This window comes from Sphingobacterium sp. UBA7631, from assembly GCF_002483935.1.
Taxonomy (GTDB): Bacteria; Bacteroidota; Bacteroidia; order Sphingobacteriales; family Sphingobacteriaceae; genus Sphingobacterium; species Sphingobacterium multivorum.
The window spans coordinates 108461-339146 of the sequence record NZ_DLIX01000006.1; the positions used below are offsets into that span (position 1 = coordinate 108461).

General features: G+C 39.7%; 199 protein-coding genes, 6 tRNA genes, 1 other RNA gene and 1 pseudogene (1 of these 207 only partly in view). 89 read left to right on the forward strand and 118 right to left on the reverse strand.

From position 1 onward, the window contains the following. Positions 1-124 precede the first annotated feature (124 nt). Entirely contained in the window at positions 125-1105 is a 981-nt protein-coding gene (locus tag B3P16_RS10885; RefSeq protein WP_286770010.1) for a 3-keto-disaccharide hydrolase, read from the forward strand. 42 nt (positions 1106-1147) lie between these two features. Here B3P16_RS10885 and B3P16_RS10890 read toward each other — a convergent pair whose 3' ends face one another. Together B3P16_RS10890 and B3P16_RS10895 are read right to left on the reverse strand one after the other, a co-directional pair. Beyond that, entirely contained in the window at positions 1148-1441 is a 294-nt protein-coding gene (locus B3P16_RS10890; protein WP_286753121.1) for a hypothetical protein, read from the reverse strand. 45 nt (positions 1442-1486) lie between these two features. Next, on the reverse strand, positions 1487-1906 hold the full coding sequence (locus B3P16_RS10895) for a hypothetical protein (RefSeq protein ID WP_286753122.1): 420 nt from the start codon (positions 1904-1906) through the stop codon (positions 1487-1489). A 246-nt stretch (positions 1907-2152) separates the two neighbouring features. Between B3P16_RS10895 and B3P16_RS10900 the strand changes: the two genes are divergently transcribed. Continuing rightward, a complete protein-coding gene (locus B3P16_RS10900) occupies positions 2153-3169 on the forward strand; it encodes a hypothetical protein (protein ID WP_286842933.1) in 1017 nt (338 codons plus the stop codon). 159 nt (positions 3170-3328) lie between these two features. Continuing rightward, a complete protein-coding gene (locus B3P16_RS10905; protein WP_286753124.1) occupies positions 3329-4075 on the forward strand; it encodes a copper homeostasis protein CutC in 747 nt (248 codons plus the stop codon). Between the two features lie 33 nt (positions 4076-4108). On the opposite strand, the gene B3P16_RS10910 is transcribed toward B3P16_RS10905, so the two are convergent. Continuing rightward, positions 4109-4288, reverse strand: a complete 180-nt coding sequence (locus tag B3P16_RS10910; protein WP_286753125.1) for a spore protein — start codon at positions 4286-4288, stop codon at positions 4109-4111. Positions 4289-4321: 33 nt separating this feature from the next. Continuing rightward, positions 4322-4392: transfer RNA gene (locus B3P16_RS10915), tRNA-Cys, on the reverse strand. 460 nt (positions 4393-4852) lie between these two features. On the opposite strand from B3P16_RS10915, the gene B3P16_RS10920 reads away from it, so the two are divergent. The 3 genes from B3P16_RS10920 to B3P16_RS10930 all read left to right on the forward strand — a co-directional run bounded on the left by B3P16_RS10920 (position 4853) and on the right by B3P16_RS10930 (position 7424). Further along, positions 4853-5470: a porin family protein gene (locus B3P16_RS10920; RefSeq protein ID WP_286842935.1), complete on the forward strand. Its 618-nt coding sequence runs from the start codon at positions 4853-4855 to the stop codon at positions 5468-5470. A gap of 116 nt (positions 5471-5586) precedes the next feature. Then, entirely contained in the window at positions 5587-6723 is a 1137-nt protein-coding gene (locus B3P16_RS10925) for an AI-2E family transporter (protein WP_286842936.1), read from the forward strand. A gap of 86 nt (positions 6724-6809) precedes the next feature. Further along, entirely contained in the window at positions 6810-7424 is a 615-nt protein-coding gene (locus B3P16_RS10930; RefSeq protein WP_286753128.1) for a porin family protein, read from the forward strand. Between the two features lie 133 nt (positions 7425-7557). On the opposite strand, the gene rpsJ is transcribed toward B3P16_RS10930, so the two are convergent. The 4 genes from rpsJ to rpsL all read right to left on the reverse strand — a co-directional run bounded on the left by rpsJ (position 7558) and on the right by rpsL (position 11097). Beyond that, positions 7558-7863: a 30S ribosomal protein S10 gene (rpsJ, locus tag B3P16_RS10935; protein WP_028070501.1), complete on the reverse strand. Its 306-nt coding sequence runs from the start codon at positions 7861-7863 to the stop codon at positions 7558-7560. 78 nt (positions 7864-7941) lie between these two features. Further along, a complete protein-coding gene (gene fusA, locus B3P16_RS10940; protein WP_046671862.1) occupies positions 7942-10065 on the reverse strand; it encodes an elongation factor G in 2124 nt (707 codons plus the stop codon). Positions 10066-10196: 131 nt separating this feature from the next. Beyond that, positions 10197-10664 (reverse strand): 30S ribosomal protein S7, encoded by a 468-nt coding sequence (rpsG, locus tag B3P16_RS10945; protein WP_046671863.1) that lies wholly within the window; start codon positions 10662-10664, stop codon positions 10197-10199. 19 nt (positions 10665-10683) lie between these two features. Then, positions 10684-11097, reverse strand: coding sequence for a 30S ribosomal protein S12 (gene rpsL / locus B3P16_RS10950; protein WP_002993550.1), 414 nt, complete (start codon positions 11095-11097; stop codon positions 10684-10686). Positions 11098-11709: 612 nt separating this feature from the next. Here rpsL and B3P16_RS10955 point away from each other — a divergent pair. Beyond that, complete coding sequence (locus tag B3P16_RS10955) at positions 11710-12126, forward strand: hypothetical protein (protein ID WP_286842937.1); 417 nt, start codon at positions 11710-11712, stop codon at positions 12124-12126. A gap of 120 nt (positions 12127-12246) precedes the next feature. On the opposite strand, the gene rnr is transcribed toward B3P16_RS10955, so the two are convergent. The 3 genes from rnr to fsa form a co-directional block, all read right to left on the reverse strand. Further along, entirely contained in the window at positions 12247-14379 is a 2133-nt protein-coding gene (rnr, locus tag B3P16_RS10960; protein WP_286770005.1) for a ribonuclease R, read from the reverse strand. 256 nt (positions 14380-14635) lie between these two features. Further along, positions 14636-15064 carry a Fur family transcriptional regulator gene (locus B3P16_RS10965; protein ID WP_286842940.1) on the reverse strand — a complete coding sequence of 143 codons (429 nt, stop codon included), beginning with the start codon at positions 15062-15064 and terminating at the stop codon, positions 14636-14638. A gap of 267 nt (positions 15065-15331) precedes the next feature. After that, complete coding sequence (gene fsa, locus B3P16_RS10970; RefSeq protein WP_070562966.1) at positions 15332-15991, reverse strand: fructose-6-phosphate aldolase; 660 nt, start codon at positions 15989-15991, stop codon at positions 15332-15334. Between the two features lie 181 nt (positions 15992-16172). Here fsa and B3P16_RS10975 point away from each other — a divergent pair, with 181 nt between their 5' ends. After that, positions 16173-17393 carry an MFS transporter gene (locus tag B3P16_RS10975; protein WP_286770003.1) on the forward strand — a complete coding sequence of 407 codons (1221 nt, stop codon included), beginning with the start codon at positions 16173-16175 and terminating at the stop codon, positions 17391-17393. Here B3P16_RS10975 and B3P16_RS10980 read toward each other — a convergent pair. The 7 genes from B3P16_RS10980 to B3P16_RS11010 form a co-directional block, all read right to left on the reverse strand. Continuing rightward, a complete protein-coding gene (locus tag B3P16_RS10980; RefSeq protein WP_112376512.1) occupies positions 17379-17822 on the reverse strand; it encodes a retropepsin-like aspartic protease in 444 nt (147 codons plus the stop codon). The genes B3P16_RS10975 and B3P16_RS10980 overlap by 15 nt on opposite strands. A 154-nt stretch (positions 17823-17976) precedes the next feature. Beyond that, positions 17977-18915 (reverse strand): malate dehydrogenase, encoded by a 939-nt coding sequence (locus B3P16_RS10985; protein ID WP_046671868.1) that lies wholly within the window; start codon positions 18913-18915, stop codon positions 17977-17979. 373 nt (positions 18916-19288) lie between these two features. Then, positions 19289-21613 (reverse strand): BamA/TamA family outer membrane protein, encoded by a 2325-nt coding sequence (locus B3P16_RS10990; RefSeq protein ID WP_286842942.1) that lies wholly within the window; start codon positions 21611-21613, stop codon positions 19289-19291. Beyond that, the gene (locus B3P16_RS10995) at positions 21585-26870 is read right to left on the reverse strand and encodes a translocation/assembly module TamB domain-containing protein (RefSeq protein WP_201638566.1); all 5286 of its coding nucleotides are present in this window, start codon (positions 26868-26870) and stop codon (positions 21585-21587) included. Before B3P16_RS10995 ends, B3P16_RS10990 begins: the two co-directional genes overlap by 29 nt. A gap of 377 nt (positions 26871-27247) precedes the next feature. Next, positions 27248-27622: a MauE/DoxX family redox-associated membrane protein gene (locus B3P16_RS11000; protein WP_070562952.1), complete on the reverse strand. Its 375-nt coding sequence runs from the start codon at positions 27620-27622 to the stop codon at positions 27248-27250. A 19-nt stretch (positions 27623-27641) separates the two neighbouring features. Next, a complete protein-coding gene (locus B3P16_RS11005) occupies positions 27642-27983 on the reverse strand; it encodes a DUF4342 domain-containing protein (protein ID WP_286842944.1) in 342 nt (113 codons plus the stop codon). A 436-nt stretch (positions 27984-28419) separates the two neighbouring features. Then, positions 28420-31056: a valine--tRNA ligase gene (locus tag B3P16_RS11010; protein WP_286842945.1), complete on the reverse strand. Its 2637-nt coding sequence runs from the start codon at positions 31054-31056 to the stop codon at positions 28420-28422. 287 nt (positions 31057-31343) lie between these two features. Here B3P16_RS11010 and B3P16_RS11015 point away from each other — a divergent pair, with 287 nt between their 5' ends. Then, positions 31344-33224: an LTA synthase family protein gene (locus B3P16_RS11015; protein WP_286842946.1), complete on the forward strand. Its 1881-nt coding sequence runs from the start codon at positions 31344-31346 to the stop codon at positions 33222-33224. Between the two features lie 4 nt (positions 33225-33228). Then, positions 33229-35154 (forward strand): LTA synthase family protein, encoded by a 1926-nt coding sequence (locus B3P16_RS11020; RefSeq protein WP_286842948.1) that lies wholly within the window; start codon positions 33229-33231, stop codon positions 35152-35154. 11 nt (positions 35155-35165) lie between these two features. Here the strand turns inward: B3P16_RS11020 and B3P16_RS11025 are convergent, their stop codons facing one another. From B3P16_RS11025 to B3P16_RS11040, 4 genes are all read right to left on the reverse strand, one after another. Further along, the gene (locus tag B3P16_RS11025; RefSeq protein WP_286842950.1) at positions 35166-36236 is read right to left on the reverse strand and encodes a hypothetical protein; all 1071 of its coding nucleotides are present in this window, start codon (positions 36234-36236) and stop codon (positions 35166-35168) included. A 344-nt stretch (positions 36237-36580) separates the two neighbouring features. Continuing rightward, complete coding sequence (gene odhB, locus B3P16_RS11030) at positions 36581-37822, reverse strand: 2-oxoglutarate dehydrogenase complex dihydrolipoyllysine-residue succinyltransferase (RefSeq protein ID WP_286842951.1); 1242 nt, start codon at positions 37820-37822, stop codon at positions 36581-36583. A gap of 63 nt (positions 37823-37885) precedes the next feature. Then, on the reverse strand, positions 37886-40627 hold the full coding sequence (locus B3P16_RS11035) for a 2-oxoglutarate dehydrogenase E1 component (RefSeq protein WP_286842952.1): 2742 nt from the start codon (positions 40625-40627) through the stop codon (positions 37886-37888). A 181-nt stretch (positions 40628-40808) separates the two neighbouring features. Then, positions 40809-42065, reverse strand: coding sequence for a deoxyribodipyrimidine photo-lyase (locus B3P16_RS11040; protein WP_236560275.1), 1257 nt, complete (start codon positions 42063-42065; stop codon positions 40809-40811). A gap of 482 nt (positions 42066-42547) precedes the next feature. On the opposite strand from B3P16_RS11040, the gene B3P16_RS11045 reads away from it, so the two are divergent. From B3P16_RS11045 to B3P16_RS11055, 3 genes are all read left to right on the forward strand, one after another. Then, positions 42548-43417, forward strand: coding sequence for a hypothetical protein (locus B3P16_RS11045; RefSeq protein ID WP_286842953.1), 870 nt, complete (start codon positions 42548-42550; stop codon positions 43415-43417). A 132-nt stretch (positions 43418-43549) separates the two neighbouring features. Beyond that, the gene (locus B3P16_RS11050) at positions 43550-45388 is read left to right on the forward strand and encodes a UbiD family decarboxylase (protein ID WP_286842956.1); all 1839 of its coding nucleotides are present in this window, start codon (positions 43550-43552) and stop codon (positions 45386-45388) included. A 77-nt stretch (positions 45389-45465) separates the two neighbouring features. Then, positions 45466-45801: a HopJ type III effector protein gene (locus B3P16_RS11055; RefSeq protein ID WP_286842959.1), complete on the forward strand. Its 336-nt coding sequence runs from the start codon at positions 45466-45468 to the stop codon at positions 45799-45801. Between the two features lie 203 nt (positions 45802-46004). Here B3P16_RS11055 and B3P16_RS11060 read toward each other — a convergent pair whose 3' ends face one another. Both B3P16_RS11060 and B3P16_RS11065 read right to left on the reverse strand, forming a co-directional pair. Continuing rightward, positions 46005-46466, reverse strand: coding sequence for a VOC family protein (locus tag B3P16_RS11060; protein WP_070562920.1), 462 nt, complete (start codon positions 46464-46466; stop codon positions 46005-46007). Between the two features lie 178 nt (positions 46467-46644). Continuing rightward, positions 46645-47220 carry a Crp/Fnr family transcriptional regulator gene (locus B3P16_RS11065; protein ID WP_286842961.1) on the reverse strand — a complete coding sequence of 192 codons (576 nt, stop codon included), beginning with the start codon at positions 47218-47220 and terminating at the stop codon, positions 46645-46647. A gap of 235 nt (positions 47221-47455) precedes the next feature. On the opposite strand from B3P16_RS11065, the gene asnB reads away from it, so the two are divergent. The 4 genes from asnB to B3P16_RS11085 all read left to right on the forward strand — a co-directional run bounded on the left by asnB (position 47456) and on the right by B3P16_RS11085 (position 51997). Then, the gene (asnB, locus tag B3P16_RS11070) at positions 47456-49144 is read left to right on the forward strand and encodes an asparagine synthase B (RefSeq protein WP_046672432.1); all 1689 of its coding nucleotides are present in this window, start codon (positions 47456-47458) and stop codon (positions 49142-49144) included. A 313-nt stretch (positions 49145-49457) separates the two neighbouring features. Next, the gene (locus B3P16_RS11075; RefSeq protein ID WP_112375533.1) at positions 49458-51026 is read left to right on the forward strand and encodes a M20/M25/M40 family metallo-hydrolase; all 1569 of its coding nucleotides are present in this window, start codon (positions 49458-49460) and stop codon (positions 51024-51026) included. Next, positions 51026-51265, forward strand: coding sequence for a hypothetical protein (locus B3P16_RS11080; protein WP_286842963.1), 240 nt, complete (start codon positions 51026-51028; stop codon positions 51263-51265). Before B3P16_RS11075 ends, B3P16_RS11080 begins: the two co-directional genes overlap by 1 nt. Before the next feature lie 135 nt (positions 51266-51400). Next, positions 51401-51997 (forward strand): hypothetical protein, encoded by a 597-nt coding sequence (locus tag B3P16_RS11085; protein WP_286842964.1) that lies wholly within the window; start codon positions 51401-51403, stop codon positions 51995-51997. A 78-nt stretch (positions 51998-52075) separates the two neighbouring features. On the opposite strand, the gene B3P16_RS11090 is transcribed toward B3P16_RS11085, so the two are convergent. Together B3P16_RS11090 and B3P16_RS11095 are read right to left on the reverse strand one after the other, a co-directional pair. Beyond that, positions 52076-54259: a S9 family peptidase gene (locus B3P16_RS11090; protein WP_286842966.1), complete on the reverse strand. Its 2184-nt coding sequence runs from the start codon at positions 54257-54259 to the stop codon at positions 52076-52078. A 269-nt stretch (positions 54260-54528) separates the two neighbouring features. Next, positions 54529-55257 (reverse strand): 3-keto-disaccharide hydrolase, encoded by a 729-nt coding sequence (locus B3P16_RS11095; protein WP_070562903.1) that lies wholly within the window; start codon positions 55255-55257, stop codon positions 54529-54531. Positions 55258-55329: 72 nt separating this feature from the next. Here B3P16_RS11095 and B3P16_RS11100 point away from each other — a divergent pair, with 72 nt between their 5' ends. From B3P16_RS11100 to B3P16_RS11110, 3 genes are all read left to right on the forward strand, one after another. Further along, positions 55330-55698 (forward strand): dihydroneopterin aldolase, encoded by a 369-nt coding sequence (locus B3P16_RS11100; protein WP_046672427.1) that lies wholly within the window; start codon positions 55330-55332, stop codon positions 55696-55698. Between the two features lie 78 nt (positions 55699-55776). After that, positions 55777-56487, forward strand: a complete 711-nt coding sequence (locus B3P16_RS11105; RefSeq protein WP_070562900.1) for an AAA family ATPase — start codon at positions 55777-55779, stop codon at positions 56485-56487. Positions 56488-56951: 464 nt separating this feature from the next. Next, a complete protein-coding gene (locus B3P16_RS11110; protein WP_112375535.1) occupies positions 56952-57395 on the forward strand; it encodes an Hsp20/alpha crystallin family protein in 444 nt (147 codons plus the stop codon). A 155-nt stretch (positions 57396-57550) separates the two neighbouring features. Here the strand turns inward: B3P16_RS11110 and B3P16_RS11115 are convergent, their stop codons facing one another. Continuing rightward, the gene (locus B3P16_RS11115) at positions 57551-57988 is read right to left on the reverse strand and encodes an acyl-CoA thioesterase (RefSeq protein WP_286842968.1); all 438 of its coding nucleotides are present in this window, start codon (positions 57986-57988) and stop codon (positions 57551-57553) included. Between the two features lie 117 nt (positions 57989-58105). Here B3P16_RS11115 and B3P16_RS11120 point away from each other — a divergent pair, with 117 nt between their 5' ends. From B3P16_RS11120 to B3P16_RS11135, 4 genes are all read left to right on the forward strand, one after another. Then, entirely contained in the window at positions 58106-58609 is a 504-nt protein-coding gene (locus B3P16_RS11120; protein WP_112375536.1) for an RNA polymerase sigma factor, read from the forward strand. Continuing rightward, entirely contained in the window at positions 58599-59240 is a 642-nt protein-coding gene (locus B3P16_RS11125; protein WP_070562889.1) for a hypothetical protein, read from the forward strand. The genes B3P16_RS11120 and B3P16_RS11125 overlap by 11 nt, the downstream gene beginning before the upstream one ends. Positions 59241-59445: 205 nt before the next feature. After that, positions 59446-61098, forward strand: a complete 1653-nt coding sequence (locus tag B3P16_RS11130) for an ABC1 kinase family protein (RefSeq protein WP_286842970.1) — start codon at positions 59446-59448, stop codon at positions 61096-61098. A gap of 77 nt (positions 61099-61175) precedes the next feature. Continuing rightward, a complete protein-coding gene (locus tag B3P16_RS11135) occupies positions 61176-61961 on the forward strand; it encodes an SDR family oxidoreductase (protein WP_088162867.1) in 786 nt (261 codons plus the stop codon). A gap of 153 nt (positions 61962-62114) precedes the next feature. On the opposite strand, the gene B3P16_RS11140 is transcribed toward B3P16_RS11135, so the two are convergent. Both B3P16_RS11140 and B3P16_RS11145 read right to left on the reverse strand, forming a co-directional pair. After that, positions 62115-62708: a YceI family protein gene (locus B3P16_RS11140; RefSeq protein ID WP_286769987.1), complete on the reverse strand. Its 594-nt coding sequence runs from the start codon at positions 62706-62708 to the stop codon at positions 62115-62117. Between the two features lie 105 nt (positions 62709-62813). Beyond that, complete coding sequence (locus B3P16_RS11145; protein ID WP_286842971.1) at positions 62814-63401, reverse strand: Crp/Fnr family transcriptional regulator; 588 nt, start codon at positions 63399-63401, stop codon at positions 62814-62816. 246 nt (positions 63402-63647) lie between these two features. Here B3P16_RS11145 and B3P16_RS11150 point away from each other — a divergent pair, with 246 nt between their 5' ends. Further along, positions 63648-64187, forward strand: a complete 540-nt coding sequence (locus B3P16_RS11150; RefSeq protein WP_046672418.1) for a GNAT family N-acetyltransferase — start codon at positions 63648-63650, stop codon at positions 64185-64187. A 7-nt stretch (positions 64188-64194) separates the two neighbouring features. Here the strand turns inward: B3P16_RS11150 and B3P16_RS11155 are convergent, their stop codons facing one another. The 7 genes from B3P16_RS11155 to B3P16_RS11185 form a co-directional block, all read right to left on the reverse strand. After that, positions 64195-64596: a DUF1634 domain-containing protein gene (locus B3P16_RS11155; protein ID WP_070562870.1), complete on the reverse strand. Its 402-nt coding sequence runs from the start codon at positions 64594-64596 to the stop codon at positions 64195-64197. Between the two features lie 78 nt (positions 64597-64674). After that, positions 64675-65508 (reverse strand): sulfite exporter TauE/SafE family protein, encoded by an 834-nt coding sequence (locus B3P16_RS11160; RefSeq protein ID WP_286842973.1) that lies wholly within the window; start codon positions 65506-65508, stop codon positions 64675-64677. A 230-nt stretch (positions 65509-65738) separates the two neighbouring features. Further along, positions 65739-68846: an efflux RND transporter permease subunit gene (locus B3P16_RS11165; RefSeq protein WP_286842975.1), complete on the reverse strand. Its 3108-nt coding sequence runs from the start codon at positions 68844-68846 to the stop codon at positions 65739-65741. A gap of 21 nt (positions 68847-68867) precedes the next feature. Next, complete coding sequence (locus B3P16_RS11170; RefSeq protein WP_286842977.1) at positions 68868-69929, reverse strand: efflux RND transporter periplasmic adaptor subunit; 1062 nt, start codon at positions 69927-69929, stop codon at positions 68868-68870. Positions 69930-69948: 19 nt separating this feature from the next. Continuing rightward, positions 69949-71283, reverse strand: a complete 1335-nt coding sequence (locus B3P16_RS11175) for a TolC family protein (RefSeq protein ID WP_286842979.1) — start codon at positions 71281-71283, stop codon at positions 69949-69951. 175 nt (positions 71284-71458) lie between these two features. Next, entirely contained in the window at positions 71459-72838 is a 1380-nt protein-coding gene (locus B3P16_RS11180; RefSeq protein WP_070562859.1) for a HAMP domain-containing sensor histidine kinase, read from the reverse strand. Then, positions 72835-73521, reverse strand: coding sequence for a response regulator transcription factor (locus tag B3P16_RS11185; protein ID WP_204990845.1), 687 nt, complete (start codon positions 73519-73521; stop codon positions 72835-72837). The genes B3P16_RS11180 and B3P16_RS11185 overlap by 4 nt, the downstream gene beginning before the upstream one ends. A gap of 160 nt (positions 73522-73681) precedes the next feature. On the opposite strand from B3P16_RS11185, the gene B3P16_RS11190 reads away from it, so the two are divergent. Further along, entirely contained in the window at positions 73682-76195 is a 2514-nt protein-coding gene (locus tag B3P16_RS11190; protein WP_286842981.1) for a phosphocholine-specific phospholipase C, read from the forward strand. 97 nt (positions 76196-76292) lie between these two features. Here the strand turns inward: B3P16_RS11190 and bioD are convergent, their stop codons facing one another. The 6 genes from bioD to bioB are packed head-to-tail and all read right to left on the reverse strand — an operon-like array spanning position 76293 to position 81992. Next, positions 76293-76925 carry a dethiobiotin synthase gene (gene bioD / locus B3P16_RS11195; protein WP_286842985.1) on the reverse strand — a complete coding sequence of 211 codons (633 nt, stop codon included), beginning with the start codon at positions 76923-76925 and terminating at the stop codon, positions 76293-76295. Then, a complete protein-coding gene (gene bioC / locus B3P16_RS11200; RefSeq protein WP_286842988.1) occupies positions 76918-77730 on the reverse strand; it encodes a malonyl-ACP O-methyltransferase BioC in 813 nt (270 codons plus the stop codon). Before bioC ends, bioD begins: the two co-directional genes overlap by 8 nt. A 5-nt stretch (positions 77731-77735) precedes the next feature. Continuing rightward, the gene (locus tag B3P16_RS11205; RefSeq protein WP_286842990.1) at positions 77736-78434 is read right to left on the reverse strand and encodes a DUF452 family protein; all 699 of its coding nucleotides are present in this window, start codon (positions 78432-78434) and stop codon (positions 77736-77738) included. Continuing rightward, complete coding sequence (locus B3P16_RS11210; RefSeq protein ID WP_286842991.1) at positions 78431-79591, reverse strand: 8-amino-7-oxononanoate synthase; 1161 nt, start codon at positions 79589-79591, stop codon at positions 78431-78433. The genes B3P16_RS11205 and B3P16_RS11210 overlap by 4 nt, the downstream gene beginning before the upstream one ends. Continuing rightward, positions 79588-80904 (reverse strand): adenosylmethionine--8-amino-7-oxononanoate transaminase, encoded by a 1317-nt coding sequence (gene bioA / locus B3P16_RS11215; protein WP_286842992.1) that lies wholly within the window; start codon positions 80902-80904, stop codon positions 79588-79590. The genes B3P16_RS11210 and bioA overlap by 4 nt, the downstream gene beginning before the upstream one ends. Positions 80905-80912: 8 nt before the next feature. Then, positions 80913-81992, reverse strand: coding sequence for a biotin synthase BioB (gene bioB, locus B3P16_RS11220; protein WP_286709722.1), 1080 nt, complete (start codon positions 81990-81992; stop codon positions 80913-80915). 141 nt (positions 81993-82133) lie between these two features. Between bioB and B3P16_RS11225 the strand changes: the two genes are divergently transcribed. Further along, positions 82134-83618 carry a PLP-dependent aminotransferase family protein gene (locus B3P16_RS11225; protein ID WP_286842994.1) on the forward strand — a complete coding sequence of 495 codons (1485 nt, stop codon included), beginning with the start codon at positions 82134-82136 and terminating at the stop codon, positions 83616-83618. Here the strand turns inward: B3P16_RS11225 and B3P16_RS11230 are convergent. The 5 genes from B3P16_RS11230 to B3P16_RS11250 form a co-directional block, all read right to left on the reverse strand. Then, entirely contained in the window at positions 83615-84148 is a 534-nt protein-coding gene (locus tag B3P16_RS11230; RefSeq protein ID WP_286753162.1) for a MepB family protein, read from the reverse strand. The genes B3P16_RS11225 and B3P16_RS11230 overlap by 4 nt on opposite strands. Then, positions 84138-84689, reverse strand: a complete 552-nt coding sequence (locus B3P16_RS11235; protein WP_112375548.1) for a dihydrofolate reductase family protein — start codon at positions 84687-84689, stop codon at positions 84138-84140. Before B3P16_RS11235 ends, B3P16_RS11230 begins: the two co-directional genes overlap by 11 nt. A 391-nt stretch (positions 84690-85080) precedes the next feature. Next, positions 85081-87051 carry a DUF3857 domain-containing protein gene (locus tag B3P16_RS11240; protein WP_286842996.1) on the reverse strand — a complete coding sequence of 657 codons (1971 nt, stop codon included), beginning with the start codon at positions 87049-87051 and terminating at the stop codon, positions 85081-85083. A gap of 180 nt (positions 87052-87231) precedes the next feature. Further along, a complete protein-coding gene (locus tag B3P16_RS11245) occupies positions 87232-88503 on the reverse strand; it encodes a TonB family protein (protein WP_286842999.1) in 1272 nt (423 codons plus the stop codon). Then, complete coding sequence (locus B3P16_RS11250) at positions 88490-89068, reverse strand: RNA polymerase sigma factor (protein ID WP_070565798.1); 579 nt, start codon at positions 89066-89068, stop codon at positions 88490-88492. The genes B3P16_RS11245 and B3P16_RS11250 overlap by 14 nt, the downstream gene beginning before the upstream one ends. A gap of 80 nt (positions 89069-89148) precedes the next feature. On the opposite strand from B3P16_RS11250, the gene B3P16_RS11255 reads away from it, so the two are divergent. From B3P16_RS11255 to B3P16_RS11265, 3 genes are read left to right on the forward strand one after another with little or no spacing between them, the layout of a single operon-like run. Continuing rightward, on the forward strand, positions 89149-91011 hold the full coding sequence (locus tag B3P16_RS11255) for a vWA domain-containing protein (RefSeq protein WP_286843002.1): 1863 nt from the start codon (positions 89149-89151) through the stop codon (positions 91009-91011). A 16-nt stretch (positions 91012-91027) separates the two neighbouring features. Then, on the forward strand, positions 91028-91189 hold the full coding sequence (locus B3P16_RS11260) for a hypothetical protein (RefSeq protein ID WP_172462450.1): 162 nt from the start codon (positions 91028-91030) through the stop codon (positions 91187-91189). Between the two features lie 55 nt (positions 91190-91244). Next, positions 91245-91655, forward strand: a complete 411-nt coding sequence (locus B3P16_RS11265) for a hypothetical protein (protein ID WP_070565800.1) — start codon at positions 91245-91247, stop codon at positions 91653-91655. Positions 91656-91949: 294 nt separating this feature from the next. On the opposite strand, the gene B3P16_RS11270 is transcribed toward B3P16_RS11265, so the two are convergent. Both B3P16_RS11270 and B3P16_RS11275 read right to left on the reverse strand, forming a co-directional pair. Further along, positions 91950-92657: a DUF6266 family protein gene (locus B3P16_RS11270; RefSeq protein WP_286843005.1), complete on the reverse strand. Its 708-nt coding sequence runs from the start codon at positions 92655-92657 to the stop codon at positions 91950-91952. A gap of 294 nt (positions 92658-92951) precedes the next feature. Continuing rightward, the gene (locus tag B3P16_RS11275; RefSeq protein ID WP_286843008.1) at positions 92952-93446 is read right to left on the reverse strand and encodes a hypothetical protein; all 495 of its coding nucleotides are present in this window, start codon (positions 93444-93446) and stop codon (positions 92952-92954) included. A gap of 91 nt (positions 93447-93537) precedes the next feature. Between B3P16_RS11275 and B3P16_RS11280 the strand changes: the two genes are divergently transcribed. Further along, a complete protein-coding gene (locus B3P16_RS11280) occupies positions 93538-94680 on the forward strand; it encodes a fatty acid desaturase (protein ID WP_286843011.1) in 1143 nt (380 codons plus the stop codon). Here B3P16_RS11280 and B3P16_RS11285 read toward each other — a convergent pair. Together B3P16_RS11285 and B3P16_RS11290 are read right to left on the reverse strand one after the other, a co-directional pair. Further along, positions 94677-95165, reverse strand: coding sequence for a helix-turn-helix domain-containing protein (locus B3P16_RS11285; RefSeq protein WP_286843013.1), 489 nt, complete (start codon positions 95163-95165; stop codon positions 94677-94679). The two genes, B3P16_RS11280 and B3P16_RS11285, sit on opposite strands and share 4 nt — an antisense overlap. A gap of 439 nt (positions 95166-95604) precedes the next feature. Then, positions 95605-95787: a hypothetical protein gene (locus tag B3P16_RS11290; protein WP_070565808.1), complete on the reverse strand. Its 183-nt coding sequence runs from the start codon at positions 95785-95787 to the stop codon at positions 95605-95607. Positions 95788-96050: 263 nt separating this feature from the next. Between B3P16_RS11290 and B3P16_RS11295 the strand changes: the two genes are divergently transcribed. Both B3P16_RS11295 and B3P16_RS11300 read left to right on the forward strand, forming a co-directional pair. Beyond that, entirely contained in the window at positions 96051-96938 is an 888-nt protein-coding gene (locus B3P16_RS11295) for a sugar phosphate isomerase/epimerase family protein (protein ID WP_070565810.1), read from the forward strand. 117 nt (positions 96939-97055) lie between these two features. After that, positions 97056-97874: a universal stress protein gene (locus B3P16_RS11300; protein ID WP_070565812.1), complete on the forward strand. Its 819-nt coding sequence runs from the start codon at positions 97056-97058 to the stop codon at positions 97872-97874. Positions 97875-97934: 60 nt separating this feature from the next. Here the strand turns inward: B3P16_RS11300 and B3P16_RS11305 are convergent, their stop codons facing one another. Together B3P16_RS11305 and B3P16_RS11310 are read right to left on the reverse strand one after the other, a co-directional pair. Next, on the reverse strand, positions 97935-98378 hold the full coding sequence (locus B3P16_RS11305) for a hypothetical protein (RefSeq protein ID WP_070565814.1): 444 nt from the start codon (positions 98376-98378) through the stop codon (positions 97935-97937). An 84-nt stretch (positions 98379-98462) separates the two neighbouring features. After that, positions 98463-98966, reverse strand: a complete 504-nt coding sequence (locus B3P16_RS11310; RefSeq protein ID WP_070565816.1) for a GNAT family N-acetyltransferase — start codon at positions 98964-98966, stop codon at positions 98463-98465. Between the two features lie 565 nt (positions 98967-99531). On the opposite strand from B3P16_RS11310, the gene B3P16_RS11315 reads away from it, so the two are divergent. Continuing rightward, entirely contained in the window at positions 99532-100725 is a 1194-nt protein-coding gene (locus B3P16_RS11315) for a DUF5009 domain-containing protein (RefSeq protein WP_286843016.1), read from the forward strand. An 86-nt stretch (positions 100726-100811) separates the two neighbouring features. Next, the gene (locus B3P16_RS11320) at positions 100812-101843 is read left to right on the forward strand and encodes a glycoside hydrolase family 18 protein (protein WP_286843018.1); all 1032 of its coding nucleotides are present in this window, start codon (positions 100812-100814) and stop codon (positions 101841-101843) included. Positions 101844-101878: 35 nt separating this feature from the next. On the opposite strand, the gene ssrA is transcribed toward B3P16_RS11320, so the two are convergent. From ssrA to B3P16_RS11335, 3 genes are all read right to left on the reverse strand, one after another. Continuing rightward, positions 101879-102246: a transfer-messenger RNA gene (gene ssrA / locus B3P16_RS11325) on the reverse strand. Positions 102247-102571: 325 nt separating this feature from the next. Further along, positions 102572-104602, reverse strand: a complete 2031-nt coding sequence (locus B3P16_RS11330) for a M3 family metallopeptidase (protein ID WP_286843020.1) — start codon at positions 104600-104602, stop codon at positions 102572-102574. Positions 104603-104773: 171 nt separating this feature from the next. After that, positions 104774-105979, reverse strand: a complete 1206-nt coding sequence (locus B3P16_RS11335) for a pyridoxal phosphate-dependent aminotransferase (protein WP_236560274.1) — start codon at positions 105977-105979, stop codon at positions 104774-104776. Positions 105980-106246: 267 nt separating this feature from the next. Here B3P16_RS11335 and B3P16_RS11340 point away from each other — a divergent pair, with 267 nt between their 5' ends. From B3P16_RS11340 to B3P16_RS11355, 4 genes are all read left to right on the forward strand, one after another. Then, complete coding sequence (locus B3P16_RS11340) at positions 106247-107236, forward strand: cation diffusion facilitator family transporter (protein ID WP_286769961.1); 990 nt, start codon at positions 106247-106249, stop codon at positions 107234-107236. A 146-nt stretch (positions 107237-107382) separates the two neighbouring features. Then, a complete protein-coding gene (lepA, locus tag B3P16_RS11345) occupies positions 107383-109173 on the forward strand; it encodes a translation elongation factor 4 (RefSeq protein ID WP_046672392.1) in 1791 nt (596 codons plus the stop codon). Positions 109174-109237: 64 nt separating this feature from the next. Then, positions 109238-110125 carry a bifunctional 5,10-methylenetetrahydrofolate dehydrogenase/5,10-methenyltetrahydrofolate cyclohydrolase gene (locus B3P16_RS11350; RefSeq protein WP_046672391.1) on the forward strand — a complete coding sequence of 296 codons (888 nt, stop codon included), beginning with the start codon at positions 109238-109240 and terminating at the stop codon, positions 110123-110125. Positions 110126-110211: 86 nt separating this feature from the next. Further along, positions 110212-110754, forward strand: a complete 543-nt coding sequence (locus tag B3P16_RS11355) for a hypothetical protein (RefSeq protein ID WP_070566155.1) — start codon at positions 110212-110214, stop codon at positions 110752-110754. Positions 110755-110849: 95 nt separating this feature from the next. Here the strand turns inward: B3P16_RS11355 and B3P16_RS11360 are convergent, their stop codons facing one another. Further along, complete coding sequence (locus B3P16_RS11360) at positions 110850-111719, reverse strand: serine hydrolase (protein ID WP_070566153.1); 870 nt, start codon at positions 111717-111719, stop codon at positions 110850-110852. 156 nt (positions 111720-111875) lie between these two features. Between B3P16_RS11360 and B3P16_RS11365 the strand changes: the two genes are divergently transcribed. Beyond that, a complete protein-coding gene (locus B3P16_RS11365; protein ID WP_046672388.1) occupies positions 111876-112418 on the forward strand; it encodes a DUF1543 domain-containing protein in 543 nt (180 codons plus the stop codon). Between the two features lie 75 nt (positions 112419-112493). Here B3P16_RS11365 and B3P16_RS11370 read toward each other — a convergent pair whose 3' ends face one another. The 6 genes from B3P16_RS11370 to B3P16_RS11395 all read right to left on the reverse strand — a co-directional run bounded on the left by B3P16_RS11370 (position 112494) and on the right by B3P16_RS11395 (position 118557). Then, entirely contained in the window at positions 112494-113969 is a 1476-nt protein-coding gene (locus B3P16_RS11370) for an amino acid permease (protein WP_046672387.1), read from the reverse strand. Between the two features lie 132 nt (positions 113970-114101). Next, complete coding sequence (locus B3P16_RS11375) at positions 114102-114749, reverse strand: NAD(P)-dependent oxidoreductase (protein ID WP_070566149.1); 648 nt, start codon at positions 114747-114749, stop codon at positions 114102-114104. A gap of 7 nt (positions 114750-114756) precedes the next feature. Beyond that, entirely contained in the window at positions 114757-115170 is a 414-nt protein-coding gene (locus B3P16_RS11380) for an RrF2 family transcriptional regulator (protein WP_286843022.1), read from the reverse strand. Between the two features lie 115 nt (positions 115171-115285). Continuing rightward, positions 115286-115927 (reverse strand): hypothetical protein, encoded by a 642-nt coding sequence (locus tag B3P16_RS11385; protein WP_286766967.1) that lies wholly within the window; start codon positions 115925-115927, stop codon positions 115286-115288. Positions 115928-116093: 166 nt separating this feature from the next. Next, a complete protein-coding gene (locus B3P16_RS11390; RefSeq protein ID WP_239468752.1) occupies positions 116094-118040 on the reverse strand; it encodes a M1 family metallopeptidase in 1947 nt (648 codons plus the stop codon). A 169-nt stretch (positions 118041-118209) separates the two neighbouring features. Beyond that, positions 118210-118557, reverse strand: coding sequence for an ArsC family reductase (locus B3P16_RS11395; protein WP_070566141.1), 348 nt, complete (start codon positions 118555-118557; stop codon positions 118210-118212). Positions 118558-118885: 328 nt separating this feature from the next. On the opposite strand from B3P16_RS11395, the gene fbaA reads away from it, so the two are divergent. The 3 genes from fbaA to B3P16_RS11410 all read left to right on the forward strand — a co-directional run bounded on the left by fbaA (position 118886) and on the right by B3P16_RS11410 (position 121700). Continuing rightward, complete coding sequence (fbaA, locus tag B3P16_RS11400) at positions 118886-119965, forward strand: class II fructose-bisphosphate aldolase (RefSeq protein WP_046672381.1); 1080 nt, start codon at positions 118886-118888, stop codon at positions 119963-119965. Positions 119966-120123: 158 nt separating this feature from the next. Further along, on the forward strand, positions 120124-120798 hold the full coding sequence (locus B3P16_RS11405; RefSeq protein ID WP_286843025.1) for a head GIN domain-containing protein: 675 nt from the start codon (positions 120124-120126) through the stop codon (positions 120796-120798). Between the two features lie 233 nt (positions 120799-121031). Beyond that, positions 121032-121700, forward strand: a complete 669-nt coding sequence (locus B3P16_RS11410) for a sterol desaturase family protein (RefSeq protein ID WP_236585996.1) — start codon at positions 121032-121034, stop codon at positions 121698-121700. 104 nt (positions 121701-121804) lie between these two features. On the opposite strand, the gene B3P16_RS11415 is transcribed toward B3P16_RS11410, so the two are convergent. Then, positions 121805-122218 (reverse strand): group III truncated hemoglobin, encoded by a 414-nt coding sequence (locus B3P16_RS11415; RefSeq protein WP_286766970.1) that lies wholly within the window; start codon positions 122216-122218, stop codon positions 121805-121807. A 167-nt stretch (positions 122219-122385) separates the two neighbouring features. Between B3P16_RS11415 and B3P16_RS11420 the strand changes: the two genes are divergently transcribed. After that, positions 122386-122952 (forward strand): hypothetical protein, encoded by a 567-nt coding sequence (locus B3P16_RS11420; protein WP_286802676.1) that lies wholly within the window; start codon positions 122386-122388, stop codon positions 122950-122952. Positions 122953-123140: 188 nt separating this feature from the next. On the opposite strand, the gene B3P16_RS11425 is transcribed toward B3P16_RS11420, so the two are convergent. After that, entirely contained in the window at positions 123141-123677 is a 537-nt protein-coding gene (locus tag B3P16_RS11425) for an ExbD/TolR family protein (protein ID WP_070566193.1), read from the reverse strand. A 388-nt stretch (positions 123678-124065) separates the two neighbouring features. Next, positions 124066-124608 (reverse strand): hypothetical protein, encoded by a 543-nt coding sequence (locus tag B3P16_RS11430; RefSeq protein WP_286802675.1) that lies wholly within the window; start codon positions 124606-124608, stop codon positions 124066-124068. Between the two features lie 171 nt (positions 124609-124779). Here B3P16_RS11430 and B3P16_RS11435 point away from each other — a divergent pair, with 171 nt between their 5' ends. After that, a complete protein-coding gene (locus B3P16_RS11435; RefSeq protein WP_286843027.1) occupies positions 124780-125670 on the forward strand; it encodes a winged helix-turn-helix domain-containing protein in 891 nt (296 codons plus the stop codon). Positions 125671-125735: 65 nt separating this feature from the next. Here the strand turns inward: B3P16_RS11435 and B3P16_RS11440 are convergent. The 6 genes from B3P16_RS11440 to B3P16_RS11465 all read right to left on the reverse strand — a co-directional run bounded on the left by B3P16_RS11440 (position 125736) and on the right by B3P16_RS11465 (position 128944). Then, positions 125736-125820 (reverse strand) — tRNA-Ser (locus B3P16_RS11440). 278 nt (positions 125821-126098) lie between these two features. Further along, entirely contained in the window at positions 126099-126695 is a 597-nt protein-coding gene (locus tag B3P16_RS11445; protein WP_286843030.1) for a hypothetical protein, read from the reverse strand. Then, entirely contained in the window at positions 126682-127176 is a 495-nt protein-coding gene (locus B3P16_RS11450; protein WP_112375585.1) for an RNA polymerase sigma factor, read from the reverse strand. Before B3P16_RS11450 ends, B3P16_RS11445 begins: the two co-directional genes overlap by 14 nt. 25 nt (positions 127177-127201) lie before the next feature. Then, on the reverse strand, positions 127202-127471 hold the full coding sequence (locus tag B3P16_RS11455) for a hypothetical protein (RefSeq protein WP_286843032.1): 270 nt from the start codon (positions 127469-127471) through the stop codon (positions 127202-127204). A 408-nt stretch (positions 127472-127879) separates the two neighbouring features. Continuing rightward, a tRNA-Ser gene (locus tag B3P16_RS11460) sits at positions 127880-127964 on the reverse strand. A gap of 95 nt (positions 127965-128059) precedes the next feature. Further along, a complete protein-coding gene (locus tag B3P16_RS11465) occupies positions 128060-128944 on the reverse strand; it encodes a bestrophin family protein (RefSeq protein ID WP_070566124.1) in 885 nt (294 codons plus the stop codon). Between the two features lie 67 nt (positions 128945-129011). On the opposite strand from B3P16_RS11465, the gene B3P16_RS11470 reads away from it, so the two are divergent. The 3 genes from B3P16_RS11470 to trxA (B3P16_RS11480) are packed head-to-tail and all read left to right on the forward strand — an operon-like array spanning position 129012 to position 130896. Then, a complete protein-coding gene (locus B3P16_RS11470) occupies positions 129012-129860 on the forward strand; it encodes a glycoside hydrolase family 25 protein (protein ID WP_070566122.1) in 849 nt (282 codons plus the stop codon). Between the two features lie 8 nt (positions 129861-129868). Next, positions 129869-130600, forward strand: a complete 732-nt coding sequence (locus B3P16_RS11475; RefSeq protein WP_286843035.1) for a rhodanese-like domain-containing protein — start codon at positions 129869-129871, stop codon at positions 130598-130600. Next, complete coding sequence (gene trxA, locus B3P16_RS11480; protein WP_046672371.1) at positions 130600-130896, forward strand: thioredoxin; 297 nt, start codon at positions 130600-130602, stop codon at positions 130894-130896. The genes B3P16_RS11475 and trxA (B3P16_RS11480) overlap by 1 nt, the downstream gene beginning before the upstream one ends. Positions 130897-130984: 88 nt before the next feature. On the opposite strand, the gene B3P16_RS11485 is transcribed toward trxA (B3P16_RS11480), so the two are convergent. The 3 genes from B3P16_RS11485 to mqnC form a co-directional block, all read right to left on the reverse strand. Beyond that, positions 130985-131146: a hypothetical protein gene (locus tag B3P16_RS11485; protein WP_167450446.1), complete on the reverse strand. Its 162-nt coding sequence runs from the start codon at positions 131144-131146 to the stop codon at positions 130985-130987. Positions 131147-131299: 153 nt separating this feature from the next. Continuing rightward, positions 131300-131860 (reverse strand): SMC-Scp complex subunit ScpB, encoded by a 561-nt coding sequence (scpB, locus tag B3P16_RS11490; RefSeq protein ID WP_046672370.1) that lies wholly within the window; start codon positions 131858-131860, stop codon positions 131300-131302. Positions 131861-131869: 9 nt separating this feature from the next. Beyond that, positions 131870-132994: a cyclic dehypoxanthinyl futalosine synthase gene (gene mqnC, locus B3P16_RS11495; RefSeq protein WP_070566118.1), complete on the reverse strand. Its 1125-nt coding sequence runs from the start codon at positions 132992-132994 to the stop codon at positions 131870-131872. 429 nt (positions 132995-133423) lie between these two features. On the opposite strand from mqnC, the gene B3P16_RS11500 reads away from it, so the two are divergent. The 8 genes from B3P16_RS11500 to B3P16_RS11535 all read left to right on the forward strand — a co-directional run bounded on the left by B3P16_RS11500 (position 133424) and on the right by B3P16_RS11535 (position 146415). Beyond that, a complete protein-coding gene (locus B3P16_RS11500; RefSeq protein ID WP_236586000.1) occupies positions 133424-136729 on the forward strand; it encodes a SusC/RagA family TonB-linked outer membrane protein in 3306 nt (1101 codons plus the stop codon). A gap of 32 nt (positions 136730-136761) precedes the next feature. Continuing rightward, positions 136762-138477 (forward strand): RagB/SusD family nutrient uptake outer membrane protein, encoded by a 1716-nt coding sequence (locus tag B3P16_RS11505; RefSeq protein ID WP_070566116.1) that lies wholly within the window; start codon positions 136762-136764, stop codon positions 138475-138477. Between the two features lie 124 nt (positions 138478-138601). Continuing rightward, positions 138602-139921 (forward strand): D-alanyl-D-alanine carboxypeptidase, encoded by a 1320-nt coding sequence (locus B3P16_RS11510; RefSeq protein ID WP_239468749.1) that lies wholly within the window; start codon positions 138602-138604, stop codon positions 139919-139921. A gap of 10 nt (positions 139922-139931) precedes the next feature. Continuing rightward, positions 139932-141230, forward strand: coding sequence for an MFS transporter (locus B3P16_RS11515; RefSeq protein ID WP_046672366.1), 1299 nt, complete (start codon positions 139932-139934; stop codon positions 141228-141230). Positions 141231-141250: 20 nt separating this feature from the next. Beyond that, positions 141251-141979, forward strand: coding sequence for a (Fe-S)-binding protein (locus tag B3P16_RS11520; RefSeq protein ID WP_070566110.1), 729 nt, complete (start codon positions 141251-141253; stop codon positions 141977-141979). Between the two features lie 22 nt (positions 141980-142001). After that, positions 142002-142892, forward strand: coding sequence for a TIM barrel protein (locus tag B3P16_RS11525; protein ID WP_046672364.1), 891 nt, complete (start codon positions 142002-142004; stop codon positions 142890-142892). A 275-nt stretch (positions 142893-143167) separates the two neighbouring features. Further along, on the forward strand, positions 143168-144742 hold the full coding sequence (locus tag B3P16_RS11530) for a peptide MFS transporter (protein WP_286843038.1): 1575 nt from the start codon (positions 143168-143170) through the stop codon (positions 144740-144742). An 83-nt stretch (positions 144743-144825) separates the two neighbouring features. Continuing rightward, a complete protein-coding gene (locus tag B3P16_RS11535; protein WP_286843041.1) occupies positions 144826-146415 on the forward strand; it encodes a peptide MFS transporter in 1590 nt (529 codons plus the stop codon). Positions 146416-146491: 76 nt separating this feature from the next. Here B3P16_RS11535 and B3P16_RS11540 read toward each other — a convergent pair whose 3' ends face one another. Next, positions 146492-147784, reverse strand: a complete 1293-nt coding sequence (locus B3P16_RS11540; RefSeq protein WP_286834769.1) for a hemolysin family protein — start codon at positions 147782-147784, stop codon at positions 146492-146494. Positions 147785-147929: 145 nt separating this feature from the next. Then, positions 147930-149276, reverse strand: coding sequence for a Gfo/Idh/MocA family protein (locus tag B3P16_RS11545; RefSeq protein WP_046671778.1), 1347 nt, complete (start codon positions 149274-149276; stop codon positions 147930-147932). Positions 149277-149506: 230 nt separating this feature from the next. Between B3P16_RS11545 and B3P16_RS11550 the strand changes: the two genes are divergently transcribed. Next, the gene (locus tag B3P16_RS11550) at positions 149507-150613 is read left to right on the forward strand and encodes a phosphotransferase enzyme family protein (RefSeq protein WP_046671777.1); all 1107 of its coding nucleotides are present in this window, start codon (positions 149507-149509) and stop codon (positions 150611-150613) included. Between the two features lie 78 nt (positions 150614-150691). Beyond that, positions 150692-151336, forward strand: a complete 645-nt coding sequence (locus B3P16_RS11555; RefSeq protein WP_070566104.1) for a carbohydrate-binding family 9-like protein — start codon at positions 150692-150694, stop codon at positions 151334-151336. Positions 151337-151360: 24 nt separating this feature from the next. On the opposite strand, the gene B3P16_RS11560 is transcribed toward B3P16_RS11555, so the two are convergent. Next, entirely contained in the window at positions 151361-151699 is a 339-nt protein-coding gene (locus B3P16_RS11560) for a DUF2853 family protein (RefSeq protein ID WP_046671775.1), read from the reverse strand. 225 nt (positions 151700-151924) lie between these two features. Between B3P16_RS11560 and B3P16_RS11565 the strand changes: the two genes are divergently transcribed. From B3P16_RS11565 to B3P16_RS11600, 8 genes are all read left to right on the forward strand, one after another. Beyond that, positions 151925-152173 (forward strand): type B 50S ribosomal protein L31, encoded by a 249-nt coding sequence (locus tag B3P16_RS11565; RefSeq protein ID WP_046671774.1) that lies wholly within the window; start codon positions 151925-151927, stop codon positions 152171-152173. A gap of 78 nt (positions 152174-152251) precedes the next feature. Then, positions 152252-153418: a putative sugar nucleotidyl transferase gene (locus B3P16_RS11570; protein ID WP_286843042.1), complete on the forward strand. Its 1167-nt coding sequence runs from the start codon at positions 152252-152254 to the stop codon at positions 153416-153418. An 11-nt stretch (positions 153419-153429) separates the two neighbouring features. After that, positions 153430-154197, forward strand: a complete 768-nt coding sequence (gene tpiA / locus B3P16_RS11575) for a triose-phosphate isomerase (RefSeq protein ID WP_070566100.1) — start codon at positions 153430-153432, stop codon at positions 154195-154197. A 9-nt stretch (positions 154198-154206) separates the two neighbouring features. Continuing rightward, positions 154207-155046: a 50S ribosomal protein L11 methyltransferase gene (gene prmA / locus B3P16_RS11580; RefSeq protein WP_046671772.1), complete on the forward strand. Its 840-nt coding sequence runs from the start codon at positions 154207-154209 to the stop codon at positions 155044-155046. Positions 155047-155053: 7 nt separating this feature from the next. Further along, a complete protein-coding gene (locus B3P16_RS11585; RefSeq protein WP_070566097.1) occupies positions 155054-156424 on the forward strand; it encodes a Mur ligase domain-containing protein in 1371 nt (456 codons plus the stop codon). 66 nt (positions 156425-156490) lie between these two features. Beyond that, positions 156491-156820: a helix-turn-helix domain-containing protein gene (locus B3P16_RS11590; protein WP_070566095.1), complete on the forward strand. Its 330-nt coding sequence runs from the start codon at positions 156491-156493 to the stop codon at positions 156818-156820. A gap of 137 nt (positions 156821-156957) precedes the next feature. Further along, on the forward strand, positions 156958-158730 hold the full coding sequence (locus B3P16_RS11595; RefSeq protein WP_112375595.1) for a peptide MFS transporter: 1773 nt from the start codon (positions 156958-156960) through the stop codon (positions 158728-158730). 54 nt (positions 158731-158784) lie between these two features. Further along, on the forward strand, positions 158785-160314 hold the full coding sequence (locus B3P16_RS11600; protein WP_070566091.1) for a peptide MFS transporter: 1530 nt from the start codon (positions 158785-158787) through the stop codon (positions 160312-160314). Positions 160315-160387: 73 nt separating this feature from the next. On the opposite strand, the gene B3P16_RS11605 is transcribed toward B3P16_RS11600, so the two are convergent. Continuing rightward, positions 160388-161380: an acyl-ACP desaturase gene (locus B3P16_RS11605; protein ID WP_112375597.1), complete on the reverse strand. Its 993-nt coding sequence runs from the start codon at positions 161378-161380 to the stop codon at positions 160388-160390. A gap of 189 nt (positions 161381-161569) precedes the next feature. On the opposite strand from B3P16_RS11605, the gene B3P16_RS11610 reads away from it, so the two are divergent. Beyond that, a complete protein-coding gene (locus B3P16_RS11610; RefSeq protein WP_070566087.1) occupies positions 161570-162793 on the forward strand; it encodes a cysteine desulfurase in 1224 nt (407 codons plus the stop codon). Positions 162794-162805: 12 nt separating this feature from the next. Next, on the forward strand, positions 162806-163225 hold the full coding sequence (locus B3P16_RS11615) for a SufE family protein (protein WP_070566085.1): 420 nt from the start codon (positions 162806-162808) through the stop codon (positions 163223-163225). Between the two features lie 77 nt (positions 163226-163302). Here B3P16_RS11615 and B3P16_RS11620 read toward each other — a convergent pair whose 3' ends face one another. From B3P16_RS11620 to B3P16_RS11635, 4 genes are all read right to left on the reverse strand, one after another. Next, positions 163303-164124, reverse strand: a complete 822-nt coding sequence (locus B3P16_RS11620) for a VOC family protein (protein WP_286753188.1) — start codon at positions 164122-164124, stop codon at positions 163303-163305. 39 nt (positions 164125-164163) lie between these two features. Beyond that, the gene (locus tag B3P16_RS11625) at positions 164164-165075 is read right to left on the reverse strand and encodes a DUF1801 domain-containing protein (RefSeq protein ID WP_286843045.1); all 912 of its coding nucleotides are present in this window, start codon (positions 165073-165075) and stop codon (positions 164164-164166) included. Positions 165076-165083: 8 nt separating this feature from the next. After that, a complete protein-coding gene (locus B3P16_RS11630; RefSeq protein ID WP_286753190.1) occupies positions 165084-165512 on the reverse strand; it encodes a DUF1801 domain-containing protein in 429 nt (142 codons plus the stop codon). A 92-nt stretch (positions 165513-165604) separates the two neighbouring features. After that, on the reverse strand, positions 165605-166057 hold the full coding sequence (locus B3P16_RS11635; protein WP_286753191.1) for an SRPBCC domain-containing protein: 453 nt from the start codon (positions 166055-166057) through the stop codon (positions 165605-165607). A 381-nt stretch (positions 166058-166438) separates the two neighbouring features. Here B3P16_RS11635 and B3P16_RS11640 point away from each other — a divergent pair, with 381 nt between their 5' ends. Next, a complete protein-coding gene (locus tag B3P16_RS11640) occupies positions 166439-168337 on the forward strand; it encodes an alpha-L-fucosidase (RefSeq protein ID WP_286753192.1) in 1899 nt (632 codons plus the stop codon). 136 nt (positions 168338-168473) lie between these two features. Here B3P16_RS11640 and B3P16_RS11645 read toward each other — a convergent pair. Together B3P16_RS11645 and B3P16_RS11650 are read right to left on the reverse strand one after the other, a co-directional pair. After that, positions 168474-168546, reverse strand: a tRNA-Lys gene (locus B3P16_RS11645). A gap of 269 nt (positions 168547-168815) precedes the next feature. Further along, complete coding sequence (locus tag B3P16_RS11650) at positions 168816-169769, reverse strand: acetyl-CoA carboxylase carboxyltransferase subunit alpha (protein WP_286843048.1); 954 nt, start codon at positions 169767-169769, stop codon at positions 168816-168818. Positions 169770-169929: 160 nt separating this feature from the next. On the opposite strand from B3P16_RS11650, the gene B3P16_RS11655 reads away from it, so the two are divergent. The 3 genes from B3P16_RS11655 (at position 169930) to chrA (ending at position 174265) form a co-directional block, all read left to right on the forward strand. After that, on the forward strand, positions 169930-172116 hold the full coding sequence (locus B3P16_RS11655; protein WP_070566074.1) for a glucoamylase family protein: 2187 nt from the start codon (positions 169930-169932) through the stop codon (positions 172114-172116). A 97-nt stretch (positions 172117-172213) separates the two neighbouring features. After that, positions 172214-172735 carry an OmpA family protein gene (locus tag B3P16_RS11660; protein WP_046671760.1) on the forward strand — a complete coding sequence of 174 codons (522 nt, stop codon included), beginning with the start codon at positions 172214-172216 and terminating at the stop codon, positions 172733-172735. A gap of 201 nt (positions 172736-172936) precedes the next feature. Continuing rightward, positions 172937-174265, forward strand: coding sequence for a chromate efflux transporter (gene chrA / locus B3P16_RS11665; RefSeq protein ID WP_286753193.1), 1329 nt, complete (start codon positions 172937-172939; stop codon positions 174263-174265). A 137-nt stretch (positions 174266-174402) separates the two neighbouring features. Here the strand turns inward: chrA and B3P16_RS11670 are convergent. The 3 genes from B3P16_RS11670 to B3P16_RS11680 all read right to left on the reverse strand — a co-directional run bounded on the left by B3P16_RS11670 (position 174403) and on the right by B3P16_RS11680 (position 175166). Beyond that, positions 174403-174487, reverse strand: a tRNA-Leu gene (locus B3P16_RS11670). Positions 174488-174492: 5 nt separating this feature from the next. Further along, positions 174493-174565, reverse strand: a tRNA-Gly gene (locus B3P16_RS11675). A 112-nt stretch (positions 174566-174677) separates the two neighbouring features. Then, positions 174678-175166 (reverse strand): regulatory protein RecX, encoded by a 489-nt coding sequence (locus tag B3P16_RS11680; protein ID WP_286753194.1) that lies wholly within the window; start codon positions 175164-175166, stop codon positions 174678-174680. A gap of 76 nt (positions 175167-175242) precedes the next feature. Between B3P16_RS11680 and B3P16_RS11685 the strand changes: the two genes are divergently transcribed. Further along, positions 175243-177684: a bifunctional UDP-N-acetylmuramoyl-tripeptide:D-alanyl-D-alanine ligase/alanine racemase gene (locus tag B3P16_RS11685; RefSeq protein ID WP_286753195.1), complete on the forward strand. Its 2442-nt coding sequence runs from the start codon at positions 175243-175245 to the stop codon at positions 177682-177684. Between the two features lie 44 nt (positions 177685-177728). Then, the gene (locus B3P16_RS11690) at positions 177729-178328 is read left to right on the forward strand and encodes a DUF502 domain-containing protein (RefSeq protein ID WP_046671757.1); all 600 of its coding nucleotides are present in this window, start codon (positions 177729-177731) and stop codon (positions 178326-178328) included. 162 nt (positions 178329-178490) lie between these two features. On the opposite strand, the gene B3P16_RS11695 is transcribed toward B3P16_RS11690, so the two are convergent. Continuing rightward, a complete protein-coding gene (locus tag B3P16_RS11695; protein ID WP_046671756.1) occupies positions 178491-179390 on the reverse strand; it encodes a pirin family protein in 900 nt (299 codons plus the stop codon). Positions 179391-179435: 45 nt separating this feature from the next. On the opposite strand from B3P16_RS11695, the gene B3P16_RS11700 reads away from it, so the two are divergent. Continuing rightward, on the forward strand, positions 179436-180035 hold the full coding sequence (locus tag B3P16_RS11700) for a hypothetical protein (protein ID WP_201638684.1): 600 nt from the start codon (positions 179436-179438) through the stop codon (positions 180033-180035). On the opposite strand, the gene B3P16_RS11705 is transcribed toward B3P16_RS11700, so the two are convergent. After that, positions 180032-180814, reverse strand: a complete 783-nt coding sequence (locus B3P16_RS11705) for a Cof-type HAD-IIB family hydrolase (RefSeq protein ID WP_286843052.1) — start codon at positions 180812-180814, stop codon at positions 180032-180034. The genes B3P16_RS11700 and B3P16_RS11705 overlap by 4 nt on opposite strands. A gap of 560 nt (positions 180815-181374) precedes the next feature. Here B3P16_RS11705 and dnaE point away from each other — a divergent pair. Then, positions 181375-185793 (forward strand): DNA polymerase III subunit alpha, encoded by a 4419-nt coding sequence (dnaE, locus tag B3P16_RS11710; RefSeq protein WP_070566062.1) that lies wholly within the window; start codon positions 181375-181377, stop codon positions 185791-185793. Between the two features lie 124 nt (positions 185794-185917). Further along, positions 185918-186238 (forward strand): thioredoxin, encoded by a 321-nt coding sequence (trxA, locus tag B3P16_RS11715; protein WP_046671752.1) that lies wholly within the window; start codon positions 185918-185920, stop codon positions 186236-186238. A 577-nt stretch (positions 186239-186815) separates the two neighbouring features. Here the strand turns inward: trxA (B3P16_RS11715) and rplI are convergent. The 7 genes from rplI to B3P16_RS11750 form a co-directional block, all read right to left on the reverse strand. Then, the gene (rplI, locus tag B3P16_RS11720) at positions 186816-187259 is read right to left on the reverse strand and encodes a 50S ribosomal protein L9 (protein WP_046671751.1); all 444 of its coding nucleotides are present in this window, start codon (positions 187257-187259) and stop codon (positions 186816-186818) included. 15 nt (positions 187260-187274) lie between these two features. Further along, the gene (rpsR, locus tag B3P16_RS11725; protein ID WP_028071347.1) at positions 187275-187538 is read right to left on the reverse strand and encodes a 30S ribosomal protein S18; all 264 of its coding nucleotides are present in this window, start codon (positions 187536-187538) and stop codon (positions 187275-187277) included. Further along, on the reverse strand, positions 187538-187906 hold the full coding sequence (gene rpsF, locus B3P16_RS11730) for a 30S ribosomal protein S6 (protein WP_046671750.1): 369 nt from the start codon (positions 187904-187906) through the stop codon (positions 187538-187540). Before rpsF ends, rpsR begins: the two co-directional genes overlap by 1 nt. 148 nt (positions 187907-188054) lie before the next feature. Then, the gene (gene dapA, locus B3P16_RS11735; protein WP_046671749.1) at positions 188055-188933 is read right to left on the reverse strand and encodes a 4-hydroxy-tetrahydrodipicolinate synthase; all 879 of its coding nucleotides are present in this window, start codon (positions 188931-188933) and stop codon (positions 188055-188057) included. A gap of 37 nt (positions 188934-188970) precedes the next feature. After that, complete coding sequence (gene ligA / locus B3P16_RS11740) at positions 188971-190995, reverse strand: NAD-dependent DNA ligase LigA (RefSeq protein WP_070566058.1); 2025 nt, start codon at positions 190993-190995, stop codon at positions 188971-188973. A gap of 119 nt (positions 190996-191114) precedes the next feature. Then, positions 191115-192146 (reverse strand): glycosyltransferase family 2 protein, encoded by a 1032-nt coding sequence (locus B3P16_RS11745; RefSeq protein ID WP_070566056.1) that lies wholly within the window; start codon positions 192144-192146, stop codon positions 191115-191117. Next, entirely contained in the window at positions 192143-193009 is an 867-nt protein-coding gene (locus B3P16_RS11750; RefSeq protein WP_046671746.1) for a lysophospholipid acyltransferase family protein, read from the reverse strand. The genes B3P16_RS11745 and B3P16_RS11750 overlap by 4 nt, the downstream gene beginning before the upstream one ends. A gap of 87 nt (positions 193010-193096) precedes the next feature. Here B3P16_RS11750 and B3P16_RS11755 point away from each other — a divergent pair, with 87 nt between their 5' ends. Next, the gene (locus tag B3P16_RS11755) at positions 193097-193708 is read left to right on the forward strand and encodes a WbqC family protein (RefSeq protein WP_286753196.1); all 612 of its coding nucleotides are present in this window, start codon (positions 193097-193099) and stop codon (positions 193706-193708) included. A 63-nt stretch (positions 193709-193771) separates the two neighbouring features. Next, positions 193772-194458: a hypothetical protein gene (locus tag B3P16_RS11760; protein ID WP_070566050.1), complete on the forward strand. Its 687-nt coding sequence runs from the start codon at positions 193772-193774 to the stop codon at positions 194456-194458. Positions 194459-194460: 2 nt separating this feature from the next. Here the strand turns inward: B3P16_RS11760 and B3P16_RS11765 are convergent, their stop codons facing one another. Both B3P16_RS11765 and B3P16_RS11770 read right to left on the reverse strand, forming a co-directional pair. Continuing rightward, positions 194461-195465, reverse strand: coding sequence for a YihY/virulence factor BrkB family protein (locus tag B3P16_RS11765; RefSeq protein WP_070566046.1), 1005 nt, complete (start codon positions 195463-195465; stop codon positions 194461-194463). 35 nt (positions 195466-195500) lie between these two features. Beyond that, the gene (locus tag B3P16_RS11770; protein ID WP_286843055.1) at positions 195501-197267 is read right to left on the reverse strand and encodes an AMP-dependent synthetase/ligase; all 1767 of its coding nucleotides are present in this window, start codon (positions 197265-197267) and stop codon (positions 195501-195503) included. 261 nt (positions 197268-197528) lie between these two features. Between B3P16_RS11770 and B3P16_RS11775 the strand changes: the two genes are divergently transcribed. Next, positions 197529-198029, forward strand: a complete 501-nt coding sequence (locus tag B3P16_RS11775; protein WP_070566042.1) for a hypothetical protein — start codon at positions 197529-197531, stop codon at positions 198027-198029. Positions 198030-198087: 58 nt separating this feature from the next. On the opposite strand, the gene B3P16_RS11780 is transcribed toward B3P16_RS11775, so the two are convergent. Continuing rightward, the gene (locus tag B3P16_RS11780; RefSeq protein ID WP_115046822.1) at positions 198088-199833 is read right to left on the reverse strand and encodes a M61 family metallopeptidase; all 1746 of its coding nucleotides are present in this window, start codon (positions 199831-199833) and stop codon (positions 198088-198090) included. Positions 199834-200151: 318 nt separating this feature from the next. On the opposite strand from B3P16_RS11780, the gene B3P16_RS11785 reads away from it, so the two are divergent. Together B3P16_RS11785 and B3P16_RS11790 are read left to right on the forward strand one after the other, a co-directional pair. Further along, positions 200152-201018 (forward strand): N-acetylglucosamine kinase, encoded by an 867-nt coding sequence (locus B3P16_RS11785; protein ID WP_070566035.1) that lies wholly within the window; start codon positions 200152-200154, stop codon positions 201016-201018. An 11-nt stretch (positions 201019-201029) separates the two neighbouring features. Next, positions 201030-201554, forward strand: coding sequence for a glutathione peroxidase (locus tag B3P16_RS11790; RefSeq protein ID WP_286753198.1), 525 nt, complete (start codon positions 201030-201032; stop codon positions 201552-201554). 162 nt (positions 201555-201716) lie between these two features. Here B3P16_RS11790 and B3P16_RS11795 read toward each other — a convergent pair whose 3' ends face one another. Continuing rightward, on the reverse strand, positions 201717-202853 hold the full coding sequence (locus B3P16_RS11795; RefSeq protein ID WP_286753199.1) for a serine hydrolase domain-containing protein: 1137 nt from the start codon (positions 202851-202853) through the stop codon (positions 201717-201719). Between the two features lie 225 nt (positions 202854-203078). On the opposite strand from B3P16_RS11795, the gene B3P16_RS11800 reads away from it, so the two are divergent. Continuing rightward, complete coding sequence (locus B3P16_RS11800; protein WP_286753200.1) at positions 203079-205595, forward strand: TonB-dependent receptor; 2517 nt, start codon at positions 203079-203081, stop codon at positions 205593-205595. Between the two features lie 81 nt (positions 205596-205676). Here the strand turns inward: B3P16_RS11800 and B3P16_RS11805 are convergent, their stop codons facing one another. After that, the gene (locus tag B3P16_RS11805; RefSeq protein WP_286753201.1) at positions 205677-206558 is read right to left on the reverse strand and encodes a LysR family transcriptional regulator; all 882 of its coding nucleotides are present in this window, start codon (positions 206556-206558) and stop codon (positions 205677-205679) included. A 165-nt stretch (positions 206559-206723) separates the two neighbouring features. On the opposite strand from B3P16_RS11805, the gene B3P16_RS11810 reads away from it, so the two are divergent. Then, positions 206724-207437, forward strand: coding sequence for a class I SAM-dependent methyltransferase (locus tag B3P16_RS11810; protein ID WP_286753202.1), 714 nt, complete (start codon positions 206724-206726; stop codon positions 207435-207437). 296 nt (positions 207438-207733) lie between these two features. Here B3P16_RS11810 and B3P16_RS11815 read toward each other — a convergent pair whose 3' ends face one another. Genes B3P16_RS11815 through B3P16_RS11825 form a run of 3 tightly spaced genes read right to left on the reverse strand, consistent with a single transcriptional unit; the run spans position 207734 to position 210217 of the window. Beyond that, positions 207734-208189 carry an NUDIX domain-containing protein gene (locus B3P16_RS11815; RefSeq protein ID WP_046671830.1) on the reverse strand — a complete coding sequence of 152 codons (456 nt, stop codon included), beginning with the start codon at positions 208187-208189 and terminating at the stop codon, positions 207734-207736. 38 nt (positions 208190-208227) lie between these two features. Beyond that, positions 208228-208974: a hypothetical protein gene (locus tag B3P16_RS11820; RefSeq protein WP_046671829.1), complete on the reverse strand. Its 747-nt coding sequence runs from the start codon at positions 208972-208974 to the stop codon at positions 208228-208230. Positions 208975-209026: 52 nt separating this feature from the next. Continuing rightward, positions 209027-210217 carry a DEAD/DEAH box helicase gene (locus tag B3P16_RS11825; protein ID WP_286753203.1) on the reverse strand — a complete coding sequence of 397 codons (1191 nt, stop codon included), beginning with the start codon at positions 210215-210217 and terminating at the stop codon, positions 209027-209029. A 227-nt stretch (positions 210218-210444) separates the two neighbouring features. Between B3P16_RS11825 and B3P16_RS11830 the strand changes: the two genes are divergently transcribed. Next, positions 210445-212859 (forward strand): alpha-ketoacid dehydrogenase subunit alpha/beta, encoded by a 2415-nt coding sequence (locus B3P16_RS11830; RefSeq protein ID WP_286753205.1) that lies wholly within the window; start codon positions 210445-210447, stop codon positions 212857-212859. A gap of 57 nt (positions 212860-212916) precedes the next feature. Here B3P16_RS11830 and B3P16_RS11835 read toward each other — a convergent pair whose 3' ends face one another. The 5 genes from B3P16_RS11835 to B3P16_RS11855 all read right to left on the reverse strand — a co-directional run bounded on the left by B3P16_RS11835 (position 212917) and on the right by B3P16_RS11855 (position 218301). Continuing rightward, on the reverse strand, positions 212917-213771 hold the full coding sequence (locus B3P16_RS11835) for an ROK family protein (RefSeq protein ID WP_286753206.1): 855 nt from the start codon (positions 213769-213771) through the stop codon (positions 212917-212919). Then, a complete protein-coding gene (aroC, locus tag B3P16_RS11840) occupies positions 213758-214864 on the reverse strand; it encodes a chorismate synthase (RefSeq protein ID WP_046671826.1) in 1107 nt (368 codons plus the stop codon). The genes B3P16_RS11835 and aroC overlap by 14 nt, the downstream gene beginning before the upstream one ends. 203 nt (positions 214865-215067) lie before the next feature. Further along, positions 215068-216318, reverse strand: coding sequence for a 3-phosphoshikimate 1-carboxyvinyltransferase (gene aroA, locus B3P16_RS11845; RefSeq protein WP_286753208.1), 1251 nt, complete (start codon positions 216316-216318; stop codon positions 215068-215070). Then, positions 216318-217430 (reverse strand): chorismate mutase, encoded by a 1113-nt coding sequence (locus B3P16_RS11850; RefSeq protein WP_046671824.1) that lies wholly within the window; start codon positions 217428-217430, stop codon positions 216318-216320. The genes aroA and B3P16_RS11850 overlap by 1 nt, the downstream gene beginning before the upstream one ends. 46 nt (positions 217431-217476) lie before the next feature. Then, complete coding sequence (locus tag B3P16_RS11855) at positions 217477-218301, reverse strand: prephenate dehydratase (RefSeq protein ID WP_046671823.1); 825 nt, start codon at positions 218299-218301, stop codon at positions 217477-217479. Between the two features lie 558 nt (positions 218302-218859). Here B3P16_RS11855 and B3P16_RS11860 point away from each other — a divergent pair. The 4 genes from B3P16_RS11860 to B3P16_RS11875 are packed head-to-tail and all read left to right on the forward strand — an operon-like array spanning position 218860 to position 221682. Further along, positions 218860-219336 (forward strand): thermonuclease family protein, encoded by a 477-nt coding sequence (locus B3P16_RS11860; protein WP_286753209.1) that lies wholly within the window; start codon positions 218860-218862, stop codon positions 219334-219336. A 14-nt stretch (positions 219337-219350) separates the two neighbouring features. After that, positions 219351-220217: an EamA family transporter gene (locus B3P16_RS11865; RefSeq protein WP_286843057.1), complete on the forward strand. Its 867-nt coding sequence runs from the start codon at positions 219351-219353 to the stop codon at positions 220215-220217. Beyond that, on the forward strand, positions 220214-220831 hold the full coding sequence (locus B3P16_RS11870) for an IMPACT family protein (protein WP_112375621.1): 618 nt from the start codon (positions 220214-220216) through the stop codon (positions 220829-220831). The genes B3P16_RS11865 and B3P16_RS11870 overlap by 4 nt, the downstream gene beginning before the upstream one ends. After that, positions 220828-221682 (forward strand): nucleoside phosphorylase, encoded by an 855-nt coding sequence (locus B3P16_RS11875; RefSeq protein ID WP_286753211.1) that lies wholly within the window; start codon positions 220828-220830, stop codon positions 221680-221682. Before B3P16_RS11870 ends, B3P16_RS11875 begins: the two co-directional genes overlap by 4 nt. Positions 221683-221782: 100 nt before the next feature. On the opposite strand, the pseudogene rodA reads toward B3P16_RS11875, so the two are convergent. The 8 genes and pseudogenes from rodA to B3P16_RS11915 form a co-directional block, all read right to left on the reverse strand. Then, a pseudogene (gene rodA, locus B3P16_RS11880) lies at positions 221783-223039 on the reverse strand (rod shape-determining protein RodA); the annotation flags it as partial. Beyond that, positions 223032-225014 carry a penicillin-binding protein 2 gene (gene mrdA / locus B3P16_RS11885; RefSeq protein WP_286843059.1) on the reverse strand — a complete coding sequence of 661 codons (1983 nt, stop codon included), beginning with the start codon at positions 225012-225014 and terminating at the stop codon, positions 223032-223034. The pseudogene rodA and the gene mrdA, both read right to left, overlap by 8 nt. Before the next feature lie 27 nt (positions 225015-225041). Then, on the reverse strand, positions 225042-225560 hold the full coding sequence (locus B3P16_RS11890; protein ID WP_046671817.1) for a hypothetical protein: 519 nt from the start codon (positions 225558-225560) through the stop codon (positions 225042-225044). Further along, entirely contained in the window at positions 225553-226395 is an 843-nt protein-coding gene (gene mreC / locus B3P16_RS11895) for a rod shape-determining protein MreC (RefSeq protein ID WP_070566004.1), read from the reverse strand. Before mreC ends, B3P16_RS11890 begins: the two co-directional genes overlap by 8 nt. Positions 226396-226486: 91 nt before the next feature. Continuing rightward, positions 226487-227512 (reverse strand): rod shape-determining protein, encoded by a 1026-nt coding sequence (locus B3P16_RS11900; protein WP_046671815.1) that lies wholly within the window; start codon positions 227510-227512, stop codon positions 226487-226489. Positions 227513-227986: 474 nt separating this feature from the next. After that, the gene (locus tag B3P16_RS11905; RefSeq protein WP_286753213.1) at positions 227987-229297 is read right to left on the reverse strand and encodes an NAD(P)/FAD-dependent oxidoreductase; all 1311 of its coding nucleotides are present in this window, start codon (positions 229295-229297) and stop codon (positions 227987-227989) included. A gap of 253 nt (positions 229298-229550) precedes the next feature. Then, the gene (locus B3P16_RS11910; RefSeq protein ID WP_286753214.1) at positions 229551-229883 is read right to left on the reverse strand and encodes a 2Fe-2S iron-sulfur cluster-binding protein; all 333 of its coding nucleotides are present in this window, start codon (positions 229881-229883) and stop codon (positions 229551-229553) included. A gap of 2 nt (positions 229884-229885) precedes the next feature. After that, a protein-coding gene (locus B3P16_RS11915; protein WP_286753215.1) for an NAD(P)/FAD-dependent oxidoreductase crosses the window boundary here: on the reverse strand, positions 229886-230686 show its 3' portion. Its footprint extends 204 nt past the window's final position; the window shows 801 of its 1005 coding nt (coding positions 205-1005); its start codon lies off the right edge, out of view; the stop codon is at positions 229886-229888.

A 230686-nucleotide genomic window follows, 5' to 3' on the forward strand; every position in this document is an offset into this window, starting at 1 on the left:
AGTTAGGGCTTTTTTTTGTTTCTGGCTTTCTTTATGTTTTTTAACATTATATCCTTGTAAACCCGCTGTTAAACAGTTAAATTGCTTGAAATTTATTGTCAACTAGAATATAAACATAAATAATATGAACAGAAAAGCGGCATTTCTTTTAGGAATTTTGGCCTCTTGTGCATTACCGCAAGTTACCTTTGCTAACCATTCCATTGGAGAATCTATTCATTATCAACAGGACGTAGAAGGCAAAGAGCTGATTGGTCGATGGGATATTGAAGTGGATATTAATGGTACTCCTGCGCCATCTTGGCTGGAAGTTAAATTGTCGGGCTATAGAACTTTAGTAGGTCATTATGTGAGTACTTCCGGAAGTGCCCGGCCAGTTTCTCAGGTGTTTTATGAGAAAGGGAAGTTCAAATTTGCCATCCCGCCACAATGGGAGGGTGGAAAGATGAACCTAAGCGTGGAAGGCGAGATTGTTAATGGTGTATTGCAAGGGACGATAATAGAACCTGATGGAAAAACATATCGCTTTAAAGGTGTTCGTGCTCCAGAGCTGAAGCGAACAGCTGCAGTAAAATGGGGTAAGCCTATTCAGCTGTTCAACGGCAAGGATCTGACCGGATGGAAAGCTACTGGTAAAACGAATCAATGGGTGGTGAAAAATGGTATCCTGACCAGTCCGCAATCTGGTTCTAATTTGGTTTCTGAACAAAAATTTGAAGATTTTAAATTACATGTTGAATTTAAAATTCCAGCGGGAAGTAACAGTGGTGTCTACTTGAGAGGCCGATATGAGGTTCAGATAGAAGATAGTCCTAAAGACGCACATCCTAATGCCGTACTTTTTGCAGGGGTATACGGTTTCTTGGCTGCAAATGAAATGGTCAACAAAGGAGCTGGAGAATGGCAAACCTATGATATCACATTGGTGGGCCGTCTTGTAACAGTTGTTGCAAACGGTAAGACGGTGATCAGTAATCAGGAAATTCCGGGTATTACCGGTGGTGCATTGGATAGCAAAGAGGCAGAGCCGGGACCAATCTATTTCCAGGGGGATCACGGTCCAGTGGAATTCCGAAAAGTGATTATTACACCAGCTATTAAATAGCATAACATCATGCAAAGGCTATCTGCAAAAAGGTAGCCTTTTTTAAATCCCTATCACAACGACTACAATGTCTTCATTCTGGTAAGAAGTATAATATCGTTCAATAGCACCCTGAGCCTTGTACTCTTGCAACTCTTCAAAAACCAATTTTTTTAACATTCCTTTTCCCCTGCCATGAATAAACTTTATTTCGTTCATCTCCCAATAAATAGCTGCATCTAGATTAGAACGCATAAAATCCATGGATTCTTGTAGGAGCTCCTCTGGGGAATAATCTTCCCAATCTTCAAGAAAGGTGTCGGTGTGTAAGTCAACGATAGCTGGTGGTTTGCGCATTTTTCCATATTTTACAATGCTGCAAAAGTAGAATAAAAGTGCGACTTAATAGATTAAGTCGCCAACGAAATAAATCGCTTGGGCAAATTTTTCATGCCATTTTTTGATAATAGCTGCAATTTCATATTCTTCCTCATCGGCATGATTGAGCATAAGTAACTCGATCGATTGGAGGAGCTGTTTGAGATCTAGAAAATAACCGTCAAAATCCCGGAACGCAGACACAGTGTCTCGAATAAGCAGCATGGCATCATGTCGAAGTGTAATCATATCATGACGTGAAGATATTCGGTCCAGCAACCATTCCTTCTGGAAATTGGAATCAATATGTCTGTTGCAAGCCTGATTAAAAAGCAATTCAAATTCTACAATTTGATGTTTCAGGTCATATATAGTTTTTTGGAGCTCTTCAAAAGTACTGATGATCTTTTCTTGGGTCTCCATGTTTTTTGATATAATTGCCATGATATTTTACTTAAAAATGTATGAACTTGGTTTTTAGTTATTTAAATAAAAGCATGTAAGGTATATACAAATAGATAAGCCGAATGTTTTACCTGTCTAAAATTCGGTTATGACTTTTGAATACAAAAGAAAAGATGGAAACTAAAATGGACCTGAGTTTTTTCTGTTTTTGGTTCAGGTTCAAATGGTCGATTTTTTTTTGAAACCTAATTTAATTAATATTATTTCATTTTAAGTATATTTAATATGCTGTATTGGAGTCAATACAGTGTGAATGTATTAACTATGGTAGCATCTGGTTTTGTTGATTTCTTTAAGAAGAAGGGATTTTATATGCTTCTTTTACTGCTAATAACCAGCTTACCCATGTGCCATGGCCAATACAGGCTTAAAGATTCTACAAAATTTATAAATGATCAGTTGCCTAGGTATCTCGGAAGAATGGGGAAGATTAAGTCTAGAAATTATCCCCTCGGTGGTCGTGAAGCAATCTTGCGGATATTACTGAAAGACTATTACGTGAATAGATTGGTGTCAGGGGAAGATAGTTTGAATAGGGAACATTATTATGCTTTATGGAATCCACTTTCGGTAAAGACATTTAAATCGCTAAATACACGTGATATGTTTAGTTACTGTATGCTTGTCCGTGAGTTTGAGATGCAAAATTGTGGTTCCTTGGGGCGGTTGAAAGGCCAACACATATTCGGAGTCTTTTATCGAAGGAACATACCGTTGGAATATTGGAGCGATAGACAATTGGTTGCTTTGCATGTAAATAGAGATTCCGTTGTACAATATGTGAAGCAGATGTGGCCTACACTCGATTTCATTGGTGAGAACACTAAAGATTTAGTGGTTGAATTGATGACGTGGGAGTTGATACCAAAGGTGTTGGATAAGTTGGTTTTGACACCAGCGGACAATGATCTGTATTCTCTATTGGTGCAAATAATGATGCGCCTGAAATTCAAACCTTTTGAAGATTCGGCTATTTATGAGCAATTGTACGGTCCGGCGTCTTATATAGGAAGTCAAATTGAAAGCAATACAGAAAATCGGAATGACATCGTGAAACTTGCGCGGGAATGTTTTGAAACGCTAAATGCATCGCCTGGCTTCCAATTACCAGCTTATATCAAACGAGAGCGTTTCTTAGATCCACCTTCTTCAAAGGATCTGCAAGATCAGACGAGCACTCCGAAAGGACCGGATTGGAAGTGGAAAAAAGTGGATGTACCGCGTTATAAGCTAAAGCTGTAGATCTTCGTCTGCGAGCAAAATTTCCAACGCTGGTAAAATATCTTTTACCTATAGTATTTTCTAACGCTTGTACTGTTTTGACCGGAGGGAGGGCAGTAGGTTATTTGCTTTTTTTTTACGTTATTCGCGTAAACGAAAAATAGCTTAAAATATACTAGAATGAAGGAAAAGGCAATTGGAAATTACCAATTAGAAATCTGTTCAAATTCCGTAGCATCAGCAATTGAAGCCGAACAAGGTGGAGCGACCCGAGTCGAGTTTTGTCAAAATTTGGAAAATGGCGGGACTACACCGTCGTTTGGTCAGTTGAAGTTGGTGCGAGGATTGGTGAATATTGGTATTCATGTGCTTATCAGGCCACGTGGAGGTGATTTTCTTTATACAGAGACCGAGATCTTGGAAATGATAGCAGACATTCAGTTGTGCAAGGAATTGGGGATAGATGGTGTTGTGATAGGTATACTGAAGGCGGACGGTACAGTGGATAAAGAAAATACTTTGCGATTGGTGGAAGCTGCGCGTCCCATGCATGTTACCTTTCATCGTGCTTTTGATCGCGTGGAAGATCCTTTTCAGGCCTTGGAAGATGTTATTGAATTGGGGATAGATCGTATTTTGACATCTGGTCTGCAAAACTCTGCTTTAGCTGGAGCTCCATTGCTCAGAAAATTGGTACAGCAAGCAAATGGCCGTGTTGTGATTATGCCTGGTGCAGGTGTAGATGCAGCTAATATAGTTCACATTTTAGAGCAAACTGGCGCAGTTGCCATACACAGCTCGGCGAAAGAGCAGCATGTTTCGAAGATGGAGTTTAACCAGATTCAGGTTAATGGAATGGATGAGGCACAGTGGATGAGCTCAAAAGAAAAAGTCCACCAAATGGTGGACCTATTAAAAAGCCTTTAAAGTAGTACTTTAAAGGCTATTAAATTCTTCTTACTATTTAGCTTCTGAAGCTAATTGATTTAAGATAGCATCGTTTTTAACGATTTGGTTGCTAGCTTTCATTTTTGATCTAGAACCTAACTCTACATTAGATCCTAATTTCAAGAACTGAACTTCAACACGTGAAACAGTTTTATTTCTTCTATCTTTTCTTTTTAAACGTGTAACTCCCATTTTGATAATATTTTTATTGTTTAAAATAAAACGAGGTCGGAAGCGGATTCGAACCGCTGTAGGAGGTTTTGCAGACCTCAGCCTAGCCACTCGGCCATCCGACCCTATTTTTTTTTCCTTTTGAAGGTCTGCAAAAATAAAACTTATAATTGGAATTAAAAAATCTTTATGATAAAACTTTTATGTTTTTGGGCATTAATCTGAAAACCAAGTAAGTATTTTCATTGCGGGACAGATAGCGAATTGTCATTGATATTAATCCTTGCTGTTTTCCTCCAAGATAGCCTAGAGATTTTTGATGGCTACCCGCGATTAACAATAGGCTATTCACATCGTATTGAACCCTGCTGTTAAGTATGCAAAGTTGAAAAGTATTCAGTTGACTGTATCTTTTAAAGGACAATGAAAAGCCCTGTTTTAGGACTTTTCCCTAATGTTTCACTATGTAAATTAACGGCTTATGTATTTTGGAATAGATATTGCAAATGGGATTGTAATAAATCTCATACAGGAAATTATGAGATTAAAATGATAAAAAGAAGAAAGTAAATTAAATTAGGAAACATGAAAAAACTAGTATTATCTGCAGCAATTTTATTTGGTTCATTGGGAGCCTTTGCACAAGGTGGATTGGGATATGGATTACGTGCGGGTGTAAACATTCCTAAATACTCTTTAGATAATGAAAGCACTCAATCAAATACAGGATTTTTTGTAACAGGTTATTTAGATGCTCCGGTTTCACCCTATTTTTCTATTCAACCGGGATTGTCTCTGCAAAATAAAGGGGGGAAATGGACACCAGCGTCATCGTCTGAGATAAAGGAAAGTGTTATGTCGCTTGATATTCCAGTGAATTTAGTGGCTAAATTGCCTACCGGTGGATCAGGAAATTTCTTTATTGGGGCAGGTCCTTATGTGGGATTCGGCTTAAGTGGTAAACGTAAAGGAGAAATAGGTGAAGGAAATATAAAAATTGAACGGGATCTAAATTTTGGTAGTAATGAGAATGACGATCTAAAACGTACCGATTTCGGTATTAATTTCTTAGCTGGTTACCAATTGACAAATGGTTTTCAAATTAATGCCGGTTATGGTTTGGGTTTAACTAACCTAGCCCCAGCATCAGGTGATATGGCTAAAAACCGCGTTTGGTCTATCGGTATCGGCTTTGGACTATAAGAAATATAAGTACTTAAACTTATTATGAGGAAAGAGTCCCTGCATTTGTAGGGACTTTTTTATTGTATTAAACTTAAGTCAACCGAAATTGTTATTTTTATTCAAAAGATTGCTGTATGAAAAGATTTCTTCCTCTACCATTTTATGTTAAATTGGCCTGTGTACTCATCAGTATCATTCTACTGGGGTATCTAGCAAAAATTGGAGATACGATAGTAATTCCTATGATTTTGGGCTTACTGTTCTCGCTACTCTTGATTCCGCTGAGCAATTTTATGGAACGGAAACTCCATTTTCCAAGAACATTGGCTGGTATATTAAGTGTTATTTTGTTTTTCGGCGTTCTTGGTTATGGGCTTTTTCTGTTAGCCTCTCAACTTACTCTTCTTAAAGAGGATTTTCCGGCTTTTAAACAACAGATCATGGATGGTGTGAGCAATTTGCAGACTTGGGTGAGCCACCAATTTGGAATCCAACATAAAGATCAAATTGATTTTATCAATAAAACAGCATCTAAGTCTGTGGACTCGGGAACTTTATTCTTGGGAACAGCCTTGGTTTCCCTTTCATCGATGTTTATTTTATTTGTCTTTACCTTTCTTTACACATTTTTCTTGCTTATATATAGAGGACATATAGTTAAATTTCTCTTATTTGTCAACCGTGTTGAGGACAGGCCAATTGTTGTAGATGTAATAAAACAGGTTCAGTATGTCGTCAAGAAGTATCTGATTGGCTTATTGATCCAAATGAGTTTGGTGTCCTTATTAGTCTTTATTGTCCTGTCATTAATAGGGGTAAAATATAGTTTGCTTTTGGCCTTGATAACAGGAGTGTTTAATGTATTGCCTTATGTCGGTATTTTCTCCTCGATGCTTATCATTGCCATTCTGACGTTTGCGACATCCTCTTTTACCCATGTTGTTCTCGTTATCATAGCAATAATTATTATACACATGATTGACAGTAATTTCATCGTGCCGAAGATTGTGGGTTCTAAGGTGAAAGTCAATTCCCTGTTTGCTATGCTCTCCATTATTATTGGTGAGATGATTTGGGGTATATCAGGTATGTTTTTGGCTATTCCAATTCTGGCTATCGTTAAGATTGTGATGGATCGTATTAAAGAGCTTAAGCCTTGGGGGTTCCTGCTGGGAGAAGAGGATAGTAAAGATGAGGTGTATAAGGATTTATTTGATACGTTAAATCCAGTTGAAAAGAAGATTATAGAAGAAAACGAGCTAAAGTCATAACTTTCGTAGAATCGAAGGTGTAATAAGAAAAATATTAATAGATTAAAATTTTATCGTATTTTAGTCTTATATATAATTTATTATTAATGAAAAGAAAGTTACTCTCAATCGCTGCGGTACTATGTTTTATTGCTGGAGCAAAAGCACAGATTTCCTATGGTTTTAAGGCTGGTGCAACTTTTCCTAAAATGACGGCGTCACTAGGAAGTGTATCTGTTTCGACAGAATCATCTACATCGTTTTATTTGACGGGATACTTAGATGCTCCTTTAGCAAATAATTTTTCTATCCAACCTGGTTTATCGTTACAAGGGAAAGGGGGGAAAGGATTGACACTTATTGACTTTGAAGAATTGGGGAATAAGGTGAAATTAGACTTAATGTATCTAGAGTTACCTGTAAATTTTGTATACAGTATTCCTACTGGAAATTCCGGAAGCGTTTTCTTAGGAGCTGGACCATATGCTGGATTGGGGCTGTCCGCAAAAGCTAAAGCAGAAAATGTAAAAATCGACGTCGGTTTCGGAGATAATAAATTGAAACGTTTTGATGCCGGAATTAACTTTTTAGCGGGGTATCGTCTATCAAATGGCTTTTTGATTAATGGTGGATACGGCTTGGGACTAGTTGATATGGCTGGGGCTGAAGGAGGTTCTTTAAAGAATCGTGTATTTTCAATTGGTATAGGTTATCAGCTATAATCTTGGCTGGGTGAAAAATGCTCCCATCGCCATGTTTTGGATTTTATTGGTTTCTCTGGTAATATTTGCACAAACATAAAAAAGGGGCTTTTCTTGCGAAAGGCCCCTTCTTTTTTTCAGTGATTGAAATCTATCACACTTTGATTTCTACTTCAACACCAGAAGGTAATTCAAGTTTCATCAATGCGTCAACAGTTTTAGCGTTTGATGAATAGATATCCAACAATCTTTTGTAAGCACATAATTGGAATTGCTCACGTGCTTTTTTGTTAACGTGTGGTGAACGTAATACCGTGTAGATTTTTTTCTCAGTAGGCAATGGAATAGGACCACTAACAACTGCACCTGTAGGTTTTACTGTTTTTACGATTTTTTCAGCTGATTTGTCAACCAAATTGTAATCGTAAGATTTCAATTTAATTCTGATTCTTTGGCTCATAGTATATGATATTATTTAAAAATGACCGCTGATTAGAGCTATTAACAACCAGCGGTCGGTTTATTTTTGAGTTCTATATTATTCTACAGAACCTTTGATTTTACCTTTTGATTTTGCAATCACCTCATCAGCAACGTTACGAGGAGCTTCTTCGAAGTGATCAAATTCCATCGTAGATGTTGCACGACCTGAAGTGATTGTACGTAATTGCGTTACGTAACCGAACATCTCAGAAAGTGGAACCAATGCTTTGATTACCTGTACACCGTTACGTGAATCCAAACCTTGCATTTGACCACGACGACGGTTTAAGTCACCCATTACATCACCCATGTTTTCTTCTGGTGTTAAAACCTCTATTTTCATAATTGGTTCCATTAACACTGGAGAACATTTAGGCAAGCCTTCACGGTATGCTTGACGAGCAGCTAATTCGAAAGACAATGAATCTGAATCGACAGCGTGGAATGAACCATCAATCAAACGAACTTTCATTCCTGATAATGGGAATCCTGCTAATACACCATTTTTCATTGAAGTTTCAAATCCTTTTTGAACTGAAGGGATAAATTCTTTAGGGATTTTACCACCAACAATTTCATTAACGAATTGAAGCGGTGATTTTGTTAAATCGAAATCTTCGTCCGCTGGAGAAATAACAACTTTGATATCCGCGAATTTACCACGACCACCTGATTGTTTTTTGAATACCTCACGGTGCTCAGTAGTACCGTTGATAGACTCTTTGTATGATACTTGAGGAGCACCTTGGTTAACCTCTACTTTAAATTCACGTTTCAAACGGTCGATCAAGATCTCTAAGTGAAGCTCACCCATACCAGAGATAACTGTTTGACCAGTTTCTTCGTCAGTTTTTACAACGAATGTAGGATCCTCTTCAGCCAATTTACCAAGACCAATACCTAATCTATCAACGTCAGCTTGAGTTTTAGGCTCGATCGCCAAACCAATTACTGGCTCAGGGAAAGTCATAGATTCAAGAACGATAGGTGCTTTTTCGTCACAAAGAGTGTCTCCAGTTTTGATGTCTTTGAAACCTACAACAGCACCGATATCACCAGCCTCGATGAAAGGGATCGGGTTTTGTTTGTTTGCGTGCATTTGGAAGATACGAGAGATACGCTCTTTGTTTCCTGAACGTGTGTTCAATACATAAGAACCTGCATCTAACTTACCAGAGTAAGCACGGATAAAACATAAACGACCTACGAATGGGTCAGTCGCAATTTTGAAACCTAAAGCTGCGAAAGGTTCGTTTACAGATGGTTTACGGAAAATCTCTTCACCTGTATCCGGGTTAGTACCTTTTACAGCTTCTACATCAAGCGGTGAAGGCAATAATTCCATGACCAAATCCAACATAGTTTGAACACCTTTGTTTTTGAAAGATGAACCACAAACCATAGGAACGATAGAGTTATCCAATACAGCTGCGCGTAATGCATTTAAGATCTCGCGCTCAGTCAATGAATCTGGATCTTCGAAGAATTTCTCCATCAAAGTCTCATCATAACCAGCTACTGCTTCCAATAATTTCTCACGGTATTCAGCAACTTCGTCCAACATATCATCAGGAATAGGAACTTCAGTGAAAGTCATTCCTTTGTCGTGTTCGTTCCAAACGATACCACGGTTGTTGATCAAGTCAACTACACCTTTAAAACTATCTTCAGCACCGATAGGCAATTGCAAAGCAACTGCATCAGAACCTAACATATCTTTAACTTGTTTTACAACTTTCAAGAAGTCAGCTCCTGAACGATCCATTTTGTTAACGAAACCGATACGAGGTACTTTATACCCATCAGCTAAACGCCAGTTTGTTTCAGATTGAGGCTCAACACCATCAACAGCTGAGAACAAGAATACTAATCCGTCTAGTACACGTAATGAACGGTTTACCTCAACCGTGAAATCCACGTGTCCAGGAGTATCGATTACGTTTACTTGGTATTTGTTGTTACGGTAGTTCCAGAATACTGTTGTAGCAGCAGAAGTAATCGTGATACCACGCTCAGCTTCTTGCTCCATCCAGTCCATTGTAGAAGCACCTTCGTGAACTTCACCGATTTTGTGGTTTACACCTGAGTAGTAAAGGATACGCTCAGTTGTTGTAGTTTTACCAGCATCAATGTGGGCAGCGATACCGATATTTCTAGTGAATTTTAAATCTCTTGCCATAATATTTTTAAGCAGCGGACCTTAATGGTCTTATGTGTTTAAATGTAATGTTAAATAAGTACACCGACCTTGATAAAAGATTGTTTTTATCGGAGGTCGGTGTAATCATATTTTTTTGAATGTCTTCAAAATTAGAATCTGAAGTGTGAGAACGCTTTGTTAGCTTCCGCCATTTTGTGCGTATCTTCTTTCTTCTTAACAGCAGCACCTTCACCTTTAGAAGCTGAAATGATTTCTCCTGCTAATTTTTCGAACATTGTTTTTTCACCACGTTTACGAGCGTATGAAATTAACCATTTCATACCCAAAGCGATTTTACGATCTGGACGAACTTCCATAGGAACTTGGAAGTTAGCACCACCAACACGGCGTGATTTAACTTCAACAGCAGGCATAACGTTGTTCAAAGCTTTTTTCCAAGCTTCTAAACCGCTTTCTTGTGTTTTTTGTTCTACTAATTCTACTGCGTCGTAAAAAATAGAATAAGCGATAGATTTTTTACCATCTACCATCATATTGTTTACGAAACGTGTTACCTGAACGTCATTAAACTTTGGATCAGGTAAAATGATTCTCTTTTTCGGTTTTGATTTTCTCATTTTTCTTTCCTCCGTTTAATTATTTCTTTTTACCTTTTGCTGGAGCTGCAGCTGCTTGTCCTGGTTTAGGACGCTTAGTTCCATATTTAGAACGACGTTGGTTACGACCTGCTACACCTGAAGTATCTAATGCACCACGGATGATGTGGTAACGTACACCTGGTAAATCCTTAACACGACCACCACGAATCAATACGATCGAGTGCTCTTGTAAGTTGTGACCTTCTCCAGGGATGTAAGCGTTGACCTCTTTTCCGTTTGTTAAACGTACACGAGCTACTTTACGCATTGCTGAGTTTGGTTTTTTAGGGGTAGTAGTATATACACGTGTACATACACCTCTTCGCTGTGGACATGAGTCCAACGCTGGTGACTTACTCTTATCAACCAGAGCTACTCTACCTTTTCTAACTAATTGTTGAATAGTAGGCATTTACCTGTTTTTGTTTATAAATTTTGTACCTTAAATATTTTAAGTTCGCAAAGATACTGATTCCCTTTTGAATATGAAATAGTTAGTGTATAAAATTTAGATTATTTTTTGAGTTGGCGCTGCTCTTTTCTGGAATATACCCATGCCCTTCTTTATTACCTCTTCATGCTTCTTTATTATCTCACCGTCTTAATGACCTGGTCGCCCTCTCTGGGATGTTTGGCTGGATTGCCCAGCATCTTCATCATTTTTACGCTTCCACTATGTAACTAATTTGCATGAATGTAGGATATAATCATTTAATCAACTCACGAACGCTGTCATATGTTGCTAAAATGGAAGAGATAACTCCTTATGCTTGGTTGTACAAAAATATAGACGATTTTAGGTGATCGAATAGCCGCTCAATGGGGTGAATAGGTTTTTTCTTATATCTGTCGTAAGCTGTTCTTTCTCTGTGTAATATTCTTTAAAAACAGCCTTTTTTCAAAATTTCTCTTCTACTGGTTTCTGAGTATATTGCCTGCTTTGCATGTTTTTGCGTTCTGTTTGGCAAAGCGTTTGATAAAAACGTATAAATATTTAGTAGAAACAAATTAATGTATTCAAGTTATGAAAATCAAAATGAAATTAATGTATGCAGTGGTATTGACCTTGGTCACTTTCGCTTTTGTTGGATGTTCAAAGGACAAAGATGAACCCATCCAAACAGGTGGTAGCATTGATGCAGCTATTGGTACGTATAAAGGTAAAATTAAGATTATTGGTGGGGCCGAAGTCTTTAATCAAATATTGGTGGTTAGCAAGGTTAGCGATAATAAAGTTAAAGTTAGCGCTCAAAATACCGATCTTAAGCTTCCAGTAAGAGAAATTCAGGTTTCGAATAACTATAACATTTCGATTCAAGCTCTTCCAAATGAACCTCAAGGTCAATTTATCTTTACCTTTGAAAATAAAGGGCTGACCTTTTTAGCAGAAAGAACTGAAGCAGGACAGTTGGAATATTCTTTTGACGGAACGAAACAATAACTTTTTGTTTCTTATTCAATGAAAAAGCGGTATTGACTAAAGTCAATACCGCTTTTTCTGTCATATAGCCAATTGGTCGATTTTAATTACACACATTTAACCAATTATGCAAATTTATTTTTAAGACAACAACGTAAAATCAATCTGCCGTTTATCCAGATCCACTTTCTTTACGCGGATTTGCACCTCATCACCCAGCTGGAATTTCTTTTTCTTCCGTTGACCAATAATGGCATAGTTCTTTTCATCAAGTACGTAAAAGTCATCGGTGATATCCCGCAGCCTGACCATACCCTCACATTTATTCTCTTCAATCTCCACATACATACCCCATTCTGTAACACCTGAGACAATACCTGTATATTCAGTGCCAATCTGATCCTGCAAGTATTCGGCCTGTTTGTATTTGATCGATGCACGTTCGGCTTCAGCTGCTTTTTTCTCCATTTGGGAAGAATGCTCGGCCATCTTCTCATAATGTTCCGCATTGATTTTGGTACCTCCCTCCAGATAGAATTGCAAAAGACGGTGTACCATCACATCGGGATAACGACGGATAGGGGAGGTGAAATGGGTGTAATAATCAAATGCCAATCCATAGTGGCTTGTCTTCTTTGTCGTATAGATCGCCTTGGCCATCGAACGTACAGCAAGCGAAGTCAGCATATTTTGCTCTTTGCTGCCTTCTATTTTGGTCATCAAAGCATTTAAAGATTTTGCTGTTTCTTTATCTGTTTTGATGGTCAATTTATGGCCAAAACGCGCCGCAAATTGAGAGAACGTCGTCAGCGTCTCCGGATTAGGTACATCGTGAAACCGGTATACAAACGTTAGCTTGTTTTTTCCGCGCCCTTGTTTGCCGATAAACTCGGCAACTTTACGATTCGCTAATAGCATAAAATCTTCAATCAGCTTGTGTGCATCCTTACGGACCTTGGTATATACCCCGGTAGGTTTGCCATTTTCATCCAAGGTGAACTTGACTTCTTCACTTTCAAAGGCTATTGCACCATTTTTAAACTTACGTTCCCGAAGAATATAGGCCAGTTCATTTAATTTCAGGATCTCTTCACTGAAATCGCCCGATTTCGTTTCAATCACCTCCTGTGCTTCTTCATAACTGAAACGGCGGTCCGAATGAATGATGGTGCGGCCGAACCATTGATGATGTACATTGGCTTTTTCGTCTAATTCGAAAACAGCCGAAAAGCATAACTTATCTTCATGTGGGCGTAAGGAACAAACGCCATTAGAAAGACGCTCCGGAAGCATCGGGATAACACGGTCCACCAAATAGACCGATGTACCACGGTTAAATGCTTCTTTGTCCAATTCTGTATCGGGTATCACAAAATGCGAAACATCCGCAATGTGAACACCGATTTCATAGTTGCCATTCTCTAATTTTTGAAAAGAGATGGCATCATCGAAATCTTTTGCATCCGCGGGGTCAATGGTAAAAGTTGTAATGTTTCTAAAATCACGACGCTTGGCAATTTCCTCCTTGCTTATTTCTTCTGGAATTTTATTCGCTTCATCCTCTACTTTTTTAGGGAACTCCAATGGGAAACCATAGTCGGCCAAAATAGCGTTCATCTCGGTGTTATTTTCCCCTTTGGTGCCCAAGACATGTTTGACCGTTCCAACAGGATTTTTGCTCCCGCTAGGCCAGTCAATAATCGACACGACCACTTTTTCTTTGTCCTTGGCTCCATTCAAATTGTCCAAAGGAATAAAAATGTCGTGTAGCATCTTGCGGTCATCCGCAATAAAAAAAGCAAAATTGTTGGAGATACTGATCGTCCCCGTGAAATCAGTCTTGGCCCTTTGCAGGATTTCAACGACTTCACCTTCTTTTTTGCGGCCGCCTTTTCTTTTTTCGAAGGTATGGACCTTGACAATATCGCCATGGAGTGCCTGTCTAAGTTTCCGTGGAGCGATATAAATATCATTTTCAAATTCGTCATCGGGAATTACATAGGCAGAACCATCGGCGGTCATATCTACTTTCCCTGTGACATACACTTTGAGTTGCTTCAAATTAAATTTGCCTCTGTCCACCTCAATAAAAAGCCCATTCTTTACATTATCATGTAATATATCGGCGATAGCGACTTTTGAGTCGTTATCCGTGAGGTTCAATTTAGAAGAAACTTGTTTATAGTTGAGCGGCTTATTACCCGATTTTTCGAAGATATCGATAATCAGCTGTGTTAAGACCTCTTTATATGGATTTTCTTTTCTTGTTTTCATTCACTTATTATTTATTATTATTCATTTACATCGGTCTTTGACAGCCCAATGGATCCTTTGACTGGCTACGATAATGGATTTCAAAAAACCAGTCTTTACCACAGATTACGAGCGCTGTACATCAAGATCGATGCCAATACAATATACGAAAAAAACTGCATTTGACAGGACAATAAGGAGCTAAACGGAGCACCTTCCGATAGCCAATGTAAAGACAGTTCAGCCGAAAAATAGTTTTGGATTGGTACAGCCTGATTTACTTTTTGCAATGATTGCACACACCAAGTGCATTTACTGCGATCGCTTCAAGACTAAAACCTGCTGGGATCGACACCTTTGGTAAGGTCATATCTTCCAGACAGTATACAGAATTGCATACCCGGCAAATAAAATGCACGTGTTGATCATGATGATCATGTTCTGAACAGTTTGTCGTACACATGGCATAAGTCGCTGTACCATGTAGATCAAAGATTTTATGGATAATCCCTTTCTCTTCAAAACTGGCCAATACCCGGTATAATGTGACACGGTCAATATCCTTGCCCAGTAATTTCTCTAGCTCTGGCTGCGAAATTGCCGAGTCTTTCCTCGAAATAATTTCAAGTACCTTCAACCGGGGTTGGGTAACTTTTAAACTATTTCGTTTGAGAATTTCTGGATATACAGTGTTGGAATCTTCCATGGATTTCTTCGTTAAGCCTTAGATCAAATACAAACTAAGAGAAATTTAAACTTATTTGCAAGTTTAAAAACTATCCGACGGATTTATTCATCGTATTTTTTCCCTTTAAATAGACCAGTAAGGAACAGAAACTGAATGTTTCATTTCTCTAATGATCATTTTTACAGTACAAAAATACGGAATCTCTTAAAAATAAGAAAACCGATAAGTTTAAGATTAGTGTCATCTTACCTATCGGTTTTCGTTATTATATGAAATATAGGAATCTTATTTGCCTGCAGCTTTCGCGTGATCAGCTAAGAATGTCGCTAGACCGCTATCTGTCAATGGGTGTTTTAATAAAGCTACAATCGCTGATAATGGACCTGTCATGACATCAGCACCGATTTTAGCACAGCCTAAAATGTGTGCGCTGTGACGTACAGAAGCTGCTAAAATTTGTGTAGGATAGTTGTAGTTATCATAGATTAAACGAATATCTTCGATCAACGCTAATCCATCTGTAGAGATATCATCCAAACGACCGATAAAAGGAGATACATAGGTTGCCCCAGCTTTAGCAGCCAATAGTGCTTGACCAGCTGTAAATACCAATGTACAATTTGTTTTAATACCTTTTTTGCTGAAATATTTAATTGCTTTTACGCCATCTTTGATCATAGGGACTTTTACAACAATCTTGCTGTCAAGAGCTGCTAAAGCTTCTCCTTCTTTGATCATTTCTTCATAAGTTGTAGAAATAACTTCAGCACTGACATCGCCATCAACGATTGCACAGATCGCTTTATAATGGTTGATTACGTTTTCATCACCGCTAATACCCTCTTTAGCCATTAAACTTGGATTGGTTGTTACCCCGTCTAATACGCCTAAGTCTTGGGCTTCTTTGATTTGCTCTAGGTTCGCTGTGTCAATAAAAAATTTCATTGTATATGTTATTGAATGATAATTGTTTGATTATTCTAATGTTCAAAATAATGACGCAAAGTTATTGATTATATTCCAGTATTGAAGCATTGATTTTCACCTATTGTATCTTTATTTTAGCAAAAAGGAATCTCTTCTCCTAATTTTTTGTTATACTTTTAATATACTATTATCTTTACGTATGCAGGTTTTTCGTTCTCTCCATTATAGAAATTTCCGTTTACATGTTATAGGACAAGCAATTTCCCTTATGGGGACCTGGATGCAGCGAATAGCCATCAGTTGGTTGGTCTATGAATTGACAGGATCAGTGTTTTGGCTTGGTTTTGTTCAGTTTATCTCCCTATTGCCCTCTTTGGTCCTGTCTCCATTTATCGGCAGTTTTGTCGATAAGCACAAAAAGTATAAATTGGTTCTGATGACCCAAATTGGTTTGATGATACAGGCTGGAATCTTGACCTTGGTCGTTTATCTGAAATGGGAGAGTGTCTTATGGCTTTCCATCTTGGGTCTTATACAAGGGGTTATTAATTCCTTCGATGTTTTGGGTCGTCAATCGCTGATGATGTATCTGGTTGGTGACCGTAAAGATCTGCCGAATGCCATTGCCCTGAATTCAACAATTTTCAATGGTGCCCGAATGTTGGGACCTGCAATAGGAGGTATTTTACTGAGTACATACGGTGAACTCGTCTGTTTTGCCCTAAATTTTATCAGTTTTGTTCCGGTCATTATTACATTGTTGATGATGCAGGTCGATGAAACCCATGTTCAACTGAGCAAGGGAAGCAATTGGGAAGGCTTGGTCGAAGGCTTTCGTTACCTCAAACGCTCACCGCATATTGCTTCACTGATTATTATCATGACATTCTCCAGCTTGATCGTTATTCCGTATACCTCGTTGCTACCTGCCATAGCAAAAGAAATGTTTCATGGCGATGAGCGTACGTTTTCCTGGTTTGAAAGTGCCGCCGGCTTGGGTGCAATGATTGGTGCATTTAATATGGCCCGTTTAAAATCGGGCACCAATTTGCGCTATCAGGTGATGGGTGCTGCTGCACTTATGGGAATTGCGTTATTGTTTTTGGCGCATTCAAGTATGCTGCAGATGGCACTCGTCTATGTGATGTTGGTGTCCTTTGCCATGATGATGCAAAACTCAAGTATCAATACCTATATTCAGACGCATGCCATACCAATCTATCGCGCCCGGGCAATCTCGTATTACGTTATGGCTTTTCAGGGAATATTTCCCATTGGGACGTTGATGATCGGTTCCTTAGCCAGTTACTGTGGGCTTCGAATGACATTATACGTCATGGGTGGATTGGGGATATTGATCGCAATCGTATACTATGGCTATCTCCGGCTCCATATCCACAAACGCCTATTTAAGTTTTAATTTCCGGTTTCTTAATTTTAAGCTGCGTTTGGCATAATCAATGACAGCGCCATAGTCTGCAAAAATATCTCCACCCAATACGCCGATCACGGGTTCCAGATCCATCTGCTGATAGGCATAGTTGATCGAGCTTAAATCCAATACCGCCGTATTTAAGTTTTTTATCCGCCATTCACCTATGGTCAAACTCGGAATTTTCATGTTGAAACTCTCCATCGAATTGGTGCCAAGTCCTGTTGATAATGTTTCTGAAGGCTCAAGCTGTAATTGGTCTTCCAAAAGATGGACTAACTGTGTTTTGTCAAATACAGTTTTAGAGGCACCTGTATCAATCACCATCTTGAATGAACGGCTATATAATTCCACATCGACTAAAATATGTGTGCCCTGGCCCTGCAGATCCAGTAATTGAAATGGTACTGTTGTCATATAACCAAACATACCCAAAAAATCCCTTAAAAAAGAAATTTAAGGCCTCTAGCGTATGTTTAAAATGCCCTGAAAACGTTTATGCGTTAAGCCGATCATAAAAAAAGCTGTTATTTGAAGAATAACAGCCTTTCACCTTTTTATAGTTTATGCGCTACAGCGCTTTTATTTCTTTTAATACATTATTCATTGTACGCACTGCTTCTGCACTTTTACTGAATTTTTCTTTGTCCTCTTCATCCAGCTGAAGGGGGACAATCCGATCCCATCCTTTTTTATTAATGATAACCGGTACGCCAAGATTAATATCTTCTTGTCCAAATTCACCTTCGAGGTAAACGGATGCAGTAAATAACTTGTTTTGATCACGCACGATACTTTCGACCACTGCGGCTGTTGCGGCTCCTGGAGCATACCAGGCTGAGGTCCCGATTAGACTGGTTAGGGTTGCTCCACCAACCATCGTTTTGTGCACAATTTCGTCCTGCTCTTCCGGGGTAAGGAAATCAGTGACTGGAATACTGTTCCACGTGGAGTGCTTGATAAGTGGAATCATCGTTGTATCTCCGTGGCCGCCAATGACAATGGCATTGAGATCGGCCGCAGAAGCATTCAGTTTTTCGCTCAGTTGATATTTGAATCGGGCTGAATCCAATGTGCCACCCATTCCAATGATTCTATTTTTTGGTAATCCACTTGATTTAAGTGCCAGGTAAGTCATGGTGTCCATGGGATTGGAAACGATGACAATGATAATATCCGGAGAATATTTTACCAGGTTCTCCACCACAGACTTGACAATATTCGCATTTGTGCCAATTAGTTCTTCGCGCGTCATTCCGGGTTTACGTGGAATTCCCGACGTAATGACGGCAACGGTAGAACCTGCAGTGGACAGATAGTCATTGGTTACTCCCTTGATTTTTGATTCAAAACCCAACAAGGCGGCAGTTTGTGCCATATCTTGCGCTTTACCTTCCGCAAATCCTTCTTTAATATCCAATAATACAATCTCTTCGGCGACATTTCGACGGATTAAATTGTCCGCTGTAGTTGCTCCTACAGCACCGGCACCAACAATAGTTACTTTCATATGTAAATTATTTGTTTATTCATGAGCTAATTTCCGCTTAAGAATTCATGCTGCCTTCGGCGGTTTTCTATGCCGTATAAAATATCCAGTCTCTCTTCACGAATGCGCGTATTTTTTACATGGATATTTCATGTGCATTGATGTGGATTAATAAATAATTCTTGAATTTAATCAATTATTGTTAGTAAATCAATGTATTTCGTGGGAATAACTTGTTTTTTGACATAATCGATAAGAAGGCAAATGCCATTGAACGAATAATGCATAATGATAGTGTCCAAAGGGTATGATTCTGATGGAATACCCCCCAAGAAAACAGGCCTGAAATTCGTTCAAGCCTGTTTTTTTTATCGTGTAAATCAAATTTTAAATCCTAGAATGGATAACCGATGGCTAAATTAAACATCAAATTATCCTTTCTCCATCTTGAACTTCCAAAGTCGATATCCTTAAATACCCAACGTTCTCCTTTGGGAAGATACGGGATGCGGAAAGGTATTGACATATCCGTACGTATGATCAGAAAAGTAAAGTCGAAGCGTAATCCAGCGCCACCGCCGACGGCTAATTCATTCAAAAAGTTCTTGCTGAATTTACCGCCGGGCTTGTTGACGTCATCCCGTTGCAACCATACATTCCCCGCATCAATGAACGCTGCCCAATGAACAAAACCCGCTAATTTGGCTCTATATTCGGTATTCAGCTCTAATTTGATGTCACCGGTTTGGTCTGCATAGAAAAGCCCATTGCTTAATTTTTCAGGGGCAACTGTTCCTGGGCCAATTGCACGAGCACCAAAAGCACGGATACTGTTAGGTCCACCCACATAATATTGTTTTAAATAGGGGAGTGACCGCGAGTTGCCATACGAATAACTTAAGCCCAAACTGACCCGCGAGGCAAGCTGCGAATTCTCCGACAATTTGAGATAATGTCTGCCGTCGCCACTGATCTTGATATATTGGGAGAAATATGCATCGAACAATTTAAAGGTCTTCCCTTTATTGAAATCTGCTCCTTTTATCAAACCGAGTATATTTCCCGAGAGGTCCAAGTTGCCTTTGAAATAAAAGGTATTTTTCAAATGCTGCTTCATCGTATTTTGAAACGTGAAATTGTAATTTGGGCCAATCGTAAATTGTGGATCTATTGCATGCCTTAACGCCGGAATGGTATCCATTTGTTTTTGATAGTTTTCTGAGATCCCTTTAGGCTGGACATAGGTAATCTCCATTAAAGCAAGATCGTGCTGCTTCTCCTCAGACTCCTGCCAGATATAACCGTAATCCAATGCGATGGAATTTAAGGTATATGCTTTGCGGCGATTTAAAAATTCATACCGTCCTTTGACGTAAGTCTTCGGGATAAAACGCCGTGTCGGTGAAATCCGCCCAAAAGGGGACAATATCCGTGGAAAAGTCAGTGTAGCCTCCATCCCGTAACGGTAATAACTCGAATTGAGGTCAGCCGACCCACCGGTCTGGGTTTCATAACCTCCGAATACATTAAAACTCAACTGCTCCGCGCCTTTAAATGCGTTGCGTAAAGTCCAGTTGACATTAACTTCTGTACCATTGTATACTGAGGCCATTTTTCCTAAAAGTTCCACACGGAGTGATTTCTTGGGCAATGGAGTTAAGTAGTAATAGACATCCAGTGCATTGGGGACTTCTTTGCTGTCGACAAAGTTGTTTTTGACAAACTTCCAGCTATTGAGATTCACCAGGTGGCTGATGGTTTGATTGTGGGCATTACGGTTATAGACGTCGCCTGGATGGAAGAAGATATGATTCGCGATCACAGGCTTTCTATACAGATGCTGGCGGTCTATAAAATAGTAACTGCTATCATATAGTTCCGCATTGCGGGTGGATCGCTGATAACCGGTGCTTGTTTCCGTGTAGTTCGGGAAAATGTAGATTTTATTGATCTTGGACGGTACCCTTGCCTGTGCCGGTGTCTCCTTTTTCACCGTAACATACATATCGACTTTGTTGTTCCGATGCGAACTGTCTACCTGAACTAGGATGTAATCGGGACTGAAATAATAATACCCTCTATTTTTGAGGTCATTGTCGATGCGGTCGCGCTCATTGAGGATAACATCTAAACTGTAATTCTTACCCACTTGCAAGAGGCTTTTATCCGAGCTCGAACGGATATCTTTACCCAACTGTGTTGTGCTGTCGATGTCGAATTGAACAGATCTGATTCGGTAGATCAGATTAGGCTTGGCTGTATAATTAATGGTTGCTTTTTTGTCTTCAACTAAGGTGTCCGATTTCACTTCCGCATTGAAGAATCCAAAATTCTCCAGACGATTGCGCAATAGGTTTTCATTATATTCGCGATTGACGTCGCTCAATAGTACAGGTTCTTCACCGATCTTCTTGAGGAATTTTTTAATGATGTTATTCCCCGCAGAGTCCCCGGCCATATTGTTGAAATAGAGCTTGAATGGCACGCCGGCCAAACGTTTGTTGGGCTTTGGCATCAGTGCAGCTTCTAAATGAGTCGCAATCTTTTCCTTATTTTCTTTGGATATCGTGTCCGAATCGACTATTACATTGCCCTTGACATATAAGCTTTCCCCTTCTTTTAGATTCTTGGTGGAAGAGCAGGATGCTATGAATGCAGCGCATGAAACTATTCCCACAATATACTTTAGTTTAGTTTGCATGGTAATTCCTTTCCTCATCTTCATTTTTTATAGCTGTCGTTCTGATGGTATCTATAGTTGATTTTGGACTATCGCTTTTCGGCGTACGTTTCGTTGAGTCCAGCTGTTGCTTACGTCTCTCTTTTTCTCTTTCCTCCATACGCTTTCTGTATTCAGGACTATGGGTCATCAAACTATCTCGGATAACGGTGCGTACACTGTCGCGATAGACTGAATCGGTTTCCATACGTTCTACATCGAAACGTTTTCTGAAACCCTTGCTATTGGTGTCGTAATACTCTTTGAGTTTTTTCGAACTCATCCAGATCTCCTTAAATCGGTTGTAATCCATATTGATGATAAATCCGATACCCGTTTCTACATATTGACCTTGGAGTGTAACCTGATATTGATTTTTACGATATACCCGCGCAAAATAGCGGCCATCTTGCGAAAGTTGGTAATCCAATTGGATATCTCCAGCAATGTTGTTGGCTGTTTCTCCCGGACGTGTATTTCCTTCAACTTCAAAATTAGAGCCAACGGTAATTTTTAAACGGTCATTTAAAAGCATTTTAGACACGCCGATATTCAGATCTGTTCGGGTCTGGCCAGCTCCAGTAGCGTAATCTTCTTCCGAAGTTAGGTTGAAGTCCAGCTCTACTCCGGTGATAAGCTCGGAGGCAAGGCGGTTCAATTGACCGCTCAGGAACGAACTGATGCTATTTCTGACAATGGCTTCCGTACCGCCGCCACCGGATAAACTCTCAAATGGATTGGTCGACATAAAGCGCCCCAAAACAATCAGTGAAAAGACCTGTTTGTTCAGCTCAGACGGATTTTCACGTAAGGTGGTCAAAGCATTATTAACCTTGCTAATCACATCTTGCGAAACAACCGAGTTGTTTTCGTCCAAGTCGATATCAAAATTTAGTTGCGGTTGGAACAGTTTGTCTGTAATCTTCAGTAAGACATTGAAAGGAATCCGCTGCTTGTACAAATTAGCGTTTTCCGACCCCAGCTGCGTCGCTACAAGTTCGAGGGTTGGTGCTTTGGTTGTGTATGCTGCCGTGATATTTAGCTGCGCATCCAAGGGATCTCCATTCCAAGTGATGGTACTTCCTTTTCGGAATGTAAAATCCTTTTTCACGGGGCCAAAACTGAAGGAATAACTTCCTTTGTCTACTGTAAATGTACCTGACAAGGTAATTTTGCTACTTGCATCAATACCGGCGTTCAGTTCCGCTTCACCCTGGATATTCAGTGCATCCTGTGAACCAGCATCCAAGAGGATCTTAAATTTGGCGTCCTTATCGGTTTGAAGATTTAGATCTACGTCGATTCCCGTCAATCGGGTAACAGTCATAGAATCTAATTTTGCAAATACATTGGCTCTTGTTGTATCACTCTTATCAACAAATTCGACAACACCTTTACGATCGGCCATCCCAGGATCCTCGTTTGGCATGACAAAGGTAAAGTCCGTATCATCTAACACCTTGATTGTCCCATCAACGATAGGCTTATCCAGATTCCCCCGAATGCGCAGGTTCGACGTAAGGTACATTTTACCATAAAACATGTCGTTGTCGCTTTGTGTTGAATTGAGTACCTCAAAATTGTCGGTATTGACATTGAGATTGAAATCAAAATCAGTATATGTTTTGGTTTCTATGGATCCCGTTACCTTGGCAATATTTCCTTTTTTGTCTTCCAATGCAAATTTTGGGAAAGTAATGCCTCTTTCATCCAAATGAATGGTTTCATCTTTCGCTTTGAATAGTGCATTCAACATAGCAATATTGAACTGAGCATCTTTAAACTTAACATCGCCGTTAATGCGGGGTTTGGATGGCGATCCTGTTATTTTTAACTGGCCTTCCAAGTTTCCCTTCGAGTCTTTTAGATAGCCCAGACTAAATGCCTGAACCGTCTGCATAGAAAGCGGTGCAATATCTAAAGTGAAATCCAGGCTTGCCTCTCCCTGAGGAGGACTGATAAAATCACCACTTAATACGACATTATTGCCATTTTCACTGATACTGATATTCGCATTATAGGTGTTTTCTTTTTGATTATTCACTTTTATATTGACATTACCAACGGTATCTTTTCCAATATAAAATTTATCGATCACAAGATCAGAAACAAATACAGGGCTGCTTTCTAGGCGTGATATCGTTGCCTGGCCATTAATGCCGCCGCCAAGATCGACTGTTTCACTTTCAAGCATTTTACTTAATGTCTCAATGCGGAAATTCTTAAATGCAATGTTGAGCGGCGAATTGAGCACACTATCCTGCGATGATATGCTCAGCTCCTGTCCTTTATTACTTAAGATAAAATCACTGGCCTGAATACCTGTGCTTCCAAATTTGAGTACATTGTTTGGATTTATCGTCCACTTGTCGTAGTTCAGCATAAGGCCGTCCTGAAGTAGGCTAAAAACGAATGCGCCATTATCAACGCGCATATTGGCACCCAAATGATACTGCTCTTTCTCTTTCTTGTCTTTTATCCAGAGACCGAAATCCAAATTGTTTTGGATGACTTTACCACTGAATACGGTATTCACCAGTTCAATATTGCTTACCTTGATTTTATTGATCAATGCCGAGTAATACAGTGTACTGTCGAGGGTATTGATATCCAAAGTAACGTTATTGATTTCAGTGCCATTATAGATTATTTTCGGTGCATCCAACTTGGCGAGAATCGTTTTTGATTGACTGTTAAACATACCATCCAATGTGATATCCGACATCTCTGTCAGTTCTGGCAAGAAATCTTTGATAAACTTAGTTCGCGTCAATTGGGCCGAAAACTCGATGTTCTGTGGGTCGTATTTGGGCACTTTAACAGCTTTGCCTGGTTGGTAATATACCTGTAAGATGTCTTGAACGGCATTCTGCAATTCTAGAATTTTGTATTTTCCGACCAAATGGGCGTTTAAAAAGTCCGATTTTAAAAGTAGCAAGTTGCGGCTAGTATCCGCTTTTGCAATTAGTGATATACTGTCTAGCGAGTAATAAGCATCATTGTAAACAATGGATGAATTGGTAATGTGTGCTTCTCCGTTCAAAAAATTTGGATCGGCTGAACTGAAATTTCCAACGAGTTTACCATGGTATTTGAACTCGTCATCCATCAATTTTAACTTTTTAAGATTGATAGTGTCTACCATAAGCTCAAAATCCACCTGTGGATACTTGGATTTCATATTGGCTGTCGCATTTAACTTCAATTGGATATTTGGATCAGGGCTGACGACAGCGGCTTTTATGTCCCCTTTGTCTGCTGTAAGATTCATATCGATATTCTGGTAGCGATAGCCCATGGCATCCATCCGATTTACTTTGCCATCAAAGTTGGCGACAAGCTTCTTGGGATCTGTTCCATGACCCTTAATTTTCCCTTCAAAGGAAAGTATGCCTAACGTACTGTCCATTTTCATGATCTTACCAATGTCAAAATCACGAATACTGACGAAAGCATCATAGGTTGTATCGCGGCCTATCATGCCTACTTTACCATTAAATTTGGCCGTCCCTTTCTCTGTTACCAACGAAAGATTGGTGTTAAACGCATTCATTCCGCCTTTAAAAGTTCCGGTAAGTCCGATTGTATTGGGTAATTCTATTCCGCTCGGCAACATTTTCTTTGAAACCAGCTTTTCGATATCCGAACGTCCTGTAGTCAATTTTTTTAAATTAAGATCCATGGACATTTTATCGACATTGGGTAGCCCCTTTAAATGTAGACTTGCAATGACACGTGTGTTGGACAGGGTTTGAAAATCAATTGCCGGAATATTGAGGTCATTTAACTTCCCGACAACGCGACCATCAATATTAAATTTTTTGTCCATCAACGGTTTCATCACCTGCATGGTGTCCAAAAAAGGAGCGAAATAGTAGATATCGCGCATATCAACACGGCTCTTTTTGATGGTTGCATTGACGTAGATCAGTTCTGGTTTTTTAGCGATAACATCCAAAGAAGGATAAGTTATTTTTAAGTAATCACGCAGCAGAGTGCGTGGCGTCTCTGCATATAGATTTTTGATCTCCGCACCGGTATTTGTATACTTAAAATCCCCCTTCAATTGCTTGATCACAAACCCCGATTGATCGGAGGCTACAAGTTCTTTGAGTGATCCACTGATGGAATCGGCACTGTAGTAAAGATCATTTAAACTGGTTTTCATCCCAGGGATCTTAATGTTGAAGTAATCAAAGCCTTTCATACGGGCCTGATTATCGTCTCTATAAGCTAAGCTTGTTTTATTGATCTGGATTTCTTTGGCAGAAACAACCCAGTTTATTTTGGTTGTATCCGCGGTGTTTTTCGCTGCTGCGTTTACTTTTTTCTGGATCTTTCCAAAGAGCACAGTATTGTCTGAACCGTCAAGATTGATCGTCTGAATATCGACAAGTTCTTTGTTAAGGTCGATCTTGTTAATGTCCGCATGGAGGTTCTTAATATAAAATTTGGTGTTCAACAGGCTAGACTGATCCTCGTAGCGTACTAAGATATTCGTCAGGTCTGCGATCTGTATACCGACATCGGGAAGCAAGGCGGTTGTTTGTGCGGTTTTATCCGTAATGCCAAAGTCTTCGACCGAGGGAGCTGTACCGTCCTTAATCGGCCGCCATTGTTTCACTGTGGCGCTCAGACCATCTATTTTCACTTTTGGAAGATTGAAGGCCATGTTTTTTGTGAGGTCGAACTTTTTGATATTGGTATTTAGGCTGTTCAGGTAAACATCGGCACTTGTTCCAATGACGTCATCGGCATAAACAATATGAAATTTGTCAAATTTGACTTTATCGAGGTTAAATAGGAGGGCTGAACTGCTGTCTGCAGTTGCTGTGCTTTCTTTTTGGGAAGCGAAAGCTTTAACAATATAATCAAAGTTGAACGAACTGTCCGGCAATGTACGTCGAATTTTTGCAGTGATTCCTTCTGCTTCGAGACGCTGTATTTCAACTGTGTTTTTCAACAGCTTGAGCATATTGATATCAACAGCAATGCTTTTTCCTGCTACTAAGGTATCTTTACTTTGGTCGGCTAAATAGATATCCTCCAATACCAGTTTTTTAGGAAAATCAATATTAATGTAGCCAATTTTAACAGGGGTACCAATTTTGCCTTCTACATATTGCGTTACTTTTCCGGCAATATAATTCTGAACGGCAGGTATTCTGATTAAAAATACAATAAGAATAGCCAGCGCAATGATGACTCCAATAATCCACAATATTGTTTTAAAAGCAATTCGGGTAAATCTGTTCAACGTATTATTTGATTAAGTATCTATTAATAAAAATTAAAACGGAAAAAAGTTTGCTAAGTTTACAGATATTAACATATATCGCCACTATTTCAGCAAACTAAGATAAATTTGCCTATAAATGCAAGTTTAATTTCTGTGTTATACCTGCTAGCAGATATTAGACAGTTTCTAATTTCCCTTATATAAAGTCATTATATCTTCGGGGCTGTTCTAAAAACACATCAAATAATTGACCAAACCATTCTAGCCGTACAAAGTTTTTTGTTTTTTAATTTTATGTTAATAAAAGCATTAAATACCTATTAATTTGTCAAAAAAATAGGTAATTAATACATGTAGTATTCTGTCGAATAGTTGTTTTGGGGAAGATAAGGCAATTATTCCATCAATTTTTTATACTTGCCCCAGTTTTCAAATACCACCCATAGCCATATAATGAAAAGTACGGCCCAAATAATTAATCCCAGTTGGCTGTAAAAAATCATATTGTGGGTAAAAATGCCAATGAGTATTGGAAAGATGACTAATGCACCTAAAGTTCTTGTCTTTGGAAAAATAAACAGTAAACCACTCAGGAGTTCGATAATTCCGACTAGTGGCATTAACCATTTTATCGTAGCAAAAGCCTCAAATACCTTTTTCATGTCCATATCCATAGGTGGCGTAGGCATATAATGAAAAAGCTTATCTAGCCCCGCATTGATGAAAAGCAAGGCAAATAAAATGCAAAGTATATTTTTAAAAATCTTCATAACGGTCAATTTTAGTTCATTATTTTACTGTTATCGTTGTTGGCGGATCAGTACTGTTATCCTCGTCATTTTTTTCTTCCTTGTTTGTATTTCGTTCTACAGTGATGGTACATTCTGTAAGCAATGCTGCGACAGCACCAATTGCTGCAAAAACAGGTGCTAAGATCAAGCCTATTGCGCCGATAGTCACCGGAAAACTCATGATTTCTTTACCATGTTTGTCCGCAATGCTGATTTTGCTCACATTGCCCTCGGCAATGATTTCCTTGATTTTCTGTAAAAGGTTTTCACCGTTAATCTGAAATGTTTCTTTGAATCCCATAATGCTATAATTTAAGTTCGCTCTTATAAAGTTATTCATTTTTTTACAGGAATCCGTATAAAGTTAATTGCATTGTTTGTTGCTGAGCAATTATAAAGTGCACTGTTTAAACGGGAGAACTTCATGTTGCATTTTTACTTTACAAGTTTATATCGTGCATCCTTAACATATATATTACCTGTGAATGGCCAACCGAAATTCTCTTGAACCGCCTGTTTAGCATTTTGCAGAAACCGGATTTTCGGTGTGTAAAAGCTAGGAACCGACTTCATCATTTACACGATTATTTAACGTAAATGATACGGATATAGGACGGAGCTTATTCGGTTGCGACCGAATAAGCTCCGAAGAAGTACCGAACAAACACCGAAGAAGCACCGAAGGATCTCCGAATTTGATCATCTTGAAACATAAAAAAAGTCCCGCGCAGCGCACGGGACTTTTTACAAAATTTATTAGCTCTATTGCATAGGTCTTAGCCCAATGCTATTAAGCTTTCTTCAAGAATTTTAATCTTTGCTTCGGCATCTGCCTTTTTACTTTTTTCGTTTTCAACAATTTCAGGTTTAGCATTTTGCACAAACCGCTCATTGGAAAGCTTTTTGTCTACAGATACAAGGAAACCTTTTAGGTATTCCAATTCTTTGGCAATACGTTCACGTTCAGCATCCGCATCAATATTGTTCTCCAAAGTAACATAACATTCGTCTTTGCCAGCAAGGAAACTTGCGGCTCCGGCTACTTTCTCAGAAACAAAAGTTACGCCTTCCAAGTTTGCAATTTTGGTAATGATGTCAATATATTGTGCTAAATTGATATCTGATTGTTGATTGATAGCCAATGGCAATGCTACTTTAGGGGAGATACCTTTAGAATTGCGGATATTGCGAACTTCCGAAATAATTTGCTGAGCGACAGCGAAATCTTTGATAAGCTGCTCATCAAAATCAGTTGCTGTCGGATAAGCGGCGACGATAATGCAATCTTTCTCGTCTTTCACACCGAACAGTTCGTCGTGCCACAATTCTTCTGTCAAGAAAGGCATGAAAGGGTGTACTAAAGTGAGTATACGTTGGAAAAAAGATTTTACTGTCTCTAAGGTTTCACTAGAAATAGGGGAGCCATAAGCCGGTTTCACTAATTCAAGGTACCAAGCACAGAAGTCATCCCATACCAATTTGTAGGTTGTCATCAATGCATCTGATAAACGATAGTGTTTGAAGTTTTCTTCGATATCGACCAAGGCTTGATTTAACCTTGCCTCAAACCAAGATGCTGAAATCTTATCTGAATCTGAAGCCGGAGTAGCAGTAATTTCCCAACCTTTAACCAAGCGGAAGGCATTCCAGATTTTATTGGCAAAATTACGGCCCTGTAAACAAAGTTCTACATCAAAAGGAAGGTCGTTACCTGCTGGAGCAGTCAATAACATGCCCATCCGCGTTGCATCTGCACCATATTCGTTCATCAAATCTATCGGATCGGGAGAGTTGCCCAGTGATTTAGACATTTTGCGGCCCAGTTTGTCCCGTACAATACCTGTGAAATAAACATTTTCAAAAGGCAATTGTCCACGGAATTCATAGCCCGAAACGATCATACGTGCTACCCAAAAGAAGATAATATCCGGAGCAGTGACTAAATCTTGCGTAGGGTAATAGTAATTAATTTCTGCATTTTCTGGTTCGTTGATGCCATTGAAAACTGAAATTGGCCATAGCCAAGCTGAAAACCAAGTATCAAGCACATCCTCATCTTGACGTAGATCGGTCAATTGAAGCGCTGTATTACCTGATTTTTCTTGCGCTAGAACAAGGGCCTCTTCAACCGTTTGTGCAACCACAAAGTCTTCGTTTCCGTCGCCATAGAAATACGCCGGTATCTGATGTCCCCACCACAATTGTCTTGAAATGTTCCAATCGGTAACATTCTCCATCCAGTTGCGGTAGATATTTTTGAATTTTGTCGGATGAAATTTAATGGTATCATTCATCACATTATCCAATGCTGGTTTTGCAAGATCTTCCATCTTTAGGAACCATTGATTGGAGATTTTTGGCTCTATAACAGCACCTGTTCGCTCTGAAGTTCCAACATTATTGGTATAGTTTTCAACTTGCTCCAATAACCCTTTTTCCTCAAGCTCTTTCTCGATTTCTTTACGTACTTTAAAACGATCCATACCTGCGTAATGCAGGCCATTGTCGTTTAGTTTTGCTTCGTCGGTAAAGATGTCGACAAATTCCAGGTTGTGCTTTTTACCTAGTGCATAGTCGTTCACATCGTGTGCTGGAGTAACTTTAAGGCATCCAGTACCAAACTCCAAATCGACATATTCATCTTCGATGATGTTCACCTTTCTGCCAACGATCGGCACAATGACTTGCTTTCCTTTTAACCAGGTATAGCGTTCATCATTGGGATTGATACACACGGCTGTGTCACCAAAGATGGTTTCAGGACGGGTAGTCGCCACAACAATGTATTGATCTGTTCCCTCAACCTGATATTTCAAGTGGTATAATTTGCCGTTTTTCTCTTTATAAATAACCTCTTCGTCTGAGATATTTGTTTTTGCTTCAGGATCCCAGTTGACCATGCGGTAACCACGATAGATTAATCCTTTATGATATAGATCGACGAATACACGGATAACAGATTGGTATAATTCTGGATCCATGGTAAAACGTGTACGATCCCAGTCACAGGAAGCGCCAAGTTTTTCGAGCTGTTTTAGAATAATACCACCGTATTTTTCCTTCCATTCCCAAGCATGTTTTAAGAAATCTTCACGAGATAAAGATCGTTTATCAATTCCTTGTTCTTTCAACATAGCGACGACCTTAGCTTCAGTGGCAATGGAGGCGTGATCGGTCCCCGGTACCCAACAAGCGTTTTTCCCCTGCATACGTGCCCGGCGAATCAAAACGTCTTGAATGGTATTATTCAGCATATGCCCCATGTGCAATACTCCCGTGACATTCGGAGGGGGCATCACAATCGTGTAAGGTTCACGTTCGTCCGGGGTGGAACGGAAAAATCCATTCGCTTTCCAATAGCTGTACCATTTTTCTTCAGCTTCTTTTGGATTGTAAGTTTTCGCTATGCTCATTTTAAATTTTTGTATTCAAACTTTTAAGGAACACAAAAGTAAGGAATTCTATGTTATTTTCCTTAGTAATCCATTGATCTTGTTCTCAAACAAAAAGAAGTTATGAATAATGGCTAAGCAATACGTTTAATGAGGATCCTCCTAAGCAGAAGAGGCGTTTATTGCAGTGAGGTAAAGCATAACGTAAGATTTATACTTTTTTAATCTTTTCTTCATATTACTAAGTAATTAGCCCGTATTTCATGTAAATTAATGTAAATTTGCCTGTTTTATTTTTACACGAAGGGATGCAACGATTTGCTAATGAGCTTAGAGCTTTAACACAGTATTTTCTGTTCTGGTTAATTATCTGTTTTATAGATAGATTGATTTTTGTTATTGCTTTTTTTGAGAAGATAGGTTTTTCTAATTTCACAGAAATTTTCAGGATTTATTACCATGGTCTGAATCTGGATTTTTCTGCAGTCTCCTATATCTGTGCATTACCATTTCTGGTGTATTGCCTATTAAGTTTCTTTCCAAAACTGAAACCCAAAAGACTGATCCTCGATATTTATACCATTATCGTCCTGGTATTGTTCTTTGTGACAAGTTTTATCAATGTCAATATTTATCGGGAGTGGGGCGACAAGATTTCTAAACGTGCCATAGATGCATTTTTTGCTTCGCCTTCGGGTGCCGTCGCTTCGGCTGAAGCCACGCCGGTGTTTCTCCCCATCGTTGGGATGTTGATCGGTATATTCTGCGGTTATTTTCTGTACCGTTGGATGTTTAAAAAAGTCTCTTTTTTCAATCTCAAGTCTCCTGTCAGTAATTTTCTCAAACTGGCGATCGGAGTTTTTGTACTTTTCACGTTTATCCGTGGTGGTTACGGAAGAGCGACGTTAAACCCCAGTAAGGCCTATTATTCCGAGGAAACATTTTACAACCACGCAGCAGTCAATACACAATGGTCGCTTTTGCGGGATTTTTTTGCTAAAAGTACCAAGCTTAAAAATCCCTATACTTATTATGGTGATCAGAAGGACATTCAGGACAAGCTACGGCCCGCCTTTCAAAGTCAGCCTGATTCTGCTGTTGAGGTCCTGTCAACCACTCGTCCAAATGTCGTTATTATCATGCTGGAAAGCTTTGTTGGCGATCTCATTCAGTCTCTCGGAGGGGAAAAGGGAATTACGCCACACATGGAAGAATTGATTAAGGATGGTATTTTGTTTGACCATATTTATTCTGCAGCTGATCGATCCGACAAAGGCATGGTAGCGGTGTTGAGCGGTTTTCCGGCGCAGGGGCCCGAGAGTATTATCAAATATATCGACAAGCATGAAAATATGCCTGCCATTGGACAGGAGTTCGATCATGCCGGCTACGAAACATCATTTTATCACGGTGGTCAGAGCGAGTTTTACAATTTTAAATCGTATATGCTGACACACGGAATATCTAGGGTGGTGGATAATGCCAATTTTGGCTTAGATGCGGAACGTGCCTCATGGGGTGTCTATGACCATGTCGTGTTTAATCAGATGATCAAGGATTTTAAAAAAGAAAAACAACCTTTCTTTTCGACGATCTTTACTTTAATTAATCACGAACCATTTGAATTAAAACACGGCTATAAATTTGGGAATGCCACCAATGCAGATAAATTCCGAAGTACGGCAAATTATACAGATTCAGCCGTTTTTGATTTTATTAATAAAGCCAAAAAGGAAGCTTGGTATAAAAATACCCTTTTCGTTATTGTCGCTGACCATGGACATCGCCTTCCTTCAGAAAAATGGGAGCTGTTTCACCCCAATCGCTTTCATATTCCGCTGATCTTTTTCGGCGATGTGATCAAACCTGAATATCGCGGCAAAATATTCAATAGAATTGGTAACCAAACGGATCTGGCGGCAACTTTATTGACACAATTGAAGCTTCCGACAGATCATTATCACTGGAGCCGTGATCTGTTTAATCCCACAACACCACAAATAGCATTCTATAATTCTAAAGACGCCTTCGGTGTAATTACACCAAAACAAGCCGTTTCATTTGATAACGTTGGAAGGATCATTAACTATAGAGCCAATAAGGAATATCCGGTTGGCAAAACAGATAGCTTATTGAATATTGCCAAAGCGTACTATCAAGACGTATACAGTGAATTTTTAAAATATTAGGGCTATGAAATTAAAAGGAGTATTTGCACCTTATTTTGCTGTCGCAATTCGTTTTGTCTTTCTTCTGCTCATCTACGCACTATTGCGATTGGGTTTTTATGGCATAAATGCTTCCTTATTCCCCCATGTCGATGCCGGTAAGCTTCTGGTTATGTTTGCCGGTGGCGTACGCTTTGACATTGTGGCACTCCTCTATTTAAATATCCTGTATATTGTTATGCAGACTATTCCAGGACCGTTTAAATTAAATAAACACTATCAAAATGTTGCGAAATGGATCTTCATCGTGACCAATTCAATTGGCATAGCGTTAAATTTGATTGATTTTGCCTACTACCCATTTACCCTCAAAAGGACCACTGGAACGGTAATTGACCAGTTCTCCAATGAATCTAACTTGATCAAGCTGACCTTTGATTTCTGTTTGGATTATTGGTATCTCATTATACTATTGGTGCTGATTGTCTATGGGTTGATTAAATCCTATAAACTTATTCAGATTGAAAAAAACTCGAATTATAGCTGGAAGTCATTTTTGATCCAATTGCCTTTGTTTTTACTGACAGCCTTCCTTTTTATTGGTGGAGTGCGTGGCGGTTGGGCGCATAGCACACGTCCCATAACATTGAGCAATGCGGGTGATTATGTGGAGACACCGGAAGAAATGAATATTGTGCTCAATACGCCATTTAGTATATTGAAAACATTAAAGGCCGTGAGCCTCAAACCCGTTCATTATTTTTCCGAAACAGAGCTTGAACAGTTATACAATCCCATTCATGTACCGCAATCAGACCAGCCCTTTACAAAGAAAAATGTCGTTGTTCTGATTTTGGAGAGTTTTGCAAAAGAACATTTTGGAGAATTGAATAAAGATATCCAAGGTGGAAAATACAAAGGTTATACGCCTTTTTTGGATTCCTTGATACGCAATGCTTACACCTTTACAGATACTTATGCCAATGGCCGTAAATCAATTGATGCGCTACCGTCAGTCATTACGGGCATTCCTTCGATAGGTGAGCCTTTTGTGCTTTCCATCTATTCTGGAAATGAAACCACCAGCTTAGCGAAGCTCTTAGGGAAAAAGGGATATGAGACTGCTTTTTTTCATGGCGCACCAAATGGGAGCATGGGCTTCTCTGCCTATATGAAATTGGCAGGTATCCAACATTATTTTGGCAAAAACGAGTATAACAATGATGCTAATTTCGACGGGATATGGGGAATCTGGGATGAACCATTTTTGCAATTTGTAGCAAACAAGATCAATACCTTTCATCAGCCATTTTTTGCTAGTTTCTTCTCTTTATCATCACATCATCCATTTAAGGTGCCTGAAAAGTATCAGGGGAAATTCCCTAAGGGACCTCTGCCCGTACAGGAGCCTATTGGATATACCGATAATGCCTTACGCGAATTTTTTGCCACAGCCTCTAAAATGTCCTGGTACAAGAATACCGTATTTGTTATCTGTGCCGACCATGCTACTGTAAGCTATCTGCCGGAATATCAAACCACTGCAGGAGCATTTGAAATCCCTATTATATTTTATGCACCTGGTGATAATCTGGTGGGCAAAGCGGATAAATTGGTGCAGCAAATAGATATCATGCCGACAGTGTTGAATTATCTGCACTATGACGAGCCTTATTTTGCCTTTGGTTCAGATGCCTTGAAACCGGGCAAGGATAATTTTGTGCTCAATAATAATTCAGGGAGCTACAACCTCTATTATAAAGATTATATGATGTCTTATGATGGACTGAAAGTGACCTCATTTTATGATCTTAAGAAGGACCGCTTGATGAAACAGGACCTGTTAAAACAGCATCCAGCGGTATTGGATACGATGGAAACCAAGATGAAAGCTTTTATCCAGCAATATAACAATCGTATGATTGAAAACAAGCTGACCTATAAAAAATAACAGCCGGTTTTCTACCTGCTTAATCTAGCGCGAATGCTTCTATCGATAATAAGTAAAACCAAATCATAGACGAGATAGATCAAGGGTAAGGTGAAGATGACCAACAGGATAAAACCACGGGATTTTTCGTCAAAGACTCCATTGACAAAATAGTTGGCCAGACTGGACCAAAACCAAATGAACAAGTAGAAAGAGCTTGGAATGACTAGATTCCCGATCAGGAGTGCATATCGGTATTTGCCAGTTTTGTATTTTAGATAAATATACCGGATATGTAGGTATAGCAAAAATAACGATCCGATCAGCGCAAGTACATCTGGACTTATCCAAAGAATTACTTTCGCCAACAAGGAGGTTTTTAAGACAACTTCAATATGAAAACGCTCTTTCTTTTCTACCTGATCAATTCTCCAGTGAACAATGGAATCTGTCTGTAATTTGGCGGTTCCCAGATCTTGTGTAAGTACCTCCATCTTCCCATCGAGGTGCAGATACAGTTCAATCGGGCCAAAGGACGACCAGTATCTGGAGGGGAATAAGAGATAATCAATTTTGTATCTGGTCCGAATATCCCGTCGGTCATAGCCCATATAAGCACGGTATTGAACCTGAATGCTGTTATCACCTTTGTGAAGCTTCGCGGTAAAATAAAAGGCATCATTCAGCGAAATACGCTTCCATTCATCGCTGTCGTAACTGAGCTCATAATAGCCATCCTTTAAACGTAAAAAGGGGAATTTTGAACCGGGTTGCCCCATCTTTTTTCCTTCAATTTCGTTCTGATTGACAAGGACGCGATCCAATCCGTTCATATTTAAAGCGAGAAATACCAGTGGCAATTCAATAGCCTCTTCTGCATGGATGTTATAAACAATGTTGAAGTGGCTTTGATAGTCCGCATGATCATCCGAAGTGTCCGTTAAAAGACGAATGTCAATACGTTCGCTGGTAACGCTCACTTTCCCTGCGGGAACGAGCTGTCCTGTTATGCTATGGGGGCTCATTGGATTTGCCATGTTGGCAAACAAGGTCATTACAGCAAGTAATAGATATACAATTGTTATTAGAATTTTATACTTCATTTGCTTGTTATGTCTGCTTAATATCAAGTTCCATATTCGGATACCGACCTTTACATGATAGCGGTGTTTGCATATTAGGATATCCTTGATCTTTAACAAGCTGAAAGTAAAAATTAAAAGGGAGAAATTAAAAAGGTGATTTATATTCGTCTATCTCCGATTCATATTCGTTAAGTATATTGCTTCATTCCGATGTAAATAAAACCGTCATAATTTCGCTGGTACCAACAGCAATGGAAACGAACTGAAGGTGCCTCCAGACCAAAGATAGGAGACACTTTGGGAAAGAAAAAGACCTATGCCGCAAAGCATAGGTCTTTTTATATTTCCAATTTTATTGCGGTTTAAACACCCAACAATAAACGAGCTGGATCTTCTAATAATTGTTTTACACGAACCAAGAAGCTTACTGATTCACGACCATCGATGATACGGTGATCATAAGAAAGCGCAATGTACATCATTGGACGGATCACCACTTGGCCATTTTCAGCAATAGGACGTTGGATGATGTTGTGCATACCCAAGATTGCAGATTGTGGAGCATTGATGATCGGCGTAGACATCATTGATCCGAATACACCACCGTTGGTAATGGTAAATGTACCACCAGTCATCTCGTCAATCGTTAATTTGTTGTCACGGGCTTTACCTGCCAATGTAGCAATTGCTTTTTCAATTTGCTCCAATGACATGGCATCAGCATTACGGATAACCGGAACAACCAAACCTTTAGGTGCAGAAACTGCGATTGAAACGTCTGCAAAATCAGAATATACAATCTCGTTATCTTCGATACGGGCATTTACGGCAGGCCATTCAGCCAATGCAGTTGTTACTGCTTTTGTAAAGAATGACATGAAGCCAAGACCGATACCAAATTTCTCTTTAAAGGTGTCTTTATATTTAGCACGAAGATCCATGATCGGCTGCATATTGACTTCATTGAATGTTGTCAACATAGCCGTTTCATTTTTAACGGCAACTAGGCGTTTCGCGATTGTTTTACGTAATGAAGATAATTTCTCACGACGTTCGTTTCTTGCACCCGCTACCGGAGCAACTATCGCAGCAGGAGCAGCGGCAGGTTTTGCTGCTGGTGCAGCAGCTTTAGCGACAGGTTGAGCTTTTTCGGCATCTTCTTTTGTGATGCGACCTTCTTTACCTGTTCCTTTTATTGTAGAAGGATCAATTCCTTTTTCTCTTAAGATTTTTGCAGCAGCAGGAGAAGCTGTACCAGCAGCATAGCTATCTGGATCTTCATCTTTTGCAGCGGCAGCCGCAACTGGAGCTGCATTTGACGCTTCTGCAGCAGGGGCAGCAGCTGGAGCTGAACCACCGGCAGGAGCAGCGCCTTCTTCAATTGTACAAACAACGGCACCGATTTCTAAAGTATCACCTTCTTGTGCAATGATTCTTAAGATACCCGCTTTCTCAGCTGGTAATTCAAACGTTGCTTTGTCTGATTCCAGTTCGGCGATGTTTTCATCCATCTCCACATAATCGCCATCTTGTTTCAACCATTGTGATAAGGTTACCTCCGTGATTGATTCACCTACGGTTGGTACTTTAATTTCTAAGCTCATATATAATGTTCTTTATTGACAATTGCGTCCTATAGCTAAGACGCAATTGATTTTAAATTGTTTTTATTCGAATGATTTATTTAAGATTTCTGCTTGCTGTGCAACGTGTTGTTTCATGTAACCCGTAGCCGTACTTCCACTTTCTTTACGGGCAACAAAACCTGTAAATGCAATCTCAGTACCCATTAGTTTACGGCAGTAATAAGACCATGCGCCCATGTTCTCATTTTCTTCCTGAACCCAAACAAATTCTTTTGCCTTGTTGTATTTTTTACGGATTGCTTTCAATTGCTCTGTAGGAATTGGGAATAACTGCTCCAATCTCACGATAGCGATATCTTTGCGTTTTTCCGCCTCTTGTTTCTCTAATAGGTCGTAGTAAACTTTACCCGAACAGAATAACACGCGTTTAACGTCTTTCGCCGCAACATTTGCATCATCAATTACCTCTTGGAAAGCAGCTTCTGTAAAATCTTTTAACGGTGATACCACTTTAGGGTGGCGCAACAATGATTTTGGCGTAAATACAACCAATGGTTTACGGAACTCACGTACCAGTTGACGACGTAACAGGTGGAAATAGTTAGCTGGAGTAGTACAGTTTGCTAAGATCATATTCTCATCTGCACATAACTCTAAGAATCTTTCAATACGCGCTGAAGAGTGTTCAGGACCTTGACCTTCCATACCATGAGGAAGCATCATCACTAAACCGTTAGAACGTTTCCATTTTGTCTCTGCACTCGATAGATATTGATCGACGATGATTTGAGCACCGTTGTAGAAATCTCCAAATTGAGCTTCCCAGATTGTCAACGAATTTGGATTAGAAGATGCATAACCATATTCAAATCCCAAAACAGCATATTCGGAAAGTAATGAATTGTAGATAGAGAATTTATCACCACCTTTAATATTCGCTAAAGGAACGTATTTCTCTTCCGAATCTTCAAGTGTCAATACCGCATGACGGTGCGAGAATGTACCACGTTGTACATCTTGACCCGAGATACGTACACGGTTACCCTGATCCAATAAAGTCGCGTAAGCCATCAATTCGCCCATTGCCCAATCGTATGAATCAGCAGTGATCATTTTGGCACGATCTTCAAATAAACGTGTGATCTTACGGAAGAATTTTTTATCCGAAGGTAAGGTCGTGATTTCTTTCGCTAATTTTAAGAATAAATCCTTTGCAACTTTCGTTTTATCCGAGGTTGTTAATACTTCACCTTTTTTAGCGGGACGTAATCCTTCCCATGCTCCTTTAAACATCGGAATTTCTTCAGTCAATACCTCAACTGTTTTAGCTTCCTCAAATTTAGTTTGCAATTCAGCCTTAAATTCCTTTTCGATATTTTTTGAATCCGCCTCGTCAATACTTCCTTCAGTAATTAATTTTTTAGCGTAAACTTCTTTTGGGTTTGGATGTTTTTCGATGATTTTATACAACAATGGTTGCGTGAATTTCGGTTCATCTGCCTCGTTGTGTCCAAATCTTCTATAACATAATAGATCGATAAATACGTCTGTTTTATATTTTTGACGGTATTCAACAGCTAAATTAATCGCATAAACTACCGCTTCAGCGTCATCACCGTTCACATGGAACACGGGTGAAGAAGTGATTTTTGCGACGTCTGTACAATATGTTCCAGAACGCGCATCCTTATAGTTCGTTGTAAAACCGATCTGGTTGTTGATCACAATATGTACCGTACCACCAGTTTTGTAACCATCTAATTTCGACATTTGGGTTACTTCGTATACCACACCTTGTCCAGCAATTGCTGCGTCACCATGAATAATGATCGGTGCAATTTTAGACGAGTCACCTTCGTATTTGAAGTCAATCTTAGAACGAACCATGCCTTCAACGATTGGATCTACAGTTTCTAAATGCGAAGGGTTCGGTGCCAAACTTAAATGGACAGATTTGCCATCGTTTGTTTTAACCTCAGAAGAAAAGCCCAAGTGGTATTTTACGTCACCACCAAAGTTTACTTCAGGATCATCAGCGTAGGTCTTACCTTCAAATTCAGAGAATACTGATTTGTAAGATTTACCCATGATATTAGTCAAGACATTCAGACGGCCACGGTGAGCCATACCGATAACGAATTCCTGGATACCGATTTCTGCACCTTTTTCAATGACCGAATCTAATGCTGGTATTAAACTTTCTGCACCTTCCAACGAGAAACGTTTTTGACCTAAAAACTTAGTGCCTAAAAAGTTTTCGAATACAACGGCGTGGTTTAATTTGTTTAAAATTCTCTTTTTGGTATCCAACGAAAATTTTGGCATGTTGCGATCCGCTTCCATGCGGTCCTGTAACCATTTAATTTTTTCTGGATTACGGATATATTTGAATTCTGCACCAATAGAACGGCAGTAAGTATCCTCCACCAATTGACGGATGTCTTTCAATGTTGCTGGACCTAAACCGACTTCAACACCAGCATTAAAAACGGTGTTCATGTCTGCTTCTGCAAGACCAAACGTTTCCAATTCCTTTCCAGGATAGTATTTACGTCTTTCACGAACAGGGTTAGTGTGTGTGAATAGGTGGCCACGGTCGCGGTAGCCATTGATCATGTTCAGCACATTGATTTCTTTCAATACGTGCTCGGGAGTAGCCTCGCCTACTGAACTTGTTGTTCCGCCAGCATTTTGACCGAAATCAAAACCTTCAAAGAATTTTTGCCATCCGAAATCTACCGATTGGGGATCTTGCTTGTACGATTGATATAAGCCATCGACATAAGCCGAATCAGCATTACTCAAATATGTCAGATTGTCCATTTACAATTAAAACTATGAAATTTGTCAAAGTTATGAATAAAAAAAGAGTTTCTAATACTGAAATTGAATAATTTAATCAATAAACCTATCCAATTCTTAACATTTTTAGCATGATTTAAAAAGGGCTTCCAGCGTCCTACAAATTTATTTTCTATTGGAATTATTTATTTCTGCCGAAGATTTATTTAACAAGTATTTCGTCCAATTTTGGAAGTCCATTTGGGAAATGAGTTTTGATCAATTTTTGCCAGTCCAGCGCTTTATTGTCTTTTTCGCTTGTCCCAACTCCGGCAATATGAGACCACTGTCCGTAAACAGTTGCCGGAGAATAGTCTAATAGGTGCTCCTCGTACCAGGAAGCGCCACGAAGCCAGTTGACCTGGTACTCATGAACTAAATAGCTGGCTGCGATTAAGCGTGCTTGATAAGGGATATAGCCGGTCTTCTGTAACTGGATCATCACACTGTTTATAAAATCATGTTCCGTGTGACCCGATTTCCATTTTTCAAATAATTCTTCATTCCCGTCTAAGGCCGGATGATCCTGAGGGGAGCTGTTTTTAGTGCCTTGTGGCTTAAAGAATATATTCGGATATTTTTTAAGCATAAACCTAAAATAATCGCGCCAGAGCAGAATGTCGACAATCTTTTCAAATCGTTTGTCTTTCTTACCTTCACCAAGTTTTTTGATATTGTTATAGAGTAAAATAGGCGACAAGGCCCCTGACGCTATAAAAGGCCCTAGAATCAAAGGGTCCTGTTCTGTCTCCGGAAAGGTTGACAATAGCGCATGCATAATACTAAGCGCAGTGTCTTCGCCACCGAGAATATAGATGTCATCAACAGATTTGATCTCCTCTTCTGAATAGCCCAAATCTTTTAATGAAGGAATTTTGGTGTCCTCAAGATGGGGCGGCGTAAGGAAATTGGTCGGAAATGGGATGGGTTGCCTCACCAGACTTTCCCGCTCTACTTTTTTCTTGAAAATGGAAAAACCATTGGGTATGTCTTTAATAGGGAAAGGAAGATCTTCCTTATGGTAGAGGGTGTGACCGATGAAATGGCGCAAATTTATTTTGCTGCTCCAAAGCTCACTTTCTACTTTTTCCGAAATAGAAGTTTCCCGAAGTGCCACCTCGCGGTGATGATAAACTTCGTTGACTTGGTATTTTTGTGCTATTCTTGGGATAATATCTTCAGGTTTGCCAATATAAGTCAACAAGTCGCTACCATGACTCTTTAATTTTTCTTTTAAAGCGGTCACGGCTTCAATGACAAAGGCCGCTCGCAGAACACCTGTGTTTAAAGTGCCAAATTGATTGCGGTCGAAATATCGGGGGTCAAAACAGTATACCGGGATGATGAATGAACTTTTTTCAGAAGCTTGATAAAATACTTCATTGTCATGAAGTCTTAAATCATTTCGAAACCAGATCATTGTAGCCCTTTTGTCCATAGAGGTGAAGATAAATACTTTTTAGTGCAGCCTATTTTCAGAAGATTTACAAATATATAAGGATATTGTGTTCTTGAAAGTATTTATGCGCGAATTGACAAAAAAAGGACAATGGCGGTACTTGTTTGGATGGTTTACGCTATTTTGGTTAGGAAAAAATAAAAATAGTGTTAAACTTATTTGAGGTTTCTCTGTTCTAAAATCAGGGAATTATGATATTTGTAAGTTATTTCCGTTACTCTTGAAACAATCCGAGTAATATACTAAAAGCGTAAGAAAAACATGGAAAAGATTGCTGCATCACCAATGGAACCGTCCTAGGGATTTTATTCGTTTTAGCGAATAAAAAGGTAATATATAAATTCAGCGTACTAGGAAGGAACGATCCTATTTAATGGCTCACGATCGTGAGAACGAATCATTAAATCGTGGTAGTTTCAAAGCCAAAAATATAGAGAATTCGAATGAAAAAGGTTTTAATCAGCGGGCTAAATACCTATTTGGGACGACGGGCATCCTGTTATTTGCAATCCAGAGATTTTGATGTGACTGGATTAGTGCGCAACTTATCTCTTTTTAATAAAATAGTAAAGGAAAAGGTGACGGCAAAGCTTTTTGAATTGGACCTGTTGCGAAAAGGGGAAGCTTTTGAGAATTTTCAGATTGCTGATCTCAATTTTGGAATTTATTTTACACAGGTTCCCTCACTTGACAATGATATACAGCTTCAGCTTGAATTGCTTGGTCTGCGTAATTTCGTGGAAATTTGTAGACGTGCCGGAAATAACCGCGTCATTTATGTCGCGAGGCTAATGGATGAACATTTTTTGGAGCCTGTGCGCGATCTGCTGGAAAATTTACGCGTCCAATATACCATCGTGATTAAAAGTAGCGTCATCGGGAAGGAGAGTGTCTTGAACCGCATATTTGCGAAACTTGCCAAACGGCAGACCATATTTTATTGGAACTGGGTGGCTTCCCTGAAGTTTCGCCCCCTGCCTTTGCTCGATGTTTACCGCTGGCTACGAGAAATGCCTTGGGAAAATAATTTTATATCAGAAGTTATTTACCTCGGTGGCAATGAGGAAATGACATTTAGAGGCTTATTTTACCATTTCCTGAAGTGCACTTCCGAAGGCCAAAAGAGAGAAATAGGCGTCAATAAATTCTTTGCTAAGCTCTTGTTGACAAGGTTGAATCATATCAATAAAGAAGATATTGATGAATTTAGGCGAGTACTTTATTATGAGAAAAATGTAGATAATTCAACTTGGCAGCGCGTACAGGCATTTGAATTTACGCCCTTGAAATCCTATGTCTGCATGGATACCTAGGTAATGGTTGAGGTTGTTATACTGATGATAAGGGAGCGGGATCCAAGATCGCTAAAGGTTTTTTCTTTATATCCTGTTTAATAAATTATTCTGTTAAATTTGTGGATTAACATGTTGAAGCAGATTTAATATATGGGATACAATAGTTTAGAAGCATGTGTTGCGGATCTTGAAAAACATGGTCATTTAATCCGGATCAAAGAAGAGGTCGATCCCTATTTGGAAATGGCCGCCATCCATATGCGGGTGTTTGATGTTGAAGGGCCCGCCTTATTTTTTGAAAATATCAAAGGTTCGGAATTTCCGGCTGTATCTAATTTGTTTGGAACGCTGGAACGCTCGAAGTTTATGTTCCGGGATTCGTTAGACCACCTGAAGAAATTGGTGGATGTTAAGATGAATCCTGCTGCAGTACTTAAAAATCCTTTTCAATATATTGGTTCCTCGATGACAGCCCTTGGGGCTTTACCCTGGAAAAAAAAATCGGGGGCTCCCATACTTCATGGTAAAACATCAATTAGTAAACTTCCGCAGATCGTCAACTGGCCAATGGACGGCGGTGCTTTTGTGACGATGCCGCAGGTATATACAGAAGATGTTGCCAAACCCGGTATTATGCAGGCCAATCTGGGGATGTATCGGATTCAGCTTTCTGGGAATGATTATCTGCCTGATCAGGAGATTGGTTTACATTATCAGCTGCATCGTGGTATCGGAATCCATCAAACTAAGGCAAATGCGCTCGGTAAACCTTTAAAGGTGAGTATTTTTGTCGGCGGACCGCCAGCACATCCCTTGTCTGCTGTAATGCCGCTACCGGAAGGACTCTCTGAGATGATCTTTGCCGGGGCATTGGGAAATAGAAGGTTCCGTTATTTTTATGATGATGAAGGTTTTTGTATCTCGGCAGATGCAGACTTTGTGATTACCGGTACTGTTTATCCCAACGAAAATAAACCGGAAGGTCCTTTTGGTGACCATATCGGATACTATAGTTTAACTCACCCGTTTCCCTTGATGAAGGTGCATAATGTGTACCATAAGAAAAATCCAATTTGGTCTTTTACCGTTGTGGGGCGGCCGCCGCAGGAAGACACCAGTTTTGGTGCCTTAATCCACGAAATTACGGGGGCGGCCATTCCAAAGGAGATTTCAGGTCTCCATGCAGTTAATGCTGTTGATGCCGCTGGTGTACATCCCTTACTTTTTGCAATAGGGTCTGAACGGTATACGCCTTATCAGCGTGTGGATCGACCGCAAGAAATTTTAACGATAGCCAATCAGATACTGGGTAAAAATCAGCTCAGCCTTGCTAAATATTTGTTTATTTCAGCAAATGAAGATAATCCGCAATTGGATATTTATGATATTCCGGCTTTTTTGGGTCATATCCTTGAACGCATAGACCTTACTCGAGATGTTCATTTTCAGACTAATACGACTATCGATACCTTGGATTATTCTGGCGATGGATTAAATACCGGTTCCAAGGTGGTTTTTGCTGCCGCTGGTACAAAGAAAAGAGAATTGGGCCGTGAATTGCCGGCTGGTTTTGAACTACCCCGACCTTTCAATCAGGCAAAATTTGTTATGCCCGGTATTATTGCCATTGATGGTCAGGCATTCTCTACTTACGAGCATGAGCCGAAAATAATGGCCGAATGGTGCCGCGCTGCCGCAGGACTCGCCTGGGAAGGTTTCACGTTGATCGTCTTATGTGATGATGCTCACTTCACCGCCGCTACCGTCAATAATTTTGTTTGGACAACGTTTACCAGAAGTAACCCTGCGTTTGATATTTATGGAATACATAGTTTTACAACATTTAAACATTGGGGTTGTAAAGGACCGCTAATTATTGATGCGCGGACAAAACCCCATCATGCGCCGGCGTTGATTAAAGACGAAGCGGTGGAAAGGCGTGTGGATCAACTTGCTGCAAAGGGAGGGTCACTACACGGAATTATTTAAGAGCGCTAATTCCTGTTCATTCAGGTTTATGGTTGAAAAATTAATTTAGAATAGATTTTAAAAGGTTTAATATCAAGATGACTACAACAGAATTATTGAATAAATCAAAAGGAAGCGAATTACAGTTTCAGGAAGTATTGGCGCATATTGCCGATCAGTACAGCTATAGTCCCACTGCATTTCAAAATGGGACGCTGAAAAATTCGAAAGAAGAAAATCAAGGTAGTGCAAAAGTTTTCTATTTTGCACAGTTAAATAATCTTTCGCAGGAGGATACATTGCGCCTTTTTGCCGAACATTATCGAAATGTACTCGATAATCCAGACGGAGATGGCCACCAGAACATTCGTCAATTTAGGACAAATGGTTGGGATGGGATCCTGTTTGAGGAAGAAGTACTGGTGAAAAAATAATAAATTTAACCTAGTAGCGGTAAAAACCTGAGATGCACAGGAAAACATCTTGTTGTGGCAGTTTTGAAAAGACAAAATTGAAATGGCCATTCCACAGGGTAGCATAGGTGCTACACGATAACGAAACCACGGGAATAGAGAGGGCAGTAACAATAGATTACTGCCCTCTCTTTTTCAACTATTTTGTCAGCTAAGCGATTGGCTTAAGCATTACTTTCGCAATCCTGGTCTTTGTTCCCACCAAAATAAACCATCCAGCAGATACCGAATTGATCCTGAAAAGCGCTGTATAGTTCGGCAAAAAATGTTTCGCCAAGTGGCATTTCAACGACCTTTGCATTGGTGCTCAGTGCATCGTACAAAGCTTTCGCTTCGGTGGTGCTTTCGCACATCAGCATGACATAGCTGTTGTTTCCTTGGATATATTGTTGTCCAAAAGCAGGAACAACATCAGCTCCCATCAGCATACTATCGCCGTTGATCGAAATTGCTGTATGACAGATTTTGTTTTTTGCTTCGTCTGGAACAGGTGGCATCTGTGGGTCGGCAGGGATATCTCCATAACGCATGAAGCCAGGATTTTTTGTATTGAAGACTTTTTCATAAAAGTTGAATGCTTCTTCACAGTTTCCGTCGAAATTTAGATAAGCGTGTAATTTTGCCATGATTTCTAATTTTTGAATATAATGATTACTTCTTTTAACTCTTTTCTCAATTTTTCCTTCCTTTAAGACTATAAATAAATAGCTTGGAAGCACATTGGTAAAATTAAGCTGAAGTTTTCTTAAAAATCTTGCCTTAAGGCAAGATTTAAAAAAGTAGTCCTTTGGGCGTTACCACGGTTTAATTTCCGTGGACAATTTCTTTCCGGATGCGGCTTAGGGAAGTGTCGGTGATGCCCAGGTAGGAAGCAATTTGCTTGAGTGGTGCCTGCTGTATCAATATTGGTTTTTCTTTTATCAAGCGCAAATAGCGGGTAGTAGCAGGTTCGGTAATCATGGCAATAGCCCTATTTTTACTGTGAACAAGTTCCTTGGCCATCCAAGAACGCCCCCATTCCCTAAATTCAGGAATCTGATGAAAAAGTTCCTGAAAATCTTCAAACTTTATTTTCCAGAGACGGGTTTCCATGAGTGCCTGGATATTTTCCACCGTTGGATGGCGTTGAAAAAAAGAGGCGACTTCAATGACAACATCATTGTCCGTACAGAAGCTTATGGTAACTTCATTGCCTTCATAATCGTGTAAAAAGGAGCGTGTAAGTCCATACTCAATCAAGTAATAAGCATTTGAAACCTGTCCTTTGGTCAATATAAAATCGCCCTTTTTGACGGTTATGGCTTCATGTTTTTCTGTAATTGCAGTTAATTCCTGAGGAGTTAGTGCAAGCTCACTATAGAAGGTTCTAATTAGATCCATGTCCTGGTTATTTGATTACGAAGTTAATTTAACGATTAATCTGCAGATCAATTGTTAATAGATTGTGTGATTATTGTAAACAAACAAGTGTTTCATTGATAATTTTGTTTGTTTTGAAAAGTATTTTTGATAAAAATATAATAAATATTAAAAATTATTATGAATTTAGTTTTTAATTGTTTTACTTTGTGTCAATAACATAATGTAAAAACGAAATATTTAAAATTTTCATAATATGTGTGGAATTATTGGCGCTTTTGAATTAAAGCAACCTGCAAGCTCATTGAGATCTCAAGTATTAGAAATGTCAAAACGTATTCGCCACCGTGGTCCGGACTGGTCGGGTATATTCACTGGTGAGAAAGCTTTATTAGCACACGAGCGGTTAGCTATTGTTGACCCTAAATCTGGAAGTCAACCATTGTACAGTCCGGACGGTAAAGTTGTACTAGCAGTTAATGGCGAGATCTATAACCACCATGAATTAAGAAATAGCCTTCCTGATTATGAGTTCTCGACACAAAGTGACTCTGAAGTTGTGTTGGCATTATATTTAGCGAAAGGTCCCTCATTTGTGGATGAATTAAATGGTATTTTTGGTTTTGCACTCTATGATTCACGTGATGATTCCTTTTTTGTCGCACGTGACCATATGGGAATTATCCCTCTATATTATGGTGAAGATGAGCAGGGGCAATTGTTCGTTGCATCCGAATTAAAATCACTGGAAGGTTTCTGTACGACGATTGAACAATTTCCTCCGGGGCATTACTTGTATAGCAAAACGGGGAAAGCTCCGCAGCGCTGGTATCAACGTGATTGGGAAAGTTACGATGTTGTAAAAGACAACGAGACCGATATCGCTGTTTTGCGCAAAGGTTTGGAAGATGCGGTGCATCGTCAATTGATGTCAGATGTACCTTACGGTGTACTGCTGTCTGGTGGATTGGATTCATCGGTTATTGCTGCGGTAACGAAGAAGTTTGCATCCAAACGTATCGAAAGTGACGACAAAGAAGATGCCTGGTATCCTCAACTGCATTCATTTGCGGTGGGATTGAAGGGAGCACCGGATTTAATTGCGGCACAGAAAGCAGCAGATCATATCGGAACAATACACCACGAGATCAACTTTACCATCCAAGAAGGATTGGATGCGATCCGTGACGTGATCTACCACTTGGAGACTTATGACGTCACGACGGTACGCGCTTCTACACCGATGTATTTATTAGCTCGTGTAATCAAATCAATGGGCATTAAAATGGTATTGTCGGGTGAAGGGTCAGACGAACTCTTTGGTGGGTATCTTTATTTTCATAAAGCGCCAAATGCACAGGAATTTCACGAGGAAACTGTACGTAAGCTGAAAAAGCTTTACCTGTACGACTGTCTGCGGGCAAATAAATCACTTGCAGCATGGGGTGTTGAAGGGCGTGTACCTTTCCTAGATAAAGAATTTATGGACATTGCGATGCGTATCAATCCTTCCGATAAAATGATTCGCGAAGGAAGGATGGAGAAATGGGTTGTACGTAAGGCATTTGAAGACTATCTGCCAGAAAGCATCGCATGGCGCCAGAAAGAGCAATTTTCTGACGGTGTAGGCTATAGCTGGATCGATACCTTGAAAGAGCAGGCTGAAAGTAAAGTTTCTGATCAGGAGTTTGCCGAGGCTTCAACGCGCTTCCCGATAAACACACCGAAAAACAAAGAAGAGTTTTTATATCGGACAATTTTCGAATCACATTTTCCTTCAACAGCGGCAGCACAAACTGTTCCATCGGTAAAATCTGTCGCATGCAGTACGCCGGAAGCCTTAGCTTGGGATGCTTCTTTCCAGAATCTGAATGATCCATCGGGTCGGGCTGTGGCCTCGGTTCACCAAGAGAGCTACGAAAAATCCAAAGTGGAAGCCGTGTAACTAATCAACCCTCATATCTATATTTGGTAAAGCCTGGAAAGTTTCTTTTCAGGCTTTTTATGTTTTTTTTTCAACTAAATAAGGGTATATCATTTAATTGATTAAAAATGAATGTGTGTTTTTAAATATTGTTTAGTAATTTTCGGAAAAACCAATCACAGGAAACTTTGGGTTTCTAAATTAACTAAGGTTGACCGGAGCACTGTCTTTTTCTGGAGCTTCTTTGAGAGCTAGTGGAATATAGTAACATGTAGTTTGCGCTCGTAGCGTTAGCGTATTAACGGAGAATTATACAATAAATAAAGATATATACATGAAGGTAGATTTAATGAAACAGCGTGGAATGAAATCTTTAGGGCTGGCACTTCTATTGCTGAGCACTCCAGCTATTTTTGCTCAAAATAAAGAAGCGATGGTTTCGTCAATTGTGCAGGAGGCAAATGCAAATTCACAATTGGAGAAGTATGCGTTTGAGCTTGTCGATATGATTGGCCCCCGTCTTGTCGGGAGTCCACAAATGCAACAGGCGCATGATTGGGTTGTCAAAAATTATAATGCGCTTGGCGCACAGGCCCGCAATGAGCCCTATGGTGAATGGCGTTCGTGGGAACGAGGAACTTCTCAGGTGACGATGACCTATCCCCGCATAAAATCTTTGGAAGGTACACAGTTGGCGTTCAGTCCCGTGACCAAGGAGAAAGGGGTTGAAGCCGAGGTTGTGGTAATGCCTTTATTTAGTTCCCCGTCTGATTTTCAGTCTTGGCTTAAGACAGTCAAAGGCAAGATCGTATTGATTGGAATGAATCCGCTTTCAGGACGGTCAGATGCCAACTGGAAGGAGTCAGCTTCCCCGAAAGGTTATGAAAAATATCAAGCCTTAAAAAATGATCAGTTGAAAAAATGGGAGAGTAGTATGTCCTATACGGGAAGCACGCGTCGGACATTGCCCTTGGCTTTGGAGAATGCTGGCGCCGTTGGTGCCATTGATTCCTATTGGACAGAGTTGCCTGGTATTACACGGATTTTTGATGCGAAGTCCAAACAGATTCCGGTATTTAACGTAGGGCTGGAAGATTACGGTCTGTTATACCGCATGGCAGAACATGGGGTCAAACCTCGGGTTTCGCTGCAGGGAAATTCAAAAGAGCTTGGAATATCAAAGACCTATAATAGTATCGCAGAGATCAAGGGAAAGGAAAAACCGGGCGAGTATGTTGTGCTTTCGGCGCATCTAGATTCGTGGGACGGCGCTTCGGGAGCGACAGACAATGCGACAGGAGTAATTACCATGATGGAGGCTGTCCGCATTTTAAGGAAGGTTTACCCGGATAATAAAAGAACGATTTTGGTCGGTAACTGGGGAAGTGAGGAGCAGGGGCTGAATGGCTCTTCAGCTTTTGTCGAAGATCATCCCGAGATCGCTAAAAATATACAGGTGGTATGGAATCAGGATAACGGCACAGGGCGAATTGTCCGGATAGGGGGCAGTGGTTTTGAAAAATCTTACGAATATATAAGCCGCTGGGTGCAATATTTGCCTGAAGAGTTCCGTAATGAAATCCAAACCAGTTTTCCAGGTATGCCGGGGACGGGGGGAAGCGACCATTCTTCTTTCGTTCAAAAAGGAATTCCGGCCTTTGGGCTCTCTTCCACATCCTGGGACTATGGTAAGGTGACCTGGCACACCAATCGGGATACCTATGATAAGATTGTGTTTGATGAAGTAAAACAAAACGCCATTATCGTTGCGATTTTGACTTACCTTGCCTGTGAAGAGCCTGCTTTGGTCTCCCGCGATAAGATCACATTGCCAATTGATAAAGATGGCAAGCCGACGGTATGGCCAACTAATCTACAGTCTAAAAGAACGAGTGGCAACTGATGATGAAACAGCTCATTTTTGTTGGTCTATTTTTGGTGTGCGCCCTACTCTCTAATGGACAGGTTTCATTTGCCAATTTAGAAAACTACAGAACCGAGTGGTTGATCCTCCGTGAAAATAATAATTCTCTGGTGGGGATCCGTAGTTTCACGACAAATACTGTAAAATATTATTTAACGGTAGATCCTACTACACTGCAAACGCGTGTAGTAGGAGATCGATCGGTCAGCGTTCTGTAAAACGATGCGGCTCAGGTTACAAAAAGTCTAAGTGGTTCGGTATACGAAAGCTGTTTTTCTTTAGTCAGAAAAACTGAAAACAACTTACAGGATGCGGGGCTGAATTTTAGGCTTCCCAAAGAGGCTGGTATTAATTTGACGATTGATCTATGTCCTTCACATAAACCTTTGGACAGGGCTATTTTTGAAGATCTTCTCGCTGCGTTTAAGGGGATAGATCGCAGCCTGCCACTGGCCGTTTCTGTTTCGGGTAAATGGATGCTAAATCACGCCGCAGATCTAGCATGGCTAAAGTCATTGGATGCAAAGGGAGTAAAGATTACCTGGGTCAATCATACGTATGACCATGTTTTTACTAGTAATCCTTTAACATCCAATTTTTTGCTTTCCAAAAATACGAATCTAGGTTATGAAGTGTTGGAGAATGAAAAATTGATGCTGAAAGACGGTCTTCTGCCTTCGGTATTTTTTCGTTGTCCGGGCTTAGTTTCCGATCGGCGTATCATTGAGCAACTATTGTCCTATGGTCTTATTGCGGTAGGCTCGGATGCCTGGTTGGCAAAAGGGCAGCAGGCCAAAAACGGAAGTATTGTCCTGATTCATGGTAATGGGAATGAGGAGGTTGGGGTGCAGGATTTTATCCGATTGCTTCGGACAAAATCTCAGGCTATAAAAACAAAACACTGGACACTGTATAGTTTATCCGAAGGCTTGGATCAGGAGTCACATTAACCTGTACTAAATTGCATAAAAAAGGGCAGTCCAAATCTTTTTGGATAGCCCTTTTTGTGTTGTCTTGTTTTCCTGAGTTTATGACGGATTTTTGAGGTGCTGATTGAAGTAGTCCGCAATTTTTTCGTACATATGAATACGGTCTTTTCCCATTACATTGTGTTCATGAGTCGGGTATAGAAAATAATCTACTTGCTTTCCGGCTTTAATACAGGCTTCTAAAAACTCCATGCTGTTTTGTTGTACAACGACAGGGTCTTGTGCGCCGTGAATAATCAATAGTCTTCCTTTCAGTTGATCGGCTTTATTGAGGAGCGATGTCAATTTATAACCTTCCGGATTTTCTTGCGGCGTGTCCATGTAGCGTTCGCCGTACATCACCTCATAAAATTTCCAGTCGATTACAGGACCTCCAGCTACTGCAGCCTTGAAGATATCGTTATGATGGAGCATGAAGGAAGTTGTCATAAAACCACCGAAACTCCACCCGAAAATACCCATGCGCTGTTGGTCAACAAAAGATTTTGATTTAAGGAACTCTATTCCTTTCATCTGGTCGGCCATTTCGTTTTGACCGAGGTTGCGATGCGTAGCTGTATAGAAATCACGGCCTCTGTAATTCGTGCCGCGATTATCCATCGTGAAGACGATATAGCCATGTTGCGCCATATACATATCAAAATATCCAGCGCCTCCTAGCCATTTGTTGGAAACAAGCTGCGAATGTGATCCGCCGTATAAATAATACATGACCGGATATTTCTTAGCTGGATCAAAGTCGTTGGGATAAATGATACGTCCTGTCAATGGGTATTTCCCATCTGCGGATGTCAACTGTACAAATTCGATTTTAGGATCATTTATTTTTCCGGAAAAAGGGTTTTCTGCATTGACTAAGGTGGTTTCTTTAGCAGATTTAACTTCTTTGACCTGAACTTTATTTGGTGTTTTTAAATTACTATATTGATCGTAGATATACTTGCCATCGCTACTTAGTGCAGCATGATGCGTACCCGATTCATTTGTTAATTGAACCGTTTTCCCAGATTTTAGGTCGACCTCAAATAATTGGCGATCTAAACCGTTGTTGGTGACTCCTGTATAGCTAACTTTGCTGCCATCAGCCGAAAAGTCGAGCAATGCCTCCATAACGATGTCTTTATAGCCGAGTTTTTTGATCAGATTACCTTCCGTGTTGTAGAGGTAAAGTTGATTATAGCCATCTCTATCGGATTGATAAAGGAATTGATCCGGTTTGTTTGGTAAGAATGTCAATGGGTTTTCAGGTTCAACCCAGGTTGTCGCAGTTTCTTCAAACAGGGTTTTGACCAAAGAACCGTTTTCTGCATTATATTTGTTGACTTTAAGATCATTTTGCCCACGGTTAAGTACTCCGACGTAGATGTATTTACCAGAAGGATCCCAGGTAACCATGGTCAAATACTGCTCTGAATGCTCACCGGTTTGAAGGGTTACCTTTTGTCCCGTGGTGGTGTTGTAAACGATCAACGAAACTTCTTCCGATTTTTGGCCTGTCATTGGATATTTAATCCATTTGATATTCGTAATTTTGGAACTCCATTGCGGTAATGGATAATTGGCGACCATCGTTTCGTCTTTGTGATAGTACAGCAGTTTGTCATTTTGATTGTTCCACCACATTCCTTTCTTGATGCCAAATTCCTGGCGATGGGTGTAATCACTACCATTGACAATTCCTTTGTCGTTATCGTTGGTGACGGAAGTAATTTTGCCGTCTTTGTCAACAATTGCGATGTTATTGTCTACTAAGTAGGCGATTTTTGAAAAATCCGAACTTACCTCGCGATTAGCTCCCTTGTTGTCATTGCCGATAAAGCTTTCAATATTTTTTGATTTGATATTGTAAGCCACCGTGTAAGTTTTATCTTTTCCATCGACTTGGAGTAATAGCGCGTTTCCATCACGCCATTTATAGTCGTAAGGAAACATCCGCAGATTGAATGTTTCGCCCGGAATAGCCGTTTTCAATGCTGCTTCGAGGTCTGCTTTAGAGGCTAGATTAGTTTCGCTCCAGTTGTTGGAAGCGCTTTTTGATAATAGATTCTGGTACGATTTATCGAGATAGGAGAGGTTGTTTGATTTTGGGATCCACGATGCTCCGGCTATTGATGTTGGGGCGTAAGTTCGGGGTCCAAATACTGTTTCTTCTAAATTGAGGTTGCGTTGTGCATAGCTGCTGATGGAGCTTGCCAACAAGAAGAATAGCGCAATTCTTTTCATTAAACTGTAATATTGTGTGAATGTTTATACACAACGTCATACGTGAGCCCATTCCAGTGGTTATTTTGCGCTTCATTAGTCCAATAATCACATGAGGCTTCTAAACCTGTTGCGATAGGAAATTAAAGGCGCAAGTAGCTCATTACATTCCGTTTGTTTTTAAATTTTATAGGGCTAAATTAGGGAAATAGCCCTATAAAACCTAGTACAGAATTGTTGCTTTTCTAACTTAAATTGTTTGCTATAAACCGCTACGTCTTGCTGCTAAGTTATAGTTTACGTAGCCAGATGTTTCTGAACTGGACCAGATCACCATGATCCTGCAGTACAATTGGACCTGGGCCGTGGCTTATTTGTTTTGGTAGTCCGATATATTCGGTTGTGCCATCGATTTGAGTATTGTTTTGTACAACGACGCCATTATGGAGGACCGTTACTGTTCCTTTAGCGGTCAAGATTCCATCCTTATTGAACTGAGGGGCTTTATAAATAATATCGTACACATGCCATTTTTCCGGAGCAATTACCTGCGCCAGGGGTGGGCGTTGTTTGTAAATACTGCCCGCTCCGCCATTGACATAGGTTGGGTTGTTATTGTTGTCCAATACCTGAATTTCATAAAGCCCTTGTAGGAAAATTCCGCTATTACCTCTTCCTTGGCCCTCGCCTTTGATTACTTCGGGGCTTTTCCATTCAATATGCAATTGAAAATCGCTAAAGTGTTCGTTGGTCTCAATGGCTCCAGCCCCCGGTTTTACTTCAAGTACGTTGTTGGCTACCGTCCAATTGGCTTTGCCTTTTTCACTTTTCCATTGACTAAGATCCTTGCCGTCAAAAAGGACAATGGCATCGCTTGGTATACCCTGATTGATTGTAACTGTCGGTGGTACCGGACTATAATATTCGGTGTCGCTGGGTTTCATATTTGTTTGGGCCTGTAATGCAGTGGCGCCAAATAAGAGTGTTGTTGCTATCGCTGAGGATAAAGAAAAGTTCATCTGTTGGGTTTTTGGTATGGTTAAATATACAAATAATCCCACTTGTTTGGAACAATTTCAGTAGGTTTGTGCATGGCAACCATTTTACAGACAGTATCGCTGAAAGAAGCTCGGTTCTATGCACCAATAGGTTACTATGAAGAAGAACAGGTGCTAGGCAATGAATTTTTTGTTTCTATTGACGTATGTTTTCCCTTTTTGAATGCCGAGACAGAGGACTTAAACAATACGCTCAACTACGAAGAACTTTACCAGATTACAGCCGGTGTCATGCTACCTAAACGCAAACTACTGGAATCTGCGGCTTCAGAAATACTTGAACAGATTCGGGAAAGAGTATCCCATGCTCTGACGATCGAAGTGGTGATACGCAAATCGAACCCTCCCTTTGGAGGGGACCTTTCTTGCTCCCAAGTTAGTCTTAAATATTTTAAGGATTAAAACGAAACTGGATCAGCGATATACCAACTGAAAGATTTAGTTTTGCCAATCGTTATCTGATAGTCTTAAATTAATAGTATGAATATTTACGATCTTGTCATAGCCGATAAGGAAAGGATTGCTTTGGAGGATGTTTTCTTGGAAAAGGACAGCCGTCAAAAGCTGCATCAGCTGATTAAAGAGCATCGTTATATTAAAGAGCTTTCGCAATATGGTCTGCCGGTGAGCAATAAGATTTTACTGCACGGTTATTCGGGTTGCGGAAAAACAACAACGGCGAAAGCGCTGGCTACAGCGCTTGAAAAACCAATTTATGTGTTGAATTTGAGCAACCTCATTTCTTCTCGTATTGGCGAAACCTCGCAGCACATCAAACAGGTCTTTGATAAAGCAGGGCGTGAAAAAGCAGTTCTGTTTTTAGATGAATTCGATCAGATCGGAAAGGCGCGGATTAGTGAAGAAAAGGATGTGGGTGAAATGCGCCGTCTCGTGAACACCATTATACAGCTGATCGATTATTTTCCTGCTGAAGCGGTATTGATTGCAGCAACGAATCATCCTGAAATATTGGATACAGCCATTATCCGGCGGTTTCAGCTTCGTTTGGCTTTTGAGTTGCCGACCATAGTACAACTGGATGCCTATTATGATAAATTATTTACGCCATTTCCACATTATGCTGATGTCGTACAGCGACGCTATGGGATCTCCTATGCAGAGGCTAAGGACTATATTTACGATGCTGTCAAATTCTTATTGATTGCTTCGCTGGAACAAAATCAACCTTAATGGTTTTTTGAACGTTACGTTTCGGATGCCTAATAAAATACCAACTTCTGATAAAATCTTTTTCTCTTATATGACACACTACTATTCGAACGCTCTGTTTGAGGTGCTCAGTAAAAATAACAACGTTTCATAAAAGATTTTTCTCTTATACGGTACGCTGCTAATTGAGCGCTCTGTTTCAGACTCTTAATAAAAAATGACAATTTCTGATAAACTGTTTTATCTCCTATACGTTAGTCTGTGTATAGGGACAATTTGGGATAGGGGGCAGGGAGCCCGCTAATGACAAATTGATCGCTAGGTAGTTGGAAACAGTTGTTTTTAAGACAAAATGACATTATTTTTTATTTTTAAATGACATTTTGTCTTTTAAAACCTGCTGGTACGCAAATTGAATAGCTCTCTTCAAATAGGTAGAACAAAAAACGCTTAACAATAAAATAAAAAATTAGGAGGACAAAAAAATGGCATTAATTAAATTCCCTACAAAAAGTTTAAACACGGATGCAGTAAATCCATTTGTGAACACTGTATTCGACAACTTATTCAATGATAACTTCATCTCCGATCGTTTGGTGTCCCGTGTACCTGCGGTCAATATATCAGAAACTGAAAAATCCTTTAAAATTGAAATGGCAGCGCCTGGATTGGATAAATCTGATTTTAAGATCAATGTCGATAAAAATCTAATTACCATTTCAGCTGAGAAAAAAGAGGAAAGTGTGAGTGAAGAAAAATTATACAGCAAAAAAGAATTCAATTATTCTTCGTTCTCAAGATCATTTACCTTGCCAGAGACCGTAGATTACAGCAATATCGAGGCTGCCTATGAAGGTGGTATATTAATTTTGACTGTTGGCAAAAAAGAAGATGCAATCATTGCAAAACGTTTGATTGAAGTTAAATAATCCAGCAGCATACAAGAAATAGTTCATTTTGGGAATGACCAAAGGTGAGCAAAAGACAATAGTTTTTAGGTTTAGTTTATGTTTTAATCCCTCGGAATTCCGTTTGCGTTCCGAGGGATTTTTTTTATCAGGATGGTCCTGACATGATGAAAAGACTATTCAGATTCCGCATAGTTTTCAGATCGGGGAATTTTGGCGAGATAAGGCTCCATCTCTTCCGGTAACTTCGTTAATTTCCGCTTATGAAGGTCGAGCCAGGCTCCATCGACGTTGACGGTACAGCACAAAACTCCGTCATTACGAAAAACTTGGTGTATAAATGAGAAACGACTATTTGTTTTGTTGTATTTCGTCAGTTCTACTTTTACCTGTACATATTCATCTAAATGCACTTCTTTAAAATAGATGAGTTCTTCCCGAAATAAAATTGGACCGATATGAAATTCGGCAAATTTATCCAGTGAAAAGCCCATTTTGTTCAACATGTTACTGCGGGCCTGTGCGCAGATATCAGCGTAAGCAGAATGCCGCATATGTCTATTTGCATCGATCTGCGCCCATATAATCTGACCTTGATAAAATATATTCTCCATAATCTTCAACGATTAGCCTCTTTTTTCATAACAATTTACATATTTTTAAATAAAGCTGTAACACTTTGTTTGTTTGCTATACTTATTACCTAAATATATTTAAAGAAAAATCGCTAGGTGAACCCATCAGAAATAGAATTTCTTCGACTGATTGACGAGAATAAAGGTATTCTCGTTAAGGTGAGCCGTATGTATATGGATGATCATGAAGGGCGACAAGATCTGTATCAGGAGATCGTCTATCAGCTGTGGAAATCCTATGCAACATTTAAGCAACAGAGTAAATTTTCAACGTGGATGTACCGTGTTGCCCTCAATACCGCAATGGTATTCTTAAAAAAAGAAAAGAAACATCAGATTTATGATACGTTAGAGGAACGACATGATTTTGCAGAAGAAGCTTACGATACCGATAAAGATGAGCAACTGAACGTTTTTTATCAGGCCGTTCAAGAGCTCAACGCCATTGAAAAAGCCCTGATATTTTTGTTTTTGGAAGGTCAGAGTCATCGCGAGATTGCAGAAAATCTGGGTATATCGGAAGTCAATGCCCGCGTAAAATTAAACCGCACGAAGGAGCGAATTCAACAAATCATTAAAAAATACAAGTATGAATTTTGATGAGTTAAAAAAATCTTGGCAGCAACAGCCTACAGACGAGGATTTACAGAATCCAAATCTCAAATACTATAAGGAAGTCGGCAATATCATGGGTAAGCTGCGCAAGAATATCAAACGTGAGTTTATCTCTTGGGCCGTGTGTATGGGCTTTCTGTTTTTGGTGCCCATCTTACCGATATATAAGATTGAAGGTTATGCTGCATTTGCCTATTACTTTTTTATCGTACAGATATCCTTATCTAGTCTTTTATATTATCGGAGGTTCTTTTATTTGGTAAAGAGTACGAAAAAGATCGAGTTGTTGGCTTCTAAAGAACACTTGCTCAAATTGTATTACGATTTGAAGTATGCCGTAGAGACCTATCGGATCGCGGCCTACGTGATGATACCGCAAGCTCTATTTCTTTATCTTATTATGATCGCACAGAATCGGACTACCGTCTGGTTTGATCGATTATACCATTTCAAGGAAACTTTCCAACAGGATCCAAACTTTATTGTGTGGATGATCCTTTCCGCAATTGCTTCCATTATTCTTGTTGTTGGTCTGACAGAATTTATGATTCGTGCTTATTATAGCAATTATATTACACAGATAAAGGAAAAGCTAGATCAAATGGAAGCCGAATAGTTTACAGCGTCCTTGTATGTATTTTATGCTGTTGAAGACTTGATTTTCCGTTCAAAATGGCTCGAACTAAAATAGGTAAGGTTTTTGTTTCATCTCCTTCTGATTAGTTTTTTTAGTCCATATGGAATATCCGCTTCATTTTATGCTTGTTTGCTTTTTGGGGCATGGATATTTCGTATATTGTCATTGAAAACCATTGTCCGTTATGTTTAATCCGACAAAGAAGTTACAGCGCAGTTCCCAGATCTTAAGTATATTGGCCAAATATGGTTTTAAAGATGCGATCGCTCGATTGCCGTGGAAGGGACCCCGATCTGCTGTAGAACATGCTATTGACGTCGATAATATCAGTGTTTATGCCCGTATTCGCATGGCTCTTGAGGAGCTCGGTCCGGCTTTTATCAAGCTTGGACAATCGGCTTCGACGCGAGAGGGGTTGTTGCCCAAAGATCTCGTAGATGAACTTAAGCGCCTTGAGGATAATGTTCCCCCTTTTGAAGTGGATATTAAATCTTATCTCAAAGAAGAACTTGAGCTGGATATTGATGGGCATTTCCAGGAGATTACTGCCGAACCTTTTGCTGCGGCCTCTATCGCACAGGTATATCGCGCAATCTTAAAAGATGGAACCCAAGTCGTTTTAAAAGTCCGCCGTCCTGGCATCGATGAGGTTATGCGCTGTGATCTGGCACTTATGCGTGATATTGCCAAAATCCTAACCATGTACAATGATGTACTGGAAAACCTTAACCTTCTGCTGATTGTTGAATCTTTCGCTACGACCATGCAGGAAGAGATGTCCCTGGTGATTGAGCGGCATAACATCGAACGCTTCACAAAGAACTTTAAAGGAAATAAACTGATCAAGGTACCCTGTGTTTATCCTGAACTCTCGTCGGACCATGTTCTTTGCATGGAATATCTCGATGGTTTCAAGGTAACTGATGCCGATGAAATTAAGCGTCGGGGAATGGATGTCCAAACGCTGGTAAAAAATGGGATCAATTTATACCTTGAGCAAGTGATTATCCATGGTTTCTTTCATGGCGATCCGCATCCCGGCAATATGATGGTGATGCCGGATGGGCGGATTGCTTTTTTGGATTTCGGAAATATGGGTAAATTATTGGGGATAGACCGTAGGCAGCTTGAAGAGTTTATTCAATCGGCTATTTCCGAAGATGCTGTCCGGCTTGCTGACGTAATTGAAGACGTTGCCGTGGTGAGCCATATTCCGGATCGTAACCGGTTTGAAAGATCCCTATATGAGATTTTCGATATGATTGATAATGTATCTCTCGGGGATCTTAGCTTAGATTTATTGTTCAATAAATTGTGGAACATCATTGGTGACAACCGCTTGTATTTTCCGGAATATATTTATCAATTGATGCGGGGCATTTCGTTGATGGAAGGTATTGGACGCCAGTTATATCCCGATCTTAATATTATGGAGAGTATCAAGCCCTTTGCACGTAGGATTATGATGGAGCGGCTCTCTCCAGAGGCAATCTTCAAAAAAGGAAAACATAAAGTTGAATCTTTTGCGCGCGATGTCGAAAAACTTCCTGAAGATATGCGCGCCCTTGTGCGCTTATTTCGAACAGGAAATTTTACACTCAACCACCGTCTGATCAGTGCGCGATCTTTTAATGCTATTTTACGCAAGGGGGTCAATCGTATTGTCATCGGAATTATGTTTATGTCACTCAATTTACTAGGTGGGATGATTATTGTCGCACGCGTAGAACCACAGTGGTGGGGAATTCCCATTTTTGCTTGGATATGCCTTGGCTCGGCATGGGTCTTTGCCATATATTTATTTGTTGCTATGATCCGAGCAAAGGACAACGATTAACCGGGGTTAGAACGCATTTTCAGCCATGATGATTGGCTATGCATACATACACGCTATAAAATAAAAAATAAAAAGATATGGAAATCAATCTAAATGGGAAAAAAGCCCTGATCGGAGCGAGCTCTGCTGGTATAGGTGCAGGTATTGCCCAAGTGCTTGCCTCATGTGGCGTATCTGTAACATTGGCTTCCCGACAGGAGGAAAAGCTACAACGTACCTGTGAAGGTCTTGATACCTCCAAAGGACAGGTGCACCAATATATCGTAGTGGACTACAATGATCACGAAGCATACAAAAAGCAGATAACACATTATTTTGAGTCGAATAAGGTGGATATTTTAATCAACAATTCGAATGGGCCTCAAGCAGGAACCATAGACCAAAAAAATCTGGCGGATTACCAGCATGCTTTTGAACTCTTATTTCAAAATCACTGTTACACGACCTCATGTGCGCTGCCTTATATGTTGGCAAATCGATACGGACGTATTATTAATGTGTCTTCTTCAACTGTGAAAGAACCGGTATCTAATTTAGTGTTGTCTAATACGATCCGTACAGCATTGCTTAGCTGGAGTAAATCGCTGGCAACGGATGTCGCTAAAGAAGGGGTGACGGTCAATAGCATCTTGACAGGCCTTTTTGATACGGACCGTATCCAGTCGCTAACCAACCTTGACGCTCAACGTATGGGTATATCCTACGAGGAAGCGCTACAATTGCGGTTGAAACAGGTTCCTGCGCAGCGTCTGGGTAAACCTGAAGAATACGGTTATCTCGTCGCTTTCCTTTGCTCCGAATATGCAAGTTATCTGACTGGAGCCAATATTCCTCTGGACGGCGGGATGTTAAAAGGCTTATAAAAAATGAGCTGCTCAATTACGTCAGGTCAAAGCCCTTGATTTGAGCATTCCATAGCTGATTGCTGTAGCCAGAACTCGGTGTAAAATTGCATAAAAAGGGGTGTCCAATCCGTTTGGACACCCCTTAATGTTAGTGTGATTTATTATTTTCAATTAGTTCAACACCAATTCGGTGTTGACAATGATGTCGACATCAGAAGCAACCGCTTCTACACCTGAAGGTAATTTATCATTGTATTTCATGCCGAAATCCTGACGGTTAATTTTTGTTTTAGCTGTAAATCCAGCACGTGTTTTTCCCCAAGGATCCGTAATGATTCCACCGTTTTGTGTTACCTCGAAAGTTACTTTTTTCGTTACATCACGGATCGTCAGATCCGCTATCATCACATATTTTCCTTTTACTTTCGCATTTTTAAAACTGATAGACTTTAATGTCATTTTAGGGAATTTTTCCGCAGCAAAAAAATCATCGGTCTTCAAGTGGTTGTCACGTGCAGCAATGCGCGTATCAATGCTATTGACGTCGATAGAGAAATTAACTTTGGCATTATTGAAACTTGTTCCTGTTGGGGTTTCAACTGTTCCTTCTACCTTAGTAAATTCACCATCAACAAAGCTGATACCAAGGTGTTTTACATCAAATCTTGCGTTGGTATGTGCAGGGTCTGCAGACCATTTTACTTGTGCCACAGCAACATTAACCATTAATACTGCTACTGCCAGAATTTGGAAAAATTTATTCATCTTATTTTCTTTTTTTATTTATCTAACCTTCAAAAGTTAAAATTGTTTGTTTGAACAAGCTTCTGCAAAGGTGGGATAAACAGACAAAGAAAAAATTGATGTAGGTCAAGAATTTCGATTCGGCTTTAAGATCTGCCTTTTTAGGCGGCTAAGAAACTCCTGCGTAACACCAAGATAGGAGGCTAATTGCATATTGGAGATCCTCGGATAGATTTTAGGGTACCTTTTGATGAAATCCAGATAGCGTTCCTGTGCAGTGAAACCTATGCTCGAGATAATACGGTGCTGCGATGCGATTTGCGCACGTTGTGCCATAATCCTGGAGAGTTTCTCGAAGATGGGATGATCTTCGTAAAGTTTGTCCTTAGCCTTTTTTGAAAGGGTCAGGATGACAGAGTTTTCCAGGGCCTGAATGTTTTGGAGGGCCGGCTCCTGATAATTGAAGCTGGCAATATCACCGATCCACCAATCTTCAATTGCAAACTGTAGGATATGTTCAATCCCATCGGCGGTGACATAGAATGATTTAAATAAACCGCTGATTACGTATGCTTCATGGTGGCATACCTCGCCTGCCCGGAGAAAGTATTCTTTTTTCTTTATTTTCCGTACCTGATAACGTGAGACGATGTCATTTAGTTCTTCCTCAGTGACATCAATACGCTGTTTTACAAATTCCCTGAATTGTTCCATTTGGCTGTAAAATACGAATTTTTTGCCATGCTAATTGAATAAGTTGTCCAATTCCTATCAATTCTAAGGTAAAATAATTCAGTTGCAGGGGATTTCTTGCATTCAATTTTGTCAACACGGTGATAAAATCTACATCTTGGTGTAATATTTGACCGGATATTCGCAAAATTCAGATAGTTTGATCAATAATTGGTATCTTTTGTCAGATTTAAAATATTTGAATTGCTATAACTATAAAAGTGTCTCATGAAGTTTGTCGCCCCCAACACCCTTGAAAATGATAAGGTCGTATTACGCATCATCGAACCAACGGATTTTGATACGCTGTATCAGGTTGCCAAAGATCCGCTGATCTGGGAACAGCATCCCAATAAGGATCGTTGGAAGGAAGAGGTTTTTCAGGGATTTTTTGAAGGGGCCTTGGAAAGTAAGGCTGCTTATTTGATCCTGGATAAGGAAAGTGGAGCCTGCATTGGGAGCACCCGGTACTATGGACTTGATGAGGCGGAAAAATCTATTTTTGTTGGATATACGTTTTATGCCCGTGCGTATTGGGGGGCAGGAATTAATCCCTTGGTCAAAGAGATGATGTTTGACTTTGCCTTCAACTTTGTGGATCGAATCTATCTGCATGTGGGGGCAGAAAACTATCGTTCTCAGAAGGCCGTGGAACGTTTGGGCGCTATTAAAGTGGCCGAAAAGATGGTCAGCTATGTAAATGAGCCAGAACGTAAAAATTTTGAATACGCATTGGAAAAATCCGCTTGGCGGCGGATCAAGAGATAAAGCCTTATTATCCCTTGATGCCGCTAAGTATACTGCCGATAATGACGGTTAATACAATCAATGTAATGATGATATAAAGTCTGTCCTTTTCGATTACAAAACCAAACAGTGAACCAATCACCCGTACGATAGGTGTACAAATCAATAAAAGAACACCCAGCTGTATAACTTGGGGAATATTTCGGCTAAATGCCCCCGAAATAATTCCAGTAATTGTTGTATTGGAATTCCCTTCACCGACAAAATCTCGATAATTCGGTACGGTGTCCTGTCCATGAACAATCAGGTAGAAGATACCGCCGAGAATAAGAATAGAGGAAGCCAATATAACGCCTATTCTTAAAATTTGTCCTACCAACAGTGAGATGTCTTTGTCTCCCCAATAGTGTTTCGAAAATACTTGTTTCATTTTGAGTAATTAGGTCCTTCATTGTCTAGCGGAAGGACGTTACAAACTTAAAATCCTAAATCGGGTAAGCTACCGTTTTTAGAATTTATGCTGGAATCCGTTGAAGATCATTTCCAAGGCCACCAAAGTAATAGCGACGGCGAAAATGATACGTAAAGTCTTTGGGTTCATGCGCTTTAAGAGTTTGGATCCTGTAATGGCACCGCATAATACACCCAGGATAACCGGAAAAGCAATACCTGGATCCATATATCCTCTTTGTAAATAGACCACTGCAGAAGCAGCTGCGGTGACACCGATCATAAAGTTGCTCGTTGTCGTACTGACTTTAAATGGAATTTTCATCATGCTGTCCATCGCGAGTACTTTAAGGGAGCCCGAACCAATGCCTAATAATCCGGAAAGTATTCCTGCAACCCCCATCAAAGAGAAGCCGCCGACGACGTTGGTCAGCTTATACGGGATCAATTTTCCATCAGCAGGGTAGGTGCTATTCAGTTTCAATTTTTCAGCCAAAGCAGAACCGCCGGATAGCGAATGTTCGTTTTTCTTCCGTATAGTCATTGCTGCGGAGAAGATCAGTACAATACCAAAAATGATTGCAATGGTATTCGTCGGCATGTAAATGGCGATGACAGCCCCGATAACAGCACCAATCGTGGTCGCTATTTCTAAAAACATGCCAAGCCGGATGTTGGTGATGCCTTCTTTGACATAGGCTGTGGCTGCACCGGATGATGTCGCTATGGAAGCCAACAAGGCCGCTCCAATGGCATAACGGATATCGACATGAAACAGAAGAGTCAATAAAGGGATGACAACGACCCCTCCGCCTAAGCCTGTCAGGGATCCTAAGAGCCCTGCTACAAAAGCACCCAGGAGAAGGATGATTGTAAAGGTGAGAATAGTCATAAATATGTGTTTGTTTGTGTGATCCAAAAAACAGCAGCTGTTTAATGGAAGGTAATTTGTTGTAAACTTAAGGGCTTTTTATTGCTTTTGAAACTTTAAACCTGGAATAGATACAAATGTTACATCAAAAGTATTATCAAAAAAATGGTACTGCCTGTCGCTTCACAGCCTGAGGCAGTACCGATGACCTTTATTGGTCTAAGTATATAGTATATAAAATATGGACAATATTATTCAGCTATTGTTTGTTGTACCTTTTCTTTTCTGTTGAAGATATCGTAGATGATTGGGAATACCAACAATGTCAATATCGTCGCTGAGATTAATCCGCCAATGATGACGATCGCCAAAGGTTTCTGTGATTCCGAACCTATACCGGTCGATAATGCAGCCGGCAACAGCCCGATGGAAGCCATGAGTGCCGTCATGACCACAGGTCGTGTTCGCGATTTTACACCTTTATAAATTGATTGGTCATTGGGTAGGCCTTCCTTCTTATTCTGATGGAATTCTGAGATCAGGATAACACCATTCTGGATACAGATCCCGAATAATGCGATCATACCTACCCCTGCCGAGATTCCAAAATTCATACCCGTCACGTGCAAGGCGATAATTCCACCGATCAGTGCAAAAGGAACGTTGGCCAACACGAGCAGCGAATCCTTGATATTTCCGAATAGAATAAACAATAGAAAGAAGATGACGATCAAACTGATCGGTACAACCTGTGCTAGGCGGTGTGTCGCACGCTGCTGATTTTCAAATTGTCCAGTCCAGCCAATAGAATATCCTTCCGGAAGCTTAATTTTACTTACTTTTTGTTGTGCTTCAGCTATGGTGCTTCCTAAGTCACGGTCACGGATGGAAAATTTGATGCCGATATAACGTTTGATGTTGTCGCGATAGATAAAAGCAGCACCATTATCTTTTTCAATGGTCGCGATACTTTTCAACGGAATTAATGTGCCATCACCACATGGAACCATCAGCTGTGCAATATCCTTTTCTGTTTTCCGATATTCGGGCGCATAACGCAGTCGAATGTTGAATTTGCGCTCACCATCGTATAAAATGGAAGCGGTCTTTCCGCCAAAGGCCATTTCCAGTACCGCCTGTGCATCTGCTGGCAGGACATTGAATGCCGCCATACGGGTCCGATCCAATACCACACTAACTTCAGGTTGGCCGATATTTAAGATGATACCAGGTTCTTTAATACCTTGAATACCTTTGACCTGTGCATAAACTTCTTTCGCCAGGCGGTCTAAGGTCGCGAGGTTATCGCCAAAGATCTTGATGCCGTTTTCGGCCTTGAAACCAGCAACGGCTTCAGCAACATTATCCGAGATAGGCTGCGAATAGTTATAGGTGATCCCCTGGAATTGTTTGAGTTTATGGTCCATCTCTTCAATCAGCTGATCCATGGTGATTTTACGTGTCCATTCCTCTTTAGGTTTTAGGGCCACAGCAAACTGAACAAAGCCAAACCCATTGGGGTCGGTACCGTCGTTGCTTCGTCCAGTTTGGGAAAGTACGCCGGTGACCTCAGGAAAAGTTTCTAAAGTACCCTTTAACAGTTTGGTTGTTTTAACCGATTCACGTAATGAAGTGCTCATTGGCATCTCGGCAGTAACCCAAAGGGAACCTTCATTTAATGTCGGTAAAAACTCTGTCCCTAAAAATTTTGCAGAAAATAAGATTGCAGCTAGTAAAGTAATTGCAACGATCATACTCAGACGCTTGTTTCGGAATGTAAATCCAAAACCTTTGGCGACAATTCTATTCCAGAATTCAACAAATGGATTGTGGCGTTCTTTTACATTTTTATTGAGCAGAATATGCGATAAAACCGGAACGAGTGTCAAGGTAAACAGTAATGCACCCAGCAAAGCAAAACCCAGGGTAAAGGCTAGTGGCGAAAACATCTTTCCTTCTACTTTTTGGAAGGAGAATATGGGCATCAAGGAGGTGATGATAATCAGCTTGGAGAAAAAGATTGCTTTTCCCAAACCTGTTCCTGTCTGTTTGATCCAGCCGGCTTTGGCCATTTTGTTGAATTTCTCCATACCCAGCTTATGAGCCTGGTGATCCAACATGACAAATATCCCTTCCACCATGACCACGGCACCGTCGATGATAATACCAAAGTCTACTGCACCCAAAGACAACAGGTTGGCGCTCATGCCAGCTAGTTTAAGACATAGAAAAGCAAAAAGTAAGGCGAGGGGTATAATGATAGAAACGATGACCGTCGTGCGCCAGTCTGCCATAAAGAGCAATACCATCAAGGTGACGAGGACAATACCTTCAATCAAGTTGTGCATAACGGTATGGGTCGTGAAATCCATGAGATTGTCACGGTCATAGAAGGTTTGCATTTTGACATCTTTGGGAAGGATTTTGTTGTTGAGCTCGTCTATTTTCGCTTTTACAGCGGTCAAGACCTCTCTTGGATTTTCGCCTTTCCGCATCACGATGGTTCCTGCTACCACATCATCATTCTTACCAAAACCAGCTTGGCCCACCCGAGGCATTGCACTTTCTCTTACCTCGGCTACATTTTTAACAAAGACCGGATTTCCCTTTTGGTTGATTACCGTGATGTTTTCGATATCATTGATCGAGTTGACCAAACCAATACCACGTACGACGTAGGACTGGCCACTTTTTTCGATGACATCTCCACCGACGTTCAGGTTACTTTTGCTGACAGCATCAAATACCTGTAACGGGGTCAGATTAAATTTGTCGAGTTTGATGGGGTCGGTACTTATTTCGTAAACCAAATCCTGTCCACCAAAAACGTTGATATCGGCTACACCAGGGACACCACGCAAAGCGCGGTCAATGACCCAGGTCTGCAAAGTAAGGAGGTCGCGCGAATTGCGTTGATCGCTATGCAATGTATAACGGAAGATTTCGCCTGTAGGGCCGTAGGGGGGCTGTACTTCAGGGTCTACATTGTCTGGCAGGCTCACAGACCGCATGAGGTTGTTGACCTGATTGCGGGCAAAAGTGTCGTCGACACCATCATCAAAGATGATTTTAACAATAGAAAGGCCAAACATGGTGGTGCTCCGTATGCTAGTTCTCTTTTGGACTGGACTCATGCCCAGTTCGATTGGTGTCGTTACGAAGCGTTCGACTTCCTCCGCACTCCTTCCGTTCCACTGGGTAATGATGGTTATTTGTGTATTGGTCACATCGGGAAATGCCTCAATGGGCATGCTTTTAAAGCTAATGAAACCAGCAATAGCCAAAATACCGACCCAAATAAAGGTAAACGCTTTATTTTTAATGGAAAAGGCGATGATATTTTTAATGAATTTGTTCATTCGTGTAAATGCTAAGACCGATTAATTATTCAATGCTCTATAGATCAAAAGTTTATTGTTGACAACAACTTTTTCACCTTCCTGTAGCCCCGTAGCCATGTAAGTTGTTCCTTCGTTTTGTTTGATCGGCAATATTTCGCGAATCTTAATATCATTTTGGGATTTATAGATCAATACGAAATATTTGTTTTGATCGAAAATGACCGCATCAGAAGGAGCTGCAAGCGCTTCCGTATTGGAGCGATGCAACACTTTAATGGTCGCTTTACTATCCGGAATAAGTAAACCATCCTTATTGTCTAGCACCACGCGTGCCTGCATTGAATTCGTTTGGGGATCGATGATCTTAAAGATTTTATCAATACTGCCCTGGAATTTTTTGTCCGGGTAGCTCAGGGTAGACACAATAGCCGGCATGCCCATACTAATCTTGTCGATATCCGTTTCGTTGACGTTAAGAATTGCCCATACATCTTTTGTATTGGCCACATCAAAGATGTTGTCGCTGCGGTCACTACGCAACTGCATGTCTTTGTTGATGTTCTTTTGGACGATGTAGCCATCGATTGGAGATACGACCGAATAAATATTACCTGTGCGCACATTGTAGATCTGACTGACGGCTTCTGAACGACGTAGTTGCTCTTTGGCTTTGGTTAATTGCCCCTTTGCTTCCAGCATGTCTTTGTCTGTACTCAGTTTACCATTATACATGTCTTCGGCCACACGGTAGTTTTTCTCGGCGAGTAACACATCGGTTCTGGCATCGGAAAGATCCTTTTGTATACCGGCAACTTCCGTACTTCTGATTGTTGCCAATACCTGACCTTTATGGACATAATCACCCAGAGAAACATTAACGGAGACCACATTCCCCCCAACGAGCGGGAAAATATCAATGTAATTGTTTTGATCGGCCGATATCTTTCCAAAGAAGTTGAGTTCTTCGGTCACATTTTCTTTTTTTACCGTAGCAAAACTTGTCGATTTAAGCATCGTCTCACTAATTTCGAAACCTTTGACAATGGCTGCATTATCTGTTTCTTTATGATTTTGGCAAGAGTAAAGTAGTACTACTGCCACAGCGGCTATAAGAAGTTTTTTAGTTGACATGAGTTGAATTAAATATAGAAGTTTGAGCCAGGTAGTTTAATTGTTCGGCGTTGAGAATGATTTCCTTTTTCATATCGTATAGCTTAAGAATGGATATGCGATAGCTGTCCATAAAATCCGTGAACTCAACTAGAGAAATATTCCCTTTTTTAAAATTATTGAATATGCCATCATAGACCACAGCGATGTTATGCAGGTCGTCTGGTGTGATAGTAAAATATTGGGTATATTGATTTTCCCAGGACTGATAGTTGGAACGGATCTGTGATTCCAGCAGCTGCCGTTGGACTTCAATATTTTTCTTTGCCTCTTCTTCGGCGTATTTCGCTTTGATCACATTTCCTTTATTTTGTTTCCACAACGGGATCGGAATGGCGGCTGTGACATTGAGCTCATTGCGGAATACACCTCCATTTTGGCTGTAGGAAAGGCCAAGGTTGATATCCGGTGTGTTTAAAGACTGTTGCCATCTGGTAAATAACTGTGCGCTTTCCGAGGTCTTCAAGGCAAATTGATAATCAGCATTGTTTTCCAAGGCCAATTGGTAGATGTTTTCCAAAGGCATTGTTGGCTTTACGGCAAGTTCCTGATCTGCTTCTTGATCTGTTAACTTTGGTAATACATCTTCCTGACTGGAAATAAGCACACGTAATTGCTGCTGTAGATTGATACTATTATTAATTGCTGTCGTTTTTTCGTTGTTGAGATCAATGGCCATTGTTTGAAGGCGAACCTGATCTTTTAAAGAAACGTTTCCTTTTTTCCCTTGCTCTTTATAAGCGGCGAGCAGATTATTGAGGTAATCCAGCTGAATTTTAATATCGGCCAACTTATGTTGCTCAAAGTAAAGGGAGTAGAAAGTTGTACGCAGCTGGGCGCGAAGGCTTGCCAGCAATTGGCTAAATTGTAGCTTAGCAAGTTCAACATTTGATTTGGCAAATTCAACTTCATTCTTCTTTTTTCCACCGAGATAAATCAATTGGGATACACTTGCTTCCTTGGATTGACCAATATGAAATGTTTTTTTGTTCTGTGGGTCGTAGGCATTGGCAGACAGTTCCAACTGTGGCAGATCCCATATTTTGGCTTGTATGACGTCTGCCTCGGCTTGACTGATGTCATATTGTTGCGCGAGTAGGGAGAGATTACTTTTAATAAAAGCCTCTTCGCATTCTTGAAGCGTCATCTTTTTTCCCGAGATCTCACTTTGCTTTATTCCAAATGTACTTTCATGAATGCTCAAGTAATCTGCCTGTGGTGGTTTTTGTTGAGCAAAAGCCATGCTATTGCAAAGCAATAAAAATATAAGGGGTGTCTTTGTCATGTGTTTCAAAACTTATGTAACAAAATAACTGGTCTAAGATTAAAGACCCCTTAATAAATGCTTAAAAAAAGCTTAAAAAAGCATGTTTTTCAGATCGGCGGATAGCTATGGATAGGTATAATAATATATGCGTTTATTGCTCATAGACTTGACATTGTCTACCGCACTTAAGCAACTATACTTCCCGGTTCGGAAACAATTTAAATAGTAATACAAAAGTATGCGTAGATTGTTTTAGATCGGCCTGATATGCTATTGTTGCTTGATGCGATTGCATGATACGCTGAACGATACGTAACCCTAGGCCCGATCCTGTTGTTTCACTTGCGTTTTCACCGCGGCTGAATGCATCAAAAATTCGTTTTTGGTCGATTGTACTCAAGGCCGGGCCAGTATTGCTGACAAGCACTTTAAGTTCCCACGTTGATTCTACAATCATTACTTTTACCTCCTTGGTATCGGAATAAAGCGCGGCATTTTTAAATAAATTCACAAAAGCGATTTCAATCAATTGAGCAGAACAGAAAATACTCAGTTTGGGATCTTCGATTCCGCCAATTGAAAAATCCAGTTGTAGGTCGGGGAATACCTTGGCTACCTTTTCATAAGCCGTAAAGATAATTTCATCAATTCTTTCCTCCGCATAAGTCATTTTCAAACGCTCGGAGTCGAATTTTGAAAGTAACATCAACGAATCGGTTACCTCCGAAAGATGTAAGGTTTCTTTGGATATATTACGCAATACCTGCCTTACTTCTTCGCTCAACTGATTCTGATGATAAAGGTTCTCCAGCTGGAAGGACATTCGGGCAAGCGGTGTTCGCAATTCATGAGAGGCGCTGGAATTAAATTCTTTCTGCGATTCGAAAGCAGCCGAAAGCCGTAGCAGCATGGTGTTAAATGCTCGGGTTAGTACAGCAATCTCATCTGTTTTACCGGTATACTCGACAGGTTTGGTCAGTTTGCTGGCATTGATCTGGGTGATATTATCTTTTAATTTATCGAGTGGGATCAATAAACGTTGGATAAGGTTATAACTGAATATCCAGACCAGCACAGCGCTCAGTACAAATAATATGGTTAGGACGAGCGCCAGATGATCCATTTTTTCATTCCCGGAGTAATCCTGTGCTTTTACGATAATATAATAAGGTAAACCGTTGATGCGGTAATATTTGGCCAAGGTTTCGTATTGATCCTGATAGTAGAAAATCTGTTTTTCCTGATTTAGCCGATTGACAATCGAGGCATTCCAGGTAATGGTCTGATCCTTTACGGTGCTGAAGACCAGTTGTTTGTTTTTGTCAAGGATGATCACATCTTCATAGAAGAGGCCATCTTCGTCATCGTGGAAATAGTTTTTGTAAGACTGACGGTTGAAATAAGGATTACTGGCGATGTAATGGGAGATATTATCCAATTTATCAATCAGTCGCTGGCGAAATTGATCTTTCCGAAAATCGAAACTAGCATAGTAGATAATCAACATCGCCATACCGAAAAGGACGGAGAATGCAATGCTAAAGCTAATCGCTATCTTCTTTTTTAAATTCATTTTTCTGCCGATAGGTAATAACCAAATCCAGGTCTTGTATGGATTAGTTTATTTTCAAAGTTTTTATCAATTTTCTTTCGTAAAAAGTTGATGTAAACTTCAATTGTATTCTGTGTTGTTTGAAATTGGTTTTGCCATACTTCCTCCGAAATATGTTGCTTGGATAAGGTGCGGCCCTTTGCCTGCGCTAAGATAAGCAGCAGTTGAAATTCTTTTTGAGTAAGATTAATTTCTTCATTTGCACGTAGTACACGGGCCTCATCAGGATAAATGATCAGATCATCGACTACCCATGTTTTTGTTTCATTGCTTTCGCTATGTTGTTGTCGACGCAGCAATGAATAGATCCGCATCAGTAACTCATCTAAAACAAAAGGTTTGACCAAATAGTCATCCGCGGCCCGGAGAAATGCCTCCTTTTTATCATCTATATCGTCGTATGCTGAGAGAATAATAATTGGGGTAAAGGCGTCATGGCTTCTTATCTTTTTACAGATCTCCAGTCCATTGATTTTGGGCACGTTGATATCCAATAGATAAAAACCATATTTTTTCTGGTGCGTTTTGGCCAAAAACTCAATACCGTCAAAGGCTTGATCACAGGTAAAACCCTGGCTTAACAGAAAAGAGCGAATCTCCTTAGAGAGTACCTTGTCGTCTTCGAGCAGCAAAATGTCCACCATATGTATATCTGTTGTGTTTTCGTAAAAATAAACAAATTTTTGTCATCCTATCATGGAGATATTTTCTTAGCGCTTAATTTGGTAACATAAGATTTACATGAAGAAATATGAAACAAAAAGAAATATAAGTAGATTCAAATCGAAATTATAAATAAGTATTATGGAAAGCAGAAGAGAATTCCTCCGAAAGACCCTACTATTTTCGGGAGCAGCAGGTATTGCCAGCTTTATGCCCGCATCGATCCAGAAAGCCTTTGCGATAGACCCTGCCCCAGGAAGCAGTTTTTTAGATGCCGAGCATATTGTCATCCTGATGCAGGAGAACCGCTCCTTTGACCATACGCTAGGTAGTCTTTCGGGAGTTCGGGGGTTTAATGATCCCCGTTCGATACGTTTACCAAACGGTTTACCCGTCTGGTATCAAACGGATAAAGCGGGAAAAACTTATGCTCCTTTTCGATTAAATCTGAAAGAAAGTAAAGTGACCTGGATGGGTTCGCTTCCACATAGTCGAGCAAGCCAGGTGGATGCCTTTAACCAAGGACGTTACGATCATTGGCTGTTATCGAAGCAATCAGGGAATAAACAATATGCGGCGATGCCACTGACATTGGGATACTTTACACGGGAAGATCTACCTTTTCATTATGCCTTAGCGGATGCTTTTACAGTATGTGACCAGAATTTTTGCTCGGGCATGACAAGCACGACGCCTAACCGTTCCTTTTTCTGGACGGGTAAGATTACAGAGATGAAAGATGGTCTGCAAAAAGTGAATATTCGGAACGATGACTTTGGCTATGGTAAAATGACCTGGGCAACTTTTCCGGAATTGCTTGAAAAGAACGGCATTAACTGGCGTTTCTATCAAAATGAGACCAGCTGTGGCGGAGGTTTTTCTGGACAGGAAAGAGCATGGTTATCCAATTTTGGGTGTAATCTACTGGAGTTTTTTCAGGCTTATCAAGTTAAATTTAAGGAGAACTATATCAGAAGCCTGGAAACACAGGTTCGGGATTTGCCCATGCAGATTTCTAAGTTGGAAGAGAAGTCACCTTCTTCCGAGGAACAAGCAGAAAAGATACGCGCTGATATTCGCAAAAAAAGTGAAGCACTGGAGCGAGCTGAGACCGAACTAAAGGAATTCAATGCAAACAATTATAACAAGCTAAGTGATTTTACGAAATCATTAAATGAGCGGGCGTTTACGGTAAACAAGGGGGATAAAAATTACAGATCGCTTGATACCTTACGTTTTAAGACACAGGGAAAAAAAAGCACGCTGGAAGTCCCTAAAGGAGATATTCTTTATCAATTCCGTAAAGACGTTGATACCGGGAAACTGCCTGCCGTATCCTGGTTGGCCGGTCCGCAGAATTTTTCGGACCACCCGAGTGCGCCCTGGTATGGAGCTTGGTATGTATCTGAAGTCTTAGATATCTTAACGAAGAACCCCGAAGTTTGGAAAAAAACAATTTTTATCATTACCTATGATGAAAACGATGGTTACTACGACCATGTTAAACCTTTTCTGGTGCCAGATTTAAAGAAGAAAGATACAGGTGCATGTTCTCCAGGGATCGATACGGAGGTGGAGATGGTTCGTTTAGAAAATGAGCTAAAACAGGGGATTCCTAAAAAACAGGCACGCGAAGGGGCTGTGGGCCTAGGTTTTCGTGTTCCCATGTATATTGCGTCGCCTTGGTCGCGCGGTGGTAAGGTCTGCTCTCAGGTATTTGATCATACCTCTACTTTGCAATTTTTGGAATCTTTCTTTAATAAAAAGCTGAACAAGAATCTGCATTTGGAAAACATCAGTGCATGGCGTAGAACAATCTGTGGTGATTTAACAAGCGCCTTTACACCTTTTACGCAGCAAAAGGAACAACTTCCTTTTCTTGATCGGAATCAATATATCGAAACGATATACAATGCGCAGTTCAAAGATGATCCACAAGGCTTTGTTGAGGTCAAAGATCCTGATCTAGCAACTAAAAACGGATGGATTCCGGGATTTGACCGAATACAGGAGCGGGGGATTCGTAAATCCCTGCAATTGCCTTATGCGCATGATGCGGTGGGCTATGTGAAAGATGGACAGTTTCATCTGGCGATGACTGTAGACAACAAGTTTTTCGGAAAAAAGACTTCCGGTACAGCTTTCAACGTGTATAGTCCGTTGGAATATCGTGATGAACAGGGGCAAAGTGAAACCTACCGCAATTGGAATTTTGCGGTGAAGGCCGGTGATCGTTTGACATATCAGTGGGACCTGGCACGATTTGCAGGAGACCGCTATGCTTTTGAATTACATGGTCCAAATGGTTTTTATCGAAAATTTTCTGGACAGAAAGGAGCTGTGGCGCTAGCGGCAACCGTTTCTCCGGAGCTCAAAGCGCTGACTCAGGCGGCAACAGGAAAATTGCAATTGAAACTCGGGAACAATAGCGACCAGCGGGTAACCGTAGTTGTCGAGAGCCTTAGCTATGGAAAATATGCCGTAACGAAAGAAATCGCTCCCGCCGAAGAAGTGCCATTGATCCTCGATGTTGAAAGGCAAGGGAATTGGTATGATATTGCTGTACGACTCAAGGAAGACAGCAGCTTCCTCATTCAGCTCGCAGGGCGATTGGAAACAGGTGTCGAGTGTACAACTGATCCATTATTAGCATAACCTATACTTGTTTCCGCAGGAATGGCGGCCAATTCTTTTTGACTGGTCTACCTGCTGTTGCTCTATCGGTCTAACAATCGTATCCGGTTGACCTTATTTACAGGCGGACAAATAAGGCCTCCGGATGGTGTTTTTCTATATAACGACGAAGATATAATTCCGTATCAGAACTTATGGTGCGGTCTTTATGAACGGGGAACGTGTTGTAAACCAGGGTGTGTAGGTTGATCTTGCGCTTGGCGATAGCTTCCAGACTTAGTAAGGTATGATTGATACTCCCTAATTTTCCGGATGTGACAAAAATAAGAGGATATTGCATTTCTTGGATGTAATCAATAATCAGATAATCTTCTTTTAATGGAACCATCAATCCACCTGCGCCCTCAATAAGCACAGCACCGTAGCGATGGCTTAATGTCAAGCTTGCCTGTCTGATCTTGGTAAAATCAATTTCACGATTATCTAGGCGCGCTGCCAGATGCGGGGAGGCCGGGTAGGTGAAAATCTCCGGCATGGTGATTTTTTGATGATCTTCCACCGTTAATGGGATTTCCATGAGTTGGCGATGCAGGACGATATCTTCGGAAATAGCTGTATTTCCAGTTTGTACCAGCTTTTGAGTAATGGTGCGTATACCACTTGTATTCCATTGTTTCGCGAGGAGGCCAGTAGCATAACTTTTTCCGATCCCGGTGTCTATGCCGGAAACAAAATAGATATTTTCATTCATTGCTATGTTTCTTTTGTTGGTTGTCCGATTGTTGGTGATTGGCGTGTTCAGCTGATGTTTTTTTTGCAATAATATAGATGGGATGGTAGGTTAGCGATACGCCTTTTTCTGTCCCGTAACGAGCAGTATACTGGTCGCAGAAAGCCCGGAGCGTGCCTTTTGTCCACCGGTGATTTTTTATTCCCGTCACTCCCGTTTGCTTCAGGTGGAGCAGAACTTGTAAAGGGCTTTCAAAGTATAGTTGTAAATGTTCTTCTTGTGCAACGAGGATCGTATAATTCAATGTTAAAAGTTCGGCGATAAGTTCGGATTTAGATCGATAGCTTAGTCCAACATCTGCAGTAGCATTGATCTCGTGCATATTGTCATGACCAAAAGTACTGAAGGCAAGGATACCCGAGTTCGGTAGCGATACATAACAGTTCTCAAAGAAAGCGCGGGGATTGTTGAACCACTGAATCGTAGAGCAGGAAGCGATTAGATTGATATCTTTGGGAAAAGCATAGGTTTCTGCATCAGCACAGCAGAACGTGTGCGGCGAGGTCAAAATATCCATTACTTCGGGCATCATTGCTGGACAGATATCATTTAAAACCATTTTTTGAGGTTTGAGATGCTGTAGCATCAACCGCGAAAAAAGTCCTGTGCCGCAGCCAATTTCCAATACTTTTTGCGGTCTGAGCGGTATGTACTCCTGCATTAAGCTGATCATTTTTTTTGCTATTTCGTACTGAGCAGTCGCTGCCGACTGATAGTTCGGCGCAGCTTTAGAAAAACGGGCCATAATCCTTTGTTTGTCCATCATGATGATCATTTTAAAAGGTGCTTAAATAATTGTTCGGGATAATGCGTAGCGTCAATTATCGTATATGCGGTATCGGACCAGGCACGTTTTTGATTTTCTACGTGGAAGATTCGGTCTTCTTTACCGATATATGCCTGATGCCATTGAAATGCTGTTGCTGATTTTGTACTTGCGGTTTTTTCAATGGCGATGAGCTCAGAACGGAGGTCTTCGATGTCCCGTTGGGGGGCTCTCTCAAGAAAGCAGTTAAAAAGGTCCTTGGAACCACACATGCGGAATCTGAATTTTTCCAGTGTTTTATCGCTCAGTGTATCCAATGTTCCTTTGAATAACTGGGCTGGAATTCCTTTTTCGTCATCTATTGGAAATGGTGTTCCATTGATTGCGGTACACGTACTGATGGGGTAATTGCTGTTTTGGAGCTCGGGCAGTACCGTTGCTGCTGCCCATACCCCCATAGACCAGGCGAAAACCTCAATTTCCCGGTATCCTGCGAGCAGACGTTCGTCCAACAGTAAATCCGTATAGCTATAGGCAACAATAAGATCTTTGCCCACAGGAGAGTAGTGCAAAAAAGGCTGTTCATCCATGCCCCAGCCTGCAAAAAATAAAAGCAGTTTTTCGTTGGATTTTGGGTGAAGATACTGCCTTGGGAAATTATCGGCTGAAGTGACCCGTTTAGGGGAGATTCTTTTAAGTATCATAAGCTTGCTGCGAGTTGTTTGATCATGGCCGAGGTCATTGTTGCTGTTAATGAAAGCCGGATTCTTGAAGTTCCTTCTGGTACTGTCGGCGGACGTATGGGAAGTACGTAGAATCCCTTTCGCTGCAGGTCTTCTGCTTTCAGTATCGTTTCCTTATTATCACCGATAATGACTGGTAGAATATGGCTCTCTGACGGACAATTAAAGCCTTTGGCAATTATTTCCTGTTTAAGCAATAGGCTATTTTTGTGCAGCTGTTGGCGCCGGTCAGTGAAGTCGCTTAAGCGTTCCAGAATAAACGCGGTCCATAAAAGGTTGATCGGTGGTAGCGCGGTTGTAAAAAGTAGCGTACGAGCCTTATTGATCAAATAATTCCGGATGGGTTCTTTACAGAGCAGGTAGCCACCAAGCGATGCTAGCGCTTTTCCGAAGGTGCCTGTCAGGAAATCAATGTCGGTAATACAGTGCTGTTCTTCTGCGCAGCCAAGCCCCCGTATTCCGCGTACCCCTACGGCGTGCGCTTCATCGACATAGAGTAAGGTGTTGGGGTAACGCTGTTTTAGACTGACCAGATAGTGGAGGTCAGTGCAATCACCATCCATACTAAAAATACTTTCTGTGACGATGATGATGCGTGTGAAGCGATGGGCATATTTTGCCAATAATTGCGTTAAGTGGGTGTAATCGGAATGGCGGTACCTGTAGCAGGCCGCATTGGACAGTCGGATGCCATCAATTAGGCTTGCGTGGATACCCTTATCGGCGAGAATTAGTGTCTGTGTATCACACACTGCAGGAAGTATGCCTACATTCATATGATAGCCACTGTTAAAGACCAATGCACTCTCCGTGCCAAACATACGGCACAGCGTTGTTTCCAATTGCATATAGCCTGCATGGTTTCCTGTGAGTAGACGTGAAGAGGAAGCACTGAATACAGCATTATCCTTTGTCACCGAGTTTAGAAATTCTTGACGAAGTATCTGATCTGTTGCCAGGCCAAGATAATCGTTAGAAGAGAGGTTGTGATGCGCGTTAACATACTCCTGTTCTGCTTTACCCTGCTGTGTGATAAGGGGGAGTTTTCGTATATTCCCTTGTTTTTCAAGGGTAAATAATTCGTCTTCAATGCGCTGGATTAAACTGTTTTCACTCATTGGATTGTGCTGATTACGGCTAGTAATGCCTGTGTTAACTTGTGTAGCTCACCTTCGTTTATGATAAAAGGGGGCATGATATAAATCAGTTTTCCGAATGGCCTAACCCAAATTCCTTCTTCGATAAACCGCTGTTGTATGCGGGATAGATCGACGGATTTTTTCATCTCGATAACTGCAATTGCACCTAAAATTCTGAGCTCCTCAACTTGGGGCAGCATTGTAGCAGCGCTAAGTTCCCGTCTTAATTGTTGCTCGATTAATGTTACTTTCGCTTTCCAGTCCGTTGCCAACAGTAATTTGATAGAAGCGTGGGCTACAGCGCAAGCCAAGGGGTTGGCCATAAAAGTTGGCCCATGCATAAATGTACCCGGTTTACCGTTGGAGATTGTAGTTGCAACCTGATCTGAAGTGATCACGGCTGATAGCGTCATATAACCTCCGGTCAGAGCCTTACCGATACACATGATATCGGGCACTATTCCGGCATGCTCCCAGGCAAAGAGCTTTCCCGTGCGTCCAAATCCGGTAGCAATTTCATCAAAGATTAATAGCAGTTGATTTTCTTTGCAAAGATGTGCTGCCTGACGCAAGTACTCCGGATGATAAAAACGCATACCACCGGCTCCCTGAACGATAGGTTCGAGGATGAGAGCGGCCAGTTCGTCCTTATGCGAGCAGATCAGGTCTGCTAAGGGTTGAATGTCATTGGCATCCCATTTTTGGTTAAACCCTATTTTTGGGGCAGGGGCAAAATAGCGTTTGGGTAAAGCATGGTCAAAGATGCGGTGCATGCCAGTAATGGGATCACAGACCGACATCGCGTTCCAGGTATCGCCATGGTATCCCGAACGAATCGTGACAAAGTTTGTTTTATTGGTCTTTTTTTGTGATACCCAGTATTGAGTAGCCATTTTAAGCGCAACTTCCACTGCAACAGAACCCGAATCGGCATAAAATATTTTGTTGAGTGAAGCAGGGGTGATATCAAGCAGTATTTTACCGAGGGCAATTGCTGGTTCGTGTGTAAGTCCGCCAAACATCATGTGTGACATGCTGCTGAGCTGTGCTGTGACCGAAGCGTTCAGGACGGGATGATTGTAGCCATGGATGGCGCACCACCAAGAGGACATACCATCGATAAGCTGCTGCCCATTTTCCAACTCGATTATACAGCCATCTGCCCGTTTAACCTTGTAGGCAGGTAAGGGATTAGTCATGGTTGTATACGGATGCCATAAATGCGCTCTGTCAAAATCATCGATAAGGTCGTGTTGGTTGATTTCTTTTCCTTCCATTATGGTTTGCTGCATAGGGTTTGTTATTTGTCTTGCTGTTTAGCGATGTTACGCTGGATTTTATGTTCTGGTCTTGACCATCTTGGTCTTTCACCAAGATCATGGTAATGCGCCATCTCCGTTGCGATGGTTTCGGGTTGATTTTTTTTCTCGAAAGGCTGCTGTGCCACTAACCCCAGTGTTTTAAACATATCCATATCTTCGTTGATAGCGGGATTGGGCGTGGTGAGGAGTTTATCGCCCGAGAAAATCGAATTGGCTCCTGCGAAAAAGCATAAAGCTTGTCCCTCTGTACTCATGTTGGTACGCCCTGCAGAAAGGCGAACCTGTGTGGTGGGTAATAAAATTCGGGCTGTAGCGACCATGCGTACCATTTCCCATATCGAAACTGCTTCCATGACCTCCATTGGAGTACCGGGTACAGGAACGAGTGCATTGATCGGTACCGATTCGGGTTGTGGAATGAGCGAAGCAAGCGTGACCAACATCGCTGCACGGTCGGCGATACTTTCTCCCATCCCAATAATACCACCGCTACATACCGTTATGTTGGTTTTACGTACATTTTCGATCGTTTGCAGGCGATCATCATAGCTTCTGGTCGAGATAATTTCCTTATAGTAGTCGGCAGAGGAGTCGAGGTTGTGGTTGTAGGCGTATAGTCCGGCTTCTGAAAGACGATGTGCCTGGTTTTCGGTCAGCATACCTAGTGTGCAGCAGACTTCCATGTCAAGTCTATTCAATGTGCGGACCATCTCCAGTACATGATCAAACTCAGGGCCATCTTTAACATTACGCCAGGCGGCCCCCATACAGATTCGTGAGCTACCGCCAGCTTTGGCCGCCAGTGCCTGCTCCTTTACCTGCTCTAGGCTCATTAGGCCTTCCGCTTTTACATTCGTATGGTAACGTGCGGCCTGTGGACAATAGGCACAGTCTTCGGGACAGCCACCTGTTTTTATTGAGATCAATGTGGACACTTGTACTTTGTTGGGGTCGTGATATTTCCGATGTATCGATGCCGCTTCATAAAGAAGATCCATTATTGGTTTGTTGTATAAAGCAACAACTTCTTCCTGCGTCCATTGTGGTTTTGTTTCCATATTATTGCTAATTTTTATGCTAAAGTCAGGTCTATTTTGCTTAATGACCATTGAGATTGAGTATTCAACGCGATTATTTTTTCTTGATGATTGCAAAGATTATAGTTTAAATGATAACTTTGGTAGTCCGAAATAAACATAATGAGTAGTCCGGTTAGTATAGGTTTTCATTCCATTATTAAGATAGATCGCCGTAAGGAAGATGCCATCTATCTGCAGATTGTTTATCAATTTATCAATGCCGTCAAACGTAATCTATTGGAAGATGGCGATCTGTTGCCGGGAAGTCGGAAGATTGCTGATGAACTAAATGTGCACCGAAAAACCATTGTAGCTGCTTTAGCGGAATTGCAGGAACAGGGCTGGGTGAAAATTTTACCTAATCGCGGAACTTTTGTGAAAAATCCCGAGCGTATCGGTACCTCCAGGTCTGCAGTTAAGGCATTTAGACAGCCGCCTGATTTTGCACCTTACTTTTTTAGAAAGGAACTCATCTTAGATATGCCCATTTCAGAGGTTCCCGAAAGGTACTATTTTACGGATGGAACACCGGATTATAATGTCATTGGAACGGAGGAACTGGTGCGTTTTTATGCATCCATGGTGAAACGGAAAAAGAAAAGTGATGATTTTCCGACGACGACTGAAGGGAATTTGTTTTTTAGGGACCAGTTAAGCTATTATCTGAATTTAACAAGAGGGTTTCATCTTTCCCGGAATTTCTTGTTGCCTATTGCCAGCCGCGAGCAGATTTTTTCAATTTTATCCCGATTATTGATCCGACCAGGTGATATTGTGCTGGTGGAAAATTTAAGTTATTTTTTACCTAACATGATCTTTAGTCAAGCTGGGGCCAAGCTAAAAACCATTCCAGTAGATGCGGAGGGGATGAATGTAGATAAAATCGGAGATCAATTTAAACCCGGAGAAATCAGATGTGTTTACCTCAATACCAGATGTCAGTATCCAACGACGGTTAACCTTTCCGAGCGGAGGAAAATTCAATTATTAGCGTTGGCCGAGCAGTATAACTTTATCATTATTGAGGATGATGTGGATTTTGAGTCTTCTTTTTTTAAGGAGAAAGGCGAATCACTTTTTCGGAAAAATGGCGGTAACCGCGTGATTTATACAGGTGCTTTCGGTAGTTTCTTTGATCCTGGTTTCCAAATGAACTTTTTGATCGCACCACAGGATCTGTTGGATGAAGGTAAAAAGTATTTGAATATCTTCGGAAAACCGAATTTTATGATCGAGAAAACCTTGGGTGAAATTATCCATCAGGGTGATATCTTTCGGTATCAGCGTAAATTTCAGAAAACAATTGCTGAGCGAAAAGAATTGTTTGCCCAATTGCTGTTACGGCATTTTGAAGATCAGATCCGGTTTGAAATCCCGTCCTCGGGAATGGCTTTTTGGATACAGTTTAATCGGGTTGTTTCGCTGACAGCCTTGCAAGAAAAAGTGCGGTTGCTAGGACTCTTGTTGCCGAGTAATTGCCTTTATCAAAATAAAACCGTTACAGCATTGCGGTTGGGGTTTGCCCATCTTGACGAACAAAGTATGGTGACGGCAATTTCTTTGTTGCGTGCTGCTTATGCCGATTTGGTCGGAAATATCGACTAGTTGCTTTGCAGTATATGGGTCAATTTGTTTTTGGCTTCTTGAGGAGACCCACAGCAATCCACAAAGTATGTGTGCTGCCATTGTTTGCTTTTGGTAGCCTGTTTGTTCGTTGGGATGCTCCAATCTGGATAAATTCGGAATCCGCGTTTACCCTCTTGACAACCTGCTGTGAGGATTTCATGTTCAATGAGCGCCTGTTTTGGAAAAACAAATAAGCCGCAATGCTGGTCTTGCTCAACTAAAATAAGGTAATAATCGAAAGGATCATCTGCAGTAAAGGGGATGGTTTGACCACCGCTGTCACGTTTCCAAAGAGCAACGAATAACCCCACTTTTCTTGGTGTTATCTTAGCCTTCCTAAATTTGAAGTTTTTGTTGCCCAGTTGAAAATTAAAACCATAATAGGCTCTACCTGGTTGATCTTCCGATAGGAGCGAGCAATGGGGCATAAATATACTTTCGAGCTGATCTAGTACTTTCCTAATCATCTGGTCAGCGATCTGTGGGGCTGCCTGATGGTTAAGATTCATGTTGAGGGATATAGATTAACTGAACAACACCCGATTTGAATGTGACGCTTTGGACAAGTTTTAGGGATAGTCGTTCAGGTAAGTTTTCGAATAAAGGCTTGCCACTTCCCAGGGCAATGGGGTGAACGGAAATGCGATAGACGTCAACAAGGTTGGCTTGGATGAATGTTGTGATTAGACGTGCTCCCCCATATAGCCAAATATCTTTTCCGGGCTGCGCTTTTATTTCCTGAACATGTTCAGTGATATCAGTTTGGATGAAAGTAGCGTTTTCATCTTGTCTTGCTTGACTGGAAAAAACATATTTTTTCTTCGCATGGACATTTTTCCAAAGATTTATTTCCGTTTCATCGGCCGTAGCACCCGGTTGGAAATTACCCCAGGCATCATAGCTCACCCGGCCATAAAAGATGGTATCGACCGAAGCCAAAAAGCCATCGAAATCCATGTCATCATCCATAATGCACCAGTCAACCTCTCCCTGTGAGCCTTCAATAAAGCCATCTAGGGTCATGGCCAGATCCAATATTATTTTTCTCATGTGTGTTATTTGCTTTAAACCTGTTACTTGCGTTCCCGTAATAATAGAAGCTGGGTTAGCTCAACGGCGGATTGTCAGGATAACATAAAGATAGAGAAATAATAAGGTTTGGCCAAATTGCCGAACAACGGAGCAAAGAAAAAGCCCAGCAAAGAATGTCTGGGCTTTGAGATTATATAAGGGGAATAATACTTGCTAAAAAAGTGAAGACCTAGTCTTCATCGGTGATAATATCATCACCATCTAATTCGAAACCTTCACCAAGGAAGGTATTCTCTAGTTCGAATAAATCTGAATCTTTAATCATTTTACTATTTTTTGATATTCAAAGTTATCACCCTTATTTAAGCTAATCGTCAATATAAAATGAAGTTTGTGTTAAGTGATATCGTTATATTTTTTTGAGTACAACATCTAATTTTTCTGCCTGGATGATCCGACTGAAAAACTCTTTTAAATCAAAATACTCTTCCGGCATAAACAAGGGTTTGTTTAATTGTGTTGCAGATTCGATGATCAGAACATCCGGTGTTGTATTATTGATTTTGAAAATATATCGGGCCGCACGTTCAGGAAGAGCCATACTGATGTTTTTTAACTTTCCTTCCGTTGGATATGCATAGCCTTTTGGCAGTTTGATTTCAATGTAGCACTCTTCTTGGACTAAAGAACCAAAGTCGATCGGATAATTCCGCTCCGTAAGGTTGAAGGGATTCTTGGACATTTTTGTGTCAATATAAGGATTGAATAGAAGTTGTTCATTTTGCAGGGTTGCAAAATTCTTAATCTCAATTTCAAACTCCTCCGTTAGCGGTTTATCAAGGGATTCCCGATTCGATACTTTAAAACTATTGATTTTGATGCGATTGTTTTCTTCATCTATTTTTTCGTAGAATTCTTCTTCAGAATTACTTCCTTGAAGGCGCTCACGCATTTTGGAAGCACCATAACCGTTACGTGAGGTAATCCATTTTCCTTTTAATGCACCATCTTCCGACAGTTCACCGTAGAAGAAGTTACTGTAAGTAGATGCAAGATTTGCCTCGAGCTTTACCCAGTCAGATTCGCCTTCCAGAGGAATTGATCTTCCCTGAAAGTTGACACATTTCATTGGAATATTTCCAAACATCTCATAGGGAGAGGTCGCATCCAGCAGGTAGTAGTTTTCACCTATTTTTACCTGGGCAATGACATGGTTGAACTCTGATATCGCTGGTGCATAGAGCCCTGCATAGCCATTCTCACGTGTCGATAAAATAACAGGGATGGCATCTAGTTTCGCATAACGTAAGGCATTGACCAGTCCAAGGTTAATATCGGCGCTATTGCCTGTTCTTTTTTCGATGGCTTCTTTGATATTTTTTGCGTAGATCGAATGGCGGTTATTCCATTTTATTTGTTTCTGGAAGTAGGTATACAGTCGTACCGCTTTCTCCAGGTCATCTTTTGAATCCTGCAATACCGGTTCAATGAACTCTTTCAATGCCGTTTTTCGCTTTACCTGTCCACCAAAACTTTCGTCCTGTACAAGTTTATCTCTGACATTTTCCCACGTGAGCGAGAAGTCTTTTGTCGGTCCCATTGGAATGCTATACCGACCAAGCTCAAAGAAAATGATTGACCTAAAATTTTTGGAAGAGGTCATGTAATCTTCGGTATGGAAAGCCGGAATATTTTCCATGGTATAGGTGGTTTTATTGCCTAAGACTTCTCCAACTTGAGAATCCAGGCCTGTGTTGTAATTTTCTACCTTCCGGTCACTGACGGCTAATCCCCCCTTTAAATTGGCTTTGTAATGAAAAACTTCGGGAATACGCGTGACGTATTGGCTATAAATTTTTGGGAGATCTTCCTGAAATTCCCAGGCATTTAAGTTAAAAATAAATGGCGATTCTGTGCGGTAGCGGTATTCAATAATTGTACCTTCTTGGACCTGCGGAATGGCCGCTTTCGTTACCGTATAGTTTTCTGAGGCGTTTTCGTTAAAAATATTCGCTTTCGTCATTTCTGTTTCTACAACCTTATCTCCGACGAGGTGATAGGACGCTCCCTTGATGTCCATAAGGACTTCCCGGTCGTTGCCGCTTTTATATAAAGGGATACTGAAATTAGCGTAATTATAAGCTTCCTTATTTAATATTTTAATGCGGACGTGTCTGAAAAATTGAACAACCGGACCTTTGTTTTTATCATAACTTACTTCGGCTGATCCATATTCGCGTAAGACAAAGGCATTTGCTGCTGTATCTATTTTGTCAACAGTAATGGCAAAATCTTCCTTTTTTATTTTACCGAACGAAAAATCTTGCGCTTGTAGGTATACACCACTAAGCAGGAGGAGGCCAGTGAAAAAACTTTTCATAAAAAATGACTGTATGGTTAAGAATTATAACACTAAAGTATGAAATAATTTTAAATCCAAACCCTTATAAATTAAATTGGTTGAAAAGATAAATGGATCGATCAATTGCGATTGCTTATTTGTCCCGATAGCGAGATAAACTTGTGTTGTAATTAGATAGGATGTGCTCAGATCGCATCCTTACAAGGTGAATTCGAAGCTTAACGTGACATAGCGGTAGTCTTCCCCTTTCCATTTTGGTCCCGAAAGTAGAATCTCTTTGGCTTTGGCATCGAGGTAATCATTTGCACTTTGGAGAACGCTGATATTTGTTGGGAGTCCATCTTTATCGATATAGAAGCTTAAACGGACAGTGCCCTCATAGCGGCTTTTAGCTGTTTTTTTCTTGATATAATTGTTGAACGATCTCCAGCCCCAGATAGGTTCGGCACTTTTTGATTTGCGTGAAGACATCGTTGTAACGACGACTTCATCAAGAGAGGCGCCGGAAGGTTGCAGTTTGATCGTCGTATTTTTGCTGCGACGCATATTCAATGCGACAGAATTGTAGCCCAGAGCCATGATGTCGACGAGTGAATCCATTGTGCTGGGTTGGATGGTAGCTTGGCCCTGTGCGTCGGTATTTGTCGCAAACTTGCTATTGGGTTGAATGATTGTCACTCCCGAAATAGGTAAGCCTGTCTCTTTGTCCCGAATTGTAAGTTGTAGCGGGGTACCTTGTTGTTGTGGCATCGCAATACCCGGAGCTCTGCCTGCAAGGGTATTGTTTAAACTTGATGTTCCACGAATCATAATGGTTTGGGAAGCATCTTTTTTCTTTGCCATTGGTGCATAACCGATAACAATTGTACTGTCTGCAGGTCTTAATCCAAATACAGGGCGATCATTATTGAGACCTTCCTTCATTTCTTCCAATGATTTTACACGCAGGGATGGTTCCCGGGATAAAACGGTTACCTCTTCCAGTGGATGCTGTTCATGAAGCCGCGTTCGGTTATTATCGGCTAATTGTGGCAAATGATCTTGAGGTCCTATTTTTGATGCAATATCATCTGAAGGAATGATAGAATCTGCTGCTGTAACCTTTGTTTTGGGTTTTTCCTGCGTAATACTTACTTCGGCGGTACGCCTCGCTTCGGATGAATTTTTGTCCTGTCGACGGTAAAGGAGGAGACCAATCCCCAATACGATCACTGCCGCTGCGGCGATGGCAAGTCTCTTCCAATCAAAGACCTTTATTTTAGCGGTATTATTTTTCTGAACACGTTGTGCAATTTGGTTGTTGATTGTTGTAAGTACGGTTTTATTCTGATCCATTTCCATACCCATAAGAATATCGGCCAGCATGGGGTCACGCTGTGCCTCACGTTCAAGCGCGTACATCTCCGTAGGAGATAATTCGCCGTTGACGTATTTCTTTAAGTATGCTATGTCGTAATTACTGTTGCTCATTCCAAGCCTCCATGCAATTTTTTAAATTCCGTTTCCCATTCTGTATATAGCTCTTTACTTCGTTCAAGCTATAACCGGTAGATTCGCTAATCTCTTTGTAACATTTTTCCTCTAAGAAGAAGAGTCTGACCGACTGCTGCTGTTTGTCTGGCAACTTTTCCAGACAGCCTTCCATGGCTGTTAGCTGTTCTTCTTTTTCATCATATTGTTCATACTGATGCACGTCTCCTGGAAATTTCACAAATTCATCCAAAGAAATTTGAGATTTGTTCTTTTGAGACCTTAAATACATCAAACAATGGTTCTTGCTTAGTACATAAAGCCATCTTGGGAAGTCCTTGATTTCTTGCTTGTTGACTTTATATATTAATTCTTCAAAGATATTCATGACAGCATCTTTGCTCAATTCGGAATCTTGGAGATACCGTAAACAAACATAGTATACCATCTCGGTATGTCGCTGGTATAGATCCCCCAATACCTGGAGCTCCATGGATTCCTGGTAGTGCAGCAAGAGCTCGTGGTCTTGTGCTGTATCTATTTTTGACGACTTGAATGCGAACATTTTATTGGCTAAAAATATTTTTTTTTTCTGGTTTATGGAAATTTAATATTTGTGGCATCCCTTGGCAAAAATGTAAAGATATGAGAGCAATACTTTTTGTAATAGGCTTGTTGCTATCCTTAGGTGGACATGCCAAGCAGGGATATGAGGTCAGCGGTAAGGTTGTCGATGCGAATACAGGGACTGCCCTTGCGGGCGTACAGGTGAGCAATGTTGCTACAAAAGCGCTGGTGCGGACCGACGATAAGGGAAACTATCGTATTCAAGTCCTTGACGGTAAAAATACCTTGATTTTTAGTTATATCGGATATCTTGAGCAACGGATAGCGGTCAACCATCGGTCAACGATTGATGTGGGCTTGGTGCAACAAAACATTACACTGGATGAAGTTGTGGTGACCGGATCTGAGCGCAGGGCGAAGCGTCAGACGGCGTCGGTGATGAATGTTAATGCAGCTTTGTCAGGGCAAGTATCGGGTCTGTATATTCGAGGGACGGGTTATGTGCCTAATCAGAACCAAGAATCTTATCAAAAAATAAAGGAAAACAAGTTTATCAATCCACGAAAAGAACCTTTATCAACATTTGCGGCCGATGTTGATGCTGCTTCCTATAGTAACGTACGTCGTTTTATCAATTCAGGAACACTACCTGAAAAAGATGCGGTACGGGTTGAAGAGATGATCAATTACTTTCAGTATCAAGTGGCCGGACCTAAGAATGGCGAACCTGTAAATATCGTCACCGAATTGACCAAGGCACCCTGGAATACTACACATCAGCTCATGCGCGTAACATTAAAGGCGAAAGATATACCGACGGCGAATCTTAAAGCTTCCAATCTGGTGTTTTTGATCGATGTGTCGGGATCAATGATGGGACCGGGGCGTCTGCCTTTGGTGAAAGCTTCGCTGAAGATGTTGGTTGATCAACTACGTGCTGTAGACCATGTTGCCATTGTGACCTATGCTGGATCGGCAGGGGTAAAACTGGAGAGTACGCCCGGTGATGAAAAGATGAAAATTAAATCGGCTATTGAGGAGCTGGAAGCCGGTGGAAGTACGGCTGGAGCTGCAGGAATTAAGAAGGCTTACGAAATTGCGAAGCAACAATTTATCAAAGGTGGAAACAACCGGATTATTTTGGCTAGTGACGGCGATTTCAATGTTGGGGAAAGCAGTGACGAATCGATGGAAGAGCTGATTGCCAAAGAAAGTAAATCGGGGGTTTTCCTCACAGTATTGGGGTATGGCATGGGGAATCTGAAGGACAGTAAGATGGAAATCCTTGCAGACAAAGGGCATGGGAATTATGCGTATATCGACAACATTTCTGAAGCACGAAAAGCGATGGTGACCGAATTCGGGGGAACCTTGTTTACCGTTGCGAAAGATGTCAAGATCCAGGTCGAATTTAATCCCAGTTATGTGCAGGCATACCGTTTAGTGGGGTACGAAAACCGCTTGTTGGAAGCTGAAGATTTCAATGACGATCAAAAGATGGGTGGTGATATGGGAGTAGGTCATGTGGTGACAGCCCTATATGAAATTGTACCGGTCGGTGTGGAGTCTGGGATGGTCGGAACGGTAGACCCCTTAAAATATCAACAACAAGCGGATCCGGTAGCTGAGCGGAGAAATGCTGAACTGGCAACCGTGAAATTTCGGTATAAGGAGCCCGAAGGGGAGAAAAGCAAGTTGCAACAAAAGGTGATGGGAACTACTGTTACGGAATTGAATCGCGTGAGTGAAGATTTACAGTTCGCCACTGCGGTAGCGGAACTTGGTCTATTACTTCGTGATTCTGATTTTAAGCAAAAGGCCAATTTTGATCAGCTAATCGCGCGCGCAAAAGCTTCCAAAGGCAAAGATGAGGAAGGTTATCGTGCTGAATTTATCCGTATGGCAGAGAATGCACGGGATTTATCGAGATCGAAAGAATAACTAAAAATGGCTAAAGATGAATTTTTCAGTAGCAGCAATCGAAATGCGGCTACTGGAAATAAGTTTAGTTTGTGGGGCAATAGGTAAAAAAGTAAATAAAATCTATATTTTTAGTTCATCAATAAAAGGAACGTATTTTGCTTCTGCTGATTTGCGCTATGTGATATTTGGTGAGTAAGTGCAATCTGAGCGATGTGTTGTTATAGTATATGGAAATAAAAAATGTTAGATAAATGAAGAATTTTTTCTTGTGCTTTCTTTTGGCTATTGGTATTACAGTGCCATCAGTAGCCCAAAATGCGAGCTTGAATAAACAACAGACCATGGCTTATATTAATAAGCTATATAAGGTAGCTTACCGTTATAAGGATACGAAAATTGACACGGTAACGGTAGATGGGAAGGTGTTAACAGTCTTTCTTTCCAGTGGCCAGCATTTTAGAAGTGATATTGCCAAATCAGATGTACTTGTCATTGCAAGAGTAAAATCCGGTTATCAAATTCGATTTAAGTCTTCGCCAAGCACGGATGAAATTTTATGGGCGATCCAAACGGAAGAAGATGCTAAACGTCTGAAAAATGCATTGGAGCATTTGGTTAAAATCGTAAAGACCGAAAAAAAGACAGATCCTTTTGGAAGTTAAATCGTAATCAGGGATCCGTTGGGTAATAGAATGTTCGGCAAGGTATGAGCTTGCCGAACTGAATAGAGAAAGTAGTAGGACTTGCACATGGATATGTGTTGAGGATTGCTGAGGGGGTAACCAAATGCCTACTAGATATAAAGACGATTGGCTTCATGGCCGAAATTGATGTGGCTGTTGAAACCATCGATTGTGAATCATATCGCTTATACGAAGTAAGCATATTAACATGAATTCGGTGTTAAAATGTTGTTATCTTATTGTGATTAAGTGTTTTGTGTGTTTGTTTTTGAATTATTTTATTTCTCCTGTTGATGAATTTAATTCCCGGAAGGAACTTAATCCTCTTTCTAGGTTTATATTTCCGAGATAGCTGCTATTCATGCTCCGATTAGTTCCGTCAGCTGCAACAAAACCTAGATATAGATGATATGTATCACTTTGGGTTAGTTTCGGTATTTGAATAGATTCTCGCAAATCCATAATGTAATTTTGAAGTAAAACACCTTGTGAAACGTTTATTGGATTTTCAGGAATGAGGAGTACCAAGGTTCGGAAATCTGTCAGATCCTCGTACAAGAGTTTTTCGGTGTTTTTTAGTTCCCAAGTGATATGGATAGTTTCGTTCAACAATTGAAATGTTGCCCCTGTAATCTCTTCGTCCAAACCTCGGCTTATGGCAATCTTTTCATAATCGATATGAAAACCTTCATCGTCTTGTTGCATGGCATGGTGAAGGTTATAGGACATCGCTGCATTAAATGCTGTCATATTTTTGGCGGAGGTTGAGAAGCCGAGCCGTATGACTCTCGTGTAAGGACTTAAGAATTGTTGCATAAGTCCAAATTTGTTTCGATTGTTCACTTCCTTTTCAGAAAGTGCTCTTTTTTTATTCACCCTCGGAAGAGACCTGACATAATTGATCTCTTTCCATTTACAAAAAACAACTGCCCCCACTTTGCCCGAGGGAGGACCATTTACACCCTGTGTTACATTTGCCATAGTATTAAATTAAATGTGTAGGGGTACTAACACACAACGAATAGATAAGTTTAGTTTAATCTGTTAAATAATTGTAAATAAGGTGTTACGTAATAGGGAGTTAATAGGTAGTTAAGACGGCTTCATCCGAATGAGGTCCCTATAAGGTCCCTATAAAGTCCCTACCAAATCCCTTTAAGTGCATTATTTTTTTTGGGTGAAATCGCTTGTTGCTTACTTAATGGTTTGCACAAAAAAAGCAGATCCGAGGAGTGATCTGCTTTGACTGATATATATTAGAAGTTGGCTGCTACGTTAACCTAGTAGTAAGGTAAATAGTGGGATCAGGGCAACTATAGAAACCATCATTGTAATACGTTTTTGAAGATATAAACTAATAGACAAGATCAATTCGCTATGTTCAAAGCTTTCTATTTTCCCTCCATTTTTGAGCGAAGAAGGTTTGATTTCGACAACTTCCCCTTGCTCGTTCTCAATTTGCCAGGAGGTCATCCACATATTTTTTGATCTCCACGTGTATTTTTTATCGATTAGGCTAATAGTGGCTTTAGTTGTCCAGGTATCATATTCAATATCGCCGATCAGTTCATTGTTTTGATTGCGAATCTCCGTGTATGAGTTGAAAAATCCCCTATTTTTGAAACGGAACTGATCGTTGTGGATAGAAACATGAGCGTCCAGATTCCAATTGATAGATTCTAAACTTCCTATAACTGCTTCATTGCGGTAGAGGGTTGATTTAGTTCCGAACAAATTATTCTTCCAGTTGTAAATTGATTTCTTTTCCATACCTGTTTATGTTTATAAGTTTATTTTAATTCATTAGTATTAGCCCCGTTCGTTTTGTTACAGTTTTTGGAAATATTTTTTAGAGCCTATTATGGTTATTAGTAGGTGGGGCATTCTACCTAACATGTTAGATGTCTGCGAAAAAATCCTTATTTTTACCGATAAAATCACATCGAATTTGACACATCAGGAAAAGTCGAGCCAGATTAGGAGGGAAATAAATCTTTCCTACCAGCAGCTTAAAGGAATGTATCCCATCTTAAAAAGTCAGAACAGTATCGGAATGGCTCTATTCGCACTGGCGATCCTGGCAATTGTCGTTGTATCGATAGCTTGGTTTCGCGCTGTTGTTCCAACTTGGCTTATGATTGTCAGTAATGCGTTTTTTATGGGCGTGTTGCATGAAATAGAGCATGATCTGATTCATTGGCTTTATTTTAAAAGACAAAAGGCAATTCATCATTTTATGCTTTTTAGTGTATGGATATTACGTCCATTGACGGTAAATCCTTGGATACGCAGGACCTTGCATCATCATCATCATAAGTTTTCGGGTACATTACATGATGTTGAGGAACGCAGTGTTACGAATGGCGAGCAGTGGTCGATCAAACGTCTGTTAACAACTCCCGATGTTGTGTTGGGTGGGCTCTTTCGACTGCATCGCATGTTTAACGATATGGACAGCGAGGTGAAAAATGGAAATCTAAAGTTGGAGACTTCTTCAAAACTAAAACGGATTATGTTTTTGAGCATTGTTCCAGTGACGATTTTTGCACATGTGATTTTATATTTCTTTTTTGCAGACCTGTTATTTGGTTGGTTAAGTGAGGTTTTTGAGTTAGATTTGAGTTTTCCATACTATGTTAATAACATGTTGATAAGTCTGCATGGGATCATTTATGTTATTCTATTGCCAAACTTATTACGTCAGTTTTGTTTGCATTTTATTACATCAAACATGCATTATTTTGGTGATGTTGAAGCTGGAAATGTTATTGAGCAGACACAAGTATTGACAGTTTGGTGGACTTTTCCGATGCAATTGTTTTGTTTCTTTTTCGGTTGGACACATAGCATCCATCATTTTGTCGTCAATGAGACATTTTACGTACGTCATATTGGGCGCAAGAAGGCACAAGAAATTTTGCGCAAGTATGGGGTTCGTTTTAATGATTTGGGAACGTTTAGAAGGGCAAACCGTTTTCGTGAACTTTCCAACAAAGAAGTTTAGTCCTTTTTATTTACCTTTTTTTTACGATAGGTTTTATAGTTACCATGCTGCTGATAGACGAGGGCTCCCTCTTCACAATAGTTGGTTAGATAAACAGAGAATTTGTTGCTTTGGCTCTTGTCAATACCCAATTGGATCAACACTTCCGAAACACGTCGTGCTGAGTGGAAAAAATCCGAATGATAGACGAGGTCATCCAGTTTTTTGCTTAGCGTGATTCTTTCCTGCGCATCAGGAGGTAGGGAATAGGGCGAATTAAAAACAATATCATGCTGAAAAAATACCGTCGGTTGGATTTCCAGGCTGCGGCATAAAGTTAAAAAGTTTGTGAGCGTTAAGTCTTTTCCCTTTTCTATACCATTGAGTGTTCCTGTTGAAATGCCTGTTAGATGGGATAGATCCCGTAGTGTATAATAAAGATCATTTCGTTTCGCGCGAAAGCGTAAACCAATTGTTTCCAGTAATGCTTTGTCTTCATCCGTCATACAACGAATTGAATGACAATTTGCGCAAAATATAGTTCATTATTTTGTTTAAAAATTTGTATTTATTATTTTTTCTTTTATATTTGTTATAACAGATGATTTAATCGGTACTGAGATTTGTTTAGTAAATAGACCCTACGTCACCGTCCTGTGTAAACCAATATAAAAAGTTATTATCTAGTAGCACACAGGCGAATGAAAAACGAAATTATTTAAGCAGATATTGTCGATTTACCTGGCTTCGGTTTCCAAGAATCCGTCAAGTTCCACCGGAGCCGTGGTAAATTGTCGAGTACGTCGGCACAATGACCGAAATTTTGGTCAGATTCTACCAGATTGTGTATGACGACAAAAGTCGACTTGCCCGGCTTCGGTTTCCAAGAATCCGTCAAGTTCCGCCGGAGCTGTGGTGAGTTGCATGGTTGCGGCTATTCGCCTGTTATTGTCCACTCATAAAATAATAAATCAGATAAAACACAATCAACACACATACTGCAATAATAAGTGTACGTTTGAGATTTCGACCGGCAGGTTCATCATCTTTTTCCTCAACGGCAACATCAGGTAGTTTCTCTTCCTGTTTTTGATCGCTATGTTCGGGGGTTTCATATTTATTTTCCATCACTCAACTTGTTTGTTATTGTAAATAGAACAGTTGCAAATTGTAAATCGTTGAGTTGGGTATATTTTTATTCCTATAAAAAAGCATGTTATGGAGCGCTGAGCACGCGACGTGAATAAATAAAACGGTAAAGCATTGTGTTTTTTCGAGTATTTGCATACATTGCGGCTATAATTAACGCGACAAACCTAAACAACCTGTAAACCTGCGTTTACAAATAATTTTGCGTTAAACGAAGTCTGTAATAAATAATTGAGCACTAAATGAAAAGAAGAACTCTTATCGGAACATTGGTAGCTGGATGTATGATGTTGGCTGTTAGTCCAACATTTGCACAACAGAAAGCTGCAAAAAAGGAAATTGGTCTACAGTTATATTCTGTACGTGAAGAAATCGGTAAAAACGCCAATTTCGACCAGATTCTGCAAAAGATCTCAGCATTGGGTTATACAGGAGTGGAAGCTGCTGGATACAAAGATGGTAAATTATATAACTTGAGCCCACAAGAGTTTAAGGCAAAAGTTGAAAAAGCTGGAATGAAGGTGATTTCATCACATGCAACGAAAACGCTATCAGAGAAAGAGTTAAGCTCTGGAGATTTTACAGAATCCCTAAAATGGTGGGACGAATGTATTGCTACGCACAAAGCAGCGGGAATGAAATACATCGTCACGCCTTGGATGGATGTACCTAAAACACTTAAGGATCTGGAAACGCAATGTCGCTACCTGGATGCTGTGGGTGCGAAATGCCGTCAGCAAGGAATCATTTACGGATACCACAACCACTCGCATGAGTTTAGAAAAGTGGAAGATAAAGTGATGTACGATTATATGTTAGAGCATACAAATCCTGAACATGTATTCTTCGAGATGGACGTCTATTGGGCGGTCATGGGGCAAGTTAGTCCGGTTGATTACTTCAATAAATATGCGGGCAGATTCAAGGCTTTGCACATTAAGGACCACCGCGAAATTGGCCAAAGTGGTATGGTCGGTTTCGATGCAATTTTTAACAATTCAAAAGTTGCTGGCCTGCAATATATTTTTGTTGAGCTGGAAGAAACACGTAACGATATTTATACCGGTTTACAACAAAGTATCGATTATCTGAAAAAAGCATCTTTTGTAAAGGCTAGCTACTTAAAATAGCCAAAAATCGGGAGAAAATTGACCCAGTTGAGACAATTCTCCGTTTGATAGATTTATTATTTTTCGTTAACTTGAATGTAATAAAAAGGGATTTTTTATTGAATTAAATTAGACCATATGAAACGGATTATTGTTGCCACAGACTATGCTGAAGAGGCCGAACATGCCTTAAAGTTTATTATGGAAGTTTTTGCAGGAAAAGAATACGAGCTCGTTTTATTTTCTCTTCAAAATCCTTCCATTCATGCAATGAACGCTCGACTTTCTCCCGATTCTATGTTCAAGATTTTTGAACATCAAAGTAAGGTTTTACGACGTAAAGCCGAGGCGATTACGGCCGAAAGTGGTGTTTTGACTATTCCTTATCTTGCGGCAGGTTTGTTTTATGACCAGATGACAAAATGCATCCAGGAGACGAATGCGGATTTGTTGGTGATGGGAATGGCCAAACGTTCCTTTGATCAGGACATGCTGGGGAATACCACCACGGCAGCAATCAGTAAGTTAAAAATACCTATCCTTTCCGTTCCGCTGGGCGCAAAATTTACGGGTCTGGAGCATATTCTTTTTGCCTGTGATATTGTTCGTGGTGTACAAAAGGAAATTCTTGAAAAAGTCAAGGATTTTGCCGCTGAATTTGGTGCGGTACTGGAGGTTCTCAATATTCGAAAAACTGTTGAGCAGCTGAATGAGGAAAAAGGAAAAGAAACACGTGAAACCATCAACGATGTGATGGGAATCGTAAGTTATTACTACAAAAATGTAACCTCCAATGAGGTTGTAAAAGCGATCCGGGACGAAGTAAAAGAGAGCAGTACGGATCTGCTGGTCATGATCCCCTATAAGTACGGTTTTTGGAGCTCATTGACCCACCGGAGTAAAACACGGATGATGGCATCGGGTCTGGATGTTCCTTTACTGACCATCTCGATCTAATTTTTTTTATTATAAAAGCCCAGGTGAACTGAGATCAGCTGGGCTTTATCTTGATTGTACTTATTGAAATAGGGGGAGTATCCTATCCCAAATTTGCTGGTAGGCTTTATTGTCCCGGACGATCCCCTTATCTTCATCATAATAATTAGGTGCATCAAAGCTCCCGCCTTTACGCCTCTCTATTGAAAATATATTTAAAACTATTTTTGCTCTTTTAGCTTGTAAAGGGCTGATCAGGAAGTTGAAAATTAATTTTTCTCCTTCTTTATTGCTTAGGAGATTATTGTTTTCGAGATACGTACTAGTTTGAATAAATCCCGAAGGCCGATCGAGCTGTGCAATAAAATAACCGCTATCCTGAAGCACTTGAATTATCTTGCTGTATGCTGAATCACTTGTGATCGGGATAGTTTTGGTGCGCTCTGGATTTTGTGCCAACAGGGGGCTGGAAAAGAAGAATACATAAGCAATCAGCATCAAGGAGAATTGGATAAAATGTTTCATATTGCCGAATTAAAGATCTTATCTAATGAATACTGTAATTTAACAATTTTATTTTTGATGACGGGTAATTAGATTGTCACGCTGTTATTTAATTCGTATACCTAATATTTTTAGACTACGTTCTTCCTGATCCAAGGTTGCTATATTGGGTAAGTTGGCCCATTCCTTGAAACCCATCTTTTCAAATAATGCGATACTAGGCAAGTTGTGTGCAAAGATAAATCCCAATAAGGTATGTACGCCTAAACCTGGGGCTTTATCAATGCAGTACTGGAGAATCTGTTTACCCAGGCCCCGGCCGCGTTGCTGTTCGTCCAAATAGATACTAATTTCTACTGTTGCATCATAAGCTGGACGACCATAGAAAGATTGAAAACTTACCCAGCCAAGTACCTGGCTATTTACATCTTCTATCATCCACAGGGGTCTTTTCGAAGCGTTGTGTTCGTCAAACCATTTTTGTCTACTGGCGACAGATACGGGACTAGTGTCTGCTGTGACCATGCGAGAGGCTATGGTAGAATTGTATATTTCTACGATGCGTGGTAAATCTTGTTGCGTGGCGTCACGAAATTTTAATTGATTCATGGTTTGTACTGTTTATTTGTTGTTTGGACGACGCTGATATTCTGTCCGAAGATAGCTTGTGTTGCGAAGAACAAGCAGATAAAAAGAATGAATTTCATGTAGATCGGCTGTATCGTAAATTTGTTTTTGTCAAACTTAGATAAATTGCTTTTTATATGCAATACAATACAGATCATAAAAGTAACAATTCGAGCATGTATGACATTTCTTTTTGTGCGTTGACTGGCTTGTAAGTTGTCGTTTATAAGGATCACTGCAGTAAAGCATACGATTTCTGTGTTTTATGAGTAAAATTTACACTAATTTGAACAAATATTTCACTATATAGTGTTATTTTTTTCTCATCTTAGATTATTCAAAGATATCTCATTAGCGTTACTGATGATAAATCTTAGCGTAATAGCCTGTCTTTTCGTTTCGTTATACAGGAATTTTTCTATGCGGGAATTTTTCACCAGGTTCCGGTCGCCATAAAATCACTAAAAAATTATCAAAGAAGGATCCAGGAAAGAGATGGGCTAAGCAGCTACGCTGATAGCTACTTTTTGAACACAACGAATCAATTATGAACGCATTGCAAGCTGTACCTACAATCCGAATCCGTTCAATGGATGTTATGCGTGGTCTTACGCTATTCCTGATGTTATTTGTTAATGACCTGTTTATTCCAGCTGTGCCTAAATGGTTGGTTCATACAGAAGCAGATGAGGACGGAATGGGGTTGGCGGACTGGGTTTTCCCGGGATTTCTTTTTATGGTTGGAGTGGCTGTTCCTTATGCTGTGGCAGCTCGGGAAAAGTTAGGATCGTCGACAACGGTTATTTTTGTTCATATGCTGATCAGAACATTAAGTTTATTGCTTATTGGGGTATTGATATTGAATGGTTCGCGAGTTGATCCACAGCTGACGGGAATGTCGCATTTGTTGTGGTTGGGACTGCTGTATGTATTCGTTTTTCTGATTTGGAATCATTATCCGAAAGATTCTACCTATCCGCTCTTTTTTAAGGGGATGCGTCTTGTTGGTGTAGTGGGTATTATTTATCTCGTATACATGTTTAAAGCCTCTGATGGAAAGGGGCTGGAAGTAGGATGGTGGGGGATTTTAGGGCTGATTGGATGGGGATATTTTGCCGCGGCTTCTATTTTCTTGTTGAGTCGGGGTAGGATAATCGTTGTTGTATGTGGCTGGCTGATATTTTTTCTGCTCAATATTTTGGCTCACACCGAATTAAAAATTGAACTTTCTGGCATTGGACGGTATCTGCATGTCCTATTATCCGGTAATATACCCTGTATTGTGTTAGCCGGAACACTTGTGGGAATGCTTATGAAACGATATGCGGCAACGCCGCGCATCTTGTTGCGTATCTTGTTTCTCCTTGCCACGATCTGGCTGGCTATGGGTTTTGTTTTGCGTTTTTGGTTTATTTTATCCAAAATCCATGGTACGCCGAGTTGGGCATTGGTTTGTTGCGGGATTAGCGTATTGCTTTTGATACCGCTTTATTATTTCATAGACGTGAAAGGCTACCAGCGGGGTATGCGGGTTTTTGAGGAGGCTGGAAAGAACTCATTAACGACCTATCTTGCTCCCGATCTAATCTACTTTATCTGCTGGGGTTTTCATCTTCCCCTGTTCTTCTATAAACAATCGGAGTATATGGGCTTAGCTATTGCCGGTTCATTGCTTTGGGCTTTTGCGATGTTGTGGTATGCGATCTTGCTGAAGAAGCTACCTATTTATCTGAAACTGTAGGTCGCCCATAAGCATCGAATGCGCATACTTTAACGATCATATTTTAGGACAATCAATATCATCTTGAAACAAAATAAAAAGCTATTATGGAATCTAAATTGAAATCAATACTTAGCCAGACCTTCACTGTTCTGTTATTGACTTTATTATTGTACCCTAGTGTAAGTCGTGCACGAGCAAAAAACAAAAAAGTTGTTATCGCCTATGTCACCTCCTGGTCTAAAGTGATGCCTGATCCGACCTATCTGACGCATATCAATTATGCCTTTGCACATGTCAGCGATAGCTTTGATGGCCTGCGTATAGATAATGAATCTAGATTGAAAGCTATTACGGATCTTAAGAAAGCACATCCACATCTAAAGGTATTGTTGTCCGTTGGCGGCTGGGGAAGCGGCCGGTTTAGCGAAATGGCAGCTGATGAAATGAATCGGCAGAAGTTTGCCAAAGACTGCTTGCGTGTGGTGCGGGAGTTTAATCTTGATGGTATTGACATCGACTGGGAATATCCAACGAATTCTTCTGCCGGGATTTCGTCTTCTTTAGCCGATACGGAAAATTTCACCTTGCTCATGCACGATATTCGCAAGGCTATCGGTAAGAAGAGACTGTTGACTTTAGCTTCTGTGGCGAGCGGTAAGTATATTGCTTTTGACAAGATTGAGAAAGATGTGGATTTTGTGAATATCATGACTTATGATTCGGGACACCCGCCGTACCATCATGCGAGTTTGCATCGTTCCGCTATGTCGGGTGGTACAACCTGTGTGGAGGCTGTAAAGGCGCATGTCGAAGGCGGTATGCCTGTAGAAAAATTGGTGCTGGGAATTCCATTCTATGGCCGGGGCAATAAAACTGATGTCAAAGGTTTTATAGATTATAAAGATCTGCTTGCGTTGCAGGACTTTGAACAGAAATGGGACGATGAAGCGAAAGCACATTATCTTGTCAACGATAAAGGGGAGTTTGTGTTGACCTATGAAACGCCAGAGTCGATTGCACTTAAATGCGATTACGTACACAAGACGGGGCTGCTCGGTGCGATGTATTGGGAGTATGCAGGAGATACAACAGGTGGTGTCTTACGGGATGCAGTCTACAAAGGTATTCTGCAATAAACAACAAATCCGAACTTAAAGTTCGGCTTTGTTGTTTGTGGAGCTGGAGAGATTCGAACTCTCGTCCAGTCATGGTACTGTATACGCTTTCTACATGTTTAGCTTCTCTTTAATTGTCGAGCGAGGGAAGGTGAGTCGCCTACCTATACCGTACGCCGTAGTTGCTGTTTCTCACAAGTGCTTAGCAACATCACACTTGCCAGTTCTATTGTTCGATGCCCCGAATGTTAAACCAAAGAACAGGATCTAACGGGACAAATAGCTATGTTAAGTCTAACTTAAGCAGCTAAGGCGTAGTTTTCTTCGCCAGTTATAATTCTGAAAGTTCAGATTAAAGTGCTCTACTAACAACGCACTACATGCTTACATAACCGTCTCCATCCTGTCAATTCCGGTCAACCCCAATTATGTCCTACAAAGGTACTATTTTTTTGCTAAATGGGCAAGATATACGCGATTCTTGTTTAATGCCCTGGTTTTGAATGGAAAACAAATGACGCTTTTATAAAATTACTTAGGATCAGGTATGGCCAGTAAAAAACCTATGGAATTCGTGCAATATTAATGTTGCTTGCAATTATACAGTGCGAAATAAAAGTTATTTGATCGGCTGAATGCTCGGTATTTTCACAGGGACTTTGATAGGCAAGGAAGTTCTTGGTATACCTATGTTTCCAATAAAAAAGCTGGATTTTACATCCAGCTTTTTTATAATTTAATCAATCCAGTTATTTGATCAATCCAGCTCTTTTCAATAGGGGTTCTACCGAAGGCTCCTGTCCGCGGAAGCGTTTGTATAGCACCATTGGATGTTCGGTTCCACCTTTTGAAAGGATATTATCCTTGAATTTAGTCGCGATTTCCTTATTGAAAATACCGTTTTGTTTAAAGTAGTCAAATGCATCGGCATCCAGGACTTCGGCCCATTTATAGCTGTAATAGCCTGAAGAATAACCGCCATTGAAAATATGGGAGAAGGCCGTACTCATGGCATTTTCCTTGACATCGGGATAGAGTTTTGTTGAGGCAAACTGTTCGTCTTCGAATGCTTTCAGATCCGAGATCGAAGTTGGATCCTGTCCATGCCAGCCCATATCCAATAGCCCAAAGCTCAATTGGCGCATAGTCGCCATCCCCTCAAGAAAGGACGCGCTTTCGCGGATCTTTTCGACAAGTTCCATCGGGATCACTTCGCCAGTTTCATAGTGTTTGGCAAATAGCTCAAGGGCTTCTTTTTCATAGCACCAGTTTTCCATCACCTGACTCGGTAACTCGACAAAATCCCAATACACAGATGTTCCGGATAGTGTAGGATAAGTGCTGTCAGCGAGCATACCATGTAGGGCGTGTCCGAATTCGTGAAATAATGTTGTCACTTCCTGAAAGGTCAACAGCGAAGGTTTTGACGCTGTAGGACGCGTAAAATTGCAGACAATAGAGACATGAGGACGTTCTTGTTTACCATCTTGAATGTACTGTAGTTTGAAAGAGGTCATCCATGCCCCATTTCTCTTGCCCTTACGCGGGAAGAAATCGGCATAGAAGATAGCCACTAATTCACCATTGTCTTTACTGACTTCAAATGTTTGTACTTCTTCGTGGTAGGTATCTATTGTATCGACTTCTTTGAAGTTGATGCCAAACAAACGATGCGCTACTTCGAAAGCGCCTTGTAAGACATTTTCGAGTTTGAAATAAGGTTTGAGCTTTTCATCGTCCAGATTAAAGCGTTCTTGTTTCAGCTTTTCGGCATAATAGGCGCCATCCCATTTTTCCAGTTGGTCTATGCCATGTAAGTTTTTTGCAAATTGGGATAATTCTGCAAATTCTTTTACTGCTGCTGGTTTCGCTTTTCCCAGTAGGTCGTTTAGAAATTCCTTGACTTTGCCTGGGTCTTGTGCCATACGTTCGGCAAGGACAAAGTCGGCATGGGTAGCGTAGCCTAATAATTTGGCCCGTTCGAAGCGAAGTTTTACAATTTTAAGGACATTGTCCACGTTGTTGTGCTCGTTATCTTGAAATCCTTTGCGGCCTGCCGCGAGGGTAATTTCTTTGCGAAGTTCCCGATTGTCGGCATACGTGACAAAAGGAAGGTAGCTTGGAAAATCCAGGGTAAAAAGCCAGCCTTCTTTTTCGTTGGCTTTAGCCAGAGCATGTGCAGCTTCTATGGCACCCTCTGGAAGTCCGGCAAGATCTTTTTCGTCTGTTACCAACAGCTGGTAGGCATTGGTTTCGGCGAGGACGTTCTCGCCGAATTTCAATTTTAAAAGCGATAGCTCGGCATCTATTTCGCGGAGTTTTCCTTTTTGTTCATCATTCAAAAGAGCTCCGTTGCGTACAAAATCCTTATAGGATTTTTCCAATAGAGTCGTTTGTTCTGCCGTCAATGTCAGTTGATCTTTCTGATCGTATACAGCCTTAACTCGTTTGAAAAGATCGAAATTTAAGGTGATATCATTTCCTAAAGCAGATAATTTTGGGGCTACATCCTGTGCGATTTTTTCAAGATCGGCGTTGGTTTCAGCGGAATGAAGATTGAAAAAGATATTGGACAAGCGGTCTAGTGTTTGTCCTGAGTAAGACATCGCAGCGATCGTATTGTCGAACGTTGCCGTTTCGGGATTGTTGACGATTGCATCGACTTCATCTTTTGTCTGCTGAATAGCTTCATCAAATGCGGGAATATAATCTTCGTTTTTTATCTGTGAAAACGGAGCCGTGTCGTGCTGCGTTTTAAATTTCTCTGTTAAAATACTCATAGGAGTAAATGTAATAAATATTTATTTCAAGCGATAGCATCTACTTAAATTATGGAGCTGAGATGATATTTGACCGAATCGGCGTTTAAGCTGTGTCGAAAACGTATGGGGAATTGGCACTGCATAAAAAAAGAGCTCCTATGAGCTCTTTTTTTATATTGGGATAAGCGACTAGGCTAGTTTTCCTAATGCTTCCTTGATTCTTTTTAAAGCTTCGATCAAACTTTCATCTGAAGCTGCATAGGACAAACGGATGTAGTTGTCGTTACCGAATGAATCTCCACCTACAGTGGCTACGTGACCAACATTCAATAAGTACAATGCCAAATCAGATGAGTTTTTAATGACATTACCATCTTGGTCTTTTTTACCAAAGAACGAAGAGATTTCAGGGAAGAAATAGAATGCACCCTCTGGTAGATTTGTTCTTACACCTGGGATTTCACTCAATAGATCGTATACCAATTGGCGACGACGAGCGAAAGCTTCTTTCATTTTGTTGACAGATTCTAATCCTTGTTCATAAGCGACGATACCCGCACGTTGAGAAATTGAACAGGTACCTGAGGTTGTCTGTCCTTGTAATTTATCATTTGCGGCGGCAATGGTTTTGTTAGCAGCGATATAACCTAAACGCCATCCCGTCATTGCAAATGCTTTTGAAAAACCATTGATGATGATCACTCTATCTTTGATGCTTTCAAATTGTGCGATGGATTCGTGTTTGTCTACAAAGTTGATATGTTCGTAGATCTCATCGGATAGGATAAATACCTGCGGATGTTTTTCGAAAACTTCAGCTAATGCAGCCAATTCATCTTTGCTGTAAACTGTTCCAGTAGGGTTGTTTGGCGAAGAGAACATGAACAATTTGGTTTTTGGTGTAATTGCCGCTTCCAATTGTGCTGGTGTAATCTTAAAGTTATTGTCGATCTCTGTATTGATAAATACCGATTTTCCTTCTGCTAAAACGACCATTTCGGAGTATGATACCCAATAAGGTGTTGGGATAATTACCTCATCACCGGGGTTGATCAAAGTCAAAATTACATTAGACAGGGATTGTTTTGCACCTGTAGAAACAACAATTTGAGAGATATCATAATCTAAATTGTTTTCTGTCTTCAACTTGTTTACAATTGCCTGGCGCAATTCAGGGTATCCCGGTACCGGCGAATAACGCGTCCAGTTTTCATCTAGGGCTTTCTTCGCTGCATCCTTTACATGCTCAGGGGTGTTGAAATCAGGTTCACCTACGCTAAGACTAATTACATTAACGCCTTTTGCTGCTAATTCGCGGCCCAACTTGGTCATTTTAAGTGTAGCCGATTCGGACAAATTATTTATCCTGTCTGATAAGTATGATGATGTGCTCATGGTAAGACAAAGATATTACATACGTTGCAAATAATCTTCTTTATTTTTGAGAATTTACAAAGAAAAGTAGCTCTTTTATTGGGCTTTTTTAACAAAAGGGCTATTGAAGCGATTTAGCACAGTTATTTAATTGATCCCCGACGTTGGATGTTCAAAACTAATCGTTCTGATTTGTCGTTATATCTTTACCTTTGCGCTCACAAAAATGTTGGCTAGTCCTCATTTCATCATTTGCTCATAAACGGTTTCATATAGAAGATAAGCATCATGTCAAGACAAAGAAGATTGGTTTTATTATCGCTTTTTACGGGAATAGGTCTGATGATTGTGAAGTTTTTTGCCTACTTCTTAACGGACTCCAGTGCAATCTTTACAGATGCGGCAGAGAGTATTGTTAATGTGATTGCTTCGGGTTTTGCATTTTATAGTATTTATCTTTCGGCACAGCCTAAGGATGAGAATCATCCTTACGGGCATGGTAAAGTGGAGTTCTTTTCGGTGTTTTTGGAAGGTGGACTTATTTTCATCGCTGGAGCCATTATCTTAGCCAAGGCTTGTTACAATCTTTTCTTTCCTGCAGCGTTAACACACCTCGAACAAGGGATTTATCTGATTGGTATTACATCTGTGCTAAATTTTGCTGTCGGATTTTATATCATGAAGCGCGGACGTGCATTGGGCTCCATTACCTTGGTGGCAGATGGAAAACATCTGCAGGTCGATGCCTATAGTACGGTCGGATTGATACTGGGGTTATTGTTGATGAAACTGACCGGTTTCCTGTGGATCGATGTAGTCATCTCCATTGTATTGGGGCTTTTTATTCTCTTCAATGGTTATAAGCTACTTCGCCAATCGATCGGTGGATTGATGGATGAATCGGATACAGCACTTGTGCAGGATGTTGTTGAAATCTTGGAGCGCAATCGGAAAGATGAATGGATTGATGTCCATAATCTTCGTGTACAGCGCTATGGGAACGAACTCCATGTAGATTGCCATCTTACACTTCCCCGTTACCTTGACCTTACCCAGGTGCACGATGAAATTTCTGCTGTGGATAAGATTGTCAATAAGGAGATGTCGGTACGAACCGAATTTTTTGTTCATGCGGATCCTTGTCTTCCACAGTGCTGCCAGTATTGCCAGGTCGACAATTGCCCAATTCGTACGGAGCAATTTCGGGTAAGAATTTCTTGGGATACGGAAAATGTTACGCGGAATCAAAAACATTTTTTATATGCTATTGCCGAATAGGGAATACTGTTTCTTTCTCCTAATTAACAGGCATACGGTATCGTCTGATTTCTTCATGTATAGTAAACTAAAAAAAAGCTAGGTTATATAAATATATATAAAAAAAGGTATCTTTGCCTTTTAGCAAAAGAGTTTAAAAATCCTATATGAAGCACATTCGTAATTTCTGTATTATTGCGCATATTGACCATGGCAAAAGTACTTTGGCAGACCGCCTTTTAGAGTATACCAATACCATCAGTCAGCGTGAGGCACAGGCACAATTACTTGATAATATGGATTTGGAACGTGAACGTGGTATTACGATCAAGAGTCACGCCATCCAAATGAATTATAAAAGAGATGGTCAGGAATATATCTTGAACCTGATCGATACCCCGGGACACGTGGATTTTTCTTATGAGGTGTCGCGTTCAATTGCTGCCTGCGAGGGCGCTTTATTGATCGTTGATGCATCTCAAGGTATTCAGGCCCAAACGATTTCAAATTTATATCTGGCGTTGGAACATGATTTGGAAATTATCCCGATCCTCAACAAAATGGATCTTCCAGGTGCTATGCCAGAAGAAGTCAAAGATCAGATTGTGGATTTGATCGGTGGTGACCGTGATGCGATTATTCCTGCATCCGGTAAAACAGGTCTTGGGGTTCCGGATATTTTGGAAGCTATTGTAGACCGTATTCCACATCCGGTGGGTGATCCTGACGGACCTTTGCAAGCCTTGATTTTTGACTCTGTTTTCAACTCATTCCGTGGTATCATGGCTTATTTTAAAGTTGAAAATGGTGAAATCCGTAAAGGCGACCGCGTGAAATTTGTTGCCACTGGGAAAGAATATTTTGCCGATGAAATTGGGACGCTGAAGTTGAATCAAGTACCCAAAGAAGTCATTAAGACCGGTGATGTTGGTTATATTATCTCTGGAATTAAGGAGGCACGTGAAGTGAAAGTGGGGGATACCATTACGCATAAAGATCGTCCTTGTTCTGAGGCTATCCAAGGGTTTGAAGAGGTGAAACCGATGGTCTTTGCGGGTATTTATCCTGTAGATACGGAAGATTACGAGGAGTTGCGTGAATCTATGCACCGTTTGCAGCTGAACGATGCTTCTTTGGTGTTTGAACCAGAGTCGTCAGCAGCCCTGGGGTTCGGCTTCCGTTGTGGGTTCTTGGGTATGCTTCACATGGAGATTATTCAGGAGCGCCTCGAGCGCGAGTTTGATATGACGGTTATCACGACAGTTCCCAACGTATCTTATAAGGCCTATATGACCAAAGATAAAGAGGAAGTGATCGTACATAATCCTTCAGATCTACCGGATCCAAGTAAATTGGATTCAATCGAAGAGCCCTATATCAAAGCTAATATTATTACGAAATCGGATTTCGTAGGACCAATTATGTCTCTTTGTATCCAGAAACGTGGTACGATCATGAATCAGCATTATTTGACGTCAGATCGTGTTGAATTGGTTTTTGAAATGCCAATGGGAGAAATTGTATTTGACTTTTATGATAAGTTGAAAACAATCTCTAAAGGTTATGCTTCATTTGATTACCACCAGATTGGTTATCGCAAGTCAGACTTGGTCAAATTGGATATCCGATTGAACGATGAACCTGTAGATGCCCTGTCGTCGTTAATTCACAGAAGTAACGCCTATGATTTTGGTAAAAAGATCTGTGAAAAACTAAAAGAACTGTTACCACGTCAACAATTTGAAATTCGTATTCAAGCGTCAATCGGCGCAAAGATCATCGCACGTGAGACGATCTCCGCTTTACGTAAAGATGTTACAGCAAAATGTTATGGTGGTGACATCTCCCGGAAGCGTAAGCTTTTGGAGAAACAGAAGAAAGGTAAGAAACGCATGCGTCAGGTTGGGAACGTAGAGATTCCGCAATCTGCATTTATGGCGGTATTGAAATTAGATTAATCAAAATAACACTATAATAAAGGAGCTCTTGGGCTCCTTTTAAATACAATAAAATCTCCTAAACATGAATCTATTAGATGGTAAACTAGTTTCCGAAAAAATTAAAGAGCAAATTGCGTTAGATGCGGCTGAATTTACGACACAGACTGGCCGCAAACCTCATCTGGTTGCTATCCTTGTGGGGAATGATGGTGGTAGCGAAACCTATGTGGCCAGCAAAATGCGCAACTGTCAACTGGTCGGTTTTGAATCAACAAACATTCGTTATGATGAAAACATTACCGAGGATGAATTGATCGCTAAGGTCAAAGAAATCAATCAGGATGAGTCTATTGACGGTTTGATTGTTCAGCTGCCTTTACCAAAACATATTGATCCGGATAAAGTTACCGAAGCAATTGATTACCGCAAAGATGTGGATGGTTTCCACCCAATCAACCTCGGGCGCATGCAACGTAATCTTCCTTGTTTTATTCCAGCAACACCATATGGTATTATGCTGATGTTGGAATATTATAAGATCGATACTGCAGGCAAGCACGCCGTTGTGGTTGGAAGAAGCAATATCGTAGGATCGCCAATGAGTATCTTACTAGCACGTAATTCCAATCCAGGTAATTGTACAGTGACATTAACACATAGTCGTACAAAAGATCTTAAAACGGAGGTTCTGAGAGGCGACATCGTTGTTGCAGCAATTGGTAAGAAAAATTTTGTTACGGCCGACATGGTTAAAGACGGTGCAGTAGTGATCGATGTGGGTATCAATAGAGAAACTTCTACAGCAACGAAATCTGGTTTTAAGTTATATGGGGATGTTGATTTTGAAAATGTTGCTCCTAAGGCCTCGTGGATTACACCTGTACCAGGGGGCGTAGGTTTGATGACGATTGTTGGTTTATTGAAAAATACGCTCGAAGCTGCGAAAGGAACGATCTATCCAAAGCAATAATTTTGTCTATTTGGCATAGAAGTTGTAAATTGATGTATGCGCGCTCTGATGAGCCGTTGAAAACTACACTCATAAATCAATTTATAATGAAAAAAATTGCACTTTTAGCAGTCGTAGCAGGAGCATTGGTTATGTCTTCTTGCAACAATTCGGAGAAAAAAGACACTACAGCGACAGATTCGGCACAAACAGTCGGTGAGCATGTAGATGCGGCGATCGCAGATTTAAAAAATGCGGAAGAAAATGCGCGTTTGAAAGCAGAACAAGCAAAAAAGGATCTGGATGAAGCTATCGCAAAAGGTGATAAAGCAGCTGAAGAAAAAGCTCGCGCTGCTTCTGAAGAAGCTAATACTGCCTGGGAAAAAACCAAGGCTGCGCTACGTAATGCCGGCGAGGATGTAAAAGAGGGATTGAAAGATGCAAAAGATGCGACAGTGGATGCAACGAACACGGCTGTTGATAAAACAAAGGATGCTGCAAAAGATGTCGCTGACGGTACGAAGAAAGTTGCAAATGATGTTGCGACTGGAACGAAAGAGGCCGCTAAAGATGTAAAAGATGCTTCCAAAAAAGTAGGTGACGATATTAGCCGGAAAGCAAAAAATGTAGGTGAAGCGTTAAAGAATTAGTCGACGTATTTCATTTTAAAGATAGGGAAGGTGGGCACTTTTTTGAGTGCCCACCTTTTTTATATCATATCGTTATCATATTGACTTCAATACGCTTATTGGTAATAATCCCATAACAATTTGGAGAGCTTACGGGTCAGTGCCTCTGCTTCATTTGTTTTACCCCAGCTTTTGTCCGTGTTGTTCTTGGTGAAAATACTGAAAACGTAATCTCCTTTCGGCGCATTGACCAAAATGACCTCATTGCGTACGTCATCTAAAGAGCCTGTTTTTGAAGCTGTTTTGATAGTGGAAGGGATTTGCGATAGCCCTCTCTCGTCATAGAACATGTTGCCCATAAAACGATACATCTGATCGGAAGATTTTGAGGACACAACTTTGCCTTGTCGGATTAGTGTGACCAAGTCGGCCATTTCTTTTGGTGTAGTCTGGCCCCAGCCATATTTTTCCCAATCTGGTTTCCGCCCCTCTGTCTGCGAGTTGACACGTGTATGGGGCAGTTGAAGGCTACTCATTAATTGATTGATTGCGATACCTCCTCCTGCTAGCTTTTGATTCCAAATGCTGGTTACATTATCACTATACGATAGCATAAGTGCGACCAAGGTTTTCAGGTCAACTTGTGTACTATCCTTAAAGAACTGCATCAGTCCTGAGCCACCATAGCGTTGACTCGAACGGTAGAGTAGTTGCTGATCAAGTTGTAGTTCACCTTTTTCAATTTTATCAAAGATACCGACTAAAATGGGGATTTTGACAATGCTTGCTGTAGGGAAAATGCTGTCGCCCTGAATGTTGACTTCTTTATTTTTTTTAAGATGGTGTACATAAATGCCAACATCGCCTTGAAAACCCTGAATGAGCTGTTTTATCTGTGATTCGAGTTTTTTATCGGTAGCGGCTTTTTGTCCAAAGGACAGTAATGATAAGAATAGTAACGTAAATGATAGGAATATTTTGTGCATTGTGAAGTTATAATGTATGTTAAATGTGGTGGATAATAGTTATTTTTATTTTTTATAGGGCTTAAGTTATGAAATATCCATGATTCGTACGCATAAACATCGCTGAAAAATAAACTGGATATTCTAGTATGGACATTGAAAGACTGGTTTTTGACTATGAAGTTATTTATGATTTTGATCGGTTGTAAGCCGAAAAATAGACGGACAGAACAGCATGACATTTTCTTTGGCATTGGGAATGAGCTCAAGGATTTTGTTGATCCCATTAAAGATTTTTGGCCTGAGGCTGATGGTAAAATCCATATTGATGCCTACCGTATTGTCCATAAGATCGGGGAATATGAAATTAAGGTTACTGAAAGGGGGAATGGACAGGCTGTTGATTCGGAAGTGAAATTGTTTTTTGTTAATTTAGGGGGATACAAACCGAATGAATTTGATGAGTTCCATTACAAAGAGCTTATTGTTGCATCGAGTTTGGCCAAGGCTACTGAAAAGGCAAAACGAACTGTTTTTTGGAAGCACCACAGTTCGGCACACATCGATGATAAGTATGGTTTGGATGTTGATGATATTTATGAGATCGAAGATTTGCTATTACCTCGTGATAAAGAGCAGTATAGTATTCAAATTACCCCAAAGACCGGTTTGGAAGAAGATACCATTGCGAATGGCTATTTTAAACTGAGCGCGTTATAGAGGGAATGCGCTATTCGATTTCTTAAACATAAAAAAGGCTTCTCTATAAAGAAGCCTTTTTTATGTTTAACCAGCTTATTGTTGGTTCTGATGTTGTTTTCTAATGACACTATGTTTTTTGCCGTATACAAAATAAATCAATAAGCCTATACCAAGCCAGACGGCCAAACGCTCCCAGCTTTCTATTGGCAATGAAGCCATCATTAAAATACAGACCAAGATTCCCATGATCGGAACGAAAGGAACCAGTGGTGTTTTAAATGGGCGCTCCAAATTGGGGTCTGTTTTACGTAGTACTAAAATACCCACACATACGAGGGTGAAGGCAAATAAGGTACCGATACTTACCATATGGCCAAGGTCTGAAACTGGAACGAAACCTGCGAATATACTGACGAATACCATGAAAATAGCGTTTGTTTTCCAAGGAGTCTGTCTTTTGGATAAGTCTGAGAATATCTTTGGAAGCAAACCATCCTTACTCATCGAATAAAATACGCGGCTCTGACCAAGTAACATCACGAGAATAACTGAAGTGTATCCTGCAATAATCGTAATAATCAACGCTGTATTTAAGAAATGGTAGCCTGTTCTGGCAAAAGCTGTCGCAACTGGCTTAGCGTCCCCCTTAAACATCGTGTAATGTTCGATTCCGGTCATTACGTAGGAGAATAAAACATACAAAAGTGTACAGATTATTAATGAACCGATGATACCTATAGGCATACCTTTTTTTGGATTTTTTGCTTCTTGGGCAGCTGTACTCACCGCGTCAAAACCGATGAATGCAAAAAATACAACGCCTGCAGCACGCAATACACCGCTGATGCCAAAGTGGCCAAAGTCATCACTCTTTAGAAATGACCAGAAGCTTTGTTGCCCACTTTTTACAAGCTCTTCACCTGCATTTACAGGAATAAATGGATCGTGGTTTGCAGGATTGATAAAACTCCAACCCAAGGCGATAAAAATCAATACGACGCCGACTTTTAGAATTACCAAAATATTGTTTACACGGGATGATTCCTGTGTGCCACGCATCAGCAATAGCGAGAGTAAACAAACAATAATGATCGCAGGTAAGTTAACCACGCCACCTTCCCAAGGGCCTTTGAGTAGGGTATCGGGGAGTTGGATGTGGAATATCATCAGGAGCTGGTTGAAATATTGGGACCAGCTGACGGCTACTGTAGCTCCTGCTAGTGCATATTCGAGGACGAGATCCCAGCCGATAATCCAGGCGACAAATTCACCCATTGTGGCATAGGAATACGTGTAAGCACTTCCTGCAACAGGAATCATAGAGGCAAATTCGGCATAACAAAGACCTGCGAACCCACAGCCTACTGCTGCGATAATGAAAGATAGGATAACAGCTGGCCCTGCATTTTCAGCAGCGGCAATTCCTGTTAGGGAGAAAAGTCCTGCCCCAATGATGGCCCCAACACCGAGGGCGATAAGGCCCGAGCTGGACAGTGTCCTCTTTAGCGTGTGTTCACCATTTTCATTTGCTTCAGCAATGAGTTGAGGAATCGATTTTTTAAATAGCATAGGATTAATTCTTTACGATTATTTAGCTTTTTAATTGTTTAATTAATGTCAAATATAAATGATCTCAATGAAAAAAGGGAAGATTGCTCCTCCCTTTTGTAATAAAATCTGAATCAAATGCTTGTTTGGGTACTAATATGCTGCTGTAAAGCGTTTATTGAGGAATTGTTTGTTCTCAATTTCGTCTGCTATTGCTACAGCAAGATCCTCTACTGATAACCTAGATCGACCTTCCTGGTCAAATACAGGAGCATCAAGGCCTGTACGGTATTTTCCTGTACGGGTTCCACCAGCATGGGAATTCATTTCTATAGCAGGACTAAACATGGTCCAGGTAAGTTGATCTTCTTTTTGGATGGTTTTCAGGTAATCTGCTGCAGCTAAAGCCCCAGGCTTAATTTCTTTTGGAAAATCCGGTGAATCGACCAGTCTATTTCCATCAATCAATAAACTTCCTGCACCACCAATAACAATGAAACGATTGATACCGGCATCCTTAACAGCCTGTTGGATTGCCAATGCACCTTTTGTAAAATCTTCATAAAGATTAGGGTTGGTCCATCCGGCATTGAAAGCCGAAACAACAACATCAACACCTTTTAGAGCAGAAACCAATTGATTATTATCATTGATATCTACTTGGAGTTTGGTTACTTTTTCAGTCGATGGAATATTTTCGGTGTGGCGGGCGATTGCAACGACGTCATAGTTGCGGTCTACCAATTCTTTTACGAGATGAGATCCTACGTATCCTGTGGATCCAATTACTGCTACTTTCATGTTTCCTTTAATTAAATGTTTTGCTAAAATCAGCTAGGGTTATCTTTTCCAAACGCTGTACAATATCAGTGTCGACTTCCTGATACAGATCCTGGAGTTTGGAGTTGATATTTTTGCCAACAACACAGGCCGGATTGGGATTGTTAAATTTCCCGCCGAAATCGCTTTGCTTGGTGCTGATATAAATATCAGCCAAGGTAATCGTTGGATTCTCGGGATTTATGCGAATACCGCCGCCCTTACCTTCTTTACTCGTGAGTAAAGATGCTGTTTTAAGAGATGCAATTTCTTTGCGAACCACACTTGCATTGACCTGAATGCTTGACGCAATATATTCAGAAGAAAGCCATTGATCTGCCTCCTCTAACTGTGCCAGAACCATAATGTGTAATGCTGTTGCGAACCTCAAGTTGTGTAACATCCTATGCTGATTTTTCTAAATTATAACACAAAGTAACAGAAAAGGTTTTAAACTGAAATAAAAATTATTACAGTTTAAAACCTTCTGACAATCACGTGATAAAAGTGTATGTTTTTTATTTTTTCTCGTTAAATTTTTTATAACTATCCATGATATAGACCTTCAGCGTCTCTTGGCTACTGTTTTGGATAAATTTATAAGATGGTCTAAATCGTTCCTTAAACAGGGCTAGATCCGAACCATTTAGCGGAGTCAATTCTTTGATCAGGTTTTCTGTGAATTTTCGATCAACTGCTCTTTTTTCGAGTTCATCGACCAGAAGTTTATAGTTTGAACGGGCTTGTTTTCCCTCTTTGCTAAATATGCGGCTTGGAGAAATCCGTACTCCACCGCGATTTTGACTGGCGTCAGAATACTTTCCTAAAGTCTTCTCGCGCTGGATTTCAGCAGCAAGTCTGCTGTCTGTCATCCGTTCGACGACAACTTCACTCAGTTCGATAACATTATTCATTCTGTTCAAATAGATTCTGCGTAAGCTTGTATCATAAATGAAGACTGTATCCTGTTCGTATCCGACGGCCTTGATCAACAAGAGGTCGTTTATATTGGCGTCAATAGCAAAGGAGCCATCTCTATTGGTCTGTACTTCAACCTTGGTTCTTAAATTTTGGATCTGTGCAGCCTCGATTTTCTCACCGCTGACAAGTTCCATAATAATCCCCTTGGTTTTTTCCTGTGCAACAAGATGTCCACTCATTAGCGTAATAAGTAAGCAGCTTAGAATCGTTTGTAAGATTTTCATGCGAATAAATATAGTTATGTATTTTCAATCTATGAATGAACAGGATATTTGCTGTTTTGTTTACGCCGTACGTTCATGATTGTTCTCTAGCCAAAAATAACGAATAGATTTTGAAAATTTGCTAATTTGCTTTCCACGAATTATTGTCTGGATTCTTGTCTGGCATAACCATGTCTGGATCTAACTGTACGGATTGCAATGATTCTGTGGTCGGTATTTTAAATTGCCATACATCGTTTCTTTCCCAGATTTCCACCGGTAGTTTTTTTCGGATCTTCTTGCCCGATACGGTTGTCGCTTCAATAATAACTGGCATCGGTAATTTTTCGAGATTTTCCACGGTGACAAGTGCGCCAAATTTTGGCTCGTTGTTGACATAGGATACTGATTTTATACCTTGGTCCATTTGCCAGTTGTTGACAAACCACCCGCGCCAGAACCAGTTTAGGTTTTCTCCAGCACCGTTTTCAATGGCTTTGAAGAAATCCTCTGGAGTAGGGTGTTTGTAAGCCCATTCTTGGATATATTTTTTAAAAGCGTAATCGAAGCGCTCAGGACCGATGATTTCGTTTCGCAATAATTTCAGTCCATAAGCTGGCTTATAGTAGACCAAAGCACCAATATTACGTTCTTTCATGTTTTGCGGAGTACTCATGATCGGTTCAAGATTACGGGCAGTAAAGATGTAGGATCTGCTCGCCTGATTACGGTAATATTCACCATTATTGAATTCCTTTGTAGCGAGTTCGTTAATAAATGTATTGAAGCCTTCATCCATCCAGCCATGTTCACGTTCGTTGGATGCGACAATCATTGGGAACCAATTGTGACCAAACTCGTGGTTAGTAACCCCCCAAAGTGAACCTGCTTTGGCCCGATTGCCACAGAACGACAAGGCTGGGTATTCCATTCCACCAACATTGGAAGCTACATTCACAGCTACAGGGTAAGGATATTCAAACCAGCTTTTTGAATAGATTTCAATTGCGGCTTTTGTATATTCTGTCGAGCGTTCCCAGGCATTGTTACTGTTACTTTCAATTGGATAGGCTGACAAAGCAAGGGATTTTTTTCCGCTGGGCAGATTGATCTTCGCACCATCTACTATAAATGCCGTAGAGGAGGCCCAGGCAATGTCTTGCGCATTATTAAGTTGATATTTCCAGGTTAAGGTTTTCTTGTCAGGTCTGGAGTTTTTTGCGGTAACTTCTTCGGCGGAGCGGATGATTACGGTTTCATCGCTACGTTGTGCCTGTTGGTATCGTTTGAGTTGCTCAGCTGTAAATACTTCCTGTGGGTTTAACAATTCGCCACCCAAGACAACCATGTGGTTTGCTGGAGTAGTGATCTCAACCTGGTAATTTCCGAATTCACGATAGAACTCTCCTGGTCCTGTATAAGGAAGCGTATTCCAACCTCTAATGTCGTCATAGACACACAGTCTTGGGAACCATTGTGCAATGGCATAGATTTTTCCGTTTTTTGTATCAAGTATACCGGTACGATCAGCTCCATATTTAGGAACGGTGTATTGGTATTTAATCTTAAAAGTTATTTTTCCGCCCTTGCTCTTTAATGCCGTCGGAAGTCGAAGCTGCATGCGGGTATCGTCAATAATATGTTCGATCGTATTTCCGTTTACGTCCGTAACCGATTGTATCTGATATCCACCATCAAAAGTGGAGTTGCCATCACCGTAACGGCTGTCGGTCAAGGGGGAGATCAATTGACCACGGCCATGTTGTGAAAACATATTTTGATCTAACTGCAACCACAGATAGTTCATATTGTCCGGACTATTGTTACTATAAGTAATCTCAACAGCTCCTGTAATTTGATCATTTTGATCATTCAGGGAAGCCTGAATTTTATAATCGGCTGCATTTTGCCAGTAGGCAGGGCCCGGTTTTCCGGCTGCGGAACGATATTCGTTACCATTATTTTTAAAAAACAAGGGTGCAAAGGCCTCAGTATAGCTATAATTGGATGTTTTCTCCTGTGCAAAGGCCGGATAAGCATAGCTCAACGCAACAAGGCTTAAAGAAGCCAGTGCAATTCTTTTCATCATACGTTTACTTAAATTATGTTTATTTGCTCCAATATACAATGAAAAGTACATTGAGCCAAAAAAAACGAAAACGACGTCTTAAAAGTTAAGGGAAAAAGGGGGACTTTAAAGGTGTATTTGGTACAATTGGAGGCTTTTTAAGACCTCCATTCCAGGGAGCTTTCTGGAACTATTTTAAATTTGTTACGTACTCTGTTTCATTAAAACCAAGTAATATGCCTTTATTGTATTCAATAACGGGACGTTTAATCATACTCGTGTTTTCCTGAAGCACCTTATTGGCGCTATTACTGTCTACGACTTGTTCTTGAGTTTCCGGAGATAGTTTTTTCCATGTAGTTCCCTTTTTATTCACTAAGGCCTGCCAGTCTACCTGTGTTTCCCATTCTTTTAATTTATCCTCACTGACACCTTCTTTTTTGAAGTCATGAAATTGAAAGGGGATATTGTTGTCTTCCAACCATGTAAGTGCTTTTTTTACTGTGTTACAATTTTTGATACCGTATACCTGTAGCATAATAGTGACAATTTGGTGAATCCAAATTTAATCAATCTCGACACAATATTTAAAATAATTCGTATTTCTGAACACATTCAAGATGCCTTATCTGTGATCCAATGATAATTGCGGATATCCTGTTGTTCATGGTATTGGGAAAAATAGGGACAAGTGGACTATTCTATTCAAAGGAATAATCAGAGGTTTATGATTTGTTAAGATTCTATATTCCCTATGGATTGATAGTGTATTTAGTACACTATAAAAATTAGGAAGTAATAATAATTTTTAATAATTTAGTAGCTTCAAGTATAATGAAAGATTAAAATAAATCAATAACAGAAATATGAGCCTAAAAGATTTTAAAGGTGTATTGACAGGAGATCAAGTACAAGAGTTGTTTGAGGTAGCGAAGAAACATAAGTTTGCTTTGCCTGCGGTAAACATTATCGGAACAAACTCTATCAATGCGGTTATGGAAACTGCGAAAGCAGTAAATTCTCCTGTAATTATTCAATTGTCAAATGGTGGAGCGCAATTCTACGCTGGTAAAACCTTGAACAACGATAATTTACAAGCTTGTGTATTGGGAGCGGTATCTGCAGCACAACATGTTCATTTATTAGCTGAGCATTATGGTGTAGCGGTTATTCTGCATACAGATCACGCAGCTAAGAAACTTTTACCTTGGATCGACGGTTTGTTGGACGCTGGCGAGAAATTCTTTGCGCAACACGGAAAACCATTGTTCTCTTCTCACATGTTGGATTTATCGGAAGAGCCAATTGAAGAAAATATTGAAATTTCAGCTAAATACTTAGCACGTATGAAACCACTTGGTATGACCGTGGAGATCGAGTTGGGTGTTACAGGTGGTGAAGAAGATGGTGTTGACAACTCGGATGTAGATAGTTCAAAACTGTATACTCAGCCGGAAGAGGTTGCCTATGCTTTTGAAGAACTGTCTAAAGTATCTGACAAATTTACAGTGGCAGCTGCATTTGGTAACGTTCATGGTGTTTACAAACCAGGTAATGTGAAGTTGCAACCAGTTATATTACACAATTCACAAGAATATATTCGTGAGAAATATAATCTTACTGCTGAAAAACCAGTAAACTTTGTATTCCACGGTGGTTCTGGTTCATCTCCTGAAGAAATTGCAGAAGCGATTTCATACGGTGCAATCAAAATGAACATTGATACCGATATGCAATGGGCGTTTTGGGATGGTGTGAGAGCCTATGAAGCGAAAAACCACGATTATTTGCAAGGTCAAATCGGTAATCCTGAAGGAGCTGATTCTCCGAATAAAAAATATTACGATCCACGCGTTTGGTTACGTAAAGGGGAAGAAACTTTTGTTGCTCGTCTGAAAGAAGCGTTCGCTGATTTGAATGCAGTAGATGTCAATAGCAAACTATAAGTATAAGCTAAAAAATAGATTTTAAAAACGTCTTTAGTGCCCCCAAAAAGTTAAACACTTTATGGGGGCATTTTTTTATGTCAAAATAGGTTAAAAATATTGTTCTTAGTAGGAATTGGCTTATTTTTTGACGAACAACAATAAAAAGTCAAGTAAATATGAAATTTTTAGGAGCCAGTGTAATTCTTTTATTAATTGCCCAAATGGGGTTTGGGCAGGTGAAGCAAAATGTTGGCGATTTTTCTTCGGTTGTAGCGACAGACAAGATTCAGGTGGAGTTGATTAAGTCCGACGAGTCCTTGGTGACGTTTGAAGGACAGAATCACGAGAATGTTAAAGTGGTCAACACAAATGGATCCTTGGTTTTGAAAATGAATACGTTGAACATGCTGCAAGGGGGGAATATCTCTGTGAAGGTGTATTACAAGAGTTTGAACAATGTGGAAGCAAAAAAAGGGGCCAAGGTATTTGCGACCACAAATAATACAGTTGCTGCTGATCACTTAAAAGTATATGCTTCAGAAGGTGGTCTGGTCGATCTCTATACAGCGGTAAAAACAGCTGAAATAAAAGTGACCTCAGGTGCTACAATCGCTTTGTATGGAAAGGCAAACAAACAGGAGATCATTTCGAATTTTGGCGGTAAATATGAAGGAAAAGATTTTAAGACGAACACCACGGTGGTAACCGTCAATGGTGGTGGTAAAGCGGATGTTTATGTTACTGATTCCATCGAGACCAAAACACGTGGCGGTGGCGTCATTGATGTTTATGGAAAACCAGAACAACGTGTAGAAAAGAAAATGGCTGGTGGAACAGTCAATTTTAAATAAGTGAACTGTCTTGGATTTGTCAATTTTCTGATGCTTAGATTTTAGGTGATTGAAGCGAAAAGAGTGAAATTTAGGGGAGGAGATGGAATAAAAAGGGTTTAACTTAACCGGGGTAATGATCGTCGTTTAACCTTTTTATTAAAAAGGTCAGTTATTTTGTTTTTCTCATCAGAAACCTTCTTCATTTGTGCTTAAAATATCTATTTTTGTAAGGGAATAATAAAAATAGTATTATGGCAAAGCGTAATTATGTTTCAAATTCTACGGAATCTACGCGCATGTTCAAGAATGACTTTTTAGAGTCTTTGACGAAGGTGCATTGGAGTGTACCTTTGATTTTCTATGTACCCGTGGTTGTGTTCTTTTCGTATAAAGCGCTAGTTTGGGGAGAGGTTTCCTTCTTAACATACATGGGGTATTTTATTTTTGGTTTAGCTTTCTGGACTGCTTTTGAATATGCATTACATCGTTGGGTATTTCATTTTCACCCGACAACGGAATGGGGAAAGCGAATTGCTTTTATTTTCCATGGTGTGCATCATGATTACCCAAGAGACCGTATGCGTTTGGTGATGCCATTGTCAGCGAGTATTCCACTCGCTCTTTTGGTGTATCTTGGTTTTACATTGTTTTTCTCGAATGAGTTTATCCTAGCCTGCTTTTTCTCAGGTTTTATGGTGGGGTATTTGATCTATGACGAATGTCATTATGCGATGCACCATGCTAATTTTAAAAGCGGCATTTTCAAACGCATCAAGCAGCACCATATGTTGCATCATTATTCTGATCCCGAAAAAGGCTTTGGAGTAAGTTCTTCCTTATGGGATGAAATTTTACGCTCAGGTTTCGAAGAAAAGGAACCCAAAAAAGAATCTACTTCCTTAAAAGAAGAAAAAGCATAAATTGAATCACATCAACTAAAAAAGCCCTGGATAGTTTCCAAGGGCTTTTTTTATGGATTAATTTTTATTTATCAATGTGATCAAGTGGGCTTTGTAGGCCAACTTTAGATCAAGGGTTTCTTGTTGGGATTGGCCTGCAGGTATTCCAGTTTGAACTGAAACATTTGGGCCATTTTCTGCGCACGCCATTTGGCCTCTTCGGCCTTTTGTCCACTGTATAAGCAATCTACTGTTGCTTCGAATAAATTGAGCCATTGACCAAAGTGTTGTGCATCAATGGGTAAATTGATATGGGGTGGAAAAGGGCTGCCGAAATAACTATGTTCATCCAGCAGGATAGTCTGCCAGAAACTATACATCTTTTCAAGATGTATAGCCCAATTGTCTTGGATTCGTTCTTTAAAAATAGGTCCGAGCAAAGTATCTTTACGTATCGTCGTATAGAATTGATCTACTAATACTTTAATGTCATCGAGTGTCTGAATATCCTGTTTCATCGGCGTATGATCTATGCTCATGAATAAAGGCCTATAGCTGGATCAAAAACTTTTTCATGATGTTTATCTGGATTAAATGTAGTGACATTTATAGAGAATCGCATCACTTGGATGTAAAGATGTCTCGTTGAAATTTTGTAATTCTCTTTTATTGTCAGTAAATTGACTCAATACTAAGGGAAAAACATATGGGAAAATACGTTCTTTTAATCCTATTATCGATGGGATTTTATGCTGTTGAGGCACAGGTTACAACAATTTCGATCAATAAGGAAAATTTTCAGTCTTCTGGTTTTCCATTTAAGGGGAAGCGTGTGTTACAAGTAGAACGCCTTCAGACTCCAAAAGAAGATAATTATATTGTTTTTTCAAAAGAGGAACGGGGTGCTGATCCCGACAAACTTTATGTACAACAATTTCAGCAGATCGATGGAATGTGGCAGCTTATGGCTGATGAATTGATATCCGAAGAAGGGATTGTTACGTCGGTTTGGGAATCTCGAAAGGCATTTTTTGATGCGGATAGGGATGGTAAATTGGATGCATTATTTATCTATTCAAGGCATCCAAAGGATGACCTGCAAAAGCAGCTAAGCTGTATTGGACTAGTTCTTTATAAGAATAAGTTTTACCGTCTCCGTGCAGAGGAAGCAGATGGTTATAGCCAAACAACGTTTTCGGACAATTATGCATCCCTACCGGTTGAGGTAAAAGAAAATGTGGAACGTTATTGGAATAATCTGGATAAAAGATAATATAGGCTACGCGCCTGGAATCTACCGAAAGATCGATGGATCATACGATCTTTCGGTAAACTTGTTATTGTATATTTGATCAAATAGTAAGCATTTCCGCATTTTTTGATCACTAATTGATTTTACCTATGAAAGGCTCATTCAATAGGTTATCTCAAAGCATGGACAAGATATCGTTTAAATCAATGTTACTGGAGTGCAGCGAGCAATTGCTTTTCTTCTTCGATTTGCGTTTTACTGATTACGTAACGTGCGATATGCTGGTCCTTCAAATGGTCTATCGTTTGAATAACATCTTTCGTGCGCGCTTCTTTGCTAGGTTTAATCAATACAATCATGTCCTTTGTATTGGGCATGGTGCTAATCTTAGCTTTTAACTGTGCAATAACAGCCGAGAGCCCTTTGTCGATATCTACCGGTATTTGTGAAGAGCTGATCGGTTTTTTGAAATCCCCATGATACCACATGAATTTTCCTTCGCCCAGGATAAGAGTTGCCGTGCGGTTTTCATCAATAAGAACCGAACTTTCTATAGCTGATTTAGTTTTGTCTGGCATGGCGATATCCATTGCAGATGGTTTATTTAATGTTGTGGTCAACATAAAAAATGTAATGAGAAGAAATGCGAGGTCTACCATCGCTGTTAAATCTACTTTAGGGGCCATTTTCCTGCTTCTTATTTTTTTCTTTCCCGTTTCTTGCGTTTTTTGATTTAATTCTGCCATGATCGTCATCTTTAGGTTAACACGTTGTTGTTACTCCTTATAATGATGGCAGAAAAGAATGGATTCCACAGTGTTTTTTAAAAAAAAATTGAAGTTTTTTTTAGATACTTTCTGTGTTTTTTTTCTTAACTGTTGGTAATCAGTTTTTTTACCTGGTGTTTTGGTTTGTTCGTTGTTGATCAGATTTGTTTAATTCGCTTGTTATTTTTCCTTTCATCCAATTTAGGTCGGTTGCTAGGCTGTCGAAATTTATCGAGTTGGTTTGGTGACTTAATTTGAGTAACAAGGTTACTTTCGTTGTGATTTTAATTCTTGTACAAATAGTTGTGTTTGCAAAAAAGCCCTTCAATGCTGAAAGGCTTTTCTTGTGGAGTGGTTGTTACGTTACTCAGCAAGCGCCTTGGTTAGGTATGCGTTTATAAATTATTTTGTTATCTCTTTGTACATAGTCGCCCGCTACTATTGGATACGAATACTTAGGCGCGTACATGACACCACGACCCCTTATCGTTATTTTGTCGTTTACTTTCAAGCTTCGCAATTGTTGAAATTCATTGGAATTTTCCAGGCCAAAACTGAGAATATAGTCTTCACGATTAATTCTAACCATCACACCGAAACCTAACTGTGCTCCTAGTGGAAGATAAAGCGAAGTTACAACTGCGGCTATGTCGGCAGAATTCTTTATCTGATTGTTTATTTTCGCCGCGTTGTCAAGTACTTTTATGCCTTCGGGAGATTCTTGCCATTTTTTGAACTTTATACCATTAGGACTCGCTTCCCATTTATTCCTTTCGGCGGTCATTTCAGAACGAGTGCGTGATTTCGCAGCCGATTTTTTAAAAGTTTCATTTTTGATTTCGCGATTGGCAAATGCCAAGCCGCTTCCTATGGCAAGCGGTAAGACCAATAAATAGATAATTTTTTTCATATTTTTAAAAGTTTAATGAAGATTCGATTTATCACAGTAAATTAGATCCGTTCAAACTTTTTTCTCGTATCCTTTTTAGCGTGATGTAACAAAAATACGTTGATGATACTTATATAGTGGGATTTAGACTGTAAATAGTGATGTAATCTTTGTAAATAAATTGTAAATCGTATGTCTGAAAGCCGAAATATTTTCTCAGGGAACCGGAAGTACTTGTATGGCGGGATAATGCTCTTGTTTATTGCAATGGCCTTTATCGCTTTTGATAAGACTGGTACAGACGATTTTGATAGCGCCAGGAGAGAAGTTTTGCTTCGGCGGATAGGGGATGAACTGCTTACACAGTCGGGTGACAGTAGATCAAGAGTGCTTCCGATTGAAAAGATTCAAGAAAATGAATATCAGATCAGGTTTGAGAATGAAATCACCTTTAAACCGGACTCGCTGGTGAGTGCTATTCAGCGCCTGTTGGTCAATGATCCTCTTGCCAGTGATTACGTTGTTAACGTCCTGAATTGTGGCAACTCAAGCGTAGCTTATGGATATGCTATTTCCAGTAATAAAAAAGATGATATTATTGCTTGCAGAGGAAGATTGCAACCTAAAGGATGTTACATGGTTAACATTAAATTTAAACCTACCGGAATAAACACGGCAGCGAGTAGCTTTTTTTTGATTATTCTGTTGTTTTTAGTATTTGCTGGATTCATTTTTTTGAAAACGGATCGGAGGCGAAGTGCTGTGTTGTACGATCGAAATAACTCTGTTTTAGCCTTTGGGTCAGTTTTGTTTAATCCGCAGGAGCGAGAAATGGTCATTCATGACAACACGATTGATCTCACCGGAACGGAAACTCGTCTGTTGCATATTTTCGCCTTGTCACCTAACCAGACGATAGCACGAACCCGGCTGCAAAAAGAGATTTGGGAAGATGAGGGGATTATTGTCGGGCGCAGTCTAGATATGTTTATATCAAAACTTAGAAAAAAATTGGAGTTTGATCCGACTATCAAAATTACGGTTATACGTGGTAAAGGATATAAACTTGAGGTTAGTTCTTAAGAAGAGTAAGGGGACGGATTGGGCTAAAATGCAAAAAGCCTTTCATTTCTGAAAGGCTTTTTCTGCGGAGAGTGAGGGATTCGAACCCCCGAACCTGTGACAGTTAACGGTTTTCAAGACCGCCGCATTCGACCACTCTGCCAACTCTCCGCGACAAAAGTAGAAATTTTGGGTAGAATTACAAAACTTATTTTACATTTTTCTTTGTTTAAAAGCAGTTTTAGCACTCTTAAAATAGAAATGTAGTTGAATACCAGTTGGTTATTTTTAAGGGTTGCCCCTCTTTCCGATGTCATATTGGCGACAAAAAAAACTCCGCCTTGGTGGATATTTTCGCTTTAGATGTGATCATAACCTTGTTTTAAGGAAATTGCAATTAAAAATGGAGCTATGAAAGTATTTTTAAGGAGCAAACACGATCCGATTTTTCAATTCCCGAATTGTCGTTCTAGTTCTTGTAATTCAAAAATAACTTCGTTGATGGATCGATCAATTTTAGCGAGTTCTCTTTTGCCTAAATAAAAGTAGGAAAATAGCATCCAGCTGTAGGTTGGAAGGTAAGTGAGTAAATAATAGTTGAAACTGGCACCCACTAGGATTTCCCGAAGATAGATCGAGATTGCTATACTGAGAATTAAATGATAAATGGGCATATTCCAATGAATTCTTTTCTTTCTAAAGGAATCAAACTGTTGCCACTGTTGTAAATGCTCGGTAGGTAAAGCTACTTCATTGATCTTTTTGATTTTACCTACAGTGGTCATCATTAAGGATGCCTGTATAAAACAAAGGCAGGATACGATAAACATCGCTGTGTACAATGCCAGCGTTTTGTGTCTAAAATCAAGGAAATATGCTAGCGCAAGAATAATTAATCCTGTTACAAGCAATAACACAGCACAGGTTATTTCTTTCCTTATTAATTCCTGACGAAAGTCTTTGACCTTACTCAGGCGTTTTGGGCGCAAGATATGTTGTTTGCTATCCTGTTTCCAAAGATGTTGTAAATCGTTAAAGTCTTGCATATTTATGGAAAATTTCAGTTAATTCTTTTTTAATTCGATGGATTTTAACACGGAGATTATTCTCTGTAATTCCCGTAATTTCTGCTATTTGCTCATAAGGTTTTTCATCTAATACCAATGTGATCAGTACTCTATCCGCTTCTTTTAGTTTGCTGATACATTTATACAGCAGATCAATCTGTTGTACTTTTTCATTCGTTGAATCCTCGGGTATATCGATGTAGTTTGAGTCAGTTATTTTTTTTACATGTTGATTCTTTTTTCGCATGCTCGTCAAGCAATTATTGATCGCTATTCTGTAGATCCAGGTGCTTAATTTTGCATCATTGCGAAAACCGTCGAGTTTTTTCCATACAGTAATGAAGGTCTCTTGGACTAAATCATCTGCATTATCTGGGTCTCCAGTATAACTGAGGCATAACTTGCGGATGGCCGGCGCATATTCTTTATAAATAATCTCAAAGTTTTCTTTGTTGGTCATCGGGTTATTTTAAAAATGTGTCTAGTTAAAAAAACCATATCGGCTGGTCATACATATTAAAATGCTTACTGTTGGTACTGTGTAAAGTTAGCTTTTTTACATACTTATATTGTTGGGAAAGAATTTGCTGTGATTTTTCCAGCGTTTCGTATTTACTGCCTAACACGAAAATCGGTTTCTGTCCATACGCTCCACTACAGCTATATCCTGTGATAAGATTCATCGGTGTTCCTTTTCCATTGATGTTGACCTGAAAATCATATTTTTTTTGTGTATATGCCGATCCGTATATCATAAGTAAAAGTATTGAAATACCGAGTTTGATGAAATAACATATATAGTTCCGTAAATCTTTATTGATACGAAGAACAATAGTTTTCATAAGAATTGAACATAAAACCAGTAATTAGGGTTGCCTAGAATATTCTGCGTATTAGATGTTATGAATTACAGATTATTACATAAAAGAGTGAAAAAAGTTAAAAATCGTGCATGGGGAAAGGTAGAGTTGCGTAAAATGTTGTTTTCTCATAGTAACAATGTGGTAATTCGAATGGTGTAGTGCTGTAAGAAAATTGATTTTTTGATAGGGAGAATAGCTGGTAAACCAGATTGAATGGGGATGTGTTGGCAGCCCAGCCAGCTGGGGCTTTGAATCCAGCTATAAAGCAAAAAGCCCTTCATTTCTGAAAGGCTTTTTCTGCGGAGAGTGAGGGATTCGAACCCCCGAACCTGTGACAGTTAACGGTTTTCAAGACCGCCGCATTCGACCACTCTGCCAACTCTCCGCGACAAAAGTAGAAATTTCGAATAGATTTACAAAACTTATTTTCTATAGATAGTCTTAGGGTTTGAAAATGAGCTAGATTGTTTTTAAAAAAGGCTATACAGGGATAATCTCATGGCAGTGTTTCCTGATGTTGGCCGCAATTTTGTCGATCGGTAAATCGTCTTGGTCGATACCAAATGGCTCTTCAATGGACTCGCCAATTAATTCGAGAGATGCTAAAACATATAAAATAAATGGTACAGCAATCACAACAAAGTAACCGATGGAGAAAACGTAACCTACTGGAAGGGTCATGGTATAGAAGATAATGAACTTCTTGATAAATGCACTATATGCCAATGGTATTGGCGTATTTTTAATACGTTCACAAGCTCCACAAACATGTGTCATAGTAGTAATTTCCTCATTAAGGATAATAAGCTGATCGCCACTTATAGTTCCTTCTTTATATAGATCATTGATTTTGTGGAAGATCATGGTAGAAACTTGATTGGGGCCATGTTTTTTATTATCCAAAGCTTTTAACTCAGGGTGTTCGTTTTCGTCGAGCATAAACTTGGTGTAATCCGATCTTAAAAAATCGTATAGTGTCTCTGCGAATAGGGGGATTGCCTTTCTAAAAAAGCTACGGTTCACTTTGTCATCTACATCCAGCATGGCATTTAGTTTGTACGAAAAGGCTCTACTTATATTGGTCAATGTACCCCATTGCTTTCGGGCTTCCCACCAACGATCATAGGCTGTGTTTGTTCGGAATACCAGTAAAAGCGATATAACGAAACCGAGAAGATTGTGGACAATGGTAATGTTTTTGACCCAGCTCTTTTCATTTAATTTGAGGTATTCCAATTCAAGAAAGGCAATCATCCAGGAATAAAAAGCGATTAAAACAAGAAATGGCAGTAACTTTTTGAAGGTATCTGATTTATGCAACTTGAAAGTTGCCGAAAGCCAGTCTTTGGGGTTGTACACGATCATACACAAAAATATAAATTGTTGTGAAAATTTTGTGAGTTAATTGCTATTGCCGTAACTTCATCGTGCTATGGCACAACAGCGATTAAAAAGAAAGAAAACAAGCACAAAAGGAAGTCAAGCCCGAGGAACAAAGTGGATCTGGATGATAGCAGGAATGCTGGTGTTTTTCCTCTGTCTTGTAATGTGGCATTATCGAGCTGGAATTATATACTATTTTCGTGTGGCTACCTCCAAAGACAAGTCTCTGACGAAGGAGGCTAAATACGATATTCGAAATATTGAGATTATGAGCAAGCACGATGATAAGGTGTTTGGTATAGACGTGTCTACCTACCAGGAAGAAATAGATTGGCAAAAGGTAAGCACAATCAATGATCATTTTCCGATAGATTTTGTGTTTATCAGGGCGACAATGGGTGAGAAAGGAATGGATAATAAGTTTAGTCGAAATTGGAGCAAAACGGCAAATAGGGCGGTTTTGAGAGGGGCTTATCATTATTTTAGACCCAATGAAAACTCGGTAAAGCAAGCGAAGAATTTTATTCGAAAAGTTAAATTACAGCCTGGCGATCTTCCACCGGTCTTGGATATTGAGGAGCATCCAAAACAACAATCTATGGATAGCTTGAAAGTTGGGCTAAAACGTTGGCTTGAAGAAGTCGAAGCTCACTACAAAGTAAAGCCCATTCTTTACTCCGGAGATAAGTTTTATAGTGATTTTTTGGAAAAGGAGTTTGCCGCTTATACGCTATGGATTGCAAATTACAACTTTTGGGTTGAGAACCCCAAGGAGCATTGGGCTTTCTGGCAATTTTCTGAAAAAGGCTCTGTCAGAGGCATTCAGGGCAATGTGGACTTAAATATATACAATGGTAAAATTGAGGAATTGGAAAAGCTGCTTATTCCTTTTAAATAGTCAAATATATGCGTAGCGTTTTTATCACATTATGTGGGGTCTGTTTTGCACTGTTCAATGATCAAGTGCAATTGCATGCAGCATCGAAGAACCATCAGGCCGAGATGTCGCAGCCCGCTTCAGATTTATCACGATTAACATTGAAGGAATTTAAAAAAATGCGCCGTGAAACAGCTATTCAAGTTCTTGATACGCGGCCTGGCGATATATTCCTGCAAGGATTTGTGCCGAAATCAATAAATATAGGTTTTAAAGGTCCATTTGATCACTTTTTGGCACAAGTGTTTCCCAATAAAGCGCAAAAAATTTTATTGATTACAGAAATAGATAGTCAGGATACGGTTTACAACCATTTATTAAAATTGGGTTATACTCATGTTATTGGAGTTTTGGATGGTGGCATCGAAACTTGGAAAAGTAACGAAGATGTAGTCTCATTGAGCAATATTAGTGCAGGAGAATTTAGGAAAAGATCAGGTCAAGGTCATATTGTGGATGTAAGAACAAATAAAGAATTTGGTAATGGACATATTGACAATGCAATGAATATTCCATTAACAGATTTCGTTAATTTTGGTTCTACACTTAAAAAAGACAATAAACAGCTGTATGTACACTGTCAATCAGGATATAGGAGTGCAGTGGCTGTATCTATTTTAAGTGCTAAAGGATTTAAACATATATGCAATATCCAAGGTGGGTATAAGGCATTGCAAGAAGAAGTAAAGGAGAATCAATAATGGCTACTTTTGACCAGATTATTCAATCAAATTCGCTGGTTTTGGTGGATTTTTTTGCGACGTGGTGCGGTCCATGCCAGACTATGGCGCCGATTTTACAGGATGTAAAGGAATTTTATCAGGAAGATCTATCCATCATTAAAATTGATGTAGATAAAAATCCCAAAATTGCTTCGATTTATAAGGTAAGTGGCGTGCCTACTTTTGTGCTGTTCAAAAATGGACAGCAAATATGGCGACAAAGCGGCATGATTCCCAAGATGGAATTACATAAATTGATCGATCAGGCAAAGTAAAAAATAAGGCGTTCAATTTGATTGAACGCCTTATTTTTTTAATGATACTCTGGTGTTTTAATAGGTAGTGTTATATCGCACTAAAATATTAAAATTCATCGTCATCATCGAAGTCATCCAATCCTCCAATCGAGTCGATTTCAGGTAAATCGAAATCATCATCGAAATCATCATCATCGTCATCAGGACCGTTGAAAGATGCGAATTTTACTTCTTCAAGATCTTCGTTAGCTAAAGTTGCCGTGTTCATAAAATAATACTTTATTGTTTCTTATTCAATGTTGTAAAATTAGAGAAGAAAACTATTTTTTAAAACTTTTTTTCAAAAAATTATTAAGCTTTATTTTTCTGTTAATCAATATGTTGAATTGTATTTTGAAAATAAAAATTTATTTTATTTTATTTATTCATTTGTTTCGCCAATCGCATTGTCCTCGGTAACGATGTCTTTTAATTGTGGGAGATCTCTCACACCATTGATTCCGAAGTGATCCATGAACTGTTGGCTTGTTGCATAAAGTAATGGTTTTCCGATACTATCTGCTTTTCCCGCAATTTTGATTAACTTCTTTTCCAGTAAACGTTGAATAGCGTAATCACAGCTGACACCTCTAATCTGCTCCACTTCTAATTTTGTTATCGGTTGTCTGTAAGCAATGATGGCGAGTGTTTCTAGCGCTGATTGACTTAATTTTCGCTTGTTATTATGATTTTGGAGCTGTTGTATCGATTCATGATAAACAGCTTTTGTCAAAAACTGATAGGCGTTGTTGATGTAACGTAATTCGAGTACATAATCTTCATCCTGGTACTTCGTTTCAATTTTTTTAATCAAGTCACGTAGCTCGTCTCTGGATACTTCGATGGCTAATGCTTCCTGCAAAATCTGTTTGATGTCGGCAAGATCTATTCCTTCCGCAGAAGCAAATATAATTGCTTCAATATTTCTTATGACGTCTTTCAATGTATCGTATTAATAGTTAATGACCTGTTCGACCATATGGGCTGGTAGCTCACGGAACTCGTACTTTTGTGTTCGTAGTTGTGGACTGAATCCAGCTTCCAAAATAGCTTCCTGTATTGATTTAGATGTGAATCTATGGGGGGCCCCTGCTGCAGAGACGACATTTTCTTCGATCATGATAGAACCAAAGTCATTTGCTCCGGCATGCAGACACAATTGAGCAGTACGTTTTCCGACAGTGAGCCAGGATGCTTGTATGTTTTTGATATTAGGAAGCATAATGCGGCTCAAAGCAATCATGCGGATATATTCTTCACTTGTTACGTTATTGGTAATACCGCGAAGTCTTTTCAATAAGGTGCCATCATCCTGGAAAGGCCAAGGGATGAATGCTATAAAACCATGGGATTCCTGCGGTTTTTCATCCTGTACTTCGCGAATCCACACCAAATGTTCAAAACGCTCTTCTATTGTTTCGATATGACCAAACATCATGGTGGCAGAAGTTGGTAGATTAATTTTATGGGCTGCCCGCATAACATCTAGCCATTCTTTACCACCGCATTTTCCCTTTGATATAAGACGTCTTACGCGATCATTGAGAATTTCAGCTCCGGCTCCAGGTAGAGAGTCCAGTCCAGCTTCTTTCAATTGTCTCAAAACTTCAATATGACTCATGTTCTCCAACTTGGAAATATGCGCAATTTCAGGCGGGCCGAGTGAATGTAGTTTTAGCGTAGGGTAAAGCTCTTTTAATTGCTTATAAAGGTTTTTGTAAAACTCAATACCCAAATCCGGGTGATGGCCACCTTGCAGCAGCAGTTGATCACCACCGTACTTAAAAGTTTCCTCTATCTTTTGCTTGTAGCTTTCGATATCGGTGATGTAACTATCTTCATGACCGGGACGGCGGAAAAAGTTGCAAAATTTGCAATTTGCAATACATACATTGGTGGTATTGACATTTCTGTCGATCTGCCAGGTTACTTTACCATGTGGCACTTGTATTTTACGCAATTCATTGGCTACGAAAGTCAAATCAGCTGTAGGTGCGTTTTGATATAAAAAAACACCCTCTTCCTTGGATAGGAACTCAAATCGGAGCGCCCGTTCTAATAAATTACTTACATTCATCAACAACAAATATAAGGAGCTTTTAGCTTATTTGGACCTATTTGTAGAATATTTGACAATGCACATTGAATTTTGGGAAAGGTTTTCGGTAACGAAAACAAAAGGATGTGCTTGTGTAACAATAGTATTGCAATTCGGCTTAGTGTATAAAATACAATAACTTGATTTATAGCACTTTGTGAATTAATTAAGATTTTTCCTTTTTTTTTACATTTATTATTCTTTACATTTATTTAACAGATTTTAACATTTCTGGAAAATAACCAAATTAAGTGAAAAATGAATAACCAAGGGGAATGAACCTATCAACGATATCGCATTGTTGTCGTCAGACCTAAAAAAAATGACCAAGAACTTAAATAAACCAATATCAGCTAAAACAACTAAAGAATAAACATAAATTTTTTAAACCACCTATTTAGTAAAATTATGATGAAAAAAACGGACAAAAATTGCTGTTTTGATCTCATATTGGGCCAAAAGTTCAATAAGAGGTTTCTGCTTATGAGTTCTCTTCTCATTGGGGGAGGAATGACCACTCATGGATTTGCCAGTGGATTAGTTAGCCATGGCAAAGTTGAAGTCGTTTCATTAATGAAAACAAAGCGTGTACAACAGACGCCTATCAAGGGGATCGTGAAGGATGCTGCTACAGGTCAAGGTATTACAGGCGTTTCTGTTAAAGTAAAGGGAAGTAGTACCGGGACTTCGACCGACGAGAATGGTGCATTTACTATTCAAAGTAAAGTAGGCGATGTGTTGATCATCAGTTACATTGGGTACAAAAGCACTGAGATTACTGTTTCTTCGAAAGCTGATCTTTCAATTTCGTTAAGCAGTTCAGAAGACGCCTTGGAAGAGGTCGTTGTGACAGGTTATTCGGCGCAACGTAAGAAAGATTTAACAGGTGCGGTCGCTGTTGTCAATGTGAAGGAATTGAAGACCACACCGGCTGCGAGTGCTGTTGAGGCATTGCAAGGGCGAGCAACAGGGGTTCAGATCGTAGTGGACGGCGCTCCTGGTTCTACACCACAGATTAAAATTCGTGGCTATAGTACGATTAACAACAATGAACCCCTTTACATTATTGATGGAGTGCCTTATGAAGGAAAGTTAAGCTGGTTGAATCAAAATGATATTGAAACAATGCAGGTGTTAAAAGATGCATCAGCAGCTTCAATTTATGGTTCACGCGCAAACAACGGTGTCGTAATTATTACAACTAAAATTGGTAAAGAGGGAAAACCTCAATTTAACCTTGATTCTTACTATGGTGTACAAGTACCAAACAGCTCACGTTTTCCAAAAATGTTGTCTCCACAACAAACTTTGGATATAGAAAATAGATTAAATGGCACAAATAATGTGCTTCCGGACTATCTTATCGCTGGACCTAAAGTAGGCGGTAAAGATGTAATCACTGCAGCGGATATCGATATGTCAAAATATAAATACGATGCAAGCAGCCGTTCGGACTTCTATCAGATTACGAAAGCAAATAAGGCCGGAACGAACTGGTTTGATGCTTTGTCTCAAAATGCCCCCACACAATCACATCAGCTTAGTGTTTTAGGCGGCGGAGAGAACGCTTCATACGCGATTTCTGGTGGTTATCTGAAACAAAAAGGGACAATTATTCACACGGGGTTCGAAAAATACAATCTTCGTTCAAATACGCGTTTTTCGGCTTTCAACAATAAATTGCGTTTTGGGGAGAATATGCAATATAGCTTTACGGAGGGATTTGGTGTAGGTGTAAATACCAATGTTGCTGGTGATTATATCGGTGAAGGTAGTGCATTAGGTTTTGCATATCGTATACACAATATTATTCCAGTATATGATGAAGGTGGAAATTTTGCGGGATCCGTTGGTGGCCAATTTGGTAATGGTGAAAATCCGGTAGCTATTGCTTACCGTGCAAAAGACAATAGAAACAAGAGCAATATGTTTTTCGGTAACGTTTTCGGTGAATTTGATATTGTCTCAGGTTTGACCTTCCGAAGCAGCTTTGGTATGAAGTATGAGAATTACAATGGTGTTTCTTATACTTATCCAAATCCTGAATTTACAGAAGGAAGTTTTAATAATGGAATAAATGAATATTTTGGATTGAATAAAGAATGGACCTGGACAAATACATTAAATTACAAAGCGTCATTTAATGACGAGCATACGTTAAGTATTCTTGCGGGTACAGAGGCAATTCAAAATCGTAATAGACAAATTTCAGGAAAAGGAAATGGCTTTTTCACGATGTCAAGTCTTGATTATCTCTATTTGGGTGCTGCATCTACAGGTCGTGTAAGTGATGGTTCGGGTGCAATTGGATCACTGTTTTCGATCTTTGGAAAAGTGGATTATTCGTTCAAAGATCGTTATATCTTAAGTGCAACTGTACGTCGCGATGGTTCTTCTAACTTTGGACCGAACAACAAGTATGGAACGTTCCCAGGGGCGAGTGCGGCTTGGCGTTTGTCGCAAGAAGAGTTCATGAAAGGTGTTTCATGGATTTCTGACCTAAAAATCAGAGCAGGTTATGGGGTAACGGGTAACCAACGTATTCCAGCTAACCAATATTTAAATCGCTATCAAGTTGCTATTAATTCTTCTTCTTATCCAATCGATGGAAGTTTAACATCCGGTATGTGGCAGAATGCGTATAATAATCCTGATGTAAAATGGGAACAAGTATCCGCATTGAACATTGGTTTGGACTTTACGCTTGCCCAAGGTGACTTTGATGGTTCTTTCGACTGGTATAACAAGAAAACGAAAGACATGTTATACCTGCTACCATTACCTGCTGTTGCCGCCGGTCGTGCGGGATCACCTTATGTAAATATTGGTGATATGCAAAACAAAGGGGTTGAGTTTTCATTGAATTACCATTATGGAAGACGTCAAGAAAGCCAATTTAAATTCGATCTGTCGGCTACAATATCGCGAAACGTGAACAAAGTTGTTGCCTTGGCGCCTTCTGTTACTCAACAGGTTTACGGTAGCTTTAGAAGTATGGAAACTTCTATCTTAAAACCAGGAGAGCCAATTGGTGCTTTTTATGGTTATAAGGTAATCGGTATCTATTCGGATGCAGATATGTCAAATGCAAGCGTGGCCAAATATGAGGATGGAAAATCGCGAGCAGGCGGACTTAAATTTGCGGATATTAACGGTGATGGAAAAATCGATGCCAGCGATCGTACGATCATAGGTAGTCCACATCCTGATTTTGTGTACTCATTCAATATCAATGCATCTTATAAAAATTTTGACTTTATGGCTTATTTCTATGGGTCAAAGGGTAACCAAAATTATGAGGCGACGCGTTATTTTACGGATTTTGGCGTATTTAGAGGCCAAAAAAGTGTACGTGTCTTAGACGCATGGGATGCCAAAACAAATCCTTCAAGCATGATTCCGTCGCAAGTGGTGGGGGCATCGGCGTACGAATATGCTTCTTCGAGCTATTACGTTCAGGATGCGAGCTTCTTAAAGTTGAAGAATCTGCAGGTTGGATATAATTTTGATACAAATAAGGTGTTCGGTAATAATACCGGTATCAAAAAATTGCGTGCCTATATTGGTGCAACAAATCTATTTACAATCACAAAATATCAAGGCCTAGACCCAGAAGTAAGTGCAACACCTTCAACATATTCTGCTTTGGGGGTAGACTTCGGAGTGTATCCACAAGCACGTCAGTATATGTTGGGTGTGAGTCTTGGTTTTTAAGGTTTAATGATTTAAGTTAAAATTTGATTGAAATGAAAAAAAGAAATATAATCGTCGTTCTCGGAATATCAATGGCTTTGCTATCTTCTTGTGGTAAATCTTTCCTGGAACGTATTCCACAGGGGGAGTTGTCTGACACGCAGGTTGCTAACTCAAAGGGTATTGAAGCTGAATTGATTGGTGCATACGGCATTTTAAATGGCAATGTCAATGGTACTTGGGGAAACTATTCTTCAGCACCTAGCCAGTGGTTGTTTGGAGAGGTTGCGGGGGATAACGCCCATAAAGGTTCTGAAGCTACGGATCAACCTAATATGAATATGATCGAGTTTCATACACCAAATAGTTCTAATGATAACCTGAGCCAGATGTGGGAGGTATACTATGAGGGTGTGCTCAGAGCAAATAATACGTTACGACTTTTGAATGCGGATCAGGCAGGTGCAAAAACAGTGACTGCGGACCGTGCAAAGCAAATTCAAGGTGAAGCCAGGTTATTGCGTGCACATTATTATTTTTACCTCTGGCGTGTTTTCAAAAACTTAGCCTACGTGGATGAGACTATGACGGTGGATGAGGCCAAGGTTAAACCTAATAAAGATGATGTACTGCCTAAGATCATCGACGATCTGAAATTTGCAGTGGATAATCTTCCTGCCACTAAGATCAACCAACAATCAGGCCGTATGGATAAAAATATCGCTAAGGCATATTTAGGTAAGGTTTATTTATACCAGAAAAAATATGCTGATGCATTGGCCTTGTTTAAAGACGTTATCGGTGCAAAAGATCTTCGTACGATGCCGTATCAAAATAACTTTGATGTCCTTACAAAAGATGGCCCAGAGGCATTACTGGTATCTAAACATGTGATTAACCCAGATGGATCTGGTGACAATGCCAATGTTGGCGATATGTTGTCTGGATTAAATGGAAGTAATCCGGTAGGTTGTTGCGGTTTCTATCAACCGACCATTGATTTGGTCAATGCGTATAAAGTTGATGCAAATGGCTTACCATTGTTGGACGGTTCTTATCGCAATAATCCATATAAATCAGATTTCGGTTTGTCTGATGAGGCAAAGAAAACATACAAACTTGATGTGACGCTTCGTTTTGATCCACGGTTGGACTATACGGTTGGTCGTAGAGGTGTAAATTTCTATGATTATGGTGTCATGCCAGGCGATGCATGGATTCGTGAGGTGAGCTCGGGAGGACCATTTGTTGGTATAAAAACAATGATTCCGAAGAGTCTGCATGCGACACATACGGCGTCAGGAGCGGCATATATTACTGACTTGGATGTTAATATTATTCGTTTAGCTGATGTTGTTTTAATGGCAGCGGAATGTCAAGTTGAATTGGGCGACTTAGGTGCAGCGATGAATCTCGTAAATGCAGTTCGTGAACGTGCGGCAAAATTACCTCCAAAAACGACTGGCGATAATGTTGCGGCGGCAGTATATGTTGTTAAACCCTATACTTCTTTCCCAGACCAAAATTATGCGCGCAAAGCTGTTCGTTTTGAACGTCGTTTAGAATTAGCGATGGAAGGACATCGTTTCTATGACCTCGTGCGTTGGGGTGAGGCGAAAACTGTATTGGAAAGCTACGCAACGTTTGAAGGTGGTTTTATGTCACGTTATAAAGGCTTAAACTATAAACCACAAAATGATTACTTCCCAATTCCACAATCGCAGATTGACAGAAGTGGTGGAGCTCTGACACAAAATCAAGGATATTAATTTTTGATAGTTTTAAAAAGGAAAGGGGGAGGCGTTGTCTTCCCCTTTCCTTTTTAAGGATTTGTATCTGAATTTTGGCAATAGACGAAAGGGAGTTCATGCAGTTTTTTGTATGTTTGAACTGATGAAAAAAATTTTAAGTGCATTATTGCTGCTTTGGTTTCTGCCCGCTGCTACTTTTGTAGCGAAGGCTCAGAGCTTTGAGGATGTTTATCAGCTATTTCAAGAATCTAAAATATTAAATGATCATTTTGTTGGTTTTTCTTTATACGACCTCAATGCCAATAAATATGTCATGGATATAAACGGCAATAAGCATTTTACGCCGGCTTCCAATACGAAAATGTATACCACCTATGCTGCACTGGCACTGTTGGGCGATTCAATACCTGGTTTGGAGTATGTGGAACGCGGAGACTCGTTGCTTATCTGGGGGACTGGTGATCCGACCTTTCTGCATAATCGTTTAGATACCCGGGTAGTATACAACTTTTTGAAAAATACGAATAAACGCATTTTTGTCGTGCCAGGAACAATGAAGAATAAGTTCTTTGCGCATGGTTGGGCTATGGAAGATTTTGAGGCTTACTATCAACCTGAAATCAGTACATTTCCTATTTATGGCAATGTGGTCACTTTTCGACAAAAAGGTTATAATTATCTATCGACCTCTCCAGCAAGTTTTCAAAATTCACTGGATTTTTTGCCGGAACCTAAGGTCGGTGATTTTGAACTTTCCCGCTCATTTCATGCAAATTCCTTTTGGATGTCCAAACGTCCCGTTCCGAGCGGTTATGTCAATGAAGTTCCATTTATCTATTCTGATAGCTTATTTATTAAATTATTGGCGGACAGTCTAGGTAAATCCGTCACCTTACTATCTTACCAAAAACCAAGCAATACCAAGATACTCTATTCCGGCAGTACCAAAAATTTAATCCGTGAAATGATGTTGCCAAGTGATAATTTTATTGCTGAACAGTTTTTGATGATGTGTTCGTGGAAACAATTCAGTCAATTTGATACTTACTTGGTACGGGACTGGATGAAGAATAACGTTTATAAATACTTTTCAGCTGAGGTCGCCTTATTTGATGGATCGGGTCTGTCGTCCTATAACAAGGTGACTCCGCAGAATAATGTAGATCTATTGGTCCTCTTGAAAAATAAGTTGCCGGATGAGCAAGAGCGTTTCCGTCTTTTTCCGGCTGGAGGTGTCGATGGCACCCTAAAACGTACCTATAGCAAAGATCTCGGTGAACCGTTTGTTTTTGCTAAAACGGGAACGATTACATCTGTCTATAATCAGAGCGGTTATCTGATTACGCGGACAGGAAGGCGCTTGGCATTTTCTTTTATGAACAATAATTATATAGATGATCGAGCAAGTGTAATTCGTAAAGAAATGGCTAAAATAATTACTTATATTCGTCAAACTTATTAAGCCAATTTAAATGGAAGCAATTGTAAAAAACAATAAAAAATTGATTCGTTCTTGGGCCATGTTCGATTGGGCCAATTCTGCTTACAACCTTGTTATTACTTCCACGATATTCCCTGTTTACTATACCGCAATTACGACGACAAAAGAGCATGGTGATGTTGTTCGTTTCTTTGGGATTGAAGTCGTCAATACCGCACTTTCCAATTTTTCTTTGGCCTTTGCCTATTTGCTGATGTCTTTTTCTTTGCCTTTTATTTCTTCCTACGCTGATGCAAAGGGGAAAAAGAAACAGATTATGAAATTCTTTACCTATGTTGGAGCGGTTGCATGTATGTGCTTATTTTTCTTCAAGCTTGAAACCTTGGAAATTGGTATCATATGTTTTGTTCTTGCGGCGATGGGCTATATTGGTGGTGTTTTGTTTAACAATTCTTATTTACCGCTTTTGGCAACTGTTGATCAACAAGATAAGGTGAGTGCGCAAGGTTTTGCTTATGGATATATTGGCTGTGTCACTTTACAGATTCTTTGTTTTATAGTGGTGCTTAAACCTGAATGGTTTGGTATTACAGATGCTTCACTACCGGCTCGCATATCGTTTCTAATGGTCGGATTGTGGTGGCTTGGGTTTTCAATGATCCCTTTTAAATACCTGCCTAAAATTGATGCGACCGAGAATAACACCGGTAAGAGTTTTGTACAGAATGTACGGGATGAATTCGGCCATGTTATCCAAAAGATCAAAGGTATTCCAGAAATAAAACAGTTTTTGCCGGCTTTTTTCTTTTATGCAATTGGTGTTCAGACCTTGATGATTGTAGCCTCTTCTTTTGGAGAGAAAATTTTGCATTTAGGCGCAGAAAGGTTGATTGCGACAATTCTTCTCATCCAGCTCGTGGCTATCTTAGGTGCATTTTTAATGTCTTATTTATCTACGCTTTTTGGAAATATTAAGGTGTTGATCGTTGTGGTGATGATCTGGATCGGCATCTGTATTGCAGCATTTTATTTATCTACTCCACTTCAGTTTTATATAATTGCTGCACTGGTCGGTTTAGTTATGGGCGGGATTCAGTCCTTATCACGTTCAACCTATTCTAAGTTAATTCCGACGGATATTAAAGATACGACGGCTTTCTTCTCTTTTTATGACGTTACAGAAAAAGTTGCTATTGTCATTGGATTATTCTCATTCGGGTTTATAGAACAGGTAACACATAATATTCGATATTCGGCATTGGTTCTTTCTTTATTTTTTGTAATTGGATTGTTACTTTTGGTCCGGATATTAGTATCCAATAAATCTTAATTTTATTGATTGAATTGCATATGAAAGTAGAACTTTTTGTTCCTTGTTTTATAGATCAGCTTTACCCTGAAACCGCTTTTAATACGGTTCGTTTATTAGAAAAAGTCGGTTGCGAGGTCGTCTATAATCCTGAGCAGACATGCTGTGGCCAGCCGGCCTATAATGCTGGATTTTGGGATGATGCGAAACAGGTCGGACGGAAGTTTTTAGGTGACTTCTCGGGAGATCATGTGATTATTTCTCCTTCGGCGTCCTGTACTGGTATGGTACGACATGCTTATAATGATTTATTCGCAAATTCGGCAGATTCCCATCAATGTCATAAAATACAACAACAGGTGATGGAAATCTCTGATTTTTTAGTAAACGTGCTAAAAAAAGAGTATTTTGGAGCTGAATTGGAGGGTGTTGCGGTATACCATGATTCTTGCTCGGCTTTGCGAGAGTGCAAAATTAAAGAGGAACCACGGAAATTATTGAGTAAGGTCTTAGGTTTGGAGATGGTGGAGGTGAAAGATAGCGAGACATGTTGTGGGTTTGGGGGAAGTTTTGCCGTTAAATTCGAAGGAATATCCGCAGCAATGGCTGAGCAAAAAGTGCGCAATGCACTTGATCTGAATGCGGATTATATTATTTCCACTGATTCATCTTGTTTGCTACAGCTTCAATCTTATATCGATAAACATAAATTACCCATTCAGACGATGCACCTCGTTGATGTGTTGACCACTGGCTGGGGAAATATTTAAATAACACATTAAATCTAAACACATGAATTCAAGAAGAGATTTTCTTAAAAACCTTGCGCTAGCATCTGCTGGTATAGCATTAGCTCCCTCATTGGAGAGTTTTGCGGCAGCAAAGAAAGATTGGTTTGACATTTCCTTGGCTGAATGGTCATTGCATAAATCCTTGTTTAAGGGAGATTTGAACAATTTGGATTTTCCAGTATTGGCTGCCAAAAAATACGGTATCTATGGGGTGGAATATGTGAATCAGTTTTTTAAGGATAAGGCTAATGATAATAATTACCTTACTGAGCTAAATATGCGCGCGAAAGATAATGGTGTACGTAATGTACTCATTATGATTGATGGTGAAGGAAATCTCGGTGACGAAGATGAAACAAAGAGAAAACAAGCTGTGCAAAACCATTATAAGTGGATTTCTGCAGCTAATTTCTTAGGTTGTCATGCCATTCGTGTCAATGCGGCTGGAAAAGGAACGCCTGAGGAAGTGAGTAAGCGTGTTGTTGAAAGTTTAACAACACTATCTGATATCGGTAAAAAAGCGGGCATTAGCATAATTGTAGAAAACCATGGTGGTATCTCTTCTCATGGTGACTGGTTGGCCAATACATTAAAAGCAGTGGGTAGTAAATATTGTGGAAGTTTACCCGATCTTGGTAATTTCTATGAGTATGATCGTTACCAAGGTGTAACGGATTTAATGCCTTATGCGCATGGTGTGAGTGCCAAAACACATGATTTTGATGCCAATGGTAATGAAACGCAAATTGACTATGAGCGTATGTTGAAGATCGTTAAAAAAGCAAAATTCAAAGGTTATGTGGGGATTGAATATGAGGGAAGTAAGTTGAGTGAGGAAGAGGGTATTTTTGCTACTAAAAAATTATTGGAACGTTTGCGTCCTTTGATTTAAAATTTAACTATTCGAGTTCTTTTCTGTCAATGGAAAGAACTCGAATAGTTAAATAGGTTTTAATTGATGTGTTGCTCGGATGCAACAACTAAAAAAACTGAAGTCCATTTGTTAGAAACCTATTAAAATCTTCACTATCTTGCTTGAGTATATGAAGATGAGTGAATAACTACTTTCTTGGTGTAGAGGACCATCGGATTTTTCCATTTACTGATGGTATACTTATAAATGGAAATCGCACTACCTTATTTTGAAAAATAACGATTAAAAAAAACATGAATTTTGAAAAAAATGCTGTTCTTGAAACCCATTTGCAAAAAGTAGGGGCGGAACATGTATTGGTACAAGGGCATCCAGCCGGCTTGTTCGTATTATTCTTCACAGAGATGTGGGAGCGTTTTAGCTACTATGGTATGCGGGCGCTGTTGGTGAATTTTCTAGTTTCTACCATCGCCCAACAAGGATGGGGCTGGACCAACTCCGAAGCGATGAAGCTTTACGGTTTGTACACGGGGATGGTGTTTTTAACGCCCTTGTTCGGCGGGATTATAGCCGACCGTCTTACAGGATATAAAAAATCCATTATGGTGGGGGCTATAATTATGACTCTCGGGCATATCGCTATGGCTTTAGAGGGATTTAATAAAAGCTTTTTTTTGGCAGGGTTGGTGCTGATTGTTTTGGGAAATGGTCTGTTCAAACCCAATATTTCTTCGATGGTAGGAAAATTATATCCAGATAAAGGCGGTAAAAAGGATGCGGGGTATACCATTTTTTATATGGGTATCAATGGAGGGGCATTTTTGGGTATGATGCTATGCGGCTATATTGGTGAGAAGATCGGCTGGCATTATGGTTTTGGGCTTGCCGGAATATTTATGTTTTTGGGAATGTTGCAATTTTATTTTGCGCAGCCCATCTTCGGAAAGATTGGAAATACACCCGAGAAACAAGAAGAGCTAACCGAAATTGCAGCGGGTCAAGAAGAAAATCCGCAACATATTGTGCGTGATCGTTTGCTTGTAATAGCCATTTTTATGTTGTCAAGTATTGTCTTCCATTTAGCTTTTGAACAAGCGGGTGGCTCGATGACGATCTTTGCAAAAAATTATACACAGCGGGTATTGAGTGGTGACATGGCGGTTTTATTTAAATGGTTCGACGCTGCATTGACGGTTTTGCCGATTGTGGTAATTACTGGAGTATTGTTTGTTTTAGCGAAGAAAATCATACGCAAATACCCGATGATTATACTTTTTTCGAGCATTTCTTTTGTGATCATCTGGTCCTTGTGTCTTTGGAAGGTTTATCGGGAATATTATGGTATGAATTCGGAAGTTACTGTATCCTGGTTTCCGATGTTAAATTCTTTCTTTATCATTACGCTGGCTACATCATTTAGTAAGATCTGGGAGAAAGTATGGAATCCTTCTGGTCCAATTAAGTTTGCAATGGGACTGACACTGGTTGGAGTTGGTTTTGCGGCACTATCTATTGGAAGCTCCGAGATTCCTACCGGTGCAAGGACGGCCTCTGTTAGTATGATATGGCTGGTATTGGCATACTTTTTTCATACAGTGGGCGAATTGTGTATTGGTCCGGTTGGACTTTCTTATGTCAGTAAACTATCGCCCAAAAAATTCCTGGGGTTATTGTTTGGTTTTTGGTTTTGTGCCAATGCCATAGCTAATTTTATAGGGGGCTTTATTGGGTCGTATATTGATAAGATTACTGAATCTCATTCGATGTCTTACTTCTTTGCAGTGTTTACAGTGATCCCTATGGTGGCTGCTGTATTTCTTATTCTAGGCAACAAAAAAATAAAAAAGATGATGCATGGAATTGATTAATTCATAGAAAAATAGTGTATCTTCAAGCGATTTTTATCAAAATAAAAACAAAACCTGAGTTATAAAACAATTATTGAAATTATATGAATCAAGAAAAAGATCAAGTTCTTGTAGCGCATCTTGCTAAGCAGGGGATCGATGACAAGATGGTAAATGGACATCCTGCCGGATTATTTGTGCTATTCTTTACAGAGATGTGGGAGCGGTTTAGCTACTACGGTATGCGGGCATTGTTGACCTTATTTTTAATAAGTTCCATTTCTGATGGAGGATGGGAATGGAGTAATGAACGGGCCATGAAACTTTACGGTTTGTATACTGGTTTCGTCTATTTGACACCATTGATCGGTGGAATGATAGCGGATAAGCTAACCGGTTTTAAAAAGGCAATTTTGATCGGTGCTTTGGTCATGACCTTGGGGCATTTGTCTATGGCATTTGAGGGCGTAAATTCAAATTTCTTTTATCTAGGTCTTGTCTTAATGATCCTAGGAAACGGGATGTTTAAACCTAATATTTCTTCCATGGTGGGAAATCTCTACCCAGATCAAAGTCCTAAAAAGGACGCTGGTTATACCATATTTTATATGGGAATCAATGCCGGATCATTTTTAGGAATGCTATTATGTGGTTACATTGGTGAGAAGATCGGTTGGCATTATGGATTCGGACTTGCTGGAGTGTTTATGTTCTTTGGTATGTTGCAATTCTATTTTGGACAAAAGATATTTGGTATCATCGGAGATTCTCCTAAAGCACTTCAGGCTTACCATGAAAAAAAGATCAAGAATCACGAAGAAGAGGAAGAGGTCATTCCAGCACATGTTGTCCGAGATAGATTGATCGTCGTCACCATATTCATGTTGGCTAGTGTAGTTTTCTTTCTGTCTTTTGAACAGGCAGGAGGATCGATGTCAATCTTTGCCAAGGACTATACGCAAAGGGTTCTGTCTGGAAGTTCGGCGGTGACCTTTAAATGGATTGATACTATTTTGACCATTGTGCCTATTGTTATAGTCACAATTGTTTTAACAGCATTGGCTAGAAAGATATATAAACAATATCCATTAACGATTTTATTTACTGGTATTTCGTTTGGTATAATTTGGTGTTTGGGACTTTGGAAAGTCTTTAGAGAAATAGGAATAACTGGATCAGAAGTCGGCGCTTCATGGTTTCAGATTTTGAATGCATTTTTTATCATTTCACTGGCATCGTCATTTAGTAAATTCTGGGAAAAAATATGGAATCCGTCTGGTCCTGTTAAGTTTGCATTGGGCTTAATATTAGTAGGTATCGGATTTGCAGCATTGGCTTATGGGGCGAGTGAAATTCCCCAAGGTGCCAAGACAGCCTCTGTCAGTATGATTTGGCTTGTAATCGCCTATTTTTTCCATTCTGCAGGAGAGCTTTGTTTGTCACCTGTTGGTTTGTCTTATGTCAGTAAGCTTTCTCCAAAGAAATTTTTGGGACTTCTTTTCGGTTGTTGGTTCTGTGCTTCGGCTATTGCCAATTTTATCGGTGGATTTTTAGGGTCATACATTGATCGCATTACAGAAGAACATTCGATGTCTTACTTCTTTATGATATTTGCAATAGTTCCGGGAGTTACTGCATTGTTGTTGATCATCTTTAACCCCTTATTGAAAAAAATGATGCACGGCATCAACTAAATTGTTGTAGAAGGTGAGCATATAAAAGCGGTTGGCTGATCAGTATATCGATCAACCAACCGCTTTTTATATTCTTTTATTCCTCCACTTTCAAAAGTAGTTTATCGATGCGGTGGCCATCCATATCAAGCACTTCGAAAACTAGATTTTTAAATCGGACACGTTCGCCTTCTTCGGGCACGTGATCTAATCTTAGGAACACTAGGCCTCCTACAGTAGTTACATTGTTGATCTCATCTTCGTCTTCCTCAGAAAGACCGATTTCAAATTCATCCAAAAGGTCCTCGATCTGATATTGTCCGTCGACAACATAATCGCCGTTTTCCAATTGACGTATTGTCGGTCGGGCACTTAGGTCGCTTTCTGTGATGTTACCTACCAAATCGCCAACGATATCCCGTAACGTAATAATTCCCTGTGGCGAACCATATTCATCAATGACAACCGCCTGATGTATACTGGAGGTGCGCAGGGTATTCATGATGCTATAAGATGAGCTAAATTCGTTCACAAATTTGATGGGTAACATGAGCGTTCTTAGATCAAATGGTTCGTTTTGGAGGCATTGTCGTAGTAAGGACTTTACATGAACAACACCTTTAATATTGTCGAGTCCACCTTCACAGACCGGGTAGATGGAATGATTGTTGTCCAGTATGATCTTTCTGTTTTCTTCAAAAGAATCTTCCAGATCCAAAAAAACAATGTTTTTGCGGTGAGTCATTAGGTTGACCGCCTTTTTGTCCCCTAAACTCAATAGACGATCGACGATATCGTGCTCAATACCTTCGATGACACCACTGTCGACACCTTCGTCTACTAGCGCCTTAATTTCTTCTTCCGTGACACTATTGCCGCTACTCTTGATATTGAGTATTTTGACAATAAACTCTGTCGACATACTGAGTAGCCATACAAATGGTCGTACGATTTTGCTGAGCAGGTTCATCGGGTAAGCGATTAGCATGGCATACTTCTCCGGAATAGCCATACCGATACGTTTGGGGACTAATTCACCAAGCACCAACGAAAAGTAGGTGATGATAAAGACGACAATGATTACAGCGAGCTGTTCGCTATAGGGGGCTATAATACTGGATTTATTAAATATGCCGACTAGATATGTGGAAATACTACCACCAGAAAAAAAACCGGTTAGAATGCCGATAAGGGTAATGCCTATTTGTACAGTGGATAGAAAGTTGTTGGGCGATTCTTTTAGGTTTAGCGCTATTTTGGCTGCCGCATTGTTTTTATCGCTTTCAGCCTGTAGCCTTGCCTTTCTGCTGGATACGATGGATATTTCTGATGCCGATAGTATTCCGTTTAGAATAATCAGGACTAAAATAATAATTGCTTCGGTAAGCATAATGAGTTGAAAAAGTTGTTTGCTAGTGCTAATTTACGGAAAAGACCAGCTAAAAAGTAGGATTATTATGATTATGTCAAGCATCCATAAAAAAAGCCGTATATCTTTCAATACGGCTTTTATAATAATGAGAATGTTTTTTCAATTACATTCCACTGTCATCTAACATAAAAGTATTTTTCTTGGTTTTCCATTTTCCTTTTGTGAAATCAGGGAATTCCAACGTTTTATTTCCTTTTGCAATAGACTCGGTAGATAATGGGAATACAGCACTCATGGTTACTGAATCATATACGTCAATTGGCGTCTGTACCTTTTGTTTTACTGCCTGAATGAACGCATTGAATACAAACCAGTCCATGCCACCATGACCAGAACCATTTGCTACCGCTTCATATTTTTGCCAGATTGGGTGATCGTATTTCTTTACCCATTCATCTGCAGAATCCCACGTGTGTGGTTTGGATTTACCCTCGATGTGAATACCTTTTGCAACATCCATCCAAATACCATCTGTTCCTTGTACGCGGAAGCCGATAGAGTAAGGTCTTGGCAAGTGTGTATCATGCGTTAATAACATGGTTTCTCCATTTGCACATTGTAACATCGTTTGTGTGATATCACCATTTTTGTAATTGATCTTACCGTTGGGGTGTCCTGGGGAAACTTTATTGACATAGGCTGCCAATCCACGGGCTTTACTTGAGTACGAAGTGATATGGGTGAATCTGTTACCCTTGTTGATATCTGCAAATTGCATAATTGGACCTAAACCGTGGGTAGGATATAGATCACCATCTTGATCGATATTGAACTGTGTACGCCATTGTGCCTCAGAAATCGCTTTCGGGCCATATTCAACGCCATGGCCATAATACGCTTTTCCGTCATTGAATAATACTTCGCGTAAATCGTGTTGATAACCGCCTTCCAGGTGCAACAATTCACCAAATAGTCCTTGTCTGTGCATATTCAATACAGCAAGTACGTCACGACGGAATGCCACATTTTCTAGGGTCATGTAAGGCTTTCCGGTTTCTTCGGATACTTTCACAATATCCCAGTGATCTTGTAGCGTTAGACCTGCTATAACCTCGCAACCTACGTATAGTCCAGCTTTCATTGCGTCAATAGCTTGGTTTTTGTGGAATTGCCAAGGTGTTGCAATAATGACAGCATCTAATTTTTCATTGCTTAACATCTTTTTGTAAGCATCAACGCCACCAGTATATTCTTTTGGAAGTTTGGTGCCTTTTGCGTTGAATTGTTTACGGCATTGTGCTAGAGATTCTTCTTGGGTGTCACAGACAGCCACAATTTCTAAATCATCTCTGTTTAGGGCAATTTGAACGTGATTACGTCCTCTAAGACCCACACCAATAAAACCGATTTTTATCTTGCCATTTGTTTGAGCAAATAATTCTGTACTTGAAAGGACACCGATTCCAGCTGTAGTGATGGCAGTCGATTTTATGAAATTTCTTCTATCCATTGTTTTGAGATATAAGGAGTTTGTATATTAGTTATTTACTTGTTTGAAAACAGTCTTTGAGACTGGGTACTATTAACAAATATATTATTTCATTTGGGATAAATGAAAGTGCAAACGTTTGCTTAATTTTATTAAATTTCATGCAAACGTTTGATTGAAATAAAAATTATCATTTATTAATTCAATTTGTGATATTGCAAGCACATTGATGATTTAAAAAACATAGTTTAATGTCTGATTTTAACCAATTAGTAGTAGAGAGCGCAGCAAAACAATTCACATTAGAAGGAGATATCATTTCAGTGCAACCGTTTGGTTCTGGTCATATCAATGATACCTATCGTGTAGTTACTACTGTAGATAGCGGTATATCGCATTTATTACAACGTATTAATCACCATGTTTTTCCGAACGTGGATGGATTAATGCATAATATTGAGATTGTCACCAAGCATCTTAGCAAAAAAGTTAAAGTCGCTGAAGGAAAAAGAATCAGCGATCATGTATTGACAATTGTTCCTACAAAAGGTGGGGAATTATATATAAAAGATAGTCAGGATAATTATTGGCGCATGTTTATTCTCATAGAGGATACGAAAAGCTATGATATTGTAGAGACTGAAGTCCAAGCAGCCGAAGGTGGCCGTGCTTTTGGGTTGTTTCAAAAACAGCTGTCGGATTTAGATGCTTCGTTGATCGTTGAAGTACTTCCCAACTTTCATAATATAGAGTTTAGACTTGAAAATCTTCGAAAAGCAATCGCTAAAGATGTGTGCCAACGTGTAGCGTCGGTAAAGGACAAATTGGATTTTATCTTTAGTCGTGAAGATCGAATGAAAACCATTCTTGAACTTGGTAACAAGGGGGAACTTCCACTGCGCATTACACATAATGATACCAAGTTTAATAATGTGCTCTTAGATCGCCACGATAAGATGCAATGTGTGATCGATTTGGATACAGTTATGCCAGGCTATGTGGCATACGATTTTGGAGATGCGATTCGGACGATTATTAACCCTGTTGCCGAAGATGAGATGGATGTTTCGAAAATTCTGCTAAATCTTGCCTTATATAAGGCCTATGCCGAAGGTTATTTGGAGGAAGCTAATGACTTCTTGACAACTTTAGAGAAAGAAACATTAGTCGATGGGGCCTTCTTATTGCCCTATATGCAAGGAGTACGTTTCTTAACGGACTATTTGGAAGGAGATCATTACTACAAAACTAAATATGATGACCATAATCTGGTGCGTACAAATACGCAATTGAAATTGGTTGAAGAGATGGAAAAGAATGAAGCATTTATGCGGAAGGTAGTTTTTGATTGCATTTAACAATTTTATACCTTTAATCATATTGAGAAGCTTCCATCGCGTAGATGAAGCTTCTTTTTTCTGTAAAAAAATATTCGAATGAAAAAACTAACCATTTTGCCTATCGCAGCGGAGCTGGCCAATACACTTGATTATCATACTTTGTCGAAGCTCTTGAGCAATTTTGAATCGCATTCGCTGGAGTTTAATAACTGGAGCGAATCTTTCCCGTATAAACCTGAGGTACAATTTAAGATTGGCTATACCCAGGAGTATCTTGTGTTGCAATATGATGTCGTCGAAGAACAACTTCGGGGTAATTATTCCGAAACAAATCAAAATGTATGGGAAGATAGCTGTGTGGAGTTCTTTATTTCTTTTGATGGACGCGAACATTATTATAACCTGGAATTTAATCTAATTGGAACAGGCTTGATCGGTTATGGTCCGGCCGAAAAGGCAAATAGAAATCGATTGGATAGTACAACAATAGAACAGGTGCGTACTTACTCTTTAATTGAGCGTAATGGTTCCGATAAGCGATGGAGTATGATTGAGGTCATTCCACTTGCTGTATTTCAGTTTGACGATGTTGTAGACCTGAAAGGTAAACGGATACATGGGAATTTTTACAAATGTGGTGATCATCTCAAACAACCACATTTTATATCTTGGAATAAAATAGAAAACCCAACTCCTAATTTCCATCTCCCTGAGTTTTTTGGAGAAATGGTCTTTGGTTAGGAGTTGAGTGAAAAAAGGTGATGCTTATTGGTAAACAGATTCTTTTTTGAATTTCTTTGCCAATAAAGCATATACTAATACACGGTATTTATTTTTATTGGATTTGCCAATAGCGGTAATCACTTCCTCTAGTGCCTTGTCTAAATCAGGGCCATCTTTTAGGCCTAATTTTTTGATCAAAAAGTTTTGTTTGACACGGTTAAGTTCTTCGGGATCTGATGCAGCAATGGTTTCAGAGTCTGCATTGTAAATGGAAGGTCCTATTCCTTTTGTTACTTTTGCAATAAATGCTTCATCTAATGATAAGCCTAGCTTTTTTGATTCTGCAACATATGCAGCAATTTTTTCATCTAATTTGCTCATAATTATGTAAGTGATTTAATTGTAGTAAGTTAAGTTAGGTAAAAAAGTCGATAAACAAAATTATTCTTTGGTTAGGATAAAGATTGTTACATTTGTGCCCTTGATAAGTGCTGTTAACCAAAATGTGGAAAATTTCAACTAATTATTCTTCGTAATTGTTGTAAGTTACATTTTTATAAGTTATCTTTGCACCTCAATAATTGAATATACGTAATCATAATAATAATGAAAAAAGATTTGCATCCTTCAAATTACAGATTAGTTGTATTTAAAGATATGTCAAATGACTATGCTTTTATTACAAAATCTTGTGTTGATACAAAAGAGACTATTACATGGGAAGACGGAAATGAGTATCCAGTTGTAAAATTAGAGATTTCTCATACATCACACCCTTTCTATACAGGTAAAATGAAATTGGTTGATACTGCTGGTCGTATCGACAAATTCCGTAACCGTTACAACAAAAAATAATTGTAGCAGATCTGTATATTACAATATTAAGAACTCGATAAATATAATTTGTCGGGTTTTTTTTGTTATTTTTAATTTGTGAAAATCTTCTTTACAGATTGCTTTGATTCGATCCAATTGTTGGATAAGCTTAGCTCCCCATTAACTACTTTTGATAGAAAGAGTCTTTATCCATTTACTTTCGTGAAATCTTGTTTGGACCTTCGGGTTGGTATACTGACTTTACGGGAGAAATGGGCAAAATTAGCTTTAAAATTTGATGTACACTATGTTGCCAACGATGCGGATAGGGAGGGGCTTATATGGGTGTCAGAGAACGTTGTTCCGACAGTAGCCTTATTGCAGCTTCTACAACGATTGCGTGTCGGAGAGGTCCTTGTACAGGACGGATACGTTTTAGCTTGTTGTTATACGCATAAGGACTCTTATCGTGTGCAAGAGGTTGATATATCTGTTGATCTATTAAAAGGGATAGAAGATCTGTTTTTGCTCACAGGAACTGAAATAACACATGATTTCAATCATCTGGTACAAAGTGTTCAGTCGTCCAGTATATCTGGAACAAATCAATTGTTGGGTAATGATCTTTATGTAGCTGATCGCGTTAGCATGGAATGTGCTACGCTCAATACCCTACAAGGTCCCATATATATCGATGAAGATGTTACAATTATGGAGGGCGCGCATTTGCGTGGTCCATTATATCTTGGTAAAGGAGCCGTTGTAAAAATGGGCGCTACGATTTATGGGAATGTTTCGGTAGGGAAGCAGAGTGTTATTGGGGGAGAGATCGGGAATTCGGTCATTGGTGATTTTTCGGCCAAGGGGCATCATGGTTATCTAGGGTGCTCGGTAATAGGAGATTGGTGTAATTTAGGAGCTGGTACCTCTAATTCCAATTTGAAGAATAACTTAAAGACTGTTTCAATTTACGATTATGCATTAGATAGTGTTCGGGATACAGGTCTTTTAAAATGCGGTGCCTTTATTGGAGACTATACTCGCCTTGGCATCAATTCGGCTTTAAATACAGGAACAGTAATTGGAATTGCAAGCATGCTAGCAGATACAAGTTTTTATGCTAAATTTGTACCGTCATTTGCTTGGGTGTTTGACGGAGGTGCTCAGACTTATGAATTTGATAAGTTTATGGCATATCTGGAGACGCTGTATGCATCAAAAGGGGAAGAGCTCACGGAGCAGATTAAAGATAAATTGAATCAACTTAACAAAAAATATAATTAAATCGTAAAATCATGCGTAAAAAAATCGTAGCTGGTAATTGGAAAATGAATTTAGACTATCAATCAGGATTGAGCTTGTTTTCTGAAATTATCAATATGGCCAAAGATGAAGTGATTGGAAACCAGGAATTGGTTGTTTGTAGTCCATTTATTCATTTGTCAAGTCTTGGGCAACTGTCTAAAAATGTCGCGAATGTAAATATTGGTGCTCAGAATATTCACCAAGCGGAGTCGGGTGCTTATACAGGTGAGATTTCGGCTTCACAAGTAAAATCAGTAGGTGCTTCACATGTTATTTTAGGTCACTCTGAAAGACGTGCTTATTTTGGTGAAACTGATGCATTGTTGGCATCTAAAGTGGATATTGCATTAAAGCATGATTTAACCCCAATATTCTGTATTGGAGAAACAAGAGAGGAACGCGAATCTGGAGCTTTCTTTGATGTGATCAAAACACAATTGACAGATGGATTGTTCCACTTGTCTAAAGAAGCTTTTGCAGCTGTGGTGTTGGCATATGAACCAGTTTGGGCAATTGGTACTGGCTTGACAGCTAGCCCTGAGCAAGCACAGGAGGTTCATAAATTTATTCGTGAGGTGTTAGCTGATCAATATGGTCAGGAGATTGCTGATAATACAAGTATTCTATATGGAGGGTCTTGTAATCCAGGTAATGCAAAAGATTTGTTTGCTCAAGCCGACATCGATGGTGGTTTGATTGGAGGTGCTTCTTTAAAATCGAGAGATTTTATTGATATCGCTAAAGTATTTAACGGCTAATTTTTAGAAATGAAATACGTAGAGGTTATCTTTCAAATGCGATCAGGTGAAGAATGGCAGAAGGATTTGTTGATATCTGATTTGGCTGATATTGGCTTTGATACTTTTGAGGATACCGAATCTGGATTTGCAGCTTATATTTCAGCTGCAAATCTTGACTTGCAAGCATTAGAAACACTGATGCTTCAACCTTATGAAGGCCTGGAGGTCGATTATAAGATACAGGAAATAGAAAATCAGAATTGGAATAAATTGTGGGAAAGCAATTTCAACCCAATAGAGGTAGGAGGGCAATGCTATGTGCGTGCAACTTTTCATGAGGCCAAACCTGAGTTTCCCTATGAAATCATTATAGATCCGAAGATGTCTTTTGGCACCGGCCATCATCAAACAACTTCGATGATGCTTCAGTATATTTTGGAGAATGATTTTATGGGCAAGCAGGTTTTGGACATGGGCTGCGGTACAGGGATACTGGCCATTTTAGCATCAAAAAAAGGCGCGAAAGCTGTATTGGCTGTGGATTATGATGAGATATGTGTTGAAAGTGTAATCGAAAATAGGGCACTCAATCATGTTGAGCATATCGAAGCGCTCTGTGGATCTTACGAAGTTTTGGCCGGTCGGGTCTTTGATGTGATTTTGGCAAATATTAACCGTAACATTCTTTTAGAACAATTACCTCAGTATGCCTTGAGCATTCGTACAGGGGGTGAGCTGTACCTAAGTGGTTTCTATGAGCAGGAAGATTTAGCAATCTTAAGCGATGCGGCGACCACATTGGGTTTTGAGTTTATCTCCAATAAAGTTTTAAATAATTGGTGTGCAGCCAAGTTTGTGAAGCGATAATTTAGCTATGCGGATTCATTTTATAGCAATAGGTGGTAGTGTGATGCATAACCTTGCTATTTCATTGGCAAAACAAGGGCATCAAGTGACCGGTTCTGACGATCAGATCGTAGAGCCCTCCCGTTCTCATTTGATTGAAGCAGGATTGCTTCCTAATCAATTGGGGTGGTTTGAAGAAAAAGTGACGGAGGATATTGATGCTGTGATCTTGGGCGCTCATGCCCAGGCAGATAATCCTGAATTAAAGCGGGCCCAGGAATTAGGTCTTAAAATTTATTCTTTTCCAGAATTTATACAAGAGCTTTCGCAGGATAAAATCCGGGTGGTTATCGCTGGAAGTTACGGTAAGACAACCATAACGAGCATGGTGATGCATGTTATGCGATTTCTAGGAAAAGAATTTGACTATTTGGTAGGAGCTCAATTAAGAGGCTTTGATAAGTTGGTCGATATTACTAAGCATAATAAGATTATTATTATCGAAGGAGATGAATATGTTTCATCTAAGATTGATCCGAAGTCCAAATTTTTGTATTATAAACCGAATATAGCGTTAATTTCGGGTATTGTATGGAATGAGTTTAACTCGAAAATATCTCAAGAGGAATATATTAAACAATTTGAAGATTTTATTGACTCAATTCCGCCTAAAGGTACCTTAATTTATAATAAGGAAGATGTTGTGTTACAGAAGGTTCTTCAAGATACAAAAGATTGTAAGATCAATAGACATGGCTATAAGATTCCTGATTATACAATTAATAAGGGGGTGACTTACATCAATACACCGGATGGCGACGTTCCATTGCAAGTGTTTGGTAAGCACAACCTATCTAATATTGCTGGGGCGTATACGATCTGCGAATGGTTGGGGATCAAAAAGAAAGAGTTCTTTGAGGCCATAAAAAGTTTTAATACTTCGATTCGTTATTTGGAGTTTGTTGCAAGCTCGGAAGGATCTGTGGTTTATCAGGATTATGCCTGTAATGCGGATAAAGTGAAGTCAAGTATTCACGCCGTGAAAGAGCAATTTCCTAATCAGAAATTGGTTACAATTATCGAATTAAACTCGTATGATAGTTTAGATTCATCGTTTTTGTTACAATATGCAAACTCAATGAAAGAGTCGGATGTCTCTGTGGTCTACGTGAATATAAATTCCTGTAAAGAACTTAATAAAGATATCGAAAGTGTCCCCAATAATATTAAGAATAATTTTAATAACCCTGATTTAGAGGTTGTTGTGAGTTTGGATGGGCTCTATTCATTTTTAGATGGTGTCAAATCAAAAGGTTACAATTTACTTCTTATGAGTTTAAATAATTATAATGGGGTTAATTTGTCTGTGCTCGCTGATCGGTTTTTTAGAGATTTTTAGAGAAAAAATTATAATTTAATGTAAATTAAATTGTAATTTATTATTTTTGTTTAAAATATCTACCAGATGAATGCATTAGGAAAAAAAATCAGATTACTTAGACACCAAAAGGGGTGGAGTCAAGAGGATGTTGCAAAACGATTGGATATCTCAATCCCAGCATTTTCTAAAATTGAAACAGGGATTACAGATGTGAATTTGTCTCGCCTGAATCAAATCTCAAAATTATTCAATTTGACAGTTGTTCAACTTTTATCTACTTCAGATTCTGAAGAAGATAAAGAGTATGTAAACGAGGTGAATGCTTTGACGCAAAAATTACAACAACGCGATGGCGAAGTAATTGAATTGCAGAAAAAGGTTATTGATCTTTATGAGCAATTGCACAAAAGATAAGGCATATTAAAAATGTTACCGAAAAGGCAATCCAAATGGGTTGCCTTTTTTTGTTTATGCAACTTTATTTTGGTCAAAAGTGATTTTGTTTTTGTTTCTTTGTAAGTATTTTATCAAAAAATAAAGGTTGATTATTTATGGGGAGATTAAACGGGGATATAACGAATAGCCCGTCGACTGATTTTTTTAAGTCAAATGTATTGGGACAGCGTTCAGGACTCTTTGTCCTTTTCTTTACTGAAATGTGGGAACGTTTTTCGTTCTACGGGATGCGTGTACTCTTAATGCAGTTTTTAACTGCTGCAGTTATTCAAGGTAGTCCTTTCTCGGGATGGTCCTGGACTGCACAACAAGCGGGAGCACTTTATGGAACCTATGCCATGATGCTCTATTTAACTCCTATTCTAGGAGGGATTATAGCGGATAAATATATTGGATCACGGAAAGCTGTGATCATCGGTTCGGCGATTATGACGCTTGGACATGCTGCCATGGCCTTTGATACTTCCATTATGTTTTTTCTGGGTTTGATCTGTTTAGTTATTGGAACAGGTTTTTTCAAACCCAATATGCCTTCTATCTTAGGTGAAATGTATAAAGATCTACCAGAGAAAAAAGATGGAGCTTATACCATATTCTACATGGGGGTCAATGCTGGTGCTTTCTTTGGCATGATGCTATGTGGATATATAGCCGAAACGTATGGTTGGCATTGGGGATTCGGCTTGGCTGGTATCTTTATGCTTTTGGGAACACTGCAGTTTGTTTTCGCAAAACCGCTCATGGGAAATCTTGGTGTATTAACTAAATCTACCTCTGGGGAACATAAAGTTATCGCTGAGGATACCGATACCAGAAATCCATTTACCATACGGGATTATGTATTGATCGCGATAGTTTCTATTATCGGTTTCGTATATGCTTTCAATGACCCTTTGTCTAAGAATGGTATTGTTGATGTGTTTTCTGGTTTGGATACACCGTTTCTTAGAGGTCAATATATTATGGTCATTGTGGCGTTAATTCTCTTCATATATCTTATTGTGACACGGATTTTGCGTTATGATAAGGTTGTAAGGGATCGGATGTTTGCGGTCGTGTTGCTAGCGTTTTTCTTGGTCTTCTTTTTTATGAGCTTTGAGCAGGGGGCAACTTCGTTGGTTCTTGTGGCGAGAGATAATATTGATAGATCACTTACTGGTGCTGCATTGACGACCTTTAATGTGGTAAATGGTTTATTGACGATTGTACCGCTTTCGATTATCTCTTGGGTTCTGATTAAATTGGCAAAAGTAACCTGGAACAAAATTGCCATTTCAAATATCGTATTGTTTATCTGTTTTGGGTTGATCTGGGGAGCAGTAATCTGGATGTTGTACAATGAATTCAATAAAGAAGCATCAGAAATTAAAGTCTCCTGGTTTTCGATCCTAAACTCATTTTTTATCATTGCACTTGCCTCCTCGGTATCCAAAATTTGGGAGTCCAAATATAACCCATCGGCAGCCTTTAAATATGGCTTTGGTTTGATTTTGGTTGCGATAGGATTTTTTATTATCGGGTTGGGATCTATGGGGATAAGCCAAGGGGCTAAAATCTCGATGGTATTTTTGGTGCTGACCTATTTGTTCCATACATTGGGCGAATTATTTATTTCACCGGTAGGTCTTTCTTACGTATCCAAATTGGTGCCGGCTCGCATGCTCGCATTTATGTTTGGAATATGGTATTTGGCGATTGCTATTGCACAGAAGGTTGCAGCGGTATTGGGCGGACAAGTGGAAACAATTCAAGAGGAGCACTCCTTGAGTTATTTCTTCTTCTTATTTACAGCAATTCCTGCCTTAGCAGGCCTGTTAGTAATGCTGTTTAATCCATTGATTAAACGATTGATGCACGGAATTAAATAACAAATATATAAGCTTCTTTTGCGAAAGAAGCTTTTTTGATTAATATAAATTAGTATGGAGGTTAGTACAAGGGAATCGCTAGAAGAGATTCAAAATTTTGACGGGAAGTACCCAAAGCAAATCTGGAGTTTGTTTTTTTCCGAGATGTGGGAAAGATTCTGTTTCTATGGTATGCGCGGGATGTTGGTGTTCTTTATGATCACACAGCTAAACTTTGCTGAAAAGGATGCCAATTTACAGTATGGAGCGACACAAGCATTTGTATATGCGTTTACATTCATAGGAGGGCTGTTTGCAGACAAAATTCTTGGTTTCAGAAAGTCTTTATTCTGGGGTGGCTTATTGATGATCGTAGGAAGCTTATTTCTTGCAGCAGATCCGCATAAATATTTCTTTTTTGGTTTATCATTTATCATTATAGGTACGGGTTTCTTTAAACCCAACATATCGACGATGGTAGGCGAGCTGTATAAAAAAGGTGATGTTCGTCGTGATGGCGGCTTTTCCTTGTTTTATGCGGGAATAAATTTAGGCGCATTCTTAGGCGGATATATCTGTGTTGCGATCGGTAAAGGATATATGCTGACGTCAATTATTTCTGAGGGACATCGCTGGAATGTTGCTTTTGGTTTGGCGGCGGTAGGCATGTTGGTTAGTTTAGTGAATTTTCACTTTACCAAAAGGCATTTAGGACCAATTGGACTTCAACCTGGGGATCCTGAGGCCATAGTAAAGACGAAAGCATTACCGAAATGGGTAGAATATGCCGTATATATTGCCACGTTGATTTTTATCCCTATTATTCAGATCATGGTGTCAAAAACGCAGTATACAGACTATTTTATGTACACGATCGGCCCATTGACGCTGTTATATCTTTTTTATGAAATGTCTAAAGTGACTGCTGAAGAGCGGAATAAATTAATTGCCGCGCTGGTGTTTATCCTTTTCTCGATTATTTTTTGGGGTATATATGAGCAAAGTGGCGGTTCCTTAAGCATCTTTGCTGCTAAGCATTTGAATGATTCCTTATTGGGCGTTATGACGCTCGATCCAAATGGCGTTAACAATTCAGGTGGAGCATTATTTATTATTGCATTAGCACCTCTTTTTGGTCTTTTTTGGATTTGGCTGGGCAAACGTAAACTTGAGCCAAATACCATTATTAAGTTTGGTCTTGGCTTTGTTTTCTTGGGATTAGGTTATTATGTCCTATTTGCTACGCGTTTATTTGCTCACGATGGTATGACCTCATTGGATGTCTTTACTCTTGCACTGCTTGTGATTACCGTTGGGGAGCTTTGTCTATCACCAATTGGTCTTTCCATTATGACGAAATTGTCTCCAGCAAGATTACAAGGTATCATGATGGGCATGTGGTTCTTGGCAAGTGCTTACGGTCAATACGTAGCAGGCTTGATTGGTGCTAGTATGGCTGAAGCTAAGGAAGGAAGTTCATTGGCGGATAAACTGGTGACTTATACGGAGAGTTATAAACAATTGGGCTTATATTCTTTGATTGCTGGTGTGGTGCTTATAGCCTTATCTCCTGTTGTACGTAAATTGATGGGGAATGTAAAGTAAAGTGCGCAACTTTGAAACATTAAAGTTATTGATATAAAAAAAAGCTTGATTATTAAATCAAGCTTTTTTTATATTAATAAATCCATTTGAATTTATAATCTTTTTCTGGAACCTTCATCCGATCAGCCAGTCTAGCCAAACGATCTGGTAGTTTTAGTAGATAATCTCTCGCTTTCTCACCTTTATCATTCAGGCCAGTAACTTGATCTATTTTCCATTCACTGTTCAGCTCTTTCAAGATATCCACGTAGTCCAAAGCAGTATATACTCCCAATCGTTGGGCTGCGTCCGAGAAATGTGCAAATGCCTCTCCTTGGGGCTCACCGGCTTCTCTTAAGAACTGGGCCGGCATAACGATTTTTTTACGCATCATATCCTCAAATGCAATCATGACTTCACTCGGGTCTACGGTGATTGCTTTTGAAATAAAAGACATATAAGCTTTAGCATGACGTGCCTCATCAGATGCGATGACCCCACACATTTTTGCCAAAAGTTTATCGCCGCTTTTTTTGGAAAGCCCAGATACACGACGATGGGAAACGTTGGTCGCTAATTCCTGAAATGAAGTATAAATAAAATTCCGGTAAGGGTCTGCACCAGTACCAATATCAAAACCGTCTTGAATAAGATATTGTGTAGACATTTCAAATTGGCGCATGTCTATTCTACCCGACAAATAAAGGTATTTGTTCAATAGGTCACCGTGACGGTTTTCTTCAGCCGTCCAAGCGCGTACCCATTTCATCCATCCACCTTGCTCGTTTTTGTCAACGTCTTCTACCATGGTCAACCACGATTCGTACGTTGGAAGGGCCTCTTCGGTGATGGTGTCTCCAACCAATACTGCGACCAAATCATAAGAGAGCTCTTTTGCACTTTCCTGCAACTCTTTTACTTCCTCAAAAAAAGTGTCCCTAGAAGAATCTGGAAGAAAATCGGCAGGTTGCCACATCTCTTCAACAGGCTTCAGGTATTCGCTCATCTCATTGAGCATGAACGGTTCCAAATAGGTCATCACTTCTTTACGTGAGCCTTCCGGTAAATTTAGAGGTAATTCTTGCATATCATTACAAAGGTACTAAATAGCATCAATAAATTATAAAAGCTAATTATAATTGTTTAAAATGCCAAAAATTACTTTTTTGGCTGAGGATACCTTAGAAAACCGACATTGATAATGACATAAAAAACAGATTGACCGTCCTGTATTCGATAAAATACTATTAACTTTGTATAAATTATTTAGACGACGTTGGAAAAATTTAATATAGATAAAATACGAGCCGATTTTCCGATTCTTAAGAGAGAAGTAAATGGTAAACCATTGGTTTATTTGGATAATGGCGCGACAACACAGAAGCCGAGTTCTGTTATAAATTCGATTGTACATTATTATACAGATATGAATAGTAATGTGCATCGGGGCGTACATTATCTTAGTCAGATATCGACGGACGCTTTTGAGGTGACTCGAAAAAAAGTTCAGGCTTTCATTCATGCTGCTGAAGATAAGGAAATCATTATCACCAAAGGAACAACAGATGGAATTAATCTGATTGCAACGTGTTATGGCAGAGCTTTTATTCACGAAGGTGATGAGATTATTATCTCAGCGATGGAACACCATTCCAATATTGTGCCTTGGCAGATGCTCTGTGATGAAAAGGGCTGTAAAATTCGCGTCATTCCGATGAATGATAAAGGTGAGCTTGATATGGATGCCTACAGCAATTTGTTTAATGAGAAAACCAAATTAGTTGCTGTAACCTATGTTTCAAACTCCCTTGGGACAATCAATCCTGTGCGTGAGATGATTTCAATTGCTCATGGGCATGGTGCTGTTGTTTTAGTCGATGCTGCGCAGGCTGTTCAACATATACAGATTGATGTTCAAAAACTGGATGTAGATTTTCTGGTATTTTCAGGACATAAAATGTACGGTCCTACAGGTGTAGGAGTGTTATATGGCAAAGAAGAGCTATTGAACGCGATGCCACCTTATCAAGGTGGTGGAGATATGATTAAAGAGGTTACTTTTGAAAAAACGACCTATAATGAATTACCTTTTAAATTTGAGGCCGGTACGCCTAATATTGAAGCCGGTATCTGTTTGAACGAGGCCATCGATTATATCAATTCAATAGGTCTGGAAAATATCGAGGCCTACGAACATGATTTGTTGCAATACGCTACGGAGAAGTTGGCTGAAATTCCGGGCATGCGGTTTATTGGAACGGCCGAGCAGAAATGTTCCGTTATTTCATTTGTAATTGATGGCACGCATCCTTATGACGTTGGTGTGATCTTGGATAAATTGGGGATCGCTGTACGTACAGGCCATCATTGTGCCCAACCTGTCATGGATAGGTTCGGTATTCCGGGAACTATTCGTGCTTCTTTAGCCGTATATAATACAAAAGAGGAAATAGATATTTTGGTCGCCGGTATCCAACGCGCGGTCAATATGTTGGTTTAATAAAAAATAGGTATGACCATTAATGAAATACAGGATGAATTAATTGAGGATTTTGCTTTCTTTACGGATTGGATGGAAAAATATGAGTACATCATCCAGCTGGGAAAAGAAGTGCCTCTAATTGATGAACAATACAAAACAGATGAATATATCATCAAAGGATGTCAGTCCAAAGTATGGCTTTTTCCGGAAATAAAGGATGGAAAAGTGTATTTTACGGCAGATAGCGATGCAATTATCACAAAAGGCTTGGTGAGTTTAATGGTCAAAGTACTATCTGGACATACCGCCAAGGAGATTGTTGATGCCGATTTATATTTTGTGGATAAAATAGGGCTGAAAGAACATTTGTCACCAACTCGGGCAAATGGCTTGCTATCCATGATTAAGCAAATGAAATTATACGCTCTGGCTTTGCAAGTGAAAGCATAAAAAGGGGATTATTCATCCCCTTTTTTCTTAATACTATTTTAAAAGCTGTTCCCCTCAGCTTGAGATTTATTTTGAAATTATCCAATGAGCTCCTGAATAATGATCTTTTTCATTCTCATGAGCGCTTCATTTGCCCCTGGTCGCTTTAGTAATGTTGCAATTTGTTCAGGTACGATCTGCCAGCTTACACCGAATTCGTCTTTGCACCAGCCACACATGCTCTCTTTGCCTTTCTTAGTGATCGTATTCCAGAAATAATCAATTTCCTGCTGATCTTTACATAGAATAGTGAGTGAAATGCCTTCGTTAAAAGTGAAATTTTGTGGAACTCCGCTATCCATTGCCATGAGTGTAAAATCCCGGACTAAAAATTGGGTATGTTGTATTAATCCGGTATACTCACCTTCTGTGTATTTCATGATCCCGTTGCTTCGAAAATCATGAAATAATTCTGCATAAAATGCTAGTGCTTGTTCGCAATTTCCTTGTTGCTCTCCGCAATACATTAGCGTAGGTACAATTGCCTGTTGGTTGGTATCGCTCAGTTTACCGAGGTATAATTGCCAATTTACCCCAAACTTGTCGGCCAACCAGCCGTAGTAAGGGCTCCAAGGGTAGGAGTTTAAAGGCATTAAGGTGTTACCTTCCACAGCAAGTGAATTCCAGATACGATCAATTTCCTCTTTGCTTTCGCAAATGACCATAAATGATATGGATGGGTTGGGTTTGAATGTAGGACCTCCATTTATTCCAATAAATTTCACACCGCTTAGGACAGCTTCAACAACGATGGGAGAGCTGTTGCTAATATGGCTTCCAGGGAAGGTACCAGCGTAAAGATCAAAGGCTTCCTTCGCGTTTTGATCGAACCAAATGGATGGGATAATTGAATTATTCATCTTTTTTTGTTTTAGCGTTCACCTATTTGTATTTGTCGTTCAGGCCTTTTTTAGCGAGGACCAACGGTTTAATTTTTCAATACGGGATTGTTTCGTTTTTTCTTGCTTGGCCTCATCGATGTACTCGATGTATTCTTTCTGTTTTCCTGGTGTTAAAGCCTGGAAACTTTCTGCGAAGGTCGGATCCGTCTGCAGTGCTTCCAATAATAGACCAGCAGGGGCCTTCATTGGAGATTTAGTTGGCTTGAGCTCTTTTCCCTCGTCAATGGTTTGGATGGATTCTTGGATATATGCGGCTATTTTTTCGGCACTCATATCCTTAACGTCTTCAAAGCGCCATTGTCGTAATGCTTTCGTTTTTCCTTCGGAGGCACTAATGAGATGTTTATCCCGATCGGTTAAGAATACACCATTATAAAACCAGAGGGAGAAGAAATTTTTAAAGCCGCCCCAACCAATAACATTTTTCCCTTTATGCGTATAGATATAGCTCCCCCATTTGAATTCCTTTTTTAAGGAAGTTTGCTGGATGATCTCTTGCATGAGTTCTTCAGCCTCCTGCCAGTTCCCTCGGCTTTGGTACCAATTGGGGCCTTGTTTGTCTTTAAGTTTATCAATATTAAAATTGACAATATCGGTAATTATTTGTGTTGGAATCGGTTGATCCAAAGGGATTTGTATTGCCCCTTTTGTGGTTTTAAAATTTTTGAGTTCTGTAATGAAGTGCTCGATAGCAGCAGGTCCTGGATATAGGCCCAAATGGTTTTTGTTCATCGCAAAATGGATGATATTACCCTTGTATCTGAAAGTAGGCATTTGATAGGAGATCGTTTCATCTGCAGCGGGAGGGACTAGGCCAGCGATAAGCTGTCTCACCTTGATCAGATATTCTTTTTTCTCCCCGTCAAATTGATTGATATATTCGTCTATTGTTGCGATGCTCGTTGTCATAATTTGTGTTATTCTTTGATTCTCGTATACTTATTTTCAATAAACTGTATCGTTTCGGACATAAGCTGATGGAGTATCTCTATATTGATGTCGCTTAATTTCTTGATGTATATGCAGGCTTTGCCTATTTTAAATTTCCCGAGCTGATCGACTAAATGTCGATGCTCATCGGCACCGGTAAATACATAAAGGGAGATTGCTGATTTTCGGGGGCTAAATGCGATCAAAGGAGCATAGCCTTCGTGCCCACTTATATAGGTATAATGATAGTTTCCAAATCCGATGATCGTTGGTCCGTACATTTTAGCCGGCTCACCCGTTGTGGTTTCCATTAATTGTATCAGTGTTGCACTATCGATTTGTTTTTGTGGGTCGTCAACTGTTTTTATAAAGTCTTGGACAGATGCTTCGGTATATGCCGTTTTATTTTTTGCCATGTATAGTTGATGTATTTGACGGATATTCGGATAATCTCAATTGAATATATTATATTTGAAGTAATTCGATGAGCAGCTATTTTTAGAGAGAACTATTTTTGGAACATAAAATCGAAAGCCCCAGTTCTCAGATTGATATCATATTCTAGATACGCTTTCATGCAAGCTAAAAAGTTGGCCCAACCCTCTGTTTGTCGCATCATCATTAAAATTCCATCTGCATCGTTGTTCATCTCGTGTTCTGTAATCTTTATGACGGTCGCGTTTTCTCCGAATGTGGATAGTGCGATTTCTACCAGTTGATTGGGAAGTCCCCCGCTCCAGTCGAAAGAGATATATGAATTGGGTCTGATGGTTTTTCCTGTCACGGGAAAACTGTCGGGAAATTCTGGAAATGTCCATTCTACCGTTTTATCTGTCTCTAGACGTCCAGTCGAAGATTTTATAAAATAATGATTCATTTTATTGGGATCTACAATAGCCTCAAAAACTTCGTTGATCGGTTTCTGAATTTGGATACTGGCTTTGGCGGTTAGTTTTTCCATATTAATTTAAAGTTTTAGACAAATATTCAATAAATACAGATAGCTTGTATCTGATTACATTAAAAATATTGAAAAAGATCTTTTCGTGACCATTGACCAATCTATTGTCCAAATCACTGTTTATTATTTTAAGATGTATAGACTATATAAACACCTTATTGAAGAATAGGTTTTCATTTTGGGGACCTGGATCAATATTTCCCCTAAAAGGAACGAATTGTACACTTGTAAAATGTAGTTTTAGCGTATTTTTGACTATAGTTAAAATTGATCCTGCATTCCTTCCATTAGGTCGCAAGGAACGATAATCCAATAAATTTAGAAAAGGTATCCGTCTGAAATCTTTCAGGTGGTATTTGCTGTCTTCATAAAACCAACGTTATGTTTAAAATCAAGTGTTTTTTTCTTTTTATGGTTTCTTCGGGCGTTTTTTTTTCGAGCGCACAGACTAAAAATGTAAATGAAGGCAATGAGGCTCCAAATATGTTTAATGATGCGACAACACGTGATAAAAATGCGATTGTTGAAGCAGAAACCGGTTGGTGGAAACGTGCCGCATTAACTCGTGAACAACGCTTGGAGAAATGGAAGGCCGCCTCATTTGGTATGTTTGTTCATTGGGGCGTTTATTCCCAATATGGAAATATTTGGAAAGGGAAGGCGGGCGGGGGCTATGCGGAGCATCTGATGCGTGTGATGAAAATCCCACGTAGTGAGTATCTTGATTCAGCACGTCGATTTAATCCCCTAAAGTTTAATGCGGAGGAATGGGTATTGTTGGCAAAAAATGCAGGGATGAAATATTTTATTATTACGGCTAAGCACCATGATGGCTTTGCGATGTATCCTTCTGCATTTTCAAGTGACTACTCATTGTCAAGCACGGCATTCAAAAGGGACCCGTTGGCGGAATTAGCAGCTGCCTGCCATAGACATGGACTCTTGTTTGGCTTCTATTATTCGCATGCTTTTGACTGGGAGCATCCGGATGCTCCCGGTAATGACTGGGATTACCGTAATCCCGGCGGGGATAAATTGTTGGGTGGCACAAATTGGTTTGACAAACATCCTGAATGGTTGACAAAGGCTCGGCATTACGTAGATCAAAAGGCGATTCCTCAGATTGAGGAACTTATTCAGCGCTATCATCCGGATTTGTTATGGTTTGACACACCGCATAAGTTGCCGCTGTCTGAAAACCTGCGAATTTTAAAGGCTATTCGAACAGCTGATCCGAATATTATTGTCAATGGTCGATTGGCACGTACCGAGGAAAAGAATTACGGCGATTACCTGAATACGGCAGATCGACCTGAGGAATATTATCCAGTTGCTTCTGGCGCTTATTGGGAGGCCATACCAACTACCAATGAATCCTACGGTTATTCGTCGACTGACAAGAGCCATAAACCAGCAGCGCATTTTATCAAACTCTTAGCCAAGGCTAAAGCCATGGGTGGGAATATTCTAATGAATATTGGACCCAAGGGCGACGGAAGCATCGACAGCGCTGATGTCGCTATTTTAAAGGGATTAGGTCGGTGGATGCGGGGGAATAGTGAAAGTGTCATTGATGTTGCACCATCTAGCTTACCTCGTCAGCCCTGGGGAGTCATTACTCAGCGTAAAAATACCCTGTATTTACACGTGTTTGAGCGCCCTCAACGGAATGATCTGATTGTCGGCGGATTGATTGCTCAGGTTAATTCGGTTTCGTTATTGTCGGGAGAAACTATCGGAAAATATAGGTCCGACAAAGGTGGACTGCATATTCCTATAGATCAAATTGCTTCTGAGGATGATGACCTGGTCGTAGTGGTGCAATTGAAGGATAGCATAGCTAATCCAATAAATCCTACTTTAATGTATGTGGATCATCATGTCAATAAAAATCGGCTACTGACCTTTTATGCAAAACAGATCGGGAATCCGATGAAGTTTGGGGACGGTAAAAAGAATCGCTATTATGTGACGGGTTGGACTAGGTTAAGTCAAGGGTTAAGATGGGATACCCATGTGTTAAATGGCGGACGCTTCAAGGTGGCTATACGGTATGTGAAAGATGTTGTAGGTACAGGAGGGAACCTGGGCTTGAATTTAGGGGGGAAGAATATTGATTTTACGATAGATCCGTCTTCTTCCGTTGGTTTGCGTGAACATCAGCTTGAATTGGGTACGGTGACATTGCCAAAGGGCAAGCAAGTGATTGAATTACGTGTCCATACTATAGCGGGAGCAGAAATGGTGAAATTTTTGGAAGTCATATTGCTTCCGGAATAATATTTCACAGAACAAGCTTGTGTGTTATGACTGGTCCATCCTTGTGCCTCCTTGGATCAAACCCTACCGACACTTCCTTCAAATCCTGATATTCCTAAACAAAAAAAGCTAATTTTACGATTAGCTTTTCTTTCTGTGATCCCGCTGGGATTCGAACCCAGGACCCATACATTAAAAGTGTATTGCTCTACCAGCTGAGCTACGGAATCCTTTCTGTTTTTGAAAGTGATGCAAAGGTAGAAAAATAAGTTATTTGTGCAAAATTTTTTTATCTTTTTTGTTGATAAAAATTGTAACTATTTAAAAATTACTGAATTATTTTTTGTTTAAAAGGCCTTTTAAAACACTTGGGGATAAGAAGGATTAGTATAGCGGAGGTTTTTTGGAGCAAGGAAGCGTATTTTTAAGCTAGAATGGTCATAAAAAAAGTCAGCTAATTGCTGACTTTTTTTATGCTGTAGGGGTTGTATGGATAACATTATTCAGTTACCACACCCATTTTGCTAAACTTATCAATTCTTTCAGTAACTAATGTATCGCTATCTTTAGCCGCCAATTCGGCAAGATCTTTCAGCAACTGGCTTTTTAGATTAGCCGCTGCTGCCGCAGGATCCTGGTGAGCACCACCTAGCGGTTCAGGGATAATACCATCAATCAATCCGTTGCCCAACATGTCTTCTGAAGTCAATTTTAATGCCTCAGCGGCTTTTTCTTTGTGATCCCAGCTTCTCCATAGGATGGAAGAACAAGATTCAGGTGATATGACCGAATACCAGGTATGTTCCATCATGTAAACTCTATTTCCAACACCAATACCCAAAGCTCCACCTGAAGCTCCTTCACCAATAACAACGCAGATGATCGGAACTTTCAAGACAGCCATTTCCATGAGGTTGCGCGCAATCGCTTCACCCTGTCCGCGTTCCTCAGCTTCAAGTCCTGGATAAGCACCCATCGTATCAATTAGAGTGATCACAGGTTTATTGAACTTTTCCGCCATTTTCATTAAACGTAATGCCTTTCGGTAGCCTTCAGGATTGGCCATTCCAAAATTGTGATATTGACGCTCTTTGGTGTTTTTACCTTTTTGATGACCGATGATCATAACGGCATTACCATCAATAGAAGCCATACCACCGACGATCGCTTTATCATCCTTAACGGTTCTATCACCATGCAACTCGATAAATTCGTCGCAGATAGCTTCTATATAATCATAAGTCTGAGGGCGATCCGGATGGCGCGACATTTGAACGTTCTGCCAGCCTGTTAAATTGCCGTATATTTCTTTTTCAGTAGAAGCAAGCTTTTCTTCAAGCTCACGAACGGTTGCGCTCATGTCAACTTGAGTTTTTTCGGCAACTTGAGTTACCTTTTCAATTTGCAATTGCAAGTCTGCAATTGGCTTTTCAAAATCAAACGTGGTTTTCATATATCTATTTTATGAAAATATTCAGAGGGCTAATTTAGCGCATTTTTTCTGAAATTAAAATTAGGGAGGATAATATCATTGGAATTCCTTTGTTACATTTGCGTTATAATCGTACTGGTGGCTTAGTTTTTGATTGTAGGCCTGTGAAAAATGTTGACTTATGCTGAAAAAATATTTTTACTTTCTTTTATTACTGATCTTACCTACACTTGTTCGGTCAGAAAGTTATCCTGAGGTTTTATTTGACAATAGTGTAATCAACGGGAGTTATGCTAAGAGTATCGCTCATTATACCGGTGAATCATGGATCCAAAATGTGAGCTATAGCCTTCCGGTTTCCGATAGTTTGTTTTTTACGCCAGGCAATTCGCTTTCTTTGCGGTACGTTTCTTCTCCTAATGGTAAGTGGGAGGCAAGTATTTTAAACGACAAACAGAAATTTCCCTATTTAATTGCCAAGGATGATCATCTAACTTTTAAGCTCTTTATTCAAAGCAATACTGAAAAGGGACAATTGCCAAAAGTTACCTTACAACAAAACGACACGAAGACAAATGCTGTGGATATCGCAAATTATATCGATGATTTTGCTTATGATACCTGGCTTAATGTGTCCATTCCAGTCAATAAATTTGGAGGAATTTCACTAGGGAAGTCTGTTTCGGCTTTAATTCTGGAACAAAACGGAACTGCCCTGCAGACAAATCAATTATTTATCGATCAAATTGAGTTTTTGCCCAAAAACTATCCAAAGGTAAGACTTTCATCAGCAGCTATCTTATCGAAGATCAGTTCCGTAGATAAACAAGTTGAGCTGGTTTGGCAATTGCCGCTGACACCAAGTATCCGCTATGTGAAAATCTACCGTTCGGAAGATAAACTCAATTTTCAGCCGATAGCAATTTTACCCATCTATGTACAGAAGTCGCTGGATAGGGTTAATGAATATAATAAATCTTATTATTACAAAATCGCTTGGGTAGATTATAATTATGTTGAATCTCCATTTTCTGAGGTTAGGGAGGTACAAACAAAAAAGGGGACGGATAAAGAGATGTTGAATTTTATCCGAAATGCTCATGTGAATTATTTTATAGACAACTATGATGTGAATAGTGGTATGTTTCTACCTGACCGAGGTAATAGACAAGCTATTGTATCAACAAATGAAACCGGCTATGCGATCTTGGGTTTGCTTGTGGCAGGAGAGAACAATTTGATCTCGCGACAAGCTCTTTTGGTCAGGTTAACACGGATTGTGAAATTTTTGAGCAGTGCACAACAACATCAAGGGGTCTTTACAGCGCTTTACGATGGCCGCTCAGGGGTACCTTATTATCGCGATTCAGTTCCAACGTACGATTTGCGCGGTACCTCCCATATTATGGAATCGCTTTTGATCGCCCGACAATATTTTTCTAAAGAGGATCCTGAGGAACAGGCCTTGAGGAATACTATTACGAAGCTCTGGGAGCGCATAAACTGGAACTATTTTACGGATGCACAGCATCCTGATGTACTTTGGAATAAGTGGTCTCCAGTAGACAGTACAGCTAGATCGAGGCCTTTGGGGGGATTTAACGAGAGTCTGGGGACCTACTTGCTGGCGATGTCTTCACCTACCCATCCTTTAGCGATTTCAGCTTATATCAATGGATTTGCAACCAAACATAAAGGTCACGAATTGTATTTTGGGGATGACACCAATGATTTGGCTCCTGAACTCAAAATGAAATTAGATGATTCTTTAGCGCGTTCAATAAGTGCAAACCCTTTAATTGGCGATGCTGGAAATGCCGGTGTTTCGATCTACTCCGACGATAAAGTTATTTTCGCCAAGAATATTGCCGGCGGTAGTTTAAATGAATCGTTGATGTCCGTTTATCGTCCCTTTTTGATTATGGATCCGAAAGGAAAAGTGGATGACTTTGTCGATTACAAGAAATATTTGTCGAATTATATTTTGGCCTACAAACGTAGAGATAATGAAATGAGCATAGGGACACGATTTACAGATATTTGGGGCGTGGAAAATGTGGAAGACACGTATCAGGGATATTTGGTGAATCCTGCGGTAGCTATTGCAGCGTACCCATTTGAAAAGGAGATAGGTCTAAAAGCATTGCGTAAGTTTTACGAAGAATACGCCGATGTGTTATTTACGCAATATGGTTTCAGAAGCTGGATTGATATTAAAAACAACGATGTTTCTGAAAGCTATCGTGCGAGGAATCAGGCAACGATTGCCGTAATGATCGAGAATGCAAATTCAGGCATGATCTGGAAATTGTATGAGAATATTCCTGAGGTAAAAAAGACTTTAGAAAAAGTATATACCAAGAAATAGATTTGTTACGTTAGTTATGGCGTAGAAGGGATGTCATATTGGACTTTTTTCGCTATATTTACTTGCTTAAATCGATATTAAATACGTTAGAAACGACATGCTTAGAAAAATTAATTTGGGGATTTTAACCTTATGTGCAAGTTTATCCTTATTTTCCTGTAAACAACAAGCTATTGTAGTCAATCCGGGTGCTGTTGTAACAAAAGATGGAACTGATGATGGTTTGAAAAATGTGAAGAAGGATTTTAATGATGCGAAAAGAACTGATGAAGGGATTAAGTTTAGTATATCTTCTGACTTATTGTTTCCAACAAACTCTTCTTATCTATCTGAGAAGGCAAAAACTGAAGTTAGTAAATTAGCGTTGATCTTGAAAGAAAGTAATAATAAGATCAAAGTTGATGGGTATACTGATGCTACGGGTACTGTTGAGTATAATCAGTGGCTTTCCGATAAAAGAGCAGCGTCTGTTAAGAAGTTCTTAGTAGATTCAGGTGTTGCTGAATCACGCATCACGGCAAAAGGTTTCGGTCAGTCAAATCCAGTTGGCGATAATAAAACTCCGGAAGGACGCCAAAAAAATAGAAGAGTGGAAGTTACTATTTTAGATAAAAAATAGTTTATCAGACCAATTCTTAATATAAAAAAGCGTGGTATTTAAGATATCCCGCTTTTTTTATGCAGTTATATCGCGGTTTTAAATCGTTGTATACCGTCTCCCCAAACGAGATATTTTAAATAGGAGATATCGGTAGGAGGCTCGCGCTGTGGAGATTGTTTTCGATAAGGTACGAGTCTAGGGGAAATAGCGTTGAAAAAGATGAATTTAGAAGAAGAAGATCATAAACAAAAGCCAATTTTTCGGGAAGCCATCTGGTTTTGGTTTGTGTTAGGTTGGATAAGTTTTGGTGGAACAACTGGTCATGTGACCATTATGCACGATTTTTTGGTCGAAAAGAAAAGATGGGTAAGCAACAGGAAGTTTTTTCAGGCACTCAATGCCTGTATGTTGTTGCCAGGACCTGAGGCGCATCAATTGACGATCTATTTAGGATGGAAGTTGCACGGCTTAAAAGGAGGTGTGTTGGCCGGACTATTTTTTATTGTTCCTTCACTTCTCATTATATTTGGACTCAGTGCACTATATGCGCACTATGGTAACTCCGCATTGCTTATTGCTTTATTTTCGGTTTTAAAACCTGCCGTTCTAGCGATCATTATATTTGCAACCTTTCGAGTGGGGCAGAAATCTCTTGTCAGCATATGGCATTATTTGGTCGCATTGGCTGCCTTTCTGCTCTCGTATTTTGCTGGGGTTCCAATGCCCTGGATTATTGTGGGCGTGATCGCTTTCGGTGCACTATGCTATGCAATCTTGTCAAAAACTTCCAAAATAAATGCCCATCATGAAAAGGAAGATAAGCAGCTCGAATCAGTTTATTATATCAATACGCTCGAAAAACTACCCCCTATATCTTACCGTCGTATTTCTCTTCAGGTTCTGCTGTTTTTCTTACTATGGTTGATTCCGCTGTCCATTTTACTGTTTTTTACTATCGATACGGAATTTTGGAAGACACTTTCCTTTTTGTTTACAAAGTCTGCTTATTTGACTATTGGAGGTTCTTATACAGTCATTCCTTATGTTGCGGCCCTTGTGACAGAGAAATTGTTTTGGCTTTCCAAGAGCCAGATGATAGATGGATTTGCGCTTGCAGAGACAACCCCGGGGCCTTTAGTGGTCGTTTTGGCCTATGTTGGTTTCATGGCCGGCTTCAATCATTTCCATCAGTCCTATTCTATGGCAGCACTAGGTTTGGTCGCTACAGCATATTTTACCTTTTTGCCAAACTTTGCCCTGATTTTTGTTGGGGCACCACTGATCGAACGGACCCAAAAAAATGCATGTATACAATTTATTCTGTCTTTAGTAACAGCATCGGTCGTTGGTGTAATCGTTAATTTAGCCTGTTATTTAGGGCTAGGAATTCTATTTCCAGGTGGGGTTAGTTCTTGGTATGCCATTGAGCCGATGGCTTTGGTATGGGTGCTATTTTCACTTTTTCTTTTATTCAACTATAAAATAGGCATGTTGAAACTTATACTGTTAAGTTTGGCCTATGGCTTTCTCTTATTTTTATGGCGATAAAATAAAAATGTCCATCGACTGATGAGCTTCGCGAGCAAATTTATAAAAGATTGAAGGGGGGAGTGAATTTGATAGGGTTATTCTAGGTTACAGACGCATATAAACAAGAAAAGCCCATCGTTAGATGAGCTTTCTTGTACCTAGGGCGGGAATCGAACCCGCACTCCCTTAACGGGAACAGGATTTTAAGTCCTGCGTGTCTACCAGTTCCACCACCTAGGCAGGTGAGCGAAAAACGAGATTCGAACTCGCGACCCCAACCTTGGCAAGGTTGTGCTCTACCAGCTGAGCTATTTTCGCATTGGAATTTTATTTCAATTTTCAAAAGAACCTTGCGTTCCTTTTTGGTGATGCAAATATAGAGCGAATATTCAATATTGCAAAATATTTATTTACTTTCTTTCTGTGTTTTTTATAACTCCTTTGAATTCAGTATAGAAAAAATTAAATCACTCTCAAATCCGCGAGATAGTGCAAACTGATAAACTTTGTTTTTAACTGCATAGCGGTCCTTGCCACTAATTTCACGGAGTTTTTTGTCAATGATGTGATTTAAGATTTGTTCATATTCATCGAGATCGATTTGCTTAAATGCAATTTTTATCAATTGCTCGGATACCCGTTTTGCCTTGAGTGCCTGCTTGATTTTTACTTTGCCCCAGCCTTTCATGCGGAGCTTTCCGTTACAGTAGGCAATAGCAAAGCGTTCTTCATTTAAAAAATTATCGGCGATCAAATTGGCCAAAATATTTTCGACTTCTACTTCGTGTAGTCCCCAGCTGTAGAGCTTATCGCGTACTTCTTGCTGTGCGCGTTCTTGATAGACGCAATAGCTTTCCGCTTTCAACTGTGCCTGATGCTGCGTTAATATCTTCTTATTTCTTTTTTCCTCGTCAAACATATTGTCAAAATTTCAAAAATAATATGAAATAACTAAAAAAATGTTCAGTTTTGACACAATCAAAAATATCAGGAGAATGTACAAAATATCGGAAATCGCCCAGATTTTACATCCCAATCGCACATTTATCACGGATCCCAATTCTTTTGTCCAGCATTTATTTTACGACAGCCGTAAAATTGTCCAAGCGGACAACGGGATTTTTTTTGCACTTCAGAAGAATAGAGATGGCCACCGTTATATTAGAGAAGCTTATGATAAGGGAGTTCGTAATTTTGTGCTTCAAATCGATAGTGCACAGGAAATGGAGTTTTTGGAGGCTAACATTCTTTGGGTAGCGGATAGCTTGGTCGCTATGCAGGAACTGGCAACTTTTCATCGGCAGAAATTCGATTACCCGGTCATTGGAATCACTGGTAGCAATGGTAAAACGATAGTGAAAGAATGGCTTTTTCAGCTGATGTCTCCTGAATATAAGATCTATAGAAGTCCCAAGAGTTATAACTCTCAGCTCGGTGTGGCACTTTCGTTATGGGGACTATCCGATCAGTATAATCTTGCGCTGATCGAAGCAGGAATTTCAGAGAAAGGAGAAATGCAGCGCCTTGAGCAGATGATAAAACCAACCATAGGACTATTGACCAACATTGGTGTGGCACATAAAGCCGGTTTTAAATCGAAGGAGGAAAAGATTTATGAAAAGCTCGAGTTGTTTAAACATGTTGAAACCATGATTTTTCCGAATACTTACCTAGAAAATGTTCAATTGCCTTATCGGCCACGAAAATTTTCCTGGGGGCTTGATGAGGGGCTTTCTTTGGAGGTGTATTCCATCAAACAGGTCAACGACCGATTTACTATGGTAACCTTCTATTATACCGGGCGCACCTTTGCTGTTGAAGTACCGTTTGTGGATAAAGGAAATGTTGAGAATGCCATAAATTGTGTAGCGGTGATGCTACGTTTTGGTTATGAAAATGAAGTGATCGCATCAAGGATTAAAGAATTGCAGCCTGTGGCGATGCGTCTTGAGTTAAAAAAAGGAAAAAAGAATAGCTCCATTATCGATGACTCGTATAGTAATGATCTGGATGCACTACAAATAGCCCTGGAGTTTTTAAATCAACAGGGCCAGCATCCGTTCAAGATGTTGATATTATCGGATATTCCCGGTGTTACTATCGAAGATGAAAAAAGCTTGTCCAAGCTGAGACGTTTGCTTAGTGAGTATCGTTTGGATAAATTGATATTGATAGGTGAAGTGTTGCCTAAATTGGCTGCACAATTTGATGTGCCTTCCATTTCATATAGCGATACTGCTGCTTTTTTGGCCGATATAAGGTCGCTTTCTTTTGAAAATGCGACGGTATTACTGAAAGGAGGACGGGAGTTTCATTTTGAACGTATCAGTCAGCTTTTGGTCGCAAAATCACATGATACAGTGCTTGAAATCAATTTGAATGCACTCGAGAATAATTTGAACGTTTATCGACAATTGCTGCCAAAACAGGTGAAGCTGATGACGATGGTCAAAGCTTTCTCTTACGGTAGTGGAAGTTTCGAGATTGCAAATCTTTTGCAATTCAATCGGGTGGATTATCTGACGGTCGCTTTTGCGGATGAGGGGGTGGATTTGCGCGGTGCAGGAATCACATTGCCTATTGTGGTAATGAGTCCGGATGAAAGTTCTTTTGAGTCCATCGTTCAGTACAACCTTGAACCGGAGATTTATAGCTTTAGAATATTGTTTTCCTTCTTGAATTTTCTGAAAACGAAACAGATAACTTCCTTTCCGATTCATATTAAGATAGATACTGGCATGCATCGGTTGGGTTTTATGCCTGACGAGGTCAATCGTTTAATAGCTGTGTTGCGTACGGAAGCGGTTTTAGAGGTTAAATCTGCCTTTTCCCATTTAGCGTCTGCAGGAAATGAAAAGGACCGGGAATTTACACAGCGACAAATTGATCTGCTGGATGACTTTACGAAACGTCTAGAAAGTGGTCTAGGATATTCCTTTCTACGTCATATTGCAGCAACCTCGGGTATTGAACTGTGGCCGAATGCGTATTTTGATATGGTACGATTGGGGATCGGTCTCTATGGTATCGATATTGAGCGGCATGATTTACCCATTAGGGAGGCGAGTACCTTGAAAACTAATGTGACGCAAATTAAATACCTCCCGGCAAGTGAGACCGTAGGTTATAATAGGCACGGTGTTCTGTATAGAGATAGTAAGATCGCCACGATTAAAATTGGTTATGCGGACGGTTACGATAGGCGTTTTGGTAATGGTGTCGGTAAAATGTTGGTTAACGGTTTTTTAGTCCCTACTATTGGTGATATCTGTATGGATATGTGTATGCTGGATGTAACGGATGTGGAAGTTGGAGAGGAAGATGAAGTTATCGTGTACCCTGATATAAAGTCAGCAGCGAAGGCTATAGGAACGATCCCTTATGAACTGCTGACCAGTATTTCCCAACGCGTAAAAAGAGTATATTTTTATGAATAATAAAGGATATTCTGCATTTTTGAATAATATTTGATTTTCAATTCATGTTTAGCAAATTAATTAGAGGCTTTATTAATTATTTGATAAGAGGTATCCTGGTGGTGGTTCCTCTAGCTGGTGCTATTTTTTTAATAGTTTGGATTGTTGCATCAGTTGATTCGGCATTGAATCTAACTGAACATTTTTTGGAAGATGATAGAGGGCATCCCTTGTATATTCCGGGAATAGGTATTCTGACCGTTATTTTGGTGTTGGTTTTGGCAGGGCTTATTTTTACAAATTTTGTTACAGATCCAATTAAAGTGTGGATTAATCATCAGATCCAGCGGATTCCACTTTTAAATACATTATATTCTTCGATTAAAGATTTTACAGAGGCCTTTGTTGGTGATGCAAAGAAATTTAATGAACCTGTCTTGGTAACGGTGAATGAGTTTGGTCTGAAGAAGATAGGTTTCTTAACGCAACATGATTTAAAAAGCATTGGGCTTGAAGAAGAGGTTATGGTGTATTTTCCATATTCATATTCTTTTGCGGGACAGGTTGTCATTATCAGTGCAGACAAGGTGAAAAAATTAGATATGTCGCCAACAGATGCCATGAAATTGGTTGTTTCCGGTGGTGTGAGCGGGATAGCCCATTAGTACTTCTTTGCAACAGTTGACTTTAAGATTTATTCAATAAAAAGGCTGGAAATTGTCCACAATTTCCAGCCTTTTTGTTTTCGTCTGTTTTGTCCTTCCAATTGTAATCCCGTACGGCAGATACGTTTGCGATTGCCAAGTTTAAATGAAGAAATAGTGCTGCTAAGCTTTTTTCTGCCCTAAAGTTGGATTTACTGGCGGGATTGGAATATAGCCGTCATCTCCAGGAACTTTTGGAAATTCATGTTTTTCCCATTTTTCGCGCGCTATTTTTAATGTTTCAATGTCCGAAGCGACGAAGTTCCAGTCGATATAGCGTTGTTCAGGAAAAGGTTCGCCACCAAAAATGTAGACCGAGGTTCCAGCCTCCATTTTGAATTCACATAGTTTCGCATCTTTGGCAACTAAAATCTGCTTTGGACCGAATTCCTGACCTTCCGCATGAACAGTCCCATGCAGGATATATAATCCACTTTCGCCATATAGATGATCACCTAGTTTAATAGTTGCATCTTTTTCCGCTTTGATTTCAATAAGGTATAATGGGCTGTATACGGGGACCTCGGAACGGTGATCTTTAATTTCTCCTGCAATTAAGCGATAGGATACGCCATCTTCGGTCCAATGTGGAAGTTGCGGTTCTTCTATGTGAACAAAATTAGGCTCCATTTTTTCGAGTTCTTTTGGTAGGGCCACCCAAATCTGCAGTCCATGGAGGTCGTGCGGCGTCGATCGCAGTTGTTCCGGGGTTCTTTCGGAGTGTGTGACACCCTTACCTGCCGTCATCCAATTGACTGCTCCAGGTTTGATCTCAACGGCATTTCCTAAGCTGTCCCGGTGCATAATGCTACCTTCGAATAGATAAGTCAATGTGGATAACCCGATATGCGGATGTGGTGCAATATCCATAAAGTGCGGTTCGGCAATGTTATCAGGTCCCATGTGGTCAATGAAGATAAAAGGGCCGACCATACGTTTCTGCCTGAAAGGAAGAAGTCGCCCAACTAAGAAATTGCCTATGTCAGCGGCTCTTTCTTCAATAACTATTGCAATATTTGACATAATGTTTCCTTATTTTTGTGTTTCTAATCTACAGCAATTTAAGAAATGTCAAGTATAATCAATCGTTTTTTGGGTAAAAAGAGTGTAAGAAATGAAGCGCTTTTGGCACTGGCAGATAGGTTGTCTTTTAGGAACAGTCAGCTGGACAGTTTTTTGATCGATCACCTAATACAAAGTAACAAAATAGATCCAGCCGACTTTTTTGCTTTCCAAGAGCAGTTGCTTAAGCTTCATGTTGACCGATTGGAGTCGATGCAGGTGGAGCTTAGCTTGTTGAACCAATATTTGCAATTGGCTGAACGTTTTCTTCCAGCAGGTTTTACAGTCAAATGGGAAAATAAGCTTCAGTCTCAGGAGGAGATGATGTTGCCGCCGCTCATTCTTTTTCCTGTGGTACAGCATGCTGTTGAGAATGGTTATAATACGATGTCTTCTCATCCTGTACGGATCCGATTATCGGGCTCATCCAAGTTGATTATGCTTGAAGTTAGCTATCGTGTGAACCATTATCTGGAAAGTCAATTTAGCAGTACACTGATACGTGATTTTAGACAGCGATTGGACTATCTTTTTCCGGAAAAACATAATTTGCTGATGAATAGCAACAGCAATACTTCTCGAATAACTTTAACTATCCAACTTTAGATGATATTGAAGTGTTTTAATGCATTCCAGATACCATTTTCATCAACACTGTCTGTTATATAATCTGCAATTTCCTTTACCTCGGGATTTGCATTACCCATAGCAATTCCAATGTGGGTGTGCGCTAGCAAGGTAATATCATTTCCGCCATCGCCAAATGACATAGTTTCTTCCAAGGTAAAGTTGAAATGATCTAAAAAAACATCTATTCCAATTTTTTTGCTTTGCCCCATCGGATTTACATCCGCAAAAATGGGCGTCCATCTCGAAGCAACTGAATTTGGCATCACATTTTCCATGAATTCAGCTTCTTCTTCAGGATTGATGAAAACATTGACCTGCATAACGGAGTCCAGATCAAAATCCTTTTCGTAATCCCGAATAGGTGGTGTCGGCACATTGACCTGTTCGTACATTCGTTGTACCTCAGGTGTAACCTGGTTTAAGGAAATTTCCTTTTCGGACATAAATGAAAAAGTCAGGTCCTCACGCTTTTTAGCATAATCCAATAAGGAGCGAATGTCTTTTTGAGGGATGTTATTTTTATAAATGACTTCCTGTTCCTTTGTGACGCAATACCCGCCATTGAAGGTGATATATCCATCAAAATCGAGGTAACGAATATGTCCCAGCTGATTGTAGGATCGTCCTGTTGAAACAAATACCTTGATGTTTTTTTCTTTTAATAATTGAAATGCCTGTTGAGTAGATTCGGGAACCTGATGTGTTTTGAAACTTAGCAAAGTTCCATCGATGTCAAAAAAGATCGCTTTAATCATGGATTTTTGGGTCAAAACCAAATATACTAAATACTTAGGATAGTGTAACTATTACAATATTAAATCTGAGGCGTTTTATCTCCTACAGACCATGAGAATTTTACCACATTGGTGGAAGAAAGGTGAATGTCAAATTTGTAATTAAAAGGAAATAAAACCTGAAATAAAAGGGACTTAATAGGTAGATTATAGGGCTTCATCCGAATGAGGTCCCTATGAGGTCCCTATAAAGTCCCTATTAGATACGTATTAAATGTGTTGTTAATTTGATATAAACTTGGCTCCTTCAATATATACGAAAAAAAGAGGCCGGGGGCTTTACGATTTGGTTTGATATTTACTCATGGGATACACATAAAAAAAAGAAGATTGAGGAGTTTATGATGTTATTTCTTGTTGAAGCGGAACCGGTAGGCGGTATCGTGTGGCGCTAGATTTTCTTTAGTGGATTTTCGCAAAAATCTGACATAATCTTCTCTAATAATTTCGTAAATTTCAAGTTCAAAAAAATGTAAATTGTCTTGCATTTAATGTGTTGTATTAAAGAGGGTTAGAATTTTATGTATATTATTTTCGATACGGAAACGACGGGTTTGCCTAAGCGTTGGGACGCACCAATTACCGATACGGACAATTGGCCTCGCTGTATTCAATTGGCTTGGCAGATTCATGATGAGATGGGAAATTTGGTCGAACATCACGATTTCTTGATTAAGCCAGATGGATTTGATATACCCTATGACTCTGAAAAAATACACGGCATATCGACTGCATTGGCAGAAGAGCAGGGATTGCCGCTCCAGGAGGTCTTAGAGAAATTCAATGTGGCATTGAATAAAGCCAAGTTTGTTGTTGGACAAAATATTGGTTTTGATTTGAATATCATGGGCTGTGAATTTTACCGTTATGGTGTTACGTCCAATATGGCTAATATGCCTGTATTGGATACCTGTACGGAAGTAACAGCTGAACTTCTGAAAATTCCAGGCGGTCGTGGTGGACGCTTTAAACTACCCAATTTGACTGAGTTGCATTCCTATTTATTTGGAGTGCCATTTGCTGAGGCACATAATGCAACAGCCGACGTTGAAGCGACAACACGTTGTTTTCTGGAGCTTGTAAGAAGAGAGGTGTTCACTGCCGAAGAACTTCAGGTCGATACGGGCTACTTTGTCGATTTTAAAGCCAACAATCCGGGGCCTATACCCACTGTTGGACTGAAACATATCAACCTAAAAGCAGCTTCTGATGAAATTAGAAAACGGTCTCAGCCAGATGAAGTCAAGGTTGTCGTTGATGCGGACGCGTTAGCAGCTTTAAAGGATGCCAAATTTGCCCATTTACATAACCACTCTCAGTTTTCGATCCTGCAGTCGACGATGTCGTACGATAAGTTAGTTTCGGCAGCGGTGAAGGATAATATGCCTGCTGTTGCATTAACGGACCACGGAAATATGATGGGGGCTTTTGAGTTTGTCTCTCGTGTTATAAGTCATAATAAAGAAGTTGAAGCGCAAAATGCGGAGGCAGTTGAGAATGGAGAGGAGCCTACTGGTCAGCTTTTAAAGCCAATTGTTGGTTGTGAATTTTTTGTTTGTGAAAACCACAAAGATAAGTCGAGGAAGGATAATGGTTATCAGATTGTGTTATTGGCGAAAAATAAACGGGGGTACCATAATTTGGCTAAACTGGCTTCTTTTGCTTATACCGCGGGCTTCTATTATGTGCCGCGGATTGATAAAGATCTTATTCTTCAATACAAGGAAGATGTTATCGCTTTGTCAGGTAACCTACAAGGCGAGGTGCCGAATAAAATACTGAATATAGGTGAGAGTCAGGCCGAAGAGGCTTTGCTGTGGTGGAAAGAACAATTTGGGGATGATTTTTACCTGGAATTAATGCGTCATGGTCAGGAAGATGAGGATCGTGTGAATCAAACCTTGCTTAAATTTTCCCGCAAATATCAGGTCAAAGTTGTTGCGACCAATAATACATATTACGAGAAGAAAGGCGATGCACATGCGCATGATATTTTGCTCTGTGTGAAAGATGGTGAAAAGCTATCGACTCCAAAAGGTAGGGGACGTGGATTCCGTTTTGGTTTACCCAATCAGGAATATTATTTCAAATCTTCAGATGAAATGAAGGCCCTTTTTAAAGATTTGCCCGAAGCGATTCTAAATATTCAGGAGATTGTCGATAAGGTAGAGATATTTAAGTTAAACCGCGATGTCCTATTACCTAAATTTGATATTCCTGAGGAATTTCAGGTGGAAGCCGATCTTGAAGATGGGGGAAAACGTGGTGAAAATAAATACCTGGCGCATCTTTGTTATGTGGGGGCTGAGAAGCGTTATGAGGAAATAACAGATGATATTCGCGAACGTCTTGACTTTGAGTTGGCTACCATTGAGAAAACGGGGTATCCAGGTTACTTTTTGATTGTTCAGGATTTTATTGCGGCGGCCCGGGATATGGGAGTTTCCGTGGGGCCGGGACGGGGATCTGCTGCTGGTTCGGCAGTAGCTTATTGTTTGGGAATTACCAATATCGATCCGATTAAATATGACTTGCTTTTTGAGCGTTTCTTAAATCCCGACCGTGTGTCCATGCCTGATATTGATATCGATTTTGATGACGAGGGACGTGGACGTGTCATGCAATATGTAATCAATAAATATGGTGCTAGTCAAGTTGCCCAGATTATTACCTATGGTACAATGGCAGCAAAGTCATCCATCAAAGATACAGCGCGTGTATTGGACTTACCTTTGGGTGATGCCAATGAAATTGCCAAGCTGATTCCGAACCTTAAATTATCCAAGATTTTTACTTTAGATGATGCCGGTTTAAAGGAAAAGCTAAGGACTGAGGAAATTGAAGCCGTCAATAGATTGAAATCTATTGCGGATGGTGCTGGATTGGAAGCGGAAACGATCAGACAGGCCCGGGTTTTGGAGGGTTCTGTACGAAATACAGGTATCCATGCCTGTGGTGTTATTATTACACCAGACGATATTACTAATTTCGTTCCTGTTTCTTTGGCAAAAGACTCTGATCTTTATGTGACGCAGTTCGATAACCACGTTGTTGAAAGTGCCGGTTTGCTGAAAATGGACTTTTTGGGTTTAAAGACACTGACACTGATTAAAGATACGGTTGAAAATGTCAAATTAAGTCATGGTATTGTGCTGGATCCGGATCAGTTTCCGATCGACGATGAGCTTACGTATGAGCTCTTTCAGCGTGGAGAAACCATAGGGGTGTTCCAGTATGAATCTCCTGGAATGCAGAAATACATGCGCGACCTTAAGCCGACAGTATTTGCCGATTTGATTGCGATGAATGCACTCTATCGTCCGGGACCAATCGAATATATTCCAAGTTTTATTAAGCGTAAGCACGGTATAGACCCCATTGTTTACGATTTGGATGCTTGTGAGGAATACCTCAAGGAAACCTACGGTATTACAGTCTACCAGGAGCAGGTTATGCTCTTGTCCCAGAAGCTTGCGGGATTTTCAAAAGGTGATGCCGATGTCTTGCGTAAGGCTATGGGTAAGAAGCAAAAGGCTGTACTCGATAAGATGAAGCCGAAGTTTGTTTCGCAGGCAGAGGAGAAAGGGCATAATGCAAAAGTTCTGGAGAAGATTTGGACCGACTGGGAAGCTTTTGCGAGTTATGCATTTAATAAATCCCACTCGACCTGTTATGCTTGGGTTGCTTATCAGACCGCTTATTTAAAAGCGCATTTTCCTGCGGAATACATGGCTGCGGTACTTTCCAATAACATGAATGATATCAAGCAGGTGACATTCTTTATGGAGGAATGTAAACGAATGGGCTTGCAGGTATTGGGTCCAGATGTGAATGAATCCTATTATAAGTTTACGGTAAATGAATCTGGAGCTATTCGTTTTGGAATAGGTGCGGTGAAAGGTGTTGGGGCAGGAGCGGTAGACGCTATCGTGCAAACACGGCAATCAGGATTGTATAAATCTGTTTTTGATATGGCTAAACGAATCGATCTTCGTGCGGTCAACAAGAAAGCTTTTGAGAGTCTGGCTTATGCTGGAGGCTTTGATAGTTTTGAGAATACGCACCGTGCACAATATTTTCATTCGGATGAAAATTCAACAGGAATGGAAAAGGCGATCCGATTTGGCCAGCGCTTTAAGGAAAATGAAAGTTCGGCCCAAGCGAGCTTGTTTGGTGTAGGAGGGGCTGCAGAATTGCCTGAGCCGGTTTTGGCGCCATGTCCGCAATGGGGATTGATTGAAAAGCTTAAATATGAAAAAGATGTTATCGGTATTTATCTGACCAGTCACCCCTTGGATACCTACCGGTTTGAGATTGAACATTTTTGTCAGAATTCGGTGTCAGATTTGGCCTTGATCAATAAGGTTAAGGCGGCAGAGGTCGATGAAGAGACTTTGCTTGAGTTTAATCGGATCAAGAACAAAGAATTGGTGATTGGTGGTATTATCGCATCGGCAAACCATCGATTGACGAAGACGGGTAAGCCTTTTGCGTCATTTATCATCGAGGATTATAGTGATTCTTATGATATGGCAGTTTTCGGTGAAGAATATGTCAAGTTGAAGGGATATTTGCAAGAGGGATATTTTGTGCAATTGCGGGGTTTGGTACAGGAGCGTTTCAGACAGGTTGGAAATTGGGGCTTTGAGCTACGCAGTGTGCAGTTGCTTTCGGATCTTCGTGAGAAGATGGCGAAGAGTTTTACGATCAATATTCCTTTACCTAAGTTGAACGAAGCATTTCTTGATGGTATCAAGGATATACTGGCGCAAAATGAGATCGAGGGAGTTGTGCCAAATTGTCAATTAAAGTTTAAAATCTGGGATCCCCAAGATGAAATATCTGTCGAAATGCCAGCTAAAAGTCTGAAAATAAACCTAACAAATGAATTTTTGGACTGTATAGATAAGTTTGAAGGGATAAATTACCGATTGAATTAGTTTGGATTAGAATTTGTGTAATTAAGATTACAAATACATTGGTAGTAGTTACTATCTTTGTTTATTGATTTTAGCAATTAAATAGTATTATAGATATAACTTCGGTTTATAAAATTAAAAGATTATGGCATTAGAAATTACAGATAGCAACTTTGAAGAAGTTGTCTTAAAAGCAGACAAACCAGTATTAATCGATTTTTGGGCAGAGTGGTGTGGTCCTTGCCGTATGGTAGGTCCTGTGGTTGAAGAATTGGCTAAGGATTATGAAGGTAAAGCTGTTGTAGGAAAAGTGAATGTAGATGAAAATCCAGAGATTTCTGTTCGTTATGGCATTCGTAATATTCCAGCTTTATTGTTCTTTAAAAATGGAGAAATCGTTGATAAACAAATTGGAGCTGTTCCAAAATCAGTATTGAACGAGAAATTGGAAAAACAATTAGCATAATTTAGCTGAAAAATAAAAAAAAGCCTGAAATATTATATTTCAGGCTTTTTTTTGCTGTTAAATTTTATCTATTTGAATTTTATTTATTGTTTTTTCTGATTTTTATCTTGATTTTTATTTTTTTTATGTTGTTTTTATGTTTTCGTTTATGTTTTTACGTTGTTTTTCTGTGTTTGTTTAAAAATTTGTGGTGTTATTGTAGTTTTTAGTGATTTATTGTCCTGTTTTTATGTTTGTATTTTTGGAAATTTAAAATTATTTATGATTTTTTGATAAAAAATTCAATTTAATTTGTAAAAATGAATATTTTTTCCTTCTTTTGAGTATTGAAATTGAGTTTCGAAAAGGATTTGTTTCGGTTTAACTGGTTTCGATGTTATTTTTTTGACTCGGTGGTTTTGGAGTTGTTTTTTTTAAAAAAATAGAGATTGATAAAGATTTTCCCTTTCAAATACCCTAGATTATGCCTCGCGTTGCTCTCCGTAACGCGAGTTTTTTTTGGGGGTAAAGTAGGGGTAAAACAAAAGCGGCTATCCGAAAGGATAGCCGCTTTATATTATTGACTAAATAAACTGAATTATTCAGCAATTACTTCGAAAGGAACTTGAACTTTCACTTCTTTGTGTAAGTTTAAGTTAGCGATGTATTCACCTAATTCTTTAGGTTCAACTTCGAAAGTGATACGACGACGATCTACATCAAAACCTTTTGCTTTCAACGCATCAGCAATTTGGATGCTGTTTACTTTACCAAAGATTTTACCAGATTCACCTGCTTTAGCACCAATTGAAAGTTTGATAGCTTCCAATTTACCTGCTAATTCAGTAGCGTCTTTTTTGATTTTTTCTTGTTTGAACTGAGCTTGTTTGATGTTCTCAGCTAAAACTTTCTTTGCAGATTCAGTCGCTTGGATAGCAAATCCTTGCGGGATTAAGTAGTTACGACCGAAACCTGGTTTTACATTAACGATATCGTTTTGCTCACCTAAGCCTTTGATATCTTGTTTTAAAATTACTTCCATTCTCTATCGTCCTCCTTATTTAATTGCATCAGCTAAGTAAGGTAATAAGCCGATGTGACGAGCACGTTTAACAGCTTGAGCTACTTTACGTTGAAATTTCAAAGATGTACCAGTTAAACGACGAGGTAAGATTTTACCTTGATCATTTACAAATTTCATCAAGAAGTTAGCATCTTTATAATCGATATATTTGATACCATTCTTTTTGAAACGACAGTATTTTTTACGGTTGTCCTCTACTTTAGGAGCAGTTACGTATTGGATATTTTCGTTAGCCATTAGTTTGCGCCCTCCTCAGTTTTAGTTTCAGCTTTTTTGTTGAATGCACCGCTACGTTTTTTCTCGTTGTATGCTTTGGCATGTTTGTCTAAGCTTACAGTCAAGAAACGCATAATGCGCTCATCACGTTTGTATTCAACCTCTAATTTATTGATTAATTCACCTGGAGCCTTGAATTCAGTTAAGTGATAAAATCCAGTAGTTTTTTTCTGGATTGGATACGCTAATTTTTTCAAACCCCAATTGTCTTCAGCGACAATCTCGGCTCCGCCTTCTGTTAAGATGTTTTTGAATTTTGCGATTACTTCTTTCGCAGCATCATCAGAAAGCAACGGGGTAAGAACGATTACAGATTCGTACTGTTGCATTTTGTTAATTAATTTTGTTATTTAAAATTCCACTTTTGTGGAAGTGCAAAGGTAGTTATTATATTGTTATGTTGCAATGCTTTGAAATAAAAAAGTTTAGACCCTTTCCTGGAATCTAAACTTTTTCTCAAACGAATTCGACTATATCTTAGTTCAATTTCTTTAATTCTTCTTTGATAGCTGCCTGGATTTTTTCGCTAACAGGCACTAAAGGAAGCCTTAATTGATCTTTTCCAATCCCCAATTCCTGCAGAATGTATTTTACACCAGCTGGGTTTCCTTCAATAAAACATAGATCTGTGATGTTAAGAAGTTCATTGTGGATTGATCTAGCTTCGGCATAATTGCCTTCAGCACATAACTTCGCTAATGTGGCTACCTTTTTCGGTAACGCATTTCCGATCACTGAAATGATACCAGCAGCGCCAAGCGACATCATCGGCAAGGTAACCGGATCGTCTCCGGAAATCAATAGAAATTCTGCTGGTTTATCCCGTAGAATTTCGCTGAATTGTGCAAAATTGCCGGAAGCTTCTTTGATCGCTACGATATTCGAAAAATCATTGGCCAGTCGCAATGTTGTCTGTGCTGTTATATTGCTACCCGTACGTCCAGGTACATTGTATAAAATAACCGGAAGTGGAGAGGCGCTTGCAACAGCCTTATAATGCTGGTAAATGCCTTCTTGTGTTGGTTTGTTGTAGTAAGGAGATACCGATAGAATTGCGCAAAAACCTGTTGGATCAAAGTTTTTAATTTGCTCCACAATTTCGGCTGTATTATTTCCACCAATTCCAGCAACCAAGGGTAGTCTACCGTTCACGCGCTTGACAGTAAAATCCCAGATGCGCTTTCGTTCATCATTGGTTAAAGTGGCAACTTCTCCAGTTGTACCTAAAGAAACCAAATAATCCATACCTTCGTTGATTTGCAAGTCAATTAGCTGACCTAATGCTTCGAAATCAACAGATTCATCTGAGTTAAAAGGAGTGACTAATGCTACTCCTGCGCCGTGAAGCTCGTTCATCTTGTTTTTGTATTTATATAAATTTAATTAAAAAAACTTACTTGGGATTAATGAGTTCAAATAGTTCTTGATCATTAATCATCGGGATACCCAATTTTTCAGCCTTCGCTAGTTTGGACGGTCCCATTTTATCTCCTGCCACGAGATAGCTTAGTTTGGCAGAAATGGAAGATAACATCTTTCCGCCATTGCTTTCAATTACAGCTGCCAGCTCTTCACGTGAATGTTCTGCAAATACACCGGAAATCAGAAAAGTTTTCCCTTCAAGTGAATTGCTCGCCAGGATAATCTCCTTTTCCTCAATTTCGAAATTTAAGCCATAATTCCGCAGTGCAACAATCTGTTGTTGATGAATTGGATTGTCTAAGTATTCTTTGACGCTCTCCGCGATACGGCGTCCAATATCTTGTACTCCTTCGATTTCTTCTGTTGAGGCTTGGGCTAGCGCATCAATATTTTTGAAATGCTGCGCCAATTTTTTTGCAATTGTCTCGCCGACATGACGTATTCCAAGCGAAAACAAAACTTTTTCAAAGGGTTTTTCTTTGGATTTTTCAATGCCATTGAGCATGTTATCGATTGATTTTTGACCGAAACGTTCCAGTTGTTGTAGGTCATCTTGATGGTCTTTCAGGCCATAGATGTCAACGATGTTGTGTAGCAAACCTTTCTTGAAGAAAGTATCCACGGTCTCATCTCCCATTCCTTCGATATCCATCATTTTTCGTCCGATAAAATGTTGCATTTTGCCAACAATTTGCGGCGGACATCCAGTTTCATTCGGGCAGTAGTGTACTGCTTCCCCTTCTTGCCGTATAAGTACTGTGCCACATTCCGGACAGGAAGTCGGGTAGACAAAACTTGTCGATCCCGATAACCTTTTGTCGAGGTTTACCCCAATTATTTTAGGGATAATTTCGCCCCCTTTTTCCACAAAAACAGTGTCATCTTCGTGTAGGTCGAGACGTGCGATTTCATTTGCATTGTGTAAGGAAGCGCGTTTTACGGTTGTGCCTGCCAGCTGTACAGGTTGAAGATTGGCAACAGGTGTAACAGCGCCGGTACGTCCAACTTGATAACTAATCGAGTTAAGAATGGTTTCTACACGCTCGGCTTTGAATTTATAGGATATTGCCCAACGTGGATTTTTGGCCGTAAAGCCAAGCTCTTCCTGTTGTGCGTAATCATTTACTTTAATAACGATTCCATCAATTTCATATCCTAGGTTGTGACGTTCGACATCCCAATAGTCAATAAATGCAAAAACATCGGTTAATGTGCTGCATTTTCTGCTATGCTCGCTGACGTGGAATCCCCAGTCTTTGACATGGTTTAAGCTATTCCAATGATCGTGAAATAGATTTGTTCTGTTGTCGCAGTACAAAAAGTAAAGGAAACAGTCCAATGGGCGCTTGGCAACTTCAGCAGAATCTTGGAGTTTGATGGTTCCAGAAGCGAAATTTCTTGGGTTGGCATAGGTTTGCTCCTCATTATCGGCTCGTTCCTTATTCAGGCGGAGAAAAGCTGATTTATGCATAAATATTTCACCTCGTATTTCGAATTGATCTGGATAATCTCCTTCTTTGAGTTTGATCGGGATAGAACGAATCGTTTTAACGTTGTTGGTGACAACATCGCCTTGTGTACCATCCCCGCGTGTAACGGCTTTACTTAGTAAGCCATTTTCATAAGTCAAGCTGATGGATAAACCGTCAAATTTTAATTCACAAACATACTCGAACTGATCGCCGATGATTTTGCGGATCCGCTGGTCGAAGTCAAGTAATTCCTCCTGATTGTATGTGTTGCCCAATGAAAGCATTGGCCAGCGGTGTTTTTCCGTTTGAAATCGGGAGGTAATGTCTCCACCAATACGCTGTGTAGGGGAGTTGGGGTCGGCAAAGTTGGGATATTGAGCTTCCAGCGCTTCGAGTTCCTTTAATTTGAGGTCGAAGTCGTAGTCCGAAATAACACTGTTCGCCAATACATAGTATTGATAGTTATAATGGTTGAGCTCTGCCGTTAAGTCTTTTATCTTTTTTTCAATATCCATCACCAACATTTTGCAAAATTACAAATAAAAAGTACGTTTAAATAAAATAAATAAAGAATCTTGTTGTAATGACTGCTTTATTTTTAAAATGCGGTTTTCTGCATTTTGTGTTTTGGGAAAATAATATGCTATTTAAAATCCTCTGGATTTAGCTGTGAAAATTTATGTTTGTTATTTGTGTAAAAATCAATGATAATTGATTTTCTGTAATGCCCTTTTGTATTTTCTTTCGCCTTGTATTTTTTTCGTTTTTTAGCATTTTTGAAAATATTCAAGAAGAAATACTGATGCGCACGACTGATTGCCCAAGCATCCTTAGGTTTTCTGTCGATCAGAAACTTAGCAAGGGCAGCAAAGTCAAACCAAAGCCTGATGAAAATAATCCATATGGCTTTGCCTAACGGAAGGTTTTTTTGCAGCATGACCATATTATTCCTAAAATTGAGGTAAGTCTTTTTGGGATTACTTGCATTGAGGGTTCCTCCACCAACATGATAAACAACAGATTTAGGGCAATAACCTATGCCGTAGCCCATTTTCTTTAATCGCCAACACAGGTCGATTTCCTCCATATGAGCAAAGAAATCTTCATCAAGGCCATCTGCTTCCTTCCAGGCTTTTGAGCGAATAAAAAGCGCAGCTCCAGATGCCCAAAAGATCTCAGATTCCTTATCGTACTGTCCCGCATCATCTTCTACTTCATGTAGGATTCTCCCTTTGCAGAATGGAAAGCCAAAGTAATCCAGATAGCCACCGGCGGCTCCGGCATGTTCAAACTTCTGCTTGTCATGAAATGAACGTATTTTGGGCTGTGCTGCTGCCAGGGAAGGGTTTCTTTCCAAGTATTCAATCACGGGTTCAATCCAGTTTTGGCTCACTTCGACATCCGAATTCAGGAGTACATAGTAATCAGCATCTACACGCTGCAGTATTTTGTTATAACCTCCTGCGAAGCCATAGTTTTTATCATTTTCAAGTATAGTAATCGTCGGATAGTACTGTTTCACAAATGAAATTGAATCATCATCGGAGGCATTGTCTCCAATGACAAATTCGACATTCGGATACGAACTATTATATACGGATGGCAAAAATTTTTCCAGGAAAAATCGACCATTCCAATTGAGGATAACGACAGCTACTTTGGGTAATTTACTCATTTTCTACGTTTTCTTTTCCAGCGATTATGTGACCATAACCAATATTCTGGGTTTTCACGAATAAGCTGTTCAGCAAATTGATTGTGTATATCGGTAATTTCATGCTCGCCAAAGCCACTTGGATCTTCGATTAAAGTAACGAATTTACAGAAATACTGCCCTCTTTTGGGCTTTCTTCCGATATAACAATAGACCACAGGTGCTTTACTTATTCTAGAAAGTCTTTCGGCTCCTGTATAGACCAATGTTTCCTGATTTAGCCAATTAATAAAATAATCGGAATCCGAATACAGCGGTGTTTGATCCGCAACGAGTATACTGATATTGGGCTGGCCCTTCAACTTGACGATATGACGGAGTATTTGTTTCATTGGTACCATTTCGGCGCCAAACCGTCCCCGCATGTCATTGTACACCGTGTCAATGTCTTTGTTGTTGAGTGGTTTGTATACTATCAGTGTAGGGAAGTTTGTGATTAAACTCAAACGGTGAATACCAAGCTCCCAATTGGCATAATGTGAAGTCACCCCGATTACGTTTTTGCCTGCCTCGAGGTGTCTCGTCAATTCTTCTACATCTTCCAAAGTCATCTTTTTCTTGACTTCCTCAGCCGTAATCGTTTTCAATTTGATCGATTCGACAAGGAGATCCGGGAAAAAACGGTAAAACTTTTTGGCGATAACCAGGCGTTCTTTATCCGTTTTTTCTGGAAAAGCATTCTTTAAGTTTTGAAATACAATATTCTTCCTATATCCAATCATATAGTAGAGTATGTAATAAAGCCCATCGGAGATCAAATATAGAAACCAATAGGGGAGAAGAGAGATGATATAGATTAATGCGTTTAACGCTTTTTGTTTCATGCTATAGCTAAAATTCCCAGTGTTCTTTACAAATATCCTTAATTTAAGTTATTTTTGCGTCACTTATAACAAAAATCATCAGTTTTTATGGAATCGCAGTTATTACTTCCGGCATGTTATCTTCCACCAATATCTTATTTTCATACAATACAAGAGCATAATCTTCCTTTGTTCATCGAGAAATACGAGCATTTTCAAAAGCAGAGCTATCGTACGCGGGCACGCATTGCTTCAGCAAATGGTGTGCAGGATTTGATCGTACCCATTCAACATGGCAATAAAGAACGAGTTCCCATGAGAGATATTCGGATAAGTTATGAATTTAACTGGCAACGTTTACACTGGTTAAGTATACAGACCGCTTACCGGAGTTCTGCATATTTTGAGTATTATGAGGATGATTTTATACGGTTTTACGAAGGTAAATATGACTATCTCGTCGATTTTAATGTGGCCCAGCTGGAGCTTATTCTAAAATCAATCAAACTTAAACGAACAATAGGGTTTACAGAAGCGTATGTGGCCGAGCCGTTAGAAGCGATCGATTTCCGCAACCTTATACATCCCAAAAAAGAAAGTATATGGCCTGATCCAAAAGAATATTATCAGGTTTTCTCTGATAAAAATGGATTTTACCCAGATTTGAGTATTATCGATTTGTTGTTCAACCAAGGGCCGCAATCAAAAAGTTATCTATAGTCGGACGATTTTTTGAACAAAATGCGTTTAATATTGTTGTTATTCAATATTGAACGCATTTAAATGAAACAATTCTTTTTTACTTTTCTCCTTCTTTCTTTGTGTTGGAGCTCTATACGGGCTCAGGGCGGCGTTGATACGATACATTATCGAAAAGTTTACTATTGGGGTACAACCGGAATGGGTTTTCCGATCGGGAAAACCAAAGATATACTTTCGCCAAAGTTTTCGGGTAGTATTGGTTTAGATATATCCCTGAAAAATTCAATGTTTTTTGTATCCCCCACGCTTTATACACTTTCATTTAAGTACAAACAACCCTTAATTGATCCCGATTTCGAATACCGCATAGAAGATGCCAATACGAATTTCTATACTTTTTCATTCTCGGGCGGGATTAGGAAACAGATGCGTAGACTGAATATCTACGGTTTTGCTGGGCCTGGCGTTGGTCTGGCGAGTGAGCCGAGAGCGCGTGTGCTGGCAGATCAAAAGCTCGTCAAGATGGAGAATAAAAATCATCTGAATTTTTCCAGTAAATTGGGGGCTGGCGCAGATTACAAATTTAATGGCTTCTTTTTAGGGCTCGAGCTTGGTTATCTCCATAATTTTAGGAAGATACAGGATAGGCCTGTTAATATTTTTACCGTCATGATCGGGTTAAAATCCGATATCACGCAGATTGGAGACAAAGTCATTGACGTCATCGGTATAGACGGTTCCATCAGTGGTAAAAAAGACAAAAAATAAATTTATTGTTTTAAGACCTGAATGGTGTCTCCAACATGTGCTTCGGCGTCGCTTCCTGTTTTTTTAACTTTTTCCGTCTGTTCAACCGCTACCGCAAATGTGGAAGGCACAATGCCCGCGCCAAATTTAATGGCATAAAACTTGGTGAATTCTGCCCCAAAATACAATATCGCAGCCGAATAGTAGATCCATAATAACATGACAATTATCGATCCTGCGGCTCCATAAAAGCTGGCTGTGGAAGAGAGATTCAGATAGATTGAAATGCCGTACCGGCCTAACATGAAAAGTAAACCTGTAAAAATGGCTCCCCCGAGCATGTCTCTGAATTTTACTTTGGCATCGGGAAGGAAAGAAAAGATAAAGCCAAATAAAATGACAATGACCGAGAAAGTGATGCCTGTATTTACCCACGAGATAAGCGCAATGGGAATAAAAGGAAAATAGGTCATAACTAAATTGGTCACGGCAACGATAACTCCATTGATCATGAGTGAAGCAATTAGTAAAAAGCCCAAGGCGATCACGATGGAAAAAGAAATCAATCTATTGATGATCAATTTTAACCAGCCTTTTTTGGGTTTCGGTTTTACTTTCCAGATATTGTTTATGGAGTCTTGTATATCAACGAATAAGGTCGTAGAGGAGAGAATCAATGTAACAATGCCTATCGTGATCCCCATATTAGATTTATTCTCGAAAGTTATCTTTTGAAGATAGGACTGGATCTGCGTTGTTACATCCTGTCCAAAAAGAACCATGACTTCCTCCAACACCTGATCCTGCGCCGAAGATCCACTCTGAAGATGTTCTCCGTAGAAGAAGCCGATACACCAGATCACAATCATAAGAAGTGGGCCGATGGAGAAGACAGTATAGTAAGCCAATGAAGCACTCTTCTTCATACATTTGTCATCATTGAATCCATTAAAGGCATCAACTAAGACATGCCAAATGTTTTTCCAGTAGGCGAGTGTAAATAAATCTCGTAGTGTAACGTGCTTCATAATAAGATGATCAGCCCCAATAATCGTGCAAATTGCTATTCTTGGTTTTGTTCCTGATACAATTTGTCGATTACGGCTTCGTTCTCTTTTAAAATAATTTTTCGTTTTAAACTCAATTTTGGTGTCAATTGACCGTCGTTGATTGTCCATTCCTTTGGAAGAAGAATAAATTTCTTGACAATTTCCCAATGCCCAAAGTTAGTAGATAATCGGTTAATTTCTTCCTGATATTTTTGGATTAGTTCTGGATTTTTGATGATTTCTTCGTTTGAACCACTGGAAATACCTTTTTGGCTTGCCCATTTTGACAGCACATCAAATGCAGGAACAATCAAGGCTCCAGGAAATTTTCTATTTTCTCCGAAAACCATGACTTGTCCGATTAAGGTAGATTCCATGAGTTTGTTTTCAATGGATTGGGGGGCAATATATTTACCACCTGCCGTCTTAAACATTTCCTTTTTTCGATCGGTGATTTTAAGGAAACCATCGGATGTTATTTCTCCGATGTCGCCTGTTTTGAAGAATCCATGATCGTCAAAAGCCTCTTTCGTGGCTTCTTCATTTTTATAATAGCCAGTCGTGATACTAGGACCTTTGACAAGGATTTCGCCATCTGAAGCAATTTTAACTTCTAAGTTTTTGAGGGGTTTCCCTACCGTCCCAAATTTCAATCCATTGGGTAAGTACGAGTTTACCGCAATTACGGGGGAGGTTTCAGTTAACCCATAACCTTCGAGCACTTTAAGTCCAGCAGCCCAGAATACACGCGCTAAACGTTCTTGAAGGGCAGCGCCACCTGACACGATAATTTTAATATTTCCGCCAAGAGCTTCTTGCCATTTGGAAAATATGAGTTTTCTAGCAATCGCAAGTTTGAGATTGTAAAGCGGTCCATTTCGTTCAGGTTCTTGAAATTTCAGGCCGAGATCAACAGCCCAGAAGAAAATTTTCTTTTTTAATCCCGTTAAGGCTTTCCCTTTTTCAATAATCTTATCGTATACTTTTTCCAGTACACGCGGTACTGTGGTGAAGACATCCGGTTTGACATCGTTGATATCGGCAACGACATTGTCTAAGGTTTCCGAAAAATAAATCTGAATTCCTTTCGAATAGTACATATATACTACCATGCGTTCAAAGATATGGCATAGCGGAAGAAAGCTTAGCGCCGTTTTGAAATCTGATCGGATGAGATGATTGCAGGCCAAGACGTTGCTGTATACATTTTTGTGGGACAAGTATACGCCTTTAGGGCGTCCTGTGGTACCTGAAGTGTAAATTAAGGTTAGCAGATCATCTTCTGTGACTGCATCACGAAGCGGAGCTAGATCAGTTGAGTCATCTTTTGCTGTTTCGATGAATGTTTTTAGCTGGGTATAATTTTCAATGGCATCAAAAGTATACAGTTGTGGGTGTATACCGTGCTCCCTGATCGCTTGTTCAATACGGTTTGTCAATTCGCTGTTGCTGACAAAGAGTACATTGACATCCGAGTCATTCACGATAAATGAAAGATCCTGTGCAGATAATGTGGGATAGAGGGGAACAGTTGCGAGACCGATTTGATTGCAGGCAAAATCAACTAAATTCCATTCGGGACGGTTGCCGGACATGATTCCGACCCGATCACCTTTTTTGAGGCCTAGTTTCAGTAACGCCCTGCTTAAGGTGTCAATCGCGTCGGTGTACTCTTTGGTAGAATACGTTTTCCACTGGCCGTTTCCATCTCGACCTGCCACCATGATGTCCTTTGCGTATTTTTCTTTATATAAGGTTATAAAGTCAAAAATTCTGCCCATATCACTTGAGTTTATTTGGTTACTACTACATGCTGTATTAATCTAAATATACAGAAATAAAGTTGGATAATTCGGGATTATTGTCATAACAAATTAAACATTGTTTCGTTATAGCTGTAGTGGATATTTACTCTATTGAAAAGGTCCTTCATAGGGGAAGTTCTGGTAAATAGTTTTTATGTGCACTGCAATTATATTGCATATAAAAAGCAATTTATCTATGTTTGAAAAAAATGTAAAGCAAAAAAGCGTACGATTTTTATGAGAAAAATATTTTTGGCTGTCGGTGGAATGCTGATGTTTGGAGCATTATCCAATAGAGCTATGGCTCAGTTGGACAATAAGGGTGCTATTGGTGGACGTTTTGGGTCTGCTCAGGGAATTACATATCGTCATACGCTTAACTCGGACCATGCATTGGAGGCTATCATGAGCATTCAGAGCAATTCTGATTTCCGCCGTTTCCGCGTTGTTGGTTTATATGAAATCTATAAACCATTGACTGGAGGATTCAATTGGTATTATGGTTTCGGTGGTAGCGTAGGCTCTTATAAAGAGAAAGATAAAATTATAGATGGTCAACGTCATTCGTTTGACTCACAACTCAATTTAAGTATCGACGGTATTGTTGGTATTGAATATAATATTCCCCAAGCTCCATTTCAGATCTCATTGGATGTAAAACCTTATTTCGATTTTCTAAACGAATCCAGTATCAAATTATTTGATCCGATCGGTTTTTCGGTAAGATATAAATTTTAAAAAAGAATAGCGGGATCTCCCGCTATTCTTTTTTAATTTTAATACTAGTACTTTCGTGTTATGCCATCCAGATTTTACCCAGCAATTCCTGTAAAAAGGTTTGTTCTTTGAGCGGACGGATTTCATATATCTTTTTATTGCTCTTTCTGATCTGAACAGGTATTTCACGCACTAAACCATCTCGTGCCACCAGGAAGTTTAATGTTTCCCCCTCTTTAGCATGTTGAACAATGAAATCAATTTCCTTGTCTTTCACGTCGAGCCTGTTATTATTAATTGCAATCAGTTCGTCTTTTACATTCAATCCGGCGTCATACGCACCAGAGCCTTTTTCCACTGTTGCTACCGAAATTAACCCATCCACTTTGTTGGTCGTAATGCCGAATGTCAATGTGTTGTTATCAATATTGGTATCCACAATTTCGTAACCAACGAGATTAAAATAATCGTTATAATCCAGTTCTCCGTCCTGATGGGCAGCATTGAAAATGTCGTCTAACGACGTGCCTGCGATGCGTTCAGCAAGGCTTCTCAATTCATTTTCTTCAAATCCGCGATCAAGTTTTAGGTAGAACTCCTCATAAGCCTCACGGATAACATCATCCAATTTTAGTCGACCTTCTGTAGCAGCGATAATTTTAATATCCAACAATGCTGTCAGCATTGCCCCCTTGTTGTAATAGGAAATTCCTGAATTCATCGAATTTTCATCAGGCCTATAATATTTAATCCAGGTATCGAAACTTGAGGCTGCGGCAGACTGTATCGCATGACCCGGTCGGTTCAGTACAATATTGAAATCGTTAGCTAGCAAAGCGAGGTACTCTTTTTCATCATAAAATCCACAGCGTTTAATAATTAAATTATCATAATATGAAGTGAATCCTTCCATGATCCAGAGGCCTGTGGTATAGTTCTCGCCATCGTAATTAAACGGTCCTAATGCTTTTGGACGTAAGCGCTTGACATTCCATAAGTGAAAATATTCATGTGCAACGAGACTCAAATAGTTTTTGTAGCTTGTCTCATTTAAATACGCATTCCTCGACGCTCCCAATACTGTTGAATTGAGATGTTCTAGGCCTCCACCTCCAGATTGGTAATTGTGGGTAATAATGACATATCGCTCATTGGGGTTCGAACCCCAGATGCGGGTTTCCTCTTCGACGATACGTGTGATATCTTTCGTCAGACGGTCTTTATCATAACTACCACCTCCGACCATGGCGCATTCATGCTCGACACCGGCAGCTTGGAATTTCCAGACATCTTGGTTACCCGCTTCGATGGGCGTATCGTATAATACGTCAAAATTTGGTGCATAAAACTTATGTTCTTCAATTTGTTCGAGTCCTGTTGATATACTTGCCCAAGAATCTTTTAGTGCTATGCTGACTGTTGAAGGACTGTCTATACGGCCATCGATATGAAAGAAAGTTGCCGTAGGCACAATAAAAGCATGATCACTATCGAAAAAGTTGGTACGCACAGAAACTTCAAAACCGTATACAGCGTAGATTACTTCGATTTGATCCAAAGATTCTGTGGGTATTCGCCAGGTATTTTTTGAAATTTTCTGATAGGAAATCGTATTTCCTGTTTTGTCAAATGATCGAAATCGTTCTACATTTTTAGCATATTCACGAATTAAATAAGATCCAGGAGACCAAACTGGCATTTTTAGATCGACATAAGGCTGGTTGAGCTTTGTGATGCTCATTTTTACTTCGATGTAATGAGCTTGTGCTTCTGAAAATGATACCTCAAAATGTATTTCGGGTATGTTGAAAGGGTCACTGTCCATGAAAGATGATTTTAGTATGAGCTTACAAAATTACAAGTATCGTACGCTTAACCAAACAAAAAAAAAGATTGTTGGTTCTACAATTATGAATCAGCTGCTTCCTGTCATCANNTGATGACAGGAAGCAGCTGATAGTATCCTCCAATATACATAAATTTATTTAAGAAATGAGGTATAATTCGATGGCAAAATTGCTGCTTTGGATAAAACGACGGTTTTAATTGGGCTGGGGAGATGAAGCAAAAAATCTGTTTTTTATCAGAATTTTTGCTAAGTTTGATACAGTAGTTTATAGGGGGAAAATAATCAAGAATTTGTATGATCTTAGTTGTTGATAGCGGCTCTTCAAAGTCGGATTGGAAGTTGGAATTGCCAGATAGTGCGCCTATCTCATTCAGTACAAATGGACTTAATCCTTTTTTTGTGAATGAAAAGGAAATCACACGTGTTATTAAGGAAATACCCGAAATTATTCCCTATGCCGATGAAGTTACTGAGTTGTATTTTTTTGGTGCGGGATGCATTACGCCCGATCGTCGGGAAATGGTTTCAAATGCATTGACACCCTTATTCGAAAACGCTTACATCTCTGTTGAGAACGATCTTTTTGGTAGTGCCTTAGCGACCTGTGGTAATAAAAAAGGTTATGTAGCGACATTGGGGACGGGGTCTGATTTGAGTTTTTTTGACGGGGAGGAGCTTATGCCCTCACATAATGGAAATGGCTACGTATTAGGTGATGAGGGGTCGGGGGCTTATTTTGGAAAAAATCTGGTCAGGCTTTTCCTATATGGCCGTATGCCGAAAGATCTGAACGAAAAATTTGCGAACAAATACAGAATCAATAAAGAGATTGTCATCAAAAATGTTTATCAAAAAGAACGTCCAAATGCTTTCTTAGCATCTTTTGCGCCGTTCATGTCCGATAATATTACCCATCCCTATATTATAGATCTGGTAAAGAGTGGATTTGAAGAATTTGTTCAAGCTTCAATTCTGACCTATCCCGACTATAATAAATATGCATGTCACTTTGTGGGTTCTATTGCGTATAGTTTTGATTTAATCTTGCGGGAAGTCTGTGAAGCACATCAGATACAGGTAGGGACCATTTTAAAATCTCCTATCAACGAGCTTTTTGATGCGGTATTGGAAAGAGAAAGTAATTCATTGTTAAGTCTTTAAAATAATTAAATATGATTATTGCAACTATTATGGTGTATATGTCAATGTTATTTGGCAATCCCAGCTTTTATGATTTTAAGTTTACGACACTTGAAGGGCAAGAAGTGAAAATGTCCGATTTCAAGGGGAAGAAAATATTGATCGTGAATACAGCCTCGAAATGTGGTTTTACAAAACAGTACAAAGATCTGGAGGAATTGCACAAGACCTATGGCAATAAGCTCGTTATTATTGGCTTTCCGGCAAATAATTTTGGACAACAGGAACCGGGTTCAAATGCGCAGATTCAAGAGTTTTGTGAACAAAATTATGGTGTTGATTTTTTAATGGCCGAAAAGGTCGATGTAAAAGGAGATCAAATTTCACCCTTGTTTAAATATTTGACCGCTCAGGAGAACCCAGATTTTAAAGGTGATATCAAATGGAACTTTGAAAAGTTTTTGATTGATGAGAACGGCAAACTTGTCCATCGTTTCCGTTCTGCGACGAATCCGCTGGATCCTGCTATTGTAAACTGGGTGGAAAACAAGAAATAGTAAAAATAACAAAGTAAAAAAGCTGNNCAGCTTTTTTACTTTGTTATTGTCCAGTTGATACGAAGGCTCCTGGTTTTGCCATAAACCGGGACAAGGCTCTATTTTATGGGTTTGGCTTTCGTTTATTTATTAAACTTTTGCCTATTTGATGTAAGCCGTTGCCTATTCAATGTAAGCATCGTACAGGGCGCTAATGCAGTCTTCAAGCAAAGGGTTGAAGTCATCGCTGTCGGGAATATTGCAGCCGTTTGTAATGACAATAAAGCCATATTTCTTTGCAGGGTTGAAAAATAGTGCACTATAAAGCCCGTAAGCCGAACCCGTATGGCCTGTCAAAGTAATCCCCGGTATAATTTTAGAATTATTCATCATAGCTAATCCATAGCCCGATTCTTTATTTACAGCGGTCTGCATAATCTTCGCATACTTTTTATCGATGATGTTTTTTCCCTTGCTATGGCCGTAATTCATATGCATCATCATGTATTTAGCTAAATCTAAGGCAGATATTTTCATTCCACCTGTCGGAGAGAGCACAGGAGTGCTATAGCCCAAGATGTACTGATTGAGTTCCTCCCGACGTGGATTATAGGCACTGGGTTCTTCATGCGGTGTACCTTTAGCATCAAAGGAATATAAAGGAACAAATCTTCTTTGGTCCAAAGAGTCGATACAATAACCACCATATAGGTTGAGCGGTTTGAGGATATGGTTAACAATATAGCTGTCGACGCGTGTATTGGTCAGTTTCTCCAGAACAGCTCCTGCCATATTAAAATTGAGATTACAATATTGGTATTGTGTGCCGGGTTCATAAAGATTGTAGGAATCTTTCCAATTGGGGTTCTTGGATGGATTGATGACATCTAGGTTGAAGTAACCGTTTTTATCATTGATACTGGAGGTATGGGAAAGGATCATCCGGACGGTGATTTTTTTGCCTGGAAAATTCGGATTTCTGATTGGGAAACCTATCAAATCCCCGAAGTCGTCGTCGAGTTTGCATCGGCCATCCGCTATTAATTGCATCAATGATGTTGCGGTGAATGACTTTGAAATCGAAGCAATCCGAAAGAGGTCATTTTCTCCGAGAGGCGTTTTGGTTTCCAAGTTTTTGTAACCATAATTTTTGTGATACTCAATTTTATTGTTTTTGACGACGACCACACTGAGCCCTACGGCATTATACCGACGCATAATTTCTGTAAGATCATGATCAACCTGTGTGTGCTGGCCCAGCAAAACTGTGGGAACGAATAGAAAAATAAAGACGGCGAGTAGGAGCTTATACTTTCTCATTGGATTGATTAGTTGGGATGTTAGTTCTGGTATAAATGTAAGGAAATACTGATGAATAATAGAAATAGTTACAATGAATCCGTGCAGCATATCATAGTTGCTATACAGCTCAATCATGCTTTATTAGCTTAATAAACTATTTTTATTTAAAACTATTCTAAACAATGAAATAATATCGTATGTTTGCGCCGACAAATAATTTTTACGAACTCACAATTTATTAACATGAAAAGAACTTTTCTAGGACTTGTTTTAAGTCTAGGATTGGTAGGAGCAATTCATTTGGATGCATCGGCGCAAAGTAAGGGGATACATGGCCGTGTTAAAACCAAAGATGGTGCACCAATTGAATCGGCTACAGTAACCATAGTTTCTTTAGGTAGGTCTACTTCGACTTCAGGTGATGGAAGCTTCCATTTCTCTAATCTTCCGGATGGAACCTATACTATTCGGATCAAAAGTATCGGAAATGGAGTCGAGGAGCGTACTATAGAGGTTAAAAATGGAAAGGCGATGGCCGTGAATGTTGCTTTGAATATTTCTGAATCTCAATTGGAACAAGTGGAAGTCGTGGGCTACAACTCGCACAACAGCAAAACAGTGAATGTGGGTAAAGCAGGGATTATTGACCGGGATTTGCCGCAGAGTGTACAAATTATAAACGAACAGGTAATTGCGGATCAACAGGTTAATCGCCTGAGCGACGCGCTAAAAAATGCAAACGGTGTCGCGATGGGAGCGAACCGTGGTGGGGTCAACGAAAATTTTTACGCAAGGGGCTATAGCTTAGGCGGGAATAATATATTTAAGAATGGCGCGCGAACCAATAATGGAGGTTCGATTGAGGCGAGCACCTTAGAATATGTCGAGATTTTAAAAGGAAGTTCTGCTTTGTTGTATGGCGGTGTATCTGGTGGGGCCGTAGTAAACCTAGTGACGAAAAAGCCTAAATTTTATTATGGAGGCGAAGCGTCAATGCGTGTAGGAAGTTATGACTTCTATAAACCAACAGTAGATGTGTATGGTCCAATCTCCAATAAGGTTGCATTCCGGGTTATCGGAACTTATGAAAAAGCGGGTAGCTTTAGGGATCAGGTCACATCAAAACGTACATATATAAATCCTTCTGTTTTATATAAAATATCCGATAAAACTGATCTCAACTTTACATTCGATTACTTAAAAAGTGATTTTACGCCGGACTTTGGAATGGGGACCGTGGATGGTAAGTTGAATAATGAAGTTGGAAGAAACACTTTTATGAATGTGCCTTTTGCTTTCAACAGAACAAATACCTCAAACGGGCAGATCAATTTGAACCATAAGTTTAATGATTCATGGAATTTAAACGCAATAGCAAGTTACCAAACCTACGATCGTGATTACTATGGATCAGATCGGATTCAAGCGAATAAAAATGGAATTGCTCCACGGAATTTAACCCGATCCAAATCAAATGAGTTTACAGCCAATCAGCAATTGAATCTAACAGGAACTGTAAAAACAGGGGCGATCAAGCATAAGATCTTGGTGGGAGCAGATGCCGATCAGTCGCATTCAAATGCGTATGCCTATAAAATTGATGCATCTAAAAATGTGGGCGGTGTATACGATTCTATTTATGTCTTTAATCCCTCGCAAACTGCGCAGCATTTGGCTTCGGGAAATGGACTTCGGACAGATATGCCACAAGCGGATTTATTGACCAAAACAACGACGGATATCTTTCGTTATGGCGTATTTTTTCAGGACCTAATAGAAGTTACTGAACAATTTAAAGTGTTGGCTGGTATTCGCTACACGTATCAGCGTACACCGAATTCGGAAAAGTATACTTATGCGACGAATCAATCGGAAGAGATTATTAATCTAGATGGTCAAAAAAATCCGATTGGAGCAAAAGTGGATAAAGCATGGTCGCCTAAATTTGGATTGATCTATCAGCCGATCCGCTCATCAAGTGTCTATGTCACTTATGCGAATAACTTTACATCGAATTCGGGATATGATGTGAATTATCAACCGATGGCTCCCTCCATCATCGATCAGTATGAGGCCGGTGTGAAAAATGACTTTTTCAACGGTAGGTTATCCGCAAATGTTGCTTGGTATAGAATTAACAACAATCGCTTTGCCCAACAGTTATTGGTGCTTCCGAATGGAACAAGCAATAGCGATGCAAATATGAAAGAATTTTCTGGAAAGACGGCTTCAAGCGGATTGGAAGTTGATGTTACTGGAACCTTACTTCCAGGACTGAATGTAATTGCAGGTTATTCCTACAATTATATGCGTTATACCGAAACCAATCCGATTTCAAGTTATACAACCATCGTTGATGGTAAGGAGAAAGTGACTGAAATTTCTGGGAACGAAGAAAATGTACGTCTGGTAGGAACCACAGCACATACGGCTAATGGAACCGTGTTTTATACCATTCAAAATGGGACAGTTAAAGGACTGAAATTAGGTTTTTCCGCATTTTATACAGGTCGACGTAATGCAGGTTGGAATAATACTAAGATCAATGTACGCGATGGCCTCAATCGTCTGATCTCTGTTAGTCCATTTACGACCATAGATTTCTCCGCTGGTTATGCTTATAAAAACTGGAGTATTTTGGGTAAATTATCCAATATTACCAACGCGTTTAATTATTATATCCATGAAAACTATAGTGTGAATCCGATTCCACCGCGTAGTTTTATGGCAACATTGGCTTATAAATTCGAGAAGAGATAGTGCTACTCTTTAACATAAGACACGGAGTTCACATTTTGTGGACTCCGTGTCTTTTATATGGGCAAGCGTAGGATAAACTTTTTAGGATGCATTAAAATTGAGGTACTCTCTTTGAATACATTCTATAAATTCGCCTAATGCACTGTTTTTACTTTTTATATTAGAGACCAGGATCACTTCTGTTTTGCTATCCATATCTTCAAGCTTCATGATTTTTAGGTTTAAATGCGGGTATTGTTTGATGGTGGAATAGGGGACGACTGCCAGGCCCAACCCCTGTGCTACCAACTCAAGGATGGAAGACATCGAATTGCTCTGGTGTACAATCTTAGGTTCGAAGCCCATGCGATTACAGGTGTTAATAACAAGCCGGTGATATTCGGAGGCGTATTTCTGATTGAAAGAAATGAAACTTTCATTAAAAAAGTTGATCGCATTAAATTCCACCTGTGAAGGACCTACAATCACCATAGGGTCTTCGAAAAGAGGAGTGGTCAGCAATTCATTTGAATAAATTGGAGCGCGCATGATGCCTAGATCCAATTTTCCATTTTCCAACGCCAGCTTTTGCTTCTGTGTCGAAGTTTCAAAAAGACTAACCCTTAAGTATGGAAACTTTTGTTGAATTTGCTTCAATACTGTAGCAAGCATCTTTTTTGGTGTTGAACTGATATAGCCTAGTTTGAATTCTCCGGAGATATTGTTGTGAATCTGTTTGGTGATCGTTTTGCTGTGCTCTATGTTCTGCAGAATCTCTAACACTTCCTCCAAAAAGTATTTACCTGCTTCAGTTAGCTCGACACGTTTGTTGGTCCGGAAGAAAAGAATAACACCCAATTCGTCTTCTAGATCTTTAATCTGCCGGCTTAATGGGGGCTGGGACATAAATAAGCGTTCTGCTGCTCGGCCAAAATGAAGCTCTTCGGCTACTGTTTTGAAATAAATGAGATGTCGGATTTCCATCGATACTTTTTTGGTATGAATTGATGACAAAATAAATATTTTTAATGAATTCCAGTTAGTCCTACCTTTAAATTATTAAAAATTAATGGATGAAATGCCCGACGGACTGTAAGATACAGCTGTAGGGGGAATCTATCTGAACTTTAGAGCATAAACAATTTAGAGATGAACAAAGCTACACTACAGGAGATTGAAACACGGTTTGACAATGATGTCGAACGGTTCTCAAATTTAGAAACAGGTCAAGCAACCACATTGGATGCGGTATGGAATATGGAGCTTATTACGGATGCCATTGTCAGTCTTTATCCAAACGCTCAAAATATATTGGACATTGGATGTGGGGCTGGCAATTACGACGTAAAACTATTGCAAAAATTGGAGTCTAATCCAAATGTTAGTCTGTTGGACCTGAGCCAGCCCATGTTAAATAGGGCAAAGAAACGCGTTGGAAAATTGACCAACGGAGAAATTCATTTGATTAAAGGCGACTTTCGTACTGCTGCTTTGGAAGAAGACAAATTTGATGTCATCGTCGCAACATCCGTTTTACATCATCTTCGAGATGATAAAGATTGGGAAAATGCGTTTGGCAAGCTGTTCCGCTTATTGAGAACCGGGGGAAGTGTGTGGATTTTTGATTTGATTGAGCAAAATAATGAACAGCTTCAAAAATTAATTTATAGAGAAAAATATGGTGAATACTTAACTAGCCTGAAGGATGAACAGTACCGTGATCATGTTTTTGACTATATTGAACACGAGGATACACCAAGATCGCTGATTTATCAACTCAACTTATTGACACAAGTTGGCTTTAAAAATGTTGATGTTTTACATAAAAACCTTTGTTTTGCTTCTTATATGGGATTCAAATAGGGGCTGGAAAAAAGTGTAAAATAAATAAGGCGATACGGGGAGTATCGCCATAAAATCACACTAACTATTAAAAAACCTATAGGACTAGGAATTTACAAATTCAATAAACCAATGTATGTCTCATCCCACGCTCCTCTACTTTTATTCCTCGTCACATGCGAGATGTCAAATAAATAATAAAATGTAATTATTAAGGTCAATACTTTAAAAAAATCAAGTATTTCCATTGGTTTACGTAAAGATATGTCTTTATTTTTTAAATACAAATAAAAATGATGAAAATTGAAAAATTATTATTATTTGACCGTTTTTAAGAATTCTTCCCAGGCGATCTGATCTGTTTTGAAGGTCAAATCTTCCGTTAACACCGATTCAATCGGTACCCATCGAAAAGACTGAAGCTTATTATCTTCAGGTTTCTGATCAGGATCGAAGTCAAAGGCTTTGGTAGTCGTTCTGATCTGAATAGCTGAGGTATTCTTGACCTGATAGTAAATCGATATGATTTGGCTATCGTTAAAACTTGATTTCTCATAAAAGTCTGTGGTGTAAATATGTTTAACCACAGCAATGTCAAAAGCACATTCTTCCTGATACTCCCGGATCAAAGCATCCAATAAGCCTTCCCCGTATTCTAAGCCCCCACCAGGGAATTTGGTAAATGAAACATTTTCCGTTCTTTCGTCGCTGATCAATACCTCTTGATTTTCATTGATCAATATTCCGTACACTCTTACGTTAAATGGAAACATGGATTAATTATGTTTGTATATATTTTAGTTTCTGTCTTTTACAGTGGCATAAAACCATTGTCTACTGCAAATTCATCCAATCCGATATAAGAATAATGTCTCGGAAGAAACCAGCCAATTGCTTCCATGATGTTGGTGAATTCTTTTTCAGTCCTGAATTGGTTCGCAGCGATATTGAATGCCAAATCTTGTGAAGCATTTTCTTCATCTTTATAATTACGCGCAATGAGCATCACCTTTGCATTCTTTACGCCATAATAATCTAAAAATTCACGTAATTGGTTGCGGACAGCCTGTGGAAGAATGGTCTCGGCAGGTTGCCCCACTAATATTTCTTCATCTTGACCGATAATCGTTTGTTCATTTTTCTTTGAGAAAACACTATCATCTGTATAAAACTCTCCGTTTAAAAAGTAGTTAACCAAGTCGCCGTAGGTGAATACCCAGTCGGGGTTTTCATTTTGTGTATTGATAGCAATACCAAAACCTTTTGGCAACACGTAATCCTTCAGCCGATTTTTAATGACAAAGGCCTGAAAGTTCTGATCTTTCGGAACACTTTCGAGTTGAAAATAGGGGAACCCATCAGGACCAACAACCACTTCTGTTTCTGCTAATTTTAAGGTGCATTCAGCAATATTAGCCAGAAAAATATCACGCCACTCTTCATCCCGCTCTTCAAAGGGAACTTCCATCAGGCTATTTATTATAATCGTTTTTTCCAGGTCTCCCAAACGATTATCATTCGCATTGTTGCTATCGTCAAATAAATGTATTGTACTCATCTCGGATTGTGATTTTTTGATTTGCTGGTAAAAGTAAAAGAATATTTATTAATTAACGACGTTTTCTTGATTTCGAACCGCCTTTTCGTTGATTGTTTTGGCTGCTAGAACGCATTTTCTCCCAGCTCAATAAATAAGGATGTTGATCGTCAATTTTAATTTGCCGTTTTAAGGATAACTGTAATTTTATCCACTTTTCATTGTCCTCCGCATCGCAAAAGGTAAATGCTTTTCCCTCTGCTTCCGAACGACCTGTTCGACCGATTCGATGCGTATAGAGCTCGGCGGAATCCGGAATTTCGTAGTTGATGATAGCTTCTAGATCCGGAAAATCTACTCCTCGAGCCAAAAGGTCCGTCGCAATTAATACACGTACCTCTTTTTGTCTGAATTTAGCAATAATCTCTTCTCGTTTTTGCTGCGCTATATCGCCATATAATGCCGAGCAAGAAATGCCATTTCGATCTAAATCTGTTGCGATGCGTTCGACAGCATGAACTGTTCGCGTGAAAACGATTACTTGCTGTGCAATACGGTTTTCAAGGAGATAACGCAGAAGGGTCTTTTTATCATTTTTATCAACATAGAGGACAGATTCTTCTATTTGACCCTTTTTGGCCGTTGTTTCTAGGTTGATCTCAACAGGGGTACTTAATCTTTTTCGAACAATTTTTTCGATTTCAGGGGTTTTCGTAGCTGAACTGAAAATGGTTTGTCTCTCAGCAGGCAATGTGCTGATGATTTTATTGATTTCTTTCGTGAAACCGAGATCTAACAATTGATCGAATTCATCGATCACCAGGATATCTATCGTTTTTAGATCGATAATGCCTTGTTCAATAAAATCCAGCAAACGTCCTGGAGTCGCAAGGACCATCTGGGCTTTCGGATAAACGTCGAGTTGACTTTCATAAGTTCCGCCACCATAGAAGCTGGCGATAGTCAACTCCATTCCATCGATAAGCCCCGATATGCGTTGTTTGGTCTGTATACAAAGTTCCCGTGTAGGAAGGAGTATAAGGACCGATAAGTGATCTGGGGTAATCTTGGTTCGTAAGCGCTGAATAATAGGGACGGCGAAAGCCTCCGTTTTTCCCGTGCCGGTTGGGGCAATCGCCAAACAGTCTCTACCTTCTAAAATGGCGGGGATAGCTATTTCTTGAATAGGTGTAAGCGAAGAAAGCTTTTGTTTTTCAAGATTAGCGATAAGGATTTTATCGAGTTTAAGTGCTGAAAAATTCAAAATAATGAATGTAAAACCCAAAAATAAAAATTAAAAAGGACAATGGTGTTTTTGCCTGCTGATTGGAATTAAAAATCTGTAAAAATTAGGATTTTTTGTCAAAAAGTACTAATTTGAGAAATTAGAATATTCTATTTCAAATCTGAATTATTGATTATCAATTTATTTGATAAACACCAATTATATAGAATAATATTTTTGTTAAATTTGTTGAAACAAAAAAGAATATGTTTGATACTGCATTTGACCAAAACAATGAATCTATTTCCACTTTGAGCTTTGACGAGTTCAAAAAGATTATTGTGAATGATTATCGAACTGCCTTAGAAAGTCGTTACGTGAGTTTATTGGGACGTAAAGAAGTGCTTACAGGTAAGGCTAAGTTTGGTATTTTTGGCGATGGAAAAGAATTGGCACAAATCGCGATGGCTAAAGTTTTCAGAAATGGGGACTGGCGGTCGGGATATTACCGTGACCAAACATTTATATTTGCTTCTGGCATCAGTGATGTCTATCATTTTTTCTCTCAATTATATGCCCATCCCGATGTTGAGGCAGATCCTTCTTCTGCAGGAAGGCAAATGAACTGCCATTTTGCCACGCGTGTTGTGGACGACCAAGGTAACTGGTTGGATCAAATGGTTCAGAAAAACTCGTTTTCAGATATTTCGACCACTGGCGGTCAGATGGCTAGATTGCTGGGCTTGGGCCTGGCTTCTAAGTTGTATAAACAGAATAGAAATTTAGACTATCTATCTTATTTTTCAAATAAAGGAAATGAAGTTGCATTCTGCACTATCGGAAATGCTGCTACTTCTGAAGGCGTATTTTTTGAAGTCATCAACGCCGTAGGTGTTCACCAGATTCCAACAGTGATTTCTATTTGGGATGATGGGTATGGGATATCTGTGCCTAATGAAATTCAAACAACAAAAGGAGATATCTCCGAAGTCCTCAAAGGTTTTCAGAAGGAAGACCTAACAAACGGGATCGAGATATTCAAAGTGAGGGGATGGGATTATGCGGGTTTATGTGAAACCTACGAGCAGGCCGCCCAAATTGCTCGCGAAAAACATATTCCATGTCTGATTCATGTGACCGAATTGACGCAGCCTCAAGGACACTCTTCTTCAGGTTCACACGAACGGTATAAATCGCAAGAAAGATTGCAATGGGAAACTGATTTCGATTGTATCGCGAAAATGAAAGAATGGATCTTAAGTTCTGGTATTGCTACCACAGAAGAATTGGATCAATTGGATCAACATGCTAAAGACCATGTTCGTCAAGAACAAAAACGAGCTTGGGCCGATTATATTAAAACGTTGAGCATCGAAGCTCGGGAAGCTATTGATTTACTTCAGGGTATTCCAAATGAGCGGGCTGATTTTGCGTCAAAGAAATTGCAATCGATGGTTGAGCCTTCTTTGAAAGAAGTTTATGGCCAGGTTCGCAAGGTATTGCACGAGCTTAAAGGTCAGCATAGCGACGGGCGCCAGCAATTATTAAATTGGTACAAAGAGAAGCAGGAACTGAATGAGAAACGTTATAATTCAAAATTATTTACAGATGGTGTAGATTCACCTGCTCACGTGACGGTCGTACCTGCAGTCTACAGTGAAGAAGCTAAAGTGGTCGACGGACGTGAGGTCTTGAATCTATGTTTTGAAGAGAACTTCCGGCGTGACGAACGATTATTGGCGTTTGGAGAGGATGTCGGTAAGATTGGAGATGTGAATCAAGGTTTTGCAGGTTTACAAGAAAAGCTAGGTGTGCATCGTGTATTTGATACCGGTATTCGGGAGAATTCAATTATAGGAAAAGGACTAGGTTTGGCAATCCGTGGACTTCGCCCAATTGCTGAGATCCAATACCTGGATTACCTAATCTATGGTATTACAGTAGCAAGTGATGATTTGGCAAGTTTAAGTTATCGCACCTTTGCAGGTCAGAAAGCACCATTAATTATTCGTACACGTGGCCATCGATTGGAAGGTATATGGCATTCCGGATCGCCCATGTCAGTAATTTTAGGATCTTTGAGAGGTCTGCATGTATGTGTGCCGCGTAATATGACCCAGGCAGCAGGTATGTACAATACGTTGTTCCGCTCTGACGAACCTGCTATCGTTGTCGAATGTCTGAATGGGTATCGTCTAAAAGAGCGTCTACCAGAAAACGTTGGTGAATTTACTGTGCCAATCGGTTATGCCGAATGTGTTAAAGAGGGGCGGGATATCACGGTGGTATCCTATGGGTCAACTTTACGTGTTGTTGAAGAAGCGGCCGTGGAATTGGAACGTTTGGGGATATTCATCGAAATTATTGATGCACAAACATTGCAGCCTTTTGACAAAGGAAAACTTTGTGCTGAATCGCTGAAGAAAACAAATAAACTACTTATTGTGGATGAGGATGTGCCCGGTGGGGCCTCAGCTTTCATCTTGCAAGAGATATTAGAGAAGCAAAATGGCTACTATCTATTGGATAGTCAGCCGAGGACACTGACTGCAAAAGCACATCGTCCGCCATATGGCTCAGATGGGGATTATTTCTCGAAGCCATCTTCTGATGATGTTGTCGAGACAGTGTATGCAATTATGCATGAAGCTAATCCAGAAAAATATCCATCTATGTTTTAATAGATGGATATCTTTTTGCTTTACTAAGCTAAATATTCCAACGGCTGGGATGATATTTTAATTGAATATACTCGCAGCGCCAATCATAGCGGCTTTTTCACCAAGTATTGCTGTATAAATTTGAAATCTTTCAAATTCACTTCGGTCACCAATGAAAATAGGTAGCGCTTTGGCGATATTGCCACCGACTATAAATATTTCAGCAGCATGTTTCTCTGCGAAGAACTGCATAAAATCAAAGAGATGTTTAGCATATTCATCTTTGATGATTTGAAATTCCTTAGTTTCCCGATGATGATCTAAAATATCTTTAAGTCCCGTAACATCTTTTCCTGATACTTCTTTGAAACGTTTGATGAACCACCGTGTGACAAGAAATTCTTCGAAAATACAATCTTCGTAAGGGCTGTTCCATAGGGCGGCATCATAGGCTTTTTCACCTTGATTCCATACCGCAGATCCAAGTCCAGTACCCAACGTAATTCCTAATATCCGCTTGTTTGTTTGCAAGTTCTGTACGAATATTTCACCTTGTAGGAAGGCTGCTGCGTCATTGATAAAGTGGATAGACGTAGGCGGAAGTCCCAGCTCTTCAGCTAAAAGCGCTTTGACATCCATGTTGTACAGATTGTCATATTTGCTTTGTCCCTGTATCTTAGATATTCCATTTTCGTAGTCAAAGGGTCCCGGCATAGCAATGCCGATGAACTGAATAGGAGCCGGTGAGGTGGCTATGATATCGCGTATAGTTGATGCCCAGGTTTGTAAAATCGTTTTAGCATCTCCTTGAGAAAAAACGTGGTTTCTGGCCACGTTTTCTAAGTATATATTCCATTGTTTTGTGTCAATGATACAGGCAGAAATATGTGTGCCTCCAATATCAACACCTACGACATAATTATCTTGCAGCATGTTTGTAACTTTGATTTTTAAGTAGATGATCCGCGATTACAAGTGCTGCCATAGCTTCCACAATAATTACTGCTCTCGAAACAACACAAGGGTCATGTCTCCCCTTGCCACTTGCAATAGCAGGGTTGCCATGGATATCCACTGTTTCTTGATCTCTCATGATAGTGGCAACAGGCTTAAATGCTACTTTGAAAGTAATATCCATACCATTTGAAATCCCGCCCTGAATCCCTCCAGAAAAGTTGGTATGTGTGTGCACTCGATTTAAATCATGGTCATCTGCTACAAATATATCATTATGTTCGGAACCTCGCAACTCCGAACCTGCAAAACCTGAACCATATTCAAAACCATGTACCGCATTGATGCTCATCATTGCTTTAGCAAGGTCTGCATGGAGCTTATCAAAGACCGGTTCGCCTAATCCCACAGGCACATGTCTGATGACAGCCGAAATACGTCCGCCAACGGTGTCACCTGCTTTTCTGACCGAGTCGATAAACTCAACCATTTCATTGGCTGTCGCTGGATCTGCACAACGTGCGATGTTGGCTTCCCGCAACTCAAGCAAAGCTTTGAGGTCTTTGGTATCTACATTTGGCGCCTCAATAGTACCTACTCCCGAAACGTGGGCAAAGATTTCGATGCCAAATTGATTCAGAAAGCTTTTTGCTACAGCACCAGCAGCAACACGGGCAGCGGTTTCCCTCGCTGAGGACCGTCCACCGCCACGATAGTCACGTATGCCATATTTCATCTGATAAGTGAAATCAGCATGGGAAGGTCTGAAAATATCTTTGATATGGGTGTAATCTTTCGAACGCTGGTCTTCATTTGGAATAACAATTGCTATTGGTGTTCCCGTTGATTTGCCCTCGAATACGCCAGATAAGATTTGTGCAGTATCACTTTCTTTTCTTTGTGTCGTGATCTTAGATTGACCGGGTTTTCGTTTGTCGAGCTCAGACTGGATAAATTCCTCGTCTATTGTTATATTTGAAGGGCAACCATCAATAATTACACCTATAGCTTTGCCGTGTGATTCGCCGAAAGTGCTAATTCTGAATAAATCGCCAAATGAATTTCCTGCCATAAAAATTAAATTTCAATAAACTTAGATAAATTTGCCTTTAAATGCAATTCTAAAGCACCAGACTGAATACAAATTATGAGTCTGTAACTCGAAGATGGCCTAATAGATTACATTACACTTTTTGTCCCAAGCTAAAAGGCTATCTGGGAGATTGTATCATAAAACAGAGATTAATATTGATGTTAATCCCTGTTTTTGATATGTTAGTCAATTATAAAAGCTTGCGCTTGTAAATGTTTCCAAAAATCAGGATATGACTTTTCTACAACTTGAGGTTCAGCAATCTTGATTTGGTCAAAAACTAAAGCCAAAGGTGCGAATGCCATCGCCATGCGGTGATCCTCGTAAGTCTCGAAGGTCACATCTTCTGGTTGATATACACCTGCAGTTTTCAGATGGTATGTGTCACCATCTTCGATCAATTCAGCACCGAACTTCGCGATTTCGGTCTGCAATGCAGCAATACGGTCGGTCTCTTTAATCTTTAAGGTTTCTAGACCTGTAAAGGAAACATTACGTTTTAAAGCAGCTGCGACAACGACTACTGTTTGCGCAAGATCAGGGCATTCTTTAAAGTCGAACAAGGTTTTGTCTGAATTGATTTCTTTTTTAGTTAAATGCAATCCATCCGATTCAAAGCTCGAATAAACCCCAAAATGTTCCATAATGCTTATGATGGCAATATCGCCCTGTAAACTATGTTGTCTTAGCCCGGGCAATACGATCGAGGCATCTGCATCAGCTAGTGCTACAATAGCATACCAATAGGATGCTGCGCTCCAATCTGGTTCGACATATATGGTTTGCTTTTCAAATGCTTGCGGTGCAATTTTAATCGCATTCTCCGTCCATTCATATTGGATCCCGACACTTTTAAGCATATCCAAAGTCATGGATACATAAGGTCTGGAAGTTAATTCGCCTTCAATCTCTAAGGTAAGTCCTTTTTTTAATGCCGGAGCAATTAATAGCAGGGCCGATATATATTGACTGCTGATATTTCCTTTAATCTTAACACGGTCTTTTCCTTGAAATAATCCGCCTTCAATCTTCAAAGGAGGGTAACCCACCTTTTTTTCATAATGGATTTCGGCACCAATTTCTTTCATGGCATCGACCAATATCCCAATTGGACGCTGTTGCATGCGCTCTGTCCCTGTCAGGATAAAATTGCCTTTAACAAGGTTGAGGTAAGCTGTAAGGAAGCGCATAGCTGTTCCTGCAGGGCCTATGTCAATTGTATTATAACCAGGTTGCGGTTCTGACGCGATTTTTAATACGCGGTTTAGAGTAACCGTATCTGCAGCCTCAGAGAGGTTGGCTATTTCAACTTGTCCTTTGCTCAGCGATTGGATAATAAGAGCACGGTTGCTCTCAGATTTTGAACCTGTGAGTTGGACCGTGCCCTGTATCTTTTTTGCAGGATGCGTCAGCGTGATGACTTGTTGATTCATTATGCTTCTGCTGTTGGTTGCTCTTGCGTATTCATGACCGCATTTTGTTTGCGGATAGATTCGTTGTGAATTAATTCCAGGAATTTCGTCGCAAATTCGCTACCCAAAGAAAGCGCTTCCGCTAATTTTGTGCGTTTTTGAACAATTTCATCCCAACGGTTAACTTGCAAAATTGTCACGTTGTTATCGCGTTTGTATTCGCCGATTTTCTCAGCAATTTTCATGCGTTCACCAATTTTTTGGATGATCAAATCATCTAATTTGTCGATGTTGCTACGCAATTCTGCTAATTTATCTTCAAATGAAGGGTTGTCCGAAGCAGCTTTACGTAACGTCAAGTGGTCGATCAACTCGGCCAATGCAGCTGGCGTTACTTGTTGTTTTGCGTCAGTCCAAGCGACAGATGGATCGATATGTGATTCGATAATCAATCCTTGCATATCCATATCCATTGCTTTTTGTGCGATGTATGGTAACAATTCGCGGTTTCCACAGATGTGACTTGGATCGTTGATGATCGGTAGGTTTGGACAAGCCGTTTTTAACTGAATCGCTAAATCCCACATTGGTTCATTACGGAATGCTGTTTTCTCGTACGATGAGAAGCCTCTATGAATAGCACCTAATTTTTTGATACCAGCACGGTTGATACGTTCCAATGCACCGATCCACAGCGATAAATCGGGGTTTACAGGGTTTTTAACAAATACTGGAATATCTACGCCTTGCAAAGCATCAGCAATTTCTTGTACAGTAAATGGATTTGCCGTTGAACGTGCACCTACCCATAGTACATCCACACCAGCAGCCAAAGCTTCTTCCACGTGTTTTGCTGTAGCAACTTCAGTAGCTGTTAATAAACCTGTTTCTTCTTTCGCTCTTTTCAACCACTCCAAACCAATTGAACCGATACCTTCAAATTCTCCCGGACGTGTACGTGGCTTCCAGATACCAGCGCGTAAAATATTTACTTTTCCGGTATTTGCCAACAAATGCGCTGTTGATACCAGCTGCTCTTCTGTTTCTGCGCTACAAGGACCTGCGATAATTAAAGGTTTGTCTCCTGTATCCAACCAAGATTTTAAAGGAGTGATGTCTAATGTATTTTTCATGTTAAGTTTGATTATCTATTTTAATATTGTCTGCGTAAATTGTTAATTATAGTTTTTCGTTTTTGACATACTCGCCCATAATATTGAAATTGACACTATGTTTGAGTACTTTACGTATAGCTGCTTCGTAGTCTGTTTGTTTTTTCCATTCTACGTCGACGAAAAAATCATATTCATTGCGTTTTCCGATTACCGGCATTGACTGAATCTTGCTCAAGTTGATATTCTGTTCAGCAAAACATTGTAAAATAGTCGCCAGAGATCCCACTGTATTTCCTGTTTGGAATGATAATGACGCTTTATTGGCATTTTTATGTTCGACAACCTCATTCGATAGTACGAGGAAACGCGTTGCGTTCTTTTTATTGGTTTCGATTCTCTTTTCTAATATTTCAAGACCATATATTTCAGCGGCCAATGTCCCTGCAATTGCCGCAGTATCCGTCAATTTTCGCTCGGCAATCATTTTTGCAGTTGCAGCCGTATCAGATCCCTCGGTTATGCGTACGCCCTCAAGTTCAGAAAGAAATTCTTCGCATTGGCGAATAGCAATCGGATGCGATTCGATGTGTTTGATATCCTTTAATTTAACGCCCGGCAATACCATGAGATTCTGTTGGATGTTTAGGTAAACTTCCCCAGTGATATGGAACTTGTAATCTCTCAATAAATTATAATTCGGCAATAAGCTTCCCGCAATTGAATTTTCGATCGCCATAACGATATAGTCGACTTTTCTTTGCTTCAGCAATTCACAAGTTTTTTTAAATGAATCACATTCTACAATTTCAACTTCTCTTCCGAAAAATTTAAATGCGGCCTCTTCATGAAATGAAGCCTTTGCTCCCTGTATTGCAATTTTTAAACTCATTGTTTTTTGTTCGCTATGTTGTCTCCAAAAAAAAGAGTCCCGATCATTTGAACCGGGACTCTTCTTGTTTGTATTTTTTATGATTTATACACAATCTAATCCCGGCTCTTATTTTTAAAATAAAAGAAGTTAAAATAGAAATATGTATATGTTCTGTTCATCCTGTTGTTGTTTGACATTTCAAATGTACGAATGTTTTTGAAATATCAAAGAAAAAAATAATTTTTTATTGAAAATATCTGATTTATTTAATGAATTTTTTATGTGTTTTTTATGTGTTTTTTTAGCTGAATTTTACTTGTTTATTTTTAATTTTTTTTGAATATCTATTTTGTTATAATGTTGTAATTAGGTTATTTGGCTGTTTTTATAACAATTTTTATTTTATAAAAAGCCTTATTTTTTAGTTGTTTTATGTGTTAAAAATGATTGTATTTTTTCGTGTTTTTTAGCTATATTTTTATATTAAATTTAGGTGTTTTTAATGTTAATATTATTGTTTTTTTAGCTGTTTTGTTAAAAAAGTATTTTATTACCTTTGGGCAAACGCTGGATTTTATGCTAAAACGAATTAATTTTTATGTGTGTATAAGTGTGATCTGTTTGGTGTTGACAGGTTTCACTTTTAAAGGAGAGGAAAAGGACGCCAAAGTAAAGCGTGTTATTGATGGCGATACCTTTGTCATTGAAAATGGAACCCCAAAAGGGGAGAAAGTTAGGTTGATAGGAGTAGATACTCCGGAAACGAGACGTACTGCGCGGAAGGAAATCGGGTACTATGGTCAAGAAGCAAAGCAGTATTTAACGACGATGTTAAACGGCAAAAGTGTTAAGTTGGTCTTTGACGTTGGAAAACGGGATCGGTATGGAAGACTTCTTGCCTATGTGTATGTTGGAAAGAAATTTATCAATCGGGATTTGGTTGAACAAGGGTATGCAGTATCCTATACGCTGGCACCAAATGTACAATATGCAGAATTATTTGTAAAATTGGAGCGTCAGGCTCGTCAGGAGAAACGTGGCCTTTGGAGATAAATGAAATTTGAATCATGATTTTTGTTTTATTAAGTGTCATCTGCAGCGTCACCGTTGCTGTTTTATTAAAATTGGCAAAACAAAATGGAGTTGAAACCAAACAGGTTATCGTTTGGAATTACCCCATGGCAGTTGCACTGACCTATTTTGTCTTACAACCAGATCTAAAATCGCTGGTATGGGATGCTATGCCGATGACGTTGTATATGAGCCTGGCGATATTACTTCCTGGAATGTTTGTTTTTATTGCTTTGTCCATTCGCTATAGCGGTTTGGTCAAGACAGAGATTGCACAGCGCCTATCGTTGTTCATACCCTTGCTTGCATCATTTTTCTTTTTTCATGAAAAAATGGAAGGACACAAGATGCTGGGAATAGCTCTTGGTTTATTGGCCATCCTATGTTCTATTGGTTGGCAAAAGAATCAGCATGTTAGTTCGGCAGACAGTCGTTATAAAGCGCTTTACCCGTTATTGGTATTTATCGGTATGGGCATAATTGATATCCTCTTCAAACAAGTCGCCTTGCATGTCGATATACCTTATATCAGTTCCCTATTTATTATCTTTGTGATGGCGATGTCTATTGCAATAGTGCTATTGCTGTATTTCCTTTTTGTGGAAAAACAACGTTTTTCAAGGCAAGCTATGGGCTATGGATTGGTTTTGGGTGTATTTAACTTCTGTAACATCCTATTCTATATGAAAGCGCATCGTGCGCTACCAGAAAATCCATCAGTTGTATTTACGGGGATGAACATTGGCGTAATTTCATTGGGTGCGTTAATCGGCGTCTTATTTTTTAAGGAAAGGCTATCGTTGTTGAATTATCTAGGCATAGCGCTTTCTATTGTTTCAGTTTTAATCATAGCATATCTATGAGTTTATTTGAAGATACTTACCGGACTATCAATGCAAAATACGAGGGAATTTTTAGGGATAAGGGAAGTAAGTTTATTGCTTATGCTTTTCCTTTTAAATCCGAAGATCAATTAAAAGATTTGATCTTGGAAGTGAAAGCGATTCACCCGAAAGCGAGGCATCATTGTTGGGCTTATCGCCTCACACCTGATCGTGCGGTCTTTCGTGTAAACGATGATGGAGAGCCTTCGGGGACTGCAGGACGACCTATTTTAAACGTTCTGCTGTCTATGGATGTCACCAACGTTATCGTCATTGTCGTTCGTTATTTCGGTGGTACTTTGTTGGGGGTTCCAGGCTTGATTAATGCCTACAAATCAGCAACCCAAGATGCTTTGATCCATGCCGAAATTATCGAGCGTACAGTGAATGACCATTATAGTATTACCTTTGATTACCTGCATATGAATGATATTATGCGGATCATAAAGGAAGAGGGCGTGGACATTGAAAAGCAAGAGTTTGATAATCAGTGTTATTTGGAGTTTGAAGTCCGAAAAATGCAAGTCAATCGAATTGTGGATCGGTTTTCCAAAATAGAAGGTTGTCAGTTAAGCTATTTGTATACAATATGATCAACGCATCGGAATTGATTTTAAATGCAGATGGAAGTATATACCATCTGAATTTATTGCCGGAAGATCTGGCAGGTACAGTAATTACAGTTGGCGATCCAGACCGTGTAGCCAAAGTCTCGAAGTACTTTGACCGTATTGAACTCAAAAAAGGGAAGCGTGAGTTTATTACGCATACCGGCTATCTGGGAAATAAACGGTTGACGGTAATCTCAACAGGTATAGGTACTGATAATATTGACATTGTGTTGAATGAACTGGATGCACTGGCAAATATTGATTTTGCCAATAGAACAGTAAAGTCGACGCTCAGCTCATTGCATATTGTACGCATTGGAACTTCTGGAGGAGTACAACAAGATGTCGAGATGGGAACTATTTTAGCCTCTGCTTATGGAGTAGGTCTTGATGCATTGATGAACTATTATCAGGGATCTTACGACGGCGAGGAGCAGGCGCTTCAGGTAGAACTAGCCAAATATTTCTCTGCATTAAACCTAAACCCCTACGTTGCGAAAGCTGGTGCAGGCCTTTTGGATCGAATTGCCTTTGATTTACCGAAGGGAGTTACGTTAACTGCGCCCGGATTTTATGCTCCGCAGGGAAGGACTGTCCGCTCCACGAATACGATTCCTAATTTTATAGATTTGATCAACTCCTTTCAATATAAAGGTCAGCGCTTCACCAACCTGGAAATGGAAACAGCTGGTATTTATGCGTTGGCTAATATGTTTGGACATCAAGCTTTATCCATCAATGCGATCTTGGCAAGTCGGGTAGATGGCCGGTTTTCTTCCGCACCTGAAGAAGTTGTTGATAAGGCCATACAGCTCGTTTTGGAACGCATTTAACAATTTTTCTGCGTCATGCAGAGGCGATGATAGTTTTTCTCAATGATGCGGTAAAAGAGTTGAAAAGAATTAAATATTGATTCAAATAGAAAAGGAGNNCTCCTTTTCTATTTGAATCAAATTTAAGCATGATGAACAGTAAAATGGTGAAACTCCATAAGGATGAACCACCATAACTAATAAAAGGCAGCGGAATACCGATAACCGGAACAATACCGATGGTCATACCGATATTGATGAATAAGTGAAAAAAGAGAATGGACGCTACACCGTATGCATATATCCTGGCGAAGGCTGAGCGCTGTCGTTCGGCTATATGAATAATGCGAAGCAGTAGGGTGAGATAGATAAGTAATAAGGTAACCGATCCAACAAATCCCCATTCTTCTCCAACGGTGCAAAAAATAAAGTCCGTGCTCTGCTCAGGTACAAAGTTGTATTTTGTTTGCGTTCCCTGCAGGTAACCCTTGCCTAGGAGCTGCCCTGATCCAATTGCAATCTTCGACTGATTCAAATTATATCCTTTTCCTTTAGGGTCTTCCATTTTACCCAGGATAATGTCAATACGGTCACGTTGATGAGGTTGTAGCACATGCTCATACACCAGGTCCACACAGAGAATAAATACAGCGCATGCAGCAAAAAGTATACTGAGATTGATAATGTATTTTCTTCTCTTGCGGTAGTTCCACATGACAAGGCCAATAAGCAATGCTAAAATCAAGATAAGTATCCAAGGATTGACCAATAAAGAAAGAACAAAAAGTAAAATGCAGAGCCCGCCAAATATAAGCAGTTCATTATTTACATAGCCTTCACGATAGAATACAAAAATCAACGAAAAGAACGCAAGGGCAGATCCCGTATCGGGCTGCAGCATAACTAAAAATACAGGAAATAAGACAATACCGGCTCCCATGGCCAGTGTCTGCATGGTCGGTGCTTTATTGCTCTGAGCGCTCAAAAAGTTAGCTAAGAGCAGACAGGTCGAAAGTTTGGCAAACTCAGAAGGTTGTAAGCGGAAAAAACCTAGGTCAATCCACGCTTGGTTTCCGCCGACATTTCGCCCTACCACGAGCACGATGACAAGCAATACAGCTGTTATACCATAAAATATCGGTGAGGCGGAACTGAAAAATTTCGCGTCTATGATGAGAATGGATACCCCTAGAATAATTGCGGAAACAAGATATAAAGACTGTTTTCCATAATTGGTTCCTAAGGTAAAGAAATTGGGCATTTCAGGATTAAACACCGCTGCACGGATATTGAATAAGCCGATCAAGCATAGCGCAAGCCAAAGCGTGATGGTTAGCCAGTCTATCTTTCCAAAAAAACTTGTTTTTTGATTATTCATATCTTCTCTTTATCTCGCTATGGTGAACAATTGTTTCCTTTGGTTTTGTTAAAGCTGCCAGATGGCGTTTTGATTTTAACGTGTCAGTTTTCGATTTGACTGAGTCTGTCTTTTTTACATCTTTAGTCTTTGGATCCACAACTTTTTTGGGTGCAGGAAGAAAATTTGCTTTATAAATGCGGTCCTGAATATATTTTGGCGCAGTTATCGTGTCTTTGAGGTATTTCTCAACCATCATACTTGCGATAGGTCCTGCCCAGGTTCCACCGTAACCCGCGTTTTCAACAAAGACAGCAATAGCAATTTTAGGGTTTTCTCGTGGGGCAAAAGCAAAGAAAACGGCATGGTTTTCACCATGTGGGTTTTGCGCTGTACCTGTTTTTCCGCACATTTCGATGCCCGGGATACGATTGGCCCAAGCGGTACCTTCGGGTGTATTAACAGCATCACTCATCCCTTGGATAACAACAGGATAGTACCGCTCATCCACTCCGGCACTGACTTTTTCGGTAAATTCCTTCTTGGCAATTTTCTGTGCACCAATACCTTTAATCAAATGGGGTCTGTAATAAAAGCCTTTGTTGGCAACGATAGCCATAATGTTGGCCATTTGCAACGGTGTTATTCCCATTTCCCCTTGTCCGATCGATAAGGAGATATTGAAACTTGAACGCCATTTATCGTTACCGTATCTTTTGGTATAAAAATCTGATGTCGGCAGTAAACCCGGCTTTTCACCCGGTAGATCAATGCCTAGTTTATGGCCAATTCCAAACTGTGTCACGGCATTGCGCCATAGATCGTAGGCCTTAGGTCCCGAAAGCCCACGTCCGTCGATCATCTTAGCATAGGTAAAACCATAATAGGTATTACATGATACGGCTACAGAGCGCTGTAATGTGGTTGATCCATGATAGTGCGTACAGCCCATCCAGCCGCGTCCACCACCATAGCTGTATCCATGTGGGCAGAAAAATACGGTATTACGATCAATAACACCAGCCTGCTGCGCAGTCAATGCTGAAACAACTTTAAATACAGAGCCTGGAGGGTAGGAGGCTTGAATAGGGCGGTTAAAAAGCGGTTTGGTTTCGTCTTTCAATAATTTCATATAATTATTGCCAGACTGCCTGCCGACCATCATGTTGGGGTTGTAACTCGGGCTACTGACATAGGCCAAGATTTCACCCGTTGCAGGCTCAATGGCAACTATGGACCCCAATTTATTTTTCATGAGGTTCTCCCCAAGAATCTGAAGGTCTTTATCCAAAGAGGAAACCAGTCCTTCCCCTGCAACAGCAAGTGTGTCGTATTTCCCCTCCATAAACACCCCTTTCGGACGGTTCAACGCATCAACCATTAAGTTGTTGACACCGCGTTTTCCACGAATAAGGTCTTCATAAGAGCGTTCTACTCCACTGCGACCAATGTAGTCACCACTACGATAAAACCCATTGGAGCGTTCGATATCTTTATCATTTACCTCACTTACATATCCTAAAAATTGAGCTGCTATGCTGTCGGGGTAACTTCGGATTGTTCTTTTTTGAACATAGAAACCACGAAATTGATATTGGTATTCCTGATATTGAGCCCATGTCCGTACAGACAGCTGTTTTTCAAAAATAGATGCACGGTAAGGCGAGTGCACTCTTGCCTTTTCCATCCGTTTGATAAAGCCCTCCTTGTCAATGTCTATCAATTTGCAAAACAAAGCGGTGTCGATTTCTTTCACCTCACGCGGAGTAACCATAAGATCATATACCGGTTCGTTCTGAACCAATACCTTTCCCTTTCGGTCCAAAATAACCCCTCTGGCGGGGTACACAATGACCTTGCGCATGACATTGCTGTTTGCGGAATGTATATAGGAATCGTCTATGATCTGTAAATAGAATAAGCGGGCCACCAAGGTCAATGTGATGGCAATAAAGATTCCTGAAACGACGTACTTACGCGCAAAAAAACTGTTCATAGAAATGAATTTCTATCCATCGATTTACTACAACCGATCTTTCTTTTTGTAGAATAATATGCTAAATAATAGCATGATAATTACTGTAAATATACAACTTAAAACGATACTCAATAAGGTGTATTGGATGTGCTGGAAGGAAAAAGATTCCAAGAGATACAAAAATGTATGATGAATCAATGTTCCGAAAAAGATGTAGGAAAAGAACCAGCGAATATTCATGAAGCCCAACATCGGGGTAAAGAAAGATTCGCGTTCTTCAACTTCAAGCGTAATTTTCATGAAGAAAATACGGAAGGCTGCCAGTGCAACACAGGCTGCGGTATTGACCCCAAGGGTATCATAAAACGAATCTACGGTAAGTCCCGTGAGAAATGCGATCAAATACACCAGGAAATTAGGTGTTCCTGTAGGAAGTAAAAAAATAAATAAGATATAAGGAAATGCAGCGACCAGATTGTAATAACCGATATTTTGAAATAGGAAAACTTGCATCCCTATCAAAACGATAAATCGAATAATATTAAATATTAAAATCCTAGCCATTGTCCTTTGTCGATTCTTCTAGTGTCTTTAATTCTTTATTTAACAAGTCTTTTACAACGTAGACATGTTGCAAGTTGGAGAAATTGGTACTCAACAATAGTCTAAGATCCAAAAAAGCGTCTCCTGAAGAGATCCCCGTCTGAATGACCGTTCCAACAAAAATTCCTTTTGGAAAATGTCCTGAATATCCTGAGGTGTACACTTTATCTCCTTTGTTGACTTTGATATGGTTTGGAATTTCCTTGACCATTGCCGCGCGGTAATCCATGCTATTGCCCCATACCAACGAGCCGAAAACCTCGGTGTGGCCTAATGTTACGGATATACGCGTATCGGGATGCAATAGGGATTGCACTGTCGAGAAGTTTTGGGAAACATTCAATACGATACCAACTACTCCGTTGGGAGCGATAACACCCATACCTCGCTCTATACCATCTTTACTGCCTTTATCGAGTGTGATCGTATTTGCCTTTTGGTGAATGCTATTGTTGATGACATTTGCAATAATAAATTCGTAACGCCCAAACTCACTGCTATCGATTGCCGGGACAGGACCGATCTTGATGCTGTCTGTTGATCGATAGGCTTGTAAGTCCTTTCTCAGTTGTGCATTTTCCTTTGCAAGTGCATCGTTGGTCTCCCCGAGGTGCAGGTAGCTTTTCCAGGAATTGACCTTTGCATACAGGCCTCCGATGATACTATTTGAAGAATTTAAAACAGAATTACGTTGGAAAGAATTGTTGGTGATCACCAAAAATAACGAGAATCCAAAAAATAGGATAAACCAGAAGAATGCATTATATCGTCTCAGGAATAACCAAAGGTTTCTCATTTTTTAATGTGGGTATTTAATAAGCAAGCGATATAATAGTTTTGCATATTATATCGCTCTTTAATAAAATATTGTTATTAATTATCGAACGTTATGATTGCATCAAGAATTTAAATCGTCCAATATTTTTAAGTGCAATACCAGTTCCTCTTACAACAGCACGTAATGGATCTTCAGCAATATGCACTGGAAGTTTAGTTTTCGCTTGTATACGACGGTCCAAACCACGCAACAATGCACCACCACCGGTAAGATAAATACCTGTTTGATAAATATCCGCTGATAATTCTGGTGGAGTGATTTCAAGTGCTTTTAAGATCGCTTCCTCAATTTTTGATATGGACTTATCCAGACAATGCGCTATTTCGGTATAAGAAACAGTAATTTGCTTAGGAACACCCGTCATCAAATCACGACCTTGAACGGCGAAATCTGCTGGTGGTTCCTGTAACTCAGGAAGAGCCGCACCAACTTCAATTTTTATTTTTTCAGCCGTACGTTCACCGATCATGATATTATGTTGTCTTCTGATGTATTGAACGATGTCTGAGTCGAAGTTATCACCTGCAACACGAATAGATTGGTCACACACAATACCCGATAAAGCGATGACAGCAATTTCAGTGGTACCACCACCGATATCGATAATCATATTACCCATTGGTTCTTCCACATCAATTCCGATGCCGACAGCAGCAGCCATGGGTTCATGAATTAAGTAGACTTCTTTCGCACCAGCAATTTCCGCTGAATCGCGTACAGCTCTTTTCTCTACTTCCGTAATACCGGAAGGAATACAAACAACCATACGTAGGGAAGGGAAAAACCAGCTCTTACCATTGTTTACCAATTTGACCATACCTCTGATCAGGTGTTCAGCTGCCGTAAAATCAGCGATTACTCCATCACGTAAAGGACGTACTGTCTTTATATTATCGTGTGTTTTACCCTCCATTTGCATGGCCTGGCGACCAATGGCGATCACTTTGTTTGTGGTGCGGTCAAATGCAACAATAGAAGGTTCATCCACTACTACTTTGTCATTATGAATTATTAGGGTATTTGCAGTACCCAAGTCAATCGCAACTTCTTGCGTAAACCAATTAAATAAGCCCATCTGCTAATCCTTAAGCTATTTTAAAATAATATGCAAACCTACACAAAAAAAATTAATCTTTTTGAGGTTATACATCAAAAAAAACTATATTCTGAAAGTAAATTCTATCTGGAAAAAACTGTCTTTAAATTTAACGAATATAATCTGTAATTCTTACGTCCCGGCTGAAGTTATTTTTAATCGGACGCCGTGTTAAATTAAGAAATAAGTGGGTGTTTTTTAAATCATGGAGCACAAGGAGCAAGAATCCAAAAGTGAAAAGGTGGTTTTGAAAACTAGCTAAAGACTCAAATGCTTTGAAGAGCTGATAAGCGAAGCCGTCACAACGTTTTAGAAGCCTATTCAGTAGGTTAATATGGCGAAGAGAAACAGCTTCATAAGGTTAATAAAGATAAAAGAAACAGCGGCATTATCGTTTGGGATAATGCCGCTGTCGGGCTACTGAAATATGTTTATTTAGACTCCAATAGGAAGTTAGTGGGCAGTTTCTGCTTTTTTTTCCTCTGGAGTTGGCTCATCATATTTGTGGAAGATCAAACGCACACCACTGTTTTTGGTGAAAAATTTGATCGACCAGTTGACGAATGTGATCAATTTATTTCTGAATCCATAGATGGACATCAAGTGGACAAACATCCATGTCATCCAGCCAAAGAATCCATTGAAATGGATTTTTCCCATGTCGACGACAGCTTTGTTACGACCTACCGTAGCCATGGATCCTTTATCAAAATAGTTGAATTTCTCTGTTGGTTGATTGGACATGGTTTGGAGAATGTGTTTTGCAACATATGCTCCCTGCTGTTGCGCTACCGGTGCAACACCAGGTAAGCCACGAGGAAGATCATCTGTGATAAATGCCGAAACATCACCAATAGCATAGACCCCTGGCATATCAATAACACGGCATTGATCATCTGTCTGTATACGGTTACCACGTTGGATAATCTCCTTTTTGAAACCATTCGGATACTGCCCAGCTACACCTGCTCCCCAGATAACAGTTTTTGTTTCAATGCTTCTGCCATCGGCGAAAGTAATTGAATTGCCATCATATCCAGTTACCTGAACATTCAATAATACTTCTACACCCAAATCTTTGAGGTACTTTTCTGAATCTTTAGAAGATTTTTCAGATAAGTTGGCCAATACTTTTGGAAGTCCTTCAACCAGGTAAACCGACATCTCAGATTTTTTCAATTCTGGATAATCTTTCTCAAGAACATTGTTTTTAATTTCTGCGATTGCTCCCGAAAGTTCTACACCTGTTGGACCACCCCCAACAATAACAAAGTTCAAATTAGCTTTACGATCAGCAGGGTTTTCTATTCGCACTGCTTCTTCGAGGTTCTGTAAAACATAGCTTCGAATATTTAATGCTTCTTGTATATTTTTCATCGGCAAAGCATATTTCGTGATTTGCTGATTTCCGAAGAAGTTCGTGGTAGCACCTGTCGCAACAATTAAATAATCGTAGTCAAAATCACCAACATCTGTTCTTACAATCTTAGCTTCATTGTCTACGCTTTTTACGTCAGCAAGTCTAAAATGAAAGTTGTCTTGACCTTTGAACATTTTGCGAACAGGGAAGGAGATGGAGTCCGCTGAAAGAGTACCCGTGGCAACTTGGTACATCAATGGTTGAAAAGTATGAAAGTTATTTCTGTCCAGCAACAGAACTTCAACTTCCTTATTTTTAAGCTTTTTAGCAACTTCAATTCCTCCAAATCCAGCACCAATAATGATTACTCTTGGGAATTTTCTATTTGAACTATTGCTTGGCATATTTTTAATAGTTTGTTGTAAAAATTCGGTACAATCGAATTAAGCTGCAAATATCTTAAATTTTGGCTCAAAAAGCTAAAAAATATTTATTTATTATGCTGATATGTTGTGAATTTTATTGTAAAGAGGCTAATTCTTTCAATAATATGTTTTGTAGTTGTTTGATTTTTAGCTCTTTATAGTGTACATTGTACCCTTTGAAAAAAAACGATGTATAGTATCATCATTGTGTATTTTATACACAATGATGATACTATTGTAGCGCACCTTTGATCTTGATTTTCATGCCGTTATTGTTATTCTGTAGATACATCTGACAGGCAAGTCGACTTTGATCATCGGCATCCGGAAGCGTGTCCAGCATGTCGAGTTCTTGATCACTCGCTTGGGGAAGTGTATGCAGTCCTTCGACAACTTCGACATGGCAGGTAGCGCACAGCGCCATACCACCGCAAGTGGCCAATATCTCATAGTCGGATGCCTTTAAAATCTCCATGAGTGAAAGATTGATATCGGTCGGAACTTCCAGGATATTTTCGGTCCCATCCCGATCTATAACAGTGACTTGAATTAAATTATCGTCCATGGCTAGAAAGTATTTATACCGTTTACTGTGGTGTATTTGAATGTCAATTTTTGATCTGGATACACAAATTTGAACGCACTTTGGCACATTAGTGCAGCCTCATGGTACCCACAAAGAATGAGTTTCAGTTTACCTGGATAGGTGTTGATGTCTCCAATAGCATAGATTCGTTCGATATTGGTCGAGTAATCGAACGTATCGACCGCTATGGCATTTTTATCGATATTTAATCCCCAATCTGCAATTGGACCAAGCTTCGGTGTAAGACCATATAAAGGAATAAAATAGTCTGCATCTGTAGCAATGACTTCTTTTTCTTTATTTGTGGTTTCAACATGGGACAAGTAGCCATTGCCAAGGATATTGGTCAGATTGTGAGACAATAATAGGTTGATCTTACCCTGCTGGGCCAATTTGAACACTTTCTCAGCCGAGTCTGGGGCACCCCTGAAGGAGTCACTTCGGTGGATTAAAGTGACCTGTTGCGCAATATCTGCAAGATGGAAAGTCCAGTCGAGCGCGGAGTCACCGCCACCGGCAATGACGATTTTTTTATCCCGGTATTTGGCGGGATCTTTTACCATATAATCGACGCCTTTTCCTTCAAAGAGATGAAGGTTTGGGATTTCTGGCTTGCGCGGTTCAAAGCAACCTAATCCCCCGGCAATGACAATGACCTGTGTATGGACCATCGTATGATCATTGGTTTCTACGATAAAGGAACCATCGTCCTGTTTTGTGATATGTTCCACTCGCTCGCCTAAGGTGAATGTGGGGTCAAAGGGTTTAATCTGTTCGAGCTG

Excerpts from the sequence above, each read along its gene's own strand:
- rpsR (WP_028071347.1), bottom strand. The coding sequence starts at position 187,538 with ATGGCTAACGAAAATATCCAATACGTAACTGCTCCTAAAGTAGAGGAC.
- chrA (WP_286753193.1), top strand. The coding sequence starts at position 172,937 with ATGAATTTAGAAGAAGAAGATCATAAACAAAAGCCAATTTTTCGGGAA.
- B3P16_RS11685 (WP_286753195.1), top strand. The coding sequence starts at position 175,243 with ATGTACAAAATATCGGAAATCGCCCAGATTTTACATCCCAATCGCACA.
- B3P16_RS11615 (WP_070566085.1), top strand. The coding sequence starts at position 162,806 with ATGACCATTAATGAAATACAGGATGAATTAATTGAGGATTTTGCTTTC.
- B3P16_RS11255 (WP_286843002.1), top strand. The coding sequence starts at position 89,149 with ATGAGAGCAATACTTTTTGTAATAGGCTTGTTGCTATCCTTAGGTGGA.
- B3P16_RS11060 (WP_070562920.1), bottom strand. The coding sequence starts at position 46,466 with ATGGCAAAATTACACGCTTATCTAAATTTCGACGGAAACTGTGAAGAA.
- B3P16_RS11795 (WP_286753199.1), bottom strand. The coding sequence starts at position 202,853 with ATGAGAAAGTATAAGCTCCTACTCGCCGTCTTTATTTTTCTATTCGTT.
- B3P16_RS11155 (WP_070562870.1), bottom strand. The coding sequence starts at position 64,596 with ATGAAACAAGTATTTTCGAAACACTATTGGGGAGACAAAGACATCTCA.
- trxA (WP_046672371.1), top strand. The coding sequence starts at position 130,600 with ATGGCTACTTTTGACCAGATTATTCAATCAAATTCGCTGGTTTTGGTG.
- B3P16_RS11700 (WP_201638684.1), top strand. The coding sequence starts at position 179,436 with ATGTCAAGTATAATCAATCGTTTTTTGGGTAAAAAGAGTGTAAGAAAT.
- B3P16_RS11905 (WP_286753213.1), bottom strand. The coding sequence starts at position 229,297 with ATGCCAAGCAATAGTTCAAATAGAAAATTCCCAAGAGTAATCATTATT.
- B3P16_RS11090 (WP_286842966.1), bottom strand. The coding sequence starts at position 54,259 with ATGAAAAGAATTGCGCTATTCTTCTTGTTGGCAAGCTCCATCAGCAGC.
- B3P16_RS11585 (WP_070566097.1), top strand. The coding sequence starts at position 155,054 with ATGCGGATTCATTTTATAGCAATAGGTGGTAGTGTGATGCATAACCTT.
- B3P16_RS10885 (WP_286770010.1), top strand. The coding sequence starts at position 125 with ATGAACAGAAAAGCGGCATTTCTTTTAGGAATTTTGGCCTCTTGTGCA.
- B3P16_RS10900 (WP_286842933.1), top strand. The coding sequence starts at position 2,153 with ATGCTGTATTGGAGTCAATACAGTGTGAATGTATTAACTATGGTAGCA.
- bioD (WP_286842985.1), bottom strand. The coding sequence starts at position 76,925 with ATGAATGAAAATATCTATTTTGTTTCCGGCATAGACACCGGGATCGGA.
- B3P16_RS11535 (WP_286843041.1), top strand. The coding sequence starts at position 144,826 with ATGAATCAAGAAAAAGATCAAGTTCTTGTAGCGCATCTTGCTAAGCAG.
- B3P16_RS11875 (WP_286753211.1), top strand. The coding sequence starts at position 220,828 with ATGATCAACGCATCGGAATTGATTTTAAATGCAGATGGAAGTATATAC.
- B3P16_RS11770 (WP_286843055.1), bottom strand. The coding sequence starts at position 197,267 with ATGGGCAGAATTTTTGACTTTATAACCTTATATAAAGAAAAATACGCA.
- B3P16_RS11080 (WP_286842963.1), top strand. The coding sequence starts at position 51,026 with ATGATGAAACAGCTCATTTTTGTTGGTCTATTTTTGGTGTGCGCCCTA.
- B3P16_RS11760 (WP_070566050.1), top strand. The coding sequence starts at position 193,772 with ATGAAACAATTCTTTTTTACTTTTCTCCTTCTTTCTTTGTGTTGGAGC.
- B3P16_RS11695 (WP_046671756.1), bottom strand. The coding sequence starts at position 179,390 with ATGTCAAATATTGCAATAGTTATTGAAGAAAGAGCCGCTGACATAGGC.
- B3P16_RS10890 (WP_286753121.1), bottom strand. The coding sequence starts at position 1,441 with ATGCGCAAACCACCAGCTATCGTTGACTTACACACCGACACCTTTCTT.
- B3P16_RS11335 (WP_236560274.1), bottom strand. The coding sequence starts at position 105,979 with ATGAGCACATCATCATACTTATCAGACAGGATAAATAATTTGTCCGAA.
- B3P16_RS11430 (WP_286802675.1), bottom strand. The coding sequence starts at position 124,608 with ATGAAAAAAATTATCTATTTATTGGTCTTACCGCTTGCCATAGGAAGC.
- B3P16_RS11560 (WP_046671775.1), bottom strand. The coding sequence starts at position 151,699 with ATGAGCAAATTAGATGAAAAAATTGCTGCATATGTTGCAGAATCAAAA.
- B3P16_RS11380 (WP_286843022.1), bottom strand. The coding sequence starts at position 115,170 with ATGTTACACAACTTGAGGTTCGCAACAGCATTACACATTATGGTTCTG.
- B3P16_RS11230 (WP_286753162.1), bottom strand. The coding sequence starts at position 84,148 with ATGAATCTTAACCATCAGGCAGCCCCACAGATCGCTGACCAGATGATT.
- B3P16_RS11485 (WP_167450446.1), bottom strand. The coding sequence starts at position 131,146 with ATGAACACGGCAACTTTAGCTAACGAAGATCTTGAAGAAGTAAAATTC.
- B3P16_RS11680 (WP_286753194.1), bottom strand. The coding sequence starts at position 175,166 with ATGTTTGACGAGGAAAAAAGAAATAAGAAGATATTAACGCAGCATCAG.
- B3P16_RS11185 (WP_204990845.1), bottom strand. The coding sequence starts at position 73,521 with ATGGTGGACATTTTGCTGCTCGAAGACGACAAGGTACTCTCTAAGGAG.
- B3P16_RS11150 (WP_046672418.1), top strand. The coding sequence starts at position 63,648 with ATGAAGTTTGTCGCCCCCAACACCCTTGAAAATGATAAGGTCGTATTA.
- B3P16_RS11870 (WP_112375621.1), top strand. The coding sequence starts at position 220,214 with ATGAGTTTATTTGAAGATACTTACCGGACTATCAATGCAAAATACGAG.
- fsa (WP_070562966.1), bottom strand. The coding sequence starts at position 15,991 with ATGAAATTTTTTATTGACACAGCGAACCTAGAGCAAATCAAAGAAGCC.
- B3P16_RS11890 (WP_046671817.1), bottom strand. The coding sequence starts at position 225,560 with ATGGCTAGGATTTTAATATTTAATATTATTCGATTTATCGTTTTGATA.
- rplI (WP_046671751.1), bottom strand. The coding sequence starts at position 187,259 with ATGGAAGTAATTTTAAAACAAGATATCAAAGGCTTAGGTGAGCAAAAC.
- tpiA (WP_070566100.1), top strand. The coding sequence starts at position 153,430 with ATGCGTAAAAAAATCGTAGCTGGTAATTGGAAAATGAATTTAGACTAT.
- B3P16_RS11115 (WP_286842968.1), bottom strand. The coding sequence starts at position 57,988 with ATGGAGAATATATTTTATCAAGGTCAGATTATATGGGCGCAGATCGAT.
- B3P16_RS11260 (WP_172462450.1), top strand. The coding sequence starts at position 91,028 with ATGAATTTTTCAGTAGCAGCAATCGAAATGCGGCTACTGGAAATAAGT.
- B3P16_RS11020 (WP_286842948.1), top strand. The coding sequence starts at position 33,229 with ATGAAATTAAAAGGAGTATTTGCACCTTATTTTGCTGTCGCAATTCGT.
- B3P16_RS11625 (WP_286843045.1), bottom strand. The coding sequence starts at position 165,075 with ATGACAACGAGCATCGCAACAATAGACGAATATATCAATCAATTTGAC.
- rpsL (WP_002993550.1), bottom strand. The coding sequence starts at position 11,097 with ATGCCTACTATTCAACAATTAGTTAGAAAAGGTAGAGTAGCTCTGGTT.
- B3P16_RS11830 (WP_286753205.1), top strand. The coding sequence starts at position 210,445 with ATGTTTGATACTGCATTTGACCAAAACAATGAATCTATTTCCACTTTG.
- B3P16_RS11245 (WP_286842999.1), bottom strand. The coding sequence starts at position 88,503 with ATGAGCAACAGTAATTACGACATAGCATACTTAAAGAAATACGTCAAC.
- B3P16_RS11045 (WP_286842953.1), top strand. The coding sequence starts at position 42,548 with ATGAAAAAGGTTTTAATCAGCGGGCTAAATACCTATTTGGGACGACGG.
- fbaA (WP_046672381.1), top strand. The coding sequence starts at position 118,886 with ATGAGCCTAAAAGATTTTAAAGGTGTATTGACAGGAGATCAAGTACAA.
- B3P16_RS10925 (WP_286842936.1), top strand. The coding sequence starts at position 5,587 with ATGAAAAGATTTCTTCCTCTACCATTTTATGTTAAATTGGCCTGTGTA.
- B3P16_RS11785 (WP_070566035.1), top strand. The coding sequence starts at position 200,152 with ATGATCTTAGTTGTTGATAGCGGCTCTTCAAAGTCGGATTGGAAGTTG.
- B3P16_RS11210 (WP_286842991.1), bottom strand. The coding sequence starts at position 79,591 with ATGAGTGAAAACAGTTTAATCCAGCGCATTGAAGACGAATTATTTACC.
- B3P16_RS11075 (WP_112375533.1), top strand. The coding sequence starts at position 49,458 with ATGAAGGTAGATTTAATGAAACAGCGTGGAATGAAATCTTTAGGGCTG.
- B3P16_RS11370 (WP_046672387.1), bottom strand. The coding sequence starts at position 113,969 with ATGCTATTTAAAAAATCGATTCCTCAACTCATTGCTGAAGCAAATGAA.
- B3P16_RS11850 (WP_046671824.1), bottom strand. The coding sequence starts at position 217,430 with ATGAAAAATACATTAGACATCACTCCTTTAAAATCTTGGTTGGATACA.
- B3P16_RS11025 (WP_286842950.1), bottom strand. The coding sequence starts at position 36,236 with ATGAAGTATAAAATTCTAATAACAATTGTATATCTATTACTTGCTGTA.
- dnaE (WP_070566062.1), top strand. The coding sequence starts at position 181,375 with ATGTATATTATTTTCGATACGGAAACGACGGGTTTGCCTAAGCGTTGG.
- B3P16_RS11175 (WP_286842979.1), bottom strand. The coding sequence starts at position 71,283 with ATGACAAAGACACCCCTTATATTTTTATTGCTTTGCAATAGCATGGCT.
- B3P16_RS11290 (WP_070565808.1), bottom strand. The coding sequence starts at position 95,787 with ATGGAAAATAAATATGAAACCCCCGAACATAGCGATCAAAAACAGGAA.
- B3P16_RS11305 (WP_070565814.1), bottom strand. The coding sequence starts at position 98,378 with ATGAAACATTTTATCCAATTCTCCTTGATGCTGATTGCTTATGTATTC.
- prmA (WP_046671772.1), top strand. The coding sequence starts at position 154,207 with ATGAAATACGTAGAGGTTATCTTTCAAATGCGATCAGGTGAAGAATGG.
- B3P16_RS11450 (WP_112375585.1), bottom strand. The coding sequence starts at position 127,176 with ATGACCAACAAAGAAAACTTTGAGATTATTTATAAAGAATATGCGCCG.
- B3P16_RS11055 (WP_286842959.1), top strand. The coding sequence starts at position 45,466 with ATGACTACAACAGAATTATTGAATAAATCAAAAGGAAGCGAATTACAG.
- B3P16_RS11190 (WP_286842981.1), top strand. The coding sequence starts at position 73,682 with ATGGAAAGCAGAAGAGAATTCCTCCGAAAGACCCTACTATTTTCGGGA.
- rpsF (WP_046671750.1), bottom strand. The coding sequence starts at position 187,906 with ATGCAACAGTACGAATCTGTAATCGTTCTTACCCCGTTGCTTTCTGAT.
- ligA (WP_070566058.1), bottom strand. The coding sequence starts at position 190,995 with ATGTTGGTGATGGATATTGAAAAAAAGATAAAAGACTTAACGGCAGAG.
- B3P16_RS10920 (WP_286842935.1), top strand. The coding sequence starts at position 4,853 with ATGAAAAAACTAGTATTATCTGCAGCAATTTTATTTGGTTCATTGGGA.
- B3P16_RS11790 (WP_286753198.1), top strand. The coding sequence starts at position 201,030 with ATGATTATTGCAACTATTATGGTGTATATGTCAATGTTATTTGGCAAT.
- B3P16_RS11865 (WP_286843057.1), top strand. The coding sequence starts at position 219,351 with ATGATTTTTGTTTTATTAAGTGTCATCTGCAGCGTCACCGTTGCTGTT.
- B3P16_RS11110 (WP_112375535.1), top strand. The coding sequence starts at position 56,952 with ATGGCATTAATTAAATTCCCTACAAAAAGTTTAAACACGGATGCAGTA.
- B3P16_RS11365 (WP_046672388.1), top strand. The coding sequence starts at position 111,876 with ATGAAGTTATTTATGATTTTGATCGGTTGTAAGCCGAAAAATAGACGG.
- B3P16_RS11390 (WP_239468752.1), bottom strand. The coding sequence starts at position 118,040 with ATGATGAAAAGAATTGCACTGGCTTCTTTAAGCCTTGTTGCGTTGAGC.
- B3P16_RS11295 (WP_070565810.1), top strand. The coding sequence starts at position 96,051 with ATGAAAAGAAGAACTCTTATCGGAACATTGGTAGCTGGATGTATGATG.
- B3P16_RS11270 (WP_286843005.1), bottom strand. The coding sequence starts at position 92,657 with ATGGCAAATGTAACACAGGGTGTAAATGGTCCTCCCTCGGGCAAAGTG.
- B3P16_RS11620 (WP_286753188.1), bottom strand. The coding sequence starts at position 164,124 with ATGAATAATTCAATTATCCCATCCATTTGGTTCGATCAAAACGCGAAG.
- B3P16_RS11375 (WP_070566149.1), bottom strand. The coding sequence starts at position 114,749 with ATGAAAGTAGCAGTAATTGGATCCACAGGATACGTAGGATCTCATCTC.
- B3P16_RS11800 (WP_286753200.1), top strand. The coding sequence starts at position 203,079 with ATGAAAAGAACTTTTCTAGGACTTGTTTTAAGTCTAGGATTGGTAGGA.
- B3P16_RS11035 (WP_286842952.1), bottom strand. The coding sequence starts at position 40,627 with ATGGACAATCTGACATATTTGAGTAATGCTGATTCGGCTTATGTCGAT.
- bioB (WP_286709722.1), bottom strand. The coding sequence starts at position 81,992 with ATGGAAACAAAACCACAATGGACGCAGGAAGAAGTTGTTGCTTTATAC.
- trxA (WP_046671752.1), top strand. The coding sequence starts at position 185,918 with ATGGCATTAGAAATTACAGATAGCAACTTTGAAGAAGTTGTCTTAAAA.
- B3P16_RS11860 (WP_286753209.1), top strand. The coding sequence starts at position 218,860 with ATGCTAAAACGAATTAATTTTTATGTGTGTATAAGTGTGATCTGTTTG.
- B3P16_RS11350 (WP_046672391.1), top strand. The coding sequence starts at position 109,238 with ATGAATCTATTAGATGGTAAACTAGTTTCCGAAAAAATTAAAGAGCAA.
- B3P16_RS10980 (WP_112376512.1), bottom strand. The coding sequence starts at position 17,822 with ATGACAACAGTACCATTTCAATTACTGGATCTGCAGGGCCAGGGCACA.
- B3P16_RS11640 (WP_286753192.1), top strand. The coding sequence starts at position 166,439 with ATGTTTAAAATCAAGTGTTTTTTTCTTTTTATGGTTTCTTCGGGCGTT.
- B3P16_RS11275 (WP_286843008.1), bottom strand. The coding sequence starts at position 93,446 with ATGGAAAAGAAATCAATTTACAACTGGAAGAATAATTTGTTCGGAACT.
- B3P16_RS11500 (WP_236586000.1), top strand. The coding sequence starts at position 133,424 with ATGATGAAAAAAACGGACAAAAATTGCTGTTTTGATCTCATATTGGGC.
- B3P16_RS11320 (WP_286843018.1), top strand. The coding sequence starts at position 100,812 with ATGGAATCTAAATTGAAATCAATACTTAGCCAGACCTTCACTGTTCTG.
- B3P16_RS11835 (WP_286753206.1), bottom strand. The coding sequence starts at position 213,771 with ATGCTGCAAGATAATTATGTCGTAGGTGTTGATATTGGAGGCACACAT.
- B3P16_RS11505 (WP_070566116.1), top strand. The coding sequence starts at position 136,762 with ATGAAAAAAAGAAATATAATCGTCGTTCTCGGAATATCAATGGCTTTG.
- B3P16_RS11420 (WP_286802676.1), top strand. The coding sequence starts at position 122,386 with ATGGGAAAATACGTTCTTTTAATCCTATTATCGATGGGATTTTATGCT.
- B3P16_RS11745 (WP_070566056.1), bottom strand. The coding sequence starts at position 192,146 with ATGAGTAAATTACCCAAAGTAGCTGTCGTTATCCTCAATTGGAATGGT.
- aroA (WP_286753208.1), bottom strand. The coding sequence starts at position 216,318 with ATGAATCAACAAGTCATCACGCTGACGCATCCTGCAAAAAAGATACAG.
- B3P16_RS11040 (WP_236560275.1), bottom strand. The coding sequence starts at position 42,065 with ATGATCTGGTTTCGAAATGATTTAAGACTTCATGACAATGAAGTATTT.
- B3P16_RS11360 (WP_070566153.1), bottom strand. The coding sequence starts at position 111,719 with ATGCACAAAATATTCCTATCATTTACGTTACTATTCTTATCATTACTG.
- B3P16_RS11050 (WP_286842956.1), top strand. The coding sequence starts at position 43,550 with ATGGGATACAATAGTTTAGAAGCATGTGTTGCGGATCTTGAAAAACAT.
- B3P16_RS11465 (WP_070566124.1), bottom strand. The coding sequence starts at position 128,944 with ATGATCGTGTACAACCCCAAAGACTGGCTTTCGGCAACTTTCAAGTTG.
- B3P16_RS11650 (WP_286843048.1), bottom strand. The coding sequence starts at position 169,769 with ATGAAAACCACGTTTGATTTTGAAAAGCCAATTGCAGACTTGCAATTG.
- B3P16_RS11425 (WP_070566193.1), bottom strand. The coding sequence starts at position 123,677 with ATGGCAGAATTAAATCAAAAAACGCAAGAAACGGGAAAGAAAAAAATA.
- B3P16_RS11550 (WP_046671777.1), top strand. The coding sequence starts at position 149,507 with ATGTCTGATTTTAACCAATTAGTAGTAGAGAGCGCAGCAAAACAATTC.
- B3P16_RS11165 (WP_286842975.1), bottom strand. The coding sequence starts at position 68,846 with ATGAACAAATTCATTAAAAATATCATCGCCTTTTCCATTAAAAATAAA.
- B3P16_RS11820 (WP_046671829.1), bottom strand. The coding sequence starts at position 208,974 with ATGAGTACAATACATTTATTTGACGATAGCAACAATGCGAATGATAAT.
- B3P16_RS11140 (WP_286769987.1), bottom strand. The coding sequence starts at position 62,708 with ATGAATAAATTTTTCCAAATTCTGGCAGTAGCAGTATTAATGGTTAAT.
- B3P16_RS10985 (WP_046671868.1), bottom strand. The coding sequence starts at position 18,915 with ATGAAAGTAACTATTGTTGGTGCCGGTGCTGTAGGAGCAACTACAGCG.
- B3P16_RS11300 (WP_070565812.1), top strand. The coding sequence starts at position 97,056 with ATGAAACGGATTATTGTTGCCACAGACTATGCTGAAGAGGCCGAACAT.
- B3P16_RS11240 (WP_286842996.1), bottom strand. The coding sequence starts at position 87,051 with ATGAAAAGTTTTTTCACTGGCCTCCTCCTGCTTAGTGGTGTATACCTA.
- rnr (WP_286770005.1), bottom strand. The coding sequence starts at position 14,379 with ATGAAAACAAGAAAAGAAAATCCATATAAAGAGGTCTTAACACAGCTG.
- B3P16_RS11310 (WP_070565816.1), bottom strand. The coding sequence starts at position 98,966 with ATGAATCAATTAAAATTTCGTGACGCCACGCAACAAGATTTACCACGC.
- B3P16_RS11540 (WP_286834769.1), bottom strand. The coding sequence starts at position 147,784 with ATGCTTACCGAAGCAATTATTATTTTAGTCCTGATTATTCTAAACGGA.
- B3P16_RS11765 (WP_070566046.1), bottom strand. The coding sequence starts at position 195,465 with ATGAAGCACGTTACACTACGAGATTTATTTACACTCGCCTACTGGAAA.
- B3P16_RS11205 (WP_286842990.1), bottom strand. The coding sequence starts at position 78,434 with ATGATACTTAAAAGAATCTCCCCTAAACGGGTCACTTCAGCCGATAAT.
- B3P16_RS11405 (WP_286843025.1), top strand. The coding sequence starts at position 120,124 with ATGAAATTTTTAGGAGCCAGTGTAATTCTTTTATTAATTGCCCAAATG.
- B3P16_RS11445 (WP_286843030.1), bottom strand. The coding sequence starts at position 126,695 with ATGCAAGACTTTAACGATTTACAACATCTTTGGAAACAGGATAGCAAA.
- rpsG (WP_046671863.1), bottom strand. The coding sequence starts at position 10,664 with ATGAGAAAATCAAAACCGAAAAAGAGAATCATTTTACCTGATCCAAAG.
- B3P16_RS10930 (WP_286753128.1), top strand. The coding sequence starts at position 6,810 with ATGAAAAGAAAGTTACTCTCAATCGCTGCGGTACTATGTTTTATTGCT.
- B3P16_RS11805 (WP_286753201.1), bottom strand. The coding sequence starts at position 206,558 with ATGGAAATCCGACATCTCATTTATTTCAAAACAGTAGCCGAAGAGCTT.
- B3P16_RS11455 (WP_286843032.1), bottom strand. The coding sequence starts at position 127,471 with ATGATATACGGATCGGCATATACACAAAAAAAATATGATTTTCAGGTC.
- B3P16_RS11655 (WP_070566074.1), top strand. The coding sequence starts at position 169,930 with ATGCTGAAAAAATATTTTTACTTTCTTTTATTACTGATCTTACCTACA.
- B3P16_RS11125 (WP_070562889.1), top strand. The coding sequence starts at position 58,599 with ATGAATTTTGATGAGTTAAAAAAATCTTGGCAGCAACAGCCTACAGAC.
- B3P16_RS11135 (WP_088162867.1), top strand. The coding sequence starts at position 61,176 with ATGGAAATCAATCTAAATGGGAAAAAAGCCCTGATCGGAGCGAGCTCT.
- B3P16_RS11015 (WP_286842946.1), top strand. The coding sequence starts at position 31,344 with ATGCAACGATTTGCTAATGAGCTTAGAGCTTTAACACAGTATTTTCTG.
- asnB (WP_046672432.1), top strand. The coding sequence starts at position 47,456 with ATGTGTGGAATTATTGGCGCTTTTGAATTAAAGCAACCTGCAAGCTCA.
- B3P16_RS11810 (WP_286753202.1), top strand. The coding sequence starts at position 206,724 with ATGAACAAAGCTACACTACAGGAGATTGAAACACGGTTTGACAATGAT.
- B3P16_RS11530 (WP_286843038.1), top strand. The coding sequence starts at position 143,168 with ATGAATTTTGAAAAAAATGCTGTTCTTGAAACCCATTTGCAAAAAGTA.
- B3P16_RS11250 (WP_070565798.1), bottom strand. The coding sequence starts at position 89,068 with ATGTTCGCATTCAAGTCGTCAAAAATAGATACAGCACAAGACCACGAG.
- B3P16_RS11525 (WP_046672364.1), top strand. The coding sequence starts at position 142,002 with ATGAATTCAAGAAGAGATTTTCTTAAAAACCTTGCGCTAGCATCTGCT.
- aroC (WP_046671826.1), bottom strand. The coding sequence starts at position 214,864 with ATGGCAGGAAATTCATTTGGCGATTTATTCAGAATTAGCACTTTCGGC.
- B3P16_RS11355 (WP_070566155.1), top strand. The coding sequence starts at position 110,212 with ATGAAAAAAATTGCACTTTTAGCAGTCGTAGCAGGAGCATTGGTTATG.
- B3P16_RS11595 (WP_112375595.1), top strand. The coding sequence starts at position 156,958 with ATGGGGAGATTAAACGGGGATATAACGAATAGCCCGTCGACTGATTTT.
- B3P16_RS11005 (WP_286842944.1), bottom strand. The coding sequence starts at position 27,983 with ATGAATAACTTTATAAGAGCGAACTTAAATTATAGCATTATGGGATTC.
- bioA (WP_286842992.1), bottom strand. The coding sequence starts at position 80,904 with ATGCAGCAAACCATAATGGAAGGAAAAGAAATCAACCAACACGACCTT.
- B3P16_RS11900 (WP_046671815.1), bottom strand. The coding sequence starts at position 227,512 with ATGGGCTTATTTAATTGGTTTACGCAAGAAGTTGCGATTGACTTGGGT.
- B3P16_RS11515 (WP_046672366.1), top strand. The coding sequence starts at position 139,932 with ATGGAAGCAATTGTAAAAAACAATAAAAAATTGATTCGTTCTTGGGCC.
- B3P16_RS11855 (WP_046671823.1), bottom strand. The coding sequence starts at position 218,301 with ATGAGTTTAAAAATTGCAATACAGGGAGCAAAGGCTTCATTTCATGAA.
- B3P16_RS11600 (WP_070566091.1), top strand. The coding sequence starts at position 158,785 with ATGGAGGTTAGTACAAGGGAATCGCTAGAAGAGATTCAAAATTTTGAC.
- B3P16_RS11105 (WP_070562900.1), top strand. The coding sequence starts at position 55,777 with ATGAATATTTACGATCTTGTCATAGCCGATAAGGAAAGGATTGCTTTG.
- B3P16_RS11815 (WP_046671830.1), bottom strand. The coding sequence starts at position 208,189 with ATGTTTCCATTTAACGTAAGAGTGTACGGAATATTGATCAATGAAAAT.
- B3P16_RS11385 (WP_286766967.1), bottom strand. The coding sequence starts at position 115,927 with ATGAGTGGACATCTTGTTGCACAGGAAAAAACCAAGGGGATTATTATG.
- B3P16_RS10990 (WP_286842942.1), bottom strand. The coding sequence starts at position 21,613 with ATGAGGAAAGGAATTACCATGCAAACTAAACTAAAGTATATTGTGGGA.
- B3P16_RS11520 (WP_070566110.1), top strand. The coding sequence starts at position 141,251 with ATGAAAGTAGAACTTTTTGTTCCTTGTTTTATAGATCAGCTTTACCCT.
- B3P16_RS11145 (WP_286842971.1), bottom strand. The coding sequence starts at position 63,401 with ATGGAACAATTCAGGGAATTTGTAAAACAGCGTATTGATGTCACTGAG.
- B3P16_RS11590 (WP_070566095.1), top strand. The coding sequence starts at position 156,491 with ATGAATGCATTAGGAAAAAAAATCAGATTACTTAGACACCAAAAGGGG.
- B3P16_RS11755 (WP_286753196.1), top strand. The coding sequence starts at position 193,097 with ATGGAATCGCAGTTATTACTTCCGGCATGTTATCTTCCACCAATATCT.
- B3P16_RS11775 (WP_070566042.1), top strand. The coding sequence starts at position 197,529 with ATGAGAAAAATATTTTTGGCTGTCGGTGGAATGCTGATGTTTGGAGCA.
- B3P16_RS11395 (WP_070566141.1), bottom strand. The coding sequence starts at position 118,557 with ATGCTACAGGTATACGGTATCAAAAATTGTAACACAGTAAAAAAAGCA.
- B3P16_RS11605 (WP_112375597.1), bottom strand. The coding sequence starts at position 161,380 with ATGCAAGAATTACCTCTAAATTTACCGGAAGGCTCACGTAAAGAAGTG.
- B3P16_RS11565 (WP_046671774.1), top strand. The coding sequence starts at position 151,925 with ATGAAAAAAGATTTGCATCCTTCAAATTACAGATTAGTTGTATTTAAA.
- mrdA (WP_286843059.1), bottom strand. The coding sequence starts at position 225,014 with ATGAACAGTTTTTTTGCGCGTAAGTACGTCGTTTCAGGAATCTTTATT.
- B3P16_RS11475 (WP_286843035.1), top strand. The coding sequence starts at position 129,869 with ATGCGTAGCGTTTTTATCACATTATGTGGGGTCTGTTTTGCACTGTTC.
- B3P16_RS11750 (WP_046671746.1), bottom strand. The coding sequence starts at position 193,009 with ATGAAACAAAAAGCGTTAAACGCATTAATCTATATCATCTCTCTTCTC.
- B3P16_RS11435 (WP_286843027.1), top strand. The coding sequence starts at position 124,780 with ATGTCTGAAAGCCGAAATATTTTCTCAGGGAACCGGAAGTACTTGTAT.
- B3P16_RS11265 (WP_070565800.1), top strand. The coding sequence starts at position 91,245 with ATGAAGAATTTTTTCTTGTGCTTTCTTTTGGCTATTGGTATTACAGTG.
- B3P16_RS11330 (WP_286843020.1), bottom strand. The coding sequence starts at position 104,602 with ATGAGTATTTTAACAGAGAAATTTAAAACGCAGCACGACACGGCTCCG.
- B3P16_RS10905 (WP_286753124.1), top strand. The coding sequence starts at position 3,329 with ATGAAGGAAAAGGCAATTGGAAATTACCAATTAGAAATCTGTTCAAAT.
- B3P16_RS11545 (WP_046671778.1), bottom strand. The coding sequence starts at position 149,276 with ATGGATAGAAGAAATTTCATAAAATCGACTGCCATCACTACAGCTGGA.
- B3P16_RS11660 (WP_046671760.1), top strand. The coding sequence starts at position 172,214 with ATGCTTAGAAAAATTAATTTGGGGATTTTAACCTTATGTGCAAGTTTA.
- B3P16_RS11000 (WP_070562952.1), bottom strand. The coding sequence starts at position 27,622 with ATGAAGATTTTTAAAAATATACTTTGCATTTTATTTGCCTTGCTTTTC.
- B3P16_RS11340 (WP_286769961.1), top strand. The coding sequence starts at position 106,247 with ATGTCAAGACAAAGAAGATTGGTTTTATTATCGCTTTTTACGGGAATA.
- rpsJ (WP_028070501.1), bottom strand. The coding sequence starts at position 7,863 with ATGAGCCAAAGAATCAGAATTAAATTGAAATCTTACGATTACAATTTG.
- B3P16_RS11180 (WP_070562859.1), bottom strand. The coding sequence starts at position 72,838 with ATGAATTTAAAAAAGAAGATAGCGATTAGCTTTAGCATTGCATTCTCC.
- B3P16_RS11690 (WP_046671757.1), top strand. The coding sequence starts at position 177,729 with ATGTTTAGCAAATTAATTAGAGGCTTTATTAATTATTTGATAAGAGGT.
- B3P16_RS11100 (WP_046672427.1), top strand. The coding sequence starts at position 55,330 with ATGGCAACCATTTTACAGACAGTATCGCTGAAAGAAGCTCGGTTCTAT.
- B3P16_RS10895 (WP_286753122.1), bottom strand. The coding sequence starts at position 1,906 with ATGGCAATTATATCAAAAAACATGGAGACCCAAGAAAAGATCATCAGT.
- B3P16_RS10955 (WP_286842937.1), top strand. The coding sequence starts at position 11,710 with ATGAAAATCAAAATGAAATTAATGTATGCAGTGGTATTGACCTTGGTC.
- B3P16_RS11010 (WP_286842945.1), bottom strand. The coding sequence starts at position 31,056 with ATGAGCATAGCGAAAACTTACAATCCAAAAGAAGCTGAAGAAAAATGG.
- B3P16_RS11780 (WP_115046822.1), bottom strand. The coding sequence starts at position 199,833 with ATGGACAGTGACCCTTTCAACATACCCGAAATACATTTTGAGGTATCA.
- B3P16_RS11630 (WP_286753190.1), bottom strand. The coding sequence starts at position 165,512 with ATGGCAAAAAATAAAACGGCATATACCGAAGCATCTGTCCAAGACTTT.
- B3P16_RS11225 (WP_286842994.1), top strand. The coding sequence starts at position 82,134 with ATGAGTAGTCCGGTTAGTATAGGTTTTCATTCCATTATTAAGATAGAT.
- dapA (WP_046671749.1), bottom strand. The coding sequence starts at position 188,933 with ATGAACGAGCTTCACGGCGCAGGAGTAGCATTAGTCACTCCTTTTAAC.
- B3P16_RS11160 (WP_286842973.1), bottom strand. The coding sequence starts at position 65,508 with ATGACTATTCTCACCTTTACAATCATCCTTCTCCTGGGTGCTTTTGTA.
- odhB (WP_286842951.1), bottom strand. The coding sequence starts at position 37,822 with ATGAGCTTAGAAATTAAAGTACCAACCGTAGGTGAATCAATCACGGAG.
- mqnC (WP_070566118.1), bottom strand. The coding sequence starts at position 132,994 with ATGAATGTAAGTAATTTATTAGAACGGGCGCTCCGATTTGAGTTCCTA.
- B3P16_RS10975 (WP_286770003.1), top strand. The coding sequence starts at position 16,173 with ATGCAGGTTTTTCGTTCTCTCCATTATAGAAATTTCCGTTTACATGTT.
- B3P16_RS10910 (WP_286753125.1), bottom strand. The coding sequence starts at position 4,288 with ATGGGAGTTACACGTTTAAAAAGAAAAGATAGAAGAAATAAAACTGTT.
- B3P16_RS11705 (WP_286843052.1), bottom strand. The coding sequence starts at position 180,814 with ATGATTAAAGCGATCTTTTTTGACATCGATGGAACTTTGCTAAGTTTC.
- B3P16_RS11410 (WP_236585996.1), top strand. The coding sequence starts at position 121,032 with ATGGCAAAGCGTAATTATGTTTCAAATTCTACGGAATCTACGCGCATG.
- B3P16_RS11235 (WP_112375548.1), bottom strand. The coding sequence starts at position 84,689 with ATGAGAAAAATAATATTGGATCTGGCCATGACCCTAGATGGCTTTATT.
- B3P16_RS10965 (WP_286842940.1), bottom strand. The coding sequence starts at position 15,064 with ATGGAAGATTCCAACACTGTATATCCAGAAATTCTCAAACGAAATAGT.
- B3P16_RS11280 (WP_286843011.1), top strand. The coding sequence starts at position 93,538 with ATGGTTATTAGTAGGTGGGGCATTCTACCTAACATGTTAGATGTCTGC.
- lepA (WP_046672392.1), top strand. The coding sequence starts at position 107,383 with ATGAAGCACATTCGTAATTTCTGTATTATTGCGCATATTGACCATGGC.
- B3P16_RS11635 (WP_286753191.1), bottom strand. The coding sequence starts at position 166,057 with ATGGAAAAACTAACCGCCAAAGCCAGTATCCAAATTCAGAAACCGATC.
- B3P16_RS11130 (WP_286842970.1), top strand. The coding sequence starts at position 59,446 with ATGTTTAATCCGACAAAGAAGTTACAGCGCAGTTCCCAGATCTTAAGT.
- B3P16_RS11910 (WP_286753214.1), bottom strand. The coding sequence starts at position 229,883 with ATGGACGATAATTTAATTCAAGTCACTGTTATAGATCGGGATGGGACC.
- B3P16_RS11315 (WP_286843016.1), top strand. The coding sequence starts at position 99,532 with ATGAACGCATTGCAAGCTGTACCTACAATCCGAATCCGTTCAATGGAT.
- fusA (WP_046671862.1), bottom strand. The coding sequence starts at position 10,065 with ATGGCAAGAGATTTAAAATTCACTAGAAATATCGGTATCGCTGCCCAC.
- B3P16_RS11510 (WP_239468749.1), top strand. The coding sequence starts at position 138,602 with ATGAAAAAAATTTTAAGTGCATTATTGCTGCTTTGGTTTCTGCCCGCT.
- mreC (WP_070566004.1), bottom strand. The coding sequence starts at position 226,395 with ATGAGAAACCTTTGGTTATTCCTGAGACGATATAATGCATTCTTCTGG.
- B3P16_RS11285 (WP_286843013.1), bottom strand. The coding sequence starts at position 95,165 with ATGACGGATGAAGACAAAGCATTACTGGAAACAATTGGTTTACGCTTT.
- B3P16_RS11065 (WP_286842961.1), bottom strand. The coding sequence starts at position 47,220 with ATGGATCTAATTAGAACCTTCTATAGTGAGCTTGCACTAACTCCTCAG.
- B3P16_RS11555 (WP_070566104.1), top strand. The coding sequence starts at position 150,692 with ATGAAAAAACTAACCATTTTGCCTATCGCAGCGGAGCTGGCCAATACA.
- B3P16_RS11415 (WP_286766970.1), bottom strand. The coding sequence starts at position 122,218 with ATGAGCATAGATCATACGCCGATGAAACAGGATATTCAGACACTCGAT.
- B3P16_RS11470 (WP_070566122.1), top strand. The coding sequence starts at position 129,012 with ATGGCACAACAGCGATTAAAAAGAAAGAAAACAAGCACAAAAGGAAGT.
- B3P16_RS11095 (WP_070562903.1), bottom strand. The coding sequence starts at position 55,257 with ATGAACTTTTCTTTATCCTCAGCGATAGCAACAACACTCTTATTTGGC.
- bioC (WP_286842988.1), bottom strand. The coding sequence starts at position 77,730 with ATGATGGACAAACAAAGGATTATGGCCCGTTTTTCTAAAGCTGCGCCG.